Raw genomic sequence first — 230,686 nt, 5'->3', positions numbered from 1 at the left:
TGGCGGCAGCGGCTACGGGTGTGGCGATCAGTCCACCAGGGTGACCGCGCCTTTCATCATCGAGATGTGGCCCGGGAACGAGCAGAAGAACGCGTAGTCAGTCCCCGCCTGCAGCTTCGACACGTCGAAGGTCACCGAATCCTTCTCGCCGGCACCGATGATCTTGGTGTGGGCCAGGATGCGCTCGTCGCCATCCTTCAGGTAATTCTTGTCGATGCCGGCAGCCATGCCGTCGCTGGCCACGCCCTGGGCGTCGGCAGCCTTGCTCAGCACCCAGTTGTGGCCCATGACGTTCTTGGCCAGCGAGCCCGAGTGGCCCAGGTTGACGGTGAAGGTCTTGCAGGTCTTGCTGATTGCGATGGCCTTGGTGTCAAAGGTCATGCTGTCGGTGGAATCGACGTCTACCTTGCAATCAGCGGCAAATACCTGGCCGGCAGCGAGGGCAAGCAGGGAGGCGGCTACGACTTTTGCGAACATGGTGGATCTCCAGGACAGTTATTAAGCAAGGCTTCTTCTATGAGCCCTATCGAAAATGGCAACAAGACAAACCTTACACGCACCTAATATTGTATACAATATCAATCACGGAGCGTTTACATGAACAATTTCCTGCGCAGCCTGCTCGCCGCCTACGCCTGCGGCAACACCGGCACCGAACATCTGGACGACTGAACGAAAAGCTGGAGCCAGAGCGCCTGCGGATTTACCCTGTGGCCCCCAACGTGCCAGGAGCCACCCCATGCCTTTGACTTCAGTCTGTGTTTTCTGCGGCGCCAGCAGCGGCAACAACCCGGTGTACCGTGAGGCGGCCATCACCCTGGGCCGCGCCCTGGCGGCGCGCAAGCTGACGCTGGTCTACGGCGGTGGCGCCGTGGGCCTGATGGGTATCGTCGCCGATGCCGTGCTAGAAGCCGGTGGTGAAGTGATCGGCATCATTCCCCACAGCCTCAACGACCTGGAAATCGGCCACAAGGGCCTCACCCGCCTGGAAGTGGTGGACGGCATGCACGCACGCAAGGCGCGCATGGCCGAGCTGGCCGACGCCTTCATCGCCCTGCCCGGCGGCCTGGGCACCCTGGAAGAGCTGTTCGAAGTGTGGACCTGGGGCCAGCTGGGCTACCACGGCAAGCCGCTGGGCCTGCTGGAGGTGAACGGCTTCTACAGCAAGCTCACCGGCTTCCTCGACCACCTGGTGGAGGAAAACTTCGTCCGCGAGCAGCACCGGGCGATGCTGCAGGTGAACGACTCGGCCAACGACCTGCTCGACGCCCTGGACGCCTGGCAGCCCACCGTGCTGCCGAAGTGGACCGACAAGAAGCCGGACTGATCAGCCCGCCAGCTCGCCCAGCGGCGTCACCGTGACCTGCACCTCCGGGTCATGGCTGCCGCCGCCCAGGATCACCCCGCGCAGTGGCGAGACGTCGGAGAAGTCGCGGCCCCAGGCCAGGGTGATGTGCTCCAGCGCCGGCTGCACGTTGTTGGTGGGGTCGAAGTCGACCCAGCCCAGCGGCGGGCAGTACACCGACACCCAGGCGTGCGACGCGTCGGCGCCGATCAAGCGCGGCTGGCCGGGCGGTGGCTGGGTCAGCAGGTAGCCGCTGACGTAGCGCGCCGCCAACCCGCGCGACCGCAGGCACGCCAGCATCAGGTGGGCGAAGTCCTGGCACACGCCGCGGCGGCGCTCCAGCACTTCCACCAGCGGCGTTGCCACCTGGGTGGCCTCGGCGTCGAAGGTGAATTCCTCGAAGATCTTTTCCATCAGCGCCCGCGCGCCTTCCAGCAAGGGCCGGCCGGGCGGAAAGCAATCGGCGGAAAAGGCCACGAAGCTCTGCTTGAGCCGCACATAGGGCGACTCGAAGCGGTAGCGGCAGGCCTTCATCAGGTCCTCGGCGATAGGCGCGCTGTTGTAGCACAGGGCGTTGCGCACCTTTTCCCAGCCTTGCGAGCCGGCGAAGTCCGGCGTGGCCCGCGCCAGCACCTCCACTTGCAAGCGCGCGCTGACTTTCAACTCGTCGTGGGGCCGCTCGAAGGTCAGGCGCGTCAGCGGGTTGCCGAACACATCGAAGTCATCCACGCGCCAGCTGGGGTCGGGGCTGATGACCAGGCTCTGCTCGCGGCAGATCTGCCAGGCGCAGGGCCGCGGCCACAGGTGCGCCAGCTGCTGGGCCAGGGACACCGGGCTGTCGTAGTGGTAATGGGTGTCGTGAAGAATCTGGTACTGGGCGCTCATACCGACACCGTCCGTTGGCTGACATCATCGACGTGGGCGAAATGGCGCAGGGCCAGGCGGTCAGAGACCTGGCCGCTGGCTTCGTTGATGGTCTGCAGCAGGTCGGCCAGGCCGTCGAGCACCGCCTGCACGCTGGGCGCGCCGAACAGCGAGTGTTCCAGGCTGCCCAGGTCGAAGCCGGCCAGGCGCTCGATGAGCATGGCCAGGCCGCGCTCGCGGGGCGCACCGAATTCATCGTTGAGGCGCCGCAGCGCGCGGTTCACCAGCTTGAGCTGGAAGATCACCGCGTGGGGGTTCTGCTCGTCCAGCAGCAACAGGTCGAGCACCGGGATCAACTGCGGCACCGCCAGGTAGCGCGAGCGGTAGGTGATGCTGCTGTTGCCCAGTTCCAGCAGCCATTCAAGGCCGGCCTGGTCGGTCACCGCCACGCCGCGCAGGAAGCCGGCCAGGCTGGTGCTGAGGAACTGCAGGCGCTCGATGCGCCGGCCGATCATCAGGAAGCGCCAGCCCTCGTCGCGGGTCATGTCGTCGAGGGCGAAGCCCGACAGCGCCGCCAGCGACATCACCAGGCGGTTGAGGAAGTCCAGCAGCTCGCCCAGGTCGGGCTCTTCCACGTCCAGGCTCTGGGCTTCGCGCTGCAGTTCCACCAGCGCCTGCCAGTTTTCCCGGGACAGCTTGCCGCGCACCTGCGAGGCCGCCCACTGCAAGCGCTGCAGGTTGGCGCGCAGGCTGAACGGCCACTCCTCGCCCAGCAGCGCGGCCAGCAGACGTTCTTCCAGCTCGCCCTCCTCGGGCAGCAGCGACAGGCGCTCGGCCAGCTCCACCGCGGCGTCCAGCGCCAGCGGGTCGTCGCCGTCGATGTAGCGGCCGAGGATGATGCGCAGCAGCCGCGCGCTGTCGTCGCAGCGCTCGCAGTAGCGGCCAAACCAGAATAGGTTTTCCACCACCCGCGACGGCAGGTACGGGTCGACCCGCACCACGTCGTGCACGCCGATGGTTCGCTGGGCCTTCCACTGTTCGCCGATGGGCACGCGTTCGCCCAACACCCAGGTGTCCTTGCTGGCACCGCCACGCTGCATCGACACCACCTCGGCGTCGGCCTCGGCAGCCACCCGGGTCAGGGCGCCGGGCAGCACCCGGTAGCCGTCGTAGCCTGCCACCGCGTACACGCGCATGCCGATGGCGCGCGGCGCCAGTTGGCCGTTGTCCTGCCACACCGGCGCCTGGCTCAGCTGCGCCAGCTCCTGCGCCACGTAGGCGTAAGGGCGCGCCTGGATGCGTTCGGCCATGGCCTTGCGCTGCTTGGCATCAAGGTCGCGGCCGAATACCGGGGTAAAGCTTTGCGAGGGGAACGCCGGCTTGATCAGCAGGTTCGGCAGTTTTTCCAGGGCCTGGGCCATCACCGGCGGCTCGCCGCACCACCAGGTGGCGATGGACGGCAGGATCAGCTTCTCGCCGAACAGGTGCTCGTTGATGGTCGGCAAAAAGCCCAGCAGCCCGGGTGACTCCAGCACGCCGCTGCCCAGGGCGTTGGCCACCAGCACGCGGCCCTGGCGCACCGCTTCGAGCAGGCCGGGCACGCCCAGGGCCGAGTCGGTGCGCAGCTCCAGCGGGTCGCAGAAGTCGTCGTCCAGGCGCCGCATGATCGCGTGCACCCGGCGCAGGCCGTTGAGGGTCTTGAGGTACACGGTGGCGTCGCGCACGGTCAGGTCGCTGCCTTCCACCAGCGGGTAGCCCAGCTGGCGCGCCAGGTACAGGTGTTCGAAATAGCTCTCGTTGAAGCGCCCGGGGGTCAGCAGCACGATCAGCGGGGTCTCGTTGCCGCCCGGCGCCAGGCGCCGCAGGGTGTCCTGCAGGGTGCGGAAATAGCCCGCCAGGTGTTCCACCTTGAGGTCGCGGTACAGCTCGGGGAAGGCCCGCGAGACGCTCATGCGGTTTTCCAGGGCATAGCCTGCGCCCGAGGGCGCCTGGGTGCGGTCGGCGGTCACCCACCAGCGGCCGTCGGGGGTGCGCGCCAGGTCCACGGCGCACAGGTGCAGGAAGGTGTCGCCGGGCAGCTTCAGGCCTTGGCACGGCCAGAGGAAATTGTTGTGGCCGTACACCAGCTCGGCCGGCAGCAGGCCCTTGCGGATCAGCTCCTGGGGGCCGTAGATGTCGGCCAGCACCGCGTTCAGCAAGCGGGCGCGCTGGGCGATGCCGGCGCGCAGGTGCTGCCACTCGGCGGCGGGAATCACGTGGGGCAGCAGGTCCAGCTCCCACGGGCGGTCGGCGCCCTTGGGGTCGGCGTAGACGTTGTAGGTCACGCCGTTTTCCTGGATCTGCCGGGTCAGCAACGCCTGGCGCTGGGCCAACTGCGCCGGGCTGCTGCGCTGCAATTGGTCGAACAGCTTGCGCCAGTGCGGACGCACCGAGCCGTCAGCCGCGAGCATCTCGTCAAAACTTCCCGCCGTCAGCGGGTATCGGTCAAGCAGGTCTGGCATGGAACGCTCGGCGCAGGCAGTAAGACATCAGAAAAAAGCGGCAGGCCGGTTGCCCGGCCGCCCTTTCAGGTGCGACGCATGTCCAGTGTCATCGGCAGCTCGTCATTGTTCGTGAGTGTAGGCGCAGGCTGCGGGCCGGGGCTATGGCCCAAGCGGAAGAATCGCGACAGGCGCCGGCTCTCGGCTTCGTTGGCGTTCACCGGCAGCGTCTCGTAGTTGCGCCCGCCCGGGTGCGCCACGTGGTACTGGCAGCCGCCCAGGGAGCGCTGCATCCAGGTGTCGTGGATGTCGAAGGTCAGCGGCGCGTGCACCGGGATGGTCGGCTGCAGGCAGTTGAACGGCTGCCAGGCGCGGAACCGCACGCCGGCCACGTACTCGCCGACCTTGCCGGTGGGCTGCAGCGGCACGGTGCGGCCGTTGCAGGTGAGCACGTAGCGCTGCGGCGACAGGCCGTTGAGCTTGACCTGCAGGCGCTCCAGCGACGAGTCGACGTAGCGCACGGTGCCGCCGGCGCCGCCCTCTTCGCCCAGCACGTGCCAGGGCTCCAGCGCCTGACGCAGCTCCAGTTCGATGCCGGCCACGGCGTAGTCGCCGATCTTCGGGAAGCGGAACTCCAGGTGCGCGGCGAACCATTCGGCTTGCAGCCCGTAGCCGGCGCCGTTGAGGTCGGCGATGACGTCGGCGAAGTCCTGTTCGATGAAGTGCGCGAGCATGAAGCGGTCGTGCAGCTCGGTGCCCCAGCGCGCCAGCTTCGGTGGTGCATAGGGCTTGCGCCAGAAGCGCGCCACCAGGGCACGCAGCAGCAGTTGCTGCACCAGGCTCATGCGCGCGTGGGGCGGCATTTCGAAGCCGCGCAGCTCCAACAGGCCGAGCCGGCCGGTGGCGCCGTCCGGGGAGTAGAGCTTGTCGATGCAGAACTCGGCGCGGTGGGTGTTGCCGGTAACGTCGATCAGCAGGTTGCGCAGCAAGCGGTCCACCAGCCATGGCGGGCACTGCTCGCCGGGCGCGGGCATCTGCTGGAAGGCGATCTCCAGCTCGTACAGCGAGTCGTTGCGCGCCTCGTCCACGCGCGGCGCCTGGGAGGTAGGCCCGATGAACAGGCCGCTGAACAGGTAGGACAGCGACGGGTGGTTGTGCCAGTAGCTGATCAGGCTGCGCAGCAGGTCCGGGCGGCGCAGGAACGGCGAGTCGGCCGGGGTGGCGCCGCCGAGCACGAAGTGGTTGCCGCCGCCGGTGCCGGTGTGGCGGCCGTCGATCATGAACTTTTCGGTGCTCAGGCGGGTTTCCCGCGCCTGCTCGTAAAGGAACTCGGTGCGCTCTACCAGCTCGTCCCAGCTGGCCGAGGGCTGCACGTTGACCTCGATCACGCCCGGGTCGGGGGTGATGCGCAAGTTGGCCAGGCGCGGGTCGTAGGGCGGCTCGTAGCCTTCCAGCAGCACCGGGCACTTGAGTTCCTCGGCGGTGGCTTCGATCACCGCTACCAGCTCCAGGTATTCCTCAACCTTGGCCAGCGGCGGCATGAACAGGTACAGGCGGCCGTCGCGGGCCTCGGCGCACAGGGCCGTGCGGGTCAGCCAGCTGGCTGACTCGTCGAGCTTGGGCACGCGCTCGTCGGCGGCCTGGGCCGGGCTGGCGACCTGCAGCTGCACCGGGGTGGGCAGTGCGCCCAGGTCCTGGTTGGGGTCACGCGGGTGCACGAAGGGGTATTCGGCAGCGGTCACCCAGGGCTGCGAGGCCAGGGGCAGGCGGTAGCCCAGCGGCGAATCGCCCGGCACCAGCCGGCAGTGGCTGTCACGCAGGTACCAGCGGCCACTCTGCCATTGGTCGCCATCAGCCGTGCGCGCCAGCGGCAGCACCTGGCCGATGACCTTGTCCAGGCCTTGGCTGAATACCTTGCGCAGGCGTTTGCGCTCCATTTCCTCGCCCAGGCGCGAGTCCTCGGCGCTGACGTTCACCGGCAGTGCGCCTTCGCGCCACAGGTAGTAGAAGTTGTCTTCGTAGGCCGGGAACACGAAGCGCGGCGGCAGCTTCAGGCGCTCGGCGACGCTGGCCAGGAAGCGCCCGGCCAGCTCGCCGGTGGCGCCATAATCCCTGGTTTCATCGGCGATCAGCGCGTCGTTGTGCCAGATCGGCTCGCCGTCCACGCGCCAGTAGGCGTTCAGCGACCAGCGCGGCAACTGTTCGCCGGGGTACCACTTGCCCTGGCCGAAGTGCACCAGGCCCTTGGGCGCGTAGCGGGCGCGCAGGCGCTGGTACAGCTCGGCGGACAGTTTGCGCTTGGCGTCGCCCAGGGCCGCGGTGTTCCACTCGGCGCCATCGGGGTCGTCGATGGACACGAAGGTCGGCTCACCGCCCATGGTCAGGCGCACGTCGCCCTCCACCAGGTCGGCGTCGATCTGCCGGCCCAGCGCCTGGATCTGCTGCCATTGCTGTTCGCTGTAGGGCCGGGTGACGCGCGGCGCCTCCCAGATGCGCTCTACCGCCATTTCATGGCTGAACTCGCATTCGCACGGCTCCACCAGGCCGCTGATGGGCGCCGCAGAAGACGGATCAGGACTACAGGCCAATGGGATATGCCCTTCACCGGCGAACAGCCCGGAGGTGGCGTCCAGCCCGATCCAGCCCGCACCGGGCAGGTACACCTCGCACCAGGCGTGCAGGTCGGTGAAGTCCACCTCGGTGCCGGACGGGCCGTCCAGGGCTTTCACATCTGCCGTCAGCTGGATCAGGTAGCCGGACACGAAGCGCGCGGCCAGGCCCAGGTGGCGCAGCAGCTGCACCAGCAACCAGGCCGAGTCACGGCAGGAGCCCGAAGCGTTTTCCAGGGTTTCTTCCGGCGTCTGCACCCCCGGTTCCATGCGGATCAGGTAGCCGATGTCCTGGCTCAGGCGCTGGTTGAGCGCCACCAGGAAGTCCACGGCCGGTATCGGCGTGCGGTCGATGCCTTTGAGGTAAGCCTCGAACTTGGGCGACAGTGGCAACTTCTCAAGGTAAGGCGCCAGCTCGTGCTTTTCGTCCTTCGCGTAGGCGAATGGGATCTTTTCCGCGTACGGCTCAAGGAAAAAGTCGAAGGGGTTGAACACCGCCATTTCGGCGACCAGGTCCACCTCGACGCGGAATTCGTCGGTCTTTTCCGGGAACACCAGGCGCGCCAGGTAGTTGCCCTGAGGGTCCTGCTGCCAGTTGATGAAGTGCTGCTCGGGCAGCACCTTCAGCGCATAGGACAGCACGCGCGTGCGGCTATGGGGCGCGGGGCGAAGGCGGACGATCTGCGGGCCAAGTTCAACCGCACGGTCGTAGCGGTAATGCGTGACATGGTGCAATGCGACATGGATCGACACGGCGTGCCTCCTGCGAGCCTTAACGGTAAGCGCACCGCGCAAGGTTTATGCCACGTGGGCAAAGCCAAGCACTAGAGCGCCTGCTCATTCAAGCACAGCACCAAGATCGTGCCATGCCCGATTAGCATCGCAAGGGTTGCACATTTATCGGGCAGGCACATGACGCAAGCGAAGGAGGCGGTTGGCCAAGGCGTTATCGCTGCCGACGCAGCCACAGGAAGTGTTGGCGCATTTCGCGATGGCGTCTCGAATTCAGTAGCAACAACCCCGTGAGCGGCGACAACACCGCTACCGCGAAGACACCGAGCGGCGGCTGGTAGAAATAGCTGGGAAGCGCCGTGGCAAGGCAGGCCAGCAACACGGCGGCAATAACCCAGGTCGCCGCGAGCCGGCCCCTGACCATCAGGAAATGGCTGATGAAAACTGCCACACCCACCGATGCCCCGCCCCACAGGAGCCCCGGCCCCTTGAGCGGCTTGAGCGGCACGTTGGCCAGGTAGGAGAAGCCGACAATGGCAACTACCGTACCAATCGCAAGGCAACAGCACAGAACAACACCTATGAACGCTGGGTAATATTTTGCCATCCAGCTGAGCGAGCCATCCTGGTCAGTCATTCACCCTCCTCCTCATACAGCCCGACGGCTACGTTGATGTTGCCCGACAGGCTGCTGCCTATCAGGCCCAACGACGCGCTGATCGAGTCTCTGATCTGGGTGATAGTGGCGTGTTTGAACTGGGCCGGGGTGTAGCGCTTCTCCAGTGTCTTGGCAGCTTGCCTCAGCTTCATCAGCCTGGGGGTCAACTTCGGGTCTTTCAACGCAAGCAGCTCGCTGGTCAACCGCTTGCGCTCCTGCCGGGTAAGGCCCTGAAGGGCCGCGCGAAGCGGCCTGCCCGTGTTGGCCTTGACCAGCAGGAGTAGCCTGGTCGTCGTCACCGCCGATGCAGCGACACCGGCCAATGACAGGCCATCGAGAATGAGCGACACCGCCTGGTACCAATCATTGCTGTCGAGTTCGTCCACGGCCTGCTGGTCGTAGGCCGATACCGCCGTGCGCCCTACCCCGGCGATGCATTGCAGCCCGCTGGCAGTGGCGGCGCTGTAACCGATGATGGTCACCACGGTACTGGCGCCCCCCGTGAACGGCACGGCAATGGTGCCGCTGAGCATTACCACCCAGCTCAGCACCGCCCCCGTGCAGGCCAACCCGGCGTTGAGCGCCTCCTGCAACACCCGCGACTCGCGGCCGTCGTTATGCACCTGGCTGATGAACTGCTCGGGCGTAGTGTGGCGCTTGGCCTCACGCAATATCACCCGTTTTACCGCCTTGCTGCAGATCGGCTGGAACTCGCGCAGGGTGATCACGTTGAAATCGCTGTCGATATACACCACCCCGGCGCCGACGATACCGGGGTCGGCGTCGATGGCGGCGAACAGGCGTGGCAGGTTGATGCGGCTTTCGATGCGCTGGCGGGCGAAGTGCTGGGAGGGGGTGGTGAAGGACGGATTGAGAGCGGTGCTCACTGGACGGTTCCTTGTTCAGTGGGGAGGAGCGCGGTACGTAGCAGCTGCCGAAGGCTGCGTCACGGGTTATGCGGCGTTAGTGACGCGACCTTGCGGCCGCTGCTACAGGATATTGCGTAGGACGGCAGGTGTAACCGAGGAGCCTCGGTTACACCCGGCTTCACATCAGCGCGGCAGGACGGGCTGGCGCGATGGTTTCTTCTTGCCCTTGCCACCCTTGGCGGCGTCGTGGCGGGCCTTGGCGGCTTCCTTGGCGCGGGCTTCGGCGGCAGCCTTGGCCTGTTCGCGCTTGTCCCACGGCTTGGAGCCGTCGCTGCCACGCGGCGGCAGGCCGGTGTGCTGGGTCAGGATGCGGGTTTCCTTGGCCACCTTGTGGCTGCCGGCCGGCGTCGAGTTCTTGCGACGGGCACTCTGGTAGGTGTCGGTCGCCGGCTGGTGCAGCGGGATCAGCTGGTGCTTGCCCGGGCCGATCAGGTCGGCGCGGCCCATGCGCTCCAGCGCTTCGCGCAGCATCGGCCAGCCCTTCGGATCGTGGTAGCGCAGGAAGGCCTTGTGCAGGCGGCGCTGCTCCTCGCTCTTGACGATGGTGACCGCGTCGCTCTTGTACGTGACCTTGCGCAGCGGGTTCTTGCCCGAGTGGTACATGGCGGTCGCCGACGCCATCGGCGAAGGGTAGAACGCCTGCACCTGGTCGGCGCGGAAACCGTTGCCCTTGAGCCACAGCGCCAGGTTCATCATGTCTTCGTCGGTGGTGCCCGGGTGCGCGGCGATGAAGTACGGAATCAGGTACTGCTCCTTGCCTGCTTCCTTGGAGTACTTCTCGAACATGCGCTTGAACTTGTCGTACGAGCCGATGCCCGGCTTCATCATCTGGTTCAGCGGGCCTTCTTCGGTGTGCTCCGGGGCAATCTTCAGGTAGCCGCCCACGTGGTGGGTGACCAGTTCCTTGACATACTCCGGCGATTCCACCGCCAGGTCGTAGCGCAGACCCGAGGCAATCAGGATTTTCTTCACCCCCGGCAGGGCACGGGCGCTGCGGTACAGCTGGATCAGCGCCGAGTGGTCGGTGTTCAGGTTCGGGCAGATGCCCGGGAACACGCACGACGGCTTGCGGCACGCCGATTCGATTTCCGGGCTCTTGCAGGCGATGCGGTACATGTTGGCGGTCGGGCCGCCCATGTCCGAGATCACGCCGGTGAAGCCTGGCACCTTGTCGCGAATCTCTTCGATCTCGCGAATGATCGACTCTTCCGAGCGGTTCTGGATGATGCGGCCTTCGTGCTCGGTGATGGAGCAGAAGGTGCAGCCGCCGAAGCAGCCACGCATGATGTTCACCGAGAAGCGGATCATGTCGTAGGCCGGGATCTTCTCCTTGCCATACGCCGGGTGCGGAATGCGCGCGTAGGGCATGCCGAACACGTAGTCCATTTCCTCGGTGGTCATGGGAATGGGTGGCGGGTTGAACCACACGTCCACTTCGCCATGCTTCTGCACCAGCGCACGGGCGTTGCCCGGGTTGGTTTCCAGGTGCAGCACGCGGTTGGCGTGGGCGTAGAGCACGGCGTCGCCGCGCACTTTCTCGAACGACGGCAGGCGGATGACGGTCTTGTCACGGGTCATGCGCGGGCTGGCCAGGATCTGCACGACCTTGGGCTCGTTCGGGTCTTCCACCGGGCCCTTTTCCTGCTCGATAGCGCAGGCCTGGGTGTCCTGGGTGTTGACGTACGGGTTGATGATCTTGTCGACCTTGCCAGGACGGTCGATACGGGTGGAGTCCACCTCGTACCAGCCCTGCGGCGTGTCACGGCGCACGAAGGCGGTGCCGCGGATGTCGGTGATTTCTTCGATCTTCTGCCCGTACGACAGGCGCTGGGCCACCTCGACGATCGCGCGTTCGGCGTTGCCGTACAGCAGGATGTCGGCGCAGGCGTCGATCAGGATCGAGTGGCGGACCTTGTCCTGCCAGTAGTCATAGTGGGCGATGCGGCGCAGCGAGGCCTCGATGCCGCCCAGCACGATCGGCACGTGCTTGTAGGCTTCCTTGCAGCGCTGGCTGTACACCAGGCTGGCGCGGTCGGGGCGCTTGCCCGCCAGGCCGCCAGGGGTATAGGCGTCGTCCGAGCGGATTTTCTTGTCCGCGGTGTAACGGTTGATCATCGAGTCCATGTTGCCGGCCGCGACGCCGAAGAACAGGTTCGGCTCGCCCAGCTTCATGAAGTCGTCTTTGCTGGTCCAGTCGGGCTGGGCAATGATGCCCACGCGGAAGCCCTGGGCCTCCAGCAGGCGGCCGATGATGGCCATGCCGAACGACGGGTGGTCGACGTAGGCGTCACCGGTGACGATGATGATGTCGCAGGAATCCCAGCCGAGCTGATCCATCTCCTCCCTGCTCATGGGCAGGAATGGCGCTGGCCCGAAACACTCGGCCCAGTACTTTGGATAGTCGAATAACGGCTTGGCTGCTTGCATGTCGATGACCGTGTGGCTACATGTTGAAAAAACGCGGGCGAGGAATATAGCACAAATTTTGACCAATTCCGACGACCACTGTCGGAATTCAGCCCGCTCGATAAAAACCCCGGGTTATTCGTCGTCGAAGTTGTAGCTGCCTGGGGCCAGGTTCTCGAAGCGCGTGTATTTGCCGATGAAGGCCAGGCGGATGAAGCCGATGGGGCCGTTACGCTGCTTGCCGATGATGATCTCGGCGATGCCCTTGTGCTCGGTCTCGGGGTGGTACACCTCGTCGCGGTACACGAACATGATCACGTCGGCGTCCTGCTCGATCGCTCCCGATTCCCGCAAGTCGGAGTTTACCGGGCGCTTGTTCGGGCGCTGTTCCAGGGAGCGATTGAGCTGCGACAGCGCCACCACCGGGCAGTTGAATTCCTTGGCCAGGGCTTTCAACGAGCGGGAAATCTCCGAAATCTCGTTGGTACGGTTGTCGCCGCTGGAACCGGGGATCTGCATCAGCTGCAGGTAGTCGATCATGATCAGGCCGATGTCGCCGTGTTCACGCACCAGGCGGCGCGTACGCGCGCGCATTTCCGACGGGCTGATACCGGCGGTGTCGTCGATGAACAGCTTGCGGTCGTTGAGCAGGTTGACCGCCGAGGTCAGGCGCGGCCAATCGTCGTCGTCCAGGCGGCCGGAACGCACCTTGGTCTGGTCGATGCGGCCCAAGGAAGACAGCATACGCATGACCAGCGAATCACCTGGCATCTCCAGCGAGTAGACCAGCACGGCCTTCTCGCTGCGCAACACGGCGTTTTCCACCAGGTTCATGGCGAAGGTGGTCTTGCCCATCGACGGACGGCCGGCGACGATGATCAGGTCGGCCGGCTGCAGGCCGCTGGTCTTCTCGTCCAGGTCGGTGTAGCCGGTGGACAGGCCGGTGATGGCCTCGTCGGTGTTGAACAGCGTGTCGATGCGGTCGATGGCCTTGGTCAGCAGGTCGTTGACGCTGACCGGGCCGCCCGTCTTGGGCCGGGCCTCGGCGATCTGGAAGATCTGCCGTTCGGCCTCGTCGAGGATCTCGGCGGCGTTGCGGCCCTGGGGGTTGAAGGCGCTGTCGGCGATCTCGTTGCTGATGCTGATCAGCTGGCGCAGGGTGGCCCGCTCGCGGACGATCTGCGCATAGGCCTTGATGTTGGCGACCGACGGCGTGTTCTTCGCCAGTTCGCCCAGGTAACCCAGGCCACCGACCTGGGTGCTCTGCCCTTCCTTGTCCAGCTGCTCGTGCAGGGTGACCACGTCGAACGGCGTGTTCAAATCCGCCAGGCGGGCAATGGCGCGGAAGATCAGGCGGTGGTCATGACGGTAGAAATCGCCATCCGAAACTTGATCGAGCACGCGTTCCCAGGCGTTGTTGTCCAGCATCAAGCCACCGAGCACGGCCTGTTCGGCCTCGATGGAATGCGGCGGCACCTTGAGGGCGGCGGTTTGCAGATCGTACTGTTCGGGTTGCGATATCTCGTTCATGGCCACTTGAAATCAGAGGGTACAGAAAGACAAAGGGCACGACCTGTAGACAGGATCGTGCCCAATGTTACCGGCTGTTACCCAAGGGTGCCAGCCGATAGGTAGTGCCTTAAGCAGCTACAACAACAACGCGTACGGTAGCTTCTACGTCGCTGTGCAGGTGCACGGCAACGTCGTATTCGCCAACGTTACGGATGGTGCCGTTCGGCAGACGAACTTCAGCCTTGGCAACTTCAACGCCCGAGGCGGTCAGTGCGTCAGCGATGTCGTGGGTGCCGATCGAACCGAACAGCTTGCCTTCGTCACCGGCGGTGGCAGTGATGGTCACTTCCAGCTCAGCCAGTTGGGCAGCGCGAGTTTCAGCCGAAGCTTTCTTGTCTGCAGCCAGTTTTTCCAGCTCGGCACGACGCTCTTCGAACGCAGCCAGGTTGGCTGGGGTCGCGGCGGTAGCTTTGCCGTAAGGCAGCAGGTAGTTACGGCCGTAACCAGCCTTAACGTTTACTTTGTCGCCCAGGTTGCCCAGGTTGGCGACTTTTTCCAGAAGGATCAGTTGCATGTGGAAATCCTCTAACTTTTAACCTTCACCGTTCGCATTGCCAGCGTCTTTCGACGCCAGACGTCCGCGAAAATCAATCAGGCTGTCGACAATGGCCAACACCACGAGCAACGGATAGATCAGCTGCATGAACACCAGCAGCGTCACGTACAGCCCCACCAGCCAGAACCGCGCCAGGCGCTTTGCAGCGACCAGGGCGTGAATCAGGGCCAGGCCTGCGAACAGCAGCGGCACACTGCACAGCGGCGTGAGCATGGCCAGTTGAGTGCCGAAATTCGGCCCCACCAGCATGCACGCCAGCAGCAGCAATGCCGGCCCCCGCGGGATGCGCACGGTGCGAAACTCGCGACCGAACCCACCCGGGTTGTACAACAACGCTTGCCAGTACCGGCCCAACATCAGGCACAGCACGCTGACAATCTGCAGCATGGCCGCTATCAGGCCGGTCAGGACCGGTGGCAGCAGTGCGCTCAGGCGCGCTCGCTCTTCTACCGACAATTGCTGGTAGAGATCACCGAGGGCCATGGGCAGGACCTTTGACAGTTCCTGCGCCATGCCGTCGATGTGAGGGCGGAAAACCGCGCCCAGCACCACTGCATACACCAACCCCAGGGCTATGCTGACCAGCAGCACGCGGATCCAGGACTCACTCGAGCGCAGCACGTGCGCGAGGGTCGCCGAGCCCAGCAGCACCAGAAGTGCGCGGGGGTCGTGGTCGCTTCCCAGCAGCCACCACGCCAGAGCGGGCAGCAGGCCGAGGGCGAGGACACTCTTGGCATCCTGAAATCCGCGCCGCAGAAGCACCAGGCTTCCCGCGGCAGCACCCAACCAGAACAACAGCGGCATGACTGCCGATATGGCCACCACCAGGGTGGCCTGCATGCGTCCGCGCATGATGAAATCAGCTATGGCGCGCATGCATTCAATCCCTTGCTACTTGTCGACGACCCGGTCTCAGCGGCCGTGGCTGTCGGTGTAGGCCAGCAGGGCCAGGAAGCGGGCGCGCTTGATAGCGACGGCCAGCTGACGCTGATAACGAGCTTTGGTACCGGTGATACGGCTTGGAACGATTTTGCCGGTTTCGGATACGTAGGCTTTCAGGGTGTTGAGATCTTTGTAATCGATCTCTTTCACGTCTTCAGCGGTGAAGCGGCAGAATTTACGACGACGGAAGAAACGTGCCATGTAATTGGCTCCTCAAAAGGTCCGTGGATTACTCGTCAGCGTTATCGCTGGCGTCGCTGTTGTCGCTGTCATCGCCATCGGCGCTGTCAGCATGCTCAGGACGGTCACGACGCTCACGGCGCTCGCTGCGGTTTTCTTCGGCCTTGAGCATCTCGGACTGACCAGTTACGGCTTCGTCGCGACGGATGACCAGGTTACGGATCACGGCATCGTTGTAACGGAAGTTGTCTTCCAGCTCGGCCAGGGCCTTGCCAGTGCACTCAACGTTCAGCATCACGTAGTGAGCCTTGTGAACATTGTTGATTGCGTAGGCCAGTTGACGACGGCCCCAGTCTTCCAGACGGTGGATTTTGCCGCCGTCTTCTTCGATCAGCTTGGTGTAACGCTCAACCATGCCGCCGACTTGCTCGCTCTGGTCAGGGTGGACCAGAAAGATGATTTCGTAATGACGCATGAATGCTCCTTACGGGTTGTAGCCTGCCGCCAGGGCGGTCAGACAAGGAGTGAATGACACTGTATGTCTTGCTCGCGGAAAAGGTGATGGCGATGAACTGCCGGCACCTGCCGTCGAGGCAAGGGGCGCAATTGTAGAGAAGGGAGTGGGGACAAGCAAGGGAATTGGCGAATATTTGAACAGCTTTCGCCGGAATGCAAATCCCCGTAGCAGCTGCCGCAGGCTGCGTCGCCTTTAACAGCGACGCAGCCTTCGGCAGCTGCTACGGGGATGAGTGTGTTACTTCTTGGTGTTGCGCTGACGGACGGCTTCGAACAGGCACACGCCCGTGGCCACCGACACGTTCAGGCTGCTGACGCTGCCATGCATCGGCAGTTTCACCAGGTAGTCGCAGTGCTCGCGGGTCAGGCGGCGCATGCCCTTGCCTTCGGCGCCCATCACCAGGATGGTCGGCCCGGTCATGTCGTGCTGGTACAGCTCCTGCTCGGCTTCACCGGCAGTGCCCACTACCCACAGGCCGCGCTGCTGGAGTTTCTCCAGGGTGCGCGCCAGGTTGGTCACGGCCACCAGCGGGATCACCTCGGCCGCGCCGCAGGCGACCTTGCGCACTGCCGGGGTCAGGGTGGCCGACTTGTCCTTGGGCACGATCACTGCCAGCACGCCGGCGGCGTCGGCGGTGCGCAGGCAGGCGCCGAGGTTGTGCGGATCGGTCACGCCGTCCAGCACCAACAGCAGCGGCGCGCCTTCGGTGCGGTCCAGCAGCTCGTCGAGCATAGCCTCGCCCCACACCTGGCTTGGGCTGACCTCAGCCACAACGCCCTGGTGCACGCCTTCAACCCAGGCGTCCATCTCGCGACGTTCGGCCTGGCCCACCGACACGCGGTTTTCCGCGGCCAGGGCGATCAGCGGCTGTACGCGCGGGTCGTTGCGGCTTTCCGCCAACCAGATCTGCTTGACCCGCTTGGGGTGGTGACGCAACAGGGCTTCCACGGCGTGCACGCCGTAGATCTTTTCCAACTGACTCATGACTTCGCCTTCGGTTTACGGGCGCCCGATTTCGACGGGCCCTTGCGGTGCGTGGTGGGCTTGCTGGCGCCGCCGGACTTGTCCGAACGCGCCGGCTTGCCCGCGCCGCCCTTGGCCTCGGCCAGCAGCGCTTTTTTCATTTCACGGCTCTTGCGCACATCGGCGTTGTTGGCCGCGGCATCCGACGCACGGTAGGCGCTGGCCGACTCCGAGGACTTGGCCGGGCGCTTCGACGGCTTCGACAGCGGCGCTGCCGGTGCCGGTTTTTCGTACACGGGTTTGTCGTAGGACTTGGCCGCCGGCTTCTTGTCCGCCGACTTGCGCTCAGGCGCTTTCTTCGCCTCAGGCTTTTCGGCCTGGCGATTCTTGCGACCGACGGGTGCGCTGGCGGATTTTTCCGACATGCCGAAGTCGATCTTGCGCTCGTCCAGGTCGACGCGCATCACCTGCACTTCCACCGTGTCGCCGAGGCGGAAGCTACGGCCGGTGCGCTCGCCCGCCAGGCGGTGGTGCACAGGGTCGAAGTGGTAGTAGTCGCCCGGCAGCGCGGTGACGTGCACCAGGCCTTCGACGAAGATGTCGGTCAGCTCCACGAACAGGCCGAAACCGGTCACGGCGGTGATCACGCCCGGGAAGGTCTCGCCCACACGGTCCTTCATGAACTCGCACTTGAGCCAGTTCACCACGTCGCGAGTGGCTTCGTCGGCACGGCGCTCGCTCATCGAGCACTGCTCGCCCAGTTGCTCCAGGGCCGGCTCGTCGTACGGGTAGATGCGCGCTTTCGGAATGGTCATGGCACCGGCACGCTTGACGTGCGGGGTGTCCATCTTCGAGCGGATCACACTGCGGATGGCGCGGTGGGTCAGCAGGTCCGGGTAGCGACGGATCGGCGAGGTGAAGTGGGTGTACGCCTCGTAGTTCAGGCCGAAGTGGCCGTTGTTCTCGGCGCTGTACACCGCCTGGCTCAGGGAGCGCAGCATCACGGTCTGGATCACGTGGAAGTCCGGGCGGTCCTGGATGTTTTCCAGCAGCGCGCGGTAGTCCTTGGGCGACGGACCATCCTTGCCCTTGTTGATCGACAGGCCCAGCTCGCCGAGGAAGGCGCGCAGTTTTTCCAGGCGCTCTGGCGGCGGACCGTCGTGCACGCGGTACAGGGCCGGGATTTCATGCTTCTGCAGGAACTCGGCGGTGGCCACGTTGGCGGCCAGCATGCACTCTTCGATCAGCTTGTGGGCGTCGTTGCGCACGGTCGGCTTGATTTCGGCGATCTTGCGCTCGGAACCGAAGACGATGCGGGTTTCCTGGGTCTCGAAGTCGATGGCGCCACGGGCATGGCGGGCACCCAACAGCACCTTGTACATGGCGTACAGTTGCTTGAGGTGCGGCAGCACATCGCCATACTCGCCGCGCAAGGCCTTGGCCTCGCTGGTGCGCGAGTGCTCGAGCATGGTGCTGACCTTGTTGTAGGTCAGGCGCGCATGGGAGTGGATCACCGCCTCGTAGAACTGGTAGTCGGTCATCTCGCCGGTCTTGGAGATGGTCATCTCGCAGACCATGGCCAGGCGGTCGACGTGCGGGTTCAGCGAGCACAGGCCGTTGGACAGTTCCTCGGGCAGCATCGGGATCACGCGCTCGGGGAAGTACACGGAGTTGCCGCGCACTTGGGCCTCTTCGTCCAGGGCCGAGCCCAGCTTGACGTAGCTGGACACGTCGGCGATGGCCACGTACAGCTTCCAGCCGCCATTGAACAGGCGCAGCTTGCTCTTGGCTTCGCAATAAACGGCGTCGTCGAAGTCGCGGGCGTCTTCGCCGTCGATGGTGACGAACGGCAGGTGGCGCAGGTCAACGCGGTTCTGCTTGTCCTTTTCCTCGACTTCCGGCTTCAGCTTCGCGGCTTCCTTCAGCACGGCCTGTGGCCATACGTGCGGGATGTCGTAGGTGCGCAGCGCCACGTCGATTTCCATGCCCGGCGCCATGTAGTTGCCGACCACTTCGATGACATCGCCCTGGGGCTGGAAGCGCGGGGTCGGCCAGTGGGTGATTTTCACCTCCACGAACTGGCCGATCTTGGCGCCGGCGTTGCGGCCCGGGGTAATCAGTACTTCCTGATTGACCTTGGGGTTGTCCGGCGTCACGAAGCCGATGCCGCCCTCTTCAAAGTAGCGGCCGACGATGGTCTCGTGACCACGGGACACCACTTCGACGATCACGCCTTCACGACGACCACGACGGTCCAGGCCGGAAACACGGGCCAGGGCACGGTCGCCGTCGAACACCAGGCGCATTTGCGCCGGGCTCATGAACAGGTCGTCGGAGCCGTCGTCGGGGATCAGGAAGCCGAAACCGTCGCGGTGGCCGGCGATGCGACCGGCGATCAGGTCCAGCTTATCCACAGGGGCGTAGGTGCCACGGCGGGTGTAGATCAGTTGCGCATCGCGCTCCATGGCGCGCAGGCGACGACGCAAGGCCTCGACCTGGTCCTCGGTGGTCAGCCCGAACTCGTCTACCAGCTGCTCGCGGCTGGCGGGTGAGCCGCGCTCGTCGAGGTGCTGGAGGATCAGCTCACGGCTGGGAATAGGGTTTTCGTATTTTTCCGCTTCACGAGCGGCCTCGGGATCGAGGGACTGCCAATCGGCCATTAGAGAAATTTCACCTTGTCTATATAAGGGTTAGTTTGGCATACGCGTATTGAAACGGGAAATTTCACGGTTTGACAGCCCCGCATTGCCGCATCTTCCAGTAAAAAAGGCACCGCGTGGAAGAAACCTGGAAAAAACCTAAACTTTTTTAACAACAGGGGTTTACAGGTCAAAAGACTGCCCGTATAGTGCGCGCCATCGACAACGCAAACGCGCTGAAGATGATGCCCAGATGGTGAAATTGGTAGACACGCCAGCTTCAGGTGCTGGTGACCTTACGGTCGTGGAAGTTCGAGTCTTCTTCTGGGCACCAATTTCTGGCTTGAGATTACAACATCTTGAGCCACTCACAAGAACCCGCGAAAGCGGGTTTTTGCGTTTCAGGGGTCTGAAAAGATTCTTTGAGAAATTTTTGAAAAAAAGTGTTTTCGGGGGTTTACAGGTGTTCGAACCCTCCGTATAGTGCGCACCACAACGACGGACAACGTCGAAGTAGCTGCCCAGATGGTGAAATTGGTAGACACGCCAGCTTCAGGTGCTGGTGACCTTACGGTCGTGGAAGTTCGAGTCTTCTTCTGGGCACCAATTCAGATTCACAGATCAACGATCTCTGAATCATCTCAAAAACCCGCGAAAGCGGGTTTTTGCGTTTCTGCCCTCCAGAAAACCAATCCCCCGGACGCGGCCTGCGGCCGCTGCTACGGGGGATTGGTGTCAGGCTTTGAATTGGCCGATGCTGGCGCGAAGCTGCGCAGCCAGGTTATCCAGCACCTTGCTGCTGGCCGTGGTGTCAGCCACCACCTTCGCCGCGCGCTGGGCCTGGGCGTGGATATTCTCCACCCTGCCCTTCACCGCCTGCGCGCCATCGGCCTGCTGCTCCGCTGCACGGGTGGCCAGGCCTATCGCCGCATGCACCTGCTCCACCGACGCCTGCACGCTTTGCTGCAACCGCGCGCTGTCGCGCAGCACCAGCAAACCTTCGCTGGCCTGGCGCCCGGCCTGGCTGATGGCGGTCACCGCTTCACGGGCGCCCGATTGCAGCGCAGCAATGTGCGCCTGGATATCACCGGTGGAGCTTTGCGTCTTGCTGGCCAGCGCCCGCACCTCATCGGCGACTACCGCGAAGCCACGCCCGGTCTCGCCCGCCCGGGCCGCCTCGATGGCAGCGTTCAGGGCCAGCAGGTTGGTCTGCTCGGCGATGCTCTGGATCACGCTGAGCACCACTTCAATCTGTTGGCTTTGCTCGGCCAGCCGCTCGATGACCTGGGAGCCGTTCTGCACCTGCCCGGCCAGCGCTTCGATCAGGCCGCCTACCTGCGCCGAGGCCTGGGTGTTGGCGTCAGTGGCGGTGCGTATTTCTGCCACCTGCTGCAACGCCGACTGCATGGCGCGGCTTTCGGCCTGGGCCTCGTCGGCCATGGTCGACAACGCCCGGAGGCTGGCGGCCACTTCATTGCTCTGCAGCTGGGCGGCTGCGTCGGCGCCGGCGTTGCGGCGGGCCATCAGGTCGATCTCCTGGCCAGTGCGCTGGGCCACATCACCCGCCTCGCGCACGATGGGCTGGAGTTTGTCGACAAAGCGGTTGACCGCCGCCGCCATGTCGCCGATTTCGTCATGGCTGTCGAGGCGCACACGGCGGGTCAGGTCGCCCTCCCCCGCAGCCAGGTCGTTGAGCGCGGCGATCAGCAGGCGCAGCTTGCTCACCACCCGCCGGCCAAGCACCACCGCCACCAGCAGCAACACGCCCAGGCCTACCAGCGCCAGGGCCATGCCGATGCGCCAGCGCAGGGTGGCCGCCGCCTCCTGCACGCTGCGGGTGGCGTTGCCTTGCATGGCCGCGGCGCTGCCCTGCGCCGCTTCCAGGCGCGCCCTCAGGGCCTTGGAGCTATCGGCAGAGGCGCCCAGCAGGCTGTCGCCCACCAACTGGTCGCCGCTGGCGATCAGGGCGGCGAAGCGCTTGTCCAGCGCACCCAGCTCGGCCTCGACATTGGCCGTGGAGACGCCCATGCGCACCTTGCCGATCTCTGCACCATTGGGGCTGATGGAGGCCTCCACGTAGTACACCGACGGATCGTTTTTCGCCGCGTCCAGCACCTTGTCCAGCGGCCGCTCGCCGGCACCCTTGGCCAAAAGGGCCTGGTTGGTGGGGTTTTCGCGGTTCAGGTAGCGGGTCAGGTGCTCGCCCTGGGCGTCATCGTAGATCACGAACAACACACTGGGGTTGCGCTGGGCCTGGCGGGCGAATTCGGACAAGGTGGGCACGTCGTTGTCCCAGATGGCCCGCGGCGCCACCGAGGCCAGCAGTTGGGCCATGGCATTGGCCGAGTCCTTGAGGTCCTGCTCCAGGGTAGTGCGTATCTGCCCCTGCTCTTCTTCAAGGCGCGAAGACAACCCGGCACTCAGGCGCTGGCGGGTGCTGGCCGAGAGGCCATCGAGCCCGGCGCTGACTTCCTTGCCAGCCTGGTCGAGCTGATCGGTGAGCTGATGGGTGTCCGCCTGCAGGCGCAGGCCCAGGTCGGCCTCCAGCGCGCCCACGGTGCTCCGGGTGAGCGCAACGGCTACCAGCACCTGCACCAAAAGGGCAACGCCCAGGGTAATGAACACGGGCCGCAGCAAACGACTGCGCAGAAGAGAAAGTACGGCCGACACGGGTGATTCCTCTTGTTCCGGGGAGGCCATCAAAATGATGGCACCGACAAGGAATCCTCCCAGCAATCGCCATGCCGCACAGCAGGCAGAAACGACAAAGGGCCCCATAGGGGCCCTTTGTGGTGCAACTCAGCGTTTCTTAGGCGAACGGGTGACGCAGCACGATAGTCTCGTTGCGGTCCGGGCCGGTGGAAACGATGTCGATCGGCGCGCCGACCAGCTCTTCGATGCGCTTGATGTACGCACGGGCAGCGGCTGGCAGTTCGTCCAGGGACTTGGCGCCCAGGGTCGACTCGCTCCAGCCTGGCATCTGCTCGTACACCGGCTCCAGGCCGATGTAGCTGTCAGCGTCGGTCGGCGCGTCGATGACGGCGCCGTCGGCGTTCTTGTAGCCCACGCAGATGTTGATGGTTTCCAGGCCGTCCAGCACGTCCAGCTTGGTCAGGCAGATGCCCGAGATGCTGTTGACGTCGATGGCGCGACGCAGGATGACGGCGTCGAACCAGCCACAACGACGGGCACGGCCGGTGGTGGCACCGAACTCGTGGCCACGCTTGGCCAGGAAGGCACCGACGTCATCGAACAGCTCGGTAGGGAACGGGCCCGAACCGACGCGAGTGGTGTAGGCCTTGGTGATGCCCAGGATGTAGTCCAGGTACATCGGACCCACGCCCGAACCGGTGGCGATGCCGCCAGCCGTGGTGTTGGAGCTGGTGACGTACGGGTAGGTACCGTGGTCGATGTCCAGCAGCGAGCCCTGGGCGCCTTCGAACATGATGTCCTTGCCAGCGCGACGCAGCTCGTGCAGTTCGGCGGTGACGTCGAGCATCATCGGCTTCAGCAGCTCGGCGTATTCCATGCACTCGTCCAGGGTCTTCTGGAAGTCGATGGCCGGCTCTTTGTAGTAATTCACCAGGACGAAGTTATGGTAGTCCAGCAGCTCGCCCAGCTTGGCGGCGAAACGCTCGCGGTGGAACAGGTCACCGATGCGCAGGCCACGGCGTGCCACCTTGTCTTCGTACGCTGGGCCGATGCCGCGGCCGGTGGTGCCGATCTTCAGCTCGCCACGGGCTTTCTCGCGGGCCTGGTCCAGGGCCACGTGGTAGGACAGGATCAGCGGGCAGGATGGGCTGATGCGCAGGCGCTCGCGCACCGGCACGCCCTTCTCTTCCAGCTTGACGATCTCACGCAGCAGGGCGTCGGGTGCTACCACCACGCCGTTGCCGATCAGGCACTGCACGCCTTCGCGCAGCACGCCCGACGGAATCAGGTGCAGGACGGTTTTCTCACCGTCGATCACCAGGGTGTGGCCAGCGTTGTGGCCACCTTGGTAGCGCACTACGGCGGCTGCATGTTCGGTCAGCAGATCAACGATCTTGCCTTTGCCCTCATCACCCCACTGGGTGCCCAGGACTACGACATTCTTACCCATGACACTTGTCCTCATTCGCGCAAACTTGGTGCCGGCGTTGGCCGGCAGGAAAACTCAAGAAGCCAGCGGCAGTACCTGCCACAGCCCGTTCTGCTGAATCAATTGGCGGTCGCAATCGGCCTCGACGGCCGCGCTCAACGCCTGCCCAGGCAACGCCTGGACCACACGCTGGCCTTCACGACGCAGCTGGCAGACCTGCTGCCAGAGTGCCGCATCGGTGCTGTCTGGCATCCAGATGCCACCGCTAGGCAGTTCCACTTCGGCGCGACCCAGGGTAACCAGGGTCTTGAGGTCGGTGGAGAAGCCCGTTGCCGGGCGCGCACGACCGAAGTCGGCGCCGATATCGTCATACCGACCGCCCTGGGCGATCGACTGGCCGACACCCGGGACGAATACCGCGAACACCACACCGGTGTGGTAGTGGTAGCCGCGCAGCTCGCCCAGGTCGAAATACAGGGGCAGCTCGGGGAAACGCGCAGCCAGGCGCTCGGCGATGGCTTGCAGGTCGTCCAGGGCCGCGATCACCGGGGCCGGGGCGTTGGCCAGGCGCACGCGCGCCTCGGCGAACACTTCCGAACCACCGCACAGCTCCACCAGGGCACGCAGCATGGCCGCCAGGTCGGCCGGCAGGCCTTCGGTCAAGGCGATGACTTCGTCGATGGCCTTGCGCTGCAGGGCGTCGAACAGCTGCTGCTCGACGCTGCCCGACAGGCCGGCGGCGCGCGCCAGGCCACGGTAGATGCCCACGTGGCCCAGGTCCATGTGCACATCCGGCACGTCTGCCAGTTGAAGCATAGCCAGCATCAGGCTGATGACTTCGACATCGCTGCTCGGGCTGGCGTCGCCGTACAGCTCGGCACCCAGCTGGATGGGGCTGCGCGAGGACGACAGGGCACGCGGCTGGGCGTGCAGCACGCTGCCGGCGTAGCACAGGCGGCTCGGGCCTTCACGGCGCAGGGTGTGGGCGTCGATGCGCGCCACCTGCGGGGTGATGTCGGCACGGAAGCCCATCTGGCGCCCGGATTGCGGGTCGACGACCTTGAAGGTGCGCAGATCCAGGTCCTGGCCGGCGCCGGTGAGCAGCGACTCCAGGTACTCGATATGCGGGGTGACGACGAACTCGTAGCCCCAGCTCTGGAACAGATCCAACACCTGGCGACGCGCTACTTCGATGCGCGCCGCTTCCGGCGGCAGTACTTCTTCGATGCCATCTGGCAGCAGCCAGCGGTCTACCGTTGCCATTACGCCTTTCCCCTATGATCCGGGCGGCACGCGTTCTTGCGAGCCTTGAGTGAAGCAGGCAACGGCGAGGCAACGTGCGGCGGTTTTCATGCCGCCCTGCCTGCTTGAGCCATTGCCCTCGATTACTTTGGAAACAGTCTGAAACACTATGCAAAAGACTGGCACGAAGGGCCAATCGATCTTGCAGACGCAAAAAAGCCGGGAATTTCCCGGCTGCCGCATCATAACACGTTTTCAGATTTGGTCACCCCGCCGGGCGATTTGACCGCCCGGCGGGTACCTTCATCACGGCTTGTACTTTTCCATGTAGCGGAAGAAATCGCTGCTTGGGTCCAGCACCAGCACGTCGCTCTTGTTGGAGAAGCTTTGACGGTACGCCTGCAGGCTACGGTAGAAGGAGTAGAACTCCTGGTCCTGGCCGTAGGCCTTGGCGTAGATGGCGGCCGCCTGGGCGTCGCCGTCACCGCGGGCTTCCTCGGACTCGCGATAGGCCTCGGCCAGCAACACGCGGCGTTGACGATCGGCGTCGGCACGGATGCCTTCGGCCAACTCGTTACCCTTGGCGCGGTGCTCGCGGGCTTCACGCTCGCGCTCGGTGCTCATGCGGTCGAAGACGCTCTTGTTGACTTCCTTCGGCAGGTCGATGGCCTTCACCCGCACGTCGATGACTTCGATGCCCAACTCGTCGTTGGCCATCTTGTTCAGCGACTCGGTGATGCCCGCCATCAACTCGTCACGCTGGCCCGACACCACTTCGTGCAGGGTGCGCTTGCCGAACTGGTCACGCAGGCCCGATTCCAGGCGGCGGGACAGGCGGTCGTCGGCGATCTGCTTGATACCCGAGGTAGCGGTGTAGAAACGCTCGGCGTCCTTCACGCGCCACTTGGCGTACGCGTCGACCATCACCGCTTTCTTCTCCAGGGTCAGGAACCGCTGGGTCGGGGCGTCGAGGGTCATCAGGCGTGCGTCGAACTTGCGCACCTGGTTCACGTACGGCACTTTCACGTGCAGGCCGGGGGCTACATCGGCCTGTACCACGCGGCCGAAGCGCAGCAGCACGGCGCGCTCGGTCTGGGACACGATGTAGAAACTGTTCCACGCCACGATGGCCAGTACCACGCCAACGATCAGGGCGATCAGTGATTTATTGCCCATCAGCGACTCTCCCTGGAACGCAGTTCACGTTGTTGCTGTTGCAGATCGGCCGCTGCACGGGCGCCCGCCGCGTCGGTCACCGACGGCGTCACGCTGCCCGACGCCACTGGCGCTGGGCCATGGCTGGCATTGACCATCTTGTCCAGCGGCAGGTAGATCAGGTTGTTACCCCCTTTCTCGCTGCTCACCAGCACCTTGCTGGTGTTGCTGTAGACGTCCTGCATGGTTTCCAGGTACAGGCGCTGGCGGGTGACTTCCGGTGCCTTGCGGTACTCGGTCACCAGCTTGGTGAAGCGGTCGGCCTCACCCTTGGCGCGCGACACCACTTCATCGCGGTAGCCGTTGGCGTCCTCGATGATGCGCTGCGCCTGGCCACGGGCCTCGGGCACCACGCCGTTGGCGTAGGTCTCGGCCTGGTTGCGCGAACGCTGCTCGTCTTCACGGGCACGGATCACATCGTCGAAGGCTTCCTGGACTTCACGCGGGGCGGCCGCGCTCTGCACGTTGACCTGGGTAATGGTGATACCGGTCTTGTACGTGTCCATGAAGCCCTGCAGGCGCTTCTTGATCTCGCTGGCCATCAGCTCGCGGCCCTCGGTCAGCACCTGGTCCATGGTGGTGGACCCCACCACGTGGCGCAGGGCGCTGTCGGTGGCGTGCTGCAGGCTGACTTCCGGCTGGTCGACGTTAAGCACGAAGTCCTGCAGGTTGCTGATGCGGTATTGCACGGTCAGCGGCACCTCGACGATGTTCTCGTCCTCGGTGAGCATCTGCCCCTGCTTGGTGTACGTACGCTCGCGCGTCACGTTTTCCAGGTACTTCTTGTCGATGGGCGGGAAGTAGATATTCAGGCCCGAACCGACGGTCTCGTAGTACTTGCCGAAGCGCAGCACCACGGCCTGCTCCTGCTCGTCCACCACGTAGATGGCGCTGTACAGCCAGATAGCCGCCAGCACGACCAGCCCGATCCCGAGCAGGCCGAAGCCACCGCCCCTGGACGAACCGCCGCCATCACCCGTGCGTTTTTTTCCACCACCGAACAAACCGTTCAGGCTTTCCTGCAGCTTTCGGAAGGCTTCGTCGAGATCCGGTGGCCCCTTGCGGTCGCCCCCACGGCGCTTGCCACCCCAAGGATCCTGATTGTTCGAGTTGCCACCCGGCTCATTCCAAGCCATAGCGCTCTCCATCTGATAAAGCAAAGACGCACCCACGGCGCGCCAACCAATGCTACAGAATGCCCGAGCTCGCGGCATCGCCGCATTGCAGGGCTTTTATTGCAAAGTGTGTTGCTCGATGAATTCCAGCGGTTCCATCCCTGCCCGGCTGACCAGACGGTTGAGTTCGACACGAGGCACGCGCACCGCCAGCAGGCTGGCGCCCTCCTCGTCATGCGTCTCGCTCTGCACCACACCCATCTCGAAGAACTGCGCTCGCAGGCGCCCCATGCGTTGCGGCAGGCGCAGGGTGCCGACGAACAGGTCGTCACCCAGAAGCTCCGCCACGGCCTGTTTCACCAGGTCCAGGCCACGCCCGTCACGCGCCGAAACCCAGACCCGCTGCGGCTTGCCGTCGGCATCGCGCTGGATCTGCGGCTCTACCCCCTCAAGCAGGTCGAGTTTGTTATACACCTCCAGGATCGGCAACCCTTGGGCACCGATCTCGGTGAGCACCGCCATGACCTGTTCGATCTGCGCCATGCGCTCCGGCTCATGGGCGTCGATCACGTGCAGCAGCAGGTCGGAGTTGCTCGACTCTTCGAGCGTAGCCCGGAAAGCCTCGACAAGCTTGTGCGGCAGGTGGCGAATGAAACCCACGGTGTCGGCGAGGATCACCGGCCCCAGGTCGTCCAGCTCGAGGCGACGCAGGGTCGGGTCGAGGGTGGCGAACAGTTGGTCGGCGGCGTACACCTCGGACGAGGTCACGGCGTTGAACAGGGTCGATTTGCCGGCGTTGGTGTAGCCCACCAGTGAAATCGAAGGGATGTCGGCACGGCGCCGGCCACGACGGGCCTGCTCGCGCTGGCTGCGCACCTTCTCCAGCCGGCCCTTGATCTGGCGCAGGCGTACCCGCAGCAGGCGGCGGTCGGTTTCCAGCTGGGTTTCACCCGGGCCACGCAGGCCGATACCGCCTTTCTGGCGCTCAAGGTGGGTCCAGCCGCGAACCAGTCGCGTACTCATGTGCTCGAGCTGGGCGAGTTCCACCTGCAGCTTGCCTTCATGGGTGCGCGCCCGCTGGGCGAAGATATCCAGGATCAGACCGGTACGGTCCAGCACGCGACACTCGAAAGCACGCTCGAGGTTACGTTCCTGGGAAGGTGTGAGGGTGTGATTGAAAATCACCAGATCTACCTGTTCGGCTTTGACCCGGTCGCGCAATTCCTCGACCTTGCCGCTGCCAATCAGGTATTTGGCCGTGGGCTGATGCCGCGCCACGTTGACGAACGCGACAGTTTCGGCGCCGGCCGACGTGGCCAGCTCCTGAAACTCCTGCGGATCTTCGCGCGCCTCAGGGTCCTGACCATCCAAGTGAACGAGAATTGCCCGCTCACCACCACCGTGGCGCTCAAAGAACAAAGCAGACTCCTATCAGGCGTTACCTGGTTCGACGTCGCCATGCTCGGATTCGGTTGCGCTAGGCAGACGGATCGGGCGTACGGGAACGACGGTGGAGACAGCGTGCTTGTAGACCATCTGGCTGACGGTGTTCTTCAGCAGAATCACGAACTGGTCGAACGATTCGATCGTACCTTGCAACTTGATACCGTTAACGAGATAGATCGAAACACCGACCTTCTCTTTACGCAATGTATTCAAGTAAGGGTCTTGTAGCGAATGCCCTTTTGACATGTGCCGCACTCCTTTAAGGATCAATAGTAAGAAAAATCAGAAAAAATGATGGCTTAGGCCGTCTCACCCCAAGGATAGACGGCAATTACAAGGACTCAGCTCAATATGGAGACCGTTCCAAGGTATTTCAAGGTGCGTGGCAGATTGTCACAAGCCAGACTGTCCAGCCAGTGAAGATCACCGAAGCTTCTAAGCCAGGTGAACTGTCGCTTGGCCAGTTGGCGTGTAGCGATGATGCCCCGCTCCTGCATTTCCACCGAGCTCAGCTTGCCATCCAGATGATCCCAGACCTGGCGATACCCCACCGCACGTATAGACGGCAGGCCCGCGTGCAAGTCACTTCTGGCACGCAGGGCTCTGACCTCGTCGACGAAGCCCTGTTCCAGCATTTGCCGAAAACGCAGGGCAATACGGTCGTGCAGCACCTTGCGATCGGTTGGCGCGATCGCCAGGCTGGCAACAGTATAGGGCAATTGACCGCCGCCCGGAGCGCCTGCGTCGGTACTTTGCGCAGATTGACGCGCGCGGTGCTCGGTCATGCTGGAACCGCTTACCCGGTAAACCTCCAGTGCACGGATCAGGCGCTGGGGGTCGTTGGGGTGGATGCGCGCCGCCGATACCGGGTCCACGCGGGCCAGTTCATCGTGCAAGGCCTGCAGCCCGCCGGCCTGGGCCATGGCTTCGAGCTCCTCGCGCACGGCGGCGTCGGCGGCCGGCATGTCGGCCAGGCCATCCAGTAACGCCTTGAAATACAACATCGTGCCACCAACCAGCAACGGGATGTTTCCGCGCGCGCTGATCTCGGCCATCGCCTGCAGGGCGTCGGCGCGGAATTCGGCGGCGGAATAGGCCTGGGCCGGGTCGAGAATGTCGATCAGACGGTGCGGGTGGGCGGCCAGCAGCGCCTTGGAAGGCTTGGCGGTGCCGATATCCATGCCGCGGTAGACCAGCGCCGAGTCGACGCTGATCAGCTCGCAGGGCAGCACCTTGCTCAGTTCAATGGCCAGGTCAGTCTTGCCGGCGGCCGTGGGGCCCATCAGGAATATCGCAGGGGGTAACGCACTCATCGCAATCAACGGCCACGCAGGAATAGTTTGTCCAGATCATCCAGGCCCATCTGGGTCCAGGTCGGTCGGCCATGGTTGCATTGGCCGCTGCGCTCGGTGTTTTCCATGTCGCGCAGCAGGCCGTTCATTTCCGGGATGGCCAGGCGCCGGTTGGCGCGGATGGCGCCGTGGCAGGCCATGGTGCCCAGCAGTTCGTTCAGGTGCGCCTGGATACGGTCACTGGTGCCGTATTCCATCAGGTCGGCCAGCACATCGTGCACCAGGCGGTTGGCCTCGGCCTGCTTGAGCAGCGCCGGGATCTGGCGGATAGCCAGGCTTTCCGGGCCCAGGCGCTGCAGCTCGAAGCCCAGGCGCTGGAACCAGCCCGCGTGTTCCTCGGCGCAGTCGGCCTCGCGCTGGCTGACGGCGATGGACTCGGGCACCAGCAGCGGCTGGCCGCTGAGGCCTTCGCTGGCCATGGCCACCTTCAGGCGCTCGTACATGATGCGCTCGTGGGCGGCGTGCATGTCCACCAGCACCAGGCCCTGGGCGTTCTCGGCAAGAATATAGATGCCCTTGAGCTGCGCCAGCGCGTAGCCCAGCGGCGGGATATCGCCCTGCCCCTCGGGCAGGCTTGGCGCGGCAACCCCGGCTTGCTGGGGCAGCGGCGCGTAGAATTCGCGGTAGGCGGCCTGGGTCTCGGCCGTGGGCATGGGCTGCGCCGGGCGCGGCACATACTGGTAGCCGGCGCCCGAGCTGCTGCTGTAGCCGCGGCTGGCGGGCTCCTGCTGCTGTTGTTCGAGCAGGTTGGCCGCCAGGCGCATCTCGCCCTGGGGGCCAAACTCACCGGCGGCCAGGCCGCTGGGCCGGGCCACGGGCTCGGCGGCCGCAGCCGTGGGCAGCTGGTCTTCGGGACGCACGTCGGCCAGGGCACGGTGCAGGGTGCCATAGAGGAAGTCGTGCACCATGCGCCCGTCACGGAAGCGCACTTCGTGCTTGGTAGGGTGCACGTTGACGTCGACCACCGTGGGGTCGACCTCGAAGAACAGCACGAAGGTCGGATGGCGACCGTTGAACAGCACGTCGCGGTAGGCCTGGCGCACCGCGTGGGCCACCAGTTTGTCGCGCACCGCACGGCCATTGACGAAGAAGTACTGCAGGTCAGCCTGGCTGCGCGAGAAGGTCGGCAGGCCCACCCAGCCCCACAGGTGCAGGCCGTTGCGCTCGATCTCGATGGGCAGCGCCTGCTCCAGGAAACCCGGGCCGCAGATGGACGCCACGCGCCGCGCGCGGGCGATCTCGTCGTTGGCCTCGTGCAGGCTGAGGATGGTCTTGCCGTTGTGGCGCAGGTGGAAGGCCACGTCGAAACGCGCCAGCGCCAGGCGCTTGATCACTTCCTGCAGGTGGTCGAATTCGGTCTTTTCGGTCTTGAGGAACTTGCGCCGCGCCGGGGTGTTGAAGAACAGGTCGCGCACTTCCACCGAGGTGCCCACCGGGTGCGCCGCCGGCTGCACGCGCGGGGCCATGTCGCGGCCTTCGGTTTCCACCTGCCAGGCCTGATCGGCGTCGCGGGTGCGCGAGGTCAGGGTCAGGCGCGCCACCGAGCTGATCGAGGCCAGGGCTTCGCCACGGAAGCCCAGGCTCATCACCCGCTCCAGATCTTCCAGGTCGCGGATCTTGCTGGTGGCGTGACGCGCCAGCGCCAGCGGCAGGTCGTCGGAAGCGATGCCGCCGCCGTCGTCGCGCACGCGCAGCAGCTTGACGCCGCCCTGCTCGACTTCCACGTCGATGCGCCGGGCACCGGAGTCCAGGCTGTTTTCCAGCAGCTCCTTGATCACCGAGGCCGGGCGCTCGACCACCTCACCGGCGGCAATCTGGTTGGCGAGCCGCGGGCTTAGCAGCTCGATGCGTGCAGACGACGTCATTGCTGGGCCGCCAGTACAGTGGCCGGGATATTCAAGGTCTGGCCTATCTTCAGCTCGTCAGTGGTGAGGTTGTTGGCGCTGCGCAAGGTAGCCACCGACTGGTTGTAGCGCACGGCCAGCATCGGCAGGGTTTCGCCGGGGCGCACCACGTGCTCGGTGGGGCCCTGGGCCAGCTTGCCGCTGTCACGCAGCCAGGCGATGTAGGTACCCGGTGGCGGGTTCTGCTGGAAGAACTGGCGCACACCGCTGGTGATGGAACGGGCCAGGGCCTGCTGGTGGCTGGAGCTTTGCAGCTTGGCCGCCTCGCCGGCGTTGGAGATGAACCCGGTTTCCACCAGGATCGACGGAATATCCGGCGACTTCAGCACCATGAAGCCGGCCTGCTCGACCCGCGCCTTGTGCAGCGGCGTCACACGGCCGATATTGCTCAGCACCTTCTGGCCGACGTTGAGGCTGGAGCTGAGCGAGGCGGTCATGGACAGGTCCAGCAGCACGCCGGCAAGCATCTTGTCCTTGTCGTCGAGGCTCACGGCCCCGGCGCCACCGATCAGGTCGGAACGGTTTTCGCTGTCGGCCAGCCAGCGCGCGGTCTCGGAGGTAGCGCCACGTTCGGACAGGGCAAACACCGAGGCGCCCACGGCCGCCGAGGATGGCGCGGCGTCGGCGTGAATGGACACGAACAGGTCGGCGCCCTTCTTGCGGGCGATCTCGGTGCGCTGGCGCAGCGGGATGAAGTAGTCGCCGGTGCGGGTCAGTTCGGCGCGGAAGCCTTTCTCACCGTTGATCTGGCGCTGCAGCTCGCGGGCGATCTGCAGGGTGATGTCTTTTTCATGCTGGCCGCGCGAGCCCGAGGCACCCGGGTCTTCGCCGCCGTGGCCGGCGTCGATGGCGACGATGATGTCGCGCTTGCCGTTGGGCACCGGCGCCAGCTTGATGGCCGGCTGCGCAGGCGTCACCGGCACTGCCGGGGTGGTGGCCACGGTGGGTTCCGGCGGCTGCGGCGCGGCGTCGGCGGCGTTGTCGAACAGGTCGACCACCAGGCGGTTGCCGTACTGCTGGTTGGGCGCCAGGGAGAAGCTTTTCGGCGTCACAGCCTTCTTCAGGTCGATGACCACGCGCAGGTCGGTGGGCGTGCGTTGGGCCGAGCGCACCGAAGTGATCGGCGTGTTGGCGATGGGCAGGTTCAAGGGGCCGGCCAGGGTGGCGCCGTTGATGTCGATGACCAGGCGGTCCGGGGACTGCAGGGTGAACAGGCTGTGTTCCACCGGCCCCGACAGGTCGAACACCAGGCGCGTGTTATCTGGCGCTCGCCACAGGCGAACGCTCTTGACCTGAGAAGCCGCAAACGCGTCGACGACAACTGTCGCCAACAGCAACCCCACGAACGCGACCAGCGCGCGAATGCGCATACAGACACCCACCCAAAATTATTTGATTTCCTGTGCCAGGACGGCACACCACGACTCGCCACGCGCGCCCTGTGGCGTCAGAGTCAGTGAACGGCCGCCCGCGTGGGGGCGTATGGTAATGGTCAGGTCAGGCTTTGGCAAAAAGCCCGCGCCACGCTGAGGCCACTCGATCAGACAGAGAGCGTCACCTTCAAAGTAATCCCGAATGCCAAGAAATTCCAGTTCTTCGGGATCGACAAGGCGATACAGATCAAAATGATAGGCCCGAAAGCTCGGGAACTCGTAAGGTTCCACCAGCGTGAAGGTCGGGCTTTTCACTGCGCCCTCGTGCCCCAGGCCGCGGATCAGGCCCCTGGAGAGCGTGGTTTTGCCTGCGCCCAGGTCGCCTTCGAGGAAAATGACCCCCACCGCCTGGGTAATCTTCGCCAGGCGCCCGCCAAACTCGACCATGGCGTTTTCATCGCCCAGAAACAGCTCTACTTCAGACACGGGGACAACTCCTCAAACAACTGACGAATGGCTGGAATCAGATCGGTGGCCGCCAGCCCGCGGCCATTCACACCTTGCTGCTCGCCGGCGCGGGCATGCAGCCACACGCCCAGGCAGGCGGCATCATACGGGGCCAGGTGCTGGGCCAGAAGCGCCCCCAGCACACCGGCCAGCACGTCGCCCAGGCCGGCGGTGGCCATGGCCGGGTGGCCGTGGGCGCACAGGGCCAGGCGGCCATCGGGGGCGGCGACCAGGCTGCCGGCGCCCTTCAATACACAAATTGCTGAAAACTTCTTGGCCAAGGCCAGCGCCGCGTGGGCACGGTCGGCCTGCACCTGGGCCGTGGTCACGCCCAACAGACGCGCCGCCTCGCCGGGATGCGGGGTGATGATCGAGCCAGCCGGCAGACGCACCAGCCCCTGCGCCAGCTGATTCAATGCGTCGGCATCCCAGACCTGGGCTTGAGAGCCAGTGGCGGCAATGGACAACAGGCTGCGGCCCCAGCTGGCCTGGCCCAGCCCGGGGCCGACTACCAGTACGTCAGCCTTGTCCAGCGGGTCCAGCAGCTGGTTGGACGAATGCACGCCCAGGGTCATCACCTCGGGCAGGCGGGTCAGCGCCGCGGCCACGTGTTCGGCGCGGGTGACCAGGCTGACCATACCGGCGCCGCTGCGCAGCGCGGCCTCGGCGCTCATCAGGGTGGCGCCGCCAGTGCCGTGGTCGCCGCCGATGACCAGCACCTGGCCGTACTGGCCCTTGTGCGCGGTCATGGGCCGCGGCGCCGGCCGCGGCAGCGACGCCGGGCTCAGGCGCCGGGCCACGGCCGGGCTGGCGGCGACGATGGCGGCGTCGGCCTGCAGGCTATCGAACAGCAATTGGCCGACGTGATCGGCGGCCTGGCCGCTGAACAGGCCGAACTTGAGGCCGATAAAGGTCACGGTCAGGTCGGCGTGCACCGCCTGGCCCAACGCCTGGCCGGTGTCGGCGCACAGCCCCGAGGGGATATCCACCGCCAGCACTGGCTGGCCGCTACCGTTGATCGCCTCGATGGCTTCGGCGTACGGCGCGCGCACGGCGCCCTTGAGCCCGGTGCCCAGCAGCGCGTCCACCAGCACGCCCCGCAAGGCCACGCCTGGCAGCCACGGGAGGATGTCCACCTGGGCCGCCCTGGCCTCGGCCAGCGCGCTGGCGGCGTCGCCATTCAGCGCCGAAGTGTCGCCCACCGCGAACACCGTCACCGCCCAGCCGGCGCGGCGCGCCAGGGCGGCCATGAGGAAACCGTCGCCGGCATTGTTGCCGTGGCCGGTCAACACAGTGATCTCGCCAGCCTCCGGCCAGCGCCGGCGCAAGGCGCGCCAGGCGCCGTGGGCGGCGCGCTGCATCAATTCAAAACCATCGGTACCGGCCGCGATCAGGGCGGCATCCAGCGCGCGCACCTGGGCCGCGCTGTACAGCAAGTCGGGCATATCGTCGTCTGGCAGTGGCATGTTTGAACGTTCGCTGGCGATGTCTGGCAGAATTATACCTACCTCAGCACCGGTTTCCCTCTTCGCATGTCCGCCCTTACCGCCGATCTCCCCGCCCTGGCCCTCTCCATCAAGGAATGGGGCCGCGAACTGGGCTTCCAGCAAGTCGGCATCGCCGGCCTGGACCTGGGTGAGCACGAACACCACCTGCAACGCTGGCTGGACGCCGGCTACCACGGCGACATGGAGTACATGGGCGCCCACGGCAGCAAGCGCTCGCACCCCGACGAACTGGTGCCGGGCACCTTGCGCGTGGTGTCGCTGCGCATGGACTACCTGCCCGGCGACACGGCCATGGCGCAGTTGCTGGCCCAGCCCGAGAAGGCCTACATCTCGCGCTACGCCCTGGGCCGCGACTACCACAAGCTGATCCGCAAGCGCGTGCAACAGCTGGCCGACCGCATCCAGCAGGCCATCGGCCCGTTTGGCTTCCGCGCCTTCGTCGACAGCGCCCCGGTGCTGGAAAAAGCCATCGCCGAACAGGCCGGCCTGGGCTGGTTGGGCAAGAACACCCTGATCCTCAACCGCAAGGCCGGCAGCTACTTCTTCCTCAGCGAACTGTTCGTCGACCTGCCGCTGCCGGTGGACGAACCGCATGCCACCGAGCACTGCGGCCGTTGCAGCGCCTGCCTGGACATCTGCCCCACCAACGCCTTCGTCGGGCCGTACGTACTGGACGCGCGCCGGTGCATCTCGTACCTGACCATCGAACTGAAGACCGCCATACCCGAGGACCTGCGACCGCTGATCGGCAACCGCGTGTTCGGCTGCGACGACTGCCAGATCGTCTGCCCGTGGAACCGCTTCGCGCGGCCCACCGGCGAGAGCGACTTCAAGCCGCGGCACAACCTCGACAACGCCGGGCTGGCGGAGCTGTTCCTGTGGGATGAAGAGAAATTCCTCACCAGCACCGAGGGCTCGCCCCTGCGCCGCGCCGGCTACGAGCGCTGGCTGCGCAACCTGGCAGTGGGGCTGGGCAACGCGCCGTCGACCATTCCAGTGCTGGAAGCGCTGGAAGCGCGGCGCGATTACCCGTCGGAGCTGGTGCGCGAGCATGTGGAGTGGGCGTTGAAGCAGCACGCTGCGCGTGCCTGAGCCTGCAACGCCATGACCGCGGCGCCTGGGACGCGGCCTGGCGGCCGCTGCTACAGGGGGTTGCGTAGCAGCTGCCACCACGATTGCGTCCAGCAACAGGCACCAGGTCTAGGCGAATGCCAGGCAACACGGACCTAAAGAGAATGATGTCGAATGTAACGCTCGATTTTGAGCTTTACATGAGGTGAACGATCGAAGCCCGCACGCACCGCGCGGAAGACATCAAGACTCACCGGAAGATGCGGGATTGTTCCGCCTGCGACGATGTCCGCTTCCAATCGAGGAAGCCGAAGTACAGCTGCCTCACCGTACACAACCCAGCTATCTCTTCGCACAAACGGATGACACCCCGGAGCGAGGATACAGCTCGTATCATGCCTGCCCGTTTCCCTGACCGAGGATAGGTTGACCACCAACACGCTGAGTTCGCCCAAAACCTGACAAAAAACAGGATCGTTCATCACAATATGCAAATGATGAGACGGCCCTGTGTGCATCAACAACGTTCCCTGCTGAAAAACATTCCCTGGCATCACGACATCTCAGATAGTTTCTGCCCTAGCTGGTTGCGGATGCGAAGCAGCTCAACCTTCTCGTGCGCTTGCGCTTTGGTGCATCCAAAGGACTCAAACGTCACTTCCGTGTTGATAGCCTTGCTGGAGGCACCTGGATTTTCCCACTCCGGCAGCTCATGAACGAGATCGACAAGCTTCCAGCGATTCATGTGGCCATACTCGGAAAAAATCTCGTCGAGTATGGCCCGATCAGCTCTGGATAGCTCATCCAGCTCGTCCCAGGCGAACTGACGCTGGAGTTGGACCTGATGATTCTGGATGGGTGAGATCAAAGCACTCCACGCCAGACTTGGCCGGGCGCCGTTCATCAGGTCCAGCGTGGAAGACAACACTGGTCCGTTTTTCATATTGCATTGGAAATCGTCAGTCATTGGAACGTCATACCGTTCCATGCTCAAGCGGTCAGCCAGATACAGCAGCTTCATCAACTTGATGTGGGCCATAGGGGCCTCACGGCGAGCCAAAAAGAAAGCCGCCATTTGGGCCACTTTTTGTTCGGAAAAAATCAAGAGTCACCTCTCTTGCACCATCCATGGGCATTTGGTTTTGCGGGCGAAAATTATGGGCGCGTACAAGCGTTAGTCAATAGCATCAGCTTGGTGTCCGCTTAATCCAGACAGGCGGCTCGAACCGCACACGTAGCAATCGTATGTCGGTGCCGTAACTCGATCCTTGATGTCGGTATAGCACGGTTTTGCAGACCAGGAACGCCGAGCCAGCTGCTAATCCAGCCCAAGCGCTAGACCACCTCAAACCTCTTGATGTGTCACCGCCGTGATCGTCAAATCTTCGACAATCGCCTGCGCCATCTCCCCTAGATACACTGCTGCCCACGCCATATGAGCCCCGGCGTCACCCAAGGCAGCGTCCGTCATCAGCTGATTAGCGATGTGCTGCAGGTTGGAGCTATGGGCCAAGGCGTCTAAAACGTGGATACCAGGGTTTACTGAGAAGATTGGGGTTGCAGTAGAACCACACGCAGCGAAGGAAACCTGGCCTTGCGTGGTGTGCGGAACGGCATCGTTCATCGTTACATCTCCTGTTAGCTGGACCACTTGCTCTGCCGCCAAGCAGAAATGGGTGGCGGGTTACGCAGGGTTGGCGGACCGGAACAGGAAACCGGCACTTCCGAGGAAGTCCGTGCGCAACTCGCCATAACGCAACTCGCTACCGGATGAACCGCTAGCGATTACGACTGCGAGTGTTGCATCTGTTCGGCAGGCCGCCAAGCCCGTATCGCCAAGTGACGACGACGGCAATGTTGGCGCCCCGCAAGCAACAATTCAATGGAAGAGGGATTGCCAATTGTTTCCTGCTGGCAAAGCCGGCGCCGGCCTCATCGCCGGTAAAGCGAACACCTGCGAGGCATCCGTAACCGTCGACGCAACGAGGAAAATCAGGACGTTGCGAGCGTCAGCCTGATCAGAACTTGATGAAATGCTGGCGATAGTGCTGCAGCTCGGCGATGGATTCGCGGATGTCGTCCAGGGCCAGGTGGGTGCTGCCTTTCTTGAAGCTGTCCTTCACCTCCGGCGCCCAGCGCGCGGCCAGTTCCTTGAGGGTGGAGACGTCCAGGTTGCGGTAGTGGAAGTAGGTTTCCAAGCCGCGCATGTGGCGGTACAGGAAGCGGCGGTCCTGGCAGATGCTGTTGCCGCAGATCGGCGACTTGCCCTTGGGTACCCACTGTTCCAGGAAGGCGATGGTCTGGGCCTCGGCCTCGGCCATGCTGATCTTGCTTTCGCGCACGCGCTGGGTCAGGCCCGAGTTGCCGTGGGTGCGGGTGTTCCACTCGTCCATGCGCGCCAGCACTTCGTCGCTGTGGTGAATGGCGATGACCGGGCCTTCGGCCAGGGTGTTGAGGTCACTGTCGGTGACGATGGTCGCCATTTCGATGATGACGTCGCTGTCCGGGTCCAGGCCGGTCATTTCCAGGTCGATCCAGATCAGGTTGTTCGCGTTTTGCATGTGGGGGCTCCTCGGCTTGACTGCGCAGTTTAGCTCAGCCGGGCATGCTAAACTCGTCGCCGTTTTAATTACCCCCTGCACGGAACACTCATGGCCAAACGCCAGCTCAACCGTCGCCAGAACTGGCGCATCGAAAAAATCCAGGGCGAGCGCGCCGCGCGTGCCGCCAAACGCGAGTCCCACACCCTCGAGGTGCTGGAAGGCGGCGACCTGGGCCCTGAGCAGACCGGCCTGGTCATCGCCCACTTCGGCGTGCAGGTCGAGGTGGAAGCCCAGGAAGGCGAGCTGGCGGGCCAGGTATTCCGCTGCCACCTGCGGGCCAACCTGCCGGCACTGGTGACCGGTGACACCGTAGTGTGGCGCGCCGGCAACCAGGGCATCGGCGTGATCGTCGCGCAGCTGCCGCGCACCACCGAGCTGTGCCGGCCCGACAGCCGTGGCCAGCTGAAGCCGGTGGCGGCCAACGTCGACCTGATCGTGATCGTCTTCGCGCCCATGCCCGAGCCGCACGCCAACCTCATCGACCGCTACCTGGTGGCCGCCGAGCACGCCGGCATCCGCCCGCTGCTGCTGCTGAACAAGGCCGACCTGATCGACGAGCAGAACGCCCCGGCGCTGAACGCGCTGCTGGCCGTGTACCGCCAGTTGGGCTACCCGCTGCTGGAAGTGTCGGCCCACCATGGCGACGGCATGCAGCAGTTGCAGGCGCAGCTGGACGGGCACATCAGCGTGTTCGTCGGCCAGTCGGGCGTGGGCAAGTCATCCCTGGTCAACAGCCTGCTGCCCGAAGTGCAGACCCGCGTGGGCCCGCTGTCGGAGCTGTCCGGCCAGGGCACCCACACCACCACCACCGCGCGGCTGTTCCACTTCCCCGGCGGCGGCGAGCTGATCGACTCCCCCGGTATTCGTGAATTCGGCCTGGGCCACGTGAGCCGCGCGGACGTGGAGGCGGGCTTCATCGAGTTCGACGACCTGCTGGGCCGCTGCCGCTTCCGCGACTGCAAGCACGACCGCGAGCCGGGCTGCGCGCTGCTCAAGGCGCTGGAAGAAGGCCGCGTGCAGCAGCAGCGGATGAACAGCTACCGCTCGATCATTGCGAGCCTGCCCGAAGACACCTACTAACCTGCAATCCCGTAGCAGCGGCCGCAGGCCGCGTCGCTCGCAGAAGCGACGCAGCCTGCGGCAGCTGCTACGGGCAAGCTGTGCCTGTGGGAAATTTCTGTAGGAATTTTTACCGTGTGATGTAGGAACGGTCTCTTTTTCCTGCCATCTATTGCCCCATGAAACACATCTGAACGATTGTCAGCCCCGCCATTCACCACGACGGAAAGGGACTGCCATGTCGACCTATCACCTGTTCATCAGCCAATCCTGGCGCTACTCGGACGCCTATGAACGCCTGCAGGACCTACTGCGGATGGAGCCTGCGTTCACCTTCCAGGGCCACAGCGTGCCGGCGCCGCACCCGGTGATCGAGCTGGACGCGCAGGCCTTCGAACAGGCCATCGTCGAGCACCTGCGGCCCTGTTCGGCACTGGTGATCATGGCCGGGGTGTACCCCACCTTCGGCAAGTGGATCGACAAGGAAATCGAGGTAGCCCGACGGCTAGGCAAGCCCATCATCGCCGTCAAGCCATTCGGCCCGGAACGTATTTCGCCTACGGTGCGCAACGCCGCCAACGCCGAATGCGGCTGGAGCACCCGCACCATCGTCGGCGCCATCACCCTGCATGCCTGAAACGCACAACGCCCGCCGCGACAGGGGTCGGGGCGGGCGTTGGCGGAAGTGCCGGCGGCTTACTTGGCCGGCTCGTCCATTTTCAGCGTACCGTCTTCGAACAGGTTCAGCTTCTGGCGTAGCTCGTGGGGCTGCACCTGCGCGTTCGGATCGATGGCGGCGCCCGGCTTGCCGGCGGCACCAGGGGCAGCCGGCGCGGCAGGCTTGCCATCAGCGCCAGGCGCTGCGGGTGGCGCATCCGGCTTGGTCTCGCCCTCGATCTCGCGCTGGGCCTTCTTGGTCAACACCACGATGTCGATGCGGCGGTTGACCGGGTTCAGCGGGTTCTTGCGGTCAAACAGCGACGAAGAGGCATAACCCACTACGCGCGCCACCTGGTCATCCGGGTAACCGCCACCTTCCAGCGCGCGACGCGCGGCGTTGGCACGGTTGGCCGACAGTTCCCAGTTGCCGAAGTCGCCCTGGCCGGCGTACGGCTGGGCGTCGGTGTGGCCGCTGACGCTGATCTTGTTCGGCACCGCCTTGATAGTGTCGGCCATGGCCAGCAGGATGTCTTCGAAATACGGCTTCAGGCGCGCGCTGCCCGTGTCGAACATGGGCCGGTTCTCGGCGTCCATGATCTGGATGCGCAGGCCTTCCTGGGTGATTTCGAAGAGGATCTGGTCCTTGAACTTCTGCAGCTGCGGGTTCTGGTCGACCTTGTTCTGCAGCTCCTGCAACAGCAGGTTCAGGCGTTCCTGGTCGATCTTCTCGGCAGCGGCCTCGGCGTCGTTCTCGTTGATCTTGTCCGGCGTCTGCGGCGTCGGCGGCGAGGTCTCGATGTCCGGGTTCAAGGTCTTGTCCGGCGCCAGCTTAGGCGTGCCGCCCATGTCGATGATGTAGGGCGACCCACTCTCGGAGAAGCCCACCGGGTCCTGGAAGTAGCCGGCGATGGCCAGCTTCTGCTCCGGGGTGGCGGTGGACAGCAACCACAGCACCAGGAAGAACGCCATCATCGCCGTGGCAAAGTCGGCGAAGGCGATTTTCCAGGCACCGCCGTGGTGGCCGCCGGCGAAGCGCTTGACGCGCTTGATGATTATCGGCTGGTTATTTTCCATGACTCAGCGACCGCGAACTGCTTGTTCCAGCTCGGCGAAGCTTGGGCGATGGGCGGGGAACAGCACCTTGCGGCCGAACTCCACGGCCAGCGACGGCGGCATGCCCGAGGCCGAGGCCACCAGGGAAGCCTTGATGGCTTCGTACAGGTTGACCTCTTCCTTGGCGTCATGGCCCAGGGAGGTGGCCAGCGGGCCCATGAAGCCGTACGCCGCCAGAATACCGAAGAAGGTACCGACCAGCGCGCCGCCCACGTGGGCGCCGATCACGGCCTTGTCGCCATCACCCAGCGAGGCCATGGTCACCACGATACCCAGTACCGCGGCCACGATACCGAAGCCGGGCATGCCGTCGGCGATGCCAGTCACGGCGTGGGAAGTGTGCTCGAGCTCTTCCTTCATGCTCTGCAACTCCATGTCGAACAGGCCTTCCAGCTCGTGGGGCGCCATGTTGCCGGAGGACATGATGCGCAGGTAATCGCAGATGTAGGCGGTCATGCGCTCGTCTTTGAGCACGGTGGGGTACTTGGCGAAAATGGGGCTGGCAGCGGCGTCCTCGATATCGCTCTCGATCGCCATCATGCCTTCGCGACGGCTCTTGTTGAGGATCTCGTAGACCAGGCCCAGCACTTCCATATAGAAGCTGTGCGAGAACCGCGACTTGAACATGCCCAGGGACTTCTTGATGACCTTCATGGTCATGTAGCCCGGGTTGGCCTGCAGGAAGGCACCAAAGGCGGCACCACCGATGATCAGCACTTCGAAAGGCTGAATCAACGCTGCGATCTTACCGTGGGATAGAACGTATCCGCCGAGCACACTCGCGAATACGACGATGATGCCGATAATTTTAGCCATAGATTGGAAGCACTTACATGTCGTGGTCAGGGTGAGGGCGCAAGATTCTAAATCTCTTGTTCTACTTATCGGCAGTTCTGCGCCAGACTATAGCCTGAAAAGGTGAAAAGCCAGTTCGGTCCCAACAGCATGCCAATTGAGCCCAACGTGCCTACCAAGACTCCCCGTACCCTTCCAGACTGGCTCAAGCTGCTCGACAGCGTGCGTTTGCCCATCCCCATGGCAAGCCATGAGCGGGTGCAGGCGGCCCTGGGCGATAGCCGCAGTTCGCTGCGCGACATTGCCGAGCTGATGCAGGATAGCCCAGCCTTGGTGCTGAGCGTGATCCGCGAGGCCAACCACCCGGTGCACCAGAGCCTGGCCGAGCCGGTGGAGAGCCTGGAAATCGCCCTCAACCGCCTGGGGCTCAAGCGTACCGAGGAGCTGCTGGAGCGCCTGCCCACCGCGCTACCCGAAGACATCCCGCGCGGCCTGCGGCAGTTGCTGCTGATCAGCCAGCACGCCGCGCAGCAGGCCAACGGCCTGTTCGCCGCACGCCTGGCGCGCCTGTGGCAGGAGATCCACTGGGGCAGCCTGCTGTTCCTGTCGCCCCTTTGGCCACTGGCCATCACCCACCCCAGCCTGCTGGAAGAATGGGAGCTGCGCGTGGTGCACAAGGGCGAAGCCGTGGCCAAGGTCGAGCTGGAGCTGTTCGGCGTGCGCCTGCTGAACCTGTGCCAGAGCCTGGCCCAGTTATGGCGCCTGCCCGCCTGGATTCACCACGGCTACAACCTGCTGCTGGACGAGCAGCGCGAGTTCGTCAAAGTGCTGCACATTGCCCGCGACGAAGAGCACCGCCTGCGCCAGCAGCAACGCCTGGACGACGACCCCGGCCTGCGCCGCTGGCTCAACCAGCCGGCCAACACCGTGGTGCTGGCCAACGGCCTGGCCCTGGCCGCCCAGGAAGCCTGGGATACCCCGCATATCCTGCGCTGGCAGTACCTGACGTGCATGTACCTGCAGATGCCGCTGGATGAATTGCAACAGCAGGTGCACCAGCAGGCGGTGCAGAACGCCCGCCATTACGCCGCGCCCGGCCTGTGGCACCCGGCCGAAGCGTTGATCTGGCCCTGGGGCACCCGCCGTGTGCACCGTGGCCTGCAACCCGCGCCGCCGCCCACCGCCGAAGACCTGGCCACCTGGCGCAAGCACTGCACCGAGCTGCTGGTGGAGCCCAGCCGCTTCACCAACGCCATGCACCTGACCACCTTCGCCCGCGATGCGTTGCTGGCCTGCGGCATGCGCCGGGTGATGCTGCTGATGCTCGACAAGAACCAGACCAACCTGCGCGTGCACCAGGTGGCCGGCCTGCCCGAGGAAGCCGCCAGCCTGAACCTGCTGGTCAGCCAGAGCACCGTGCTGCAACGGCTACTGAGCAAGCCGGCGCAGATCCGCCTGACCCCGCAGAACAACGCGCAGTTCTCGGCGCTGCTTCCTTCCAGCCTGCGCGGCCTGTTCAAGGGCGAGCACCTGCTGCTGCGCTCGCTGGCCAGCAACGAACGGGTGGTGATGCTGCTGGTGGCCGACCAGGGCGGCCTGCCCTTCGCGGAAATCTCGGTGCAGGCCTTCGCCAGGACGGCCCAGTGCATCGAACGCGCGCTGACCCTGTTCAGCAAGCGCGGCGCCTGACGCATGCGCTACAATCGCACCCCTCTTTTCCATCTGGAGACCTCACATGGCTGATTTCTCGGGCCTGCCGCTGGTGATCGAAGCCGCTCAGCTGCAACAGCGCCTCGATGCTCCAGAGCTGATCCTGGTCGACCTCACCAGCGCCGCGCGCTATGGCGCCGGCCACATCCAGGGTGCCCGCTTCGTCGACCCCAAGCGCACCCAGCTGGGCCAGCCGCCCGCGCCGGGGCTCATGCCCACGCTGCCCGCGCTGCAGGCGCTGTTCGGCGAACTGGGCCACAACGCTGACGCGGTCTACGTGGTGTACGACGACGAAGGCGGCGGCTGGGCCGGCCGTTTCATCTGGTTGCTGGACGTGATCGGCCACCGGAAATACCACTACCTGGACGGCGGCGTGCTGGCCTGGGAAGCGGCGCAACTGCCACTGACCCAGGACGTACCCGCGGCCCACGCCGGCAGCGTCGCCCTGACCCTGCACGACGAGCCCACCGCCACCCGCGAATACCTGCAGAGCCGCCTCGGCGCCGCCGACCTGGCCATCTGGGACGCCCGCGGCCCGCTGGAATACAGCGGCGAGAAGGTGTTGGCGGCCAAGGGCGGGCACATCCCCGGCGCGGTCAACTTCGAGTGGACCGCCGGCATGGACAAGACCCGCGAGCTGCGCATCCGCACTGACATGCCTGAAATCCTTGAGGCCCTGGGCATCACCCCGGACAAGGAAATCATTACCCACTGCCAGACCCACCACCGTTCCGGTTTTACTTACCTGGTGGCCAAGGCGCTCGGTTACCCGCGCGTCAAGGGCTACGCCGGTTCATGGGGCGAATGGGGCAACCACCCCGACACGCCCGTAGAAGTTTAAGGACATTCGATGAAATCCCGCTTGTTTATCCTCAGCCAGTACCTGCTGCCGCACCACCTGCTGTCCCGCCTGGCCGGCTGCGTGGCCGAATGCCGCGTGCGCTGGTTCAAGAACGCCTTCACCGCCTGGTTCGCCAAGCGCTACCAGGTGGACATGTCCCAGGCCCTGGTCGAAGACCTGACCGCCTACGAGCACTTCAACGACTTCTTCACCCGCGCGCTGAAGCCTGACGCCCGCCCGCTGGACCCAACCCCAGGCGCTATCCTGAGCCCGGCCGACGGTGCCATCAGCCAGTGGGGTGCCATCGAGCACGGCCGTATCTTCCAGGCCAAGGGCCACAGCTTCAGCGCCCTGGAACTGCTGGGCGGCGACCCAGCCCTGGCCGCGCCGTTCATGGGCGGCGAGTTCGCCACCATCTACCTGTCGCCGAAGGACTACCACCGGGTGCACATGCCCCTGGCCGGTACCCTGCGCGAGATGGTCTACGTGCCTGGCCGCCTGTTCTCGGTGAACCAGACCACGGCTGAAAACGTGCCGGAGCTGTTCGCCCGCAACGAACGCGTGGTGTGCCTGTTCGACACCGAACGTGGGCCGATGGCCGTGGTGCTGGTGGGCGCGATGATCGTCGCCTCGGTGGAAACCGTGTGGGCCGGGCTGGTGACACCGCCCAAGCGCGAACTCAAGACCGTGCGCTACGACGAAGCTGCCCGCGCACCTATCCACCTGGAGAAAGGCGCCGAGATGGGCCGCTTCAAGCTGGGCTCCACCGCCGTGGTGCTGTTTGGCCCGGACCAGGTCAAATGGGCCCACGAACTGGGCGCCGGCTCCGTGGTGAACATGGGCCAGCGCATCGGCCAAGGCGTCGACAGCGCCGCCTGATGTTCATGCAGCCGCTGCCTCACGGCAGCGGCTACAAGCAGCGCCAAGGGCGTGCAGTCTTTGACGCAAAGGGTGACAATAGGCCGCTCAAGCTCGACTGACTCAACGGGAACCGCTCGATGTCCGCTACCCCGCCACCTCTTTTGCGCGCCCCCACGCCCTCGCAGGCCAGCCTGACGTTCTGCGAAGCCACGCCCCGCGACCTCAAGCGCTGGATTGCCGCGCTGCCCAAGGCCAACCTCGGCGAGACCGCCCGCCAGCTGTACCAGGGCCTGATCGAACTCAACCAGCTGATCACCCCCAGCGACAACCGCCTGCAGTTGCTGGAGCTGCTGCGCCCGGAAGTCTATTTCGTCTGCAACCACCTGGAACGCCACTTCCTCAACCAGTCGGTGGTGCTGGACGAACGCGCGCGCAAGATCGCCAACCTGTGCCAGGCCCTGCAGAACCTGCTGGCCGTGGGCTACAAGCAGATCGTGCTGCGCGTCTCGGCGCGCCTCAAGGACCGCAACCTGTTGCTGGCCACCGCCATCCAGCGCGCCATGCATGCGCTGAAAGGGCCGCTGGTGCGCGCCAGCCTGCTCTACTGCCCGGTGCCCGAGGGCCTGTGGCTGGAGCTGCACCAGCTGTATCAGGTGGCCAGCCGCTTCCAGCTGCACCGCACCTTCGTCACCGATGACCTGGTCAGCCAGGCCCATCATCAAAGCATCGAGCAGACCTACGCCACCGCCCTGCTGATGGGCAGCTCACGCTGCAACCAGATGCGCCAGCAGGCCATCGTGCAACTGGCCAACGTGCTGGAACCCTGGAGCGCGCTGACCCGCGTAGTGCCCGCCAGTGCTGCCGAAGCGCAGTTCGCCGTGGCCCCCGAGGCCGATGCGCCGCCACGCTACAAGAGCCTGTTCCCCGCCAGCCAGCTACCGCAAATGGTCGGCCTGGACCCGCAACCGCTGGTCAAGGCCATCACCGCCTGGCTGCACCTACCGGTGGACAAGCGCGGCCAGTCCAGCCTGCTGGTGCCACCCGGCCTGACCGTGGACATGCTCCAGCACCTGGCTGCGGCCTGGGGCGATGTGGCCGAGCGCACCTTCCAGCGCACCCCGGGCCAGGGCAGCATGAGCCTGTGCGTTGGCATGAGCACCCTGCACTACTACCTGGGCGGCCAGCGCAGTTTCGCCGACCTGCTCAAGCGCCCCGAGGCCGGAATGAACGCCAGCTTCGCCAGCGGCAAGCCCAGCGGCCCGAGCGACAGCTGGACGCTGGCGTTCGACGCCGCCGGCAGTGGCACCAGCGACTCGATGCTGCCTTACGAAGAGATCGACTACCCGGCCATGGACCTGGAGGGCGGCAGCGGCCAGGCCGACCGCGACTACCCGGTGCACGAACTGCAGATCATCAACCACAGCCCCGGCGGCTACTGCCTGGCCTGGCCCAAGGACGTCCCGGCGCAATTACAGGCTGGCGAGCTGGTAGGCATCCAGGACGCACCGGCCCAAGGCTGGAGCGTGGCGGTGGTGCGCTGGATTCGCCAGGTGCGCGGCGGCGGCACGCAGATGGGCATCGAGCTGATTGCGCCCCACGCCGACCCGTGCGGCCTGCAACTGCTGCGCAGCGACCAGCAGCACAGCCAGTACGTGCGCGGTCTGCAATTGCCGGAAATCCGCGCCATCGACATCAAGGCTTCGCTGATCGCCCCGCGCCTGCCGTTCCAGGAAGGCCAGAAGGTGATGATCAACAACCACGGCGAGGAAAACCGCGCGCACCTGGGCCGCAAGCTCAGCTCCACGGGCAGCTTCAATCAGTTCGAGTTCAGGTTGCTGGAAACAGCACCAGCAGCAGCGCAGGCAGGCAGCGAGTTCGAGTCGCTGTGGAAGGAGTTGTAGCGGCCGCTGCTACGGAGGGCATCCTGTAGCAGCGGCCGCAAGGCCGCGTCGCCGTCACGCCTGGCTGTCGCGCACACCCAGCAGGTAAAGCACGCCGTCCAGCCCCAGGGTGGTGATGTTGTGGCGGGCCGACTGCTTCACCAGCGGCTTGGCGCGGAACGCCACGCCCAGGCCGGCCTTGGCCAGCATCGGCAGGTCGTTGGCCCCATCGCCCACGGCGATGGTCTGCTCCAGCGCCAGGCCTTCCTGCTCGGCCAGTTGCACCAGCAGGTCAGCCTTGCGTTGCGCATCCACGATCGGTTCCACGGCCACGCCCGTGCACTTGCCGTCCACCACCTGCAGCTCGTTGGCGAACACGTAGTCGATGCCCAGCTTGGCCTGCACCTGCTTGGCGAAGTAGGTGAAGCCGCCCGAGAGGATGGCGGTCTTGTAGCCCAGGCGCTTGAGCTCGGCGAACAGCACCTCGGCGCCCTCGGTCAGGCGCAGCGAGGCGCCGATGGCATCCAGCACGCTCACGTCCAGGCCCTGCAGCAGCGCCATGCGCTCCTTGAAGCTGGCGCGGAAGTCCAGCTCGCCGCGCATGGCCCGCTCGGTGATTTCCGACACCAGGTGACCGACGCCGTGAGCCTTGGCCAGTTCGTCGATGACCTCGGCCTGGATCAGCGTGGAGTCCATGTCGAACACCGCCAGGCGGCGGTTGCGGCGGTAGACGTCGTCCTGTTGGATGGCGATGTCGGCGTCCAGCAGCATGGCCGCGGCCAGGAAGTCGCGACGTAGCGCGCCCAGGTCGGCCGGCACGCCGCGCGCCAGGAACTCCAGGCACGCCTTGCCGTCGGCAGCCGCGGAGGCCAGGCCGACGCGACCCGACAGACGGTCGATAGCCTCGACCACCAGGCCATGGCGGTTGGCGATTTCGGTCACGCCCTGCACCTGGGCCGCGGTGATTTCACGGCTCATCAGGGTCAGCACATGGCGGTCGCTGGTGCCCGCGCCGGCCCAGTTCAGGTAGGCCTGTTCCGACAGCGCGGTGAACTGGGCGTGACGGCCGGCCACGGCAGTAATGCGCTCGCGCACCGCCGCCAGGCGGGTTGCATCGTCGGCGCAGGCAACCACGGCCAGCGCCAGGGCGCCGTGCTGCACCGCCTGGGCGATGTCCAGAATGCGCACGCCATCCTCGGCCAAGGCACCGGTGATGGCCGCCAACAGGCCAGGACGGTCGGAACCGGTGATGTTAATCAGGACGATTTCGCGCAAAGGGCACCCCGTTCGTGGAAAAAAATCGCATTCTACCTACTTTCAGTGACCATCGGGCACAGGCAGCGCTTTGCCGCTCTGGGGCCTGTCGCTATACTGCGCAGCAACTTCACGGACATAAAGAGCCGCGCTCAGTGAACCGGCCCACGCCAGTAAAAACCGACAATTTCTTCCTGCTGATCTTCCGTGCCCTGCGTCACCGCCGCGCACCGATTGCTCTGCGTATCGCCAGCCTCAATGTGTTGCTGGTAGCCCTGGCGCTGGTGGTCTACGCCTGCGTGATGGGTTTGCAGTTCAAGCAGGCCATGCATCAGCAGGCCGACGCCCTGGGTCAGAGCCTGACCACCCAGACCGCGACCTCGGCCACCGAGCTGTTGGTGTCCAACGACATCCTCAGCCTCAACGTGCTGCTCAATAACCTGGTGAAGAACCCGCTGGTGGCCCATGCGGCTATCTACAGCGTCGACAACCGCATCCTCGCCGAAGCCGGCAGCCGCCCGAAAAGCGGCCTGCTGGGCGAAGCGGGCGGCCTGTACGAGACCAAGATCACCTTCCAGGACGTGACCGCCGGCCACCTGCGCATCAGCCTGGACATGACCCAGTTCCAGCAGCCGATGACCATCAGCCTGGAAAGCATGGGCATCCTGGGCGCCATCCTGCTGCTGGTGACCCTGATCCTCAGCCTGCGCCTGGGCCGCAACCTGTCCACCCCGCTGCTGCAACTGCGGGTGTGGCTGCGCGAAATCGACGAACACACCCCGGCCACCCAGCGCCAGGACGAGATCGGCGACCTGGCCCGCGACCTGCACCAGCGCTACGCCCCCGAGCCTGCGCCGGTGCCCGAGGTGGAAGAGCCCGAGTTCGACGAAGAGGAAGACGAAGGCCCGGCCTTCGAGGTGCGCAACCTGCGCGACGCCCGCTTCGATGAAAGCACCCCGGTGCCGGTGAAGCCTGCGCCCAAGCGCGTGGTGCATGCCGAAGAAGACGAGGACGAGGACGACGAAGACCCCTTCGCCGACCTGCGCGATACCGCGCCGGTCGCCGCCAAGCAGGCCGCCCCTGCCCCGGTGGCGCCGAAGGAACCCCAGCACAGCGCGGTATTGGCCGTGCAACTGGGTGGCCAGGAACAACTGCGCCGCCTGCCCCGCGCCCGCCTGCTGGAGCTGCTGGAGCGCTACCGCGCCTGCCTGGACCAGGCCGCCTCGCTGTACGAAAGCGAGCTGCACACCCTGAACGACGGCAGCACGCTGATGCTGTTCAACAGCGACAGCAGCGGCGAGGACTACCTGACCAACGCCATCTGCTGCGGCGAGCTGCTGCGCGCCCTGGGCCATCAGTTGCAGATCGAGGTGGCCGACAGCGGCATCACCCTGCAACTGCAGCTGGGCCTGGTGCTGGGCGATGACCTGGCCGGCATGAGCCAGATCGACCTGCTGCTGACCGAACCGGCCCAGGACGCCCTGGCCCTGTCGCAGCACAGCCGCAACCTGCTGCTGGTGGAACGCCGTATCAGCGACGACAGCCTGGTGCGCCAGCGCGCCCGCATCCGCCCCATCGCCAGCCCCGAGGGTGCGTGCTGCGTGGAGCGGCTGCTGGAGCCTTACCCGTCGTTGCTGGAGCGCCAATTGGCGCGCATGCACGAGACCCGCGTTTAAACACGCGTCTTTGTGGGAGCTGGCTTGCCAGCGAGCTTTTCAGGCCTCAACAGCTCGCTGGCAAGCCAGCTCCCACAACAAAAAAGCCCGCATCGCTGCGGGCTTTTTCGTTAGAAGCGGAACACTTCCATGTCGGTGCGGATCGGCGAGGCGATCGGCATCTTCGGCTTGTCCGGCTCATCCTTGGCCACTGGCTTGGCCGCAGCCTTCTTCTCTTCCACCAGCGCCGGCTGGTTGGCCAGCGGCTTCAGCGCCACGCTCAGCTGTTCGGCCAGGCGCTGCAGCAGCACGCCCTGGGCTTTCACCTGGGCCGCGGTGCCGCCGGCGTGCTTCTCTTCCAGGTGGACGATGCGGTTGTCACGCACCTGGCCACGGCGGTCGAGCAGACGCCACTGGGCATCGAGAATGGCCGGCTGCGAATCACCGGAATCCAGGCGGGTAATCGACAGCAGCACCTGCACGTCCGGCGTACCGGTGTTGGTGGCAGGCGCCAGGGTCACGCGCTGGCTGTCCAGGCGCCACGCCAGTTGGCGCAGCAGCAGTTGATCGATGTCGGAAGACAGGCTGCCGGCCCAACGACCATCGGTCGCCGCGCTGAGGCTGCCATCAGGCTGGCGCTGCAACAGGGTTTCGCGTTGCAGGTAGTCGGCCACGGAAACCGGGCCCAACAGTACCGACATGCCGGTGCTCTGCTTGGGTTGGCCGGGGTTGCCGCTGTCGAGCTGGTAAAGCGCGACCGGCTGGTGAGCGGCGCAGCCCGCCAGGGCCAGGACACCGGTCAGCAATAAAACAGGAAGGCGCAAAAAAGTCATCATTCCATCCAGGCGGCAGCCACAAGGCTCACCGCAGTGATACTCAACGAATTCGTCCGGGTACTCAGCCACGCCGGTACCTCAAGAAGACATATCATCCGCGAATATGCGCTACGACTCCAGCGCTTAAGCGTCGATCTGCGCTTAAAAAGCGCATCCAACCGCTCTAGCGTGCTGTCTGGGAGTGATTCCCAGACAGCACCATCGCGTCAGCCGGCGTTTTCCACCAACAGGGCATCCACTCGCTGGAAACCACGCGGCAGCTTGTTGCCGCGCCGCCCGCGCTCGCCCTTGTAATGCTCGAGGTCCTCGCCCTTGAGCGACAATGTACGCTTGCCGGCTTGCAATACAAGCGTTGCGCCATCGGAAATCACCGCCAAATCAGTGACGTATTCCTCACGGCTGGCCACGCGTTCACCGGGAATGCCGATGATTTTGTTGCCCTTTCCTTTGCCCAGCTGCGGCAGGTCGGCCACTTTGAAAACCAGCAGGCGGCCTTCGGTGGTGACCGCTGCCAGCCAGTTGTTCTCGCGGTCCGGCACCGGCCGTGGGGCCAGCACCTTGGCGCCGTTGGGCAGGCTGAGCAGGGCCTTGCCGGCCTTGTTCTTGGCCTGCAGGTCTTCGCCCTTGACCACGAAGCCGTAGCCGGCGTCCGAGGCAATCACGTACAGGGCATCGTCGTCGGGCAGCAGCACGCACTCGAAGGCGGCGCCTGGCGGCGGTGTCAGGCGCCCGGTCAGCGGCTCGCCCTGGCCACGGGCCGACGGCAGCGTGTGCGACGCCACCGAATAGCTGCGGCCAGTGGAGTCGATGAACACCGAGAACTGGTTGGAGCGCCCCATGGCGGCGGTCTTGAAGCCGTCGCCGGCCTTGTAGGACAGGCCAGTGGCGTCGATGTCGTGGCCCTTGGCGCAACGCACCCAGCCCTTCTCCGACAGCACCACGGTGACCGGCTCGGTCGGCATCAGCTCGTTTTCCGACAGGGCCTTGGCCTCGGCGCGAGCCACGATCGGCGAGCGACGGTCGTCGCCGTAGGTCTCGGCGTCCTTGATCAGTTCGCTGCGCACCAGCTTGCGCAGTTTGCTCTCGCTGCCCAGCAGGGCCTGCAGCTTGGCCTGTTCCTTGGCCAGCTCGTCCTGCTCGTTGCGGATCTTCATCTCTTCCAGGCGCGCCAGCTGCCGCAGGCGGGTCTCGAGGATGTATTCGGCCTGGGTCTCGGTCAGGTCGAAGCGGGCGATCAGCGCGGCCTTGGGGTGTTCCTCGGTGCGGATGATGTGGATAACTTCATCCAGGTTGAGGAACGCCACCAGCAAGCCTTCCAACAGGTGCAGGCGGCGCTCCACCTTGTCCAGGCGGAACTTGAGGCGGCGGCGCACGGTGTTGATGCGGAATTCCAGCCACTCCAGCAGCAGCGCGCGCAGGTTCTTCAGCTGCGGGCGGCCGTCCAGGCCAATGATGTTGACGTTGACCCGGTAGGTGGACTCCAGGTCAGTGGTGGCGAACAGGTGCTGCATCAGCTCGTCGAGGTCCACCCGGTTGGAACGGGCGATGATGACGATGCGGCACGGGTTCTCGTGGTCCGACTCGTCACGCAGGTCGGCGACCATCGGCAGCTTCTTGGCCTGCATCTGCGCAGCGATCTGCTCCAGCACCTTGGCGCCGGACACCTGGTGCGGCAGCGCGGTGACGACGATGTCGCCGTCCTCGATGCGGTACACCGCACGCATGCGCACCGAGCCACGGCCGGTCTCGTAGATTTTCAGCAGCTCGCTTTGCGGGGTGATGATTTCCGCTTCGGTGGGGTAGTCAGGCCCCTTGATGTGCTCGCACAGCTGTTCGATCGTGGCTTTTGGCTCGTCGAGCAGGCGCACGCAGGCGCTGGCCACTTCGCGCAGGTTGTGCGGCGGCACGTCGGTGGCCATGCCCACGGCGATGCCAGTGGTGCCGTTCAGCAGGATGTTCGGCAAACGCGCCGGCAATACGGCCGGTTCATCGAGGGTACCGTCGAAGTTCGGCACCCAGTCCGCGGTGCCCTGGCCCAGCTCGCTGAGCAGCACTTCGGAATAGCGCGACAGGCGCGCCTCGGTGTAACGCATGGCTGCGAACGACTTGGGATCGTCCGGCGCACCCCAGTTGCCCTGGCCGTCCACCAGGGTGTAGCGGTAGCTGAACGGCTGCGCCATCAGCACCATGGCTTCGTAGCAGGCCGAGTCGCCGTGCGGGTGGAATTTACCGAGCACGTCACCCACGGTACGGGCCGACTTCTTGTGCTTGGAATCGGCATCCAGCCCCAGCTCACTCATGGCGTAGACGATACGACGCTGGACCGGCTTGAGGCCGTCGCCGATGTGCGGCAGGGCCCGGTCCATGATCACGTACATGGAGTAGTTGAGGTAGGCCTGTTCGGTGAAGTCAGCCAGCGAGCGGCGTTCTACGCCGTCCAGGCTGAGATCAAGGGAGTCGCTCATGCGGGCCTCATCATTGTGTAGTCTGGCGCAGCAGCATGGTGCCGCCGCGCTGGGAAAATTCGAGTTGTTTCAGGGCGCTCATGCCGAGCAGCACCTGGTCGCCATCCATGTCGGGGATGGCCACGGCGCGTACGTCCTTGAGGACGATGTCGCCCAATTGCAGGCTGGCCAGCCGCGTGCGATAGCCCTGGGCCTGGCCGTTGGCGGTGTTCACCGTGATCGGATAGCCGTAGGGCAGCTTCAGCTGTTCGGCCAGGGCCTTGCTCACCGCCACGTCGGTGGCGCCGGTGTCGAGCATAAACTGTACCGGCGTGCCGTTGATCATGCCGCTGGCCACGAAGTGCCCCTGGCCGTTGCTGGCCAGGCGCACCTCGATGTAACCCTGGCCGTGCTCGCTGGCCACCACCGGGTTGGGGTTCTCGCGGGCCTGCTGGAAATGCCCGAAGAACCGCGTGGCCAGGAACAGCAGCGCAGCCCAGGCCAGGATCAGGAAGATCCGCCCGGCGCGCTTGCCGGCAGGTTGCGTGCTCACGGGGCAGCGTTCCAGCCGCCTGCGGGCGCGGCAAAGCGCCAGACGATGGGGCGCACCTCACCGTCGGCACGGGCGCCATCGTTGTTGTCGATGCCCACCCAGGCGCCGGTGTCGTCGACGATCAGCGCTTCGGCCAGCCCGTATTCCTGGGAATACTGGCGGTTGGGCAGCAGCGCCTCGTCGGCGAACGACCAGCAGTGCTCGACCTTGGCGGTCTGCAGGTCGCGACGGCAGATCTGGTAGATGTTGCGCTCCAGGGTGTACAGCTTGCCCTTGTACAGCGACAGGTCGGCGAAGTCGCGAGCCACCAGGTGCGGCTTGGGCAGCTTGTCGGGCTGCATTTCGGTGCCACCCTCGTTCAGCAGGATGCAGCCGCCCTTGCAGCCCCAAGTGCCGTCAGCCTGCTTGTACACCGACAGCAGGCCGCGGTGCTGGCGCTCGGCGGCCAACCACAGGTGGTCGCCGGCGGCATTGATGGCCAGGCCTTCGAAGATGGCGTTGAAGTGGCGCAGCATGCCCTTGGCGTTGGCTTCGCGGATTATCGCCGGGTCGATCTTCAGCCAGTTCGGCTTGCCGTCCACGGGCACCTGCAGCACGGCGGCAAAGCCTTCGCTGACCAGGTAACGGTTGCCCTGGGCGTCACAGCTGATGCCTTCGAAGTCGAGAATGCCGCCGCGGATCACCGCGGCCGCATGGGCTGTGGCGCGCAGCATCATCGGCAGGCCGGTGTCGGCCGGTGGCGGCGGCACGTCGATGAGCACGTTCTCGGCCTTCCACACGGTGTCACGGGTGTCGAGCCGGTAGATGATGCCGTCGTCGCGGTCCGATTCCGTCCACAGCCGGTCGCCGCAGGCGGCGATGCCCGACAGGTTGCCGCCGACCATCCCGTCCACCGGGTGCTCGGCCAGCAACTTGAGCTGCTCCACTGGCGCGGCGTGCGCCAACAGCGGCAACACGGTCAGCAGCAGCGCTGCCAACGCGTGCCGCATCAGGCCAGCACCTCGGCCAGGTTGCCCTTGGATTCCAGCCACGTCTTGCGGTCGCCGGCGCGTTTCTTCGAGAGCAGCATGTCCATGATCTTCGCCGTGTCCTCGAAGTCACCCAGGGTCAACTGCACCAGGCGGCGAGTGTTGGGGTCCATGGTGGTTTCGCGCAACTGCGGCGGGTTCATCTCGCCCAGGCCCTTGAATCGGGTGACCTGGGGTTTGCCACGCTTCTTCTCGGCCACCAGGCGGTCGAGGATGCCGTCGCGCTCGGCCTCGTCCAGGGCGTAGTAGATCTCCTTGCCCAGGTCGATGCGGTACAGCGGCGGCATGGCCACGTAGACGTGGCCGGCGTCCACCAGCGGGCGGAAGTGCTGCACGAACAGCGCGCACAGCAAGGTGGCGATGTGCAGGCCGTCGGAGTCGGCGTCGGCGAGGATGCAGATCTTGCCGTAGCGCAGCTGGCTCATGTCCGCGGCGCCCGGGTCGACGCCGATGGCCACGGCGATGTTGTGCACTTCCTGGCTGGCCAGCACTTCGCTGCCGTCCACTTCCCAGGTGTTGAGGATCTTGCCACGCAGCGGCAGGATGGCCTGGAATTCCTTGTCCCGCGCCTGCTTGGCCGAGCCGCCGGCGGAGTCACCCTCCACCAGGAACAATTCGGAGCGCATCGGGTCCTGGCCCGCGCAGTCCGCCAGCTTGCCCGGCAGCGCCGGGCCCTGAGTGATGCGCTTGCGCTCGACCTTCTTGCTGGCCTTCAGGCGGCGGCCGGCGTTGCTGATGGCCAGTTCGGCCAGCTGCATACCCAGCTCGGGGTGGGCGTTGAGCCACAGGCTGAAGGCGTCCTTGACCACGCCGGACACGAAGGCCGCAGCCTCGCGGGAGGACAGGCGTTCCTTGGTCTGGCCGGAGAACTGCGCGTCCTGCATCTTCATCGACAGCACGAAGGCGATGCGTTCCCAGATGTCTTCCGGCGCCAGCTTCAGGCCGCGCGGCAGCAGGTTGCGGAACTCGCAGAACTCGCGCATGGCGTCCAGCAGGCCCTGGCGCAGGCCGTTGACGTGGGTGCCGCCCTGGGCCGTGGGGATCAGGTTGACGTAGCTTTCCTGCACGCTGTCGCCGCCCTCGGGCAGCCACAGCAGCGCCCAGTCCACCGCCTCCTTGTTGCCGGCCAGGCTGCCGCAGAACGGCTCGTCGGGCAGGCGGCTGAATTCGGTGACCGCGTCCACCAGGTAGGAGCGCAGGCCGTCTTCGTAGTGCCATTCGACCTTCTCGCCGGTGCCTTTGTCTTCAAAGGTCACCGACAGGCCCGGGCACAGCACGGCCTTGGCCTTGAGCACGTGCTTGAGGCGGCTGACCGAGAATTTCGGCGAATCGAAGTATTTCGGGTCCGGGGCGAAGTAGACGCTGGTGCCGGTGTTGCGCTTGCCCACGGTGCCAATCACTTCCAGGTCGGTGGCCTTGAAGCCATCGGCGAAGGTCATCTGGTACTCGTTGCCGTCGCGCTTGACCTTGACCCGCACCTGGTTGGACAGGGCGTTGACCACGGAGATGCCCACGCCGTGCAGGCCGCCGGAGAACTGGTAGTTCTTGTTGGAGAACTTGCCGCCGGCGTGCAGCTTGGTGAGGATCAGCTCGACGCCGCTCACGCCCTCTTCGGGGTGGATATCCACAGGCATGCCGCGGCCGTCGTCGCTTACTTCCAGCGAGTGGTCGGCGTGCAGAATCACCTGGATCGACTTGGCGTGGCCGGCCAGCGCTTCGTCGACACTGTTGTCGATGACTTCCTGGGCGAGGTGGTTCGGCCGCGTGGTGTCGGTGTACATGCCCGGGCGTTTGCGCACCGGGTCGAGGCCCGAGAGGACTTCGATGGCGTCTGCGTTATAAGAGCTAGCGCTGGGATTGGCCATGGGTTCTCGTCGTCAGTCGTTCATGAAAAATAAACAGCTCAAAGCTGGGCAAAATCGATGCCGCGGTACAGCCCGGGCTCGATCCCGGCGAAATTCAGCAGGCTCGGCAGCTGCGCGCCGAAGCCCTGGTAGCCATGGTCGCCGCCGGCCTGGATGCGCAGCGCGCAGGCCCGGTAGAAACGCTCGGCCTGGCGGTAATCAAGGGTTTCATCGGCCGTCTGCAGCCACACTTGATAACGCAGGGGGTCTTGCGGGGCCGCCACTTCCAGGGCGGCCAGGGCGTCCACGTGGTCCAGGGTCAGTTCCCAGCTCTCACCGGTATACAGGTTTTGCTGGGTGCCGAGGAAACCGTCGAACAGACGGTGCGGGTTGACCACCGGGTTGATCAGCAATGCCTTGAGGCCGTGGCGCTCGGCCAAGTGAGTGGCATAGTAGCCGCCCAGCGAGCTTCCCACCAGCAAGGGCGCGTCCAGCTCGGCGATGGCCGAGTCCAACTGGCCAATAGCCTGGCGTGGGTGATGATGCAACGCCGGCACCCGCAGCTGCCCTTCCAGGCCCATGCGCTGCATGACCTCGGTGAGCGTGCTGGCCTTCTTCGACGCCGGCGCGCTGTTCAAACCGTGGATATAGAGAATGGAACCCGTCACGCCGACACCTCCCTTGCAAAAGGCGCCCAGTTTACAGCGCCTTGGTGACGTTTAGGCAGGTTCAGGCAATTGGCAACAATATATTCCGCCCCCGTAGCAGCTGCCGCCAGGCTGCGTCACCGCCTCGAACTGCTGCCTCTAGCACGCTGCGTTGCCAGCGGACGCGGCCTTCGGCCGCTGCTACAGGGTCAGTAGCCTTCGGCGGCCATGTCCGGGGTGAACTCGAAGCCTTCCAGCCGCGAGACCCCTGTTTCAATCTTCCCGTCCGGCAGCAGACGCAACCACCGGTACCCCGGCGCCAGTTCGTCGAGGGCGAAATCCTCGCTGCCTGGCTTGAATTGAATGCAGGTGGACGGCGAGGCGATCAGCCGCACGCCGTTGCGCTCGCGCTCGAAGTCCTGGTGGATGTGGCCCCACAGCAGCGCGCGGGCCTGGGGGAAGCGGTCGAGCACCTCGAACAGCGCGTGGGGGTTGCGCAGGCCGATGGGTTCCATCCATGGACAGTCGATGGACACCGGGTGGTGGTGGAAGCAGATCAGGTGGTGGCGCTCCGGGGCCTCGCTGAGGGCCTGGGCCAACAGCTGCAACTGGTCGTCGGCCAGGTAACCCGGTACCGACCCGGTCACCGACGAATCGAGCAGGGTGATGCGCCAGTTGCCCAGGTCGACCACCGGTTGCAGGTAGTCACGGCCCTGCGCGGCCTGCTCCATCGGCAACGGCTCGTCGTGGTTGCCGGCGAACCAGCGCTTGGGCGCCTGGATGGGCGCGGTCAGCGCCTCGAAGCGCTGGTAAGACTCCAGGCTGCCGTCCTGGGACAGGTCGCCGCTGGCCACCACTAGGTCGATGCGCGGCTGCTCGGCCAGCACCTTCTCGACCACCCGCGCAAGGCTGTCGGCGGTCTTCAGGCCCAGCAGGGCGCCGTCGACGTCGGCGAACAGGTGGCTGTCCGAAATCTGCACCAGCAGCACGGCTTCGTCGGTGGTGGGGGTGGGTGCGCTCGGCAAGGCCGTCTCCTTCAGGGGGTACCAGCAAGGATTATGGTGGGGATGCGGGCAGGGGGCAAACGCAGGGGCGGGATGTGGCTCACATCTGAAATAAAAATCGTAGCGAACGCCGAAATACCCGGCACCTTACATACAGAAACAAGACCATTACCTCCCCCCTTCCCTCCTCGGACTACGATAGCTGCGGCCTTGAAATGGCTAGGCAGGCGGTGAAAACAGCCTCCAACACCGACTTGACATGAAGTCATAAATGAACAAATATCAGATCAAGCGAGCCATTGATGAACTACACGCGGGTGTACAAAACACCCTTTAGACAATTCGTCAAAAAAGCGCATCGCGCCCTCGGCCTGGCCATTGATATGGCCGTCGATTGCATATGCGATGAGCCTTATAGCGGCACAGAAAAGACAGGCGACTTGTCGGGCATCAGGGTCTACAAGTTCAAATTCCATCGGCAGGAATATCTCATTGCCTACCGCCTTATGCCCTCGACCGATAAGCGCTCGGCAAGCCAAGTCGAGCTGCTCAGCATCGAGTTTTATCAGGTGGGAACCCACGAAAACTTTTACGACATGCTCAAAAGCTATTTGAAGCATTGAGGTACCAGCCATGACGATCACCGCCAACACCGCGGAAGAACTGATACAGAGCCTGAAACAGCTTCCGCTGCCGCAACGCCAGCGCTTCTTCATGCTGCTTTCAGAGAATATATTCCAGGACCAAGGGGACCACAGCCACGAAGAAGTATTCGGCCACCTGTACGAAAGCGGCCTGACCAGCTCTGAAGCTGCAGATTTCCTGGAGGTCTCGGCATCTACTTTTCGGCGCTACTTGGCAAGAAACCTGCTGACGCCAACTTCAACGGTAGGCAGAAACCTTATGTTCGCTGCCGCCGACCTGAAGGCATTCAAAAAAGCCCTGAAGGCGACCAAGGGCTGACCCGACGCGCTGGGTCAGCGCACATACTCATACTCATGCCCACACGCCAGGCAATGGCTCAGCCATTCCCCCAGGAACAGGTTCAACTGCGCCTTCTCGTCGGGCTGGTGCATGCTGGCGTTGGGGTACGGGTACACGCTGCGGAAGCGGCGGGCGTGTTCGGCGCTGACCACTTCGGCCATGCGCGCGTCGTGGTAGACCTGCACTTCCAGCTGCGGCACCGGCAGCCAGGGCAGGCTGTGCTCCTGGCGCACGCGCAGGGTGGTGGTGTAGGGGCAGGCGAGCAGCACCTCCAGGGTGAGCACGCCCAGCATCTGCTCGCCCTGGGTCATGGCCACTTTGCGCGAATGCTGTTCATGGCGCATGTTCGGCAACAGGCGCATCAGGCGCGCGTAGTTTGCCTCGCAGGCTGCCTGCAGGCCGACCAGGTCGACACGGTAGCGGTCGCGCAACAGGTTCACTTCCACAGCCCCCTGACTTCCTCGCGGTTCAACGCCAGCCACTGCAGGGCGATGATCGTTGCCGCGTTGATGATCTTGCCATCGCGCACGGCCTGCAGGGCGTCTTCGAACGCCCATACCGTGACGCGGATGTCCTCGTTCTCGTCCTTCAGGCCGAACAGGCCGCCCACGCCTTCGCTGCTGCAGTGCCCCAGGTACAGATGCACGAACTCGGTGCTGCCGCCTGGCGAAGGGAAGTACTTGGTGATCGGCCAGAGCGACTGCAGCACAAGCCCAGCTTCCTCCTCGGCCTCGCGGTGCGCAACTTCTTCCGGTTGCTCGGCCTTGTCGATCAGACCGGCAACCATCTCCACCAGCCAAGGGTTGGCAGTTTTCAACATGGCACCGACGCGGAACTGCTCCAGCAGCACCACTTCGTCGCGCCTGGGGTCGTAGGGCAGCACGCACACGGCGTCGTGGCGCACGAACACTTCGCGGGTCATGTCCTTGCTGGTGCCGCCATCGAACAGCTCATGGCGCAGGTGCAGGCGGTCCAGTTGGTAGAACCCCTTGTAGCAGTTCTCGCGCTTGAGGATCTCGACCTTGGTCGGCTGTGCCCTGTCTGTCATGTAAAACCTCGTCATCGTCCGTGCAGCTTCGCGCCATCCTAACTGCGATGCCAGCGCTTTGCAGCCCCTTTGAACCGCCATTCGCGCCCGGCAAGATAGGCGGCAGGGCCCCAGCCCGTTACTATTGAGCTTAGTGGCGAACTGAAGGCGATGCCGAGAGTCGAAGCACGACAACATTTGCCCGCAACCCCCTTCCTGACCGTCAAGGAACACCATGTCGCTTCTGAAATTCACGTCCATGGCCGCCGTGGCCCTGACATTGGGCGCCTGCCAAAGCCTGTTTCAGCCGAGCATGAACAAACCGCTGGACACCCGCCGCGACGCCTTCGAGCACACCAAGCCTGGCTGCACGGCGCCGGACTGCCCGCTGTTCAACCTGGACGTGATCCATTTCCCTGGCGAGCCGGCCCTCGACCCGATCATGGAACGCGGCATGCTGCAGTTGACCCGCACCGACGCCGACGCGCCGCTGCCCACCTCCCTGAAAGCCTACGAAGACAGCTTCCTGGCCCACGCGCCCAACCGCTACGGCAGCTACCTGCAATCGAAGGTACGCGACCAGCATGACGGGCTGGTGATCGTGGAGGTGTCGAGCTACCTGGACACCGGCGCGCCCGAGGGCGTCCCCGGCCGCGACTTCATCAACTGGTCGCGCCAGCAGCACAAGGTGCTGACGCTGGCGGACATGCTGGTGCCCGGCGAAGAACCGGCGTTCTGGAAGGCCGCGGAAGAGGCCCACCGCGGCTGGCTGGTGGACAACGGCCTGGCCAGCGACCCCAAGTTCGTCAAGGACTGGCCGTTCAAGCACACCACGCACATCGCCCTGACCTCGGCAGGCATCATCCTCAAGTATGACGTCAACACCATCGCCCCCTATGCGCTGGGGCAGGCCGAGATCAAGGTCGACTACCAGCGGCTCAATGGCGTGATCAAGCCGGCACTGTTTCCCGGCCGCGGCTGAAGGCCGCCAGCACCGCGTGCAGCACCCCGGCCAGCAGCAGTGACGGCAGGGTAGCGCCGACCTCGGGGTAGAGGTTGGCCAGCACGTGGTAGGTGGCGATGCCGCCCACCCAGGCCACCAGCGCGGTCCAGCGCAGCGGCACGGCCGGGGCCTGGGCACTGCGCTTGCGCAGGATGAAGTGGTCCACCAGCACCACGCCGAACAGCGGCGCGAACACCGAGCCAATCAGCAGCAGGAAGTTCTGGTACTGCGCCAGCGGCGCGAAGCAGGCAATCAGCGTGCAGACGATGCCGATGGCCAGCGCCAGGTGCTCGACCTTCAGGCGCACCAGCAGGCCGGTGGACACCGCTGCCGAGTGAATGTCGGCGAAGGCGTTTTCCGACTCGTCCAGCAGGATCAGCAGCAGCGGGATGCCCAGCCCGGCGCCAGCCAGCGCCAGTAGCAGCGCGTTGGTCTCGCCGCTCGGCGCGAAGGCCAGGGTGTAGGCAACGCCCAGGCTCATCAGCCAGAAGTTGCCGATGAAGAAGCCCAGCACGGTGCCACCGAACACGCCCTTGGCCGCACGGCCGAAGCGCGAGTAGTCGGCGATCAGCGGCAGCCAGGACAGCGGCATGGCGATGGCAATGTCGAAGCCCACCGCGAAACTCATGCTGCCGTCGCCGGCCTTGGCCCACAGGGCGCCCAGGTCGGCCTTGGCGAACAGGTTCCAGGTCAGCCACAGGCAGGCGGCCAGCAGCAGCCAGATGCCCCATTTGCGCAAAAACTTGCGCACGAAGGTCAGCGGGCCGCTGACCGCGAGCAAGGTGGCCAGGGCACCGAACACCAGGGTCCAGAGCATCGGCTGGGTGAGCGCGCTGCCCTCGCCAAACGCCCGCGCGCCGAGCAGGCTGGCGGCGTCGCGCATCACGATGATTTCAAACGCGCCCCAGCCGATCAGCTGCAGCAGGTTGAGCAGCGCCGGCAGCGCGGCGCCATGTTGGCCCAGGCTCAGGCGCAAGGCGGCCATGGACGACAGGCCGGTGTCGCTGCCAATCACGCCGACGGCGGCCAGCAGCACCACGCCTACCGCGGTGCCGAGCAGAATCGCCAGCAACGAACCCGACAGGCCCAGGCCCGGCGCCAGCAGCGCACCGGTCTGCAGCACCATCAGGCCGATGCCCAGGGAGAACCACAGGGAAAACAGGTCCCGCGCGCCGAACACGCGCTGGGAGGAAGGGACGGCAACGTCCGGGGAGTAATGGCTGGGTGTGTTCAATTTGGATCTCGGAGGAGATGGGTTGTTATGCACATTGGGACTGTGGGAGCTGGCTTGCCAGCGAGCTTTTCAAAGCCGCCGAAAAGCTCGCTGGCAAGCCAGCTCCCACAGTTATTCGTGAAGATTCAACGCAGTGTCAGACCTTCTGGTACAGCTGGCTGCCTTCCTGCTTGAAGCGCGCGGCCTGCTCGCGCATGCCCTCCTCCATGGAGATATCCACAGCCTCGATCTTCTGGTTCGCCGCGTATTCGCGCACTTCCTGGGTGATCTTCATCGAGCAGAACTTCGGCCCGCACATGGAGCAGAAGTGCGCCACCTTGGCCGAGTCCTTGGGCAGGGTTTCATCGTGGTAGGCGCGCGCGGTATCCGGGTCCAGGCCCAGGTTGAACTGGTCTTCCCAGCGAAACTCGAAGCGCGCCTTGCTCAGGGCATTGTCGCGGATCTGCGCGCCGGGGTGCCCCTTGGCCAGATCGGCGGCATGGGCGGCGATCTTGTAGGTGATGATGCCGGTCTTCACGTCATCCTTGTTCGGCAGGCCCAGGTGCTCCTTGGGCGTGACGTAGCAGAGCATGGCGCAGCCGAACCAGCCGATCATCGCCGCGCCGATACCCGAGGTGATGTGGTCGTAGCCTGGCGCGATGTCGGTGGTCAGCGGGCCCAGGGTGTAGAACGGCGCCTCGTCGCAGCACTCCAGCTGCTTGTCCATGTTCTCCTTGATCAACTGCATGGGCACGTGGCCCGGGCCTTCGATCATGCACTGCACGTCATGCTTCCAGGCGATCTTGGTCAGCTCGCCGAGGGTTTCCAGCTCGCCGAACTGCGCTTCGTCGTTGGCGTCGGCAATGGAGCCGGGGCGCAGGCCGTCGCCCAGCGAGAAGCTGACGTCGTAGGCCTTCATGATCTGGCAGATTTCGTCGAAATGGGTGTAGAGGAAGTTCTCCTTGTGGTGCGCCAGGCACCACTTGGCCATGATCGAACCGCCGCGGCTGACGATACCGGTGACGCGCTTGGCGGTCAGCGGCACGTAGCGCAGCAGCACGCCGGCGTGAATGGTGAAGTAGTCCACGCCCTGCTCGGCCTGTTCGATCAGGGTGTCGCGGAACAGCTCCCAGGTGAGGTCCTCGGCCACGCCGTTGACCTTCTCCAGCGCCTGGTAGATCGGCACGGTGCCGATGGGCACCGGCGAGTTGCGGATGATCCACTCGCGGGTTTCATGGATGTGCTTGCCGGTGGACAGGTCCATCACCGTGTCCGAGCCCCAGCGGATGCCCCAGGTCAGCTTGGCCACTTCTTCCTCGATGGAGGAGCCCAGGGCGCTGTTGCCGATGTTGCCGTTGATCTTCACCAGGAAGTTGCGGCCGATGATCATCGGCTCCAGCTCGGTGTGGTTGATGTTGGCAGGGATGATGGCGCGGCCGCGGGCGATCTCTTCACGCACGAACTCGGCGGTGATCTCCTTGGGGATGCTGGCGCCGAAGCTGTGGCCCTTGTGCTGTTCTTTCAGCAGGCCGGCAGCGCGGGCCTCGGCCAGCTTCATGTTCTCGCGGATGGCCACGTATTCCATCTCGGCGGTGATGATGCCCTGGCGCGCGTAGTGCATCTGGCTGACGTTGGCGCCGGCCTTGGCCCGGCGCGGGTTGCGCACGTGGGCGAAGCGCAGCTTGGTCAGTTCTTCGTCGTTGAGGCGCTGCTGGCCGAAGTGAGAGCTCAGGCCGTCCAGGCGCTCGGTGTCGCCACGGTCGTCGATCCACGCCGAACGCACGTCGGCCAGGCCCTTGCGCACGTCGATCACCACGTTGGGGTCGGTGTAGGGGCCGGAGGTGTCATACACGGTGACCGGGGCGTTGATCTCGCCACCGAAGTCAGTGGGCGTCACGTCCAGGCTGATTTCACGCATGGGCACGCGGATGTCGGGGCGCGAGCCCTGCACATAGACTTTTTGCGAACGGGTGAACGGTTGTACCGATTGCGCGTCGACCTGGGCCGATTCGCTCAGGTGGGCAAGGTTTTTTTCTTGTTTACTCATCACAGGCTCTCCAGACAGCATCCAGCAGTGGAATGTCGGGAGTGGAACCTGAAAAGGCACGGACTGCACCTGGGGCGGTGCTGTGCTTTGGCCGTCGCAAACTGCTCACAAAATGAACAATTTCCCGGACGAAGCACAAGAGGACTCGCCGGGAGGACGAGAAATCTTGTTCCCTACGCAGGCGCTAACCTGATCAGGTTCAACGGGATCCGGATTAACCGATCTCAGCCTTTCACTCAAGGCACCCCGACAAGAACCCAGTCAGTCTAGACGCGCGGCAGGCAAAACGCCAAGGGTTGTGTGATGGTGCTGGATAAATGGCGGATATGCCGGATTGTTGCAGCACGCCCGTGCAACTACACTCGCACAGCGTTTAATTACAAGGATTGAATCATGCTGCGCAAAATTGCACTGGCGATTGCGGTGTCAGGTGCGTTCAACGCAATGTTACAGGCAGCAGAGATTGCGCCACTGGCCAGCCGTACCGACCTGGTCAGCGTGTATCAGGAAGCCGTGAACAACAACGCCGACCTGGCCGCCGCCCGCGCCGACTACGCCGCCCAGAGCGAAGTGGTGCCCCAGGCCCGCGCCGGGCTGCTGCCCAACCTGTCGGCCGGCAGCGACATCACCAACGTGCGCACCCAGCTCGACGAGCCGGCGCAGACCACCACGCGCAGCGGCACCAGCTACCAGGCCACGCTCAGCCAGCCGATATTTCGCGCCGACCGCTGGTTCCAGTTCAAGGCGGCCAAGGCCGTGAACGAACAGGCGGCCCTGCAGCTGTCAGCCACCGAGCAGAACCTGATCCTGCAGACCGCCGAGGACTATTTCAGCGTGCTGCGCGCCCAGGACACCCTGGCCGCCACCAAGGCCGAGGAAGCGGCGTTCAAGCGCCAGCTCGACCAGTCCAACGAGCGCTTCAACGTGGGCCTGTCGGACAAGACCGACGTGCTGCAATCCCAGGCCAGCTACGACACCGCCCGCGCCAACCGCATCCTCGCCCAGCGCCAGGTGGACGACGCCTTCGAGGCCCTGGTGACGCTGACCAACCGCGACTACAACTCGGTGCAGGGCGTGGTGCATACCCTGCCGGTGCTGCCGCCCAGCCCCAACGACGCCAAGACCTGGGTCGAGACCGCCTCGCAGCAGAACCTCAACCTGCAGGCCAGCGCCTTCGCCGTCACCAGCGCCGAGGAAACCCTGCGCCAGCGCAAGGCCGGCCATGCCCCCACGGTGGACGCGGTGGCCAAATACGAGAAAGGTGACAACGACCTGCTGGGCTTCAGCAACCCCAGCCCGTTCCCCGGCGTGACCTACCACGGTGACGTGGAACAGCGCACGGTGGGCCTGCAGGTGAACATCCCGCTGTACAGCGGCGGCCTCACCAGCTCCCAGGTGCGCGAGGCCTACCAGCGCCTGAGCCAGAGCGAGCAGCAGCGCGAAGGCCTGCGCCGCCAGGTGGTGGAGAACACCCGCAACCTGCACCGCGCGGTGAACACCGACGTGGAACAGGTGCAGGCGCGCAAGCAGTCGATCATCTCCAACCAGAGCGCGGTGGAGGCGACCGAGATCGGCTACCAGGTGGGCACGCGCAACATCGTCGACGTGCTGGATGCGCAGCGGCAGCTGTACTCGTCGGTGCGCGACTACAACAACAGCCGCTACGACTACATCCTCGACAACCTGCGTTTGAAGCAGGCCGCCGGGACACTCAGCCCACAGGATCTGCAGGACCTGGCGCGCTGGCTGAAGCCTGACTACAACCCGGACAAGGACTTCCTGCCGCCGGACCTGGCCAAGGCTGCGCAGGAGTTACTCAAGCCTGTGAAGAAATAGCCCTGTAGCAGCGGCCGCCAGGCCGCGTCATGGGCGCAACAATTTGCTCAGGCCAACCAACAACCGCTCCAACGCGCCCTGGTTGGCCTGCATCACCGCCAACCCCGCCTGGCCAATGCGCCGGGCATCCTGCGGCAGCTCGATCAACTTGCGTACCGCCTCTGCCAACCCCGCCGCATCATCGACCTCGATCAACGCATCGGCCTGGCGCAGCATCGCCGCAATCTCCAGAAAGTTGAACACATGTGGCCCACTTAGCACTGGCTTGGCCAGTGCCGCCGGTTCCAGCAGGTTGTGGCCGCCATTGGGCACCAGGCTACCGCCGACAAAAGCGCTGTCGGCCAGGGCATAGAGAAACAGCAGTTCGCCCATGGTGTCGCCGACCAGCACCTGGTGCTGCGCGCCCACCACCTCGCCACTGGAGCGGCGCACACTGGCAAACCCTTGGCCCACGCTGAGCTCGAACACGCTGTTGAAGCGTTCCGGGTGCCGTGGCACCAGGATCAGCAAGGCGTCGCCATGCAGGGCCAGCAACTGACGGTGGGCCGCCAGGACAATGGCGTCCTCGCCCTCGTGGGTGCTGGCGGCGATCCAGATCGGCCGGCCGCTGGCCTGCCATGCCTGGCGCAGCGCAGCAGCACGTTCCAACAGATGGCTATCGACCTTCAGGTCAAACTTGATCGAGCCGGTCACCTGCACGCACTCAGGCCGTGCGCCCAGCTGGCGGAAGCGTTCGGCCTCGGTCTCGGTCTGCACCGCAATCAGGCTCATCTGCGCCAGCATCGGCGCCGTCAGCTTGGCGAACTTCGCGTAGCCACGCGCCGAACGCTCCGACAACCGCGCGTTGGCCAGCGCCACCGGGATGCCGCGCAGGGCGCACTGGTGAATGTGGTTGGGCCACAGTTCGGTTTCCATGATCACCGCCAGGCGTGGCTGCACATGATCCAGAAAACGCCCCGCCGCCCACGGCAGGTCATACGGCAGGTAGCAATGCTGTACCCGTGGCTCATTGCCGAACAGCGCCTGGATGCGCTCGGACCCGGTAGGGGTCATGCAGGTGATGGTGATCGGCAGCTCGGGGTGGCGCAGCAGCAGTTCGCGAATCATCGGCGCGGCGGCGATGCTCTCGCCCACCGACACCGCGTGCACCCAGATACCGCCGGTGCGCATGGCTGGCAGGTTGCGCGCGAAGCGCTCGCCGATCCGCTTGGCATAGGCCGGCGCCTTGCGTGCACGCAGCCACAGCCGCAACGCTACCAGTGGCAGCCCCAGGTGAAACAGCAGGGTATAGAGAGTTCTGTTCATGGCGGCGGAGTTTACTAGCAGCGCGGCCGCTTAACCAATGGCCCGCAGGTGCCAGGTAAAGCACTCGGCCAGGTAGCGCGCGGCCGGGCCCAGTGGCTCGTCGCGGCGCCACACCAGTTCAACCACCAGCGCCGGCGGCACCCATTCGCTGTTCAGCTCCACCATCTGCTGCTGGTACGCCGGGTACTGCACCACGTGGCGCGGCAGCCAGGCCCAGCCCAGGCCGCGCATCAGCAGCTCGGCCATCACGTAGAAGCTGTCGGCGCGCCAAATCTGCGGGCTGATGGGGTCGCCGCCGGGGTAGCGGCTGCTTTCCAGGGCCACCAACAGCTGGCGGTGCCGGGCCAACTGCTGGCGGCTGACGTGGGCGTGGCTGGCCAGCGGATGGTCGACCGAACACACGGTGACCATCTCGACGCTGCCCAGGGCGCGGCGTTCAAGCGCGGCGGGCATGTGCTCATGGTGAAACAGCAAGCCCAGGTCGGCACGGCGCTCCACCAGCTTGCGCGCCACGTCGCCCGGCGCGCTGTTGGCCAGTTGCACTTCCACCGCGGGGTAGCGGCCCGCCAGCTTCTCCAGGCTGTCGAGCACCGGCTGGTAGGGCATGGCCTCGTCCTGGGCCAGGCGCAGCTGCGCTTCCTGGCCGCGGTGCAGGGCCAGCGCGCGGCCGTCCAGGCGCTCGCACTGGCGCAGCAGCTCCCGGGCTTCTTCCAGCAGCGCCCTGCCCGCCTCGGTGAGCTGCGGCTGGCGGCCGCTGCTGCGGTTGAACAGGCTCACGCCCAGGTCGTCCTCGAGCAGGGCAATCGCGCTGCTGACTGCCGACTGGGCACGGCCCTGCTGCCGCGCCACGGCGGAAAACGAGCATTGCTCGGCCACCTGCACGAACAACTGGATCTGCTCCAGATTCCATTGGATGCCCATGGCAACCTATCTCCAATAGCGATAGGTATTCACTTTACCTCATCTGCCCAGCCTCTAGAATGCGAGCCATCTCAAGAGGGTTCACACATGACTGCCTACTACTTCCTCGCTATCGCCATCTGCTGCGAAGTCATCGCCACCACCAGCATGAAAGCCGTAAAGGGCCTGAGCACCCCGCTGCCGTTGATCCTGGTGATCTGCGGCTACGCCATCGCGTTCTGGATGCTGATCCTGGTGGTGCGGGTGATTCCCGTCGGCGTGACCTACGCCATCTGGTCGGGCATGGGCATCGTGCTGGTGAGCATCGCCGCGCTGGTGGTCTACGGGCAGAAACTGGACATGCCCGCCATCGCCGGCATGGGCCTGATCCTGCTGGGCGTGGTGGTGATCCAGCTGTTCTCGAAAACCGCCGGGCACTGAGTCTGTATACTGCGGGTCTGTTTTCGCCTGTGAGGTTGCTTGATGTCTTCCGCTATTTCCACTGACGTGCTGATTGTCGGCGCCGGCATCGCTGGCCTGTGGCTCAACGCCCGCTTGCGGCGCCTGGGCTATTCGACCGTGCTGGTGGAAAACGCCAGCCTGGGCGGCGGGCAGAGCCTCAAGTCCCAGGCCATCATCCATGGCGGCGCCAAGTACGCGCTGCACGGTGCACTGACGGGCGCCAGCGAGGCCATCGCCGACATGCCGCGGCGCTGGCGCGAGGCCCTGGCCGGCACCGGCGAGGTGGACCTGAGCGGCGTGCGCGTGCTGTCCCAGGCCCATTACCTGTGGTCGCCGGGCACTATCGCGGGCAACCTCACCAGTTTCTTCGCCAGCAAGGCCGTGCGTGGCCGCGTCGACCAGGTCAAGGGCGACGAGCTGCCGCCGGCGCTGCAGGACAAGGCCTTCAAGGGCAAGGTCTACCGCCTGGCCGAACTGGTCATCGACACCCCCGGCGTAATCGAGCGCCTGGCGCAACTGGGCGGTGACGGCCTGCTGGCCGGCGAACGCCTGGAACCGCTGTTGGACAACGGCCAGCTGGCCGGCCTGCGCGTCGACGGCCGCGAGATCCGCGCCCAGCGCGTGGTGCTCAGCGCCGGTGCCGGCACTGCCGAGCTGCTGGCCAGCCTGGGCGTGGACCAGCCGGCCATGCAACGCCGGCCGCTGCACATGATTCTGGCCAAGGGCGCCAGCCTCAAGCCGCTGTACGCCCACTGCCTGGGCGGTGGCACCAAGCCCCGCATCACCGTGACTACCCACCCGGCGGCCGATGGCCAGTGGGTGTGGTACCTGGGCGGCGACATCGCCGAGGCCGATGGCGTGGCCCGCTCGCCGGCCGAGCAGATCGCCACCGCGCAGAAGGAACTGGGGCAACTGCTGCCCTGGGTCGACCTCAGCCAAGTGCAGTGGGCCACCCTGCGCGTGGACCGCGCCGAGCCGGCACAGTCCGGCCTGGTGCGTCCCGACAACGCCTTCCTGGCCGAACAGGGCGCGCTGCTGGTGGGCTGGCCGACCAAGCTGGCCCTGGCGCCGGACTTCGCCGACCGGGTCATCGCCAGCCTGGAAGGCGCCGGCATCATGCCGGGCAGCCACGCACCGCTGCCGGCCCTGCCCCGCCCGCCCATGGGCCAGACCCCTTGGCAGCAGCTGCTGCCATGACCGTCGCCACCTTGCACAACCTGCACCGCCCGCTGGGCAGCACCGGCCTCAGCGTCTCGCCGCTGGGCCTGGGCACCGTCAAGCTGGGCCGTGACCAGGGGGTGAAATACCCCAACGGCTTCACCATTCCCGACGACGCGCAGGCGCGCCAGTTGCTGGACCAGGCGCGCCAGTTGGGCATCAACCTGATCGACACCGCGCCTGCCTACGGCACCAGCGAAACCCGCCTGGGCCCGCTGCTGCGCGGCCAGCGCCAGGACTGGGTGATTGTCAGCAAAGTGGGCGAAGAGTTCGAGGCCGGCCAGTCCCGCTTCGACTTCAGCGCCGAACACACGCGCTTCTCCGTGGAACGCAGCCTCAAGCGCCTGGAAACCGACTTCATCGACCTGGTGCTGGTGCACTCCGATGGCAACGACCTGGCCATTCTCGAGCAGACCGGGGTGTACGAAGCCCTGGCGCGCCTGAAGCAGGAAGGCAAGATCCGCGGCTTCGGCTTCTCCGGCAAGACCGTGGCCGGCGGCCTGAAAGCGCTTGAGGCCGGCGATTGCGCCATGGTCACCTACAATCTCAACGAACAGGGCGAACGCCCGGTGCTGGACTACGCTGCCACGCACGGCAAGGCCATCCTGGTGAAGAAGGCCCTGGCCAGCGGCCACGCCTGCCTGAGCCCGGGCACCGACCCGGTGCGCGCCAGTTTCGAGCTGCTGTTCGCCCACCCTGGTGTCGCCAGTGCTATTGTCGGCACCATCAACCCGTTGCACCTGGCCCACAACGTGGCCACCGCAGCCGCTGTGATACGCGGGAGCTGACACATACGGAGCCGCCCACGCGGCCGACCCCGACGCAAGGAGGAGCCGACATGCCGCGTACCCTGATAAGAAAAAACCCCAGCAACTTCAAGACCCTGCCGCTGTTCGTCGAAGCCACGCCCGAAGGCCTGAGCTACCAGAGCATCGGCATGCCGCTGAACTTCGCGCAGACCCTGCAGCGCCGCCGCCAGGTGGCCGTCGAAGACCCCCAGCGCTTCTCCCTGGAGCTGGCCAACCTGGGCGTGTCGGTGCGCCTGACCCTGACCTGGCAGAACCGCGACTACTGGATTCTGGTCCGCCAGCGCCGCCAGGACCGCGGCGACGTGGTGCTCAAGCTGATCTCCGGCTACGTGCCGGCCCACGAGCTGAACCTGCCATTGCTTACCGCCATCCAGGAGGTGGCCGAGGAATGCCTGCTGGAAACCAGCGAAGGCTGGCTGGTCGGCAAATTCAACGACACCTGGCTGCCCACGCCCTACACCGGCGCCCTGCACTACCGCGAGAAAATGCCGTTCAAGCTGCGGCCGCTGTCCGGCGCGGCGCTGCCGGTGCGCACCGGCAGCCTGAACCTGATCGAGCGGCCACGCGCCTACGTGCACCTGCCCACGGCGTCGCTGCAGCTGGTGTACGACTTGCGCCTGGAAGTGCCGAAGGAAGTGAAGTCGCTGAGCCTGTTCCACGTCGACGAGCGGCTGGAGAATGACCAGTTGGTGGCGCGGCTGGACCGCAGCAAGCCGGACCTGTACCTGATGCCGGTGGACGACGGCAAGCCGGCCGCCGAGCTGTACACGCTAAAGAAAGGCCAGCTACACCCGGCCAGCACGCGCGGCGTGCACCTGGCCGAAAGCTTCGCCCAGCAGCAGGGCTGGGTGGTGCACGACGAGCGGATTCGCTGGAAGGACTGGCTGCACCAGCAGGGGCTGGCGCCGGTGCATCAACCGCGCACGGGGCTGCGCAAACTGACGCACAAGGCGCGGGCGCTGCTGCGCCTGGCGCGTGGCAATTTGCATAAAACCTGAGTAGACACACAACCCCGTAGCCGCTGCCGCAGGCTGCGCTGGCCCGATTGCACACCGGAGATCTCCGGCGAGGCACAGGGCCAGCGCAGCCTGCGGCAGCGGCTACGCAGGGCGTCAGTTGCTGCGGATTTTCTCGACGATGGCGGTGGTCGAGCTGTTCTCCACCAGCCCCAGCACCTTCACGGTGCCACCGTAGGCGCTGACGATGTCGGCGCCCACTACCTGGTCCACCGAGTAATCACCGCCTTTCACCAGCACGTCGGGACGCACGTGGGTCAGCAGGTTTTCCGGGGTGCCTTCGCTGAAGCTGATCACCCAGTCCACTGCGCCCAGCCCAGCGAGCACGGCCATGCGCCGGTCGACGCTGTTGATCGGCCGGCCCGGGCCTTTCAGGCGGCTCACCGAGGCGTCGTCGTTGACCGCCACGATCAGCCGGTCGCCCTGGGCGCGGGCCTGCTCCAGGTAGGTTACGTGGCCGGCGTGCAGAATGTCGAAGCAGCCGTTGGTGAAGACGATCTTCTCGTTGTGCGCGCGGGCATCCTCGATCGCCAGCAGCAGCTGGTCGAGGCCCAGCACACCGCGCTCCGAACCTTCTTCGCGCTGGATGGCGCGGCGCAGTTCCGGGGCGCTGATGGCCGCGGTACCCAGCTTGCCAACCACGATGCCCGCAGCCAGGTTGGCCAGGGCCACGGCGTGGGGCAGTTCCTCGCCCGCGGCAATGGCAGCGGCCAGGGTGGAAATCACCGTGTCGCCGGCACCGGTCACGTCGAACACTTCGCGGGCACGGGCTGGCAGGTGCAGCGCCGGGTGGCCCGGGCGCAGCAGGGTCATGCCGTGCTCGCCACGGGTCACCAGCAAGGCGCCCAGCTCCAGGTCGCTCATCAGCTTGGCGCCCTTGGCCACCAGCTCGGCCTCATCGGCGCAACCGCCAACGATGGTCTCGAACTCGCTGAGGTTCGGGGTGATCAGGCTGGCGCCACGGTAGATGGAGAAGTCCTTGCCCTTGGGGTCGGCCAGCACCGGGATACCCTTGGCGCGGGCAGCCTGGATCAGGCTCTGGTGGTTCTTCAACGCGCCCTTGCCGTAGTCGGACAGCACCAGCACCTTGATGCCTTCGAGCAAGGCGTCGACTTCGGCGCCCAGCGACAGCGGATCGGTGGCGAAGGGTTCTTCGAAGTCGATGCGCAGCAGTTGCTGGTGGCGGCTCATCACCCGCAGCTTGACGATGGTCGGCTGGTGGGCGATGCGTTGGAAATGGGCACGCACGCCTGCAGCGTGCAGGCTGTTGGCGAGGCTCTCGGCCGCCTCGTCCTGGCCGGTGACACCCACCAGCGAAGCGGGGGCGCCAAGGGCGGCGATGTTCAGGGCAACGTTGGCCGCGCCACCTGGGCGATCCTCGATCTGCTCGACCCGTACCACCGGCACCGGTGCCTCAGGCGAAATGCGTGAGGTACCGCCATGCCAATAGCGGTCGAGCATGACATCGCCGACCACCAGGACAGGGGCTTGATCGAATCGCGGCATGGACAACTTCATGGGCAACCCACATACAAAATAGACAAGGGCGCGATATTAGCACAGGGCGGCGCTTGCCTTCAGAAGGCATGCGACCGGCTGGCTCGCTCAAGGGATCTGCAGGCGGTCCAGCAGCATGGCGGTGGCCTGGCCGAGGTCCAGCAGCTCGGTGTCGATGTCGCAATCTGCGTCCAGAGGGGCCTCATAAGGGCTGTCCAGGCCGGTAAAATCCTTGATCTGGCCGCTCAGGGCTTTCTGGTAAAGGCCCTTGGGGTCGCGCCGCGCACAGGTGGCGAACGAGGTACTGACATACACGCTAAAGAATTCGCCCGGCCCGAACAGCGCCTTCGCGGCGTCACGCTCCGCGCGGAACGGCGAAATCGCCGAGACGATGACGATCAGCCCGGCGTCCACCATCAGCCGCGCCACTTCGGCAACCCGGCGGATGTTCTCCCTGCGCGCCGCCGCGCTCATGCCCAGGTCGTTGCACAGCCCGCCGCGCACGTTGTCGCCGTCGAGCAGGAAGGTGTGCAGCGAGCGCTGATTGAGTTGCACCTCCAGGGCATTGGCCAGGGTCGACTTGCCGGCCCCCGACAACCCGGTCATCCAGATGCACCGCGGGCGCTGGCCCTTGATGGCGGCCCGGGCCTGCACCGGCACGGCCAGGGTATAGGGGCGTATCTGTGGTCGTTCACCACGGCGCAGCAGCACTTCATTCATAGCCAAGCAACTCATAGTCACGTTGATAGGCGCGGCGCACCAGGCGCCGGGTTCGTACGCTGCAGAACTCACGGGCCAAGGCCTCGACCCGGTTGCGCGAGCGGTTGACCAGCGGCAACTCGCGGCTCACGCCGAAGCGCTCGCACAGCTGGCCGAAGTCGCGCTGGATATGCTCCTGGCGGCCGATGAAGTCCATCGACAGGTGGCCCAGGGAGTCCACCAGGAAATCGGTCTGCGGCGCGAAATGGATCTGCTTGCGCAGGTTGTCGCCATGCAGCCAATGGCTGACGAAGGTGTTGAAGTCGCTGTAGCGGCTGACCATGGCATGGGCCTGGCCGTCGCGGGCGTTGGGGCGCCCCTTGAGGTAGGCGAACGCCGAATACGCGCGCTCCAGCGGGTCGCGCACGAAGGCAAACTTGAAGCTTGCGGCGAATTGCTCGGGAAACTGCTGCTCGTACCAGTACAGGGGAATATGACCGGGGAACCAGCCGTCGAACAGCGCCGTGCTGACACTGCTGCCCGCGCACTTGGGCACATGGATGAACAGGCAGCCGCGTTCGGCGAACGCCTGGGGAAATGTCAGGGAGCCGGACATGGACTTGTTCACAGCCTGGCGGTCGACCACGGACAGGCGCCCCAGCAGGAACGCCCGCTGGGGCTTTGGAAGCAACTTCCAGATCATACGTTGCAGCATTGCAGCACCCGAGTGTTAAAGGCGGGCCCCGTGTGGGTTACCCGCGCATCGAGGGCAGACAATAGCAACTGGCAGCTGAAGAAATATTTAGCCTTGGTCAACAACGTAAAGGGGGCGACACATATGCCGCCCCCCAGGTACCACGCGCTTTACATTGGCCGTCAGGTGATGTCGGCGGTCACCGGCTCGTCCAGGCCCATGGCGTGCAGCTTGGCGTAGAAGCCGTTGTGCGCCAGCAGCTCGTCGTGGGTGCCACGCTCGACGATACGGCCCTGGTCCATCACCAGGATCAGGTCGGCTTTCTCGATGGTCGACAGGCGGTGCGCGATCACCAGGGTGGTGCGGCCTTTCATCACCTGGTCAAGGGCCGCCTGGATATGCCGCTCGGACTCGGTGTCCAGCGCCGAGGTGGCCTCGTCGAGGATCAGCACCGGAGCGTTCTTGAGGAGCGCACGGGCAATGGCCAGGCGCTGGCGCTGGCCACCGGACAGCAGCACGCCGTTCTCGCCCACCTGGGTGTCGAAGCCTTCGGGCAGCTGCTCGATGAACTCCTTGGCATAGGCATCGGCCGCGGCTTTCTCGATGTCGGAGCGCGGGGCGCCGGCCAGGTCGCCGTAGGCGATGTTGTTGGCCACGGTGTCGCTGAACAGCGTGACATGCTGGGTGACCTGGGCGATGTGGCGGCGCAGGTTGATCAGCTTGAAGTCCTCGACCTCGACACCGTCGATCAGAATTTCACCCTGGTCGTGGTGGTAGAAACGCGGGATCAGGCTGGCCAGGGTCGACTTGCCACTGCCCGAACGCCCCACCAGCGCCACCATCTGCCCCGGCTCGACGCTGAAGCTGATGTCGTCCAGCACACGGCGGTCGGTTTCCGGGTAGGTGAAGCTCAGGTTGCGCACTTCCAGGCGGCCGCTGACGCGGTCGCGCTCCACGGTGCCGGTGTCGACTTCCGGGGTCTCGTCCAGCTGTTCGAAGATGCTTTCCGCGCCCGCCACACCTTTCTGGATGGTGGAGCTGACCTCGGACAACTGGCGGATCGGCTTGGGCAGCAGGCCGGCCAGGGTGATGTAGGCGATCATGTCGCCAGCCGAGGCGTCGCCACGCAGGAACAGCACCAGGAACATCAGCACGGCCATGGCCGTGTAGATCACCAGTTGCAGCATCGGCGTGTAGATGGAACCGGTGCGGGTCATGCGCAGTTGCTTGTCGGTGTTGCTCTGGCTGGCGGCCAGGAAGCGATCACGCTCGAAGGCCTCGCCACCAAAGCTGCGCACCACGCGGTAGCCCTGGATGGTCTCGGAGGCCACGTGGGTGACGTCGCCCATGGCCACCTGGATCTTCTTGCTCTGCTTGCGGAATTTGCCGCTGGCGGTGCGCACCATGATCGCGATCAGCGGCAGGATGGCAACCATCACCAGGGTCAGGCGCCAGTTCATCAGCAACAGCGAGCCGAACAGGAACACCACGGTCATGCCTTCGCGAATCACTACCTTGACGGCGTCGGTAGCCGCGCCCGTGACCATGGTCACGTTGAAGGTGATGCGCGAGATCAAGCGCCCGGAGTTGTTCTGGTCGAAATAGCGGTTGGGCAGCGTCAACAGGTTGTTGAACAGCTCGATGCGCAGGTCCTGCACCAGGCCGAGGGAAACCTTGGCAAGGAAGTAGTTGCCCAGGTACGACCCCAGCCCCTGCCAGGCGGCGATCAACACGATCAGCAGCGGCACCGCCTGCAACAGGCGCAGGTCACGCAGGTAAGGGACCGTGGGGAACAGCGAGGCGTTGGGGTTGGTCAGGCCATCCACGAAGTACTTGAGGATGTAGCCCAACATCGGTTGCGTGGACGCGAAAATGAGGAAGCCCACGATGCTCAAGGCGAAAATGCCTACATATGGCCGCATATAAGACAGCAGGCGGAAGTAGACCTTGAGGCTGGACGGTTCGGCTTTTTCTGACTGACTCATAGAAATCTGCACGTACAAGAGAGCGGAAATACTAACACAGGGTCGGCCGGTTAAGCGTATGGGGCCCGGCTGGGGTATGATAGCCGGCTATTTTCAGGGGGCCGGCATGCAAAGACTCGACTACGCGGACTATCAGGTCCTTCGCCAGGGCGCCCGGGTGATCGAGGCCGACGGCCACGGCGAGAAGGTACTGCTGCTGCCCGATGGCAACTTCCTCAAGCTGTTCCGCCGCAAGCGCGTCATCACCTCCGCCGCCCTGTTCCCCTACGCCCAGCGTTTCGCCAGCAACACCGAGGCCCTGCGCAAGCGTGACATTCCTTGCCCGCGCATCCTGGCCACCTACCGGGTGGCCGAGATCGAGCGCGACGTGGTGCACTACGCGCCACTGCCCGGCGACACCCTGCGCCAGCTGATCACCGGGGCGGAGCCGCCGCCGCGGGCGCTGCTGACCCAATTCGCCACCTTCGTCGCCGGGCTGCATGAACGCGGCGTGTATTTCCGTTCGCTGCACCTGGGCAACGTGGTGATGACGCCGGAAGGCGAGTTGGGGCTGATCGACATCGCCGACCTGCGCACCTACCCCTGGGCCCTGCGCAAGAGCCTGTGCCTGCGCAACTTCCAGCACATGTTGCGCTACGAGCAGGACCGCGACTGGCTGATGCAGGACGGCGGCCTGCCATTCTTCCAGGCCTACGCCACCCATGCGCCGCAGCGCTGGGACAGCGGCCAGCTGGCTGAACGCCTGAGCTGACCCGCCTGAAATCTCCCTGTGGGAGCTGGCTTGCCAGCGAGCTGTTGATGCCCTGAAAGCTCGCTGGCAAGCCAGCTCCCACAAAGACAGTTGCTGCTACGGGGCTTCGGTGGGTTTGCGGGGCAGGCACATGACCAGCAGCACCGGCACCCACACCGCCAGCCACATGGCACGGTTGCGGCCGAACAGGGCGAACACATCGAACTGGATGGCCACGCAGGCAAACACCCAGAACAGCAACGCTGCCATGCCCAGGGCCTGGTGCCGCAGGCGATAGGCCTGAACCCCTACCCAGCCCCACATCACCAGCCACACGCCCGTGGCGATGACGCCGTAGCGAATGGCGGTGTCGAGAATGAAGTTGTGGCAGTGCTCCAGGTCCTGGCCCGGCATGTCCATGCGGTAATCACCACTGATGCCGATGCCTACCCACGGGTGCTCCTTGATAAACCCGACGGCCTGGCGCAGCAGTTCCAGGCGCTCCGAGTCGCCCCGCGCCAGCAGCGATGGGTCGAGCCACAGCACCAGGCCGGTGCAGCCCAGGCCCACCAGCGCAGTCAGCCAATGGAATTTCCTGCCCCCGGCCAGCACATAGGCGATAGCCGCAGCAGCAGTCGCCAGCAGCGCGCCACGGCTGCCCGACAACACCACGAACACCAGCGAGCAAAGATTCAGCGCCCCCCACAACACCCGCGCCCAACCCGCGCGCGGCCACCAGGTCAGGCCCATTATCATCAGGCAGGCGATCGAATAGGCCGCCGGGTTGGGGTTGTCCATGAAGCCGCCAAAGCCGAAGAGGCGGTCGATGTGGCGCATCGGGTAGGTCACCAGCCCGGCCAACGCATACAGCCCCGCCAGCGCGCCCCAGAGGATGATCATCAACTGCAGGCCCCAGGCGTTGAACCGCCCCCACAAGGCCCAGCCCAGCACCAGCAGCAGGAACAGCGACTCGCGCTTGACCATGGTCAACGGCATGTCCAGGTTGTCCATGGGCCAGGCCTGGGTCACCAGCGCCCACGCCAGCAGCGCCAGGTACCCCCACAACTCCTTGCGCTCGCGCAGCATCACCCCGGCGTCACGGTAATGGCGCACCAGCAGGTACAGGCTTGGCGCGTAGGCGAACGCCGACAGCAGCCACACGTAGAACTTCAGGTTCGGCGTCAGCAGCACACCCGCCACGCTCCAGAACAGCCCGAAGCCCAACAGCAGGCCGGCGATGCCCAGCTTGCCGCGCAACTGCTGCACGCCCGCCCGGATAGGGCCCACGGCGAAATCGAAATGGTGCTGCTGGGGGTAAAGTGATGCCACGCCTTATTCCTTGGAGAAACCGAATTTTGATTTGAACAGGTAGCGCCTGAAGCGCTTCCAGGTGACGCGGTCCCAGCTGCGCACCGGCAGGCTGGCGAACAGCTCGCGAGCCAGACAGTAGTCATACCGCACCGCCTGCTTGAGCGCCTTGTTGACCACCGCCACCCGCGCACGTGCATAGGCGGGGTGGTCCTTGTAGCGGTCAATGACCTGCATGTCGTAGGTCAGCTGGCTTTTGTAGGCGGTCTTGGAGATGTTGGTGTCGTGGCGACGGTAGAGGGTCAACGCCTGCGGCAGCACGTCGATGGTGTACCCCAGGTGCGCGATTTTCAGCGTCATCTGGAAGTCCTGGATACGGATGCTCGGGTCATAGCCACCCACCCGCTCGATAGCCTCACGGCGATACATGGCCACCGGCGCACCCACCGAGTACGCCTGCTCCAGCAACCGGGCGAAATCGAAGCGCTCGATGTCCACGTAGCTTGAGGCCTCGCGCTTGATTTCGGCGCCCCGGGCATCGATGAAGATGACCCGCCCGCCGACGCAGCCGACCTCGGGGTGCTGCTGCAGGTGGCTGACCTGCAGCTTCAAGCGGCCAGGCAGCATCACGTCATCGGAATCGGGGGTGATGATGAAGTCGCCCCGGGCGTGGCTCAAGGCAAGGTTCAACGCCGCGCTGACGCCCTGGTTGCTCTGTTCGTAGTACTGGAATGAGTGTGCCTGGGCCAGCGCCTTGATCTTTTCGCCGCTGCTGTCGGTAGAACCGTCATTGACCACGATCAGCTCTACATTGTCGTAGTCCTGCCGCAAGATGCTCAGCAGGCATTCCTCGATGTAGAGTTCGTGGTTGTAACAAGGAACCAGTATCGATACCAATGGCCATTTCATCTTGATGCTCAGTCCCTTACTGCTGTGGCACAGCCTTCGTCCAACGGTCCCTATCCCTGTGTCACCGCCTTGCGTAGACACCCTATCCTGACACCCATCGGCGCACCCGCAGCCAGAACTCGCCCAGGCTTCCCTCAAGACTAGATGGACGCAGCGGCGCCTGCATGGCCTCGACAATCTGCGCGCCGATACGATCGAAACCGTAGCGGCTCTCCACCAGCTCCTTGCCGTTCTGCGCGATGGCGCGCACCAGCTGCGGATTGGCGCGTAACGCTTGCAGCTTTTCCTGCAACTGGCTTACCGAGGTGTACAGCACCAGGTTGTGCATGTCGACGAAGCCCAACGCACGGTTCTCTGCCTCACCTTGATCGTAGGCCAGCAGCACGCACCCGCACGCCATCGCTTCGAAATTCTTGATCATGTACTCGCCCATGCCCACGTCGGCGCTGACGAAGAAGCGAATACGGTTCAGGGTATTCAGATAGTCGTCACCGGACTTCGTTCGGGTCACCAGCAGATTTTCACACGCGCCCAGCTCATCCAGCAGCGCCTTGCGCCCGCTGTAGGCGACGCTGCCGGTGCTGCCCACGAATGCCAATTCGATGTCACGTTCCACGCCCAGGTCACGGAGCAACGTCTGGTCATAGCCTTTTGCCACGAAGGCGGCGTCGAAACCCTCCTGCGCAAGGCGCTGGGTGACCTGGTAGCCGGAGCTGATCACCCGCACCCAGGGAATGTTGCGGTAGTGCCGGCTGAATTTGCCGGTGTACTTGCAATCAATGTAGTTCTGGTAGGCGTCGTGCTCCAGGATCACCAGGTTGGGCACGCTGCGGATGAACGCCACTTGGCGGATCTCCTGCTTGAAACGCAGGAAAAACAGGATGCGGTCATATTGGCTGGCGTCCACCTCACGGCGGAAGTAGCCACGCAGGTCACGCTGGTCGGCGCTGTCCAGCCAGCGCAGGTCGCACTCGCAATGGTCGGCCACGGCCTGATAGAGGCGGTCCAGGATCACCCGCTGCTCTTTTTGAACCAGAAACAGGACCTTCATCATTTACTCCGCGACGGCGAACCGATCCAAAACAGCTCATGGCGGCGCACGGCCTTGCGCATGAATTCATTTTCGCCATACGGCGGCCAGCGGCGCCCGGCCAGCAGCTGCTGCAACCAGCGACGCACCTTGCGCTTGAACGGCGGCGCCGGCTGCAAGTCGTGCATCATGCCCAGGGCCATGGCCTTGTCCACCTGCATGGTGGGGGCCAGCTCCAGGCTGAGCGGCACCATAACCTGCGATGCATCAAAAAAAGGTGGAAGGCTGACACCGGCATGCGCATCGCCCATGGGCCAGCGGTCGTTGTCATGCAGGTGGTTGGCATAACCCAACAAAGTGTGCGGTTGCCACCCAGTGCCCTGCAAGGCTTCCAGCACGGCAGTTTGTGAGCAGATGTGATCCGGGTGCGGGTCGATGGCCGCATCGGGCATCACCAGCACCTCGGGGCGCGCCAGCTCGATCAGCGCGCGCAGGTCGGCCAGCAGGTTGTTCCAGCTGGGCACGCCATCATCGCCCGGCAGGGCAATGCGGTTGTATTGGCGGAACAGACGGGTGTCGTCCAGCTGCGCCTCGCGGGACGCCACCGGCTGGTCAGGCGCGGCCTGCATGGCGGGTAGCTGCAGGCAGAAATAGCCCAGCTGCACGCAGCGCTCCTGGGCCACGCCGGCCCAGGCCGGCACGGCGATGCTGTCCCAGGCGCGCAGGCGGCCCTTGAGGCGCGCGGCGTCTGCCATGGGCAGGCCCATGGCCTGGTAGTGCTCGGCTTCGATCTCACCTGCGGTTAGGGTGACCACCCAGGTATCCGCCTGGCTGTACAGGCCGAAAGCTGCCAGTTCGGCGTCGTCGGCATGGGGAGCGATGACCATCACGCGTTGCTGGCGCAGGTCCGGGTGGCGCCACAGCCACGCCTGCGGCTCGCCTTGCAGGCGGCAGTGGCGCCCGCGCAATTGCAGCTCGCCCGCCGCCAGGGCCAGGCCGAAGCTGCTCAGGTTCAGGTAGCGCAGGCCATCGACGCCACGCTCGAAGGCCTGGCGGTCAGCCTGGCCGCCACCGCTGATTTCCACCTGGGGATCGACCAAGCGCCCCAGCCAGCCGGCCTTGACCTTGACTGCCAGCACCAGCGTCTCGCTGCCGTCCAGTGCCAGCGGCTCGGCCAGGCGCAGGCGGCCTTCGGCCAGGGTCACGGCCGGCTGCGCGGCGCTGTCGCCAAAGTTGTATTGGTAGTCGTCGCCAGGGGCGTAGAACAGGTGGTCGGCGAACCAGGCCTCATGGGCCACCCAGGCCAGCACGGCCAGCAGCGGCGCCAGCCACCACTTCACCAGTACGCCCAGCAGGACCAACACCACCAGGCCCACCAACAGGGCCAGGCGCTTGTTGCGACGATGACGCTTGAGGAGCTGCTGTTTTCGGCTCAAATCTGGAATACCGGTACCGGGTTGCACCAACGATCCTTGTACTCGCGGTCAGCGCGGCCGAAGGAGAAGCGCAACGCCTTGCCAAGGGAACGGGCATCTTCCCATGCAGCCTGGGTGTTGAGGAAGCTGAGCACGCTGCCCGGGCTGAAGGCACGGGTCTGCGGGTCGACGCCGCCATTGATGTATTCGACGCTGACCCACTCGGGCGCCTCCACCCGATAAACCAGCTGGATGGCGATGGGCGCATCGTTGAGGAACAGCACCGAACCGATCAGCAGCTCGCGCAACAGCTCCACCACCTCGGCCATGTGCTCGGCGCCCGTGGCCGGGAATTCCCAGCGGCGCAGGAACAGGTCGCAGTACATGGCGGCAAGTTCGCTGCTGCTGAAGTCGCTGACTGGGCGCACCACCCCGCCCGCCTCTTCCAGCAGGCGCAGCTCGCGGCGCTGGTTATAGCGAAACTTCTTCGACAGGTCTTCGGGGGTACGGGCCATGGCCAGCGATTCAGCCTGAGGCTTGAGCGTGGCGAAGCGGCCCTGGTTGAGTTCCGACAGGTAGCGCCCGGCATGCCGCAGCGGCGCCTGGGCGTCGCTGGCGGCGGGCAGGATCAGCTCGGCGTTGCCCAGGTCGAACAGGCCTTTCTTGCCGGCGCGCTTGAGTTCGTCCTTGGACAAGGCCAGCGAGCGACCCCAGGTAGGAATGGCCGCGCGCAGCTCGCCCGCCTGCTCCCAGCCCAGGTAGCGCACCGGGATCCCGGCCAAACCGGCCAGGCGCTCCACCACCAGCGGGTGGGTGGCCACGCTACCGCCAAAACGCTGCCATGCCTGTGCATAAGTGCCAGCGTCGATCTGGGTCCAGCCGCGCTCGCGCCAGCCTTGAAAACGGTTGAGCATCAAGCCTCCGCAGTAATGTCGGTGACTTGCGGCAAGCGCCAGAAAGTCTCGCGTACGGCCTGGTCCGAGAAACGCTCGGCCAGGCGTTGCAGCATAAGGTCGGCGCAGGCCTGGCGTTGTTCGCCGTCCAGTGTAGACAGGTGTACCAAGGCCTGGGCCAGGTGTTCGGCGTCGCCGAAGGGGAACAGGATACCCACCCCTTCGACCACTTCCTTGGCACCGCCACAGGCCGTGGCCAGCAGCGGCACGCCGGCGGCCATGGCTTCGAGCAGCACCATGCCGAACGGCTCGTTGTCCGAGCTCAGGGCAAACACGTCGAAGGCGCGGAAATAGCGCCGCGCTTCCGGCACTTGCCCCAGGAAACGCACACGTTCGCTGATTTTCAGCTCCGCAGCCAGTTCCTTGAGGTCCTGTTCCAGGCGCCCGGTGCCCATGATCACCAGCTCTGCGCTGGCCGGCAGCGTTGGCAGCGCCTGGGCGAAGCCACGCAGCAGCGTGGCCTGGTCCTTGTCCGGGTGCAGGCGGCCGACGTTGCCGACAATCCAGGCATCGGCGTCCAGCTTCAGCGCTTCACGCGCCTGGGCCGCAGGCAGCTGGCTGGTTTGCAGCGCGGCCACGTCGATGCGGTTGTACAGGGTGCGGATGCGCCCGGTCGGCCACTTGGGCAGGCACTGGCGCATGTCGTCGCGCACCGCGTCCGACACGCCCAGGAGGCTCAGGCGCTTGCGGAACAGGTGCGCGAACAGCTTGCGCGAGCCGCGCTGGTAGTCGCCGAAGGCATGGTGCACGCCGATCACCGGCAACGCGGTGGCCAGCAGGGTGATGTAGATGGGCTTGAAACGGTGGGCGATGCAGAAGCTGAAGTCGCGACTGGCGGCAATCTTGCGCAAGTCGCGAATGGCGCCCAGCTTCAGGCCACGAATGGCCTTGGAGCTGTATTCCATGAACAGCACTTCATCGCTGGCGCAGCCCGCCGCCACCTGCGGGTCGGCGACCCCGGTCAGGAAGACCGTGGTCACGCGATAGCCGGTACCGGCGAACAGGCTGGCGTATTGCCGTGCGCAGTCCAGGAACGGCCCGTCATAGCCGTGGCAGAACTGCAGCACATGACGCTCAGCCGAGCGTGTCATAAGCGTTCGCGCCGTCTTTGACCACCAGGATGTCTTCCATGATCAGATACTGCAGGTCGGAACCGAAGAACATGTTCAGGGCGTCGGTAGGCGAGCAGATCATCGGCTCGCCGCGGCGGTTGAGCGAGGTGTTCAGCGACACGCCGTTGCCGGTCAGGTTTTCCAGCGCCTTCATCATGTCGTAGTAGCGCGGGTTGTATTCGCGCTTGAGCACCTGGGCACGCGAAGTACCGTCCTCGTGCACCACTTCCGGCACGCGGGTCTTCCACTCTTCAGCCACTTCGAAGGTGAAGGTCATGAACGGCGCCGGGTGGTCGATCTTGATCATCTGCGGGGCCACGGTGTCGAGCATCGACGGGCAGAAAGGCCTCCAGCGCTCGCGGAACTTGATCTGGTGGTTGATGCGGTCAGCCACGCCCGGCACGCTTGGGCAGCCGATGATCGAACGACCACCCAGGGCACGCGGGCCGAACTCCATGCGGCCCTGGAACCAGGCCACCGGGTTGCCGTCGACCATGATCCGGGCGATCTGCTCGGGCATGTTCTCAAGCTTGCGGAACGCCGGCTTGTCCGGGTGACGGGCACAGGCGGCGATCACGTCTTCGTTGCTGTACGACGGGCCGAGGTAGACGTGCTCCATCTTCTCGACCGGCACGCCACGGGCGTGGGACACGTAGGCGGCAGCGCCCACGGCAGTGCCGGCGTCGCCGGAAGCGGGCTGCACGAACAGCTCCTTCACGTCGTTGCGGGCGATGATCTTCTGGTTCAGCTTGACGTTCAGGGCGCAGCCGCCGGCGAACGCCAGCTTGCCGGTTTCCTTGAGCACGTCGCCCAGGTAGTAGTCGATCATCTGCAGCGCCAGCTTCTCGAACAGCGCCTGCATGCTGGCCGCGTAGTGGATGTACGGCTCGTCGGCGATGTCGCCTTCGCGCTTGGGCCCCAGCCACTCGATCAGTTTGGGCGAGAAGTAGAAGCCCTTGCCCTTCTCCTTGTAGCGGCGGATGCCGACGACGTTGGCGTAGTCGGTGTTGATCACCAGCTCGCCGTTCTCGAAGCTGGCCAGGCGCGAGAAGTCATACTTGCTGGCGTCGCCGTACGGCGCCATGCCCATGACCTTGAACTCGCCGTCGAGCATTTCGAAGCCCAGGAACTCGGTAATGGCGCCGTACAGGCCACCCAGCGAATCCGGGTCGAAGAATTCCTTTATCTTGTGGATCTTGCCGTTCTCGCCGTAGCCGAAGAACGTGGTGGCGTACTCACCCTTGCCGTCGATACCCAGGATCGCGGTTTTCTCTTTGAAACCCGAGCAGTGGTAGGCGCTGGAGGCGTGGGCCAGGTGGTGTTCCACCGGCTCGATCTTGATTTTCTTCGGGTCGAAGCCCAGTTGCTCCAGGCACCACACGATCTTGTTGCGGTAGCGCTTGTAGCGGCGGTTGCCCATCAGCAGCGCGTCGAGGGCGCGGTCCGGTGCGTACCAGTAGCGCTTGGCGTAGTGCCAGCGGGCCTTGCCGAACAGGCTGATGGGCGCGAACGGAATCGCCACCACGTCAACGTCGGAAGGCTTGATGCCGGCCTGCTCCAGGCAGAACTTCGCCGACTCATAGGGCATGCGGTTCTTTGCATGTTTGTCACGAACGAAGCGCTCTTCTTCGGCAGCCGCAATCAGCTTGCCGTCGATGTACAGGGCTGCGGAAGGATCATGGCTAAGGGCGCCGGACAGGCCAAGAATCGTCAATGCCAAGGGTCTAGCCTCTTTCAACGGAATATATGCGCCGAGGGCCATGGGGCTGTCGGCGGCGAAAGGGCGGGATTATAGCGCATTCACGGTGGCGGCTGCATATGGGGGCATTGCCTGGGTGTCGCGGGGCTCAGCCCTCCTGCTCAAGAAGCGCCGGCGGCTCGCGCCATTTCAGCAGCTGTTCCTTGTATTCGCGCTGGTAATAGGCGCAGCCGGGCTTGAGCGGGTCCATGTCGCACTTGAACCGCTGGCGGGGGTCGCCGGGGTGCCAGCCGAAGCCCTGGTCGGCGGCCCATTCCATCAGGGCGCAGCCGGTGAGGAGGAAACCGCCCACGGATAAGAGTATGAATCTACGCATCGCGCCACCGCTTGCAGGGGAAGAGGGTGGTATTAGGCGCATGGAAACCTGCGGGAGGAAGTCAGCAGATTCCGTCGACAACGAAAGGTGGATCCGATGTAGTTGAACGATTTTTCCTACGCCATGATGCCCAAATGCCTTACCTGCGCCGACGATGATAATCCTCCGTATACCCCGGCCACTTATGCGCACACCCAAACCGCGCCCCATCGCCCTGGCATTGGTACGGTTGAACCGGCTCCGGCCAGCGATCAGCCGGGTCTACCACTTCGAATTCCGCACACCCCGCCAACAGCGTTAGGTTCAGTAGCAATGCACCGCGAACTAGCATGAAGCGATCCTCCAGGTTGGGAACCCGGAGCCTAGGGTGAACCCTGCCCCCTGAAAGCCAGCCATTTCCCACACAATCGTAGGACCAAGCCCAAACCCCGTAGCAGCGGCCGCCAGGCCGCGTCCCAGGCGCTGCGGTTATCCAGACACGCCGCGCGCGGCAGACGCAGCCTGGCGGCAGCTGCTACGGGACCGGTGGGGCTTCAGAGTTGGTAAACTTGTCCGATTCAGTACATATCTTCACTTGCGGACCTTTCCCCACGATGACTTCTGCCCCACCCTTCCTGCGCCGTCGCTCCCTGCTCACCGGCCTGTTGCTGGCCAGCCCCCTGGCCCAGGCCGATGCGCCCGAGATCGTGCTCGACTCGGTGGTGGTCAGCGGCGCGCGCAGCGAGAACAGCAGCTTCGACCTGCCCTATTCGGTGGACAGCGTCGGTGCAGAGCAGATTCACAACGGGCAGCTGGGCATCAACGCCTCGGAGGTGCTGCAGCGCATTCCCGGCTTGGTGGTGCAGAACCGCCAGAACTACGCCCAGGACCTGCAGATTTCCTCGCGCGGCTTTGGCGCGCGCTCGGCGTTCGGGGTGCGCGGGTTGAAGCTGATTGCCGACGGCATTCCGGCCAGCACGCCGGACGGCCAGGGCCAGGCGGCGACGTTCAACCTCGACACCGCCGAGCGCATCGAGGTGCTGCGCGGGCCGGCGGCCACTATGTACGGCAGCAACGCCGGCGGGGTTATCCAGATGTTCTCCCGCGACGGCAGCGGCGCGCCGAAGGTAGGTGCCGAGACGGTGATGGGCAGCGATGGCATGAGCAAGAATCACGTGTATGCCGAGGGCGGCATCGACGCCGACACCGGCTTCGTGCTGGACGCCTCGCGCATGGACACCGACGGCTACCGCGACCACAGCGCCGCACGCCGGGACACCACCTTCGCCAAGCTCAACCTCAAGCCCGACGAAGACAGCAAGCTGGCGCTGATCTACAGCAGCCTGGAGCAGCACGGCACCCAGGACCCGTTGGGCCAGACCTGGGACGCCTACAAGGCCGACCCGCGCTCGGTGGCCGCTGCTGCATTGAACTACAACACGCGCAAGAGCATCGACCACCAGCAGGTGGGGCTGAACTACGAACGTTACATTGGCGATGCGACTCTGCAGGTCACCAGCTACTACGGCACGCGCAGCGTGATCCAGTACCTGTCGATTCCACAGAAGATCACTGTGAACGGCAAGATGGTGGACAACCCCGCCGACGTGCGTGGCGGCGGCGTGGTCAACTTCGACCGCACCTTCTACGGCGGCAGCCTGCACTGGATTCAGCCGATCCTGGCCGCCCCCGGCGACCTGAAGATCATCGCCGGCCTGGACTACGACCGCAGCCAGGACGACCGCCAGGGCTACCAGAACTACGTGGGCAGCACCCTGGGCGTGAAAGGCGCCATGGCCCGCGACGAGATCGACACCGCCACCAGCCTCGACCCCTTCGTGCAGGCCAACTGGGCCCTGGGCGACTGGACCCTGCAGGCCGGCGTGCGCCACAGCACCATGCGCATGGACGTGGACGACAAGTTCCTCAGCAACGGCGACGCCAGCGGCAGCAAGGACTACCAGCAGAACACCCCGTCGCTGAGCGTGATGTACGCCTTCACCGAGAACCTGCATGGCTACGTCAGCGCCGGCAAAGGCTTCGAAACCCCGACCCAGGCGGAAATGGCCTACGCGCCGGGTAACGTCGAGGGCTTCAACTTCAACCTCAAGCCCTCGGAAAGCCGCCAGTACGAAATCGGCCTGAAAGCCAAGGTCGGCGACAGCACCCGTATTAACGCGGCGTTGTTCCAGATCACTACCGACGACGAGCTGGTGGTGGCCGAGTCCACCGACGGCCGCACCAGCTACCAGAACGCCGGCCGCACCCTGCGCCGCGGCCTGGAGCTGTCGCTGGACAGCCAGCTGACGCCCACCTGGAGCACCCAGCTGGCCTACACCCACCTCAACGCCACCTACGACAGCGATTTCACCAGCGGCAGCGGCACCAGCGCCAAGCAGGTGGACAAGGGCAACTACCTGCCCGGCGTGCCCAAGGACACCCTGTTCGGCGAGTTGAAATGGCAGCCGCAGGACTGGGTCAGCACCGCGCTGGAAGGCATGTACCGCAGCAAGGTCTACGTCGAGGACACCAACCAGGACAAGGCTGCGCCCTCCTATGCGGTGTTCAACCTGCGCACGCGCTTCGAACAGAAGGTCGACCACTGGACCTTCCACCAGATCGTGCGCCTGGACAACCTGCTGGACCGCCAGTACGTGGGCTCGGTGATCGTGGGCGACAGCAACAAGCGCTACTACGAGGCGGCGCCGGGGCGGTCGTGGTATGCGGGGGTGGGGTTGGAATACGGGTTTTAAGCCAATGACGCGGCCTTCGGCGGATGGCCGCCCCGCCGCTGCTACATAGATTGGCGTAGCAGCTGCCGCAGGCGGCGTCAGGGCAAACGCGGCAGGCGCTGGTCCAGCATTCGGGCCAGGGCGCTGTCCGCTGGCCAGTTGCGCAGGAAGCGCGCGCGGTCGCGGGCGTAGGCCGGGGCGAAGCTCGCCTGGCTGCTGTGCTGGCACATGGCATCGAGGTCGATCAGCGCCCAGCGGCCATTGTCCCAGAACAGGTTGTGGCCCTTGAGGTCGCCGTGGCTAATGCGCTCGCGGGTCAGGTCGGCGAACAACTGGTCCAGGGCGGTCAGTTCGGCTTCCGGCACGGCGGCGTTATCCACATAGGGCGCGAAACGCTCGATCAGGTCGGGGCCGGCCAGGTGTTCGGTGACCAGGTAGGCGCTGCGGCGCAGCCACAGGAAGCGCTTCTCCAGCACGGCCAGCGGCTTGGGCGTGGCGATGCCCAGGAACGCCAGGCGGTTGCCCTGCACCCACGAATGCCAGGCGCGGCTGGGGCGCCAGAAGCGCTTGAGCCAGTGGGCGAAGTGCTTGATGTTGTAGCGCTTGATCACCAGCGGCCGGCCGCCCACCTGCACCTGGCCGACACTGGCAGCGCCGCCGGTCTTGTACAGGTGGCCCTGGTCCAGCAAGGCGTCGGCCTGGGCCAGCACCGGTAGCATGGCCGGCTCCTCCCCGCGACGGATGGCGCGCAGCATGAACGCCCCACGCTTGACGGCGAACAGGCTGCACTCGCGGCCCACCTTGGCCAGGAAATCCTTCAGGCGCCAGGCGCGCACCTTATCGACCTGCTTGAGCAGGGCTTCGAGCGGCAACGCGTGCTCACCGTTGGCCAGCAGGTAATACACCAGCAGTTCTTCGATGAAGGGCTCGAACGGCTTGGGCAGTTGGGCGAAGAACACGCCCAGGTTCTGCAGCACGCGCTGGCGCGACAGCGGCTTGCCGGGTTCTTCCACGCAGATGCCGGCGCCATCGATCAGGTACAGCTGGCCGTCGTGACGCAGCAGGTTGTCCAGGTGCAAGTCTTCCTGCCACAGGCCCTTGGCGTGCATGGCGGCGACGGCGGCCAGGGCCTCGCCCAGCACCTCGGTCTGCGCATCGGCCAGCACCGGCAGGTTTTCCACCGCTGCCCAGGCCTGGGCCAGGCTTTGTGCGCCTTCCAGGTATTCGAACAGCAGCCAGCCGCCCTCACCGTCCTCCAGCCCTTCGGCCAGCAGTTGCGGGGTGGTCAGGCCTTGGGAGGCCAGGTGCTTGACGCCGTCGCGCTCACGCTGGAAGTGCCGCGCCGCCTTGGGCCCCACCAGCAGCTTGGCCAGCACCGTGCGGCCACGCCACACGCCGGCACCGACGTACCGCTGGCCGGGGAGTACGCGCAGCAGGCTCAGCAGTTGCAGTTCGGCGCTGCCGGCGGCGTCGGCCAGGGTCAGGCTCAAGGGCAAGGCCGGCGCGCGGCCGGCCCTGGTCAGTTCGGACAGGCGCATCAGCGACCCTCCTTGTGGCTGCGGCGGCGGGTCAGGCGTTGCAGCCAGTCCTGTACCAGCGGGCTGGCGGCGTCCTGGTTCAGGTAGGCGGCCAGGAACACCCGAATGTCCGCCTCGCCCCACATGGGCGCGCGGCGCAGCAGCGGCTCCAGGTCGCGGACGCGGTCACGCCGGCCAAACAGCGCCGGGCGGGTTTTCTCCAGGTCGATCAGCTGCGCCTGGTAGCCGTGGGCACCCCGGCGCAGGAAGATGTGCTTGGGGTAGAAGCAGCCATGCACCTGGCCGGCACCGTGCAGCGTGCGCGCCAGCGTGCCGCAGGCGGCCAGGATGGCTTGGCGCCGCGAGGCCGTGGAGGCGCTCCAGTCCAGCAGCAGCGCGTCCAGGTCGGTCCAGCCGTCCAGCGCCCGGGTCATGAGGATGGCGCACAGGTCGCCGTCCAGCTTGCGCTGCCCGTAGTAGGCCGCCTGCAACGCAGGAATCGCCAGCTGCTGGTAGCGCCGGATGTTGCGAAACTCGCGGGAGAACGTCGGCTCGCCCAGCGGGTGGTGCAAGGTGCGGGTCAGGTAGCCACGCTGGCGCTTGAGGTAATAGCCCTTGCCTTCCAGCTCCAGGCGGAACACCTGGCTGTAGCCACCGCGGGCGGTGTTGGGTTCGTCCACCGGGTCCAGCTGCAGGGTCCACAGCGCATCGAAACTGTCCAGGCCATGACGCTGCAGCAAACCCTGCTCGGCGTCGGCGATGAAGTCGCTCATTCGCGGCCCTCGAAAAACGTGATGATGTGACGGATGCGGCGCTTGTCCGAAGCATTCAGGTGCTTGCGGTTGCGGTACTGCAGGTAGAAACGCAGGCGCTGGGTGTTGGACAGCTGGTACTTGGCCACCTTGTCCAGGCAGGCCAGGTCCTTGGTGATGCGGTAGCGCAGCCAGAAGCTGATCCAGAACGCGCCGTTGGGGCAGTCGATGAAGAACAGCGTGTTCTTGTCGTCCACCAGCAGGTTGCGCCACTTCAGGTCGTTGTGGGTGAAGTGCTCGTCGTGCATCGCCCGCGTGGCGCGCGCGAGTTGGCGGCTGATGACATCGACCCAGGCGCGGTCTTGCAGGCGCGGGTCGTGCTGGTCGGCCAGCGCCGACATGTCCACGGTGTTGGGCAGCTCGCGGGTGATCAGCGCGCCACGGTGGAAGGCCGCACCCTTGCGCTCCAGGCCCCAGCCGACGATCTCGGCGGTAGGAATGCCCCACTTGGCGAAACGCTTGAGGTTTTGCCATTCGGACTTCACCCGTGGCCGCCCCAGGTAGCGCCGCAGGCCCTTGCCGGCGCCGGTGTAGCGTTTGACGTAGTAGTTCACGCCAGCGACGTTGACGCGGCTGACTTCCGACAGCGGGTCGCGGGTCAGGTGCTCGCCCTTGAGCGCGAACACCGCGTCCAGGGTGCCGAACTCGGCGTGCAGGTGCGCGTATTCCGGCGCCAGGTTCCAACCCGCCATCAGAGCGCATCCCCGTAGCGCAGCTTGCGCGCGTAAAGCTTCTCGGCCTTGCCTTCCAGCCAGGCCAGCAGGCGCGCTTCGTCCTTGAGGACCTGGCGCAGCGGCTGCTGGAAGTAACCGCGCAGGAAGCGCAGCTTGTCGCGGCGGGTCAGGCCGATGTCCAGCGCCGAGAAATACAGCGCGGCCAGGTCCTTGTTGCGCCAGCGGCGGGTGATGGCCGGGCGGGTCTGGGCGCGGTGAAGGTCGATCACCGACAGCTTGAAATCGTCCGGCGTCACCGGTTTGTCAGTGTGCAGCAGGAAGTGGCAGATGTAGCAGTCGCGGTGGTTGACGCCCGCGCGGTGCATCATGCCGACCATGCGCGCCACCTCGGCGATCAGCGCGCGCTTGAGGCGCGGCTGCGGCGGCTCGGTGCGCCAGTTGATGCTGTAGTCTTCGAGGCTGACGGTCGGTGCCAGTTCTTCGGTGATGATGAACGAATGCTGGTCGGCCGGGTTGCTGTTGCGCTCGCCGTAGGCCACGCCGGTCATGGTCGCCACGCCCGCTTGCTGCAGGCGTTCGATGGCCTGCCATTCCTGGCCGGCGCCCAGCACCGGGAGCTTGGCGGTGACCAGGTTCTTGACGATCTCGCCCCAGCCGATGCCGCGGTGGATCTTGACGAAATAGCCGCGGCCATCCACTTCGGTGCGCAGCGTGCGGCGCGCTTCCAGCTCGCGGTACACCTCGCCCTGCAAGGCCTCCACGGCCTCGAACGGGTCGCGCCCGGCCCACAGCGTCTTGAACGGCTCGGCAAGGATCAGCTTCATGAGGCGGCTCCGGCCAGGATCACGTCGGCGGCGTGCTGCGGCATGCTGTACAGGTCAGCGCTGTCGGCGAACGCCAGGCCGTTGCGGCCCCAGTCGGCGCGCGCCTGGCCATCGCTGAGCATGCGCACCAGGTACTGGTTCAATTGCGCCTGCTCGAACGGCTCGTCCAGCACCAGGCCGCAGTCGGCCTCGGCGATGTAGTGGGCGTAGCCACACACCGCCGACACCAGCACCGGCAGGCCGGCCACGGCGGCTTCCAGCAGCACGGTGCCGGTGTTTTCGTTGTAGGCCGGGTGAATCAGCAGGTCGGCGCCCAGCAGGAAGCGCGGGATATCGCTGCGCCCCTTCATGATCTCCACCTGGTCGCTGAGGCCCAGGGCGGCAGCCTGCAGCTGGAAGAACTTGGGCTCGTCCTGGCCGATGACGAACAGCCGCGTGCGCTTCTTCAGCTCCGGCGGCAGCGCCGCCAGGGCCTTGAGGCTGCGGTCCACGCCCTTGGTCTTGAAACCCGAGCCGATCTGCACCATCAGCAGGTCGTCGGCGCCCAGCTTGAACTCGGCGCGGAACTCGGCGCGGATCTGCGCGGCGTTGGCCGGCGCCCGGCGGTCCAGGGAAATGCCCGGCGGCAACAGGTGGAAGCGCTGCAGCGGGGTGTGGTAATGCTTGATGAACAGCGGCTGCTGCACCTCGGAAATCATCAGGATTTCGGTCTTGGCCTCGGGCGCGAACACCGCGCGCTCGAACTCGGCGAAATGCTGGTAGCGGCCCCAGAACCGGTACATGGGGTTGCGCAGGGTCTGGGCCTTGTCCTCGTAGCAGCCGTCGGCGGCGTAGTACACGTCCAGGCCCGGCAGCTTGTTGAAGCCGATCACGCGGTCGACCGGGCGCTTGGCCAGGTCCTTGTCCATCCAGGCGCTGAACTTGATGTTGCGGCGGTGGTTGGAGAACGCCTTCACCGGGCCCACCAGCACCTCGAAACCAGGCGGCACCTCGCCCTCCCAGATCAGCGTGTACACGCGAATCTGGTGCCCGCGCTTCTGGCACTCCAGGGCAATGCGCATGAAGTCGCGCTGCAGCCCGCCAAACGGGAAATACTTGTATAGAACAAACGCCAGTTGCATCAACGAAGATCCTCAGCCAGTAACAATGCGCTTAGTCGGCTCGCCACACGCTCGGGATTCAGGCGAGTGAAGCACAGGGGCCACTCGCGTTTAAGATCGAACCGACGCTGGTCTTCCGGCGTCGGCTGATAGGTACAGGTCTTGGACAGGCACGGGGCGCAGGCAAAGTCGCTGGCCAGGTGCTCCTGGTCGCGGCCATAGGCCCCGGTCAGCCCCGGGTTGGTAGGGCCAAACAGGGAAATGGTCGGCACGTCCAGCGCTGCGGCCAGGTGGCCCAGCCCGGTGTCCACCGCCACGCAGGCGCGCGCCGCCACCAGCACTTTCGCCACGCCCGCCAGGTTCAATTTGGGCAGCACCACGGCGTTTTTCAAGCCTGCGGCAATGCGCTCGGCGCGCTCATGCTCCACCGGGTTGCCCCAGGGCAGGCGCACTTCGATGCCGGCATGGCCCAGGCGCTCGGCCATTTCGCGCCAGTAGATCTCGGGCCAGTGCTTGGTGTCCCAGGTAGTGCCATGCAGAAACACCACGTAGGGCACGCGCGACTTGCCGTTGCCCAGGCGCTCGGCCGCCAGGCCGTATTCACCCGGGCCGGGGGCCAGGTCGTAGCCCAGCGCCAGGGCGAACAGCCGGCGCAGGCGTTCCACCGCGTGCTGGCCGCGGCCCACGGCCAGGCGCCGGTCGTAGAAGCGGCTGGCCAGGGATTCGCGCGCCGACTCACGGTCCAGGCCGGCAATCGGCGCTTTCACGTAACGGGTCAGCAAGGCGCTTTTCAGCAGGCCCTGGGCATCGATCACCAGGTCGTACTTGCGCTCGCCCAACGCCTGCTTGAAGCGCCGCCACTGGCCGCTCTTGATGGTTTCCCAGACGTTCTTGCGCCAGCGGCGGATGGCCACCGGGATGACTTTATCCACAGCCGGGTGCCAGGTGGGGATTTCGGCGAAGCCTTCTTCCACCACCCAGTCGAAACGGATGCCCGGGATGGCCCGGGCGGCATCGGTCAGCGCCGGCAGCGCATGGATGACATCGCCCAGGGACGAGGTCTTGATCAACAGTACCCGCAACTTAATCGACCCCGACCGTCAGTTCGACCGTGGCCGGCCCTTCCAGCTTCTGCAGGGCATCGGACACCCGTTGCGGCTCCAGCAGGCGCAGGCAGTTGTAGTGGCCGAAGCGGCAGGTGCGGTCAAAGCACGGGCTGCAATCCAGGCCCAGGCGCACCACTTCCACCTGGTCGGCCAGCGGCGGCGTGAAGCCCGGCGAGGTCGAGCCGTACACCGCCACCAGCGGGCGGTTCAGCGCCGCGGCCACGTGCATCAGGCCCGAGTCGTTGGACACCACGGCGTCGGCGCAGCTCATCAGGTCGATGGCCTCGGCCAGCGAGGTCTCGCCGCTGAGGTTCACCGACTCTTCGCGCAGGCCCGGGATCAGCCGGCCGCGGATTGCCTCGCCCACCGGGTGGTCCTTCTTCGAGCCGAACAGCCACACCTGCCAGCCTTCGCGGATTTTCATCTCGGCGACCTTGGCATAGTGCTCCGACGGCCAGCGCTTGGCCTCGCCGAACTCGGCACCGGGGCACAACACCAGCAACGGCCGGTCCAGCACCAGGCCGAACTTGGCCAGGGCCGCGTCGCGGCTGGCCGGGTCGATGCGCAAGGTGGGGCGCGGGTACGGCTTGGGCAGCTCGGCGCCGGGCTCGAAGGCCAGGGCCATGAAGCGTTCGATCATCAACGGGTACCGGGCCTTGTCCAGGCGCCGCACGTCATTGAGCAGGCCATAGCGCAGCTCGCCACGCCAGCCGGTGCGCTTCGGGATGCCGGCAAAGAACGGCACCAGCGCCGACTTCAGCGAGTTGGGCAGCAGGATCGCCTGGTCGTACTGCCCCTTCAGCGACTTGCCGATGGTGCGCCGCGTGGCCAGTTCCAGCGCGCCGTGGCCGAGCGGGAAGCTCAAGGCCTGGCGCACTTCGGGCATGCGTTCCAGGATCGGCCGGCTCCACTCGGGCGCCAGCACATCGATCACACAGTCGGGGTGGCGCACCTTGAGGCACTGGAACAGTGTCTGCGCCATCACCATGTCGCCGACCCAGCTGGGTCCAATGATCAGAATTTTCATGCTTTTTCCAGAAACGACCGAGGAGGCAGCAGGCCGTTGGTGTACAGCCTGGCCTCCCCGTCTTGTCTTTTGGTCAGGCGCAGATTGACCGCCTGCGCCCCTTTCAGGCCTTCCAGGCCTCCCAGCCCTGCTACATCAACTCAAGCCCATTTCGGCCCAAATGCGCAGCACTTCCCTACGCTGGGCGACAAACTGATCCCCGCCGATCACCCCGGCCTGCTTCTGCAGGGCCTGGCGGTGGGCGGCCGAGCGGTAGGCCTTGTAGGCTTCACGCAACAGGCTCGCGTCGGTGGCGGGTATCAACCCGGCCTGCTCGAGCCCTTCCAGAATGCGGATATTATCGGTGTATTTCAGCAACGCCGGATAATCCCTGGACCACGCCAGGGCCGCGTATTGCACCATAAATTCAATATCGACGATACCACCGGCGTCCTGCTTGATATCGAACGGCGCCCCTGGCTCGAAGGCGTTGGCCCCGGTGCCGGCGGCAGTGGCCTTGGTGCCCAGGTTGTCGCGCATCTTGGCGCGCATCTCGCTGACTTCGGCGCGCAGCTTGGGCAAATCGCGCTCGCGGCCCAGCACCTGCGCGCGCACCTGCTCGAAGGCGGTGCCCACGTGCTTGCAGCCCACCAGAACCCGCGCGCGCACCAGCGCCTGGTGCTCCCAGGTCCAGGCTTCGTGCTCCTGGTAACGGCCGAAGGCGGTCAAGGAACTGACCAGCAAGCCCGCAGCGCCCGAGGGCCGCAGGCGCATGTCCACCTCGTACAACTGCCCTGAGTTGGTCTGGGTGGTGAGCAGGTGAATGATGCGCTGGCCCAGGCGGGTGAAGAACTGCGCGCCGTCGATGGGCTTGGCGCCATCGGTCTCGGCGGTGGGGTCGCCGTCGTGGATGAACACCAGGTCCAGGTCCGAGCCGTGGCCCAGCTCGATGCCACCGACCTTGCCATAGCCGACGATGATGAAACCCGGGTCGCAGGGGCTGCCGTCGGCCCGCTGGGGCAGGCCGTGGCGCGCCACGGTCTGGCGCCAGGCCAGCATGAAGACTTGTTCAAGAATGGCCTCGGCCAGCCAGGTCAGGTAGTCGCTGACCTTCATCAGCGGCAGGCTGCCGGCGATTTCCGAGGCCGCCACGCGCAGGCTGTGGGCCAGCTTGAAGTGGCGCAGGGCCTCCATCTGCTGCTCCAGGTCGTCCTCGGGGATGCGCGTCAGCCGCTCGCGCAGCTCGGCGGCCAGTTCCGGCGCCAGCGGCGGATTGAACAGCCGGCCTTCGTTCAGCAGCTCGTCCAGCAACAGCGGGTAGCGGGCGATCTGCTCGGCAATCCACGGGCTGGCGGCACACAGGGTCAGCAAGCGGCGCAGGGCACCGGGGTTTTCGGTGAGCAGCACCAGGTAGGCGGAACGCCGGGCCACGGCCTCCACCAGCGGCAGCACGCGCTCCAGCACCAGGTCCGGGTTGTCGTGTTCCACGGCCTGGGCCAGCAGGCGCGGGATGAACGCGTCGAGGCGCTCGCGGCCGATGCGCTGCATGGCGCGCAGCTGCGGGCTGGCACGCAGGCCGGCCAACTGCCGCAGGGCCTTGCTCGCGTCGCTGAAACCGGCGTCCTGCAGCTGCCGGCAGGCCGCCTCTTCGTCCTGCACGTCTTCCCACAGCGGCAGCCACTCGCCGCCCACTACCACCTCGCCTTCGTCGCCCTCGTCTTCATCGGGGTCGGCGATGACCTGGCGGAAGTGCCAGTCGATACGGCCGCGCCAGTGCATCAGGCGCTCGTGGAAACTGTTCCAGTCAGCGAAGCCAAGCATGAAGGCGATGCGCGCCTGGTCGGTTGCGCCGTCGGGCAGCATCTGCGTCTGGCGGTCGGCGATGGCCTGGATGGCATGCTCGGTGTAGCGCAGGAACTCGTAGCCCTCGCGCAATTCGGCGATTACCGCAGGCGGCAGGTAACCCTGGCCTTCCAGGGTGGCCAACACCTTGAGCAACGGCCGCTGCTGCAGGCTGAGGTCGCGGCCGCCGTGGATCAGCTGGAACGCCTGGGCGATGAACTCCACCTCGCGGATGCCCCCGGCGCCCAGCTTGATGTTCTCGGCCATGCCCTTGCGCCGCACCTCCTGCTGGATCAACTGCTTCATGGTGCGCAGCGCCTCGATGGCGGAGAAGTCCAGGTAGCGGCGGTACACGAACGGCCGCAGCATCTCCAGCAACTGCGCGCCGGCCTGCTGGTCGCCGGCCACCACCCGCGCCTTGATCATGGCGTAGCGTTCCCAGTCGCGGCCCTGGTCCTGGTAGTACTGTTCCAGGGCGTTGAAGCTCAGCACCAGGGCGCCGGCCGAGCCGTAGGGGCGCAGGCGCATGTCGACGCGGAATACGAAGCCATCGACGGTCACCGGGTCCAGCGCCTTGATCAGCCGCTGGCCCAGGCGAATGAAGAACTCCTGGTTGTCCAGCGGGCGCTTCACGCCCTCGGTCTCGCCGCCCTCGGGGTAGGCGAAGATCAGGTCGATGTCCGAGGACAGGTTCAGCTCCACTGCCCCCAGCTTGCCCATGCCCAGGATGACCATCTGCTGCACTTCGCCCGTGCGCCGCCCCTTGGGCACGCCGAACTGGTCGCAGTGACGTCTATACAACCATTTATATGCTTCATCTATTGCAGCGTCGGCCATGTCGGACAAATCGCGGCAGGTTTGCACCAGGTCGGCCTGGCGCGTCAGGTCGCGCCAGATGATGCGCACCTGCTGGCGCGCGCGCTGGCGGCGCAGCTGGCGGCCCAGTTCATCGTCGCTGCCGGCGGCGGCCACGGCGGCGGCAAGCTGTGCGCGCAACTCGCCGGCGGCGAAGCTGCGGTCCAGTTCGCCGCTGGCCACCAGGTCAAGCAGCAGCGCGGGCGTGGCGCTGGCCTGCTGGATGACGAAGTCGCTGGCGGCGCACACATGGTCGAACGCCTGCCAGGTCGCGGCAGGCCAATTGGCCAGCTCGCCGGCACGTTCGGTAGTGGCCACGGCGGCTTCGAAGGTCTGGCGATTGCGCGCAACAAGTTGCGTCAAAATGGCCGGCAATTGCACCGTTGTTGGCAGGCTCATGGTCTATCCTTGATCGGCGTGCGAAGGGGGTTGCACGGCACCGGGCGTTTGATTCGCGCCGGTTGGACTGTCGTACAAAAGTTAGAAATAGCTGAAAATTCGTATTTCCTGGCAGAAAGCATCGCACTCAACCTTTCGAGGACTTGTTTTTAACCCACGTTATCGATTTTTCTCACAACGGGACAGGTGGCCAAAAGCCCTCTGCCTGTAGTTTTACTACGATGGTCGCAATGTCAACGCATGAAATGACGAACGATTTGTAGTAAAACTACACGACGCCGGCACAACCCCCGGTAATCCAAGAATCTATATCGTCTGCCCACAAGGCCGTCGCAAACTCAGGCTTCGATTCTGGAAGCCTTTCCGCCCTGGAGCAAGCCATGCAAGACCTCGATCCCGTCGAAACCCAGGAATGGCTGGACGCCCTGGAGTCGGTTCTCGACAAAGAAGGCGAAGACCGCGCTCACTACCTGATGACTCGCATGGGCGAGTTGGCCACCCGCAGTGGTTCGCAACTCCCCTACGCAATCACCACGCCGTACCGCAACACCATTCCTGTCACCCACGAAGCACGCATGCCTGGCGACCTGTTCATGGAACGCCGCATTCGCTCGCTGGTGCGCTGGAACGCCATGGCAATGGTTATGCGCACGAACCTCAAGGATTCGGACCTGGGCGGTCACATCTCCAGCTTCGCTTCCAGTGCGACCCTGTATGACATCGGCTTCAACTACTTCTTCCAGGCCCCGACCGACGAGCACGGCGGCGACCTGATCTACTTCCAGGGCCACACCTCGCCAGGCGTCTACGCCCGCGCGTTCATGGAAGGCCGCATCACCGAAGACCAGATGAACAACTTCCGCCAGGAAGTGGACGGTCAGGGCCTGTCGTCCTACCCGCACCCTTGGCTGATGCCTGACTTCTGGCAGTTCCCGACTGTATCCATGGGCCTGGGCCCGATCCAGGCGATCTACCAGGCACGCTTCATGAAGTACCTGGAGCACCGCGGCTTCATCCAGCCAGGCAAGCAGAAAGTCTGGTGCTTCCTGGGCGACGGCGAGTGCGACGAGCCCGAATCCCTGGGCGCCATCTCCCTGGCCGGCCGCGAGAAGCTGGACAACCTGATCTTCGTCATCAACTGCAACCTGCAGCGCCTCGACGGCCCGGTTCGCGGCAACGGCAAGATCATCCAGGAACTGGAAGGCGTGTTCCGCGGCGCCCAGTGGAACGTTACCAAGGTCATCTGGGGCCGTTTCTGGGACCCACTGCTGGCCAAGGACGTCGACGGCATCCTGCAACGCCGCATGGACGAAGTCATCGACGGCGAGTACCAGAACTACAAGGCCAAAGACGGCGCCTTCGTACGTGAGCACTTCTTCAACACGCCTGAACTCAAGGCGATGGTTGCCGACCTGTCCGACGACGAGATCTGGAAGCTCAACCGTGGCGGCCACGACCCGTACAAGGTCTACGCGGCGTACCACGAAGCGGTCAACCACAAGGAACAACCTACCGTCATCCTGGCCAAGACCATCAAGGGTTACGGTACCGGTGCGGGCGAAGCGAAGAACACCGCGCACAACACCAAGAAGGTCGACGTCGACAGCCTGAAGCTGTTCCGTGACCGCTTCGACATCCCGGTCAAGGATGAAGAGCTGGAAAACCTGCCGTTCTTCAAGCCAGAGCCAAACAGCGCCGAGGCCCGTTACCTGGCCGACCGTCGCAACGCACTGGGCGGCTTCGTGCCACAGCGTCGCGCCAACAGCTTCAGCGTGCCGACCCCGCCACTGGATACCCTGAAGGCTATCCTGGACGGCTCGGGCGACCGTGAAATCTCCACCACCATGGCCTTCGTGCGCATCCTGGCGCAGCTGGTCAAGGACAAGGAAATCGGCCCGCGCATCGTCCCGATCATTCCGGACGAAGCCCGTACCTTCGGTATGGAAGGCATGTTCCGCCAGCTGGGCATCTACTCTTCCGTCGGCCAGCTGTACGAGCCAGTCGATAAAGACCAGGTGATGTTCTACAAGGAAGACCAGAAAGGTCAGATCCTTGAAGAAGGCATCAACGAAGCGGGCGCCATGAGCTCGTTCATCGCTGCCGGTACCTCGTACTCCAGCCACAACCAGCCAATGCTGCCGTTTTACATCTTCTACTCGATGTTCGGCTTCCAGCGTATCGGCGACCTGGCCTGGGCCGCTGGCGACAGCCGTACCCGTGGCTTCCTGATCGGCGGCACCGCCGGCCGTACCACCCTGAACGGTGAAGGCCTGCAGCACGAAGACGGTCACAGCCACATCCTGGCTGCCACCATCCCGAACTGCCGCACCTATGATCCTACCTACGGCTACGAGCTGGCGGTGATCATCCAGGACGGCATGAAGAAGATGACCGAAGAGCAGCAGGACGTCTTCTACTACATCACCGTGATGAACGAGTCCTACCAGCAGCCAGCCATGCCGGCCGGTGTCGAGGAAGGCATCGTCAAGGGTATGTACCTGCTGGAAGAAGACAAGAAAGAAGCGGCCCACCACGTACAACTGCTGGGTTCGGGCACCATCCTGCGCGAAGTCCGCGAGGCGGCGAAGATCCTGCGCGAGCAGTTCAACGTCGGCGCCGATGTGTGGAGCGTCACCAGCTTCAACGAACTGCGTCGCGACGGCCTGGCCGCCGAGCGCTTCAACCGCCTGCACCCAGGCCAGAAGCCTCGCGCCACCTACGTCGAAGAGTGCCTGACTGGCCGTAAAGGTCCGGTCATCGCCTCTACCGACTACATGAAGCTGTTCGCCGAGCAGATCCGTCAGTGGGTTCCGTCCAAGGAATTCAAAGTCCTGGGTACCGATGGCTTCGGTCGCAGCGACAGCCGCAAGAAGCTGCGTCACTTCTTCGAAGTCGACCGCCACTTCGTCGTGCTGGCTGCCCTGGAAGCCTTGGCTGATCGTGGCGACATCGAACCTAAAGTGGTGGCCGAGGCCATCGTGAAGTTCGGTATCGACCCCGAGAAACGCAACCCACTGGACTGCTGAGGAGAATTTTCGTGAGCGAGATCATTCGCGTACCTGACATCGGCAGCGGTGAGGGTGAAGTAATTGAATTGCTGGTGAAGGTTGGCGACCGCATTGAAGCCGACCAGAGCCTGCTGACCCTGGAGTCGGACAAGGCGAGCATGGAAATCCCTGCTCCCAAGGCCGGCGTGGTCAAGGCCATCAAGGTCAAGCTGGGCGACCGCCTGAAAGAAGGCGACGACGTACTGGAGCTGGAAGTCGAGGGTGCTGCCGCAGCACCCGCGGCGCCTGCGCCTGCCGCTGCCGCCCCTGCTGCTGCGCCACAAGCAGCAGCCCCTGCGCCTGCTGCAGCACCGGCCCCGGCCGCTGCTGCCGCCAGCAAGGACGTACACGTGCCGGATATCGGTTCGTCGGGCAAGGCCCAGATCATCGAGATCTCGGTCAAGGTCGGCGACACCGTCGAGGCTGATCAGTCGCTGATCACCCTGGAATCGGACAAGGCCAGCATGGAAATCCCATCGCCGGAAGCCGGCGTGGTCGAAAGCATCAGCGTCAAGCTGAACGACGAAGTGGGTACCGGCGACCTGATCCTGGTGCTGAAGGTGGCGGGCGCTGCCCCAGCCGCCGCACCGGCCCAGGCTGCTGCACCTGCTGCTGCCGCTCCAGCACCTGCCGCCGCCCCGGCGCCGGCCGCTGCTGCCGCGCCTAGCGTGCAGGACATCCACGTGCCGGACATCGGCTCGTCGGGCAAGGCCAAGATCATCGAGCTGTCGGTCAAGGTCGGCGACAACGTCGAAGTCGACCAATCGCTGATCACCCTGGAATCGGACAAGGCCAGCATGGAGATCCCGTCTCCTGCCGCAGGCGTGGTCGAGAGCATCAGCGTCAAGCTGGACGACGAAGTCGGCACCGGCGACCTGATCCTCAAGCTGAAAGTCGCAGGCGCAGCCCCCGCTGCTGCCCCGGCCCCAGCTGCCGCACCGGCCGCCGCCGCGCCTGCCGCAGCCCCTGCTGCCAAGGCCCCGGCCGCCCCAGCCCCTGTCGCTGCCGCCCCGGCTGCCGCGTCGGGCGCCAAGGTTCACGCAGGCCCGGCGGTTCGCCAGCTGGCCCGCGAGTTCGGCGTCGAGCTGAGCGCTGTCAGCGCCACCGGTCCACACGGCCGTATCCTGAAGGAAGACGTTCAGGCCTACGTGAAGTCGATCATGACCAAGGCCAAGGAAGCCCCTGCTGCTGCAGCCGGCGCTACCGGCGGCGCCGGCATCCCGCCGATCCCGGTCGTGGACTTCAGCCGCTTCGGTGAAATCGAAGAAGTGCCGATGACCCGCCTGATGCAGGCCGGTGCCACCAACCTGCATCGCAGCTGGCTGAACGTGCCGCACGTCACCCAGTTCGACCAGGCTGACATCACCGAGCTGGAAGCCTTCCGCGTCGCGCAGAAAGCCGTGGCCGAGAAGGCTGGCGTCAAGCTGACCGTGCTGCCGCTGCTGCTCAAAGCGTGCGCCCACCTGCTCAAGGAGCTGCCGGACTTCAACGCGTCCCTGGCCCCGAGCGGCAAGGCCATCATCCGCAAGAAGTACGTCAACATCGGCTTCGCGGTAGACACCCCTGAAGGCCTGCTGGTACCGGTCATCAAGAACGTCGACCAGAAGAGCCTGCTGCAACTGGCTGCCGAAGCCGCGGCCCTGGCTGAAAAAGCCCGGACCAAGAAGCTCTCGGCAGACGACATGCAGGGCGCGTGCTTCACCATCTCCAGCCTCGGCCACATTGGCGGCACCGGCTTCACGCCGATCGTCAACGCGCCGGAAGTGGCGATCCTGGGCGTGTCCAAGGCCACCATGCAGCCTGTGTGGGACGGCAAGGCCTTCCAGCCCAAGCTGATGCTGCCACTGTCGCTGTCCTACGATCACCGCGTGATCAACGGCGCCGCGGCCGCGCGCTTCACCAAGCGCCTGGGCGACCTGCTGACCGACATCCGCACCATGCTGCTGTAAACCGCTGTTCGCCGCCTCCCCGCGTGGGGGGCGGCCTGTTTTTTCCGAGCGCCACGCTCGTACCTCAACCCCGCCAATTTGGCGGGGCTTTTTTTTGCTTTTAAAACGGCGCGCCACCCATCCAATGGCGAACAAACAAGGCTGACGGTGGAGATGTCACTGGCATGATTGGCCCGAAACAAACTGTGGGAGCGGGCTCTGCCCGCGAAGCGCCGCGCGGGCGGCGCTCGATTGTGTGAACACTGAAAATCTCAAGCGCACACTTCAGAGGCCCACCAAAATCCCTGTAGCCGCTGCCGAAGGCTGCGCTGGCCCTCATTTACACTGGAGATCTTCAGCGTTCACGCAGGCCAGCGCATGTCGTGGGGCCTGGAGGTGTGCGCTTGGGATTTTCGGCGCCCATCACACCGCACGGCGCTTCGCGGGCAGAGCCCGCTCCCACAGTTGTTTCGGGCGTGCACAGTCAGTGGCCTCTCCACCGTCCGCCTTGTTTGGCCGACTGAAGATCGGCGAGATCAATTTTTAGTGGCGGATATTTCCCAACAATCCAGACCATCCACGATTGACCCTGCCGAACTCACCCCCTATCCTCGCCTCCGTCACGACCCATTCGTGATGAGGTTTGACGGCCTCGAAAATCAACAAAGTCCCATCGCAGATTTCGGACGCGCACGCGCTCGTCCACGCGTTATGGCGGCTGTGCGCGGGGCACCTTCGGGTGCGCCGGGTTTGTTGGTTCCTCCGGTCCGTCAACCTGCGTACAGCTGCCACCTATTCGTTTGACGGCGACAGGTGGCGGCAAAACTTGAGGAACTGACCATGAACATGACTTCAGACGCATTGACCACGCTCGCCATCCCCTTCGGACATACATCTTCCGGCAACGCGCTTTTCAGCGTGCAACCAGGCATCCCACTACACGAAGCCCTCGAACACCTCGCCGCCAACCTCGCAAACATGGCCGTATTGTGTGACGAGGCATGTGACGCAGATACGAGGACAACTCGAGCCTTGAACCAAATCATGGGCCAACTGATCGACAGCAGCAGCGGCTTGCTGGCGGCTGCGCTGGAAGGATTGGATCAAGCAGCGCAAAGCTAGGCGTTGTAGTTTCTGCCGCTGGGCTGCGCTGACCCTCGCTTATACTGGAGATCTTCAGGGTTCACGCAGGCCAGCGCAGCCTGGCGGCAGCGGCTACGGGTTGTGGTGGGGCCTTGGAGGTGTGCGCTTGGGATTTTCGGCGTTCGTCAGACCGCGCACCGCCCGCGCGGCGCTTCCCCGCCTGACGCGCAAGCCCGGTCCTACATCTGTTTCGGGCGTGCACAGTCGGTGGCATCTGCGCAGTCCGCCTTGGTGGCAGGGCAACAAATTGGGGTTGCCCCAAGTGATTTCGCTTCAGAACCACCCGGTCTCTGGCGCCAACAAAACCGCCACAAACACTGATTTTCACTGGAAATTGAAGTATCGAACCGCACTGCCGATAACGATACAGGCACGGAGCCACTGTATTGCTTGTCAGCCTGAGCGCCATGATGCAACCTTGCCACATGCGCCCGGAAACCTGAGGGTTTGTACCCGCCCGCGCACGACCAGCACTCTTGAAGCGAGCTCCCCATGAAAAGCCAACCCGATGCCGCCAGCCGTATGGCGGCCGAGGTAGTGACGCAGTTACCGGTGCCTTCGCGCCTCGGTATGCTGCGTTTCGAACGGCTGAATGAAGCCAATTGGGCTCTGCTGTTCCTGGACCCCAACTGCGAGCGCCAATTTGGCCTGCCCGCGGCGGAGCTGTGCGCGCTGGTCGGTTCGCCCTACGCCAGCCTGATGGAGCCCGAGGCTCGCTACCAACTGCACGACGCCATCCAGCTGCAGCTGGCCAGCAAGCCCCATTACCTGGTGCGCTACACCCTGCACACCTCGGCAGGCCCGCTGGCGCTGCTGGAGCTGGGCGAGCCCTACAAGCAGCACAACCGCCAGCTGCTGCGCGGCTACCTGCTGGTGATCGACGACCTGCTGGGCGATCTACTACCCGGCCAGGGCGACCTGGAATCGCAGAACAACCGCCTGCAGATCGCCCTGGAGCTGAACCAGCGCGCCCAGCAAGAGCAACTGCAACACCTGGACCGCGTGCGCGCCCAGCAGGACCTGATCCTGCGCCTGGCCCGCCAGCGCTACAGCACCAACAACCCGATGCTCGAAGCGGCGCAGTTGATCACCCGCAGCGCCTGCGAAATCTACGACATCGGCGGCGCCAGCCTGTGGAACCTGAACGACCAGCGCATGGAGCCCATCGCCGCCTACGACGGCCTCAAGGGCGAATACCGGCCGTTGCAACCCATCGACGTCAGCCGCTACCCCGATTACCTGGAGGCGCTGCACACCAGCCGCGCGGTGGACGTCAACGACACCGCCTTCGACCCGCGCACCCACGAGATGGTCGAGAGCCTGCGCGCGCGCGACATCAACGCCATCCTCGACGCCAGCATCCGCATCGACGGCCAGGTGGTGGGCGTGCTGTGCCTGGAACAGACCGGCGAAACCCGGCCCTGGCAGTCCGACGAGATCGCCTTTGCCGGCGAGCTGGCCGACCAGTTCGCCCAGGTCATCAACAACCACAACCGCCGCGCCGCCACCAGCGCCCTGCACCTGTTCCAGCGCGCGGTGGAACAGAGCGCCAACGCCTTCCTGCTGGTGAACTGCGACGGCGTGGTGGAGTACGTGAACCCCAGCTTCACGGCCATCACCCAGTACAGCACCGAAGAGGTCCACGGCCAGCGCCTGTCGCAGCTGCCGGCCCTGGAGAACCTCAGCGAAATTCTGTTCGACGCCCCCGGCAGCCTGGCCAACAGCAACAGCTGGCAGGGCGAGTTCAAGAGCCGCCGCAAGAACCTGGAACCCTACTGGGGCCAGCTGTCGATTTCCAAGGTGTACGGCGACAACCGCGAGTTGACGCATTACATCGGCATCTACGAAGACATCACCCAGAGCAAGCTGGCCCAGCAGCGCATCGAGCGCCTGGCCTACACCGACAACCTCACCAGCCTGGGCAACCGGCCGGCGTTCATCCGCAACCTGGACGAGCGCTTCGCCCGCGACAGCGACACCCCCATCAGCCTGCTGCTGGTGGACATCGACAACTTCAAGCGCATCAACGACAGCCTCGGCCACCAGACCGGCGACAAGCTGCTGATCAGCCTGGCCCGGCGCCTGCGCAACAGCCTGAGCCCGACCGGCAGCCTGGCGCGCTTCGCCAGCAACGAGTTCGCCGTGCTGCTGGACAACACCGACCTGGAAGCCGGCCAGCAGACCGCCGTGCAGGTGCTCAAGACCCTCGACAAGCCGATGTTCGTCGACAACCAGCTGATCAACGTCACCGGCTCCGTGGGCCTGGCGTGCGCACCGCTGCACGGCCGCGACCCGCAGACCCTGATGAAGAACGCCGGCCTGGCGCTGCACAAGGCCAAGGCCAACGGCAAGCACCAGGTGCAGGTGTTCACCGAGGCGCTGAACGCCGAGGCCAGCTACAAGCTGTTCGTGGAAAACAACCTGCGCCGCGCCCTGACCCAGAACGAGCTGGAGGTGTTCTACCAGCCCAAGCTGTGCCTGCGCACCGGGCGCCTGCTGGGCATGGAGGCGCTGCTGCGCTGGAACCACCCGGAAAAGGGCATGATCCGCCCCGACCAGTTCATCAGCGTGGCTGAAGAAACCGGCCTGATCATCCCCATCGGCAAATGGATCGCGCGCCAGGCCTGCCGCATGACCAAGAGCCTGATCGCTGCAGGGCTAGGCCGCCTGCAGGTGGCCATCAACCTGTCACCCAAGCAGTTCTCCGACCCGGACCTGGTGGCGTCCATCGCCCACATCCTCAAGGACGAAGACCTGGACCCGGCGCTGCTGGAGCTGGAACTCACCGAAGGCCTGCTGCTGGAAGCCACCGACGACACCCACCAGCAGCTGGACCAGTTGAAGGCGCTGGGCCTGACCCTGGCCATGGACGATTTCGGCACCGGTTATTCGTCGCTCAGCTACCTGAAGAAATTCCCGATCGACATTCTCAAGATCGACCGCAGCTTCATCCACGAGATTCCCGACAACCAGGACGACATGGAGATCACCTCGGCGGTGATCGCCATGGCCCACAACCTCAAGCTCAAGGTGGTGGCCGAAGGCATCGAGACCGCCGAGCAGCTGAATTTCCTGCGCCGCCACCGCTGCGACGTGGGCCAGGGCTACCTGTTCGACCGCCCTATCCCCAGCCACGAGCTGCTGCGCCGCCTCAAGCGCTACCCACGCGGCCCCGGCGCCTGACATCGGCGCCACTCTCGGGCAAACTACCGGGCTATCAATAGATGACCACCCAGGTTATCCACACCTGCCTTCAGGGGAATGGGACATGGTTCTGCGCTCGGAGATTCTTGTGAACAAAAACGTCTTGCCCACCGCTGCCCAGGCCCTGCCTGGCCGTGAAACCGCCATGACCGTGCCCACCGAGCACTTCGTCAACGGCCGCACCCTGACCGGGCCGTTCCCGGAGGGCCTGGAAGTGGCCATCCTGGGCATGGGTTGCTTCTGGGGCGCCGAGCGCCTGCTGTGGCAACAGCCAGGCGTGTACACCACCGCCGTGGGCTACGCCGGAGGCATGACGCCCAACCCTACTTATGAAGAAACCTGCTCGGGCCTGACCGGCCACAGCGAAGTGGTGCTGGTGGTGTTCGATCCAAAGGAAACCAGCTACGAGGCACTGCTCAAGCCGTTCTGGGAATCCCACAACCCTACCCAGGGCATGCGCCAGGGCGGCGACATCGGCACCCAATACCGCTCGGTGATCTTTGCCACCACGGCTGAGCAGCTGGCTGCGGCCGAGGCCAGCAAGGCCGCGTACCAAGAGGAACTGACCAAGGCCGGCGAAGGCGCGATCACCACTGAAATCGCCGAAGCGCCGACCTTCTACTACGCCGAGGCGTACCACCAGCAATACCTGGCCAAGAACCCCGAGGGTTACTGCGGCCTGGGTGGCACCGGCGTGTGCATGCCGCCTTGGTTGAACCGCTAACTACGCCTATTGCGTAGCCGCTGCCGCCAGGCTGCGCTGGCCCTATGCCCCACTGGAAACCTCCAGTGTTCACACCGGCCAGCGCAGCCTTCGGCAGCGGCTACGATCTCGGGGCCCGGCACCTCTGTAGCAGCGGCCGCAAGGCCGCGTCACAGGCGCCGCCGAATCACTCGGCGATCAGCCAGTCCATCTGCCAGCTGCCCTGGGTCTGGCCCAGCTTCTCGGCCAGCCACGGCAGCAGCTCGCGCAGTTCCTCTTCCAGGCCCCACGGCGGGTTGGCGATGGCCAAGCCCGAACCGTTCAGGCTCTGCGGCGTATCCACCGGGTGCACCAGCAGCTCCACGCGCAACAACTTTGGCGCGCCGCTGCCGGCCAGGTCCTGGTAGAAGCGCTTCAGCGCACGCTGGTCCTTCACCGGGTACCAGATGGCTGCCACGGTCTGGCGCATGCGCCCTACCGCCTCTTTCAGCGCCTTGGCGCAACGCTGCATCTCGTCCAGCTGCTCGAACGGCGGGTCGATGAGCATCACCGCGCGCTTTTCCGGCACCGGCAGCAGGGCCCGCGGCACGTGCCAGCCCTCGCCCAGGTGCACGGCCACGCGGCGGTCGCCCTTCATGTTGTCTTTCAGCAGCAGGCCGTCGGCCGGGTGCTTCTCGTTGAGCTGCACGCGGTCCTGCGGGCGGGTCAGGCGGCGGGCCACCTCGGGCGAACCGGGGTAGTAGCGCAGCTCACCGTCGGGGTTCATGTCGCGCACCAGGCCCATATAGTCGGCGGTCAGCGCCGGCAGGTCATCGGCCTGCCACAGGCGGGCGATGCCTTCCAGGAACTCGCCGGTACGGCTGGCCTGGTCGCCACGCAGGTCGTACAGACCAATGCCGGCGTGGGTGTCCAGGTAGGCAAAGGGCTGCTCCTTGCGCGACATCAGCGCAAGCAGGCGGCTCAAGACCAGGTGTTTGAAGACGTCGGCGTGGTTGCCGGCGTGATAGGCGTGACGATAGTTCATGGCAACTCCTGCAAGGCCCGGGAGTTTACCTCGGGGCGGCCCTGCAACCCAAGGCTGCAGGGCCGCGATCCGATCATTTGCCGGCGTGGTAGGCCGCGCTGGAGGCGTCGAAACGGTCACGCACGGCCAGCGACGGCGCCTTGCCGAGCACGCTGACCAGCCAGATGGCCAGGGTAGCGAAGGCAAAGCCGGGGATGATCTCGTACAGCGGCACCGGGCTGAACTGCTTCCACAGCACCACCGTTGCCGCGCCCACGACGATACCGGCCAGGGCGCCATTGCGGGTCATGCCCCGCCACAGCACCGACAGCAGCACCACCGGCCCGAACGCCGCGCCAAAGCCGGCCCAGGCGTAGCTGACCAGGCCCAGCACGCGGTTCTCCGGGTTGGCGGCCATGGCGATGGCCACCAGCGCCACCAGCAGCACCATGCCGCGCCCCACCCACACCAGTTCGCGCTGGCCGGCAGCCTTGCGCAGGAAGGCCTTGTAGAAGTCTTCGGTCAGGGCACTGGAGCACACCAGCAGCTGGCAGCTCAGGGTGCTCATCACCGCCGCCAGGATGGCCGACAGCAGCACGCCGGCCACCCAGGGGTTGAACAGCAGCTTCGCCAGTTCGATGAACACCCGCTCGTGGTTGTCGCTGACCGGCCCGGCCAGCTCCGGGTGCGCGGCGAAATAGGCGATACCGAAGAAGCCCACGGCCACAGTGCCGCCCAGGCACAGGATCATCCAGGTCATGGAAATGCGCCGGGCCTTGGCGATGGATTTCACCGAATCGGCCGCCATGAACCGCGCCAGGATGTGCGGCTGGCCGAAATAGCCCAGGCCCCAGCCCAGCAGCGAGACGATGCCGATGAAGCTGGTATTGCGCAGCATGTCGAAGTGCGCCGGGTCCTGGGCGGCAATGGCCAGGAAGGTGGTATCGACGCCGCCGGTGGCCAGCACCACGACGATGGGCGTGAGGATTAGGGCGAAGATCATCAGCGTCGCCTGCACGGTGTCGGTCCAGCTCACCGCCAGGAAGCCACCGACGAAGGTGTAGGCAATGGTCGCCGCCGCGCCGGCCCACAGGGCGGTTTCGTAGCTCATGCCGAAGGTGCTTTCGAACAGCCGCGCGCCGGCGACGATGCCCGAGGCGCAGTAGATGGTAAAGAACATCAGGATCACCACCGCCGAGATCACTCGCAGCAGGCCGCTGCGGTCTTCGAAGCGGCTGGCGAAGTAGTCCGGCAGGGTCAGGGCGTCGCCGCAGTGCTCGGTTTGCACCCGCAGGCGGCCAGCCACGAACAGCCAGTTGAGGTAGGCGCCGACGATCAGGCCAATGGCGATCCAGCTTTCCGACAGCCCGGATAGGTAGACCGCGCCAGGCAGGCCCATCAGCAGCCAGCCGCTCATGTCCGAGGCGCCGGCCGACAGCGCCGTGACCACGCTGCCCAGGCTGCGCCCGCCCAGGATGTAGTCGGAGAGGTTGTTGGTGGCGCGGTAGGCCATGAAGCCGATCAGCACCATGGCGAGGATATAGACCACGAACGTGATCAAGGTGGGGTTGCTCGCACCCATCGGGGAAACTTCCTTTTAGTTGTTGTTATGTAGCAACCACCGGGTTGCACCTTTTTGCACGGAGGCTGATGCCCCGGGAAAGGGTTGCACCAACGAAGTGCATTTTGGTGCGATCAGCGGACAGGGCGCAACCAAAATGGCCTGCAAGTTGCACCTTGTTACACAACAGCCGGCTGCCGCCCGCAAAGCCTTGCTTCTGCTTCCTTTGGGAGCATTGGGCGCGCGCCGCGCACTGCCGTTGTGCAGATTCGCCACACAAAAAAAGCAAGTCGATGACAGGTGCAACTTTTCATCGAAATACGGGTTGCACCTAGTTGCACCCTACCGTGAGCAACGGCTAATCTTGCCGCCGGCTTTATTGCCACACCTACGTGGCCTTGATGAGGACAAGAAATTGGCGACGACCACCCTGGGGGTCAAACTTGACGACCCTACCCGCGAGCGACTGAAATCAGCTGCGCAGTCCATCGACCGCACCCCGCACTGGTTGATCAAGCAGGCGATTTTCAATTACCTGGAAAAGCTCGAGGGTGGCGCCACCCTGCCTGAACTCAACGGCCAGCCACATTCGGCCAACGACGACGCCGGCGACCTGCAGGCCGACCACGCCCACCAGTGCTTCCTGGAGTTCGCCGAGAGCATCCTGCCGCAATCGGTGCTGCGCGCGGCCATCACTGGCGCCTACCGCCGCCCCGAACCCGAAGTGGTGCCGATGCTGCTGGAGCAGGCGCGCCTGCCCGCCGCCATGGCCGAGGCCACCAACAAGCTGGCCGCCGGCATCGCCGAAAAACTGCGCAACCAAAAGAGCGCCGGCGGCCGTGCCGGCATCGTCCAGGGCCTGCTGCAGGAATTCTCCCTGAGCTCCCAGGAAGGCGTGGCGCTGATGTGCCTGGCCGAAGCGCTGCTGCGCATCCCCGACAAGGGCACCCGCGACGCGCTGATCCGCGACAAGATCAGCAACGGCAACTGGCAGCCGCACCTGGGCAACAGCCCGTCGCTGTTCGTCAACGCCGCCACCTGGGGCCTGCTGTTGACCGGCAAGCTGGTGTCCACGCACAACGAAGCGGGCCTGACCTCGTCCCTGAGCCGCATCATCGGCAAGAGCGGCGAGCCGATGATCCGCAAGGGCGTCGACATGGCCATGCGCCTGATGGGCGAGCAGTTCGTCACCGGCGAAACCATCGCCGAAGCCCTGGCCAACGCCAGCAAGTTCGAAGCCAAGGGCTTCCGCTACTCCTACGACATGCTCGGTGAAGCCGCGCTCACCGAGCACGACGCGCAAAAGTACCTGGCTTCCTACGAGCAGGCCATCCACTCCATCGGCAAGGCCTCCCACGGCCGCGGCATCTATGAAGGCCCGGGCATCTCCATCAAGCTGTCGGCGCTGCACCCGCGCTACAGCCGCGCCCAGTACGAGCGCGTGATGGACGAGCTGTACCCGCGCCTGCTGTCGCTGACCCTGCTGGCCAAGCAATACGACATCGGCCTGAACATCGACGCCGAGGAAGCCGACCGCCTGGAGCTGTCCCTGGACCTGCTCGAGCGCCTGTGCTTCGAACCGCAGCTGACTGGCTGGAACGGCATCGGCTTCGTGATCCAGGCCTACCAGAAGCGTTGCCCGTACGTGATCGACTACGTCATCGACCTGGCGCGCCGCAGCCGCCACCGCCTGATGATTCGCCTGGTGAAGGGCGCCTACTGGGACAGCGAGATCAAGCGCGCCCAGGTGGAAGGCCTGGAAGGCTACCCGGTGTACACCCGCAAGGTGTACACCGACGTTTCCTACATCGCCTGCGCACGCAAGCTGCTGTCGGTGCCGGAAGTCATCTACCCGCAGTTCGCCACGCACAACGCCCACACCCTGTCGGCCATCTACCACATCGCTGGTCAGAACTATTACCCCGGCCAGTACGAGTTCCAGTGCCTGCACGGCATGGGCGAACCGCTGTACGAACAGGTGGTAGGCAAGGTCGCCGATGGCAAGCTGAACCGTCCGTGCCGCGTGTACGCACCGGTCGGCACCCACGAAACGCTGCTGGCCTACCTGGTACGCCGCCTGCTGGAAAACGGCGCCAACACCTCGTTCGTCAACCGCATTGCCGACACCTCCATTTCCATCCAGGAACTGGTGGCCGACCCGGTCAGCACCATCGAACGCATGGCCACCCAGGAAGGCACCACCGGCCTGCCGCACCCGCGCATTCCGCTGCCGCGTGACCTGTATGGCAGCGAACGCGCCAACTCGGCCGGCATCGACATGGCCAACGAACACCGCCTGGCGTCGCTGTCGTGCGCGCTGCTGAGCACCGCCCACACCGACTGGAAAGCCGCGCCCATGCTGGGCTGCGACGCCAGCACCGAAGTGGCCCAGGCAGTGCTGAACCCGTCCGACCACCGCGACGTGGTCGGCCACGTGCAGGAAGCCACCGTCGCCGACGTCGACAACGCCATTCTGTGCGCCATGAGCAACGGCCCGATCTGGCAGGCCACCCCGCCGGCCGAGCGCGCCGCCATCCTGGAACGCGCCGCCGACCTGATGGAGGCCGAGATCCAGCCGCTGATGGGCCTGCTGGCCCGCGAGGCCGGCAAGACCTTCGCCAACGCCATCGCCGAGGTGCGCGAGGCCGTGGATTTCCTGCGCTACTACGCGGTGCAGGCCCGCAACGATTTCAGCAACGACGCCCACCGCCCCCTAGGCCCGGTGGTGTGCATCAGCCCGTGGAACTTCCCGCTGGCGATCTTCACCGGCCAGGTCGCCGCGGCGCTGGCCGCCGGCAACCCGGTGCTGGCCAAGCCGGCCGAACAGACCCCGCTGGTGGCAGCCCAGGCCGTGCGCCTGCTGCTGGAAGCCGGCATCCCCGAGGGCGTGGTGCAACTGCTGCCGGGCCGCGGCGAAACCGTGGGTGCGCGCCTGGTAGGTGACGAGCGCGTGAAAGGCGTGATGTTCACCGGTTCCACCGAGGTGGCGCGCCTGCTGCAACGCAACATCGCCGGGCGCCTGGACAGCCAGGGCCGGCCGATCCCGCTGATCGCCGAAACCGGCGGCCAGAACGCGATGATCGTCGATTCCTCGGCGCTCACCGAGCAGGTTGTCATCGACGTGGTGTCATCGGCCTTCGACTCCGCCGGCCAGCGCTGCTCGGCCCTGCGCGTGCTGTGCCTGCAGGAAGACTCCGCCGACCGCGTGATCGAAATGCTCAAGGGCGCCATGGCCGAATCGCGCCTGGGCAACCCCGAGCGCCTGTCCGTGGACATCGGCCCGGTGATCGACGCCGAAGCCAAGGCCGGCATCGAGAAGCACATCCAGGGCATGCGCGACAAAGGCCGCGCCGTGTACCAGGTGGCCATCGCCGACGCCGAGGAAGTGAAGCGCGGCACCTTCGTGATGCCAACGCTGATCGAACTGGACAGCTTCGACGAGCTGCAACGCGAAATCTTCGGCCCGGTGCTGCACGTGGTGCGCTACAGCCGCAAGAACCTCGACCAGCTGATCGAGCAGATCAACGCCTCCGGCTACGGCCTGACCCTGGGCGTGCACACCCGCATCGACGAGACCATCGCCAAGGTCATCGACAACGTCAACGCCGGTAACGTCTACGTCAACCGCAACATCGTCGGCGCCGTGGTGGGCGTGCAGCCGTTCGGCGGCGAAGGCCTGTCGGGCACCGGCCCGAAAGCCGGCGGCCCGCTGTACCTGTACCGCCTGCTGTCCACCCGCCCTGAAGGCGCCATCGAGCACACCTTCAAGCGCGCCGACAGCGAAGCCGCCCCCGACGTGCGCCTGCGCGACGCCATGGCCAAGCCGTTGCAAGCCCTGCAAGCCTGGGCCGGCAGCAACCAGCACGCGGAACTGGCCACCCTGTGCGGCCAATTCGCCCAGCAGTCGCAAAGCGGCGTGACCCGCCAGCTGACAGGCCCTACCGGCGAGCGCAACAGCTACAGCATCCTGCCGCGCGAACACGTGCTGTGCCTGGCCGACCAGGAAGCCGACCTGCTGGTGCAACTGGCCGCCGCCCTGGCCGTGGGCAGCACCGCCGTATGGCCGGAAGGCGAGATCGCCAAACCGCTGCGCGCGCGCCTGCCGAAGGAAGTACAGGCTCGCATCCAGCTGGTGCCGGAGTGGACCAAGGACGAAGTGGTGTTCGACGCCGTCATCCACCACGGTGACTCCGACCAACTGCGCGCGGTGTGCCAGCAAGTGGCCAAGCGTGCCGGCGCCATCGTTGGCGTGCAGGGGCTGTCCCACGGCGAAAGCAACATCGCCCTGGAGCGGCTGGTGATCGAACGTGCGTTGAGCGTGAATACCGCTGCGGCGGGGGGGAATGCCAGTTTGATGACCATCGGCTGATAGCTGCAACACCGAGAAGGCGCCCCACGGGCGCCTTTTTTTTGCCTGCGTTCCATCATCACCGCCATCTATCTTGCTGTTCCCCACCCCACCTCGCTTCTACACTCGGCGCATCAAATAAAAGGATGCCGCCATGTCCGAGACCCTCCTCAGCGCCCGCAACCTGGCTTTCGAGCTGTACGAAGTGCTGGACGCCGAAAGCCTGACCCAGCGCGAGCGCTTCGCCGAGCACAACCGCGAGACCTTCGACGCTGCCATCAGCACCGCGCGCAGCATTGCCGAGAAGTATTTTGCGCCGCACAACCGCAAGGCCGACGAGAACGAGCCGCGCTATGAACATGGCGCCGCGGTGCTGATCCCGGAAGTGAAACCCGCAGTGGATGCCTTCCTGCAGGCGGGCTTCCTCAACGCCGCCCGTGCGTTCGAGGACGGCGGCATGCAGCTGCCGACCCTGCTGTCCCAGGCCTGCTTCGCGCATTTCCAGGCCGCCAACGCCGGCAGCACCTCGTACCCGTTCCTGACCATGGGCGCCGCCAACCTGATCGAGAGCTTCGGCAGCGACGAGCAGAAGCGCCGCTTCCTGCAACCGATGATCGACGGGCGTTTCTTCGGCACCATGGCGCTCACCGAGCCGCACGCCGGCTCGTCGCTGTCGGACATCCGTACCCGTGCGGAGCCTGCCGCCGACGGCAGCTACCGCCTCAAGGGCAACAAGATCTTCATTTCCGGCGGCGACCACCCGCTGTCCGAGAACATCGTGCACCTGGTGCTGGCCAAGCTGCCGGACGCGCCGCCGGGGGTGAAGGGTATTTCGCTGTTCATCGTGCCCAAGTTCCTGGTCAACGACGACGGCAGCCTGGGCCCGCGCAACGACGTGCTGCTGGCCGGGCTGTTCCACAAGATGGGCTGGCGCGGCACCACCTCCACGGCGCTGAACTTCGGCGATAACGGCAACTGCGTCGGCTACCTGGTGGGCAAACCGCACCAGGGCCTGGGCTACATGTTTCAGATGATGAACGAGGCACGCATCGGCGTCGGCATGGGCGCAGTGATGCTGGGCTACGCCGGCTACCTGTACTCCCTGGACTATGCCCGCGAACGGCCCCAGGGCCGCCTGCCCGATGCCAAGGACCCGACCACCGCGCCGGTGGCGATCATCAACCACGCCGACGTGCGGCGCATGCTGCTGACCCAGAAAGCCTACGTGGAAGGCGCCTTCGACTTGGGCCTGTACGCCGCGCGGCTGTTCGACGACACCCTGACCGGCGAGAGCGACGAGGTGCGCCGCCAGGCCCACGAGCTGCTGGACCTGCTGACGCCTATCGTCAAATCCTGGCCGTCGGAGTTCTGCCTGAAGGCCAACGAACTGGCGATCCAGATCCTCGGGGGCCACGGCTACACCCGCGAATACCCGGTGGAACAGTACTACCGCGACAACCGCCTGAACCCGATCCACGAAGGCACCCATGGCATCCAGTCGCTGGACCTGCTGGGCCGCAAGCTGGCACAGAACGGCGGCGCCGGGCTCAAGCAGTTGATGCGCCTGATCAGCCAGACCTGCGAGCGCGCCCAGGCGCATGACTCGCTGAGCGCCCTGCGCCAGCCGCTGGAAACCATGTTGACCGCGCTGCAAGGCGTGACCCTGGGGCTGCTGGGCGATTTGGCCAAGGGGCAGGTCACCGGCACCCTGGCGAACTCGGCGCTTTATTTGAAGGTGTTCGGCCATACGGTGATTGGCTGGCGCTGGCTGGAGCAGGCGATTCGGGCGCAGGAGGGGCTGGACAGGGGTAACGCCGTGGATCGCGAGTTCTACCAGGGCAAGCTGCAGGCAGCGCGGTATTTCCTGACGTGGGAGCTGCCGGCCTGTCATCACGACCTGCATTTGCTGCAGAGCCGGGACGATACTTGCCTGGGGATGGCTGACAGTTGGTTTTAGGCGCGTGATCGATGACGCAGCTTTCGGCAGCTGCTACGGGGGCACCGCGTAACGGGGTTCCTGTAGCAGCGGCCGCAGGCCGCGTCCGCAGGCGCCGCGCATTCCCAGGCATAACGCGCCGCAGCCGGACGCAGCCTGGCGGCAGCTGCTACGCGGATTCGGCGTAGCCGCTGCCGAAGGCTGCGCTGGCCCTTCTCCACGCTGAAAATCTTCAGTGCACGCCGGGGCCAGCGCAGCCTGGCGGCAGCGGCTACAGCAGTCGCGCCCATCGCACACATAGCAGCATTGTCTTGAAACCGCGTTGCCTGCAACGCGATCGACGAGGTACACGGGGCCGCGTCACGGCCACCAAAACACGAACCTTTTTGACATGGGTACATTTGCACAGGTTAGAATCCCTTGGCACGCAGCCTGCATGATGCAGGCTGTTTCGCCACCTCAGTTTTAGGGAGTACTGCCTTTGAATGCGACGACCATCAACAGCCTGTTCTTGATCGGCGCGTTGCTGGTAGGTGCTAGCATTCTGGTCAGTTCCCTCTCCTCGCGCCTGGGCATCCCGATTCTGGTGATCATCCTGGCGGTGGGTATGACCGCCGGCGTCGACGGCGGCGGTATCATCTTCGACAACTACCCCACGGCCTACCTGGTCGGCAACCTGGCCCTGGCGGTGATCCTGCTGGACGGCGGCCTGCGCACGCGGGTGGCGAGTTTCCGCGTGGCGCTGTGGCCGGCGCTGTCGCTGGCCACGGTGGGGGTGCTGATCACCACCGGCCTGACCGGCATGATGGCCGCCTGGCTGTTTAACCTGAACATCATCCAGGGCCTGCTGATCGGCGCCATCGTCGGTTCCACGGATGCTGCGGCGGTGTTCTCGCTGCTGGGCGGCAAGGGCCTGAACGAGCGGGTAACGGCGAGCCTGGAGATCGAATCGGGCAGCAACGACCCCATGGCGGTGTTCCTCACCGTGACCCTGATCGATATGCTCGCCAGCCACCAGACCGGCCTGCACTGGAGCCTGCTGGGCCACCTGGTGCAGGAATTCGGCATCGGCGCCGTCATCGGCCTGGGCGGCGGCTGGGTGATGCTGCAGCTGGTAAACCGCATCAACCTGGCCGGCGGCCTGTACCCGATCCTGGTGGTCGCTGGCGGCCTGGTGGTGTTCGCCTTGACCAACGCCCTGCACGGCAGCGGCTTCCTGGCCGTGTACCTGTGCGGCCTGGTGATGGGCAACAAGCCTATCCGCAGCCGCCACGGCATCCTGCACATGCTCGACGGCATGGCGTGGCTGGCGCAGATCGGCATGTTCCTGGTGCTGGGCCTGCTGGTCACGCCCCACGACCTGCTGCCCATCGCCCTGCCCGCCCTGGCGCTGGCGCTGGGCATGATCCTGGTAGCACGGCCGCTGTCGGTGTTCGTCGGCCTGCTGCCGTTCAAGGCCTTCCACGGCCGTGAGAAAGCCTTCATTTCCTGGGTAGGCCTGCGCGGCGCGGTGCCGATCATCCTGGCGGTGTTCCCGCTGATGGCCGGGCTGCCCGAGGCGCAGCTGTACTTCAACCTGGCGTTCTTCATCGTGCTGGTGTCGCTGTTGGTGCAGGGCACCAGCCTGCCGTGGGTGGCCAAGCTGCTGAAGGTCACCGTGCCGCCGGACCCGGCGCCCATTTCCCGCTCGGCGCTGGAGGTGCACGTCACCAGCGAGTGGGAGCTGTTCGTGTACAAGCTGGGCGCCGAAAAATGGTGCATCGGCTCGCCGCTGCGCGAGCTGAAAATGCCCGAGGGCACCCGCATCGCGGCCCTGTTCAGGGGCCAGGAACTGCTCCATCCGTCGGGTAGTACGGTGTTGGAAGTGGATGATTTGCTCTGTGTAATCGGCCACGAACACAATCTGCCAGCACTCGGAAAGCTGTTCAGCCAGGCGCCGCAACGGGGTCTGGATTTGCGCTTCTTCGGCGACTTCGTGCTCGAAGGGGACGCAGAACTGGGGCCTGTAGCCGCGTTGTACGGTTTGCAGCTCGACGGCCAGGACCCGCAGACGCCGCTCAGCCACTTCATCATGCAGAAGGTTGGCGGCGCGCCGGTGGTGGGCGACCACGTGGTGTGGAACAACACAATCTGGACCGTGGCCGTGATGGACGGGAACAAGATCCAGAAAGTGGGCGTCAAACTGCCCGAAGGAAGTGCGCCGGGGCCCGGACTCTTCCTCTAAACTGCCATTCTCTCTCGAGCTGTAAACGACTTTTCACTATGCCCTCACTGCGCTCATTTTTCTCCGCAGCCCTGCTTGGGCTGTGCCTGACTGTCACCGCCGTACACGCGGCCGACCCACCCACCAGCGAGTCCGTGCAGCAAAGCATCGACAAGATCGCCGACCGCAAGCTGTCGGACGCCGACCAGAAAGCCCTGCAACAGGTGCTGGAGCAGACCCTGGCGTACCTTTCCAGCCGCGACGACAGCAACAACCAGCTGCCCGCGCTGAAGAAACAGCTGACCGAAGCCCCGCAAGTGATCAGCGAGAACCAGCGCGAGCTGACCAAGCTGAAGGCCACCAAGGTGATCCCGGTGGCCCAGCGCTACGCCAACCTGTCGGTGCCGCAGCTGGAGCAGTTGCTCAACGACCGCGGCGCCCAGCAGGGTGACCTGCAGAAACAGCTGACCGAGGCCAACAGCCTGAGCATCACCGCCCAGACCCGCCCGGAGCGGGCGCAGACCGAGATCAGCAACAGCCAGGCGCGCATCACTCAGATCAACGGCATCCTCAAGGCCGGCAAGGACAACGGCAAGGTGGTGTCCGCCGACCAGCGCAACCAGCTGCTGGCCGAGCAGGCCTCGCTGAACGCCTTGATTGCCCTGCGCCGCCAGGAGCTGGCCGGCAACACCCTGCTGCAGGACCTGGGCAACAGCCAGCACGACCTGGTGTTCGAGAAAATCTCGCGCATCAGCCAGGAAATCCAGGACCTGCAGTCGCTGATCAACGAGAAGCGCCTGGCGCAGTCGCAAGAGACGGTGACGCAGCAGTCCATCGAAGCGCAGAAGGCCGGCGGCAGCAGCGTGCTGGCCACCGAGAGCGCCACCAACCTCAAGCTGTCGGACTACCTGCTGAAAAGCACCGACCGCCTCAACGACCTGACCCAGCAGAACCTGCACACCCAGCAGCAGCTGGACAGCCTGACCCAGAGCGACCAGGCCCTGGACGAGCAGATCAACGTGCTCAAGGGCAGCCTGCTGCTGTCGAAGATCCTCTATAAGCAGAAACAGGCGCTGCCGCACCTGAAGGTGGACCGCAACCTGGCGGACGAGATCGCCGACATCCGCCTGTACCAGTTCGAGGTCAACCAGCAGCGCGAAGCCCTGAGCAGCCCCACCGCCTACGTCGACGGCCTGATCGCCGCGCAGCCGCCCGAGCAGGTCACGCCGCAACTGCGCAAGCAGTTGCTGGACCTGGCGGTCACCCGCAGCGACCTGCTGGAGCGCCTGAACCGCGAGCTGAGCGCGCTGCTCAACGAGTCCATCACCCTGCAGTTGAACCAGAAACAGCTGCTGAGCACCGCCCTGAGCCTGCGCGCCACCCTCGACGAGCAAATGTTCTGGATTCCCAGCAACAAACCGCTGGACCCCGACTGGCTGGAAAGCGCGCCGTCGCACCTGAGCAAGCAGCTGACCACCCTGCCCTGGGCCTCCAGCCTCAGCGAGCTGGCCGACGGCCTGGCGCAGCGGCCGCTGTTCTTCGTGCCGCTGTTGCTGCTGATCGGCGTGCTGCTGTGGCGCCGCAGCTACCTGCACAACCGCCTCAACCGCGTGCACAAGGACATTGGCCACTTCAAGCGTGACAGCCAGTGGCACACGCCCCAGGCGCTGCTGGTCAACGTGCTGCTGGCCATTCCCGTGGGCCTGGGCCTGGCGCTGTGCGGCCTGGCCCTGCAGATAGACGCCCGCGGCCAGAACGCCAGCCTGGGTTCGGCGCTGCTGCAAATGGCCCAGGCCTGGCTGGTGTTCTACACCGCCTACCGGATACTGGCGCCCGGCGGCGTGGCCGAGGTGCACTTCCGCTGGCAGAAGCCCCAGGTGGAGTTCCTGCGCAACTGGATCCGCCGCCTGGGCATCGTGGTCATGGCCCTGGTGGCCGTGGTGGCGGTGGCCGAGCTGCAGCCTTCGGCCCTGGCCGACGACGTCATCGGCATCGTCGTGGTGCTGACCTGCTACGCCCTGATGGCCTGGCTGCTCAGCCGCCTGCTGCTCAGCAGCCCCACCCACGGCAACACTTCGCTGTTCCGCAAGGCGGTGGGCGTGGCCTTCACGGCGCTGCCGGTGGCGTTGTTCATGGCCGTGTGCTTCGGCTACTACTACACCGCGCTGAAGCTCACCGACCGGCTGATCGACACCCTGTACCTGCTGATGCTGTGGCTGGTGATCGAAGCCGCCTTCGTCCGCGGCCTCAGCGTGGCGGCAAGGCGCCTGGCCTACCAGCGCGCCCTGAGCAAGCGCCAGGCGGCCAAGGAAAGCGGCGACGGCGAGATCCCCGTGGAAGAGCCGACCCTGGACATCGAACAGGTCAACCAGCAGTCCCTGCGCCTGATTCGCCTGGCGCTGATGGGCGTGTTCATCGCCGGGCTGTATTGGGTGTGGTCGGACCTGATCAGCGTGTTCGCCTACCTGGACAACATCACCCTCTACGAATACACCAGCGGCACCGGCGCCACCATGAGCATGGTGCCCATCAGCCTCGGCGACCTGCTGGGCGCGCTGATCATCGTCGGCATCACCGTGGCCCTGGCGGGCAACCTGCCAGGCCTGCTGGAGGTGCTGGTGCTGTCGCGCCTGAACCTGGCCCAGGGCAGTGCCTACGCCACCACCACGCTGCTGTCGTACATCATCATCGGCATCGGCTTCGTCTCGTCGCTGTCGACCTTGGGCGTCAGCTGGGACAAGCTGCAGTGGCTGGTGGCGGCGCTGTCGGTAGGCCTGGGCTTCGGCATGCAGGAGATCTTCGCCAACTTCATCTCTGGCATCATGATTTTGTTCGAACGCCCGGTGCGCATCGGCGACACCATCACCATCGGCAGCCTGTCGGGCACGGTGAGCAAGATCCGCATCCGCGCCACCACCATCACCGACTTCGACCGCAAGGACATCATTGTCCCGAACAAGACGTTCATCACCGGGCAACTGATCAACTGGTCGCTCACCGACACCATCACCCGTGTCACCCTGAAGCTGGGCGTGGACTACGGCTCGGACCTGGACCTGGTGCGCGCGCTGCTGCTCAAGGGCGCCCAGGAGAACCCACGGGTGCTCAAGGACCCAGGGCCAAGCGTGTACTTCCTCAACTTCGGCGAAAGCACCCTGGACCACGAGTTGCGCATGCACGTGCGCGACCTGGGCGACCGCAACCCGGTGCTCGACGAGATGAACCGCTACATCAACCGCGAGTTCAAGAAGAACAACATCAACATCTCGTTCCGGCAGATGGAGGTGTACCTCAAGAACACCCAAGGCCAGGAGTTCAAGATGGTGCCGATGGACAAGGTCGACGAACAGCTGCTGCCCAACGCCCAGCCGCAGGCGAAAACCCGGCCCGAGCCGCCCGACATTCATCTGGACTGACTGGACGCCATGGCCATCCCCCAGCAGAATGCTCGGACATTCTGCTGGAGATGGCCGTTGAAAGCCCTCGACGAACTGACCTTCGACAACCGCTTTGCCCGCCTGGGCGATGCGTTCTCAACCTCGGTATTGCCCGACCCCCTCGACAATCCACGCCTGGTGGTGGCCAGTGATGCGGCCATGGCGCTGCTCGACCTGGACCCTACCGAGGCCCACTCCCCCACCTTCGCCCAACTGTTCGGCGGCCACAAGCTGTGGGCCGACGCCGACCCGCGGGCCATGGTGTATTCGGGGCACCAGTTCGGTGGCTACAGCCCGCGCCTGGGCGACGGCCGCGGGCTGCTGCTGGGCGAGGTGTACAACGACGCCGGCCAGCACTGGGACCTGCACCTCAAGGGCGCCGGCCTGACCCCCTATTCGCGCATGGGCGACGGCCGCGCGGTGCTGCGCTCGTCGATCCGCGAGTTCCTCGCCAGCGAAGCCCTGCACGCGCTGGGCATTCCCAGCAGCCGCGCGCTGTGCGTGATCGGCTCCGACACCCCGGTATGGCGCGAAACCCAGGAGCGCGGCGCCATGCTGCTGCGCCTGGCGCCGAGCCACATACGTTTCGGCCACTTCGAATACTTCTACTACACCAAGCAGCCGGAGCAGGCCAAGGTGCTGGGCGAGCACGTGCTGGCCATGCACTTCCCCGAATGCCTGGAGCAGCCCGAGCCGTACCTGGCCATGTTCCGCAGCGTGCTGGAACGCAACGCCGAGCTGATCGCCAAGTGGCAGGCCTATGGCTTCTGCCACGGGGTGATGAACACCGACAACATGTCGATCCTGGGCATTACCTTCGACTTCGGCCCGTTCGCCTTCCTCGATGACTTCGACGCCAACTTCATCTGCAACCACTCCGATGACCAGGGCCGCTACAGCTTCAGCAACCAGGTGCCCATCGCCCACTGGAACCTCAGCGCGCTGGCCCAGGCGCTGACACCGTTCATCAGCGTCGAGGCCCTGCGCGAGACCCTGGAGCTGTTCCTGCCGCTGTACGAGGCCCACTACCTGGACCTGATGCGCCGCCGGCTGGGCTTCACCCGCGCCGAAGACGGCGACAAGGCCATGGTCGAAAGCCTGCTGCGGCTGATGCAGAACAGCGGCGTGGACTACAACCTGTTCTTCCGCCGCCTGGGCGACCAGCCAGCGGCGGCCGCCGTGGCGGTGCTGCGCGACGATTTCGTCGACCGCGAGGGCTTCGACCGTTGGGCCGCCGATTATCTGCAACGTACTGCCCGCGATGGCGACGACGCCGGGCGTACTGCGCGCATGCACGCGGTGAACCCGCTGTACGTGCTGCGCAACTACCTGGCGCAGAAAGCGATCGATGCAGCCCAGCAAGGGGATTACGAAGAAGTGCGCCGGCTGCACCAGGTGCTGACCAGGCCGTTCGAAGCGCAGGAAGGCATGGACGCCTACGCCCAGCGGCCGCCGGAATGGGGCAAGCACCTCGAAATCAGTTGCTCCTCGTGACCACCCCTACGCCCGTAGCAGCTGCCGCAGGCGGCGTCCAGCGGCGCTGCTGACGCGGCCTGTGGCCGCTGCTACGGGATTCGCTTAACGGTAGAATCTGCAAAACTGCCAAACCTGGAGCCACCATGTCCGAACCCCTGGTCATCCCCTGCCCCCACTGCAACGGCCTCAACCGCATCCCCGCCGAACGCCTGGGCGACTCGCCCAAATGCGGGCGCTGCAAGGGCCAGGTCATCCTGGCCACGCCGTTCGACCTGACGCAAGGCGACTACGCCAGCCAGATCAAGGGCGACCTGCCGCTGTTGGTGGACGTGTGGGCGGAATGGTGCGGGCCATGCAAATCCTTCGCACCGATCTTCCAGCAGGCCGCCGGCCAACTGAGCGGCCGCTGCCGCCTGGCCAAGCTGGACAGCGAGGCCAACCAGCAGCTGGCCGGGCAATTGAACATTCGTTCGATCCCCAGCCTGATCCTGTTCAAGCACGGTCGCGAAGTGGCGCGCCAGAGCGGCGCGTTCCCGTTGCCGCAACTGCTGGCGTGGCTCAACAGCCAGGGCATTTAAGCCGCGGCGTTGGCTTCCAGCAGCTGGTGCAGTTCGACGAACTGCTGGGTCAGTTTGTGCCGTGGGTCCAAGTGGATCAGCGGCATGCTGGCCTGGTGTGATTCGCGCATGCGCACGGAGCTGGTGAGGTACACCGGCAGCACCGGCAGGCCTTCGGCGATCAGCTCGTCGAGCATCTGCTGGGGCAGGCTGGCGCGGGCCTGGAACTGGTTGACGACAATGCCTTCCACTTCCAGGTCTTCGTTGTGGTCGTCGCGCAGCTCGCCGATCTCGGCGATCAGGCCGTACAGCGCCTGGCGCGAGAAGGTGTCGCAGTCAAAGGGAATCAGCACGCGATCGGCGGCGATCAACGCGGAAACCGCGTAAAAATTCAGCGCCGGCGGCGTGTCGATGTAGATGCGGTCGTAGTCTTCGGCCAGCTCATCCAGCAGCTTTCGCAGCTTGTTGATCTTGTGCTTGGCTTCCAGCTTGGGCTGCAGGTCAGCCAGCTCGGCCGTGGCGGTGACCACGTGCAGGTTGTCGAACGGCGTCTCGTAGATGTCCACCGTGTTCTTCTTGGCGAACGGCCCGGAGGACAGGGTCTGCTTGAAGAAGTCGGCGATGCCCATGGGGATGTCCTCGCCCGTCAACCCGGTCAGGTAATGGGTCGAATTGGCTTGTGCATCCAGGTCGATCAGCAGGGTGCGATAGCCCTCCTGGGCACTGACCGCCGCCAGGTTGCAGGCGATGCTCGATTTGCCAACGCCACCTTTCTGATTGAACACCACGCGCCGCATGGAAAACCTCCGTGTACCAGTGAATGCCCGAGTGTAGATGGCTTGGTGGCACGGCGGCCAGCACCTTTGAACGGATATCTCGCATCCCATGGCAGCGTCCGCTGCTACGACGTTGTTGTGGGAGCTGGCTTGCCAGCGAGCTGTGGAGGCCCTAAAAACTCGCTGGCAAGCCAGCTCCCACAAAGACAGCCGTTGGCACGGGCCGGGTCAGAGCTGGAAGCGCCCTACCATGTTCTTCAGGTCATGGGACAGGCCCGAAAGCGACTGGCTGGCCTCGTCGATCTGGCCGGCGCCTTCCGAGGTCTGGATCGACAGGTCGCGGATGTTGACCAGGTTGCGGTCGATTTCGCGCGCCACCTGGGCCTGTTCTTCCGAGGCGCTGGCGATGACCATGTTGCGCTCGTGGATCAACGAGATCGCCGCGGCGATTTCGTCCAGGGCGGTGCCGGCGGTCTTGGCGGTGTCCAGGGTCGACAGCGCCTGGTCGTTGTTGGCCTGCATGGTCTCGACCACCTTGGCCGTGCCTTGCTGGATGGCCGCGACCATCTGTTCGATTTCCTGAGTGGAGGTTTGCGTGCGGCCAGCCAGGGCGCGCACTTCGTCGGCCACCACGGCGAAGCCGCGGCCCGCCTCGCCGGCACGGGCGGCCTCGATGGCGGCGTTCAGCGCCAGCAGGTTGGTCTGCTCGGCCACGCCACGGATCACGTCGAGGATCTTGCCGATGTCCTGGGAGTGGGCGGCCAGTTCCTTGACCTGCTCGGAGGCGTCTTCGACGCGCTCACCCATGCGCTGGATGGCGATGATGGTGGTGTCGACGCGCTCGCGGCCCAGTTGGGCGGTGCGGGTAGAGGCGCTGGACGCGTCGGCGGTGGACACGGCGTTGCGCGCCACTTCTTCCACCGCGGCGGTCATTTCGTTGACCGCGGTGGCGGCCTGCTGGATCTCGGCGTTCTGGTTGTTCAGGTCGCCCGAAGTCTGGTTGGTGATGGCGGTCATTTCTTCCGACGCCGCCGCCAACTGGTGCGACGAGTCGCCGATCAGGCGCAGGGTGTCGGTCAGGCTCTTCTGCATGGCCACCAGCGAGCGCAGCAGCGCGGCGGCTTCGTCTTCGCCATCGACGTTGATACGGCCAGTGAGGTCGCCCTGGGCGATGCGGCCGGCGGCGGTCACCGCTTCTTCCAGCGGCTTGACGATGCTGCGGGTCAGCGTCCAGGCCAACACCACGGTCAGCAGGAAGACAATCGCCAGCACCACGATGGTGGTCTGCATGGCGGTCTCGTAGCGGGCCTTGGCGGCGGCGGTGTACAGGCCGGATTCCTGCAGGTTGATCTTCACCAGCTCGTTGAACAGGTTGCCGGTCTGGTCGGACAGGTCCTGGATGGGGCCGTTGAGGAGCGCCAGCATGCCCTGGGTGTCGCCCTGGTCAGACAGCGCCTGGTAGCGCGACAGCTGCTCCTGATAGCGGCCCACCACGCTTTGCATCTGCGCGAACGCCGAACGGGCGGCGTCCGGCACGATCGGGGTGTAGCCCTGCAGCGCCTTGTCCAGCTCGCCGCGCAGGAAGGTCATGCGGTCCAGGGCCGGGCGCAGCTGCGCCGGGTCGCGGTTGAGCATCAGGCGGAAGGTGAGCACGCGAATGCCCAGGGAGTTGTCGCGAATGCTGCCCAGCCACCGGGTGCCGGCGTGGGACACGTCCTCGGTATGAATCACAGCTTCACGCATGTGCGTGATCTGGTTCATGGAGAAGATGCCGAAGCCCAGCATCAACAGGCTGATCAGGCCGAAACTGAGAAAGGCACGGGTCGAGATGCGCAGCTGACGGACGTTCATAGGGACTCCAGGGGGATAACTCGCCCTGAAGTCATCGGCCTGGGGTGCGACAACTTGAACGGACCATTTCGACCATTTATCAAGGGCTTGATTGCCGGGTCACAATGTCCACGAACGCCTTGGCCATGGCCGAGGTGTTGGCCTTGCGCTGCACCAGCCACACCGAGGTGATGGCCTCGGGGTCGAGCAGGGTGCGGTAGACCACGCCTTCGATGCGCATGGACTGGTAAGAGGCCGGCAGCACCGACACGCCCAGGCCGGCCGACACCAGGCCGATGATGGTCATGGCCTCGCCGGCCTCCTGGGCGAAGTGCGGGCTGAAGCCGGCCTGGGTCGCCAGGTTGATCAACTGCGCGTACAGGCCGCTACCGTAGCTGCGCGGGAAAAACACGAACGGCTCCTGCGCCAGGGCGTTCATGTACAGCCCCGCTTCGCTGCCCTGGGCCAGGGGGTGGTCGGCGTTGAGCACGGCCACCAGCGGTTCGCTGAACAGCTCGACCCAGGTCAGCGAGTCGGGCAACGGCAGGGGCCGTATCAGGCCCACTTCGATGGTCTCGTCCACCAGCGCCTCCGCCACGCCCACGCTGCTCATCTCTTCCAGGTTCAGGTGCACCGCCGGGAAGGCCTGGCGGAACGCGTAGATAGCCTTGGGAATGCCGGAGTTGAACGGCGCCGACGAGGTGAAGCCGATTTTCATCTCGCCCAGTTCGCCCAGCTGTGCGCGGCGCGCCACGTTGGCGGCCTTGTCCACCTGCGCCAGCACCAGCCGCGCCTCTTCCAGGAACAGCCGGCCGGCCTCGCTGAGCGCCACCCGACGGTTGGTACGCTCGAACAGGCGTGCGCCCAGTTCCTGCTCCAGCGCCTGGATTTGCTGGCTCAGGGGTGGTTGCGAGATGCCCAGCACCTCGGCGGCACGGCCAAAATGCAGCTCCTGAGCCACGGCGATGAAGTAACGCAGGTGTCGCAGTTCCATGGCGGCCTCGAATAGGTCGTTAAAGCTATCAAATGGGTCGAACAATATATTGGAAAGAATAATTAGCCAGCTATATGCTTTTTCTCATTGCCACTTCTGCCGCACCTTTCGAGGCCCCGCGTGAAAACTGCCGCTGCCATCCAGCACTCCGAAACGCCCCCCACTTCCCTCGCCGATGTTGCCACGCACTTGAGCGAAGCCTACATCGAGAAAGGCACGCCGCTGTTCATGCGCACCGTGCTGGCACTGTTCTCCGGCGGTTTCGCCACCTTCGCGCTGCTGTACTGCGTGCAGCCGATGATGCCGATTCTTTCCAAAGAGTTCGCCATCAACGCGGCGCAAAGCAGCCTGATCCTGTCGGTGTCCACCGGCATGCTCGCCATCGGTTTGCTGATCACCGGGCCCATCAGCGACGCCATCGGCCGCAAGCCGGTGATGGTCTTCGCCCTGTTCGCCGCCGCCCTGTGCACCCTGGCCAGCGCCATGATGCCCACCTGGCAGGGCGTGCTGGTGATGCGCGCACTCACCGGCCTGTCCCTCAGCGGCCTGGCGGCGGTGGCCATGACCTACCTGAGCGAAGAAATCCACCCGCAGCACATCGGCCTGGCCATGGGCTTGTACATCGGTGGCAACGCCATTGGCGGCATGAGCGGGCGGCTGATCAGCGGCGTGCTCATCGACTTCGTCAGCTGGCACACTGCAATGCTGGTGATCGGCGCGCTGGCCCTGGTTGCCGCGCTGGTGTTCGTGAAGATCCTGCCCGAATCGCGCAACTTCCGCCCGCGCAAGATGAACCCGCGCGGCCTGCTGGAAGGCTTCACCATGCACTTCAAGGACGCCGGCCTGCCGTGGCTGTTCCTGGAAGCGTTCCTGCTGATGGGCGCCTTCGTCACGCTGTTCAACTATATCGGCTACCGCCTGCTGGCCGGCCCGTACCACATGAGCCAGGCGCTGGTGGGCCTGCTGTCGGTGGTGTACTTAGCCGGCATCTACAGCTCGGCCAAGGTCGGCGCCCTGGCCGACCAGCACGGCCGCCGCAAGGTGTTCTGGATGAGCATCACCCTGATGTTCGCCGGCCTGCTGGCCACCCTGCTGAGCCCGCTGCCGGTGATCATCGTCGGCATGCTGATGTTCACCTTCGGCTTCTTCGGCGCCCACTCCGTGGCCAGCAGCTGGATCGGCCGCCGCGCCACCAAGGCCAAGGGCCAGGCCTCGTCGCTGTACCTGTTCAGCTACTACGTGGGCTCAAGCGTAGCCGGCACCCTGGGCGGGGTGGCGTGGAACTATGCGGGGTGGAATGGGGTTGGGGTGTTTATTGGTGGGTTGCTGGTGGTGGCGCTGGCGGTGGCGGCGCGGTTGGCGCGGCTGGCGCCGTTGGGGGGAAAGTAGGGTGATGATCGAGCGCCGCTCTGCGGCGCGACGCAGCCTGGCGGCAGCTGCTACGCGGGCGCTAGCGCCCCAAGGACAATTGCCAGCGCGTTACATTCGCTCACTCCCCCGCCCAGGCATTTCCTACAAATCCTTTATATGATCCGAGAGTCTTGCAGGACGTTTCCTAAAGGCCGGAAATGGGGTTGTTGAGGGGGAATCGTGGCCGCATAGTGCCGGCGGCCGCGTTTTTGCGGCTTGGATTTAGCAGTCCAGATCACATTTATCTTTCGCAACTCGCTTTCGATTCGAGGTGTTTTCGCTCGCCCTCATTTCGACTATGGCAGCTGCGGACGGGGCACCTTAGGGTGCGCCGGGATGAGTGTGACCGGTCTGCTAACCCGTACGCAGCTGCCACCCAAACTGATTCGCTGGGCGGCCTCAATCACTTCAAATGAGATTCTCGAATGTCGCGTTTTCTTGCACTGACCAGCAACTTCACCGCCACCCCCGTCCTCCACCTGGACACCGAGGCACCCATGGCCGACCTGCTCGAGTTCACCGAACTGCGCATGCGCGCCGCCAACAACATGCTCAAGGGCCTGGCCTGCATGAGCGCGCGCAACACCGAGGACGCCGACCTGAGCCACTTCGCCCTGGCCGCCTACCTGCTACTGGAGCCCGGCTGCGCGGCGCTGAACACCCTGGACCAGCGCAGCCACGCCGGCGAAACCCTGCGCTGATAGGGGCAATGCGCGAAGGTGTGCGTAGCCGCTGCCGTTAGGCTGCGCTGGCCCCTGAGTACACTGAAGGTCTTGAGCGTGGAGAAGGCCCAGCGCAGCCTGGCGGCAGCGGCTACAGGGAATCCGTGTAGCAGCGGCCGCGAGGCCGCGTCGGGGGTTACGGACGCGCTTCTACCCACATGCGCCGCAGCACCGGCTTGCCCAGCGCTTCATGCTTGACCACCGCCAGCACATGCAGCGCCACCAGCATGCCCAGCAGGGCATTGCAGGCGGCGTGCAGGGTGTGGAAGCGGTGGTCCCACACGGGGTCGAGGATGGGCTGTGGCAAGGTCACCCAGTCGAACACCTGGATGGGCCGGTCCATCATCAGCACGCCGGTCAGCAGCACCAGGGCGGTGACGGCGTAGATGACGTTGTGGATAACCCCGGCCAGGCGCTCGCCGGGGCGGTGGCCGTGGTCACGCAGGTGGCGCAGGCGCAGCCAGGTGCGCAGGGTGAATACCGGGATGAACAGGATCGACAGCGACACGTTGAGGCCGGCGATGGTGGCCTTGAAGGCGGGGGTGACATTCAGCAGCATCACCGAGAAGCCCATTACCAGCGCCCAGAGGATGAACAGGGCCGACAGCCAGTGCAGGCCGATCTGGGTAAATGTGTAATGGGCTGGCTTCATGGCGGTCGCGGGTTACAAAACAAGATGATGGCGAATGGATATTATCGCGCAAATTGTAATGGTAACCCTTTGCATTTGAAAAGCAACGGTTCAGCCGTCGTCCAGGCTCATGCGCACCAACAGCCCCTCCTCCTCACGGGTCAGTACCAGGCTCTGCCACTGTGCCCCACCCTGCTCCAGCTCCGCCAGCCACGCCAACAAGGCCAGCGCTTCACCGCTCGCGGCCAGGCGCACGCTGCCGGCGGCCAGGCTCATCTCGCGTACCAGCACCGCACGCCGCTGCGCGCTTTCACTCACGAGGCTGGCCAGTGAGGCGGGCGCAGGCTGCCCGCGTTGGGCCCCGACTGACGCCAGCACCCGCTGCAGTTGCAGCTGTTGCTGATAACGCGCCTGCACGGTGGCCAGATGCTGATGTGCAGGCAGCCACAGGCCCAGGTAGCCAATGACTGCGGCCAGCAACAGCGCCGCCCCCTTCAGCCATTGCCGCTCACGTGCGGAGCGTCGTTGCCAGTAGCCTTTCATGGCTGTACCCCCTCCACATCCAGGGTGGCCTGCACCCGCCCTTGCTCCTGGGTGGCGCTGCGCACCTGGACCGGCAGCGGGCTGCGGGCCTTGAGCTGTTCCAGCGCCTGCAGGTGGCTGACGCTGACGTCCAGGGTCCAGCCCTGCCCGGGGCGCAGGGTAATACGTTGCAGCTGCAGGTCGGCGCTACCCGCCAGTGACGCTGCCAGCGTCATCAGCCGAACCATGTCGGAGCCGGCGCTGGCGGTGGGCGGCTGCGCGGCAATGCGCAAGCGGGTCGCCACATCGCTAACATGCGCGTGCTGCGGCAACAGTTGGCCGAAGCGCAGGTCGTTGGCTGTGGATAACGCTTGTAGCTGGTGGTCGACGTGTTGCGTGCGCAGGACTGTGAAAAACCCCGCCAACAGCCACATCAGCGCGGCACTGGCAACCAGGCTGCGCCAAGGCCAGGCCAAGGCTCGCCCTTTGCCGCCGAGCACATCGAACCCAGGCGCGGAAGGCGCCCATTGTTCCTCGGCGTCCAGCCATGTCATGTCGGCGGGCAGGTGTGCCTGCAACGCCTCGCGTCCGCTCGCCGGCACCGCCAGGCGTGCCGGCAGTGCACCGCCCAGCAACCAGCGCCCGCCCCACCAGCACCCGCAGGGGAACGCCTTGGGCAGCAGGTCGGCGTCGATACACACGCTGTCGGGCTTAAGGGGCCGCAACAGCGCCAGCAGCGCGGTGAACCTTGTGCGCTCGGTGAACCACAGGCAGTGGCGGCGCAAGGCGTCGGGGGGCGTGAGGAACAGCTGCAGGGTGTCGATATCGCCCGCTATCTGCTCCTCCAGCGCATAGGCCACCGCCAGCGCCGAGGGCCGGCGCCCCAACCATGGCTGCGTCTGCAACCAGCCGAACATCTCCATGGGCAGCACGACCCGCATGTGCCCGCTTCCCGCGGCGTCGGCCAGCGACAGCGGACGCGCCGGCTCACCGGCCCGGTACAGCAGGCATGGCCATTGTGGGCCTGGATCGGCGAGGCCGGCAGGCAGTAGATATAACCAGGTATTCATGGCCAGTAGCCCCCTGCGCCGCTGATGGGTAACAGCCGCCTTTGCCGCAGCAGCGGTTCACGACCGTTGCGTGCCAGTTCGAAATCGCTGACCAGCAGCAGGCCATGGTCGCCCAGGGTCGCGCGCACCCGTACCTGAAACCAACGGCTGGTCACGCTCAAGGCTGGCGCCGTCGGCACCTGCCCGTTGAAAGCGGCTTTGACGCTGGAATAGCCACCGCGGGGCCGTTCGGCGATCAACCGCCGGGCCACCTCCGGGGCAAGGCCGCTTGCCAGCATCGAATCCAGGCTCGCGGTATTGATGTTCAACCCCACATGCCGTGGCAGATGGCTGACCTGGGGATTGTGCCTGTCACTGAGGGATGGCCCCTGCGAGGGTGTGTTTACCCGCCCAGCCAAGTCTTCGATGGCCACTTCCACAAGCCCACCCGGCGCACGCCATGGCGGCTGCGTCAGCGCCCACTGCTGGCCGCTGGCCACGGGGCCAGGCTGGCGCGGCAGTTGCGCCTTGGCCCAGCCCTCTGCGCTGATCACCCACTGACGCAGTTGCAGGGTGTGCAACTGCAGGGCGCTGCTGCGCACCATCAGCCGTTGCTCACGTAACATCGCTGCCGTCAGCAACAGCGCCAGCCCCATGACCAGCAGCACGGTAATCAATGCCATCCCTGCCTGCCCCTGCTTCATGGCGGCCCAACCGGCAGCAACCACAGGCGTCGTACATTGGCATGGCGAGTGGTGGACAGGCTCAGCTCCAGCGCCACCGGCCGGCGCGTACCACCACTGGGCCAGCGCAGATGCCAGTGACCCTCGTGGTCGCGCACGCGCCACTGCAGTTGCTCGACACCGGCCAGCAGGCGCTGGGCCTGGGGCTGTAACCCCGTGCGCAGCAGCGCGCCCTGCGCCAGCTGGTACCGCACATCCTGAAATTCGCTGCGCTGCAAGGATGCAGGGGCTGGCCAGTTACCCCGTATCAGCTGCAGGCTCCCCGAAGCCAAGCGCAAGGAGCGAGGATCAACGTGCAACACGTCACGCTCCACCACCGCCAACGCACGTTGCAGGCCGCGCAGCGCCTGGGCCTGTTCGGTACTGGCGCGCTGGGCGCGCACTACCGTGTCGAACAGGCGCCAGCAGGCCACGCCCAACAGGGCAAACAGCGCCAGGGCGATCAGCATTTCCAGCAGGGTAAAGCCCCGTTGCCTAGCCACCTCGGGGCACCCACGCGTGCAAGGTATGCAGGGTGCTCTCGTCACCTTCCAAGCGCAGCTGCAGGTGCAGGCTATCGCCCTCGTGGCGTGCCTGCAGCTGCCAGCGGCGCCCGGCAAAATCGATGCGCTGTACGTCCAGGCTGCCCGGCCCACCGGCCTCCAGCCACACCTGCGCCAGATGGTTGTCCAGGATCCACTGGGCAAACTGGCGCTCCTGCAAGTGGCTGGCCTGGCGCAAGCTGAACTGGCTGGCACCCAGCACGGCGGTCGCCAGCGCGGCAAACACCGCCAGCGCCACCATCATTTCCAGCAAGGTGAACCCGCGCTCATTACTCATGCCAGGCAGGCTCGTTCAGGCCATCGCCAATGATGGCCACCAGCGGTTTGCCGTCGGCCTCAAGCTGCAGCTCGAAGGGGCTGTACTCATCACTGGTGAGCAGCCACACCTGTGGCACATCCTGTTCCGGCCCCAGTGCCACCGGCAGGCCGCCTTGCGCCAGCGTCCAGCGCAAGCTGCCGGCGCTGCGCAAAGGCGCTACCGGCTGCCAGCCATCGGGCTGCAAACGCAGCAGGCGATAGCTGTCGTGCCTGAACAGCAGCCCATATTCACGCCCATCCAACACGGCGGCTTCACGCGCCGCGTGCAGCACCTGCAGCAGGCCCGTGGCCTGGTCGCGGGCCTGCCGGCCCGTCGAAGGCCCGGCAACCAAGGTGGCCATTCCCAGCAGCACGCCCAGCAGCACAATGACCACCAGGGTTTCGAGCAGGGTAAAACCACGAGTGGCCAGACGGCTCATGGCTGCTGCCAATTGCCGATCTCGGCCGCCACGCCGTCCCCACCCGGCGCGCCATCGGCGCCCAGGGAGTACAGGTCATAGTGCCCAGGCGAACGCTGCCCGGGGCTGCGGTACTGGTAGGCCGTGCCCCAGGGGTCTACCGGCACCTGGCGCAAATAGCCCTGGGGGTTCCAGGCGCGCGCCTCGGGTTGCCCCAGCGGGCGCTGCACCAGGGCCTGCAACCCCTGCTGCGTCGAGGGGTAGCCGTGGTTGTCGAGCCGGTACATTTCCAGCGCCGTGGCGATGGCTTGCAGGTCGCTGCGCGCTGCAGTGGCCTTGGCCTGGTCGGGCCTACTCATGAATTGCGGCACCACCAGGGCGCCGAGCACGCCGATGATCACCACCACGATCATGATTTCTATCAACGTAAAGCCACGTTGCCGGGTTCGCATCAGGTCACCAGTTGGTTGAGGCTGAGAATGGGCAGCAGGATGGCCATGACGATCAGCAGCACGACGCTGCCCATCACCACCAGCATCAGGGGTTCGAACAGGCTGGCCAGCAAGGCCAGTTGTGCGGCCAGCTGCCTTTCCTGCTGTTGCGCGGCGCGTTCGAGCATGGGGTTGAGCTCCCCGACCCGTTCGCCACAGGCGATCATGTGCAGCATCATCGGCGGCAGGTCGCCCGCCTGGCCCAGGGCGCTGGTCAGGCTGGTGCCCTGGCGCACGGCCTCGGCCACCAGCAACAGGCGCGCGCGCATGCTCAGGTTGCCGACCACGCTGGCCGCCGTGCGCAAGGCATCCAGCAACGGCACGGCACTGTGGCCGAGGATGGCCAGGGTGCTGGCAAAACGTGCCGCTTCCATGGCACGCACCGTGGTGCCGAGCAGCGGCACGCGCAGCAGCCACTGGTGCCAACGCAGGCGCACGCCAGGCCGGCGCAGGGCAAGGGCCGCCGCCACTCCGGCCATGACGCCCAGCAGCAGGCCAACCCCGCCGTGATCGGCCACTGCGTCGCTGACCACGATCAGCGCACGCGTCAACCAGGGCAGCGCCTGGCCGCTGTCGGCGAACATCGCCACTACGTCGGGCACCACGAAGCCCAGCAGGAATAGCACAATGGCCATGGACGCCAGCAGCAGGATCAAGGGATAGACCAGCGCCATCTGGATGCGCTGGCGTGCCTGCAGGCGCGCCTGGGTGTAGTCGGACAGTTGCTCAAGCACCGCGCCCAGGTGGCCGCAGCTTTCGCCTGCGGCCACAGCGGCGCGGTACAGTTCAGGAAAACTGCCCGGGTGACAGGCCAGCGCCTGCGCCAGGCCGTGCCCGGCGATGATGTGCAGGCGCAGCGCCTGGACCAGGCTCGCCTGCCCTGGCCTTGCGCTTTGCGCGGCCACCGCGGCCAGGGCCTCTTCCAGCGGCAGCGAGGCTTGTACCAGGGTGGCCAATTGGCGAGTGAACAGGGCCAATTGGCCCGCGCTCAAGCCACCGCCCCGGCGGCGTTGCTGCGCAGGTTGCATGTGCTCCACGGCCAGGCCGCGCTCGCGCAGTAATTGCCGAGCGTGGCGGGCGCTATCGGCCGCTTGCTCGCCGCGCTGCAAGCGGCCGTTGGCACCTCGGGCACGGTAATTGAAAAGCGCCATGGTCAATCTTCCCGGCTGACGCGCAACAGCTCGTCGAGGCTGGTCTGGCCGGCCAGCACCAGTCGCCGACCATCGTCGAACAGGCTGGGCGCCGCCTGGCGCGCCACCTTGAGCAACTCGCCCTCGGCAGCCCCGGCATGTACAAGCGCAGCCAAGCGGGTATCCATGACCAACAGCTCATAGATGCCCTGCCGCCCACGGTAGCCTTGCAGGCAGTCGTCGCAGCCATGGGCGCGGCAGAGCTGTTGCTGGCTGCCCGGCGGCAAGGCCAGGCGGGCAAGCTCAGGCGGTTGTGCGACATAGGCCACCTTGCAGGCCGGGCATAACGTGCGCACCAGCCGCTGGGCCAGCACGGCGGTCAGTGACGAAGCCAGCAGGTAGGCGTCAACGCCCATGTCCAGCAGGCGGGTAACGGCACTGGTCGCGCTGTTGGTGTGCAGGGTGGACAGCACCAGGTGCCCGGTCAGCGACGCCTGCACCGCCACCTGGGCAGTCTCGGCGTCGCGGATCTCGCCGACCATGACCACGTCCGGGTCCTGGCGCAGGATGGCTCGCAGGCCACGGGCAAAGGTCATGTCCACACGGGGGTTGACCGGGGTCTGGCCGATACCGGGCAGGTGGTATTCAACCGGGTCCTCGACGGTGAGGATGTTGCGCGTGCTGTCGTTGAGCTGCTGCAACGCTGCATACAGGCTGGTGGTCTTGCCCGAGCCGGTCGGGCCGGTCACCAGCACGATGCCGTGGGGCCGCGCGAGCACGTCGTGCCAACGCGCGAGGGTGTCGCTGGCCATGCCCAGGGCCGCCAGGTCGAGGTGGCCGGCCTGCTTGTCGAGCAGGCGCAGCACCACCCGTTCGCCGTGGGCGGAAGGCAAGGTCGAGACCCTCACGTCCACCTCGTGCCCCGCCAGGCGCAAGGCCATGCGCCCGTCCTGGGGCAAGCGGCGCTCGGCGATATCCAGCCGAGCCATGACCTTGATCCGTGACACCAGCAGGCTGGCCAACTCGCGCCGTGGCCGCAACACTTCGCGCAACTGGCCATCGATGCGCAGGCGCACCACCAGGCTGTGCTCGAAGGTTTCCAGGTGCACGTCCGAAGCCTTCTCCCGCACTGCCTGGCCAAGCAGCGCATTGATCAGGCGGATGATCGGCGCGTCCCCTTCCTGCTCCAGCAGATCCGCCGTACGTGGCAGCGCCTCGGCTACCCGCAGCAGGTCCAGGTCGCCGTCCAGGCCCTGGGCCATTTGCTCGGCGGCGCTTTGGCCACGTTGATAACACTGCGCCAGGCGCGCGGCGAAGTCCGCGCTGTTGACCACCTGCAAGGCGCCACCTGCCGGCATCAGCCGCAAGCCCTCGGCAATGGCAGTCAATGGCGCATCCTCGCGAACCCACAGGCCATTGCCCTGCAGCAGCACGCCAAAGCGCTGGGCGAAGGCGAACGGCAGGACGGTCATGGCGCGTCCCCCTTGCGTCGCCGCAGGTCTACGGTAGGCGCGTCAAGTACCTGGTCGAGGCGCCCGGGCAGCAGCGGCGAGCCGTCGCCGGGGCCACGCAACTGGTCGTAGCTACCCTGGCTGAACCGCGCCAGGGTGTCCGTGCCGCGCACGATGGTGGGGCGCAAGAACACCATCAGGTTGGTTTTTTCCTTCACCTCGCTGCGCCAACGGAACAAACCGCCCAGCCAGGGAATGCTGCGCAACAGCGGCACGCCCGACTCCTGGTGGCGCAGGCTGTCCTTGATCAGCCCGCCAATGACGATAATTTCGCCGTCGTCGGCCAGGATGGTGCTCTTGAGCGCGCGCTTGTTGGTGATCAGGTCTTTGCTGCCGGTGGCGACCGTGGCGATCTCGGAGTTTTCCTGCTCCACCTCCAGCCGCAAGGTGGCCCCTTCGTTGATATGCGGGAGTATCTTCAGGCTGATACCAACGTCCTTGCGCTCGACCGTGGTAAACGGGTTGTCGGCTCCATTACCGGATGTGGTGTAGGAACCGGTCTGGAATGGGACGTTCTGCCCCACCAGGATTTCCGCAGGCTGGTTGTCCAGCGTCAGCAGGCTGGGGGTGGACAGCAGGTTGTTGTGGCTGCTGCTGGCAAGGGCGCTGACCAGCACGCCGAAACGATCGCCGCCGGCCCCCAGCACGGCCCCTTCCGGTAGGTTCACTTCGCCCTTGCCCAGCAACGAACCAATGCTGATACCTGTGCCAGGGAAATTGATGGCACCGCCCGCACTGCCACCACTGAACGCCCACTGCACGCCAAGGGCCTCCTTGACGTCGCCGGATATCTCGACGATGGCTGCGTGAATCAGTACCTGTGCCCGCGGCTGGTCCAACTGCTCGATGATGCGCGCCAGGGTGTCCAGCTGCAGGGGTGGCGCAATCAGCACCAGGGCGTTCTGGCTCTGGTCGGCCCGCACCATCACCTCGCCCCCAGCCTTGAACGTGGCCTTGCCGGCCCCGGCTGGCACGGCCTGGCCCATCTGCTGGGCGATGCCATCGAGCACTTCGGCCAACTGTGCGGCATCCCCATGGCGCAGGCGGACCACCCGTGAATTGTCGGTCTTCTGGCTGGCGTCGGTATCCAGCGAGCGAGCCAGTTGCACCAGGCGCTGGCGAGCCGGCTGGGTGCCGATGATGATCAGGCGGTTGCTGCGCGGGTCGGCCAGCACCTGGCTGCCGGCCTCGCTGCCCACCTTGCCCAGGGATTGCTCGATGACCCTGGCCACCTCGGTCGCCAGCCCCTGGCGCAGCTCGACCACGTCGTGGGCGAGGTTGGCGCCGGTGTCGAGGCGTTGCACGATGTCCACCAGGCGCTGCACGTTGCGCGACGCGTCGGTGATGACCAGGGCATTGGCCGAGGCCGAAGGGCCCAGGTAGCCGTTGGCGGAGACCAGCGGGCGCAACAACGCTGCCAGGTCCGCCGCGCTGGCAGCGCCCAAGGGCACCACGCGGGTGACGAATTGGCTGCGGCCCTCACTGCCCGAGCGCCCCTTGGCCTCGCTGGCCGGCACGATCAGCAACTGCTCACCATCGGCCACCGCCGCAAAGCCATGGGTGTCGAGCACGGAATAAAACAGTTCGCGCACACCCGCGCGGTCCAACTCGCGGTCCGAGTGCACGCTGATGCGGCCCTTCACCCGCGAATCGATGACGATAGTGGTGCCCAGGATGGCGGACATCTCCTGCACCACGTCGCGCAGCTCGGCATCCTTCATGCTCAGGTACCAGTGCTCATCCTGCGCCAGGCACAGGCCGCAGACGCCCAGGGCAACCAGGCAAAGCCAGCGCTTCATGGCCTGCCACCCTGGCGCAGATGACGTGGCACCGCCTCTTCGGGCGCGCGGGTGGCCAGCCAGGCCGGCGCGGCCGCCAGGCTGAGAATGTGCTCACGGCGAGCGTGCCAGATGATGACCCGGCCAGGCTCGATACGTCGCACCACCGCGCCCGATGGCAGGGCATCGCCCACGCGATACAGGTGCTGCTGGCCCGCGCTGGCAATCAAGGCCACGCCCTGGCCATCGCGGGCGGCCAGAATGGCCTTCACGTCATGGCTTGCAACAGGTTCACCGGCGGGCGCTTGCGGCCCCAGGCCGAACAGCAGGGCGATGTCCCCGCCATCGAAAGTGCCAGGCGCCGGTGATGGCATGGTCAAGGGCGGCGCAGGGACAGGCAGCAAGCGCAGGTGATACTCCTGCACACCTTGCCAGCCCGCCCAGCCCACCACCACCAAGGGCGCAAGGAATTGAAGCAGCGCAGCGGGCCTGGCCATCAAAACCACATCCGCTGCAGCACTGGCGTGCGGCGCCAGTGGTGCATGACCACAGCGCCCAGGTGCGCCACCAGCAAGCCTGCGAGCACCACGCAGGCATTTAGGTGGATAGCATGATAGCGCCGCAACACCAGCGGGTCGTCTACCAGCGCGGGCAGGCGCAGCAGGCCAAAGACTTCAATGTCACGATCCATCATCAGCACCCCGGTCAGCAGCACCAGCGCGGTAACGGCGTACAAGGCACGATGGGCCTGGCGCGCCAAATGGCCCATCAAGCCCGGGGCCTTCACGCACCGGTGCCGGTGGCGCCAGGCCAGGGCCATGCGCAGGGCAAACAGCGGGGTCAGCAAGGTCGTCAACGAAACGTTGAAACCACTGATCCAACTCTTGATCGGGGCCGGCAGATCAGCAAAGGCAACCAGGAAGCCACTGCACAGCGCCCACAAGATCACGGCGGCCGAAAGCCAGTGCAGGGTGACCTGCAGGGGGGTGAAAACACGTAGGGTCATGGAAACTCAACTCAGGCAGGTTGCCGGGCAAGTATTTACCCGGCAGGTCGGCATCAAGGATCAGAGCTCTTCCCACGCCTCTTGCCAGGCGTGGCCGATCCCCGGCGAGTAATGAATGGGCGAGGTGTCCTGGCACCAGCTCATGAGCTGGTCGGACAGGCAACGGTAGACCTTGCCGTTGGTCTGCAGCACCGTGGTACCGCCCTTGTAATGCTCGACGCCTTCGCCGTAGACGTAGTCGTAATCAGCCCCGCCCGCCTCGCCGGTCAACGTCAGGTCGTGCAGCGCCTGCAGGTTGATACGGCCATCGTAGCTGCGCGCAATCAGCTTGGCCTGGTGGGCACCGGGGCTCGAGCGCACGGCAATGCGCAGCGGCGCGGTGGTGGCATCGATCACCTGCTGCACGCTGCCCACCGCCTTGTGCTCGGCATCGAACAGGGTGACGTCGACGTTGAGCTTACGGTTGGTGGCCACCTTCAGGTCAACGTCGACCCGGCCCTGCTGCAGTTCATACTCGGGCTGCAGGTCTTCCAGGCGCGCGTAGGCCTGCGGGTCACCCACCAGCTGGAAGTCCATCTGGTAGCTGACCACGTCGCTCTCGGGCTGGGCGTAGAGCAGGTTCATGCCACGCTGGGCTTCAATCACGCCCTCTGCGTTGCGCTGGCCGGCCCGCACCAGCGGGTGCGCGGCGTTGAGTTTCTGCGCCAGCGCCAGGCTCCAGTTGTCCTGCTGGCCCTGTTCGTTGCTGGCGATCTCCAGCGACACCGAATAATCGGTGCTTTCCCCGGCACTGCTGAAGGCGCGCGCCGTCACCTGGTCACCGGCGATCAGCTGAGGCAGCGGCGCGAACGAGCCGACCTTTTTCCAGCCATCGTCATAGGGGTCGGTCTGGATGTCCACGTCCACGGCGTTGTAGAAGGCATTGCCGGTGTCATGCACGGTCCACACGCCCAGGATCACGTGGTAGCCCTGGCGGTCGGCAGGCAGGGTGCATGAATGCTTCTGCCCCAGGTCACCAGGGTTGGCGTTCGAACCGCCGGTAGGAAAGCCGCCGCCGAAGGCCACGGTGCAGAACGGCGTCAGGTCGAAGCTTGCGCGAGTCAGCGGCTCGTTGGGGTTCCAGCCTGGCTGGGTAATGAAATACTCCCAGCCCGTGGTGGGGTGGGCGGCGGTGAAGCGCCAGTCGAAGGCGATGTCGCGGTCGGTGATTTCAGTTTTGTGCCAGCGCGTTGCCGACTGGGCGTCCATGGCGCCGAAGCGGTCCGGGCCGCTGGCCAGCTTGCCGTCGGCCGGGCCAGTGGCGGGAAAGCCCTTGAGGGTTTCGCCGACACTATGGGGCTCATATTGCGCGCCACCGCAATCGGTGTTCAGGCGGTCCTGGCACAGCTTGGCCCGTGAGGAGGGATAGCTCATGTAACCGTGGGCGGCCGCCTGCTGGCTGGCCAGCAGTGCGATGCCGGCAGCCGCCAGCACTGCACCGGGTGTGAAGATACGTTTCATGACAGTACGTCCCTGTTCAGATCAGAAGAGGGACGAGTGTACGGAGGCGTCCTAGGACGCTACTGTCAGACGTTTCCTAATGCTTGAAGGAAAAGTCCTTAGCAATCGTCAGTAATGACGTTACTGGTGGTACTGCGCCGAGAACTCATGCACCGCGTTGATGAACGCGCCTGCATGCTCCGGGTCCACTTCCGGGGTGATGCCGTGGCCCAGGTTGAACACGTGGCCAGTGCCGTTGCCGTAGCTGGCCAGGATGCGCGCCACTTCGGCGCGGATGGCTTCGGGCTTGGCGTACAGCACGGTGGGGTCCATGTTGCCTTGCAGGGCCACCTTGTTGCCCACGCGGCGGCGGGCTTCGCCCAGGTCGCAGGTCCAGTCCAGGCCCAGCGCGTCGGCGCCGGCGTCGGCGATGCTTTCCAGCCACAGGCCGCCGTTCTTGGTGAACAGGATGACCGGCACCTTGCGGCCTTCGTGTTCGCGGATCAGGCCACTGACGATTTTCTTCATGTAAGCCAGCGAGAACTCCTGGTACGCCGCGGCCGACAGGTTGCCGCCCCAGGTGTCGAAGATCTGCACGGCCTGGGCGCCGGCCAGGATCTGGCCGTTGAGGTAGCTGGTGACCGACTGGGCCAACTTGTCCAGCAGCAGGTGCATGGCGTGCGGGTTGTCGTAGAGCATGGCCTTGGTCTTGCGGAAGTCTTTCGACGAGCCGCCTTCGACCATGTAGGTGGCCAGGGTCCAGGGGCTGCCCGAGAAGCCGATCAGCGGCACGCGGCCGTTGAGCTCGCGGCGGATAGTGCTGACGGCGTCCATCACGTAGCCCAGGTCCTTTTGCGGATCGGGGATCGGCAGCGCCTCGATGTCGGCCAGGGTGCTGACCACTTTCTTGAAGCGCGGGCCTTCGCCGGTCTCGAAGTACAGGCCCTGGCCCATGGCATCGGGGATGGTGAGGATGTCGGAGAACAGGATGGCCGCATCCAGCGGGTAGCGTTCCAGCGGTTGCAGGGTGACTTCGCAGGCGAACGCCGGGTTCATGCACAGGCTCATGAAATCACCGGCCTTGGCGCGGCTGGCGCGGTATTCAGGCAGGTAGCGACCGGCCTGACGCATCATCCACACGGGGGTGACGTCGACGGGTTGCTTGAGCAGGGCACGAAGGAAACGGTCGTTCTTCAGGGCAGTCATGGGAGCATCCGGCAGATAAGTGCCAGCATTTTCCCAGACTGGAACGCAAAAGGCACGGCGTGTGCCGTGCCTTTTATCTATCGAGGCGATTTGCCGCGGCGTTTATAAACGCTTCGCGGGCAGAGCCCGCTCCCACAGGGCATGTACTGGCCCCTGTGGGAGCGGGCTCTGCCCACGAATGGTACGACGCGGTATCGGATCAGACTTCCAGGTAATCCAGGATCCCTTCGGCGGCGTTGCGGCCTTCGAAGATGGCCGTCACCACCAGGTCAGAACCGCGGACCATGTCGCCACCGGCGAAGATCTTCGGGTTGCTGGTCTGGTGCTTGAACTTGCCCTGTTCCGGGGCCACGACGCGGCCCTGGCTGTCGGTCTGGATGCTGAACTGCTCGAACCACGGCGCCGGGCTTGGACGGAAGCCGAAGGCGATGACCACGGCGTCGGCCGGGATGATCTCTTCGGAACCGGGGATCGGCTCGGGGCTGCGACGGCCACGGGCGTCAGGCTCGCCGAGACGGGTCTCGACAACCTTGACGCCTTCGACCTTGTCTTCGCCGACGATGGCGATAGGCTGGCGGTTGTAGAGGAATTTCACGCCTTCTTCCTTGGCGTTCTTCACCTCTTTGCGCGAGCCCGGCATGTTCGCCTCGTCACGGCGGTAGGCACAGGTAACGGCCTTGGCGCCCTGGCGGATGGAGGTGCGGTTGCAGTCCATCGCGGTGTCGCCGCCGCCCAGTACCACGACCTTCTTGCCCTTCATGTCGACGAAGTCTTCCGGCGACTTTTCAAAGCCCAGGTTGCGGTTGACGTTGGCGATCAGGAAGTCCAGCGCGTCGTGCACGCCCGGCAGGTCTTCGCCCGGGAAGCCGCCCTTCATGTAGGTGTAGGTGCCCATGCCCATGAATACGGCATCGTATTCCTCGAGCAGTTGCTCCATGGTCACGTCCTTGCCCACCTCGGTGTTCAGGCGGAACTCGATGCCCATGCCGGTGAAGACTTCGCGACGATTGCTCAGCACGGTCTTTTCCAGCTTGAACTCGGGGATGCCGAAGGTCAGCAGGCCACCGATTTCCGGGTTCTTGTCGAACACCACCGGGGTCACGCCACCGCGCACCAGCACGTCGGCGCAGCCCAGGCCAGCGGGGCCGGCGCCAATGATGGCGACGCGCTTGCCGGTTGGCTTGACCTTGGACATGTCCGGGCGCCAGCCCATGGCGAACGCGGTGTCGGTGATGTACTTCTCCACCGAACCGATGGTCACCGCGCCGAAACCGTCGTTGAGGGTGCAGGCCCCCTCGCACAGGCGGTCTTGCGGGCACACCCGGCCGCACACTTCAGGCAGGGTGTTGGTCTGGTGCGACAGCTCGGCGGCGGCGAGGATGTTGCCCTCGGCCACCAGCTTCAGCCAGTTGGGAATGAAGTTGTGCACCGGGCACTTCCATTCGCAGTACGGGTTACCGCAACCCAGGCAGCGGTGGGCCTGGTCGGCCGACTGCTGGGGTTTGAAGGGTTCGTAGATTTCCACGAACTCTTTCTTGCGCTGACGCAACAGTTTCTTCTTCGGATCCTTGCGCCCGACCTCGATGAACTGGAAGTCATTATTCAGACGTTCAGCCATTTTTAAAACCTCTTAACTGCAGCTTCGAGCTACAAGCTCCAAGCTGCAAGACAATCACGTTCCGCAACACTCAACACTGCCCAGCTTGCAGCTTGCAGCTCAAAGCTTGCAGCTGCTGTTACTGGGGGTTGGCACGGGTGCTGGTGAGCAACGATTTCAAGCTGGCAGCCTTGGGCTTGACCAACCAGAAACGGCGCAGGTAGTCGTCCAGGTTTTCCCAGACGTTACGGCCCCACTCGCTATCGGTTTCTGCCACGTATTCGGCCAGCACGCGTTCGATGTGGCTGCGGTAGGCCTCCATCGCTTCGCCGCTGATGCGCTGGATTTCCACCAGTTCGTGGTTGACGCGGTCAACGAAGCTGTTGTCCAGGTCCAGCACGTAGGCGAAACCACCGGTCATCCCGGAGCCGAAGTTGTAGCCGGTCTTGCCCAACACGCAGACAAAACCACCGGTCATGTATTCGCAGCAGTGATCGCCAGTGCCTTCCACCACGGTGTGGGCACCGGAGTTACGCACGGCGAAGCGCTCGCCCGCGGTACCGGCGGCGAACAGCTTGCCGCCCGTGGCGCCGTACAGGCAGGTGTTGCCGATGATGGCGCTGTCCTGGGTCTTGAACGGGCTGCCTTTGGGCGGAACGATCACCAGCTTGCCGCCGGTCATGCCCTTGCCCACGTAGTCGTTGGCGTCGCCTTCCAGGTACATGTTCAAGCCACCGGCGTTCCACACGCCGAAGCTCTGGCCTGCGGTGCCGTTGAAGCGGAAGGTCACAGGCGCGTTGGCCATGCCCTGGTTGCCGTAGGCACGGGCGATTTCACCCGAGATACGGGCACCGATCGAACGGTCGCAGTTGCAGATGTCCAGGCTGTAGTCGCCGCCGGACTTGGCAGCGATGGCGCCCTTGGCCATTTCCACCATCTGCTCGGCCAGCAGGCCCTGGTCGAACGGCGGGTTGCGGTCCACTTCGCAGAATTGCGGCTTGTCGGCCGGAATGTGCGAGCTGCCCAGCAGCGGGGTCAGGTCCAGGTGGTTCTGCTTGGCGGTCTGGCCTTCCAGCACGTCGAGCAGGTCGGTACGGCCGATCAGCTCGCCCAGCGAGCGCACGCCCAGCTTGGCCAGCCATTCACGGGTCTCTTCTGCCACGTAGGTGAAGAAGTTGATGACCATGTCGACGGTGCCGATGTAGTGGTCCTTGCGCAGCTTGTCGTTCTGGGTGGCTACGCCGGTGGCGCAGTTGTTCAGGTGGCAGATGCGCAGGTATTTGCAGCCCAGGGCGATCATCGGCGCGGTGCCGAAGCCGAAGCTCTCGGCGCCCAGGATGGCTGCCTTGATCACGTCCAGGCCGGTTTTCAGGCCGCCGTCGGTCTGTACCCGCACCTTGCCGCGCAGGTCGTTGCCGCGCAGGGTCTGGTGGGTCTCGGCCAGGCCCAGCTCCCACGGTGCGCCCGCGTACTTGATGGAGGTCAGTGGCGAGGCACCGGTACCGCCGTCATAGCCGGAGATGGTGATCAGGTCGGCATAGGCCTTGGCCACGCCAGCGGCGATGGTGCCAACGCCTGCCTCGGCCACCAGCTTCACCGAAACCAGTGCGGCCGGGTTGACCTGTTTCAGGTCAAAGATCAGCTGCGACAAGTCTTCGATGGAGTAGATGTCGTGGTGCGGCGGTGGCGAGATCAGGGTCACGCCCGGTACCGCGTAGCGCAGCTTGGCGATCAGGCCGTTGACCTTGCCGCCTGGCAGTTGGCCGCCCTCGCCCGGCTTGGCGCCCTGGGCTACCTTGATCTGCAGCACTTCGGCGTTGACCAGGTATTCGGGGGTAACACCGAAACGGCCGGTGGCCACCTGCTTGATCTTGGAGCTGCGGATGGTGCCATAGCGGGCCGGGTCTTCGCCGCCCTCACCGGAGTTGGAGCGCGCGCCCAGACGGTTCATGGCTTCGGCCAGGGCTTCGTGAGCCTCGGGCGACAGCGCACCCAGCGAGATACCCGCCGAGTCGAAACGTTGCAGGATGGCTTCCAGCGGCTCGACGTCGTCGATCGACAGCGGCGTGGCCGCTTCCTTGACCTTGAACAGGTCGCGGATCATCGACACCGGGCGGTTATCCACCAGCGACGTGTATTCCTTGAACTTGGCGTAGTCGCCCTGCTGCACGGCGGCTTGCAGGGTGTTGACCACGTCAGGGTTGTAGGCGTGGTATTCGCCACCGTGCACGAACTTCAGCAGGCCGCCTTGCTGGATCGGCTTGCGCGCGCTCCAGGCTTCGACGGACAGGGCTTTCTGTTCGGCTTCGATGTCGACGAAGCGCGCGCCCTTGATGCGGCTTGGCACGCCACGGAAGCTGAGGTTGCAGACTTCCTCGGACAGGCCGATGGCCTCGAACAGTTGCGCACCGCGGTACGAGGCCACGGTGGAGATGCCCATCTTCGACAGGATCTTCAGCAGGCCCTTGGTGATGCCCTTGCGGTAGTTCTTGAACACCTCGTAGAGGTCGCCCAGCACTTCACCGGTACGGATCAGGTCGCCCAGCACTTCGTAGGCCAGGAACGGATAGACCGCCGAGGCGCCGAAGCCGATCAGCACCGCGAAGTGGTGCGGGTCGCGTGCCGTGGCGGTTTCCACCAGGATGTTGCTGTCGCAACGCAGGCCTTTCTCGGTCAGGCGGTGGTGCACCGCGCCGGTGGCCAGCGAGGCGTGAACCGGCAGCTTGCCCGGGGCAATGTGACGGTCGCTGAGCACGATCTGGGTGTGGCCGGCACGCACGGCTTCTTCGGCCTGGTCGGCGATGTTGCGCACGGCCGCTTCCAGGCCCACGCTTTCGTCGTAGTTCAGGTCGATGATCTGCCGCTCGAAGCCTGGCAGGTCGAGGTTCATCAGCGAGCGCCACTTGGCCGGGGAAATGACCGGCGAGCTGAGGATCACGCGCGAAGCGTGCTCAGGCGACTCCTGGAAGATGTTGCGCTCGGCGCCCAGGCAGATTTCCAGGGACATCACGATCGCTTCGCGCAGCGGGTCGATCGGCGGGTTGGTGACCTGCGCGAACTGCTGGCGGAAATAGTCGTACGGGGTGCGCACGCGCTGGCTCAGCACCGCCATCGGCGTGTCGTCGCCCATGGAGCCCACGGCCTCGTAGCCCTGCTCGCCCAGCGGGCGCAGCACCTGGTCACGCTCCTCGAAGGTGACCTGGTACATTTTCATGTACTGCTTGAGCTGCTCGGGGTTATAGAAGGACGACCCGTGGTCGTTGTCTTCCATGGTGGCCTGGATGCGCAGGGCGCTCTTGCGCAGCCACTGCTTGTACGGGTGGCGCGACTTCAGGCGGTTGTCGATGGCATCGGTGTCGAGGATCTGGCCGGTTTCGGTGTCCACGGCGAAGATCTGGCCCGGGCCGACGCGGCCCTTGGCCACGACGTCTTCAGGCTTGTAGTTCCACACGCCGATTTCCGACGCCAGGGTGATGTAGCCGTTCTTGGTGGTCACCCAGCGGGCCGGGCGCAGGCCGTTGCGGTCCAGCAGGCAGACGGCATGGCGACCTTCGGTCAGCACCACGCCGGCCGGGCCGTCCCACGGCTCCATGTGCATGGAGTTGTACTCATAGAACGCCCGCAGGTCGGGGTCCATGGTCTCGACGTTCTGCCAGGCTGGCGGAATCAGCATGCGCACGCCACGGAACAGGTCGATGCCGCCGGTGACCATCAGCTCCAGCATGTTGTCCATGCTCGAGGAGTCGGAACCCACGCGGTTGACCAGCGGGCCCAGCTCTTCCAGGTCCGGGATCAGGTCGTTGGCGAACTTGGTGCGACGGGCCTGGGCCCAGTTGCGGTTGCCGGTGATGGTGTTGATCTCGCCGTTGTGGGCGAGGAAACGGAACGGCTGCGCCAACGGCCACTTCGGCAGGGTGTTGGTGGAGAAGCGCTGGTGGAAGACCGCGATGGCGGTCTTCATGCGCTCGTCGCTCATGTCCGGGAAGAAGGCGGTGAAGTCCGCCGGCATCATCAGGCCTTTGTAGATGATGGTCTTGTGCGAGAAGCTGCAGATGTAGTGGTCGGTGTCGGCGGCGTTGGCCACGGACGAGCGACGACGGGCGCTGAACAGCTTGATCGCGAATTCCTGGTCGCTCAGGCCTTCGCCACCGATGTACACCTGCTCGATTTTCGGCAGGCGCTCCAGAGCCAGGCGGCCCAGGACGCTGGTGTCGATAGGCACCTGGCGCCAGCCGATCAGGTTCAGGCCGGCTGCCAGGATCTCGCGGTTCATGTTTTCGCGCGCAGCATCGGCGCGGGCGTCGTCCTTGTTCAGGAACACCATGCCCACGGCGTACTGCTTGGGCAGCTCGACGCCGAAGGTTTCCTGGGCGACGGCGCGCAGGAACTGATCGGGCTTCTGCATCAGCAGGCCGCAACCGTCACCGGTCTTGCCGTCCGCGTTGATCCCACCGCGGTGGGTCATGCAGGTCAGGGCTTCGATGGCTGTTTGCAACAGGTGGTGACTGGGTTCGCCGGTCATATGGGCAATCAGCCCAAAGCCACAGTTGTCCTTGAATTCATCGGGTTGGTACAGACCTGTTTTCATAGACACTTTCTCACCAGGCTGCCCCCTTGGGGGACAAATTTCTTTTCAATTCAACCGCTTACCAACCGCGCCGAACGTACGCCAGCTTTGCAGGGGCAAAAGGGAGGTCATTGTACACAGCGACAGGGTCGCCCACAAATTTGCACGGCGACTCCGCACAAAATCATGTCGCAATTCTATAAGTTTTAAGCAAGGTGTTGTGGTAGCAACGATGCTTGAGTCTGAAGCTTATCAGCCTGGACTGCAATGGGGGTAACCACAGACAGTCTGGGACACGAAAGCCTGCCGCGTTCTGCGCAGCAGGCTTGGGGTCGTATCAGGAGACGCTCAGCGGGGTGGCGGGGATGGTGCCACCGGACAAGGCCCCGACCGCCATAGGGTCAGGGCTTGCGGCATTCAGCGCGTCGATGCCAGGTCTTGTTGGACGCTGGCGACACTTCTAGGCCAAGGTTTACCAGCCTGGACCTTCGCTGGCAAGTTCTTGATTGCCGCAACCGCTGCATCGCGGTTGCTGAAGCTGCCGTAGGTGATCACGTACAGGGGTTTGCCCTGCAGGGTTTTCTTGAAGTAGCGGTACTCGCCGCCCTGCTCTTTCACGTAGTTCTGCGCGGTGGCTTCGCTGCTGGTGCCCAGGATCTGCACCACGTAGTTGCCAGCGGCCTGGCCCTTGTACCAGCCAGCGCCAGCGCCGCCTGCGGCAGGCTTGGCAGCGGCCACGGGCTCAGGCTTCTTCTCGACGGCCTTGTGCTCGGGCTTGGCGGTAGCCACCTGTACTGGCGCCTTGTGCACAGGCGCAGGCGCCGGTGCAGGGCGCGCGGCGGCCACGGGGGCAGGCGCGGGGGTTGGCACCGGCACTGGCGTGGCTGCAGGGCCTGCCGGCACGCCAGGTGGCGGCGCGGTGGTGGTCACAGTGGGCGGCGCCGAGGAACCGTGGGCAATTGGCGTGGTTTCCTCGCCATCACCCGAACCTGCGGCCTCGGCCAGCGGGCCACGCATCACGGGCTGCGACTGGCCGACCAGCGGCAGCGGCATGGGCTTGGAGTTGCCGGCGAACTCGATGGCGGCGTTGCTGCCGTCCTGGTTCGGCTGGGCGTTGCCCGGCGTGCCCTGGCCCAGCGGCAGCTGCGCCTGTTCGGTAGCCGGCGCTGTAGGCGCGTTGGCAGACTTGCGGCCCGGCAGCAGGGCCGCCGCAGCCACGGCGATCACCACAACCCCGGTCAGTGCCAGTACGTGTTTTTTCGGCATTTTGAACCCCATAGATGGACGCTTCACCGCCGAGCGGCTAGCGATCATGGCCTCGATCATTGCATCACGGGCGACCTGGTTGATTGCGCCGGGCCAGCCTTCGGAATTTTCGTGAATGTCGGCAATCTGATCATTGGTAAAGAGTTGGATCCCCTGCCCTGCCCCTTCCAGACGCTGGGCCAGGTACTCGCGGGTTTCCTCGACGCTGTACGGTTGCAGCTCGATAACGTGGAACAGCTCCTGCTCGGCGCTCAGCTGCTCCAGCCCGTCGATCACCGACGCCTCGCCGAACAGGAACACGTGGGGGCGGCCTTCCGGGGTACCGGCTGCCAACGTCAGCAGGGCTTCGAGTGCGGATTCCTCAAGTTGTTCCGCATCGTCCACCAGCAAATACACTTCCTGGCCGGTCAGGGCCAGCTGTACTACCTGGGCGAGGATCGCCTGGGTGTCGGCCTTGGCCAGGTTCAGCGCCTGGGCCACTTGGGCCAGTACGCTGGCCACGTCGCCGGCGCCGCGGGCCGATACCACCACGCTCTGCACCGACTGCTTGTTGGTGCTGGCCACCAGGGCCTGGCGCAGCAGGGTCTTGCCGCTGCCCTCGGGGCCGGTGACTACCAGCAGCAGCTGGCTGTAGCGCGCCAGGTGGTGCAGCTGCCCCAGCACCGGCTTGCGCTGGGCGGGGAAGAACTTGAAGCCCGGCACACGGGCCGCAAAGGGGTCGTGGTCCAGTTGGTAGTGGCCCAGAAAGGCCTCATCGGCGTGCAGTGTCATCGAACTCTATTACCTCAAAGCGAAGCCGCGATGGCGCGGTAATCCGCCGCCAGCGTGGCTTGTAGAACTTCAGTTGGATAATCGTCGGTCACCACGGCTTCGCCAAGGTGACGCAACAACACCAGGCGCATGCGGCCATCGATCACTTTCTTGTCGACGGCCATATGCTGGAGAAATTGTGCGGGGGTCATGTCCGCCGGAGGCACCACCGGCAGGCCGGCGCGCTGCATCAGGCGGATGCCGCGGTCGCGGGCCTGCTGGCTGATCCAGCCCAGGCGCATGGACATTTCCAGGGCCATGGCGGTGCCGGCGGCCACGGCTTCACCGTGCAGCCACACGCCGTAGCCCATCTGGGTCTCGATGGCGTGGCCAAAGGTGTGCCCCAGGTTCAGGGTGGCGCGCACGCCGGTCTCGCGCTCGTCGGCGTTGACCACTTCGGCCTTGGCCTCGCAGGAGCGCTTGATGGCGTAGGTCAGGGCGGTCTGGTCCACCGCGCGCAGGGCGTCGACATTGTCTTCCAGCCAGCCCAGGAACGGCTCGTCGCAGATCAGCCCGTACTTGATCACCTCGGCGAGGCCTGCGGAGAGCTCGCGCGCCGGCAGGGTCTTGAGGCTGGCGGTGTCGATGACCACGGCGTTGGGCTGGTAGAACGCGCCCACCATGTTCTTGCCCAGCGGGTGGTTGATGCCGGTCTTGCCGCCCACCGACGAATCGACCTGGGACAGCAGCGTGGTGGGCACCTGGATGAAATCGACGCCGCGCTGGTAGCAGGCCGCGGCAAAGCCGGCCATATCACCGACCACGCCGCCGCCCAGGGCGATGATGGTGGTGCGGCGGTCATGACGGGCGGTCAGCAGGCCATCGAAGATGAGCTGCAGGGTTTCCCAGTTCTTGTAGGCCTCGCCGTCCGGCAGGGCCACGGAAGTCACCGAGTAGGCGCCCAGGGCGCGGCTCAGCTGTTCCAGGTAGAGGGGGCCGACGGTCTCGTTGGTGACGATGGCCACCTGACGACCGGCAATGTGCGGTGCCAGCAACTCGGGTTGGCCCAGCAGGCCTTCGCCAATGTAGATCGGGTAGCTGCGCTCACCCAGTTCGACCTTGATTGTCTGCATGTTTCCCCACAGTGAAGCCGGGCCCGTCGCCCTGTCTCAGGATTTATTATTTGTCGACATGCACCCTGGCTGGCAAGCCGGGGCGATGCCGAGGATAGCGCATTTGCGCGGGCACTCCATGACGATTCGCGTCAGCGGGGCGGCAACTGCGCCAGCCGTTCGAGAATGTCGAGCACCACCATGCGTGGCGGCCGCTCGTCGGTTTCCACGATCAGGTCGGCAATTTCCCGATAAAGCGGGTCGCGCACGGCCAGCAGCGCACGCAGCGTGCCCGCAGGGTCGGCGGTGCGCAGCAGTGGCCGGTTGCGGTCACGGGCGGTGCGGCCCACCTGCTGCTCCACGGAGGCATGCAGGTAGACCACGCGGCCACCGGCGTGCAGGGCCTGGCGGTTTTCACCGCGCATCACCGCGCCGCCACCGGTGGCCAGCACCAGCCCGTCATAGCCGCACAGCTCGGCCAGCATGGCCTGCTCGCGGTCACGGAAACCGGCTTCGCCTTCTTGATCGAAGATCCAAGGAATGTTCGCACCCGTGCGCAGTTCAATTTCCTTGTCGGAATCCTTGAACGGTAACCGGAGCTCTTTGGCCAGCAATCGACCAATGGTGCTCTTACCGGCACCCATTGGCCCAACAAGTATCAAATTTCGCACAGAATCAACGACTCACAGCAATCGCCTGGTTATTCATGATACGCGGAGTGAGGAAGACCAACAGCTCGGTTTTTGCCTCAGACACGGTATCCGATCGAAACAGGCGGCCAAGATACGGCACATCACCGAGAAATGGCACCTTGTCTGTCGTTTTAGTTTGGGTATTGGAGAAAACACCGCCAATTACCACTGTTTCGCCATCATTGACGAGGACCTTGGCCTTCACTTCGTTCTTCTTGATCGGCGGCACGCCGTTGAGCTCGTTGGCGTAATCGGGCTCATCCTTGTTGACCCTCACGTCCATGATGATGCGGTTGTCCGGGGTGATCTGCGGGGTCACCTCCAGCGACAGCGAGGCCTCCTTGAACGCCACCGAGGTGGCACCGCTGGACGAGGACTCCTGGTACGGCACTTCGGTGCCCTTGATGATGCGCGCGGTTTCCTTGTCCGAGGTCACCACCTTGGGCTGCGACACCACTTCGCCGTTGCCGGTGGCTTCCATGGCACTGAGCTGCAGGTCCAGGGTCAGGTTGTTGGACACATAGCCCAGGCCGATGCCCGAGGTGGCGCTGGTGGCGCCCAGGTCGACGAAGGTGTTGGTGCTGGTGGTCTGGGTGCCGGCCACGGTCCACTTGCTGCTGCCCGAGCCGTTGGTCGCACCGCTCCAGCTCACGCCCAGGCTCTTGTCGTAGTTGACGTTGGCCTCGACGATGCGCGCCTCGATCATCACCTGGCGCACCGGAATGTCCAGCTGGGCGACGATACGGCGTAGTTCGTCCAGGCGGTCCTGGGTCTGGTAGGCGATGATGTTGTTGGTGCGCTCGTCCACGGTGATCGAGCCGCGCTCGTCCACCTTGGTCTTGGAGTTGGTCACCGACTGGAACAGCTTGGCAATGTCGGCGGCCTTGGCGTAGTTCACCTGCAGCAGCTCGCGACGCAGCGGCGCCAGTTCCTCGATCTGCTTCTGCGACTCCAGCTCCTGGCGCTCGCGGGCGGCGATTTCCGCCGCCGGCGCCACCAGCAGCACGTTGCCGACCTTGCGCTTGTCGAGATTCTTGGTCTTGAGCACCAGGTCCAGGGCCTGGTCCCACGGCACGTTCTGCAGGCGCAGGGTGATGCCGCCCTGCACGGTGTCACTGGCCACCAGGTTGAGGTTGGTGAAGTCGGCGATCAGTTGCAGCACCGAACGCACGTCGATGTCCTGGAAGTTCAGCGACAGCTTCTGGCCGGTGTACACGAAGCGATCGGCGTTCTTGCGGGCGATGTCCTCGGCGGTGACCTGGCGCACGCTGACGGTCAGCTTGTTGTCGGTCTGGAACACCGAGTAGTCGAAGGTGCCGCCCGGCTCGATGGTCACGGTGGCGGTGTCCGCCGAGGCCGTGGAGTTGACGAACTGCACGGGGGTGGCGAAGTCCTTGACGTCCAGGCGCACGCGCAGCGGCTCAGGCAGCTGGGTCTTGGGGAAGGTCAGGACGATCTTGTTGCCCTGCTCCTGGATATCGGGGCTGATGCTTGGGTCGCTGAGGTCGAGCACCACGTTGCCTTCGCCCTGCTCGCCGCGCTGGAAGTCGACGTTGCGAATGGCGCGGCCGGCTGGCTGGCCGTACACCGGGCGCGACGGCGCCGCACGGGCCACCGCAGTGCGTGGCAGCGCGCCAACCGGGGCAGCGGCGGCAGGCGCCGGGGCACGGGCCACCGAGCCACCCACCAGGTTGCTGGCGCCCTGGCCAATCATCACGAACAGGTTGTTGCCTTCCACGCGGGTGCCGTAGGGCGCCAGGTTGGTGAGGTTGACGATCAGCCGGGTGCGGTCCTTGGCTTCCACCACGGTCACGCTGCGGGCGTTGCCCACGCCCAGGTCACGGGTCTTGGTAGCCAGGCCGTTGGTCACCCCGGGCAGGTCCAGGGCAATGCGCGCCGGCTGGTCGGTGGTGTAGCCGCGTGGCGCCGGCACGGGGGCGTCGAAGGTCAGCTTGAGCTCAACCCGGTCCCCTGGCAACGCCGCCACATCCAGTGTTTTCAGGGTGGCCGCCATCAAGGCAGGCGAAAGCAGCGCCATCCATAGCGAGAGACCAAGGGCTGAAAGCATCCTATTCATTATCGATTTCCACTATGCGTGCGTGACCAGGCCCGTTATGAGCGTTCTTTCAAAGTGATGGTGCGCGGCCGTTCCAGCCAGCCGCCCTCGCCATCGGGGACAATCTCGACCACGTCGACCTGCGAATCGGTGATCGACACGATTCGACCTTCGTTGCGGCCCAGGTAGTCGCCCACCTTCATGCGGTAAACCCCACCGGCGCCCTTCATCAGGGCGAACTTGCCGGTTTCGTTGGCCAGCGTACCGACCATTTCAAACTGCTCGATGTTGAAGCCTTCCAGGAACTGCTTGACCCGGGTGGGATCGGGCTTGACCTGCCTGGCGCCCTTCTGCCGGTGCGCCAGGTCGATCTTGACCGGCGGCTGGAACGGGCTGCGCAAGGCCGAGGCCTGGTAGGTGAACGGCTCGTAGGGGGCGAACTTGGGGATAGGCTCGATCGTCCCCCGGGGCCGTGCCTTGACGCCATCCATGTAGGCTTTCAGGTCATCGAAATCGCCATTGCCACAGCCGGAAAGCAGGGCCATGAAACCGATCAGCACAAGGCTGCATGCTGCCCTCATTTGGCCGCTCCCTTGTCCTGGGCCGGGCCCGGCCCCTTGTCCTTGTCACCGTCGTGGTAGCGGTAGGTCTTGGCCAGGATGTTCATGCGCAGCAACGTGGTGTTGCCGTCGACCACCGGCTTCACCTCGAAGTCATGCAGGGTGACGATGCGTGGCAGGCTCGACACACCACTGACGAAGGTGCCCAGGTCGTGGTAGTTGCCGGTCACGGTGATCTGGATGGGCAGCTCGACGTAGAACTGCTGGGTGACCTCGGGCAACAGCTTGATTTCCTCGAACTCCAGGCCGCTGCCCAGGCCGGTGCGGGTGATGTCTTCCAGCAGGCCCGGCACCTCGGTGTCACTAGGCAGCTGGCGCAGCATGGCGCCGAAGGAAATTTCCATTTCCTTCATCTGCTGGGTGTAGGCCTCCAGGTTTGCCGCCTGGAATGCCTTGCTGGCGTATTGCTCCTTGAGCGTCTGTTCCTGGGCGCGGGCGCGCTCCAGCTCGTCACCCATGTCGCTGATGTGGAAGTTGTAGCCAAGGGCCAGGATCAACACCATCAGCAGCACCCCGGCGATACCCTTCATCGCCGGCGGCCAGGAGCCCAGGTTGTTGAAGTCCAGCTCGCTGAGGTTGATCTTGCGCAGGCCATCCATCCATTCGGAGAAATTCATTTCGCGTTCTCCTCGGTGGCGGGCGAGGTCTGGCGGACCGTGAGCTGGAAATTGTTGCTGTTGGTCTGCTGCTGGTCCGCGCCCGGCTTGGCCTTGACCTCGGTCAGGCTGGGGGCGGCCATCCACGGCGAAGCTTCCATGTTGCGCATCAGGTCCGATACACGATTGTTGGATTCAGCCGAGCCGGACACGGCAATGCTCTTGTCGGTCATCTTCACGTCGGTGAAATACACCCCGTCCGGCACGGTGCGCGCCAGCTGGTCGAACAGGTGGCCGATGATCGGGCGGTTGGCCTGCAGGTCCTGGATGATCTTCATGCGCTCGATCAGCTGCTTGCGCCGCGCCTTCAGCTCGGCGATCTGTTTGATGCGCTCGTCCAGGGCGGTGATCTGCGTCTGGATGTAGGCGTTGCGGGCGTTCTGCTGGTCGATGGCATGGCTGTAGTACTGGTCGGCCAGCAGGATGATGCCGACACCGCCCACCACCACGCCGGCCAGGGCCAGCAGGAAGCGTTTCTTGCGTTCTTCGCGCAGCTGTTCGCGCCACGGCAGCAGGTTGATGCGCGCCATCAGTCAAAACTCCTCAACGCCAGGCCGCAGGCAATCATCAGCGCTGGCGCGTCACTGGCCAGGGCGCCGGCGTTGACCTTGCTGCTCAGGGCCATGTCGGCAAAGGGGTTGGCGACCATGGCCGGGGTGCCCAGGCGCTGCTGGATCAGCTGGTCGAGGCCGGAAATGGAGGCGGTGCCACCGGCCAGCAGGATGTAGTCGACGTCGTTGTGCTGGCCGGCAGCGAAGAAGAACTGCAGCGAGCGCGAGACCTGCTGCACCACGGCGTCCTTGAACGGCTGCAGCACCTCGGCCACGTAGTCGTCAGGCAGGCCGCCCTGCTTCTTGGCCAGGCCCGCCTCTTCCATGGACAGCCCGTAGCGGCGCTGGATCTCCTCGGTGAGCTGGCGGCCGCCGAACAGCTGTTCGCGGGTGTAGATGATGCGGCCGTTGTGCAGCACGCTGAGGGTGGTCATGGTGGCGCCGATGTCGACCACGGCCACGGTCAGCGGGCCCTCGCCTTCCATCAGCGTCGGTTCCAGCAGGCCGAAAGCGCGCTCCAGGGCGTAGGCCTCGACGTCGACCACGCGCGCGGTCAGGCCAGCCAGGGCCAGGGCCGCCTCGCGCACCTCGACGTTTTCCTTGCGGCAGGCCGCCAGCAGCACGTCCACCCGCTCGGGGTTGCGCGCCGAATAGCCCTGCACCTCGAAGTCGATGGCGACCTCTTCAAGCGGGTAGGGAATGTATTGATCGGCCTCGACCTTGAGCTGGTTTTCCATTTCGTCTTCGGAAAGCGCAGCGTCCATCTCGATGGTCTTGGTAATGACAGCGGAACCTGCGACCGCCACGGCCACGGTCTTGGCGCTGGTGCGGGCCTTGACCAGCACGCGTGACAAGGCCTGGCCCACGCCCTCGAGCTCCGCGATGTTCTTTTCCACCACCGCGTTGGCCGGGAGGGGCTCAACCGCGTAGGCTTCGACTCTGAACCGGTTGCCGGAGCGACTGAGCTCCAGAAGCTTCACCGATGTCGAGCTGATGTCGATCCCCAAAAGCGAATTTGCTTTCTTGCCGAAGAGTCCAAGCACGCCCGATTCCCTATCATTATCCGTGACTTACGGACCACTTATAGTACGAAGCATTTAATAGCAGTCTTGACAGAAGCGCAAATAACGCTCTGTGTCTAAAAATGCTTATAATGCCCAGCACTTTTGCCCTGGTCGCCGTGCCTTGTGCGTAACCCATTCTTTTATCTGGAAATCCAAAAGCCTTGATACGCCTGCTGAAGTTTTTCTGGTGGTCCTTCGTCGCCGTTTTCTGTGGCCTGCTGCTCGGCCTGAGCGGTGCCTACCTGTATCTTAGCCCCAGCCTGCCGTCTGTAGACGCGCTCAAGAGCGTGCAGCTACAGATACCGCTGCGGGTGTACAGCAGCGACAACAAGTTGATCGCTGAGTTTGGCGAAATGCGCCGTTCTCCAATCAAATTCGCCGAAATTCCGCCGCACTTCATTCAAGCGCTGCTGTCGGCCGAAGACGATAATTTCGCCAATCACTACGGTGTGGATCCCAGCAGCCTGATGCGCGCCGCCGGCCAGCTGTTCAGCAGCGGCCACATTCAGACGGGCGGTAGTACCATCACCATGCAGGTGGCCAAGAACTACTTCCTGAGCAGTGAGCGTAGCTTCTCCCGCAAGGCCACGGAGATTCTCCTGGCCCTGCAGATCGAACGCCAGCTGACCAAGGATGAAATTCTCGAGCTGTACGTGAACAAGATCTACCTGGGCAACCGCGCCTACGGCATCGATGCCGCGTCGCAGGTGTACTACGGCAAGTCGATCCGCGACATCAGCCTGGCGCAGATGGCCATGATCGCCGGCCTGCCCAAGGCGCCGTCGCGCTTCAACCCTCTGGCCAACCCGGTGCGCGCCAAGGAGCGCCGCGACTGGATCCTGGGCCGCATGTACAAGCTGGGCAAGATCACCGAGGACGAGTACCAGACCGCCCTGGCCGAGCCGATCAACGCCAGCTACCACGTACCGACCCCGGAAGTGAACGCGCCGTGGATCGCCGAGATGGCCCGCGCCGAGATGGTCGGCCGCTACGGCAGCGACGCCTACACCGAAGGCTTCCGCGTCACCACCACGGTGCCCAGCAACCTGCAGGAAGACGCCAACGCCGCCGTCTCCGCCGGCCTGATCGAATACGACCAGCGCCACGGCTACCGCGGCCCCGAATCGCGCCTGCCGGGCAAGACCCGCGACGCCTGGCTGCAGGAGCTGGCCAAGCAACGGCCGCTCAACGGCCTGGAGCCGGCGATCGTCACCCAGGTGGACAAGGGCGGCCTGAGCGTGCTCAACCGCAACGGCGAGCAGCAGCACGTGGCCTGGGACACCATGAAGTGGGCCCGCCCCTTCCTCAACACCAACAGCCAGGGCCGCGCCCCGGCGCAGCCTTCGGACGTGGCCCAGGTGGGCGACCTGATTCGCGTGCAGCCACAGCCGGACGGCACCCTGAAATTCAGCCAGGTGCCGACGGTGCAGAGCGCGCTGGTGTCGCTTGACCCGCAGAACGGCGCCATCCGCGCCCTGGTGGGCGGCTTCGCCTTCGAGCAGAGCAACTACAACCGCGCCGTGCAGGCCAAGCGCCAGCCAGGCTCCAGCTTCAAGCCGTTCATCTATTGCGCGGCGCTGGACAACGGCTACACCCCGGCCACCCTGGTCAACGACGCCCCCATCGTGTTCGCCGACGCCAACATGGACAACGTCTGGCGGCCGAAGAACGACACCAACACCTTCCTGGGCCCCATCCGCCTGCGCGAAGCGCTGTACAAGTCGCGCAACCTGGTGTCGATCCGGGTGCTGCAGGCCCTGGGCGTGAACCCGACCATCGACTACATCACCCGCTTCGGCTTCAACAAGCAGGACCTGCCGCCGAACCTGTCGCTGGCCCTGGGTACCGCCACCCTCACGCCCATCGAGATCGCGACCGGCTGGAGCACCTTCGCCAACGGCGGCTACAAAGTGTCGCCGTACCTGATCCAGAAGATCGAGAGCCGCAACGGCGACACCCTGTTCGTCGCCAACCCGCCCAGCGTGCCGGCCGACACCAGCGCCGCCGCCACCGCGCCGGGCGTCGCCGCACCAGAGCACTCGCTGATCACCGGCGCCACCAGCCCGGCGCTGACCGAGCCGCCAGCCGTGGCCACCCGGGTGGTCGATGGCCGCACCACGTTCATCCTCAACAGCATGCTCGAGGACGTGATCAAGAAGGGCACCGGCCGCCGCGCCATGGCCCTGGGCCGCAGCGACCTGGCCGGCAAGACCGGTACCACCAACGACTCCAAGGACGCATGGTTCTCGGGCTACAACGCCGACTACATGACCACCGTGTGGACCGGCTTCGACCAGCCTGAAAGCCTGGGCCGCCGTGAGTTCGGTGGCACCGTGGCACTGCCGATCTGGATGAACTACATGGCCGCCGCGCTGAAGGACAAGCCGGCCCACACCCAGGCCGAGCCGGAAGGCATCGTCAGCCTGCGCGTAGACCCGATCAGCGGCCGCGCGGCGACGCCGAGCACGCCGAACGCCTACTTCGAGCTGTTCAAGAGCGAGGACACGCCGCCGTCGGTCAACGAACTGGGCAACGGCAGCGCCCCTGGCAGCCCGCTGCCGGCGGACGAGTCAGCGCCTATCGATCTGTTCTAAGGCGCGCCCAATCCCGTAGCCGCTGCCGCCAGGCTGCGCTGGCCCTGTGCTTCACTGAAGATCTCCAGGGCTCACGCCGGCCAGCGCAGCCTGGCGGCAGCGGCTACACGGATAATGCAAGACCCACAAAAAAGCCCGACTCAATGAGTCGGGCTTTTTTGTTACCGGCTGCGGTTAGCCGTTGAACACGTCATCCACGCTTTTCAGCGGGTAGTTCTTCGGGTACGGCAGGGTAGCCACGCCAGTCTCGATGGCGGCCTTGGCCACGGCGTCGGAGATCACGGTGATCAGGCGAGCGTCCATTGGCTTCGGAATGATGTACTCACGGCCGAACTCCAGGCCGATACCGCCGTAGGCGTCGCACACTTCCTGAGGCACCGGCAGCTTGGCCAGTTCGCGCAGGGCGTTGGCGGCGGCGATTTTCATTTCCTCGTTGATGCGCTTGGCGCGAACGTCCAGGGCACCACGGAAGATGAACGGGAAGCCCAGCACGTTGTTGACCTGGTTCGGGTAGTCCGAACGGCCGGTGGCCATGATCACGTCGCTGCGAGTGGCGTGGGCCAGCTCTGGCGAGATTTCCGGATCTGGGTTCGAGCAAGCGAACACGATCGGGTTGGCCGCCATGCGCTTCAGTTGCTCGGCGCTCAGCAGGTTCGGGCCCGACAGGCCGACGAACACGTCAGCGCCTTCGATGGCGTCGTCCAGGGTGCGCTTGTCAGTGGCGTGGGCGAACACGGCCTTGTACTGGTTCAGGTCGTCACGGCCAGCGTGGATCACGCCGGTGCGGTCGATCATGAAGATGTTCTCGACCTTGGCACCCATGCTCACCAGCAGCTTCATGCAGGAGATGGCTGCAGCGCCAGCGCCCAGGCAGACGATCTTCGCGTCTTCCAGGGTCTTGCCGGCGATTTCCAGGGCGTTGATCATGCCGGCCGCGGTGACGATGGCGGTGCCGTGCTGGTCATCGTGGAACACTGGAATGTCGCACTGTTCGATCAGGGCGCGCTCGATCTCGAAGCACTCGGGTGCCTTGATGTCTTCCAGGTTGATGCCACCGAAGGTGATGGAGATACGCTTGACGGTGTCGATGAAGGCTTGCGGGCTTTCGGAGTCGACTTCGATGTCGAACACGTCAATGCCGGCGAAACGCTTGAACAGAACGCCCTTGCCTTCCATCACTGGCTTGGAAGCCAGTGGGCCCAGGTTACCCAGGCCGAGAATGGCGGTGCCGTCGGAGATGACTGCTACCAGGTTGCCCTTGCCGGTGTACTTGTAGGCCAGCTCTGGGTCGCGACCGATTTCGCGGACCGGCTCGGCCACACCTGGGCTGTAGGCCAGCGACAGGTCACGGGCGGTGGCGGTGGGTTTGGTCAGCTCGACACTCAGTTTCCCAGGACGTGGCTGGGCATGGTACTCGAGAGCGGCAGTTTTCAAATCTGACATTTTGGCGTTCCGCTTGTGCTATGGACTTTTAGAAGCGCCGAGGATACTCGCCCAGCAAACAGGCGACAAGACTGGCCGGTCACTTGGTTTAAGCGCCTGGCTATTGGACTTTGGCCGCAGGGCCACGGCCGGCGGGGCTTGCGACTGTCTACAATTAATTTAATTTATGTGAACAATCCATAGCTTCTATTGTTCAAAAAACAGGCAAAAAAAAGGTGCCCCGAAGGACACCTTTCTTTACCAGCTCGATCGTTAGATCAAACCTTGCGAGCGCCGAAACCGCCGAAACGCTTCTGGAAGCGGTCAACACGGCCGCCGGTGTCCAGAGTTTTCTGCTTACCGGTGTAGAACGGGTGGCATTCGGAGCAAACGTCCAGGCTCAGTGGCTTGCACAGAGTCGAACGGGTCTTGATGACGTTGCCGCAGCTGCAGGTGGCGTCAACGGCTTCGTACGCTGGATGAATTTCTGGTTTCATGGTCACTTCCTCAGGCTGCGTGCCGCCATCCAACACCATTGTTGAATACCGCACGTAATTAGGCCGCGTATCTTATCAGACCTTGTCAAACACGCAAGTTATCGCTTGCACCGACTGTCGTCTGGTAGGCTGCGCCCCTGCAATCACCCCCTACTTCAGAGAGCCCCCACGCGTGCCCGACGTCATTCTGCGCCTCGCCCTGCCCTCGCCGCTGCGACGCCTGTTCGACTACCGGGCACCGGCCGGCATGCCAGCCAGCGCGTTCACCCCGGGCATGCGCCTGCGCGTACCGTTCGGGCGTCGGGAGATGATCGGCATCCTGATCGAGGTTGCCGACAGCAGCGACGTGCCGGCCGACAAGCTCAAGCCGGCGGTGGCCCTGCTGGACCCGGTCAGCCCGCTGCCACCGGCGCTGTTCAAGCTGTGCCTGTGGACCGCGCAATATTATCAGCACAGCCTGGGCGACACCCTCAGCTGGGCCCTGCCGGTGCTGCTGCGCCAGGGCGAGCCCGCCGAAGCACGCCAGGAGCGCTTCTGGCTGGCCGCACCCAACGCGCGCCAGGACGACCCACGCATCAAGAACGCCCCTCGCCAGCGCGAGGCCCTGGCCACCCTGGCCCAGCACCCCCACGGTGTGCCGCACCAGCTGTTGAGCAAGCTGGGCCTGAACAAGGGCAGCCTGGACCTGCTGCTGGAAAAAGAGCTGGTGCAGGTGGAGGTGCGCCGGCATGCTCCCGGGGTGCGCCACGAACACTGGCTGGCGCAGCCCGAGCTGCCACTGAACCCCGAACAGCGCGCGGCCTTCGAGGCGGTGCGCGCCGGCTTCGACAGTTTCCACGCCTTCCTGCTGGCCGGGGTCACCGGCAGCGGCAAGACCGAGGTCTACCTGCAGCTGATCCGCGAGACCCTGGAGGCCGGCAAGCAGGCGCTGGTGCTGATCCCCGAGATCAACCTGGGGCCGCAGACCCTGGCGCGCTTCGAGCAGCGCTTCAACGCGCGCATCGCCCTGCTGCATTCGGCGGTCAACGACCGCGAGCGCCTGGACGCCTGGCTGGCGGCGCGCGACGGCGAGGCCGACATTATTATCGGCACCCGCTCGGCGCTGTTCACGCCCATGAAGCACCCCGGCCTGATCATCATCGACGAAGAGCACGACGGCTCTTATAAACAGCAGGAAGGCCTGCGCTACCACGCCCGCGACCTGGCGTTGGTGCGCGCGCGCCAGGAGAACATCCCGATCCTGCTGGGCTCGGCCACGCCGTCGCTGGAAAGCCTGCACAACGCCTACACCGGCCGCTACGGCCTGCTGAAGCTGGAACACCGCGCCGGCGGCGCCAAGCAGCCCAAGTTCCTGCGCCTGGACGTGAAAAGCCGGCCTCTGGACAGCGGCATCAGCGGCCCCATGCAGCAGGCCATTGGCCAGACCCTGGCGGCCGGCCAGCAGGTGCTGGTGTTCCTCAACCGCCGCGGCTTCGCGCCGACGCTGCTGTGCCACGACTGCGGCTGGATGTCGGAGTGCCCGCGCTGCGACGCGCGCACCACCGTGCACCAGCGCTACGGCGAACTGCGTTGCCACCACTGCGGCCACGTCGAGCGCGTGCCCCGCCACTGCCCCAAGTGCAACACCGTGGACCTGCGGCCGGTGGGCGCCGGCACCGAGCGCGCCGAGGAGCGCCTGAGCATCCTGTTCCCCGACTACCCGGTGCTGCGCGTGGACCGCGACAGCACCTCGCGCAAGGACGCAATGAACCAGCTGTTCGCCACCATCCAGAAGGGCCAGCCGTGCATCCTGGTGGGCACACAGATGCTGGCCAAGGGACATCACTTCCCGCGAGTCACCCTGGTGTCGATCCTGGATGCCGATGGCGGCCTGTTCTCCGGCGACTTCCGCGCCAGCGAGCGCATGGCCCAGCTGATCGTGCAGGTGGCGGGCCGTGCGGGCCGCGCCGAAGAGCCCGGCCGGGTGATCATCCAGACCCACCTGGCCGACCACCCGCTGCTGGTGCAACTCACCGAACAGGGCTACTTCGCCTTTGCCGAGCAGGCCCTGAGCGAACGCCGCGCCGCCGGCCTGCCGCCCTTCGCCCACCTGGCGCTGCTGCGTGCCGAGGCGCACAAGCCGGGCCAGGCCGAAGCGTTCCTGGATGAAGCCTGCAGCGAGGCCGAACGCCTGCGGGAACAAATGCAGCTGGCGGGCATCGAACTGCTCGGCCCGGTGCCAGCCCCCATGGAGCGCCGCGCCGGCCGCTTCCGCGCGCAGCTGCTGTTGCAGGCCAGCGCCCGGGCGCCGCTGCACCGCCTGATCGCCAGCTGGCTGCTGATGCTCGAGCAGATGCCCAGCGGCCGCCAGGTGCGCTGGTCGCTGGATGTCGACCCGGTGGACCTGTATTAAAGACCGTGGGAGCTGGCTTGCCAGCGAGTTTTTCAATAGGCCCAAAAGCTCGCTGGCAAGCCAGCTCCCACAACTTGCACTAAACAAGGTTGGCAAGCCAACCTTGGCACCGGATAATATCCAGTTTTTCCACCCGCGCTTCCAGGCGCCGCCCGCCCATGCGGTCGAACGAGAAGACCATGAAAGACACCATTCGCCAGCTGATTCAACAAGCCCTCACCCAACTCGTCACGGAAGGTGTGTTGCCTGAAGGGCTGACGCCAGCGATCCAGGTGGAAAACGCCCGCGACAAGAAGAACGGCGACTTCGCCAGCAACATCGCCATGATGCTGGCCAAGCCGGCCGGCCTGAAACCACGCGACCTGGCCGAAAAACTGATCGCCGCCCTGCCAGCCGACGGGCAGATCAGCAAGGTCGAGATCGCCGGCCCTGGCTTCCTGAACTTCTTCCAGAACACCCAGGCCCTGGCTGCCCGCCTGGACGCCGCCCTGGCCGACGCCCACCTGGGCGTGCGCAAGGCCGGCGCCACCCAGCGCGTGGTGGTCGACCTGTCGGCCCCCAACCTGGCCAAGGAAATGCACGTCGGCCACCTGCGCTCCACCATCATCGGTGACGGCGTGGCCCGCGTGCTGGAATTCCTCGGCGACACCGTGATCCGCCAGAACCATGTGGGCGACTGGGGCACCCAGTTCGGCATGCTGATGGCGTACCTGCAGGAAAACCCGATCACCAGCGACGAGCTGTCGGACCTGGAGAACTTCTACCGCGCCGCCAAGCAACGCTTCGACGAGTCCGAAGAGTTCGCCGACCGTGCCCGCGGCCTGGTGGTCAAGCTGCAGGCTGGTGACCCGGACTGCCTGGCCCTGTGGACCAAGTTCAAGGACATCTCGCTGTCGCACTGCCAGAAGATCTACGAGCTGCTGAACGTCAAGCTGACCATGGCCGACGTGATGGGCGAAAGCGCCTATAACGACGACCTGATCAACGTGGTCAACGACCTCAAGGCCGCCGGCCTGCTGGTCGAAAGCAACGGCGCCCAGTGCGTGTTCCTCGACGAGTTCAAGAACGCCGAGGGCGAGCCGCTGCCGGTGATCATCGTCAAGGCCGACGGTGGCTACCTGTACGCCACCACTGACCTGGCCGCCGTGCGCTACCGCAGCGGCAAGCTGGCCGCCGACCGCGCCCTGTACTTCGTCGACCAGCGCCAGGCCCTGCACTTCCAGCAAGTGTTCGCCGTGGCCCGCAAGGCCGGCTTCGTCACCCACCCGATGGACATGGAGCACATGGGCTTCGGCACCATGAACGGCGCCGACGGCCGCCCGTTCAAGACCCGTGACGGCGGCACCGTGAAGCTGATCGACCTGCTGACCGAAGCCCAGGAACGCGCCTACGCGCTGGTGAAGGAAAAGAACCCGGAACTGGCCGAGGACGAACTGCGCAACATCGCCAAGGTGGTGGGCATCGACTCGGTGAAGTACGCCGACCTGTCCAAGCACCGCACCAGCGACTACAGCTTCAACTTCGACCTGATGTTGAACTTCGAAGGCAACACCGCCCCGTACCTGCTGTACGCCTACACCCGTACTGCCGGCGTGTTCCGCAAGCTGGGCAAGAGCTTCGCCGACGTCGAAGGCGAGATCGTGCTGGAGGCGCCGCAGGAGCACGAACTGGCCGCCAAGCTGGCACAGTTCGCTGAAATCCTGAACAACGTCGCTGAAAAGGGCACCCCGCACGTGCTGTGCACCTACCTGTACGACGTCGCCGGCCTGTTCTCCAGCTTCTACGAGAACTGCCCGGTGCTGGCCGCCGACACCCCGGCCCAGCAACAAAGCCGCCTGCGCCTGGCCGCCCTGACCGGTCGCACCCTCAAGCAAGGCCTGGAGCTGCTGGGCCTGGAAACTCTGGAGCGCATGTAAGTTGGTTGCCAAGAAAAAACCTGCTCCCAAGCGTGGCGCCAGCCGAAACTCCGCTCCAGCGAAAAAGCCGATCCCGGGTTGGGTATGGATGGCGGTCGGCCTCACGGTCGGCGCCTTCATCGTCTTCCTGATGAAGCTGGAGCCGGGGCATGACGACGTCAAGCGGGTGAAACCCGAGCAGGCCAAGGCCGACAAGATCGCCGAGGCCAACAAGACGCCGCCAAGCCCGCAGGCGCCGGTGAAGCCCAAGTACGACTTCTACACCCTGCTGCCCGAGTCGGAAGTGATCGTGCCGCCTGAAGCCGTGCCGGAGAAAACGCCGCCGGTGCCGGCGCAACCACCGGTCACCCCGGCGGAAGCGGCGAAGATCGACACCGCGCGCGCCCAGGCGGCGCTGTCGGGGCAGACGCCGCCGCCAGCACCGGCGGTGATCAAGCCGGCAGCCACCACGCAGTTCTTCCTGCAGGCCGGCTCGTTCCGCAAGCAGTCCGATGCGGACCGCGTGCGCGCGCAGATCATCCTGCTGGGCCAGGCGGTGGCGGTTGAATCGGGCACCGTGAAGGACGAGACCTGGTACCGGGTGCTGGTCGGCCCGTTCAGCAACCGCGAACAGCTGACCGTGGCGCAGAAGCAGCTGTCGGGCAGCGGTTTCAGCAACTTGCTGTTACAACAACGCCAGACCCGCCAGTAAGCTCTTCGGACGCGGCCCTGTAGCAGCGGCCGCAGGCCGCGTCCCCAGCCCCCTGCAATAACACCGCTCATCCCCCAAGGTTGAAATAGCCAACCGCACCCCCATATGAGTTTCCATCAGGGCATTTTCGCCCCGCTGCGTGGAGACTCTCCCCTTGACCACCATCGTTTCAGTTCGTCGCCACGGCAAAGTCGTCATGGGCGGCGACGGCCAGGTTTCCCTCGGTAATACCGTGATGAAAGGCAACGCCAAGAAAGTGCGTCGCCTGTACCACGGCCAGGTAATCGCCGGTTTTGCCGGTGCCACCGCCGACGCCTTCACGCTGTTCGAGCGTTTTGAAGGCCAACTGGAGAAACACCAGGGCCACCTCGTGCGCGCCGCCGTCGAGCTGGCCAAGGAATGGCGCACCGACCGTTCCCTGAGCCGCCTGGAAGCCATGCTTGCCGTGGCCAACAAGGACGCCTCCTTGATCATTACCGGCAACGGCGACGTCGTCGAACCCGAGGACGGCCTGATCGCCATGGGTTCCGGTGGCGCGTTCGCACAAGCCGCTGCCCGCGCGCTGCTGATGAAAACCGACTTGTCGGCCCGCGAAATCGCCGAGACCGCACTGGGTATTGCCGGCGACATCTGCGTGTTCACCAACCACAACCTGACCATCGAGGAGCAGGACCTCGCGGAGTAACAAGTTGTTCTGGCGCCCGGCTGCGGCCGGGCCTTCCCACGCTTGTCAGCACCGCTAGAGGACCGCCACATATCATGTCCATGACCCCCCGCGAGATCGTCCACGAACTCAACCGCCACATCATCGGCCAGGACGATGCCAAGCGCGCCGTCGCCATCGCCCTGCGCAACCGCTGGCGCCGCATGCAGCTGCCGGCCGAGCTGCGCGTTGAAGTGACGCCCAAGAACATCCTGATGATCGGCCCTACCGGCGTGGGCAAGACCGAGATCGCCCGCCGCCTGGCCAAGCTGGCCAACGCGCCGTTCATCAAGGTCGAAGCCACCAAGTTCACCGAAGTGGGCTACGTGGGCCGCGACGTCGAGTCGATCATCCGTGACCTGGCCGACGCCGCCCTGAAGCTGCTGCGCGAGCAGGAGATCACCCGCGTGCAGCACCGCGCCGAAGACGCCGCCGAAGAGCGCATCCTCGACGCCCTGCTGCCGCCGGCACGCATGGGCTTCAACGAAGACCAGACCCACAGCACCGACTCCAACACCCGCCAGCTGTTCCGCAAGCGCCTGCGCGAAGGCCAACTGGATGACAAGGAAATCGAGATCGAAGTGGCCGAAGCCATGGGCGTCGACATTTCCGCGCCACCGGGCATGGAAGAGATGACCAACCAGCTGCAGAACCTGTTCGCCAACATGGGCAAGGGCAAGAAGAAAGCCCGCAAGCTCAAGGTGAAGGAAGCCCTGAAGTTGGTGCGCGAGGAAGAAGCCGGTCGCCTGGTGAACGAAGAAGAGCTCAAGGCCAAGGCCCTGGAAGCAGTCGAGCAGCACGGCATCGTGTTCATCGACGAGATCGACAAGGTGGCCAAGCGCGGCAACGTCGGCGGCGCCGATGTGTCCCGTGAAGGCGTGCAGCGCGACCTGCTGCCGCTGATCGAAGGCTGCACCGTGAACACCAAGCTGGGCATGGTCAAGACCGACCACATCCTGTTCATTGCCAGCGGTGCCTTCCACCTGAGCAAGCCAAGCGACCTGGTGCCCGAGCTGCAAGGCCGCCTGCCGATCCGCGTGGAACTCAAGGCCCTGACCCCGGAAGACTTCGAGCGCATCCTGCAGGAGCCGCACGCCTCGCTGACCGAGCAGTACCGCGAGCTGCTGAAGACCGAAGGCCTGAACATCGAGTTCGCGCCCGAGGGCATCAAGCGCCTGGCCGAGATCGCCTTCCAGGTCAACGAGAAGACCGAGAACATCGGTGCCCGCCGCCTGCACACGCTGCTCGAACGCCTGCTGGAAGAAGTGTCCTTCAGCGCTGGCGACCTGGCCAGCGCCCACGACGAGACGCCGATCCGCATCGACGCCGAGTACGTGAACAGCCACCTGGGCGAATTGGCCCAGAACGAAGACCTGTCTCGGTATATCCTGTAAGGCATGCATTCAACCCTGTAGCAGCGGCCGCAAGGCCGCGTCAGGCAGGCGCACCGCGCTGGCCCTGACGCAGCCTGGCGGCAGCTGCTACGCGGTTGTCGCCAACCGTCAACAGGTGCTCCATCCATGTCCAAGCTCCCCACCGCCATCAACCTGCACAAAGCCTCGAAGACCCTGAGCCTCACCTACGGCCCTGGCGAGGTGTACCACCTGCCCGCCGAATTCCTGCGCGTGCACTCCCCCTCCGCCGAGGTCCAGGGCCACGGCAAACCCATCCTGCAGTTCGGCAAGCTGGGCGTTGGCCTGTCCAAAATAGAGCCGGCCGGCCAGTACGCACTAAAATTGACCTTCGACGACGGCCACGACAGCGGCCTGTTCACCTGGGACTACCTCTACCAGCTGTCGATTCGCCAGGAGCAACTGTGGGCGGATTACCTCGACGAGCTGCAAAAAGCCGGCAAGACCCGCGACCCCGCATTGTCGGTAGTCAAACTGATGCTCTAGCCCGCGGCTCGGATTTTCTAGAGAGCATTTTCTAATTCTATTTGCTTGAATGCCTTGGCAGCGGTCCTACAACGGTCGCTTGCGATTTCGTACAAAGTCGGGTAACCAATGGAAGTGGCAAGTTCCCTGCATCACTCAGGGTACTGGTCGGGTTCGGACGTTGCGAGAGAAGGTAGCCTTCCGCAGGCGCAGGATTGCCAGCAAGACTCCGCGATGCATTGCCCGGCCAGTCGTTACACAACTGTTCGCTATCACTGGTCACCCGGGCAGTAGTACTGGCTCGCGGCTGCGCTGTCGGCACAGTCCCACCAGTACTCGTCTCAGGACAACGGAGCGTCGTAGATGAGTAACAAGAACAACGATGAACTGAAGTACCAGGCCTCGGAAAATACCCTCGGCCTGAACCCTGTCATCGGCTTGCGCGGCAAGGATCTGCTCAGCTCTGCGCGCATGATTTTGCGGCAGGCTCTCAAGCAGCCGCTGCACAGTGCCAAGCACGTGGCCCATTTTGGCATCGAACTGAAGAACGTGATCTTCGGCAAATCCAGCCTGGTACCGGAAAACGATGACCGTCGTTTCGGTGACCCGGCCTGGAGCCAGAACCCCCTGTACCGCCGCTACCTGCAGACCTACCTGGCGTGGCGCAAGGAGCTTCACGACTGGGCGGGCGAGAGCAACCTCTCGGCCCAGGACATCGCCCGCGCGCACTTCGTCATCAACCTGATGACCGAAGCCATGGCGCCCACCAACACCATGGCCAACCCGGCAGCGGTGAAGCGCTTCTTCGAGACCGGCGGCAAGAGCCTGCTCGACGGCCTGTCGCACCTGGCCAAGGACCTGGTGAACAACGGCGGCATGCCCAGCCAGGTCAACATGGACGCGTTCGAGGTGGGCAAGAACCTGGGCACCAGCGAGGGCGCGGTGATTTACCGCAACGACGTGCTGGAGCTGATCCAGTACAGCCCCATCACCGAGCAGACCCTGGAACGGCCGCTGCTGGTGGTACCGCCGCAGATCAACAAGTTCTACGTGTTCGACCTCAGCCCCGAGAAGAGCCTGGCGCGCTTCTGCCTGCGCAGCAACGTGCAGACCTTCATCATCAGCTGGCGCAACCCTACCAAGGCGCAGCGCGAGTGGGGCCTGTCGACCTACATCGACGCCCTGAAGGAAGCGGTGGACGTGGTGCTGGCCGTCACCGGCAGCAAGGACTTGAACATGCTCGGCGCCTGCTCGGGCGGCATCACCTGCACCGCCCTGCTGGGCCACTACGCCGCCCTGGGCGAGCGCAAGGTGAACGCCCTGACCCTGCTGGTGAGCGTGCTCGACACCACCCTGGACACCCAGGTGGCGCTGTTCGTCGACGAGCAGACCCTGGAGGCGGCCAAGCGCCACTCCTACCAATCGGGCGTGCTGGAAGGCAAGGACATGGCGAAGATCTTCGCCTGGATGCGCCCCAACGACCTGATCTGGAACTACTGGGTCAACAACTACCTGATGGGCAACGAGCCGCCGGTGTTCGACATCCTGTTCTGGAACAACGACACCACGCGCCTGCCGGCCGCCTTCCACGGCGACCTGATCGAAATGTTCAAGAACAACCCGCTGACCCGCGCCAACGCCCTGGAAGTCTGCGGCACCGCCATCGACCTGAAGCAGGTGGACAGCGATATTTTCTGCCTGGCGGGCACCAACGATCACATCACGCCATGGACTTCGTGCTACAAATCAGCACAACTGTTTGGCGGCAAGGTGGAGTTCGTGCTGTCGAGCAGCGGTCATATCCAGAGCATTCTCAACCCGCCGGGCAACCCCAAGGCGCGGTTCATGACCAATAGCGAGCTGACGTCCACCCCCGTGCAGTGGCAGGAGGATTCGACCAAGCACACCGATTCCTGGTGGTTGTACTGGGCAGCCTGGTTGACCGAACGTTCAGGGGAACTGAAAAAGGCGCCACTCAAGCTGGGCAACAAGGCGTACCCGGCCGGGGAGGCTTCACCCGGGACTTACGTGCACGAGCGCTGAGGCGCCAGGCCCGTCCGAGAACCGCCACGACAATTGGCGTGGCGGCACAACCTTATAGGGCTTGATGCATGCAGGAACAGTACATCTTCCGGACCGTGGATCTGGATGGCCAGGCCATCCGCACCGCGGTAAGGCCAGGCAAGCCGCATTTGACCCCACTGCTGATTTTCAACGGCATCGGCGCCAACCTGGAGCTGGTATTCCCCTTCGTGCAGGCGCTGGACCCTGACCTGGAAGTGATTGCGTTCGACGTGCCCGGGGTCGGTGGCTCCTCCACGCCCAGCTACCCCTACCGGTTCCCGGGGCTGGCACGCCTGACCGCGCGCATGCTCGACTACCTGGACTACGGCCAGGTGAACGCCATTGGCGTGTCGTGGGGCGGCGCGCTGGCCCAGCAGTTCGCCTACGACTACCCCGAGCGCTGCAAGAAACTGGTGCTGGCGGCCACGGCGGCCGGCGCGGTGATGGTGCCGGGCAAGCCCAAGGTGCTGTGGATGATGGCCAGCCCGCGGCGCTACATCCAGCCCTCGCACGTGGTGCGCATTGCCCCGGAGATCTACGGCGGCGCGTTCCGCCGCGACCCGGACCTGGCCATGAACCACGCCGCCAAGGTGCGTTCCTCGGGCAAGCTGGGCTACTACTGGCAGCTGTTCGCCGGGCTGGGCTGGACCAGCATCCACTGGCTGCACAAGATCCACCAGCCGACCCTGGTGCTGGCCGGCGACGACGACCCGCTGATCCCGCTGATCAATATGCGCCTGCTGGCCTGGCGCATTCCCAACGCCCAACTACACATAATCGACGACGGCCACCTGTTCCTGATTACCCGGGCGGAAGCCGTCGCGCCGATCATCATGAAGTTTCTCCAGGAAGAGCGCCAACGCGCGGTGATGCACCCGCAACCGGCGCCATTTCGCGGCCCCTGAGGGGCCGCTGGTTGTCGCGTGCGTGGCCGGAGTGCTGCCAACGCGATCAACGCAAGCGTGCTGCACGGCGCTTGCACCCATGTGTTGGTAGAAGGCCCGACGAAGGAGTGTTGACGCATGAAAGAGAAACCAGCCAAGGGGCACACGCCCATCGCTGCCACCTTTATGAACGCCCAGAGCGCGATCACCGGGCTGCGGGGTCGTGACCTGGTTTCGACCCTGCGCAGCGTAGGCCGCCACAGCCTGCTGCACCCGGTGCTCACTGCCCGCCATGCCCTGCGCCTGGGCAGCCAGCTGAGCCGGGTACTGATGGGCGACACGCTGCACCAGCCCAACCCCAAGGACAGCCGCTTCAGCGACCCCACCTGGAGCCTCAACCCCTTCTACCGCCGCGGGCTACAGGCCTACCTCAGCTGGCAGAAGGAGGTGAAGGCCTGGATCGACGAAAGCGGCCTGCCCGAGGACGACCGCGTGCGCGCGCACTTCGTCTTCGCGCTGATCAACGACGCCATGTCGCCCACCAACTCGCTGCTCAACCCGCTGGCGCTCAAGGAGCTGTTCAATTCGGGCGGCACCAGCGTGATCAAGGGCATCGGCCACCTGCTCGACGACCTGCGCCACAACGACGGCCTGCCCCGCCAGGTCAGCCGCGAGGCGTTCGAGGTGGGCAAGAGCGTGGCCACCACGCCCGGCGCGGTGGTGTTTCGCAACGAACTGCTGGAGCTGATCCAGTACAAGCCCATGAGCGAGAAGCAGTACGCCAAGCCGCTGCTGATCGTGCCGCCGCAGATCAACAAGTACTACGTGTTCGACCTCAGCCCCACCAACAGCTTCGTCCAGTACGCGCTGAAGAACGGCCTGCAGGTGTTCACCATCAGTTGGCGCAACCCCGATGCCCGCCATCGCGAGTGGGGGCTGTCCACCTACGTCGAGGCGCTGGAGGAAGCAGTGAACGTCTGCCGCTCCATCACCGCCTCGCGCGACGTGAACCTGATCGGCGCCTGCGCCGGCGGCCTGACCATGGCGGCCCTGCAAGGCGTGCTGCAGGCCAAGCGCCAGGGCCGCCGCGTGGCCAGCGCCACCTACCTTGTGAGCCTGCTGGACAGCCAGATCGAAAGCCCGGCGGCGCTGTTCATCGACGAACAGGCGCTGGAAGCGGCCAAGCGCCGCTCCTACCAGCACGGCGTGCTGGACGGCCGCGACATGGCCCGGGTGTTCGCCTGGATGCGCCCCAACGACCTGATCTGGAATTACTTCGTCAACAACTACCTGCTGGGCAAGACCCCGCCGCCCTTCGACATCCTCTACTGGAACAACGACACCACGCGCCTGCCCGCCGCGCTGCACGGCGACCTGCTGGACTTCTTCAAGCACAACCCGCTCAGCCACTCCGGCGGCCTGGAGGTGTGCGGCACGGCCATCGACCTGTCCAAGGTCACCGTGGACAGCTTCAGCGTGGCCGGCATCAACGACCACATCACCCCGTGGGACGCGGTCTACCGCTCCACCCTGCTGCTGGGCGGCGAGCGCCGGTTCATCCTGTCCAACAGCGGCCACGTGCAAAGCATCCTCAACCCGCCGGGCAACCCCAAGGCCAACTACGTGGAAAACACCCGCCTGAGCAGCGACCCGCGGGCGTGGTACTACGACGCCAAGCATGTCGAAGGCAGCTGGTGGCCGGAATGGCTGAGCTGGATTCAAGCGCGCTCGGGCACCCAGCGCGAGACCCAGATGGCCCTCGGCAGTGCCACCTACCCGACCCTGGACGCCGCGCCAGGTACCTATGTGCTGGTGCGCTGACTTTTTGCTCAAGGACTGACAAGAAACCGGATGAAAACCCGCGACCGTATCCTGGCGTGTGCCCTGCAGCTGTTCAACCAGCAGGGCGAACCCAATGTCTCAACCATGGAGATCGCCAATGAAATGGGGATCAGCCCCGGCAACCTCTACTACCACTTCCACGGCAAGGAGCCGTTGATACTGGGGCTATTCGAGCGTTTCGAAGATGAGCTGACACCGCTGCTGGACCCACCCGAACACGTGGAACTCAGCGCCGAGGACTACTGGCTGTTCCTGCACCTGATCGTGGAGCGAATGGCCCAGTACCGCTTCCTGTTCCAGGACCTGTCGAACCTGGCCGGGCGCCTGCCCAAGCTGGCGCGCGGCGTGCGCAGCCTGCTCAACGGCATCAAGCGCACCCTGGCCTCGCTGCTGGCCAGCCTCAAGGCCCAGGGCCAGGTCACCAGCGACACCCAGGCCCTGGGGCAACTGGTGGAGCAGATCACCCTGACCCTGGTGTTTTCCCTGGACTACCAGCGCATCCTGGGCCGCGACGGCGAGGTGGGCGTGGTGGTGTACCAGATCATGATGCTGGTGGCCCCGCACCTGCACCCCGAGCCCCGGCACGCCGCCGAACGCATCGCCCTGCGCTACCTGGAGGGCTGACGCGGCATCCTGTGGGAGCTGGCTTGCCAGCGAGTTGTTGGGGCCATAAAAGCTCGCTGGCAAGCCAGCTCCCACAAGACAGTTGCTGCTACGGAGGCAAATAAAAACGCCCGGCCTTTGCGGGGCCGGGCGTTTGGTCAGCCTGAGGTTATCAGGACTGCGGGGCGCTTGCCGGGGCCGACGCGCTGCTTGGCGCTGGCGCGGACGGGGCGGCGGCGCTGTTGGCGGTGGACGCCGGGGCAGCGCTGGCGGCCGGACCGGCCGGCTTGGCGGCTGCCGGTTTTTTCACCGCAGGCTTTTTCGCCGCCGGCTTGGCAGCAGGCTTGGCGGCGGCCTTGGCGGCAGCGACTGGCTTGGCGGCTGCCTTGGTGGCGGTCTTGGCCGCTGCCGCGGTTTTCGCCGCAACTGGCTTGGCCACCGCCTTGGTGGCGGCCTTGGCGGTGGAAGCGGCCTTGGCCAGCGGTTTGGCCGCAGGCTTGGCAGCAGCGGTGCGGCTGGAGATCGGCGTCACCGACTGCCCGGTGAGCTTCTCGATCTGCTTGGTCAGGGTATCGACCTTGCTGTGCAGCTGCTTCACTTCCAGGCGGCTAGGCACGCCCAGGCGCGAAATGGCGCTGTTCAGGCGCTTGTCGAACGCTTCTTCCAGCTCGCTCCACTTGCCCAGTGCGCGCTCTTTCACATCACCCACCCGCGACTTGGCGGTCTTGGCGGTGGACTTCACCGAGTCCACGCCCTTGTCGACTTCTTCCTTGGCCTGTTGCTCGGCTTTTTCGCCGTCCTTGACCAGGTTCTCGAAAAGCTTACTGCCGTCATTGCTGATCTTCGAGTAAGCGCCCAAACCAGCCAGCCAGATCTGACGCGAGTATTTTTCTACTTCGCCGACCCAGGAGCTGCCTTCTTTCTCAACCTTCTTCTTGCCAGCCATCCTGCTCTCCTTAATGTTTGCGCTCGACACGTTGAAGCAATGCCGTCAGCTCATCGAGCTTAGCAGAGAGTGTCTCAACGTCATGCCGGGACGGGATGCCGATGCGGTTCAAGGCACTGGCTACCCGGGAATCAAATGCGCTTTCGATGCGATCGAGCTGCAGCTCGACCTTGCCCTTCACGGACTTGAGCTCGGCCTTCACCTCGCCCTTCACTTCGGCGATCTCGGTGTTGGCGGCCTTGATCTCGGCGTCGATCTTTTTCTTGCCGGTCTTTTCCACGTCTTCACCGGTCTTGATCAGCTCCTTGATGTAGCTGACGCCTTCCTTGCCGGCCTTGGCGTAGGCACCGATGCCGGCCAGCCAGATCTTGCGGGCGTAGGAACGAACCTCACCGGCGGCGTGTTCCGCCGGAACCTGGACCTTCTTCTTCAGGATCGCTTTTGCCATGGTGCACCTCATGCTTGTAAAGAGGGAGGATTGCCCACCCGACCACAGGGCATAGGCACACCTTAATGACAAAAATTAGAATGCTCACCCTAAGCACCAAAATCCGTTTGTCACGAAATATTCAGGGTTTTGACAAAAAACTCACATATGACGTCGTAGCATGCGTGTCGTTTTTGATTTCGGGCAGCTGACTCCGGCGCCTGATCGCCGAGAGTTGGAACCCACATGACCACCGCATCCCCCGCAGTTGCCCGCCGCGCCCGCACCGATTGGGCAGGACTGGGCTGGCTTTTCCTGTTCTTCTGGTACTTCTCGGGCGTGACCCAGGCACTGATCCTGGCCGCCGGCACCACCGGCTTCCAGGGCTTCCGTGACGCCTTCTTCCTCAGCGCCCTGTGGCTGATCCCGGTGCTGCTGTTCCCTTCGCGCACCAAGGTGATCGCCGCGGTCATCGGCATCGTGCTGTTCCTGTGCTCGCTGGGCAGCCTGTTCTACTTCCTGGTGTACCACCAGGAGTTCTCCCAGAGCGTGATTTTCATCATGTTCGAGTCCAACAACGCTGAAGCCGGCGAGTACCTGGGCCAGTACTTCCAGTGGTGGATGGTGCCGACCTTCCTGCTCTACGCGGCGGTGCCGGTGTTCATCTGGACCCGCCTGCGCCCGGTGCGCATCAGCACCACCAAGGCCATCGCGGTGAGCCTGGCGCTGATCCTGGGCCTGGTGGTGTGGCCGCTGGTGAAGGCGGTGAAGAAGAAAGGCGGCTTCGAGAACGGCATGGAAAACTTCCAGGGCCGCATGGAGCCTGCGGTGCCGTGGCAGCTGGTGATCGGCTACAACAACTACCTCAAGCAGCTGGACGGCATGCAGGACATGCTGGCGCTGGACGCGAAGATCCCGCCGCTGACCAACCTCAAGGACACGGCTGCCGGCCAGCCGTCCACCCTGGTGCTGGTGATTGGCGAGTCGACCAACCGCGGCCACATGAGCCTGTACGGCTATGGCCGTGACACCAACCCCGAATTGAGCAAGATGCGTGACCAGCTGAGCATCTTCAACGACGTGGTCACCCCGCGCCCCTACACCATCGAGGCGCTGCAGCAGGTGCTGACCTTCGCCGACGAAGAGCACCCGGACCTGTTCCTGAAGACGCCGTCCATCGTCAAGATGATGAAGCAGGCGGGCTACAAGACCTTCTGGATCACCAACCAGCAGACCCTGACCAAGCGCAACACCATGCTCACCACCTTCTCTGCGCAGGCGGACGAGCAGTCGTACATGAACAACAACCGCAACCAGAACGCCCGCCAGTACGACGGCGACGTGATCGAGCCGTTCACCAAGGCCCTGGCCGACAGCGCACCGCGCAAGCTGATCGTGATCCACCTGCTGGGCACCCACGTCAGCTACCAGTACCGCTTCCCGCCAGAGTTCGACAAGTTCAAGGACAACGTCGGCGTGCCGCCGTCGATCACCGGCGAACGCCTGCAAACCTACAACGACTACGACAACGCGGTGCTGTACAACGACTTCGTGGTGTCGAGCCTGATCAAGAACTACCAGGCCGCCGACCCGAACGGCTTCCTGCTGTACCTGTCCGACCACGGCGAAGACGTGTACGACTCGGGCGACCACACCAACCTGGGCCGCAACGAAGGCAACCCGACCTCGGCCATGTACACCATTCCGTTCATGGTCTACGCCTCGCCGAAATGGAAGGCTGACCACGCGTGGGGCTTCCAGGGCGACGCCAACCGGCCGTACAGCACCCAGAACCTGATCCACACGTGGGCAGACCTGGCGGGCCTGAGCTTCAACGAATGGGACCCGACCAAGAGCATCGTCAACGACAAGTTCGTGGCGCGCCCGCGCTTGATCGGCGACCCGTACAACCCCAAGACCCTGCGTGACTACGCCACCATCGCGCCCAAGGCCGACGGCACCGCCGTAGTCCAGAAGTAACCAAAACCCCTGTAGCAGCGGCCGCAAGGCCGCGTCACAGGCACCGCGCAAGCCGCTGACGCCGCCTGGCGGCAGCGGCTACGGTCAGCTGACCAGCGCTTTATCCAGCGCCTTCTCGATCTCGCCCTTGATCGACGAGCCCATGATCGACAGCATCATGCCCAGCTTCAGGTCCACGCGGATGGTGTCCTCACCGATGCGGATGGTACCGCTGGCGCCGCTGCGCTTGACCTCCACCACATCCCCGTCCCACCGGGCCTGCAGGTCATATTCCCTGGCCAGCTTGTCCACCAGCACCTCGGCTTTCTGCCGGGCCGCATCGCGCCCAAGGCCATGTTTGCGCTCAACGCTGATTTGCGTCATCCAACCAGTCCCGCTCAAGTGATAATGCTGGCTATAGTAGCGCGGTTGCGCTTCCAAGCCATCTGCGACCAGCCTTGCCAAGACAAAGCCGGCCATGGGGATTAGAATGGCCAGTAATTTTTTCCGGTGACAGCGATATGACCGATCAGCGCAAAGCCAGCGATGCCGAACCTACTACCCACTTCGGCTACAAGAACGTGCCCGAAAGCAAGAAGGCCGAGAAGGTCGCCGAGGTATTCCACTCGGTAGCGGCCAAGTACGACCTGATGAACGACGTGCTCTCGGGCGGCATGCACCGGCTGTGGAAACGCTTCGCCATCGAACTGTCGGGCGTGCGCAGCGGCAACCGCGTGCTGGACATCGCCGGCGGCACGGGCGACCTGACCCGCAAGTTCTCCCACCTGGTGGGCAGCAGCGGCGAAGTGGTGCTGGCCGACATCAACGAATCCATGCTCAAGGTAGGCCGCGACCGCCTGCTGGACCTGGGCGTGGCCGGCAACGTCAAGTTCGTCCAGGCCGACGCCGAGAAGCTGCCGTTCCCGGACAACTACTTCGACTGCGTGACCATCGCCTTCGGCCTGCGCAACGTCACCCACAAGGAAGACGCCATCGCCTCGATGCTGCGCGTGCTCAAGCCAGGCGGCCGCCTGCTGGTGCTGGAGTTCTCCAAGCCCACCAACAAGTTCATGTCCAAGGTGTACGACGCCTATTCGTTCGCATTCATGCCCCTGGCTGGCAAGCTGATTACCAACGACTCGGAAAGCTACCGCTACCTGGCCGAATCGATCCGCATGCACCCGGACCAGGAAACCCTGAAGTCGATGATGGTGCAGGCCGGCTTCGACCGCGTCACCTACCACAACATGACCTCGGGCATCGTCGCCCTGCACCGCGGCATCAAGCCCTGATGCTGTACAGCGGCCTGATCGCCAGCGCCGAACACGGCCTCAACCGTGTGCTGCGCCTGGACAGCACGGCGCTGCCACGGCTGGCGCGCCTGGCCGGCAAGGTGATCGAGATCGATTGCCTGATGCCGGCCATGAAACTGTTCATCCTGCCCAGCGGTGAAGGCCTGATGCTGGCCAGCCAATGGGCGGCGCCGGCCGACTGCGTGCTGCAGGCCCCGGCCAGCAGCCTGGCGCAATTGGCGGTGAGCCGCGACAAGACCGCCGTGCTGCACAGCCCGCAAGTGGACCTGGCCGGCGACAGCGCCGTGCTGCTGGAACTGGTGGCGGTGCTGCAGGACCTGGAACTGGACTGGGAATACGAGCTGCAACGCTGGCTCGGCCCGGTGGCCAGCCAGCTGGTTAGCGGCCACCTGCGCCGTGATGCCAGCTGGGTGCGCAAGGGCCTGTCCAGCCTGAACCAGAACATGGCCGAATACCTGGCCGAAGAAACCCGCACCCTGGTGGGCAAGCACGAAGCCGAAGCCAGGTTTGCCGAAATCGACGAGCTCAAGCTCGATGTCGAACGCCTCGAAGCGCGCCTTGAGCGCCTCGCCCGATCCCTCAAACCTAGCGATAACGCATGAAGCTGCTTGCCGTCCGCCGTTTGTTGCGCATTCAGCGCGTCGTGATCCGCTACCGTCTCGATGACCTGTTATTCGCCCTCCCCCTGCCGTGGTTTCTGCGCATCACGCGCTTCGCCATGCCCTGGCGCTGGCTGCCGCGCAAGCGCCTGGAGCTGACCCGCGGCGCCGCCCTGCGCCTGGCGCTGCAGGACCTGGGGCCGATCTTCATCAAGTTCGGCCAGCTGCTGTCCACGCGCCGCGACCTGTTGCCCGAAGACATCGCCGACGAGCTGATGCTGCTGCAGGACCGCGTGCCGCCGTTCGACCCGCAACAGGCGATCAAGCTGATCGAAGAGCAACTTGGCAAGAAGATCGTCGAGGTGTTCAGCCGCTTCGACGTCGAACCGCTGGCCTCGGCCTCGGTGGCCCAGGTGCACTCGGCGCAGCTGCGCAGCGGCGAGGAAGTGGTGGTCAAGGTGGTGCGCCCCGGCCTCAAGCCGGTCATCGGCCAGGACCTGGCGTGGCTGTTCCTGCTGGCCCGCTGGGCCGAGAAGTTCTCGGCCGACGCACGCCTGCTGCACCCGGTGGACGTGGTCGCCGACTACGAGAAGACCATCTACGACGAGCTCGACCTGCTGCGCGAGGCGGCCAACTCCAGCCAGCTGCGGCGCAACTTCGAAGCCTCGGACATGCTCTACGTGCCCCAGGTGTACTGGGACTGGTGCCGCCCCAAGGTGCTGGTGATGGAGCGCATCTACGGCATCCAGGTCACGGACCTGGCCACCCTGGCCGACCAGCGCACCGACATGAAGCTGCTGGCAGAGCGCGGCGTGGAGATCTTCTTCACCCAAGTGTTCCGCGACAGCTTCTTCCACGCCGACATGCACCCGGGCAACATCTTCATCAGCACCGTGGCGCCGTGGAGCCCCAAGTACATCGCCATCGACTGCGGCATCGTCGGCAGCCTCACGCCCGAGGACCAGGACTACCTGGCGCGCAACCTGTTTGCGTTCTTCAAGCGTGACTACCGCCGCGTGGCGCAGCTGCACATCGACTCGGGCTGGGTGCCGGCCGAGACCAAGCTCAACGAGTTCGAGGCGGCGATCCGCACCGTCTGCGAGCCGATCTTCGAGAAACCGCTGAAGGACATCTCCTTCGGCCAGGTGCTGATGCGCCTGTTCCAGACCGCGCGGCGCTTCAACATGGAAGTGCAGCCGCAGCTGGTGCTGTTGCAGAAGACCCTGCTGAACATCGAGGGCCTGGGCCGGCAGCTGTACCCGGACCTGGACCTGTGGAGCACCGCCCAGCCGTTCCTGGAACGCTGGATGCGCGAGCGCATGAGCCCCAAGAGCCTGTTCCACAACGTGCAATCCCAGGTAGAGCAACTGCCGCACCTGGCCAACATGACCCGCGACCTGCTGGAACGCATGTCGCAGCCCCACGCCAAGGACGCCCCGCCGCCCTGGCAACAGCCACGCGAACAGCGCGTGCTGCGCGTGGTGGGTGGCGCCCTGCTGGCCGGGGGTGCGACACTGGCCGCCACCGGCGGCGCCATTGACAGCCTGGCCGCGTGGCCCGCGTGGATCATGCTGGCCGCGGGCCTGTACCTGGTCGCGCGTTGATAGCCAGCCGCCCATCGGGGTGGCACACTAGTGAGGAGTTCGAGCTGATCGAACTCGTTGTCGGAGTCAAAAATGAAAGACTGGCTGGACGAGATCAACTGGAACAGCGACGGCCTTGTCCCGGCCATCGCCCAGGATCACAAGACCGGGCGCGTGCTGATGATGGCCTGGATGAACCGCGAGGCGCTGGCCCTGACCGCCGCCGAGAACCGCGCCATCTACTGGTCGCGCTCGCGCGGCAAGCTGTGGCGCAAGGGCGAGGACTCAGGCCACGTGCAGCACCTGCACGAAATGCGCCTGGACTGCGACGCCGACGTGATTATCCTGATGGTTGAACAAGTGGGCGACATTGCCTGCCATACTGGTCGTCAGAGCTGCTTCTACCGCGTCTACGAGAACGGCGGCTGGCAAACCGTCGACCCCGTGCTCAAGGACCCGAAAGCCATCTACCAGCCAGGACACTCCCATGACTGACAGCACCCTGACCCGGCTCGCCGAGGTACTGGAGTCGCGCAAAGGCGCCGAGCCAGACAGCTCGTACGTCGCAAGCCTGTACCACAAGGGCCTGAACAAGATTCTGGAAAAGGTCGGCGAAGAGTCGGTCGAGACCATCATCGCCGCCAAGGATGCCGCCGTCAGCGGAGATTACAGCGATGTCATCTATGAAACCGCCGATCTGTGGTTCCATAGCCTGGTCATGCTGGCTGCGCTGGGGCAACACCCGCAGGCCGTCCTGGATGAACTGGACCGCCGCTTCGGGCTTTCCGGCCACGCCGAAAAAGCCGCCCGCCAGCCTTCTGCATAACGTATCGAACGAGGAATTACCCCATGGGTCTCTTTGACTGGAAACACTGGATTGTCATCCTGATTGTCGTGGTACTGGTGTTCGGTACCAAGAAACTGAAAAACCTGGGCACCGACGTCGGCGAGTCCATCAAGGGCTTCCGCAAGGCCATGAACGACGACGAAAAGCCCGCCGACCAGCCGGTGCCACCTGCCCAGCCAGTGCACCCGCAGGCCACCTCGCCCCTGAGCCAGCCGCACACCATCGATGCCACGGCCCAGAAAGTCGAAGACCCCATCAGGAAAGACTGAAGTCATGTTCGGGATCAGCTTCAGCGAATTGCTTCTGGTGGGCCTGGTGGCCCTGCTGGTGCTCGGCCCCGAGCGCCTGCCGGGCGCCGCCCGCACCGCCGGCCTGTGGGTAGGCCGGCTCAAGCGCAGCTTCAATGCCATCAAGGCGGAAGTGGAACGTGAAATCGGCGCCGACGAGATTCGCCGGCAGCTGCACAACGAGCACATCCTCTCGCTGGAACAGGAAGCGAAGAAGATCCTCAACCCGCTTGCGCAGCCACCGGTCGCCCAACCTCAACAGGTCCAAACGCCTCCTCCCGTAGGAGCCGACCTTGGTCGCGATGAACACGCCGCAAATCCCGCCCCGGCCGCTACCCAAACGTCGCCCGAGCAAGTCCCCGGCGCCCACACGCCGCCTCACGATCCGACCCAGCCGCCGCGAGCCCCATGAGCGAAATTCCCGAAAACGACCAGCCCATGCCGCTGGTCTCGCACCTCACCGAGCTGCGAACCCGCCTGCTGCGCTGCGTAGCGGCGATCTTCGTCATCTTCGCCGCGCTGTTCGCCTTCACCCAGCAGATCTACACCTTCGTGTCGGTGCCGCTGCGCGAATACCTGCCGGCAGGCGCGACCATGATCGCCACCGACGTGTCGTCGCCGTTCCTGACGCCGCTGAAGCTGACCATGATGGTCTCGCTGTTCCTGGCCATCCCGGTCATCCTGCACCAGATCTGGGGCTTCATCGCGCCCGGCCTGTACAAGCATGAGAAGCGCGTGGCAGTGCCGCTGCTGATCTCCAGCATCCTGCTGTTCTACTGCGGCATGGCCTTCGCGTATTTCCTGGTGTTCCCGCTGATCTTCAAGTTCTTCGCCTCGGCCACCCCGGCCGGCGTGCAGATGATGACCGACATCACCAGCTACCTCGACTTCGTCATGACCCTGTTCTTCGCCTTCGGCGTGGCCTTCGAGATCCCCGTGGCCGTGGTGCTGCTGGTGTGGATCGGCGTGGTCGACGTCAAGCAGCTGAAGAAGATGCGCCCGTACGTGATCATTGGCTGCTTCGTGGTCGGCATGCTGCTGACCCCGCCGGACATCTTCTCGCAGACCCTGCTGGCCGTGCCCATGTGGATGCTGTTCGAGATCGGCGTGCTGTTCGGCGGCCTGGTCAGCAAGCGCGGCGACCATGAAGAAGACGCCAGCGACCACAACGACCAGCCGCCAGCGACCCAGGCGTGAACCTGCTGTTGCTCGAGGAGGCCGATTTCATCGCGGCCGACCGGGTGGTCCTGCGCGACCGCCGCCTGAAGCACATGCAGGAAGTACACGGCGTGGCCGTGGGCGACAGCCTGCGCGTGGGCCGCATCAACGGCCTGATGGGCCGCGCCGAGGTGCTGCGCCTCGAAGCCCGCGAAGCCGAGCTGCAGGTTGTGCTGGACCAGCCGCCGCCGGCCAAGCTGCCGTTGACCCTGGTGCTGGCCCTGCCGCGGCCGAAAATGCTCCGGCGGGTATTCCAGACCGTAGCCACCATGGGCGTGGCCAAGGTCATCCTGGTGAACAGCTACCGGGTGGAGAAAAGCTTCTGGCAGACGCCCTTCCTGCAGCCCGACGCCATTCGCGAGAACCTGGTGCTGGGCCTGGAGCAGGCGCGTGACACCGTGCTGCCGGAAATCATCATCGAGAAGCGCTTCAAGCCCTTCGTCGAAGACCGCCTGCCGGCCATCGCCGACGGCACCCTGGGCCTGGTCGGCCACCCCGGCGATCACCCGCCCTGCCCCCGCGGCCTGAGCGAGCCGGTGACCCTGGCAATCGGCCCGGAAGGCGGCTGGATTCCCTACGAGGTCGAGCTGCTGGGCAAGGCGGGCCTGAACCCGGTGCAACTGGGCGAGCGCATCCTGCGCGTCGAGACTGCCGTCACCGCGCTGCTGGCGCGTTTGTTCTAGCGCGATTTTGTGGGAGCTGGCTTGCCAGCGAGCTTTTGAGCTGTCCTCCAAAAGCTCACTGGCAAGCCAGCTCCCACAAATGCCCGTAAAAGTCCGATCCACGGTATTACAGATCCTAGGCACAGGGCCGATACAGAGGCACGCTAATGGCAAAACGCCCTGTCTGCTCGCTAGGAGTGCAAGCGCATGTATCGTTGGATGCAATACCACCTCGGGCACATCGGTGTGCAACGCAAGTTGATGCTGGGCTTCGGCCTGGTGCTGGCCATGACCCTGCTCACCTTCACCGCCGGCTGGAACGGCCTGGGCGCGCTGATCGAGCGCGGCAACAAGCTCAACAGCATTGCCACGGTCAGTGACCTGACCCGCGACCTGCGCATTGCCCGCCTGAGCGTGGCGAACGAGAACGGCAGCATCGAAGGCGTGCTGGCGGTGCTGGGCAAGCTCGACACGCAGCTGGCCAGCGCCCACGCGCTGCTTACCTCCCCCGAGGATGTGGAACGGCTGGAGCGGCAGATCAGCGCCACCCGCGACTACCGCCAGACCGTCACCGAACTGGACCAGGCGCGCAAGGCCAACGACCCGCAACGCGACACCGCGCCGCTGTTCAAGCGCCTGGCCGATGACGGCAGCGTGCTGCTGGACATGAGCGCCGAGCTGACCCGCTCGCAAACCGCCAAGCGCGACACCGACGCCACCAGCGCCAGGCAATGGCTGGCGGGCAGCGCGCTCATGGCCCTGGTGTTCAGCGTGCTGGCCGGTTTCGCCATCACCCGCCAGGTGGTGCGCCCGCTGCACGCCACCCTGAAAATCATGGATGAGGTGGCCGCCGGCGACCTCACCCACGCCCACACCGTGGACCGCAGCGACGAACTGGGCCAGCTGCAGAACAGCCTGCAGCGCATGACCGTGGGCCTGCGTACCCTGATCGCCGGGATCAGCGACGGCGTCACCCAGCTGGCCAGCGCCGCCGAGGAGCTGTCGGCGGTCACCGAGCAGACCAGCGCCGGCGTCACCAGCCAGAAAGTCGAGACCGACCAGGTGGCCACCGCCATGAACCAGATGGCCGCCACCGTGCAGGAGGTGGCACGCAACGCCGAACAGGCCAGCGAGGCCGCCGTGGCCGCCGACCAGCAGGCCCGCGAGGGCGACCGGGTGGTGAGCGAGGCCATCGAGCAGATCGAGCGCCTGGCGGCCGAGGTGGGCCACTCCACCGAGGCCATGGGCCACCTCAAGCGCGAAAGCGACAAGATTGGCGGCGTGCTGGACGTGATCAAGTCCGTGGCCCAGCAGACCAACCTGCTGGCCCTCAACGCCGCCATCGAGGCCGCCCGTGCAGGCGAGGCAGGCCGTGGCTTCGCCGTGGTGGCCGACGAGGTGCGCAGCCTGGCCCAGCGCACGCAGAAATCCACCGAAGAGATCGAGCAACTGATCGCCGGCCTGCAAAGCGGCACCCAGCAAGTCGCCACCGTGATGGACAACAGCCGCAGCCTCACCGACAGCAGCGTCGAACTGACCCGCCGCGCCGGCAACTCGCTGGAAAACATCACCCGCACGGTATCGACCATCCAGAACATGAACCAGCAGATCGCCGCGGCAGCCGAGCAGCAAAGCGCGGTGGCCGAAGAGATCAACCGTAGCGTGTTAAATGTGCGGGATGTCTCGGACCAGACCTCGGCGGCCAGTGAAGAGACGGCAGCGTCGAGCATCGAGCTGGCGCGGTTGGGCACCCACCTCCAAGGCCTGGTAGGCCGCTTCCGAGTCTAACCCCGTAGCAGCTGCCGAAGGCTGCGTCTGGGGCCTGCGCGTGGGCCATGGACGCCGCCTGACGGCAGCCGCTACGGGGTGGGCGTCCTACAAGGTAACGGCAATTTCGGAAACGTCTGACTTGAGGTCGTGGGGTGCCAGGGATAGGCTCCCCGGGTCGCTGAACACAGCGATCAGGTGTGCAAGCCTGCGGTACCCTTTGCGACTGCTGTAGAATGCTGTCGGCGTCCTGCTACGCCTTCAGAAAACTATGGCGGCCGGCGCAGGAGGACTTCGGTCCTGCTGGGGTCGAAGGGTACCCAGTCTTGCACACCTGTGTTCGGCCGCCACCCAATGCGTGCAAGCGTTGGCGGCGGCTTAAATACCCTTCGGAGTTTTTTGAATGCTTACAGAACCCACTACTTTCGGCCCCCAAGACCGCAACGGCGTACCGCTGTTCACCGTCAGCGAAGACCTGCACCCCGACGACGCCCTCACCCACGCCTCCCTGCTGCTCGGCTACGCCGGCGCCGTGGCCTACGAAATCGCCGACAGCGACACCCTGGGCGACAAGCGCCTGGCACGCGCCATCATCCCGCTGATCGATGCCGCCAAGGCGCTGGTGGATGCCACAACCCTCACATGACACGACGGCGTCTGTAGCCGCTGCCGCCAGGCTGCGCTGGCCCCTGGGTACGCTGCATATTTGCTGCGCAAGTTAGAACCCGCGCAGCCTTCGGCAGCGGCTACAGGGAATCTGCGTGCGCCGCGGACGCCGCCTGGCGGCAGCTGCTACGGGGTGGGCGTCCTACAAGGTTACGGCAATTTCGGAAACGTCCGACTTGAGGTCGTGGGATGCCAGGGATAGGCACCCCGTAGCAGCTGCCGAAGGCTGCGTCCGGGGCATCCGCGGTGCCTGCTGACGCCGCCTGGCGGCAGCTGCTACGGAAGGTGCGTACTTATGCTTACAGCACCTGGCGCAGGAACGCCTGAGCGCGGGGGTCGCGGGGGTTGGCGAAGAATTGCTCGGGGGGCGAGTCTTCCAGCAGTTTGCCGTGGTCGAAGAACAACACGCGGTGCGCCACTTCGCGGGCGAAGCCCATTTCGTGGGTGACGCAGATCATGGTCATGCCTTCCAGCGCCAGGGTCTTCATCACGTCCAGCACTTCGCCGACCATTTCCGGGTCCAGGGCCGAGGTGGGCTCGTCGAACAGCATCACCTTGGGGTCCATGGCCAAGGCACGGGCGATGGCCACGCGCTGTTGCTGGCCGCCCGACAGGCGCGAAGGGAATTCGTTGGCCTTCTGGCCGATGCCCACCTTGTCCAGCAGCATGCGCGCCTTTTCCTCGCGCTCCTTCTTGCTGCGCTTGCGCACGATCTTCTGCGCCAGGCACAGGTTCTCAAGCACGGTCATGTGCGGGAACAGGTTGAAGTGCTGGAACACCATGCCCACTTCGCGGCGGTAGGCGTTGATGTCGGTTTTCGGGTCGGCCAGGGACAGGCCGTCGATGCTCACGGTACCGGCGTCGAACTGCTCCAGGCCGTTCAGGCAGCGCAGGAAGGTGGACTTGCCCGAGCCCGAAGGCCCCACCACCACCAGCACTTCGCCCTTGGCCACCTGCGTGGTCACGTGGTCCACCGCGCGCACCACGTGGCCACGGGTGTCGAAGACTTTCACCAGATCACGAACTTCAATCACTTTGTGCAAGCCTCCGCTCAAGCCGGCTGGCAAAGTGCGACAGCGGCAGGTTGATCAGCAAATACAGGGCCGCCACGCAGAACCAGATCTCGAACGTGGAGAACGAGGTGGTGATGGCTTCGCGGCCGGCCTTGGTCAGTTCGGTGATGGAGATCACCGACACCAGCGAGGTGTCCTTGACCAGGCTGATGAACTGCCCGGCCAGGGGCGGCAGCACGCGCTTGAACGCCTGCGGCAAAATCACATGGCGCATCGACTGGCCAGCGCTCAGGCCCAGCGAACGGGCCGCCTCGCCCTGGCCCCGGGCGATGGACTGCACGCCGGCACGGACAATCTCGGCCACGTAGGCGCCGGTGAACAGCGCCAACGCCGCCACGCCGGCGAACTCGCGCGACAGGTTGAGCACGGTGCCAATGAAGAAGTAGAAGATGAACAGCTGCACCAGCAGCGGCGTGCCGCGCACCAGTTCGACGTACACCGTGGACAGGTCGCGCAGGGTGGGGTTGCCGGACAGGCGGCACAACCCGGCGACCAGGCCGATGAACAGGCCGATCACCCCTGACACCACCGAGATCCACACCGTGGCCCACAGGCCCCAGGCCAGCGGCCCTGCGGCCCAGTGGCGGGTGACGCCTACCGGGTCACCTTCGGAGATATCGTCGCCCTGGGACACTCTCACGCTGTCCTGGGCCACGGTCAGCACCTGCTGGTCGCCGTCCTCGTCCTTGAGCGTCACCCGGGTCATGCTGCCCTGGGCGTCGATGGCCTCGACCGTGCCGTTGCCAGTGGCGCGCTGCACGTCTTCGGCCTGGTAGGCGAAGTACTGCGGCACGCGGCTCCAGCGCCACTCGTAGGAAATCAGCGAAGTCGCGTAAAACAGGGTGACAGCCAGGCCCACCAGGACCAGCGCCGTCAGCCCGTGCCAGGGCCACTGGGCTTTCTTGTGTTTGATCACTACTGCCTTTCCGTAAATGCGAACGCGCGGGCAAGCCCGCGCGCTGGTGTCAGACAAGGACGACTGGGGTTATTCCATGTCCTTGAGCCACGTGGTGCTCTTGAACCACTTGTCGTGAATGCGATCGTAGGACCCGTCTTCGTGGGCCTGGCGCAGGAAGTTGTTGATGAAGTTCAGGCTGTCGTAGTCGCCCTTCTTCAGGCCGAAGGCCAGCGGCTCGTAGGTGAACGGCTTCTCCAGGTACACCAGCTTGCCGTTGCCGGCCTTGTCGACGGCCACCACGTTGTAGGGCGAGTCGTAGACGAAGGCGTCGGCCTTGCCGTTGACCACGTCCATCACCGCTTCCTGCTCGTTGTCATAGCCGTGGTACTGGGCCTTGGACATCAGCTTGCGCGAGACCATCTCTCCGGTGGTGCCGACCTTGGAGGTCAGGCGGTACTGGGGATCGTTCAGGTCTTTGTAGGACTTGATGGTGCCTTGCAGCTCCTTGCGGATCAGCAGGGTCTGGCCGACCACGATGAAGGGGTCGCTGAAGTTGATGCGCAGGTTGCGTTCCTGGGTCAGGGTCAGGCCGCTGCCGATCAGGTCGAACTTGTCGGTCATCAGCGCCGGGATGATGCCGTCGAGGCTGGTGGACACCAGCTCCAGCTTCACGCCCATGGACTTGGCCATGGCCTTGAGCAGGTCGACTTCGAAGCCGATGATCTCGCCGCGCTTGTCGGTCATCTCGAATGGCATGTAGGTAGGGTCCATGCCCACCCGCAGCGTGCCGCGCTTGACCGCGTCATCGATGGCGCCCGCCTGGGCGGAACCCACTGCGCCCAGCGCCATGACGCCCAGCAGCAGCATCGACAGATACTTCTTCATCACCAAGTCCCCTAACTAACGCGTTGCAACGTGCTCGCGCGTGTCAATTCAGGGCGCCGCACATCGGGGGCGCACCATTTCGGGGTGCGATCCTAACGTACTCGTCTGGTAGTACAAGTGCTGAAGAGGGATTTAATGCGCAAAGGTCGACAGAAAGTGACCGTTGGCAGTGTTTCCAGAGGTTTCCAGCGGCCCCGGGCAGTGCGCCCGGGGCCTTTGGAATCACGCGTTGGCCAGGGCTGGCGGCGTGGATGAGTGCGGTTGCAGCGGCAGCAGCGGCGAATGCGGGTCCGCTTCCAGCGACTGGCGCCAGGCGCCGAGCCAGGCATCGTTGCCTTCGCTCCAAACCAGTGCATGCAGGCGTGCCAGCGCCACCGGGTCGCTGAGCAGGTGCAGGCGGGTGTTGCCGTCCAGCTTCAGCGGGCCGACGCTGAGCGCCTTGCGAATACGCTCCTCGCGCAGCGATTCGATCGGCGCCACCGAACGGTGCCGGGCAGTGGCCAGGGCGCAAGCCAGGGCGTTCTGCTGCGGGTCCACCACGGCGCGGATGAAGCCATCCTTCAGCGCGTGCCAGCGGTTTTCATGGGTGTACTGGTCGGTGGAGATCAGCTCCTGCGGCGTGTCGTATTCCTCGGGGATGAGGAACAGCTTCTCGTCGCGGGCGCTGAGGCCCAGGTTGGTGCGGCTGGAGATCACCGACACCGGGATCGACAGCATCAACGAACCGACGATAGGCGTCAGCCACCACAGGAAGCTTGGGTTCAGCCAGCACACCAGCAGCGCCCACAGGAAGCCCAGCAGGGTCTGCGGGCCGTGGCGGCGCACGGCTTCGCTCCATGGAGTGGAGTCGTCGTCACGCTGCGGCGAGTTCCAGGTAGCGGCCCAGCCCAGGAACGCGGCCAGCACGAACCGGGTGTGGAACAGCATGCGCACCGGCGCCAGCAGCATGGAGAACAGCATCTCCAGCAGCATCGAGATAGTGACCTTGATGCGGCCGCCGTACTCTTTGGCGCCCTTGGCCCAGATCAGGATGATACTCAGCAGCTTGGGCAGGAACAGCAGCACGATGGTGGTGGAGAACAGCGCCACGGCTTTTTCCGGGTGCCATTGTGGCCACAGCGGGTACAGCTGCCGCGGTTCCAGGAAGTACGCCGGCTCCATCAGCGTGTTCACCGCCAGCAGCGCGGTGGACAGCACCAGGAAGAAGAACCACAGCGGCGCCGACAGGTACGACATCACGCCCGTCAGGAACACCGCGCGGTGCACCGGGTGCATGCCCTTCACCAGGAACAGGCGGAAGTTCATCAGGTTGCCGTGGCACCAGCGACGGTCGCGCTTGAGCTCGTCGAGCAGGTTGGGCGGCAGTTCTTCGTAGCTGCCCGGCAGGTCGTAGGCAATCCACACGCCCCAGCCGGCACGGCGCATCAGCGCGGCTTCGACGAAGTCGTGGGACAGGATGGCGCCGGCGAAGGCGCCCTTGCCCGGCAACGGCGCCAGCGCGCAGTGCTCGATGAACGGCTTCATGCGAATGATCGCGTTGTGGCCCCAGTAGTGCGACTCGCCCAGCTGCCAGAAGTGCAGGCCGGCGGTGAACAGCGGGCCGTACACGCGGGTGGCGAACTGCTGCATGCGCGCATACAGGGTGTCCATGCCCGACGCCTTCGGCGCGGTCTGGATGATACCGGCGTCCGGGGTGGCCTCCATCAGGCGCACCAGGCTGGTCAGGCATTCGCCGCTCATGACGCTGTCGGCGTCCAGCACCACCATGTAGCGGTAGTCGCTGCCCCAGCGACGGCAGAAGTCGTCGAGGTTGCCGCTTTTACGCTTAACGCGGCGGCGACGGCGGCGGTAGAAGATCTTGCCGAAGCCCTTGGCCTCGCGGCACACGTCCAGCCACGCCTGTTGCTCGGCCACGGCGATGTCGGTGTCGTTGGTGTCCGACAGCACGAAGAAGTCGAAACGGTCCAGGTCACCGGTGGCGGCTACCGATTCAAAGGTAGCGCGCAGGCCGGCGAACACCCGCGGCACGTCTTCGTTGCAGATAGGCATCACCAGCGCGGTGCGGGCACCGGGCTCGATCGGCTCGTTGCCGGCGCTGGCGCCGGAGATGCGGTACTTGTCGCGCCCGGTCAGCAGTTCCAGGAAGCCCATCAGGGCAGTCCAGAAGCCCGCCGACACCCAGCAGAACAGGATGCCGAACAGAATCAGGATGCTGGTCTGCAGCACGTACGGCAGCACTTGCTGCGCGGTCTGCGCCACGGACTGGTGCAGCACCTCGTCCAGGTCCACGAACGACCAGCCCTGGTAGGGCAGGATGCCTTTCATGTAGTAACCGGCGACGACGGTCTGGCCCAGCATCAGCACCAGCAGGATGTAGCGGCGCATGGAGCCCACCCAGCGCCAGCGCGCCTTGGGCAGCTCGCGCTTGTCGCTGACCGGTTCCGGCGCGCTCTTCTGGCCGGTGACCCGGCGCCACATGCGCACCAGTACGTTGGTGCGCCAAGGCTCCGGGACCACCCGCGTGCGGTTGATCGGCGGCGTGGCCTTGAGCTTCACGCGGCCGTCGGCGTCGACCGAGAGCATCTCGGCCTCTTCCAGTTCAGCGGCGCTGTTGAGGGTCAACCGACGGCCGACCGAGGCCTGGGCGGCCTCGCGCGACTCGTCCGCCGGCTGCGCGGAGAGGTATTCATGCAGCTCGCTGAACGAGTTGCAGCGGGCAAGTTCTGCGCGCTGCTCCTCGCTCAGGGGCAGGTGGGCCAGGTACTCGCCGAGCGACTCTGGCCGGGTCTGTGAATTACTCATCGGAAGGCAACTGGTAGCTCCAGGTTTCGGTCAGTACCTGATCGGGCTTGACCGGCTCCTCGGGGGTGGGCGCAGCCGGGGCAGGCTGCTCGGCAGGCTTGTCGGCCTTGGCATGCTTGGCGTTGGCCTTGGCGTGCTTGGCGGCAGGCTTCTCTTCCTTCACAGGCTCAGCCGGCTTGGCGGGCGGCAGTGGTGCGTCCTTGACCAGTGCGGCGCGCATCTCGACCGACTGTTTAGGATCCTTGACCTTCAGGCGCAGCGTCAGGCGCCAGCCTTTGGTTTCCGGGTTGTAGCGCAGGTTGTTCTCGACCAGGTCGGCGTTGTCGCCAACGCTCACCTGGCTGCGCACCTGGGCGTCTTCCGGCAGGGCGGCGAGCACCGGGCCGGTGAAGTCGATCAGGAAGGCCACGCTGCCGTCAGGCTGGCGGATCAGGTTGGACTGCTTGACGTCGCCGGTGGAACGCAGGGTCTGCTTGACCCAGGCGGTTTCAGGCGAGTGCAGCTGGTCTTCGTTGGAGGTCCAGACCAGGCGGTAGTCGTGGTCCAGGGCCTGGCCTGGCTCCGGCAGTTTTTCCGGGTTCCAGAAAGCAACGATGTTGTCGTTGGTTTCGTCGGCAGTCGGGATCTCGACCAGGTCGACGGTGCCCTTGCCCCAGTCGCCCTTCGGCTCTACCCAGGCGCTTGGGCGCTTGTCGTAGCGGTCGTCGAGGTCTTCGTAGCGGCCGAATTCACGACCACGCTGCAGCAGGCCGAAACCTTTCGGGTTCTCGACGGTGAAGCTGCTCACGGCCAGGTGTTTCGGGTTGTTCAGCGGGCGCCAGATCCACTCGTCGTTGCCGGCATGGATCGACAGGCCAGTGGAATCGTGCAGCTCGTGACGGTAGTTGAGCACCTTGGACGGCTGGTTGGAGCCGAACAGGAACATGCTGGTCAGCGGGGCGATGCCCAGGCGGCTGACGTGGTCACGCAGGAACACCTTGGACTTGACGTCGACGACGGTGTCTTCACCCGGGCGCAGGGTCAGCTTGTAGGCGCCGGTGGAGCGTGGCGAGTCCAGCAGGGCGTAGATCACCAGGAACTTGTCGGCCGGGTTCGGCTTCTCCACCCAGAACTCGGTGAAGCGCGGGAACTCCTCGCCCGACGGCAGCGCGGTGTCGATGGCCAGGCCACGGGCCGACAGGCCGTAGGTGTGACCCTTGCCGACGACGCGGAAGTAGCTGGCACCCAGCAGGGTCATGACTTCGTCCTGCTTGTCCGCCTTGTTCAGCGGGTACAGCACGCGGAAACCGGCGTAGCCCAGTTTCTCGGTGGACTTTGGATCGAACTTCAGGTCACCGAAATCGAAACGGGCCGGGTCATATTTGATTTCCTCGACCTTGTCGTTGGCGATTTCGTTGATTTTCACCGGCGTGTCGAAGTGCATGCCCTGGTGGTAGAACGAGAGCTTGAAGGGGGTCTTGTCGTTCGCCCACTCGGCTTTCTCGTTCAGGAAACGAATTTTCTGGTAGTCAGCGAACTTCATGTCCCGGAATTCGGCAGGCAGATTGCTTTTGGGTGCCTCGAATTTCTGCCCGGCAAGATCCTTTGCCTTGGCTGCCACGTCATCCAGGCCAAAGGCCCAGATCTGGCCCGCGCTCAGCAGGCAGAGGAGTGCAGACCCCGTCAACAGCGCGGTGCGTAGGCGCTTGCCTGGGGTTCTTGGTGCATTACAGGGACTAACAATCACGAGCAACCCTCGCCGAAAAACAAATCAAAGAACCAACGGCCAGCGGTCATGTGCCGGGTTGGCGAGCATTGTTCCGACTCCGAAAGGGCGCAATGATTCCCCAGACGGCAAAGACCAAGGCTCAGGTCGGAACAAAATGGATCAACGAACGCTGATCGTCATGGCGCGAGATTATCCAGCAGCCCGCGTTACAACGCATCAGGGTTGGTAAACTTTTTATGCTACAAACTCACCGAAATTCGCGCAAATGAACGTTTTACCGCCACTTATGACTGTAACAGGAACGTAACCGGGCCATCGTTGACCAGGTGCACCTGCATGTCGGCGCCAAAACGGCCACACGCCACGCCTTCGTGCTGCACCCGTGCCTGCGCCAGCAGGTACTCATACAGCTCGGCGCCCAGTGCTGGCGGCGCCGCGGTGGAGAAGCTGGGGCGCATGCCGCTGCGCGTGTCCGCCGCCAGGGTGAACTGCGACACCAGCAGCAGGCCACCCCCCACGTCCTTGAGCGACAGGTTCATCTTGCCCTGCGTATCGGAAAACACTCGATAGTTAAGCAGCTTGTGCAGAAGTTTGTCGGCGCTGGCGCGGGTATCTTCAGGTTCCACCGCCACCAGCACCATCAGGCCCTGGTCGATGGCCCCCACGACCTCCCCCTCGACTTCTACCCGCGCGCTGCTGACGCGCTGCAGCAGCCCCTTCACGCTTCCTCCAGGGGCAGGTCCAGCAAACGCCGGGCCATCTGGTCACAGGCGCGCACCAGGGCGTCGGTGATGCCTGGCTCGGACGCGGCGTGGCCGGCGTCGCGGATCACCTGCAGCTCGCTGTTGGGCCAGGCCTGGTGCAGCGCCCAGGCATTGTCCAGCGGGCAGATGACGTCGTAGCGGCCATGCACGATCACCGCCGGCAGATGGGCGATCTTCGGCACGTCGCGGATCAGCTGGTCAGGCTCCATGAAGGCGTTGTTCATGAAGTAGTGGCATTCGATGCGGGCGATGGACAGCGCCCGCTGCGGCTCGGAGAAGCGGTCCACCACCAGCGGATTGGGGCGCAGGGTGGCGGTGCGGCCTTCCCAGGTGGACCAGGCCTTGGCGGCGTGCATCTGGGCGATCTGGTCGTTGCCGGTCAGGCGCTTGTGGAACGCGCCGAGCAGGTCATGGCGCTCGTCGGCCGGTATCGGCGCCACGTAGTCCTGCCAGTAGTCGGGGAACATGCGGCTGGCGCCTTCCTGGTAGAACCACTGGATCTCCTTGGGGCGGCACAGGAAGATGCCCCGCAGGATCAGGCCGTGCACGCGTTCGGGGTGGGTTTGCGCGTAGGCCAGCGCCAGGGTTGAGCCCCAGGAGCCACCGAACAGCACCCACTTGTCGATGCCCAGGTGTTCACGGATGCGTTCCATGTCGGCCACCAGGTCCCAGGTGGTGTTGTTCTCCAGGCTGGCATGGGGGGTGGAACGGCCACAGCCACGCTGGTCGAACGTGACAATTCGATACAGGTTCGGGTCGAAATAGCAGCGGCTCTGGGCATCACAGCCGGCACCGGGGCCGCCATGGATGAACAGCACCGGCAGGCCTTCGGGCGAACCACTCTCGTCTACATACAGCACATGCGGCTCTTGCACGGCCAGATCGTGCCGGGCGTAGGGTTTGATCTGCGGGTACAAAGTCTGCATTGCACGCTCCGTAAGGGTGTTGGGTCATCCCTGCTGGGACTTCTGTCATAAGTGCCGTCAGGCATCATAAACCCGAATCGCTTACAGATCATGCCCCCATGGCGTCGAGGGGCATTCCCCCCCTCCATGCGCGGCGCAAACGATGGGCGGGGTGTTCAGCGCTCCAGGCGGTAGCTGCCGCCCGGGAAGCCTTCGTGCAGGGCGTCCTCCAGTACGTCGTAGAGCGCGTTGGCCTGTTCCACCGGCAGTGGCTGGGTGGCGTCGCGCAGGGTGATGCGCAGCAGCAGGTTTTCCTGGCCGGGTACCAGGCCCAGTTGCTCGATGGCCGCCTGGGGCAGCTCGCTGATGGGCCAGCGGCCCCGCAGGGTGATTTCCTCGACCCAGCTGGCGCAGGCGCCGGCGGCCTGCAGGATGCGCTCGGTGAGCACCTCCAGGCTATGGCCGGCCGCCATGGCCACCGAGACTTCCCGGGTGATGGCCGGCAAGCGCGGCAGCGGTCGCCAGGGCAGCAGGTCGTGCATCTGCGCCGCCGCGCGCTCATCGGGGTCGCGCAGCAGGCGAATGTCGGGAATTCCCTTGCACAGCATGGTCAGCCGGTCCAGGCCCACGCTCAGCGCCAGGCCGCCGTGGCGCGCCGGGTCGATACCCAGGTGCTCGAGCAGGGAGCGGGCGATGCAGCCGCCGGCCATGACCTCGATAGCCCTGTCGTCCCTGATCACGTTTATCTCCACGCCGCGGTCGGTGTAGGCGCTTGGGCGCTCGCGGTGCAGCCACCGCGCGCCGGAAATCGTGCCCTCGAGGATGTCGCCGACCAGCCGCATCAGTTGCTGGCGGCTGGACAGCTGCGGCCCGCCCAGCACCCAGACGTCCATCTGGTGCGGCTCGGTGCAGTGCCAGCGGTCGCGCACGTCGCGCCGGAAGGTGATGCCGGGGGCGGCCAGCAGCAGGGTTTCACCGGGCCAGCGCTTGGCCGCGGCAGCGCGCAGGGCGGGCGGCAGCAGGCAACTGGTGTGGGTGCGCAGCAGTTTCTGGCTGTCTACCCAGCGCGCCTGTTCGCTGTCGAGGATCAACGCTTCGCGGCTGTAGCCCAACAGCCCGTAGTTGTCCTGGGGCGATACCACCTTGGGCCCGCGCAGGGGCGTCGCGGCTGGCCAGCCGCGGTGCTGCAGGCGCTTGAGCACCAGCTCCGCGGTCATGCCCACGGCGTGGGCTTCGAACGGGTCGGTCAGGTCCGGCGTGAGCAGGGCCTGTTCCAGCTGCTGCGGTGTGATGTAGCGATTGCCGGCCATGCCAGTACCCCAGTTCCATTTGCGAAGAATGCGGGGGCCAACGTACCGGGGGTGGCGGCGCGGCTCAATGCGAAACCGCGCCGGGGGTGTATTTTCAGAATTGGACTACGGATGCGTCCTACAGGAGCGCTCTTCATGGCTGTGGGAGCTGGCTTGCCAGCGAGCTTTCAGGGCCTCAACAGCTCGCTGGCAAGCCAGCTCCCACAATTGGCGCGGGGTCAGCGAGGGTAGCGCTGAGAAGCCCAAGAGATGAGTTCGCTCAACAACGCTTTCAGCACTACCTGCGTCGGCGCCGCCAGGTCTTCGCGGTAGTTGAACGGCTCGAACTCCTCCATGTAGGTGCTCTGTGCCAGCTCCAGCTGCACCGCATGGATGTGGTTGGCCGGGTCGCCGAAGTGGCGGGTGATGTGGCCGCCCTTGAAGCGCCCGTTGAGCACGTGGCTGTAGCCGTCGAACCCTGCGCATACGCCTTCCAGGCGCCGGGCCAGTGCCGGGTCGCAGCTGGCGCCATTGAAGGTGCCCAGGTTGAAGTCCGGCAGGCGGCCGTCGAACAGGTGCGGCACCTGGGAGCGGATGGAATGCGCGTCCCACAGCAGCGCGTAGCCGAACTCGTCGCGCAGGCGCGCCAGTTCCTGCTCGATGGTGCGGTGGTACGGCACCCAGATTTCCTGCAGATACCGTGCGCGCTCGGCGTCCGAAGGCCGCTCATGGAACAGCGGCACGCCATCGAACAGCGTCTCCGGGTACAGGCCGGTGGTGGCGCCGGCGTACAGCGGCTTGTTGTCCGAAGGCCGGTTGAGGTCGATGACGAAGCGCGAATACTCGGCCGCGACGACGCTGGCGCCCAGCTCGTCGGCAAAATCGTACAGGCGCGGGATGTGCCAGTCGGTGTCGGGCAGGCTTTGCGCCTCGTCGATCAGGCCGCTTTTCACCGCCGGGGTCAGGCGCAGGCCGGCATGGGGCATGCTGATCAGCAGCGGCACGCGGCCGCGCTTGAAGGTCAGGACGTTATCCACGGTGCAATTCTCCAACAGTGACTTCCACGCCGTGACGCACGACGCGTTTGTTCAATTCGCCGCCCAGCCAGTAGGCCAGGTCGGCCGGGCGCTCGATGTCCCAGGCGACGAAGTCGGCGACCTTGCCCACCTCCAGCGAGCCGTGGCTCGCGCCCAGGCCCAGGGCCTTGGCGGCATGCAGGGTGGCGCCGGCCAGGGCTTCCTCGGGGGTCATGCGGAACAGGGTGCAGGCCATGTTCAGCATCAGCCGCACCGACAACGCCGGCGAGGTGCCGGGGTTGAGGTCGCTGGCAATGGCGATGGCCACGCCGTGCTTGCGCAGGGCGTCCATGGGCGGCAGCTGGGTCTCGCGCAGGAAGTAGAACGCGCCCGGCAGCAGCACCGCCACGGTGCCGGCGGCGGCCATGGCCTGGCAGTCGTCCTCGGTCATGAACTCCAGGTGGTCGGCCGACAGCGCCTGGTAGCGTGCCGCCAGGCTGGAACCATGCAGCGACGACAGTTGCTCGGCGTGCAGCTTCACCGGGATGCCCAGCTCGCGGGCCTTGAGGAAGACCTTTTCCACCTGCGCCGGCGAGAACGCCAGGTATTCGCAGAAGGCGTCCACGGCGTCCACCAGGCCTTCGGCCGCCAGCGCCGGCAGCATCTCGTCGCAGATGTGCGCGATGTAGTCGTCGGCGCGGTCCTTGTATTCGGGTGGCAGCGCGTGGGCGGCCAGGCAGGTGGCACGCACGCTCACCGGCAGCGCCTCGCCCAGGCGGCGTATCACCCGCAGCATCTTGCGCTCGCTGGCCAGGTCCAGGCCGTAGCCGCTCTTGATCTCCACCGTGGTCACGCCGTCGCGCAGCAGGCTGGCCAGGCGCTTGCGGGCGCTGGCGAACAGCTCGTCCTCGCTGGCGGCGCGGGTGGCCCGCACGGTGCTGGCGATGCCGCCGCCGGCCGCGGCAATCTCGGCGTAGCTGACGCCCTGCAGGCGCTGTTCGAACTCACCGCTGCGGTTGCCGCCGAACACCGTGTGGGTGTGGCAGTCGATCAGCCCCGGGGTCACCCAGGCACCGCCCAGGTCCACGCCCTGCCCTGCCGGCGCCTCGCTGCGCGGGCCGATCCATTCAATGAGGCCGTCGGCGGTAACGATGGCGGCGTCTTCGATGATCGAGTATTTGCCGTGGGCCATGGTCGCCACATGGCAGTGCTGCCACAGGGTTTTCATCACAGAGTCTCCTGGAACAATTCGGGGAAGGTGCGGCCCAGCAGGGCCGGGTCCTTGAGAATGGCGGCGCTGGCGGCGATGTCCGGCGCCAGCCAGCGGTCCTGGTCGTAGGGCGGGATGCGCTCGCGCAGCAGGCGCCAGGCGGTGTCGGTGCCGGCGCCGAAGCGCTGGTCCTTGAGGAATTCGAAGGCCTGGGCGGCCAGCAGGTACTCGATGGCGAGGATCTGCGTGCAGTTCTCCAGCGCCCGGTGCAGCTTGAGCGAGGCGTTGGTGCCCATGCTCAGGTGGTCTTCCTGCAGGCCCGAGGTCACGTAGTTATCCACAACCGCCGGCTGCGCCAGTTGGCGGTTCTCAGCGCACAGCGAAGCGGCGACGTATTGCACGATCATCATCCCCGAGTTCACCCCCGGCTGGCTGACCAGGAACGCCGGCAGCCCGCTGACCAGCGGGTTGATCATGCGGTCCAGGCGGCGCTCGGCGATGGCGCCGATCTCGGCCACGGTGATCGCCAGCACGTCGGCGGCCATGGCCACCGACTGCCCGTGGGGGTTGGCCTGGGACATCACCCGATAGTCGTCAGGGGTGCCCAGCAGCAGCGGGTTGTCGGTGGCCGAGTTGAGCTCGATCTCGATCTGCCGCGCCGCGTGCGCCAGCTGGTCACGGGAGGCGCCGTGTACCTGGGGAATGGAGCGAATGCTCAGGGCGTCCTGGGTGCGGATGCCGCGGCTGCTGGCGATCACCTCGCTATCGGCCAGCAGCCAGCGCAGGTTTCTCGCCACTACCTGCATGCCGGGGTGCGGCTTGAGGCTGATGATGGCCGGGTCGAAGGCGTCGATCTGCCCGCGCAGGGCCTCGAAACTCATGGCGCCGATCACGTCGGCCCAGCCGGTCAGGCGCCAGGCGTCGTCCAGGGCCAGGCAGCTGAGGCCGGTCATGCACGGCGTGCCGTTGACCAGGCACAGGCCGTCCTTGGCGCCGAGGATCACCGGCTGCAGGCCTTCGGCGGCGAACGCCTGGGCGGCGTCGACGGTCTGCCCGCGGTAACTGACCGGGCCGATGCCCAGCAAGCCCACGCCGATGTGCGCCATGTGCGTCAGGTAGCCCACCGAGCCCTGGGACGGCACCTGCGGGGTAATACCACGGTTGAGCAGCGCCAGCAGCGCTTCCACCACCTGGCGGTGCAGGCCGGACTTGCCCTGGCAGAAGTTGATGATGGCCGCACAGATAATCGCCCGGGTCTGTTCGTCGGTCAGCGGCTTGCCCACCCCGCAGGCGTGGCTGAGCAGGGTATTGCGCGACAGCTGGCTGAGCTGCTCGTCCTGCAGCGACACGTTGCACAGCGCGCCCAGCCCGGTGTTCACGCCATAGGCGCGCTCACCACTCTCGACGATGCGCTGGACGATGGCTTGGGCGTTATCGATACGCGCCCAGGCCTGGGGCGACAGCTCCAGGCGGGCGCCAAAGCGCGCCACGGCGACCACATCCTGCCAACGCAAGCGTGCATCGGCGATTACGACGTTTTCGGCCAACAACATCTACAACGCTCCTTAATAAGTGGCCACCCGGCGGCGAACGAAACGGTCCACGTAGTCGTCGGCCGGGTGATGAAGAATGTCCTGCGCGGCGCCGACCTGAATCAGGCGGCCGTCGCGCAGGATGGCAATGCGGTTGCCCAGCCGGACGGCTTCGTCCAGGTCGTGGGTGATGAACACGATGGTCTTGTGCAGGCCTTGCTGCAGCGCTAGCAACTGGTCCTGCATTTCGGCGCGAATCAGCGGGTCGAGGGCGCTGAAGGCCTCGTCCATGAGGATGATCGGCGTGTCGGCCGCCAGCGCCCGCGCCAGGCCGACGCGCTGGCGCATGCCGCCCGACAGCTGCGCCGGCCAGGCGTGTTCGTAGCCCTGCAGGCCCACCGCGGCTATCCAGTGGGCGGCACGCTCGGCGCATTGCTGGCGGCTTTCGCCCCGCACTTTCAGGCCATAGGCGACGTTTTCCAGCACCGTGCGGTGGGGCAGCAGGCCGAAGCTTTGAAACACCATGCTGACCTGGTGCCGGCGAAATTCGCGCAGGGCGCGGCGGTCGTAGCCGAGGATGTCCTGGCCATCGACCAGAATCTGCCCGCTGGTAGGATCGATCAGCCGGTTCAGGTGGCGCACCAGGGTCGACTTGCCCGAGCCGGACAGGCCCATGATCACGAAGATCTCGCCCGCCTCCACGGTCAGCGACAGGTCGTCGACGCCGATCACGCAGCCGGTGGCCGCCAGTATCTGCTCCTTGCTGGCGCCCTCGGCGCGCAGGGCCAGCGCCCGCTCGGGTTTCACCCCGAACACCTTGGACACGTTGCGCACCTCGATCATGGCCGCACCTCGTGGCGCGGGCGGCCGTAGGCCTGGGTGATGCGGTCGATCACCACCGCGAGGATGACGATGGCCAGCCCGGCTTCCAGGCCCAGGCCGATGTTCAGGGTCTGGATGCCCACCAGCACGTCCTCGCCCAGCCCGCGGGCGCCGATCATCGAGGCGATCACCACCATCGACAGCGCCATCATGGTGGTCTGGTTGACCCCGGCCATGATGCTGGGCATGGCCAGCGGCAACTGCACCCCGAACAACTGCTGCCAGCGGCTGGCGCCGAAGGCGTTGACCGCCTCCATCACCTCGCGGTCCACCTGGCGGATGCCCAGGCTGGTCAGGCGCACCAGCGGCGGCACGGCGTAGATCACCGTGGCGAAGATCGCCGGCACCTTGCCCAGGCCGAACAGCATCAGTACCGGGATCAGGTACACGAAGCTGGGCAGCGTCTGCATGATGTCCAGCAGCGGCATCAGCACCGCGCGCAGGCGCTTGCTGCGCGCGGCCAGCACACCCAGGGGAATGCCGATCAGCACCGAGATCAGCGTGGCCACCAGCATCAGCGCCAGGGTTTGCAGCAGTTTGTCCCACAGCCCCACGGCCCCCACCAGAAACAGCAGCGCCATGATCACCAGCGCACTGAACACCCTGCGCGTGGCGTGCAGGGCAATGCCCCCGACAATCAGCAGCAGCAACCACCAGGGCAGCAGGCGCAGGCCGCTTTCCAGGCGCACGATCAGCCACAGCAGCGAATCGGACACCTGCCGGAACAGATCGCCGTAGCGGGTCACCAGGGCGTCGACGCCACGGTTGACCCAGTCGGCAACGGAGAAGGTCAGGGTATCGGGGAACATGGGCGGCTCTCACACGTCAGAAGGTCCCCTGAGGTATAGCCTTCCCTGCTGCCGCCGTGGCCACGGGCTGCTCGTCCGGCAGGATCAGGCGGTCGGGCACCGCGCCGTGCCAGCGCTTGGCAACCAGGTAGTACAGCACCGCCGGCACCACCAGGCCGATGATCCAGGAAATGTCGGTGTCGCCCAGGCTGGCCACCAGCGGGCCGGTGTAGAAGTGGGTGGAGATGAAGGGCATCTGGATCACCACGCCGACCACGTAGATGCTGATGCCGGGAATGTTCCAGCGGCCGTAGCGGCCATCGGGGTTGGACAGCGCCGGGATGTCGTAGCGCTCTTTGGTGATGCAGTAGAAGTCCACCAGGTTGATGGCGCTCCAGGGCGTGAAGAACGCCAGCAGGAACAGGATGAAGGCCGAGAAGTCCTTGAGGAACGAGTCCTTGCCCAGCACCGCCAGCAGCGTCGCCGTGCCCACCATCAGGAAGATGTAGGTCAGGCGCAGGGCGCTGGAGATATGGCGGTTGCCGCGGAAGCCACTGATGATGGTGGCAATGGACATGAAGCTGCCGTAGGCATTGAGGGTGGTGACGGTGACCTTGCCGAACGCCACGCTGAAGTACAGCAGCGCGGCGACCGCGCCGGTGCCGCCCAGGCCGACGATGAACGACACTTCGTGGTGGGCGAACTGCGCGCCGGCCAGGGCGGCGGCGAACACCCCGAACACCATGGACGCCTGCGCACCGATCACCGCGCCCAGGCCCACGGCCCAGAAGGTGCCGGCCACCGAGGTCTTGCTCGGCAGGTAGCGCGAGTAGTCCGCCACGTACGGGCCGAAGGCGATCTGCCAGGACGCCGACAGGGAAATCGCCAGCAGGAAGCTGCTCAGGGAGAAGTGCTTGTTGCCCAGCAGCGCACCGACGTCATTGCCGGCCAGCAGGCGGTAGAACAGGTACATGAAGGCGATAACACCGAGCACGCTGGCGACGCGGCCGATCATGTGGATAACCCGGTAGCCGAAGATGGTCAGCACCACGATCAGGGCGGCGAAGATGACGATGCCCTGCCAGTCATCCACCTGCAGCAGCTGGGCGATGGCCTGGCCGGCCAGCAGCGAACCGCTGGCCGAGAAGCCGATGTACATCAGGCACACCAGCACCAGCGGGATCACCGCGCCGTAGACGCCGAACTGTACGCGGCTGGAGATCATCTGCGGCAGGCCCAGGCGCGGGCCTTGCGCGGCGTGCAGGGCCATCACCCCGCCACCCAGCAGCTGGCCGACGAACAGCCCCACCAGCGACCAGAACACGTCGCCGCCCAGTACCACGGCCAGGGCGCCGGTGACGATGGCGGTGATCTGCAGGTTGGCACCCAGCCACAGGGTGAACTGGCTGAATAACCGACCGTGACGCTCGGATTCAGGAATGTAGTCAATTGAGCGTTTTTCGATCAATGGCGTGCTTGCAGCACGGTCAACTGAATCAGCCATACAACGACCCTCAAAAAATGGTGGCGATTACTCGGCGTTACGCTGCTGATGGCTGGACACGAACTGGCGGAAACGCTCGGTCGGCAGGCCTTCGAACAATTCGGCGGGGGTGCCCTGGCAGTCGATCTGGCCGCCCTGCATGAACACCACGCGGTTGGATACATGGCGGGCGAAGCCCATCTCGTGGGTGACCACCAGCATGGTGCGGCCCTCTTCGGCCAGCGAGCGCATCACCCGCAGCACCTCGCCCACCAGCTCCGGGTCGAGCGCCGAGGTGGGTTCGTCGAACAGCATCACCTGGGGGTTCATGGCCAGCGCGCGGGCGATGGCCACGCGCTGCTGCTGGCCGCCCGACAGGTGCGCCGGGTAGTAGTCGCGGCGCTCGTACAGGCCCACCTTGTGCAGCAGTTGCTCGGCCTCTTCCACGCATTCGGCGCGCGAGCGCTTGAGCACGCGCATCGGGCCTTCGATGACGTTCTGCAGCACGGTCATGTGCGACCACAGGTTGAAGCTCTGGAACACCATGCCCAGCTTGCTGCGCATGGCTTCCACCTGGCGGCGGTTGCCCGGCAGCAGGCGGCCGTCGCGGTGGCGCTTCATCTCGATGGCCTCGCCGTCGAGGACAATGCTGCCCTCGTCCGGGGTTTCCAGCAGGTTGATGCAGCGCAGGAAGGTGCTTTTGCCCGAACCGCTGGCGCCGAGGATGGAGATGACGTCGCCCTTGTGCGCGTCCAGGGAAATGCCCTTGAGCACCTGGGTTGCACCGAAGGCCTTGTGAATATTGGCGACCGACAGGGCGGTCTGGAATTGAGTACTCATGACAAGCTCCGCTGCAATCAGGAATGGGTAGAGGCTTCAGGCGCAGGCACCACGGGCTGGCCCTGGGGCCGCTCGCGCAGGTGCGGCGACAGCCGATGCTCGATCCAGGCCACGGCCCGCACCACCAGGAAATTCAGCACCAGGTAGATCAGCGCCGCGCAGATGAACACTTCCATGGTGCGGTAGGTGCGCTGGATGATCTGCTGGGCCACGCCGGTCACGTCCCACACGGTGACCAGGCTGGCCAGGGCGGTGGACTTCACCAGCAGGATGGCCTCGGTGGAGTACGCGGGCAGCGCCTGGCGCAGGGTGACCGGGCCGATTACCCGGTACAGCAGGGTCCAGCGGTTCATGCCCACGGCCTGGCCGGCCTCGATCTGGCCGTGGGGCACGCTTTGCAGGCCGCCACGGATGATTTCCGCGGTGTAGCCGGCGGTGCACATGGCCAGCGACACCACGGCGCAGCCGTAGGGCGACTTCAGCACCACCCACAGGAAACTGTCGCGAATGGCCGGGAACTGGCCCAGGCCGTAGTAGATGAGGAACATCTGGATCAGCAGCGGCGTGCCGCGGAACAGCATGATGTAGAAGCGCGCCGGGTAGCTCAGGAACCACCAGCGGCTGACGCGCATGGACACCACGCCCAGGGACAGGATCAGCCCCAGCAGCAGGGAGGAGAAAAACAGCGTCAGCGTGGTGGGCAGCGCGCCCAGCAGCTTGAGCATGGTGTCGGCGAGAAAGGCAAAGTCGATCATCACGGTTCCCCTTCTCAGGACTGGGCCGGGTTGCGGCGCTGGGTGCGCTGCACGCGGTTTTCGGCAATGTTGAACAGGCGCCCCGACAGGCCGGTGAGGATCAGGTAGCAGGCCCCGCCGACGATGTAGAAGGTGAAGTACTGGCGGGTGGAGCCGGCGGCTACCTGGCTGGCGCGCATCAGCTCGACCAGGCCGATCACCGAGATCAGCGCCGAGTCCTTGAGGCTCATCTGCCAGACGTTGCCCAGGCCCGGCAGCGCGTAGCGCCAGATCTGCGGGATCAGCACGCGGCGAATGCGCATGCCGCGGGTCATGCCGATGGCCAGCGCCGCTTCCAGTTCGCCCTTGGCCACGGCGATGAAGGCGCCACGGTAGACCTCGGCCTGGTACGACGCGGAGATCAGGCCCACGGCAATGGCGCCCACCAGGAACGGCGGCACGTCGACGTAGCCCTGGCCACCGAACCAGTGATTGATGGCCGACACCACGCTGGCGCCGCCGAAGTAGAACAGGTAGATCACCAGCAGTTCAGGAATCCCTCTGAACAGGATCGAGTAGGCATCGCCCAGGTAGCGCACACTGCGCTGGCGCGAGAGTTTCGCCGCCGCCACCAGGCTGCCCACCAGGGCGCCGATCAGCAACGCCGCCAGGGTCAACAGCAGGGTCATGGCCGCCGCCTTGAGCAAGGCCATGCCCCAACCGGTGTCACCGAAGCTGAGCATCTGCAAGAGATTCATGAGGTTTTTCCCACCACTTCAATCATTGAACACCCGGCGCCCGCAGGCGCCGGCCCCGCCACGCTTACGACTTGGGCGTAAGGTCGAGCTTGAACCACTTCTCGCTGAGCTTTTTCACCGTGCCGTCGGCCAGGGCCTCTTTCAGCGCGGCGTCGAACTTGGCCTTCAGGTCCGCATCGGCCTGGCGGAAGCCCAGGGCCTCGCCTTCGCCCCAGATAGGGCCGCCGATCTGCGGGCCGGTGTAGGCCAGGTTCTTGTTCTCGTCCTTGGCCTTCAGCGAGTCGAGGAAGGTCACGTCGTCGAACGCCACGTCGATGCGCCCGGCCTGCAGGTCGAGAATGGTGTCGGCCGAGGCGTTGTATTCGCGGATGGTGGCGACGTCCTTGAAGTGGTCGTCGATGAAGGGGGTGTAGATGGTCCCCGAGGCGATGCCGATGGTCTTGCCCTTGAGGGCCTTGCGCAGGCCTTCGATGGCTTCGCCGATCTGCTTCTCGTCGGTGCCCAGGGTAATTTCGTTGGCCGGCCCCGGCTTGCCAGGCAGCACGTTGGCGTCCAGGGCGACGAAGCTTGCCGGGGTACGTGCGTAGGGAATGGAGAAGGCCATGACCTTCTTGCGGTCTTCGGTGATGACCACGGCGTCCATCAGCACGTCGAACTTGCCGGCGTTGAGGCTGGCGATCATGCCGTCCCAGTTCTGCACCGAAATGTTGCAGGTAAGCTTCATGCGCTGGCAGAGGATCTCCATCAGCTCGGGCTCGAAGCCGCTGATCTTGCCGCCAGGCAGGGTAACGTTCCAGGGCTCGTAGGAGCCTTCGGTCGCGATGTTGACCGAGGTCCACTCCTTGGCCTGCGCCAGCGGCAAGCCCGCCAGCAGTACTGCACCCAGGGCCAATGAACCCAACAAGCTGAATTTCTGCGCCATCGTTAACCTTCCTGCAAAGTCGAATGAGAGAAAGTGTTACTAGCCCGCACCAGGCAATCACCTATGCTTGTACATACAAGCAAATTGGAAGCCAATCTCAGGATTGTGGGAGCTGGCTTGCCAGCGAGCTTTTGGTTGCCCTGAAAAGCTCGCTGGCAAGCCAGCTCCCACAACTGTGGATTAGCCTTTGATCATAGGCAGGTTCAGGCCCTGCTCCCTGGCGCAGTCGATGGCGATCTGGTAGCCGGCATCGGCGTGGCGCATGACGCCGGTGGCCGGGTCGTTGTGCAGCACGCGGGCGATGCGCTCGGCGGCTTCATCGGTGCCGTCGCAGACGATGACCATGCCCGAGTGCTGGCTGAAGCCCATGCCCACGCCGCCGCCGTGGTGCAGCGACACCCAGGTGGCGCCGCTGGCGGTGTTCAGCAGGGCGTTCAGCAGTGGCCAGTCGGACACGGCGTCGCTGCCGTCCTGCATGGCTTCGGTTTCGCGGTTGGGGCTGGAGACCGAACCCGAGTCCAGGTGGTCGCGGCCGATCACTACCGGGGCAGACAGCTCGCCACGACGGACCATTTCGTTGAACGCCAGGCCCAGCTTGGCGCGCTGGCCCAGGCCCACCCAGCAGATACGCGCCGGCAGGCCCTGGAAGCTGATGCGCTCGCGCGCCATGTCCAACCAGTTGTGCAGGTGGTCGTCGTCCGGGATCAGTTCCTTGACCTTGGCGTCGGTCTTGTAGATGTCCTCGGCGTCGCCCGACAGCGCAGCCCAGCGGAATGGGCCGATGCCGCGGCAGAACAGCGGGCGGATGTAGGCTGGCACGAAGCCTGGGAAATCGAAGGCGTTGGCCACGCCCTCTTCCTTGGCCATCTGGCGGATGTTGTTGCCGTAGTCGAAGGTGGGGATGCCCTGCTGCTGGAAGTCGAGCATGGCTTGCACGTGCACGGCCATGGACTGCTTGGCGGCTTTCACCACGGCGGCCGGGTCGGTCTGCGCGCGGTCGCGGTACTGTTCCCAGGTCCAGCCGGCGGGCAGGTAGCCGTTGAGCGGGTCGTGGGCGCTGGTCTGGTCGGTGACCATGTCCGGGCGTACGCCACGCTTCACCAGCTCCGGCAGGATCTCGGCGGCGTTGCCCAGCAGGGCGATGGAGATGGCCTTGCCTTCGGCAGTGTATTTGGCGATGCGCGCCAGGGCGTCGTCCAGGTCGGTGGCCTGCTCGTCGACGTAGCGGCTGGCCAGGCGGAAATCAATGCGGCTCTGCTGGCATTCGATGTTCAGCGAGCTGGCACCGGCCAGGGTCGCGGCCAGCGGCTGCGCGCCACCCATGCCGCCCAGGCCGGCGGTCAGTACCCACTTGCCCTTGAGGCTGCCGTTGTAGTGCTGGCGGCCGGCTTCGACGAAGGTTTCGTAGGTGCCCTGGACGATGCCCTGGCTGCCGATGTAGATCCAGCTGCCGGCGGTCATCTGGCCGTACATGGCCAGGCCCTTGGCGTCCAGTTCGTTGAAGTGCTCCCAATTGGCCCAGTGTGGCACCAGGTTGGAGTTGGCGATCAGCACGCGCGGGGCGTTGCTGTGGGTCTTGAACACGCCTACCGGCTTGCCCGACTGCACCAGCAGGGTTTCGTCGTCATTGAGGTTGGTCAGGCTCTCGACGATCTTGTCGTAGCACTCCCAGTTGCGCGCCGCGCGGCCGATGCCGCCGTACACCACCAATTCCTTGGGGTTCTCGGCCACCTGCGGGTCGAGGTTGTTCATCAGCATGCGCAGCGGCGCTTCCGTCAGCCAGCTCTTGGCGGTCAGCTTGTTGCCGCGGGCGGCACGGATTTCAACGTCACGGAATTTGTTTTGGGCATTGTCAGTCACGAACGAGACTCCTCAGCATTGAGTGCACTGTTCCGTGCACGTATTTACTTGTACATACAAGCATATGCAATTGAGTTGCCAAGTTTTCGGCAGCGGGGCTGTCGGGGGGGGGCTGAAGGCAGGCTGGAAGCGGGTTGCGAGGCGATGAAAAAAATTTTCGAGGCGTTTGGCGGCGCTGAAGGCCACCCACCCAAGTGGGAATTTTGCGCCCCCATGGGGCAAACGGTAACAAAATGGTGCACCCCACCGTAACCGTAGCAGCTGCCGAAGGCGGCGTCCGACGGCGGCCGTGCGGTGCGCCGGGACGCGGCCTGGGGCCGCTGCTACGGGGGGTTTTTAGAGCGGGGAGATTTCGATCAGGCAGCAGTGGCCATCGATGGCCAGCTCGGTGAGGGCGGCGGTTTCGATCTGCAGGCAGTCGTACAAGCCAAGGATGTGGGTGGTGGCGTCGGCCTTCACGGTCAGCGCGTCTGCCACGCTGAACACCAGCACCGTGTGCGCCGCGCTGAACAGCCGTTGCGGCGCTTCCAGCCATTGCAGGCGGGCGCGGTAGCGGGCCGGCGCGTAGATCAGGTTGAAGTCACGAATGGCACCGCCCACCAGCGCGCACGCCACCGCGCTGTCACCCTTGAAGGCAAAGGCATCGAACGGCTGCAGCTCGCGGCTGGCTTCGCCGTCCACGGTCAGCACCATGCCCGCGCCCTGCAGCACGGTGATCACCCGCTGGTAGCCGGCAAAGCTGGAAAAGCCGCCCGACTCGCCAATGTCGGCGATCGACAGGCGCCAGCCGAAGCCGTCCAGGCCGTCGCCGCCGTCGCGGGTGATTTCCTCGGTGCTGCCGCCGCCATTCTTCCACGGCATGCGTGGGTAGCCGGCGGCGCGCAGGTGCTTGATGCTGTTCATTTGCTGAACCTTCCTTCCAGGCGGTGACGGGAGCCGGGGTGGATCAGCCGCGCGGCCGTTACCGGCGTACGCCCCGACCAGGTGCGGCGGCGAATCAGCAGGCAGGGTTCGCCCGGCTCGATCTGCAGCAGCTTGCACTCCGACGGATCGGCCAGGATTGCCTCGACCACGTGCTCGCCCTCGGTCAGCGGTGCGACCCTGGACAGGTAAGCGTAGGGCGTTTCCTGGGTAAAGTCCTGCTTGAGGTAGTCCGGCGCCACCACCGCATTCACGTAGCGGTCTTCGATCTGCACGGCGATGTCGTTCTCGAAATGCACGATCAACGAGTGGAACACCTTCTGCCCTTCGCGCATGTCCAGCGCCAACGCGCGCTCGGAACCGGCGGCCTCCTCGGCCAGCATGATCACCTGGCAGCGGTGGCGATGGCCGCGCGAGGCGATTTCATCGGCGATGTTGTGCACCTCGAACAGCGCCGACTGGCTCTTGGGCTCGGCCACGAACGTGCCCACGCCCTGCATGCGCACCAGCAGGCCTTCGGCAGTGAGTTCGCGCAGGGCGCGGTTGATGGTCATGCGGCTGAAACCCAGCTGGGTGACCAGCTCGCTTTCGGAGGGCACGCGATGGTGCGGCGGCCAGGTGCCGTTCTGGATCTGCCCGGCGATCATCTGTTTGACGCGGGCATAGAGCGGTGCCGGACTTTCGCCCATCTGGGCAACCAGTGGAGAAACTACGGGCGGAGTCGACACGGGAAATCCTTCTGTTAAGCCAATCTGAATCGATAGATGGATAGCTTGCCGCAGTTTACCGGGCAGGCAAACGTCTGTATATGTATATACAAATAAACCTGATGAGGTAAGTGTCGATGTCCGCTTTCTTTGCCGAACGTGCGTTGTTGCCCACCGGCTGGGCCGAAAAGGTCCGCATCGAGGTGGGCGCCGACGGCCTGATCACCCAGCTGCAGGCCAACGCCAGTGCCGAGAACGCCACGCCTCTGAAGGGCCCGCTGCTGCCGGGCATGCCCAACCTGCACTCCCACGCCTTCCAGCGCGCCATGGCCGGCCTTGCCGAAGTGGCCGGCAACCCCAACGACAGCTTCTGGACCTGGCGCGACCTGATGTACCGCCTGGTGGGCAAGATCAGCCCCGAGCAGTTGGGCGTCATCGCCCGCCAGCTGTACATCGAGATGCTCAAGGCCGGGTACACCTCGGTGGCCGAATTCCACTACGTGCACCACGACCAGCAAGGCAAGGCCTATGCCGACCCGGCCGAGCTGTCGCGGCAGATCAGCCAGGCAGCGGCCAGCAGCGGCATCGGCCTGACCCTGCTGCCGGTGCTGTACAGCCATTCCGGCTTCGGCGGCCAGGCACCCAATGACGGTCAGCGGCGCTTTATCAACAGCACCGAGGGCTACCTGCGGCTGCAGCAGCAGTTGGCGCCGATCGTCGCCGAACAGCCGGCCCAGCGCCTGGGCCTGTGCTTCCACTCCCTGCGCGCGGTGACGCCCGAGCAGATTAACCAGGTGCTGGCCGCCAGCGACCCAGGCGCGCCGGTGCACATCCACATCGCCGAGCAGATGAAAGAGGTCAACGACTGCCTGGCCTGGAGCGGCAAGCGCCCGCTGCAGTGGCTGTACGACAACGTGCCGGTGGATGAACGCTGGTGCCTGGTGCACGCCACCCACGCCGACGCCGACGAAGTGCAGCGCATGGCGCACAGCCGCGCCGTGGCCGGGCTGTGCCTGACCACCGAGGCCAACCTGGGCGACGGTATCTTCCCCGCAGTGGACTTCCTGGCCCAGGGCGGGCGCATGGGCATCGGCTCCGACAGCCATGTGTCACTGAGCGTGGTGGAGGAACTGCGTTGGCTGGAATACGGCCAGCGCCTGCGCGACCAGCGCCGCAACCGCCTCTACGGCGCCGAGCAGCCCATGGTTGGCCGCACCCTGTACGACGCCGCCCTGCAAGGCGGCGCCCAGGCGCTGGGGCAGGCCATTGGCGAATTGCGCGTAGGCGCCCGCGCCGACTGGCTGGTGCTGGATGGCGACGACCCGTACCTGGCCACCGCCAGCGGCGACGGCATTCTCAACCGCTGGCTGTTTGCCGGCGGCGACCGCCAGGTGCGGGACTTGTGGGTAAACGGCAAGCAGGTGGTCAGCGAAGGCCGGCATGCGCAAGAGCGCGCAAGCGCCACGGCCTTCGCCCAGGTGCTACGCGACCTCCTTAACTGACCTGTAGCCGCTGCCGCCAGGCTGCGCTGGGCCTGTGCCCCACTGAACATCTCCAGCGCACAAAAAGGCCAGCGCAGCCTGGCGGCAGCGGCTACGGGTGTACGGGTGTACGGGTTATTTGCCGACTTCAGAGTCCTTGGCGCGCCAGATCAGCTTGGTGGTGTCGTAACCCTGCTGCTGCGCCTTGGCCAGCAGCTCTTCACGCACCTCGCGCGAAACCGTTGGCGTGCGCGACAGCAGCCACAGGTACTTGCGGTCCGGGTTGCCGACGATGGCCTGCTTGTAGTCGTCGCTCACGTACAGCACCCAGTAGTCGCCCTTGGCCACGCCCGGCAGGATCTTCGAGAACCAGTTGTCGAACACCACCCACAGCTTGTCGGTTTTGCCCGGCACCTGCGGCGACGCCGTGCCGGTGGCTTCTTCCCACTCACCGCTGGCGGTGCGGCAACGGTTGAGCACGGCGATGTTGCCGTCAGGCTTGAGGCGGTAATGCGCCTCGGACTGCACGCAGTTGCGCTGGAAGAACATGGGCAGGCGCGCCAGCTCATACCAGGTGCCCTGGTAACGCTTGAGGTCCACCTGCTCCTCGGTGCGCGGCGCCAGCGGGTCGCTGGCCTTGTTGGCGCAGCCGGCCAGCAACGCACCTGCCGCCAGGCCGCCCAGCAGCATGGCCACCATCTTCAAGCGGCTCATTTGAGGCCCTGCCCCGAGTACATCACTACCTTGTCACCGGCGTACTGCACGCTGATGAAGCTGTTCTTGTCACCCCAGGTGCAACTGGACATGCCCAGCGCGCCGGAGCAATCGGTGGGGCTGCCCAGCAGCTTCTCGATTTCAGGTTTGGTCATGCCCGCCTTGATCTGTGAATAGTTTTCCTGGTTGATCTTGTTGCATGCGGCGAGCAACACGCAGAACGACAACAGGGCGAGGGAACGCAAAGACATGAAAGGTCACTCCTGGACAGTAGTGCCGGCTTGGCTGCCAGCTAGAGCTTAGAAGAGAAAACCGCGATCTGGTTCCCGGCCACCCCGGGCATTTATGCCAGCCCCGCCCTGCCCGCCGGTCAACTCACCAAACCGTACATTAATCTTCACGAAGTTTCGGCCGACAGTAGATAGCGCTATCTGCGTGCATCTGGCAGATTGCCACCCCCGTTTGATCAGCCCCTTTGCGTACAGATCACCCCAATGACAAAAAACCTGAAATTCAGCCACAAGATCCTGATCGCGGCCGCTCTCATCGTCGCCCTGGCGTTCTCCTGCTTCATGGCGTTCAACGACTACCGCCAGCGCGCCACGCTGCACGAGAACACCGAAGCCTCGATGAAGCAGCTGGGCACCCTGACCACCAGCAACATCCAGACGTGGCTGGAAAGCCGCATCCAGCTGCTGCAGTCCCTTGGCCAGCAAGTGGCAGTGGATGGCGACTCGGCGCCAAGCCTGGCGCGCAGCGTGGGCCTGCCGGCCTACTCCAGCAACTTCCAGCTGACCTACTTCGGCGGCCAGAACGGCGTGATGTTCTCGGTGCCTGCGGGCAACCGCGCGGCTGACTACGATCCGCGCCAGCGCGGCTGGTTCAAGGCGGCCAACGCGGCCCAGCAGACCATCGTCACCGAGCCCTACATCGCCGCCTCCTCGGGCAAGCTGGTGATTACCATCGCCACCCCGGTGCGCCATGACAACCAGTTCATCGGCGTAGCCGGCGCGGACATTGACCTGACCAGCATCAGCGACATCATCAACTCGCTGAACTTCGGCGGCCATGGCCACGCCTTCATCGTCACCGGCGACGGCAAGATTCTTATCCACCCGGACGTGAAGCTGGACCTCAAAAGCCTGTCGGAAGCTTATCCACAGGGCGCCCCGCAGGTGTCGCCGGGCCTCAAGGAGGTGGAGCTGAACGGCAAGACCCAGTTCATCTCCTTCACCCGCGTGAACGGCGTGCCGTCGGCCGACTGGTACGTGGCGCTGGTGCTGGACAAGGACGCCGCCTACGCCATGCTCGGCGAATTCCGCAACTCGGCGCTGGTGGCCACGGTGATCGCCGTGGTGATCATCATCGCCCTGCTGGGCCTGCTGATTCGCGTGCTGATGGAGCCGCTGCACGTGATGGGCCGCGCCATGCACGACATCGCCGAAGGCGAAGGTGACCTGACCAAGCGCCTGGTGATCCACGCCCACGACGAATTCGGCACCCTGGCGCAATCGTTCAACCGCTTCGTGGAACGCATCCACGAATCGATTCGCGAGGTGTCTTCGGCCACCGGCCGCGTCAACGAGGTAGCCCTGCAGGTGGTGAGCGCCTCCAACTCGTCGATGCTCAACTCCGACCAGCAGGCCAGCCGCACCAGCAGCGTCGCCGCGGCCATCAACGAACTGGGCGCCGCCGCCCAGGAAATCGCCCAGAACGCAGCACTCGCCTCGCAGCACTCCAGCGACGCGCGCAGCCTGGCCGAAGATGGCCAGCAGGTGGTGAACAAGACTATCGAGGTGATGGGCCAACTGTCGGCGAAGATCAGCGACTCGTGCGGCAATATCGAGACCCTGAACGCCAACACCGTGAACATCGGCCAGATCCTCGAAGTGATCACCAGCATCTCCCAGCAGACCAACCTGCTGGCGCTGAACGCCGCCATCGAAGCCGCCCGTGCCGGTGACGCCGGCCGTGGCTTCGCCGTGGTGGCCGACGAGGTGCGCAACCTGGCGCACCGCACCCAGGACTCGGCGCAGCAGGTGCAGAAAATCATCGAGGAACTGCAGGTAGGCGCCCGCGAAGCCGTGGGCACCATGACCGAAAGCCAGAGCCAGAGCGAGCAAAGCGTGGGCATCGCCAACCAGGCCGGCGAGCGCCTGGGCAGCGTGACCCAGCGCATCGGCGAGATCGACGGCATGAACCAGTCGGTGGCCACCGCCACCGAGGAGCAGACCGCCGTGGTGGAGGCCATCAACATGGACATCACCGAGATCAACACGCTGAACCAGGAAGGCGTGGAAAACCTGCAATCCACCCTGCGCGCGTGCAGCGAGCTGGAGCAGCAGGTGTCGCGGTTGAAGCAGCTGGTGGGCAGCTTCCGCATCTGAAAACAAAAATGCCCCCAGTGATGGGGGCATTTTTTTGCGCCAGACTCGTAGCCGCTGCCGCCAGGCTGCGCTGGCCCTCAACCTCACTGAAGATCTCCAGCGGGGATGAGGACCAGCGCAGCCTTCGGCAGCGGCTACAAATTATTCCTTGTGGTACGCGGTCACGCGCTCCACTTCCTGCTTGGAACCCAGGAACACCGCCACGCGCTGGTGCAGGCCTTCAGGCTGGATGTCGAGGATGCGCTGGTGGCCGTCGGTGGACGCGCCGCCAGCCTGTTCCACCAGGAACGACATCGGGTTGGCTTCGTACATCAGGCGCAGCTTGCCTGGCTTCTCTGGCTCACGGCCGTCGCGCGGGTACATGAACAGGCCGCCACGGGTGAGGATACGGTGCACGTCGGCCACCATGGAGGCGATCCAGCGCATGTTGTAGTTCTTCTTCAACGGGCCTTCTTCACCCGCGGTCAGCTCGCTGACGTAACGCTTCACCGGGGCTTCCCAGTGGCGCTGGTTGGACATGTTGATGGCGAACTCGGCGGTGGTTTCCGGGATGCTGATGTTTTCGTGGGTCAGCACGAAGCTGCCCATCTCGCGGTCCAGGGTGAAGCCCTTGACGCCGTTGCCCAGGGTCAGGATCAGCATGGTCTGCGGGCCGTAGATGGCGTAGCCGGCAGCGACCTGCTCAGTACCTTTCTGCAGGAAAGCCTGCTCGTTGAGGCTGTCGTTCTGGGTCAGGTACTCGGTTGGGCAACGCAGTACCGAGAAGATGGTACCTACCGACACGTTGACGTCGATGTTCGACGAGCCGTCCAGCGGGTCGAACACCAGCAGGTAGGCGCCTTTGGGGTATTGGCCCGGGATCTGGTAGGCATTGTCCATTTCCTCGGACGCCATGCCGGCCAGGTGGCCGCCCCATTCGTTGGACTCCAGCAGGATGTCGTTGGACAGCACGTCCAGCTTCTTCTGCACTTCGCCCTGCACGTTTTCAGTGCCCATGCTGCCCAGCACGCCGCCCAGGGCGCCCTTGGACACAGCGTGGCTGATCTCTTTGCATGCGCGCGCCACCACTTCGATAAGGAAGCGCAGATCGGCAGGGGTCTTGTTGCTGCGGGTCTGCTCAATCAAATAGCGACTCAGGGTAACGCGGGACATGGACGGCTCCGGAGAATGGGGTGGGGAAAAACCCGCGCAGTTTACAGGCTCATTCACAACCTAGCGAGCGATAGGGGCGCGGTTCCAGCCCTTCAGACCGGGCTGTAACGATAAAGGTTCACGCCACCCGCTCAAGCGTAGTCCGAAAATGCCCGCGGGTGACGCTTATGGCCTCACTGGCCGCCGGGTTTTGCCCGCACCAGGCTGTATGCCATGGCCGCCAGCGCCAGCACGCCGACCACCAGCACCAGCCACAGGCTGATGTGTTTCCAGTTGGACGATGGCGCCGCGGCCACCGGTGGCGGCGGCGCGACGATTACCGGCGTCACGGCGGGCTCGGCGACGCCCAGGGCGGCCATGCGCTGCTCGTCCACGTCGGGTATCAGCGTGCCCAAGGGCAGCTGCGCACTGACCGCATTCGGGTTGCCGATGGCCAGGCGGTAAGGGCCAGCGCCCCGCGCCAGGAACACCAGTTGCACCGGCCGTACCGCCACGCGCAGCAGCGGCGCCTCGGCACCCAGGCCACCGCCGCGGTCGTCCACCTCCAGTTTGAGCTGGCGCAGGGTCTCGCCGCGCATGGGCAGTTCGCTCTGCACGGCGTCCTGGCCGTTCTGGGTCAGGCGGTAGAGCAGGCCGCTTTCCAGCGGTTCCCAGCTGCCATTGAGGTCGTAACGGCCGAACAGGTCGACCGGGGCCAGGCTGTTGGGCTGGTCCAGGTCGATCTGCACCCGTTCCACCGCCAGCGCCGCTGGCAGCATCCAGACGTACTGGTTGGCCTTGGCGCTGCTGCCCTTGATCGGCTCCGACCACACCAGCGGTGGCGGCACATGGCTGCTGGCGCTGCTTTGCACCAGCACCTGGCTGAGCACCGGCGCCGACTGTGGCACTTGCCACAACAGGCGCAGGTAGCGCGCCGGCAGGCCCGGCAGGCTGACTTCATGTTGCTCGATGCGTTCGTCGGCGAACGACAGCCGCGCCACCTGCCCTTCGCCCCAGGGGCGCCAATGCTGCAGGTCGTCGCTGGCCTCGATAGTGAAACGCTGGAAGCCTTCGCGCTCGCTGCTCCAGTCCAGGCTCAGCTGGTTCAAGGGTTCCTTGATGGCGCTGGTGTCCAGCAGCCAGCCGCGCAGCACCTCTTCACCGGCTTCCAGTTCCTCGTCGGGCTGCACCTCGATCAGGCTGCCGTTGGGGCCGGTCTGCACCCGCACCTTGGGCGTGCCCGGCGCGGTTTCGGCGTCATCGTACAGCGGGAACCACTTCACGCTGGCCTGGTGCTCGCTTTGCCCATGGCGCGCCGGCTCGTGCACCAGGGCATAGGCCTGGGGCTCGCCGGCGGCGTTGAACACGCGAATATCACCCAGGTCCGCCTGCCGCGCGCCCAACTGCAAGGCCAGCGGCAGCTCCAGGCGGTACCACGGGCCTTGGCCACTGGTGCTCAGCGGCACCTGGTTGGCGAAGTCTTGCGGTTGCTCCTGGGCCATGGCCGACAGCACGGCACACAAGCCCATTACCCCACACCACGTCTTGATCATGTGCCCCATATCAGGAATCGGCCCCCGCCGTTTCAATTCGCCGTGGCGGCAGCGGAGCGAAATACCCCACCACCAGCAACAGCACGCCCACCCCAATGAACGAGACGATCCGGGCCAGGCCGCCATGATTGCTCAGTTCGACGAAGAACAGCTTGGCCACCACTACCGCGATAAGCCCCGCCCCCACCAGCCACACCTTGCGCCGCCCGCGCAGGTGCCCACCAATCATCAGGCCCAGGGCCACCAGCGTCCACACCAGTGACAGGCTGGCCTGCACCAGCATCGAGGCCAGCAAGGCCTGTAGATCATAGGGCAAGCCGGCGTAATGGTGGGCGGTGCGCAGGACCATGGCGGTGAGCACCGCGAACAGCGAGGCGCCCAGCAACCAGTTCACCGGCCCGCGTACCCCCAGGCTGCGCAGGCGGCTGTCGAAGTGCCGCGCCCAGACGAACAGGGCGTAGATCACCAGCAGCAGGCCCAGCTCCAGTGGGTTCACCAGCGGCACGTACGGCAGCGGCTCGGCCGAGCCGTCGCTGAAGCAGTTGGCCAGCCACAGCCAGCCCAGCATGCCACACGCCAAGGGCCAGGCGGCCCACCAGCGGTAGGCCTGTGGATAACTGGCCAGCGGCCACGGCCATTCGCGCGGGCTGGCCATGGCCAGCAGGAACAGCGCCGGGAACACCGCCCAGCCCAGCCAGCGCCAGGCGTTGTAGTAGCCGGCCAGCTGTTCCAGGCCGTAGCTCAGCTCCAGCGCCAGCAGGGCAATCAACAACCAGGCGCCGAGCACATGGCTGATGGTCAGCACGCGGCTGCCCAGCCACTCGGGCAGGCGCCGCAGCGACCAGAAATGCACCACCAATACCGCCGGCCAGGCCAGCCAGCCAAGGTCGGCGGCGACGTGGAAACTGTGCCCCCAACCATAGGGCAGCAGCAGCCAGGCCAGCGGCACCAGCAGCAGCGCCCCGTGCGCCAGGCCTGGCCAGCGCAGCCGCGGTGCCAGGGCGCTGGCCACGGCGCCGCTGGCGCTGAAGGCCAGCAGCAGCGCCGCCGTGTCCAGCGGCCAATTCACCCAGCGCGCCACCCCGCTGACACACGCCAGCAACCACCACAGCCCGCCCCACACCAGCAGCACCACGCCCAGGCCGCTGCCAGGCCGTTCGGCATGCTGGCGCCAGGCACAGACCAGGCCGGCGACGGCCAGCAGCAAGGCGCTGAACGCCAGGTCACCGGTGACCGCCAGGTACGGCGACAGGCTCCAGGCGAACAGGCAGCAGCCGGCAGCCCCCAGTTGCAGCAGCAAGGCAAACCAGCACGCCAGGCGTCGTTGCTGGCGCAGCCCCAGCCAGTACAGCCCCGCGCCTTCCAGGGCCCAGGCGCTGCTGGTCCAGTGCGCGTCCAGGCCCAGGGGAATGGCCAGGCTGGTGAAGATCACCGCCAACGCCAGGCAGGTTTCGGTCAGCAGCGTGGCGCGTTGCGGGGCCCTGCGGGCCAGCAGCCAGGCCAGCACCATGTAGATCGCGCCCAGGCCCAGGGCGCTGAACGCCGCGCCGAACGGCAGGTGATGGACCAGCGCCCATTGCAGGCCGAAGCCCACCAGCGGCGGCCCGAACAGGATGGTGCCATGCACGTAGTCGCCCTGGCGCGCCGCCCAGCGCAGCAGCGTGGCGCGGTCGGCGTCGGCAGGCGGCGCTGGGCTATCCAGCAGGGTGCGGCGGGCGAACAGCAGGCCGATGGCCAGGTACATGGCGAAGAACAGCCACAGGAAGGGTGCCGTGCTCCAGAACAGCTCGGGCGTATAGGCGCGCACCCCCCAGGCGAAACCGACGCCGAAGGTGCCGGCGAAGCCGATCAGGTTCAGCAGGCGCCAGGCCTTGAACCAGGCAATGGCGAGGATGCCGGCGTTGAGCAAGGCGAAATAGCTGAACAGCGCCACATGGCTGCCGGCCCCGGTGGATGCGAGGATAGGCGCGGCAAAGCCGCCCAGGGCCGCCGCGCAAGCCAGGCCCAGGGCATCCTGCAGCACCGCCAGGATGGCCGAGAACACCGTGATAGCCACCAGCAGGGCCATGGCCGGGCCGGGGTCGATCAGCGCATGCAGGCGCATGGCAGCGAAGATGGTCAGGTACAGCACGCCCACGCCAGCACCTTGCAGCAGCAGGCCGTAGCCGCGGCGTTTCAGCCGCAGCCACCAGCCCAGCCCCAGCAGCGCCAGGGCGCTGGCGGCGACGCCGGCGTAGCGCAGTTCCACCGGCACCACGACGTTTTCGGTGGCGTAGCGCAGCAGGAACGCCAGGCCCAGGAACAGCAGCACCAGGCCCACGCGCAGCACGGTGTTGCCGCCCAGCAGCCAGCCGCGGGCGGCCGCGAAGGCCTTGCCGAAGAGATCGGGTTCGCCAGGTGGCCGGGGCTCGGTGGCCCAGGCGTTGGCAGTGACAGGCTCGGGAGCGGCTTCGGGCGGGGTTGCGGGCAACTCCCATTCCAGCTCCGCGGCTGCTTCGGGGGCGGGAGCAGGCGCTACCACCGGCGCAGGCCCTTCCAGCGCCTGCAACCGCAGCTGCAAGGCCGTCAGCGCCCGGGCTTGTTCCTCGCTGCGACGCGTAAGCGTGGCAAGCCGCAAGGCCTGGCCCAGGCCCAGCCCCAACAGCCCACCAATGAGCGCGCCGTCGATGGATTCATCGAACGCACCACCCAACGCAAGGCCCAGCAACAGCAGTACCCATTGCATGATCGATTTCCCTAACCGGTGTCACAAGTCCATGGCAGGGCGACAGTATATCGGGTAGGGCTGCATGTGCCCTGCAAAACCGTAGCCGCTGCCGCAGGCTGCGCTGGCCATGGTGTGCACTGAAGATTTCCAGCGTACATGAGGGCCAGCGCAGCCTGCGGCAGCGGCTACGCGGGCGGCGTCGCTGCGGCAGTCGCGTTACTCCAGCGCCTTCCAGATCTCCTCGGCGTATTCGCGAATGGTGCGGTCGGACGAGAACCAGCCAGTGCGCGCGGTGTTCAGCACCGCCGAGCGCCACCAGCGGTCCGGGTCGTGCCACAGGTCTTCCACGCGCTTCTGCGCGTCCCAGTAGGCGTCGAAGTCGGCGCACACCAGGAAACGGTCGTAGGCGATCAGGCCGTCGATCAGCCCGGCATAGCGCGACGAATCGTCCGGCGAGAACACCCCGCCGCGAATCGCCTGCAACACGTCGTTGAGGCGGTGGGACGCGGCGATGTCACCGCTGGCGTTGAACTCCCCGGCGCGCTTGCGCGCTTCGACCTGCTGGGCGGTCAGGCCGAAGATGAACATGTGCTCGGTGCCGATCAGGTCGCTCATCTCGACGTTGGCGCCGTCCATGGTGCCGATGGTCAGCGCGCCATTGAGGCCGAACTTCATGTTGCTGGTACCCGAGGCCTCATAGCCGGCGGTAGAGATCTGCTCGGACAGGTCGGCCGCCGGAATGATGCTTTCGGCCAGGCTGACGTTGTAGTTGGGCAGGAACACCACCTTCAGCAGGCCGCGCACGGTGGGGTCGTTGTTGACGGTGCGGGCGATGTCGTTGGCCAGCTTGATGATCAGCTTGGCCTGGTGGTAGCTGGCGGCCGCCTTGCCGGCGAAGATCTTCACCCGCGGCACCCAGTGCGTGCCCGGCTCGGCACGAATGGCCTGGTACAGCGCCACCGTGTGCAGCAGGTTGAGCAACTGGCGCTTGTACTCGTGGATACGCTTCACCTGCACGTCGAACATGGCCTCGGGGTTGATGGCCACGCCCAGGCGGTCCTGGATGATGCGCGCCAGGGCCTTCTTGCTGCTCAGGCGCTGGGCGGCGAAACGTTTGCGGAACTCGGGCTTGTCGGCGAAGGGTTCGAGGTCCTTGAGGCGCTGCTCGGGATGGTCGAGCACGTCCTCGCCCAGGGCATCCACCAGCATCGAGGTCAGCTCGCCGTTGGACTGGAACAGCCAGCGGCGGAAGGTGATGCCGTTGGTCTTGTTGTTGATGCGGTCGGGGTACAGCTTGTGCATTTCGGCGAACACGGTACTGCGCATCAGCTTGGTGTGCAGCGCCGAAACGCCGTTGACGCTGTGCGAGCCCAGGAACGCCAGGTTGCCCATGCGCACGCGGCGGCCGTTGTCTTCCTCGATCAGCGACACCGCGCGCAGCACGTCGAAGTCATGGATGCCTTTGGCCCGCAGCGAATCGATGTGGTAGGCGTTGATCAGGTAGATGATCTGCATGTGCCGCGGCAGCATGCGCTCCATCAGGCCCACCGGCCAGGTTTCCAGCGCCTCGGGCAGCAGGGTGTGGTTGGTATAGGCCAGGGTGTTGACGGTGATGTTCCAGGCGGTGTCCCAGGCCAGGCCGTGGGTGTCCACCAGCAGGCGCATCAGCTCGGCCACGGCGATGGAGGGGTGGGTGTCGTTGAGCTGGATGGCGGCGCCGTCGGCCAGGTTCAGCAGCGAGGGGTGGATGTTCTGATGGCGGCGCAGCAGGTCCTGCAGCGAGGCCGAGACGAAGAAGTATTCCTGGCGCAGGCGCAGCTCCTGGCCGGCCTCGGTGCTGTCGGCCGGGTAGAGTACCCGCGAGATGCTTTCGGCGCGGGCCACTTCGGCCACGGCGCCCAGGTGGTCACCGGCGTTGAAGCGTTCCAGGTGCAGCTCCTCCAGGGCCCGCGCCCGCCACAGCCGCAGGGTATTCACGCTGGAACCGCGCCAGCCCACTACTGGCGTGTCATACGCCACCGCCCGCACGGTCTCGGCGGGCCACCACACTTGTTTCTGCTGGCCGCCGGCGTCCTGCACGGTTTCCACGTGGCCGCCGAAGCTGATCGGGTAGATCACCTCGGGGCGCTCGAACTCCCAGGGGTTGCCGAAATCCAGCCAGTTCTCGGTCTGCTCCTGCTGCCAGCCGTCGACGATGGCCTGGCGGAACAGCCCGTGTTCGTAGCGAATGCCGTAGCCGTGGGCAGCGATGCCCAGGGTCGACATGCTCTCCATGAAGCAGGCCGCCAGCCGGCCCAGGCCGCCGTTGCCCAGGGCCGCGTCGGGCTCCAGCAGGCGGATGCGCTCCAGGTCCACGCCCAGGTCGGTGAGCGCCTCCTTGGCGATATCCAGCAGCCCCAGGTTGCTGAGGCTGTCGTACAGCAGCCGGCCGATCAGGAATTCCAGGGACAGGTAGTACACCCGCTTCTGCGCCTTGCGGTAGATCTGCCGGGTGTGGTCCATCCAGTGCTCGACCATATGGTCGCGGGCCGCCAGGGCGATGGCTTCGAACCAGTCGTGATCAAAGGCATGATCCGGGTCCTTACCTACCGCGTATGTGAGTTTTGCGAGTACAGCGGCGCGAAATTCGGCCACCTCTGCGTCACGGACAAGCGGTTCCTGAGACATTGATGCGTCCTCGGGGAAGTTGACGGATTTTTAGGATGGGGTTGTCTGAGCCTAGACGGTTCGACAGGAGGTGAAAGGCCAGGTTCGCGCTTTTCTGTAAGAACCACGAAACACCCGCGGGTGAAACCGGCAAATGGTTGTTCACAATTTCACCAGTCCCGGTATCATCGCGCGCCCGATTACCCCGAAAAACCGAACCCGATGAAGACCACCCTGATAGCCGCTGCCGAAGTCGACCGCCTGGAGACCTGGCAGAAATTCACCCAGCCCATGTGCGGCGCCTGCATGTCGACCTGCTGCACCCTGCCCGTGGAGGTGAAGATCAAGGATCTGGTACGCATCGGCGTGGTGGACGAATTCGAACTGGGCGACCCGCCGAAGAACATCGCCAAGCGCCTGCAGAAGGACGGCATCGTCGAGCGCTTCAACCAGAAGTCGGGCATCTTCACCCTGCAGCGCATGAGCAACAACGACTGCCTGTACCTGGACCGCAAGAGCCGCCTGTGCACCATCTACGACAAGCGCCCGGATACCTGCCGCAACCACCCGCGCGTAGGCCCGCGGCCTGGGTATTGCGCGTACAAGCCAAAGCCCGCGACGTTCTAAACCGCCTGTGGGAGCTGGCTTGCCAGCGAGCTTTTTGGGCATCAACAGCTCGCTGGCAAGCCAGCTCCCACATAAGCGTGTTGCGACTACAGATTTGTAAAGACATAAAAAAACGCCCCCGGCCTTTCGACCGGGGGCGTTTTTCATTCAGCGAAAGCTAGATCAAGCCTTGGCTTTCTTGGCAGCGCGGGTACGCTCGCTTTCGTCCAGGATCTTCTTGCGAAGACGGATGGACTTAGGAGTGACTTCGCACAGCTCGTCTTCCTGGATGTATTCCAGGGCCTGTTCCAGGGTGAAGCGAACAGGTGGAACCAGGGCGATGGTTTCGTCTTTACCCGAAGCACGCATGTTGTCGAGCTTCTTGCCCTTGGTAGGGTTCACGCCCAGGTCGTTGTCGCGGCTGTTCTGGCCGACGATTTGACCGTTGTAGATCTCCTGGCCGTGTTCCACGAACAGCTTGCCACGAGCCTGCAGGGTTTCCAGCGAGTAGGTCAGAGCCTTGCCGGTTTCAACCGAAACCAGAACGCCGTTCGAACGGCCGGACATGTGGCCCGACTTGACGGTGTCGTAACGGTCGAAGATCGAGGTCAGGATGCCAGCACCGTTGGTCAGGGTCAGGAACTGGTTACGGAAACCAATCAGGCCGCGAGCAGGGATGTTGTATTCCAGACGAACACGGCCCTTGCCATCCGGCACCATGTTGGTCAGGTCGCCTTTACGCAGGCCCATCTCTTCCATGACCTTGCCCTGAGCTTCTTCAGGGATGTCGATGGTCACGTTTTCGAACGGCTCTTGCTTGACGCCGTCGACTTCGCGAATGATCACTTCCGGACGGCCCAGGGCCAGCTCGAAGCCTTCGCGACGCATGGTTTCGATCAGTACCGACAGGTGCAGCTCACCACGGCCCGACACCTTGAACTTGTCAGCCGAGTCGCCTTCTTCAACGCGCAGTGCAACGTTGTACAGCAGCTCTTTGTCCAGACGGTCCTTGATGTTACGCGAGGTCACGAACTTGCCTTCTTTACCGCAGAATGGCGAGTCGTTTACCTGGAAGGTCATGGAAACGGTTGGCTCGTCGACGGTCAGCGGCTTCATGGCTTCGACGGTCAGTGGGTCGCACAGGGTGTCGGAGATGAACAGCTCGTCGAAACCGCTGATGCAGACGATGTCGCCGGCAGCGGCTTCTTCTACGTCGATGCGGTGCAGGCCGTGGTGACCCATCAGCTTCAGGATACGACCGTTGCGGCGCTTGCCGTCGGCGCTGATAGCCACAACCGGGGTGTTAGGCTTGACGCGACCGCGAGCGATACGGCCAACGCCGATGACGCCCAGGAAGCTGTTGTAGTCCAGAGCCGAGATCTGCATCTGGAACGCGCCGTCACGGTCGACGGCTGGAGCTGGCACGTGATCCACGACCGCCTGGTACAGCGGGGTCATGTCTTCGGCCATGTCGGTGTGGTCCAGGCCGGCGATGCCGTTGATGGCCGAGGCGTAGACGACTTTGAAGTCCAGCTGTTCGTCGGTGGCACCCAGGTTGTCGAACAGATCGAAGATCTGGTCCAGAACCCAATCAGGACGCGCGCCCGGACGGTCGATCTTGTTGATCACGACGATCGGCTTCAGACCGGCTTCGAAGGCCTTCTTGGTCACGAAGCGAGTTTGCGGCATAGGGCCGTCTTGAGCGTCAACCAGCAGCAGAACGGAGTCGACCATCGACATAACGCGTTCTACTTCACCGCCGAAGTCGGCGTGGCCGGGGGTGTCGACGATGTTGATGTGGTAGCCATTCCAGTTGATGGCGGTGTTCTTCGCCAGAATGGTAATACCGCGCTCTTTCTCCTGGTCGTTGGAGTCCATCACGCGCTCGTCGTTGAGCTCGTTGCGCTCCAGGGTGCCCGATTGACGCAGCAGTTTGTCTACCAGGGTGGTTTTACCATGGTCAACGTGAGCGATGATGGCGATGTTACGTAGATTTTCGATCACTTGTGTATCTCGATCAGAGGATTCGGTGTGCTGACAGGTTGTGACAGCGATTTGACTTAGAGTCCCGCAAAGCCGTTACAGCTTTACGGTGGCGTCGGGGGGCCGGTGACGCAGGCCACAGGCAAACAGCCCCGGGCGCTTAGCTCGGTCGATAAACGCGCACATTGGCATGTCCCTCACTGAGCAAGTGGTGGGCATGCAGGCGACTCATCACGCCTTTGTCGCAATACAGCAGGTACTGACGGGTGGGGTCCAGTTCCTTGAAACGGCTGTTCAGTGCATAGAACGGCAGTGCCTTGACCTCGATGCCTTCGAGTTCAAGGGGCTCGTCTTCCTGGGCGTCCGGATGCCGAATGTCGATGATCACCTGCCCGGCCAGGGCCTGGGCGACTTCCTCGATTTCGATGTCCTGGCCCAATTCATCGATCACATTGTCGATGGAAACGAGCTTGGCGCGTTCCAGGGCCCGCTCCAGCACGGCCATGTCGAACTGCTGTTCTTCATAGGCGACGCGGTGGGGCTTGGCCTTGGTGGTGGGGTTGACCGAAATCACCCCGCAATATTCAGGCATGTGCTTGGCGAAGTCGGCGGTGCCGATTTCGTTGGCCTGGTCAATGATGTCCTGCTTATGGCTGGCAAGCAATGGACGCAGCAGCAGCTTGTCGGTTGCCGCACTGATCACCGAGAGGTTCGGAAGCGTCTGGCTCGACACTTGCGAGATGGCCTCGCCGGTTACCAAGGCATCAATTTGCAGACGATCGGCCATGCGGCTGGCGGCGCGCAGCATCATGCGCTTGAGAATCACGCCCATGTGGCTGTTGTCGACCTTGCCCAGCAGCTCGCCCACCACTTCCTCGAACGGGATGCTGATGAACAGCACGCGCTGGGAGCTGCCGTATTTTTTCCACAGGAAGTGGGCGACTTCCATCACGCCCAGCTCGTGGGCACGGCCGCCCAGGTTGAAGAAGCAGAAGTGGGTCATCAGGCCGCGGCGCATCATCTGGTAGGCGGCTACGGTGGAGTCGAAGCCACCGGACATCAGTACCAGGGTCTGCTCCAGCGAGCCCAGCGGGTAGCCGCCGATGCCCTGGTGCTGGCTGTGGATGATGAACACGCGCTTGTCGCGGATCTCCAGGCGCACTTCCACGTCCGGGGTGCGCAGCTCGATGCCGGCGGCGCCGCACTGCTGGCGCAATTGGCTGCCAACATAACGGTCCACGTCCATGGAGCTGAAGGTGTGCTTGCCGGCGCGCTTGCAGCGCACGGCGAACATCTTGCCTGCCAGCAGGTGGCCGAAGTGCTGCTTGCACTGGGCGACCAGGTCATCCATGTCGCCCAGTGGGTATTCATCCACCTGCAGGAAATGGGTGATGCCGGGCACGCACTTGAGGCGCTCGATCATCTCGCGCTGGATTTTCGCATCTTCGATGCGGGTGACAACGGTGAGGTTGTCCCACACGCCATCCACCACCAGCTTCGGGTCCAGTTCACGGAGCACGACGCGGATGTTCTTGGCGAGCTGGCGAATGAAGTTCTTCCGAACGGGCCGGCTCTTGATGGTGATTTCTGGGAAGACTTTTACGATTAGTTTCATGAAAAACAGCGCGCGAGGTGCCAGCCGAAAAAGGGGGGGCAGGATTAT

186 protein-coding genes, 2 tRNA genes, 5 pseudogenes and 1 riboswitch are annotated in these 230,686 nt (G+C 65.1%); of the genes and pseudogenes, 61 read left to right on the top strand and 132 right to left on the bottom strand.

Annotated features, from left to right (window positions below; all coding sequences use genetic code 11):
* Positions 1-27: 27 nt before the first annotated feature.
* Positions 28-477, bottom strand: a complete 450-nt coding sequence (gene azu, locus RAM80_RS19990; protein WP_416422173.1) for an azurin — start codon at positions 475-477, stop codon at positions 28-30.
* Between the two features lie 262 nt (positions 478-739).
* Here azu and RAM80_RS19985 point away from each other — a divergent pair, with 262 nt between their 5' ends.
* Positions 740-1,327 (top strand): TIGR00730 family Rossman fold protein, encoded by a 588-nt coding sequence (locus RAM80_RS19985; RefSeq protein ID WP_416422172.1) that lies wholly within the window; start codon positions 740-742, stop codon positions 1,325-1,327.
* On the opposite strand, the gene RAM80_RS19980 is transcribed toward RAM80_RS19985, so the two are convergent.
* From RAM80_RS19980 to rnr, 13 genes are all read right to left on the bottom strand, one after another.
* Complete coding sequence (locus RAM80_RS19980; protein ID WP_416422171.1) at positions 1,328-2,230, bottom strand: transglutaminase family protein; 903 nt, start codon at positions 2,228-2,230, stop codon at positions 1,328-1,330.
* Complete coding sequence (locus tag RAM80_RS19975) at positions 2,227-4,710, bottom strand: circularly permuted type 2 ATP-grasp protein (RefSeq protein WP_416422170.1); 2,484 nt, start codon at positions 4,708-4,710, stop codon at positions 2,227-2,229. Before RAM80_RS19975 ends, RAM80_RS19980 begins: the two co-directional genes overlap by 4 nt.
* Positions 4,711-4,775: 65 nt before the next feature.
* Entirely contained in the window at positions 4,776-8,051 is a 3,276-nt protein-coding gene (locus RAM80_RS19970) for a DUF2126 domain-containing protein (RefSeq protein ID WP_416422169.1), read from the bottom strand.
* A gap of 193 nt (positions 8,052-8,244) precedes the next feature.
* Positions 8,245-8,667, bottom strand: coding sequence for a hypothetical protein (locus RAM80_RS19965; protein WP_416422168.1), 423 nt, complete (start codon positions 8,665-8,667; stop codon positions 8,245-8,247).
* Positions 8,664-9,575 (bottom strand): NAD synthetase, encoded by a 912-nt coding sequence (locus tag RAM80_RS19960; protein ID WP_416422167.1) that lies wholly within the window; start codon positions 9,573-9,575, stop codon positions 8,664-8,666. The genes RAM80_RS19965 and RAM80_RS19960 overlap by 4 nt, the downstream gene beginning before the upstream one ends.
* 165 nt (positions 9,576-9,740) lie before the next feature.
* Positions 9,741-12,044 (bottom strand): YgiQ family radical SAM protein, encoded by a 2,304-nt coding sequence (locus RAM80_RS19955; protein ID WP_416422166.1) that lies wholly within the window; start codon positions 12,042-12,044, stop codon positions 9,741-9,743.
* A 114-nt stretch (positions 12,045-12,158) separates the two neighbouring features.
* Positions 12,159-13,553, bottom strand: a complete 1,395-nt coding sequence (dnaB, locus tag RAM80_RS19950; protein WP_416422165.1) for a replicative DNA helicase — start codon at positions 13,551-13,553, stop codon at positions 12,159-12,161.
* A gap of 109 nt (positions 13,554-13,662) precedes the next feature.
* Positions 13,663-14,109, bottom strand: coding sequence for a 50S ribosomal protein L9 (rplI, locus tag RAM80_RS19945; protein ID WP_416422164.1), 447 nt, complete (start codon positions 14,107-14,109; stop codon positions 13,663-13,665).
* Between the two features lie 18 nt (positions 14,110-14,127).
* The gene (locus tag RAM80_RS19940; RefSeq protein ID WP_416422163.1) at positions 14,128-15,027 is read right to left on the bottom strand and encodes a hypothetical protein; all 900 of its coding nucleotides are present in this window, start codon (positions 15,025-15,027) and stop codon (positions 14,128-14,130) included.
* Positions 15,028-15,063: 36 nt separating this feature from the next.
* Positions 15,064-15,294, bottom strand: coding sequence for a 30S ribosomal protein S18 (rpsR, locus tag RAM80_RS19935; protein WP_008368574.1), 231 nt, complete (start codon positions 15,292-15,294; stop codon positions 15,064-15,066).
* 28 nt (positions 15,295-15,322) lie between these two features.
* Positions 15,323-15,748: a 30S ribosomal protein S6 gene (gene rpsF, locus RAM80_RS19930; RefSeq protein ID WP_027979704.1), complete on the bottom strand. Its 426-nt coding sequence runs from the start codon at positions 15,746-15,748 to the stop codon at positions 15,323-15,325.
* Between the two features lie 279 nt (positions 15,749-16,027).
* Positions 16,028-16,774, bottom strand: a complete 747-nt coding sequence (gene rlmB, locus RAM80_RS19925; protein WP_416422162.1) for a 23S rRNA (guanosine(2251)-2'-O)-methyltransferase RlmB — start codon at positions 16,772-16,774, stop codon at positions 16,028-16,030.
* Positions 16,771-19,413: a ribonuclease R gene (rnr, locus tag RAM80_RS19920; protein ID WP_416422161.1), complete on the bottom strand. Its 2,643-nt coding sequence runs from the start codon at positions 19,411-19,413 to the stop codon at positions 16,771-16,773. Before rnr ends, rlmB begins: the two co-directional genes overlap by 4 nt.
* A 226-nt stretch (positions 19,414-19,639) precedes the next feature.
* Here rnr and RAM80_RS19915 point away from each other — a divergent pair.
* Together RAM80_RS19915 and RAM80_RS19910 are read left to right on the top strand one after the other, a co-directional pair.
* Positions 19,640-19,726 (top strand) — tRNA-Leu (locus RAM80_RS19915).
* 185 nt (positions 19,727-19,911) lie between these two features.
* Positions 19,912-19,998, top strand: a tRNA-Leu gene (locus RAM80_RS19910).
* Between the two features lie 129 nt (positions 19,999-20,127).
* Here RAM80_RS19910 and RAM80_RS19905 read toward each other — a convergent pair.
* From RAM80_RS19905 to RAM80_RS19845, 13 genes and pseudogenes are all read right to left on the bottom strand, one after another.
* Positions 20,128-20,832, bottom strand: coding sequence for a methyl-accepting chemotaxis protein (locus RAM80_RS19905; RefSeq protein ID WP_416427527.1), 705 nt, complete (start codon positions 20,830-20,832; stop codon positions 20,128-20,130).
* A 201-nt stretch (positions 20,833-21,033) separates the two neighbouring features.
* A pseudogene (locus RAM80_RS19900) lies at positions 21,034-21,183 on the bottom strand (hypothetical protein); the annotation flags it as partial.
* Between the two features lie 1,018 nt (positions 21,184-22,201).
* Positions 22,202-23,494: an adenylosuccinate synthase gene (locus tag RAM80_RS19895; RefSeq protein WP_027979707.1), complete on the bottom strand. Its 1,293-nt coding sequence runs from the start codon at positions 23,492-23,494 to the stop codon at positions 22,202-22,204.
* A gap of 54 nt (positions 23,495-23,548) precedes the next feature.
* Positions 23,549-24,736, bottom strand: coding sequence for an ATP phosphoribosyltransferase regulatory subunit (locus tag RAM80_RS19890; protein ID WP_416422160.1), 1,188 nt, complete (start codon positions 24,734-24,736; stop codon positions 23,549-23,551).
* A gap of 285 nt (positions 24,737-25,021) precedes the next feature.
* Positions 25,022-25,891 carry a protease modulator HflC gene (gene hflC, locus RAM80_RS19885; RefSeq protein ID WP_416422159.1) on the bottom strand — a complete coding sequence of 290 codons (870 nt, stop codon included), beginning with the start codon at positions 25,889-25,891 and terminating at the stop codon, positions 25,022-25,024.
* Positions 25,891-27,066: an FtsH protease activity modulator HflK gene (hflK, locus tag RAM80_RS19880; RefSeq protein WP_416422158.1), complete on the bottom strand. Its 1,176-nt coding sequence runs from the start codon at positions 27,064-27,066 to the stop codon at positions 25,891-25,893. The genes hflC and hflK overlap by 1 nt, the downstream gene beginning before the upstream one ends.
* 96 nt (positions 27,067-27,162) lie before the next feature.
* Positions 27,163-28,464, bottom strand: coding sequence for a ribosome rescue GTPase HflX (gene hflX, locus RAM80_RS19875; protein ID WP_416422157.1), 1,302 nt, complete (start codon positions 28,462-28,464; stop codon positions 27,163-27,165).
* A gap of 12 nt (positions 28,465-28,476) precedes the next feature.
* Positions 28,477-28,737, bottom strand: a complete 261-nt coding sequence (gene hfq / locus RAM80_RS19870) for an RNA chaperone Hfq (protein ID WP_008368554.1) — start codon at positions 28,735-28,737, stop codon at positions 28,477-28,479.
* Positions 28,738-28,832: 95 nt separating this feature from the next.
* Positions 28,833-29,804, bottom strand: coding sequence for a tRNA (adenosine(37)-N6)-dimethylallyltransferase MiaA (gene miaA, locus RAM80_RS19865; protein ID WP_416422156.1), 972 nt, complete (start codon positions 29,802-29,804; stop codon positions 28,833-28,835).
* Positions 29,805-29,809: 5 nt separating this feature from the next.
* A complete protein-coding gene (gene mutL, locus RAM80_RS19860) occupies positions 29,810-31,708 on the bottom strand; it encodes a DNA mismatch repair endonuclease MutL (RefSeq protein WP_416422155.1) in 1,899 nt (632 codons plus the stop codon).
* Positions 31,705-33,129: an N-acetylmuramoyl-L-alanine amidase gene (locus RAM80_RS19855; RefSeq protein ID WP_416422154.1), complete on the bottom strand. Its 1,425-nt coding sequence runs from the start codon at positions 33,127-33,129 to the stop codon at positions 31,705-31,707. Before RAM80_RS19855 ends, mutL begins: the two co-directional genes overlap by 4 nt.
* Before the next feature lie 6 nt (positions 33,130-33,135).
* The gene (tsaE, locus tag RAM80_RS19850; protein WP_416422153.1) at positions 33,136-33,606 is read right to left on the bottom strand and encodes a tRNA (adenosine(37)-N6)-threonylcarbamoyltransferase complex ATPase subunit type 1 TsaE; all 471 of its coding nucleotides are present in this window, start codon (positions 33,604-33,606) and stop codon (positions 33,136-33,138) included.
* Positions 33,594-35,093 (bottom strand): NAD(P)H-hydrate dehydratase, encoded by a 1,500-nt coding sequence (locus tag RAM80_RS19845; protein ID WP_416422152.1) that lies wholly within the window; start codon positions 35,091-35,093, stop codon positions 33,594-33,596. Before RAM80_RS19845 ends, tsaE begins: the two co-directional genes overlap by 13 nt.
* 66 nt (positions 35,094-35,159) lie before the next feature.
* On the opposite strand from RAM80_RS19845, the gene queG reads away from it, so the two are divergent.
* Positions 35,160-36,227, top strand: coding sequence for a tRNA epoxyqueuosine(34) reductase QueG (queG, locus tag RAM80_RS19840; RefSeq protein WP_416422151.1), 1,068 nt, complete (start codon positions 35,160-35,162; stop codon positions 36,225-36,227).
* A 532-nt stretch (positions 36,228-36,759) separates the two neighbouring features.
* Here the strand turns inward: queG and RAM80_RS19835 are convergent.
* The 3 genes from RAM80_RS19835 to orn all read right to left on the bottom strand — a co-directional run bounded on the left by RAM80_RS19835 (position 36,760) and on the right by orn (position 38,767).
* Positions 36,760-37,311 carry a Panacea domain-containing protein gene (locus RAM80_RS19835; RefSeq protein WP_416422150.1) on the bottom strand — a complete coding sequence of 184 codons (552 nt, stop codon included), beginning with the start codon at positions 37,309-37,311 and terminating at the stop codon, positions 36,760-36,762.
* A 240-nt stretch (positions 37,312-37,551) separates the two neighbouring features.
* Positions 37,552-37,830, bottom strand: a complete 279-nt coding sequence (locus RAM80_RS19830; RefSeq protein ID WP_416422149.1) for a DUF3077 domain-containing protein — start codon at positions 37,828-37,830, stop codon at positions 37,552-37,554.
* A gap of 394 nt (positions 37,831-38,224) precedes the next feature.
* Entirely contained in the window at positions 38,225-38,767 is a 543-nt protein-coding gene (gene orn, locus RAM80_RS19825) for an oligoribonuclease (RefSeq protein WP_416422148.1), read from the bottom strand.
* Between the two features lie 90 nt (positions 38,768-38,857).
* Here orn and rsgA point away from each other — a divergent pair, with 90 nt between their 5' ends.
* Positions 38,858-39,889, top strand: coding sequence for a small ribosomal subunit biogenesis GTPase RsgA (gene rsgA / locus RAM80_RS19820; protein ID WP_416422147.1), 1,032 nt, complete (start codon positions 38,858-38,860; stop codon positions 39,887-39,889).
* Positions 39,890-40,106: 217 nt separating this feature from the next.
* The gene (locus tag RAM80_RS19815; protein ID WP_416422146.1) at positions 40,107-40,505 is read left to right on the top strand and encodes a TIR domain-containing protein; all 399 of its coding nucleotides are present in this window, start codon (positions 40,107-40,109) and stop codon (positions 40,503-40,505) included.
* A gap of 59 nt (positions 40,506-40,564) precedes the next feature.
* On the opposite strand, the gene motB is transcribed toward RAM80_RS19815, so the two are convergent.
* Entirely contained in the window at positions 40,565-41,602 is a 1,038-nt protein-coding gene (gene motB, locus RAM80_RS19810; RefSeq protein WP_416422145.1) for a flagellar motor protein MotB, read from the bottom strand.
* Between the two features lie 3 nt (positions 41,603-41,605).
* The gene (gene motA / locus RAM80_RS19805; RefSeq protein WP_416422144.1) at positions 41,606-42,457 is read right to left on the bottom strand and encodes a flagellar motor stator protein MotA; all 852 of its coding nucleotides are present in this window, start codon (positions 42,455-42,457) and stop codon (positions 41,606-41,608) included.
* 129 nt (positions 42,458-42,586) lie between these two features.
* On the opposite strand from motA, the gene RAM80_RS19800 reads away from it, so the two are divergent.
* The 4 genes from RAM80_RS19800 to RAM80_RS19785 all read left to right on the top strand — a co-directional run bounded on the left by RAM80_RS19800 (position 42,587) and on the right by RAM80_RS19785 (position 47,749).
* Complete coding sequence (locus RAM80_RS19800; RefSeq protein WP_416422143.1) at positions 42,587-44,125, top strand: HDOD domain-containing protein; 1,539 nt, start codon at positions 42,587-42,589, stop codon at positions 44,123-44,125.
* Between the two features lie 46 nt (positions 44,126-44,171).
* A complete protein-coding gene (locus RAM80_RS19795; RefSeq protein WP_416422142.1) occupies positions 44,172-44,987 on the top strand; it encodes a rhodanese-like domain-containing protein in 816 nt (271 codons plus the stop codon).
* Positions 44,988-44,996: 9 nt separating this feature from the next.
* Positions 44,997-45,866, top strand: a complete 870-nt coding sequence (asd, locus tag RAM80_RS19790) for an archaetidylserine decarboxylase (protein ID WP_416422141.1) — start codon at positions 44,997-44,999, stop codon at positions 45,864-45,866.
* Between the two features lie 119 nt (positions 45,867-45,985).
* Positions 45,986-47,749, top strand: a complete 1,764-nt coding sequence (locus RAM80_RS19785; RefSeq protein WP_416422140.1) for a molecular chaperone — start codon at positions 45,986-45,988, stop codon at positions 47,747-47,749.
* Positions 47,750-47,803: 54 nt separating this feature from the next.
* On the opposite strand, the pseudogene serB reads toward RAM80_RS19785, so the two are convergent.
* A pseudogene (serB, locus tag RAM80_RS19780) lies at positions 47,804-48,781 on the bottom strand (phosphoserine phosphatase SerB); the annotation flags it as partial.
* 75 nt (positions 48,782-48,856) lie between these two features.
* Positions 48,857-48,952: pseudogene (locus RAM80_RS19775) on the bottom strand (ACT domain-containing protein); the annotation flags it as partial.
* 185 nt (positions 48,953-49,137) lie between these two features.
* Between RAM80_RS19775 and RAM80_RS19770 the strand changes: the two are divergent.
* Complete coding sequence (locus RAM80_RS19770) at positions 49,138-50,658, top strand: histidine kinase (protein ID WP_416422139.1); 1,521 nt, start codon at positions 49,138-49,140, stop codon at positions 50,656-50,658.
* A 110-nt stretch (positions 50,659-50,768) separates the two neighbouring features.
* Here RAM80_RS19770 and RAM80_RS19765 read toward each other — a convergent pair whose 3' ends face one another.
* The 7 genes from RAM80_RS19765 to cpdA form a co-directional block, all read right to left on the bottom strand.
* Entirely contained in the window at positions 50,769-51,473 is a 705-nt protein-coding gene (locus RAM80_RS19765) for a PqiC family protein (protein WP_416422138.1), read from the bottom strand.
* A gap of 206 nt (positions 51,474-51,679) precedes the next feature.
* Complete coding sequence (parC, locus tag RAM80_RS19760) at positions 51,680-53,938, bottom strand: DNA topoisomerase IV subunit A (RefSeq protein WP_416422137.1); 2,259 nt, start codon at positions 53,936-53,938, stop codon at positions 51,680-51,682.
* A gap of 10 nt (positions 53,939-53,948) precedes the next feature.
* Positions 53,949-54,470 (bottom strand): retropepsin-like aspartic protease family protein, encoded by a 522-nt coding sequence (locus RAM80_RS19755; protein WP_416422136.1) that lies wholly within the window; start codon positions 54,468-54,470, stop codon positions 53,949-53,951.
* Complete coding sequence (locus tag RAM80_RS19750; RefSeq protein WP_416422135.1) at positions 54,467-55,459, bottom strand: esterase-like activity of phytase family protein; 993 nt, start codon at positions 55,457-55,459, stop codon at positions 54,467-54,469. The genes RAM80_RS19755 and RAM80_RS19750 overlap by 4 nt, the downstream gene beginning before the upstream one ends.
* Entirely contained in the window at positions 55,459-57,363 is a 1,905-nt protein-coding gene (gene parE / locus RAM80_RS19745; RefSeq protein ID WP_416422134.1) for a DNA topoisomerase IV subunit B, read from the bottom strand. The genes RAM80_RS19750 and parE overlap by 1 nt, the downstream gene beginning before the upstream one ends.
* Positions 57,364-57,401: 38 nt before the next feature.
* Positions 57,402-58,010 carry a YqiA/YcfP family alpha/beta fold hydrolase gene (locus RAM80_RS19740; protein WP_416422133.1) on the bottom strand — a complete coding sequence of 203 codons (609 nt, stop codon included), beginning with the start codon at positions 58,008-58,010 and terminating at the stop codon, positions 57,402-57,404.
* Positions 58,011-58,198: 188 nt separating this feature from the next.
* Positions 58,199-59,014, bottom strand: a complete 816-nt coding sequence (gene cpdA, locus RAM80_RS19735) for a 3',5'-cyclic-AMP phosphodiesterase (RefSeq protein ID WP_416422132.1) — start codon at positions 59,012-59,014, stop codon at positions 58,199-58,201.
* A 281-nt stretch (positions 59,015-59,295) separates the two neighbouring features.
* Here cpdA and RAM80_RS19730 point away from each other — a divergent pair, with 281 nt between their 5' ends.
* Together RAM80_RS19730 and RAM80_RS19725 are read left to right on the top strand one after the other, a co-directional pair.
* Positions 59,296-59,616, top strand: coding sequence for a type II toxin-antitoxin system RelE/ParE family toxin (locus RAM80_RS19730; RefSeq protein WP_416422131.1), 321 nt, complete (start codon positions 59,296-59,298; stop codon positions 59,614-59,616).
* A 10-nt stretch (positions 59,617-59,626) separates the two neighbouring features.
* Entirely contained in the window at positions 59,627-59,956 is a 330-nt protein-coding gene (locus tag RAM80_RS19725) for a helix-turn-helix domain-containing protein (RefSeq protein ID WP_416422130.1), read from the top strand.
* Positions 59,957-59,970: 14 nt separating this feature from the next.
* Here RAM80_RS19725 and RAM80_RS19720 read toward each other — a convergent pair whose 3' ends face one another.
* Positions 59,971-60,423 (bottom strand): DUF1249 domain-containing protein, encoded by a 453-nt coding sequence (locus RAM80_RS19720; protein ID WP_416422129.1) that lies wholly within the window; start codon positions 60,421-60,423, stop codon positions 59,971-59,973.
* Positions 60,414-61,025, bottom strand: coding sequence for an NUDIX domain-containing protein (locus RAM80_RS19715; protein WP_416422128.1), 612 nt, complete (start codon positions 61,023-61,025; stop codon positions 60,414-60,416). The genes RAM80_RS19720 and RAM80_RS19715 overlap by 10 nt, the downstream gene beginning before the upstream one ends.
* Positions 61,026-61,239: 214 nt before the next feature.
* Between RAM80_RS19715 and RAM80_RS19710 the strand changes: the two genes are divergently transcribed.
* A complete protein-coding gene (locus RAM80_RS19710) occupies positions 61,240-61,986 on the top strand; it encodes an RsiV family protein (protein ID WP_416422127.1) in 747 nt (248 codons plus the stop codon).
* Here the strand turns inward: RAM80_RS19710 and cytX are convergent.
* Both cytX and thiC read right to left on the bottom strand, forming a co-directional pair.
* Complete coding sequence (cytX, locus tag RAM80_RS19705) at positions 61,955-63,241, bottom strand: putative hydroxymethylpyrimidine transporter CytX (RefSeq protein ID WP_416422126.1); 1,287 nt, start codon at positions 63,239-63,241, stop codon at positions 61,955-61,957. The two genes, RAM80_RS19710 and cytX, sit on opposite strands and share 32 nt — an antisense overlap.
* A 136-nt stretch (positions 63,242-63,377) precedes the next feature.
* Positions 63,378-65,267, bottom strand: a complete 1,890-nt coding sequence (thiC, locus tag RAM80_RS19700; RefSeq protein ID WP_416422125.1) for a phosphomethylpyrimidine synthase ThiC — start codon at positions 65,265-65,267, stop codon at positions 63,378-63,380.
* Positions 65,268-65,420: 153 nt separating this feature from the next.
* Positions 65,421-65,526, bottom strand: a riboswitch (TPP riboswitch).
* A gap of 134 nt (positions 65,527-65,660) precedes the next feature.
* On the opposite strand from thiC, the gene RAM80_RS19695 reads away from it, so the two are divergent.
* The gene (locus RAM80_RS19695) at positions 65,661-67,103 is read left to right on the top strand and encodes a TolC family outer membrane protein (RefSeq protein ID WP_416422124.1); all 1,443 of its coding nucleotides are present in this window, start codon (positions 65,661-65,663) and stop codon (positions 67,101-67,103) included.
* Between the two features lie 27 nt (positions 67,104-67,130).
* Here RAM80_RS19695 and waaA read toward each other — a convergent pair whose 3' ends face one another.
* Positions 67,131-68,408: a lipid IV(A) 3-deoxy-D-manno-octulosonic acid transferase gene (gene waaA / locus RAM80_RS19690; protein ID WP_416422123.1), complete on the bottom strand. Its 1,278-nt coding sequence runs from the start codon at positions 68,406-68,408 to the stop codon at positions 67,131-67,133.
* Positions 68,409-68,438: 30 nt separating this feature from the next.
* Positions 68,439-69,329, bottom strand: a complete 891-nt coding sequence (locus tag RAM80_RS19685) for a LysR family transcriptional regulator (RefSeq protein WP_416422122.1) — start codon at positions 69,327-69,329, stop codon at positions 68,439-68,441.
* An 87-nt stretch (positions 69,330-69,416) separates the two neighbouring features.
* Here RAM80_RS19685 and RAM80_RS19680 point away from each other — a divergent pair, with 87 nt between their 5' ends.
* From RAM80_RS19680 to RAM80_RS19665, 4 genes are read left to right on the top strand one after another with little or no spacing between them, the layout of a single operon-like run.
* A complete protein-coding gene (locus tag RAM80_RS19680) occupies positions 69,417-69,749 on the top strand; it encodes a DMT family transporter (protein WP_416422121.1) in 333 nt (110 codons plus the stop codon).
* 42 nt (positions 69,750-69,791) lie between these two features.
* The gene (locus RAM80_RS19675) at positions 69,792-70,967 is read left to right on the top strand and encodes an NAD(P)/FAD-dependent oxidoreductase (protein ID WP_416422120.1); all 1,176 of its coding nucleotides are present in this window, start codon (positions 69,792-69,794) and stop codon (positions 70,965-70,967) included.
* Complete coding sequence (locus RAM80_RS19670; RefSeq protein WP_416422119.1) at positions 70,964-71,776, top strand: aldo/keto reductase; 813 nt, start codon at positions 70,964-70,966, stop codon at positions 71,774-71,776. Before RAM80_RS19675 ends, RAM80_RS19670 begins: the two co-directional genes overlap by 4 nt.
* A 50-nt stretch (positions 71,777-71,826) precedes the next feature.
* Positions 71,827-72,795, top strand: coding sequence for a metal ABC transporter ATPase (locus tag RAM80_RS19665; protein WP_416422118.1), 969 nt, complete (start codon positions 71,827-71,829; stop codon positions 72,793-72,795).
* Between the two features lie 114 nt (positions 72,796-72,909).
* Here the strand turns inward: RAM80_RS19665 and hldE are convergent, their stop codons facing one another.
* From hldE to msbA, 4 genes are all read right to left on the bottom strand, one after another.
* A complete protein-coding gene (gene hldE / locus RAM80_RS19660; RefSeq protein WP_416422117.1) occupies positions 72,910-74,331 on the bottom strand; it encodes a bifunctional D-glycero-beta-D-manno-heptose-7-phosphate kinase/D-glycero-beta-D-manno-heptose 1-phosphate adenylyltransferase HldE in 1,422 nt (473 codons plus the stop codon).
* Positions 74,332-74,418: 87 nt separating this feature from the next.
* Positions 74,419-75,030: an adenylyl-sulfate kinase gene (gene cysC, locus RAM80_RS19655; protein WP_416422116.1), complete on the bottom strand. Its 612-nt coding sequence runs from the start codon at positions 75,028-75,030 to the stop codon at positions 74,419-74,421.
* Entirely contained in the window at positions 75,023-75,724 is a 702-nt protein-coding gene (locus RAM80_RS19650; RefSeq protein ID WP_416422115.1) for a sulfotransferase family 2 domain-containing protein, read from the bottom strand. Before RAM80_RS19650 ends, cysC begins: the two co-directional genes overlap by 8 nt.
* Positions 75,725-75,885: 161 nt before the next feature.
* Entirely contained in the window at positions 75,886-77,688 is a 1,803-nt protein-coding gene (msbA, locus tag RAM80_RS19645; protein ID WP_416422114.1) for a lipid A export permease/ATP-binding protein MsbA, read from the bottom strand.
* Between the two features lie 106 nt (positions 77,689-77,794).
* Between msbA and RAM80_RS19640 the strand changes: the two genes are divergently transcribed.
* Positions 77,795-78,439, top strand: coding sequence for a toluene tolerance protein (locus RAM80_RS19640; RefSeq protein WP_416422113.1), 645 nt, complete (start codon positions 77,795-77,797; stop codon positions 78,437-78,439).
* Positions 78,440-78,535: 96 nt separating this feature from the next.
* Here the strand turns inward: RAM80_RS19640 and RAM80_RS19635 are convergent, their stop codons facing one another.
* From RAM80_RS19635 to RAM80_RS19600, 8 genes are all read right to left on the bottom strand, one after another.
* On the bottom strand, positions 78,536-79,747 hold the full coding sequence (locus tag RAM80_RS19635; RefSeq protein ID WP_416422112.1) for an O-antigen ligase family protein: 1,212 nt from the start codon (positions 79,745-79,747) through the stop codon (positions 78,536-78,538).
* Between the two features lie 3 nt (positions 79,748-79,750).
* Entirely contained in the window at positions 79,751-80,635 is an 885-nt protein-coding gene (locus RAM80_RS19630; RefSeq protein WP_416422111.1) for a glycosyltransferase family 2 protein, read from the bottom strand.
* Between the two features lie 82 nt (positions 80,636-80,717).
* The gene (locus RAM80_RS19625) at positions 80,718-81,686 is read right to left on the bottom strand and encodes a glycosyltransferase family protein (protein ID WP_416422110.1); all 969 of its coding nucleotides are present in this window, start codon (positions 81,684-81,686) and stop codon (positions 80,718-80,720) included.
* Positions 81,686-83,101, bottom strand: a complete 1,416-nt coding sequence (locus tag RAM80_RS19620; protein ID WP_416422109.1) for a PIG-L deacetylase family protein — start codon at positions 83,099-83,101, stop codon at positions 81,686-81,688. Before RAM80_RS19620 ends, RAM80_RS19625 begins: the two co-directional genes overlap by 1 nt.
* On the bottom strand, positions 83,098-83,994 hold the full coding sequence (locus RAM80_RS19615) for an antimicrobial resistance protein Mig-14 (RefSeq protein ID WP_416422108.1): 897 nt from the start codon (positions 83,992-83,994) through the stop codon (positions 83,098-83,100). Before RAM80_RS19615 ends, RAM80_RS19620 begins: the two co-directional genes overlap by 4 nt.
* Positions 83,994-85,124, bottom strand: a complete 1,131-nt coding sequence (locus tag RAM80_RS19610; RefSeq protein WP_416422107.1) for a glycosyltransferase — start codon at positions 85,122-85,124, stop codon at positions 83,994-83,996. The genes RAM80_RS19615 and RAM80_RS19610 overlap by 1 nt, the downstream gene beginning before the upstream one ends.
* Positions 85,108-86,865: a carbamoyltransferase gene (locus RAM80_RS19605; protein WP_416422106.1), complete on the bottom strand. Its 1,758-nt coding sequence runs from the start codon at positions 86,863-86,865 to the stop codon at positions 85,108-85,110. Before RAM80_RS19605 ends, RAM80_RS19610 begins: the two co-directional genes overlap by 17 nt.
* Positions 86,866-86,992: 127 nt before the next feature.
* Entirely contained in the window at positions 86,993-87,220 is a 228-nt protein-coding gene (locus RAM80_RS19600) for a hypothetical protein (RefSeq protein WP_416422105.1), read from the bottom strand.
* 593 nt (positions 87,221-87,813) lie between these two features.
* Here RAM80_RS19600 and RAM80_RS19595 point away from each other — a divergent pair.
* Positions 87,814-89,952, top strand: a complete 2,139-nt coding sequence (locus RAM80_RS19595) for a TonB-dependent receptor family protein (RefSeq protein ID WP_416422104.1) — start codon at positions 87,814-87,816, stop codon at positions 89,950-89,952.
* A 77-nt stretch (positions 89,953-90,029) separates the two neighbouring features.
* On the opposite strand, the gene RAM80_RS19590 is transcribed toward RAM80_RS19595, so the two are convergent.
* The 8 genes from RAM80_RS19590 to glnE form a co-directional block, all read right to left on the bottom strand.
* Positions 90,030-91,469, bottom strand: a complete 1,440-nt coding sequence (locus tag RAM80_RS19590; protein WP_416422103.1) for a lipopolysaccharide kinase InaA family protein — start codon at positions 91,467-91,469, stop codon at positions 90,030-90,032.
* Positions 91,469-92,221: a lipopolysaccharide kinase InaA family protein gene (locus RAM80_RS19585; protein ID WP_416422102.1), complete on the bottom strand. Its 753-nt coding sequence runs from the start codon at positions 92,219-92,221 to the stop codon at positions 91,469-91,471. The genes RAM80_RS19590 and RAM80_RS19585 overlap by 1 nt, the downstream gene beginning before the upstream one ends.
* Positions 92,218-92,952 carry a lipopolysaccharide kinase InaA family protein gene (locus RAM80_RS19580; protein WP_416422101.1) on the bottom strand — a complete coding sequence of 245 codons (735 nt, stop codon included), beginning with the start codon at positions 92,950-92,952 and terminating at the stop codon, positions 92,218-92,220. Before RAM80_RS19580 ends, RAM80_RS19585 begins: the two co-directional genes overlap by 4 nt.
* Positions 92,952-93,758 (bottom strand): lipopolysaccharide core heptose(I) kinase RfaP, encoded by an 807-nt coding sequence (rfaP, locus tag RAM80_RS19575; protein WP_416422100.1) that lies wholly within the window; start codon positions 93,756-93,758, stop codon positions 92,952-92,954. The genes RAM80_RS19580 and rfaP overlap by 1 nt, the downstream gene beginning before the upstream one ends.
* Complete coding sequence (locus tag RAM80_RS19570; RefSeq protein ID WP_416422099.1) at positions 93,755-94,879, bottom strand: glycosyltransferase family 4 protein; 1,125 nt, start codon at positions 94,877-94,879, stop codon at positions 93,755-93,757. Before RAM80_RS19570 ends, rfaP begins: the two co-directional genes overlap by 4 nt.
* Positions 94,879-95,940: a lipopolysaccharide heptosyltransferase I gene (gene waaC, locus RAM80_RS19565; RefSeq protein WP_416422098.1), complete on the bottom strand. Its 1,062-nt coding sequence runs from the start codon at positions 95,938-95,940 to the stop codon at positions 94,879-94,881. Before waaC ends, RAM80_RS19570 begins: the two co-directional genes overlap by 1 nt.
* Before the next feature lies 1 nt (position 95,941).
* Positions 95,942-96,991, bottom strand: a complete 1,050-nt coding sequence (waaF, locus tag RAM80_RS19560; RefSeq protein ID WP_416422097.1) for a lipopolysaccharide heptosyltransferase II — start codon at positions 96,989-96,991, stop codon at positions 95,942-95,944.
* A 135-nt stretch (positions 96,992-97,126) separates the two neighbouring features.
* The gene (glnE, locus tag RAM80_RS19555; protein ID WP_416422096.1) at positions 97,127-100,066 is read right to left on the bottom strand and encodes a bifunctional [glutamate--ammonia ligase]-adenylyl-L-tyrosine phosphorylase/[glutamate--ammonia-ligase] adenylyltransferase; all 2,940 of its coding nucleotides are present in this window, start codon (positions 100,064-100,066) and stop codon (positions 97,127-97,129) included.
* A gap of 380 nt (positions 100,067-100,446) precedes the next feature.
* Between glnE and aceE the strand changes: the two genes are divergently transcribed.
* The 5 genes from aceE (at position 100,447) to msrA (ending at position 110,112) form a co-directional block, all read left to right on the top strand.
* On the top strand, positions 100,447-103,092 hold the full coding sequence (aceE, locus tag RAM80_RS19550) for a pyruvate dehydrogenase (acetyl-transferring), homodimeric type (RefSeq protein WP_416422095.1): 2,646 nt from the start codon (positions 100,447-100,449) through the stop codon (positions 103,090-103,092).
* Between the two features lie 11 nt (positions 103,093-103,103).
* On the top strand, positions 103,104-105,062 hold the full coding sequence (aceF, locus tag RAM80_RS19545; protein WP_416422094.1) for a dihydrolipoyllysine-residue acetyltransferase: 1,959 nt from the start codon (positions 103,104-103,106) through the stop codon (positions 105,060-105,062).
* A gap of 819 nt (positions 105,063-105,881) precedes the next feature.
* Positions 105,882-106,163 (top strand): DUF3077 domain-containing protein, encoded by a 282-nt coding sequence (locus RAM80_RS19540; protein ID WP_416422093.1) that lies wholly within the window; start codon positions 105,882-105,884, stop codon positions 106,161-106,163.
* A 513-nt stretch (positions 106,164-106,676) separates the two neighbouring features.
* Positions 106,677-109,367 (top strand): EAL domain-containing protein, encoded by a 2,691-nt coding sequence (locus tag RAM80_RS19535; protein WP_416422092.1) that lies wholly within the window; start codon positions 106,677-106,679, stop codon positions 109,365-109,367.
* An 85-nt stretch (positions 109,368-109,452) separates the two neighbouring features.
* On the top strand, positions 109,453-110,112 hold the full coding sequence (gene msrA, locus RAM80_RS19530; protein ID WP_416422091.1) for a peptide-methionine (S)-S-oxide reductase MsrA: 660 nt from the start codon (positions 109,453-109,455) through the stop codon (positions 110,110-110,112).
* A gap of 166 nt (positions 110,113-110,278) precedes the next feature.
* Here msrA and RAM80_RS19525 read toward each other — a convergent pair whose 3' ends face one another.
* Together RAM80_RS19525 and putP are read right to left on the bottom strand one after the other, a co-directional pair.
* Positions 110,279-111,115 (bottom strand): 23S rRNA (adenine(2030)-N(6))-methyltransferase RlmJ, encoded by an 837-nt coding sequence (locus RAM80_RS19525; RefSeq protein WP_416422090.1) that lies wholly within the window; start codon positions 111,113-111,115, stop codon positions 110,279-110,281.
* A gap of 73 nt (positions 111,116-111,188) precedes the next feature.
* Entirely contained in the window at positions 111,189-112,676 is a 1,488-nt protein-coding gene (putP, locus tag RAM80_RS19520; protein WP_416422089.1) for a sodium/proline symporter PutP, read from the bottom strand.
* 394 nt (positions 112,677-113,070) lie between these two features.
* Between putP and putA the strand changes: the two genes are divergently transcribed.
* The 6 genes from putA to trxC all read left to right on the top strand — a co-directional run bounded on the left by putA (position 113,071) and on the right by trxC (position 126,633).
* Positions 113,071-117,024 carry a trifunctional transcriptional regulator/proline dehydrogenase/L-glutamate gamma-semialdehyde dehydrogenase gene (gene putA / locus RAM80_RS19515; protein ID WP_416422088.1) on the top strand — a complete coding sequence of 1,318 codons (3,954 nt, stop codon included), beginning with the start codon at positions 113,071-113,073 and terminating at the stop codon, positions 117,022-117,024.
* A gap of 133 nt (positions 117,025-117,157) precedes the next feature.
* Positions 117,158-118,960 (top strand): acyl-CoA dehydrogenase, encoded by a 1,803-nt coding sequence (locus RAM80_RS19510; RefSeq protein ID WP_416422087.1) that lies wholly within the window; start codon positions 117,158-117,160, stop codon positions 118,958-118,960.
* A 460-nt stretch (positions 118,961-119,420) separates the two neighbouring features.
* Positions 119,421-121,163, top strand: a complete 1,743-nt coding sequence (locus RAM80_RS19505; RefSeq protein WP_416422086.1) for a potassium/proton antiporter — start codon at positions 119,421-119,423, stop codon at positions 121,161-121,163.
* A 38-nt stretch (positions 121,164-121,201) separates the two neighbouring features.
* Positions 121,202-124,558 (top strand): mechanosensitive channel MscK, encoded by a 3,357-nt coding sequence (gene mscK / locus RAM80_RS19500; protein ID WP_416422085.1) that lies wholly within the window; start codon positions 121,202-121,204, stop codon positions 124,556-124,558.
* A 57-nt stretch (positions 124,559-124,615) separates the two neighbouring features.
* Positions 124,616-126,073, top strand: a complete 1,458-nt coding sequence (gene selO, locus RAM80_RS19495; protein WP_416422084.1) for a protein adenylyltransferase SelO — start codon at positions 124,616-124,618, stop codon at positions 126,071-126,073.
* Between the two features lie 125 nt (positions 126,074-126,198).
* Positions 126,199-126,633, top strand: coding sequence for a thioredoxin TrxC (gene trxC, locus RAM80_RS19490; RefSeq protein WP_416422083.1), 435 nt, complete (start codon positions 126,199-126,201; stop codon positions 126,631-126,633).
* Here trxC and RAM80_RS19485 read toward each other — a convergent pair.
* The 4 genes and pseudogenes from RAM80_RS19485 to RAM80_RS19470 all read right to left on the bottom strand — a co-directional run bounded on the left by RAM80_RS19485 (position 126,630) and on the right by RAM80_RS19470 (position 130,212).
* Positions 126,630-127,409 carry a ParA family protein gene (locus tag RAM80_RS19485; protein ID WP_416422082.1) on the bottom strand — a complete coding sequence of 260 codons (780 nt, stop codon included), beginning with the start codon at positions 127,407-127,409 and terminating at the stop codon, positions 126,630-126,632. The genes trxC and RAM80_RS19485 overlap by 4 nt on opposite strands.
* 207 nt (positions 127,410-127,616) lie before the next feature.
* Positions 127,617-128,405 carry a methyl-accepting chemotaxis protein gene (locus RAM80_RS19480; RefSeq protein ID WP_416427526.1) on the bottom strand — a complete coding sequence of 263 codons (789 nt, stop codon included), beginning with the start codon at positions 128,403-128,405 and terminating at the stop codon, positions 127,617-127,619.
* 69 nt (positions 128,406-128,474) lie between these two features.
* Positions 128,475-129,239, bottom strand: a pseudogene (locus tag RAM80_RS19475) (MCP four helix bundle domain-containing protein); the annotation flags it as partial.
* 79 nt (positions 129,240-129,318) lie between these two features.
* On the bottom strand, positions 129,319-130,212 hold the full coding sequence (locus tag RAM80_RS19470) for a LysR family transcriptional regulator (RefSeq protein WP_416422081.1): 894 nt from the start codon (positions 130,210-130,212) through the stop codon (positions 129,319-129,321).
* Positions 130,213-130,332: 120 nt separating this feature from the next.
* Between RAM80_RS19470 and RAM80_RS19465 the strand changes: the two genes are divergently transcribed.
* Positions 130,333-131,601, top strand: a complete 1,269-nt coding sequence (locus tag RAM80_RS19465) for an MFS transporter (RefSeq protein WP_416422080.1) — start codon at positions 130,333-130,335, stop codon at positions 131,599-131,601.
* Between the two features lie 446 nt (positions 131,602-132,047).
* Positions 132,048-132,323, top strand: a complete 276-nt coding sequence (locus RAM80_RS19460; RefSeq protein WP_416422079.1) for a hypothetical protein — start codon at positions 132,048-132,050, stop codon at positions 132,321-132,323.
* Positions 132,324-132,480: 157 nt separating this feature from the next.
* Here the strand turns inward: RAM80_RS19460 and RAM80_RS19455 are convergent, their stop codons facing one another.
* The 25 genes from RAM80_RS19455 to RAM80_RS19335 all read right to left on the bottom strand — a co-directional run bounded on the left by RAM80_RS19455 (position 132,481) and on the right by RAM80_RS19335 (position 160,058).
* Positions 132,481-132,996: a cytochrome b gene (locus tag RAM80_RS19455; protein ID WP_416422078.1), complete on the bottom strand. Its 516-nt coding sequence runs from the start codon at positions 132,994-132,996 to the stop codon at positions 132,481-132,483.
* Between the two features lie 90 nt (positions 132,997-133,086).
* Complete coding sequence (gspM, locus tag RAM80_RS19450) at positions 133,087-133,518, bottom strand: type II secretion system protein GspM (protein ID WP_416422077.1); 432 nt, start codon at positions 133,516-133,518, stop codon at positions 133,087-133,089.
* Entirely contained in the window at positions 133,515-134,567 is a 1,053-nt protein-coding gene (locus RAM80_RS19445) for a type II secretion system protein GspL (RefSeq protein WP_416422076.1), read from the bottom strand. Before RAM80_RS19445 ends, gspM begins: the two co-directional genes overlap by 4 nt.
* On the bottom strand, positions 134,564-135,250 hold the full coding sequence (locus RAM80_RS19440) for a type II secretion system protein GspK (RefSeq protein ID WP_416422075.1): 687 nt from the start codon (positions 135,248-135,250) through the stop codon (positions 134,564-134,566). The genes RAM80_RS19445 and RAM80_RS19440 overlap by 4 nt, the downstream gene beginning before the upstream one ends.
* Positions 135,247-135,771, bottom strand: a complete 525-nt coding sequence (gene gspJ / locus RAM80_RS19435; RefSeq protein ID WP_416422074.1) for a type II secretion system minor pseudopilin GspJ — start codon at positions 135,769-135,771, stop codon at positions 135,247-135,249. The genes RAM80_RS19440 and gspJ overlap by 4 nt, the downstream gene beginning before the upstream one ends.
* On the bottom strand, positions 135,764-136,108 hold the full coding sequence (gene gspI, locus RAM80_RS19430; protein WP_416422073.1) for a type II secretion system minor pseudopilin GspI: 345 nt from the start codon (positions 136,106-136,108) through the stop codon (positions 135,764-135,766). The genes gspJ and gspI overlap by 8 nt, the downstream gene beginning before the upstream one ends.
* Positions 136,101-136,568 (bottom strand): type II secretion system minor pseudopilin GspH, encoded by a 468-nt coding sequence (gene gspH, locus RAM80_RS19425; RefSeq protein ID WP_416422072.1) that lies wholly within the window; start codon positions 136,566-136,568, stop codon positions 136,101-136,103. Before gspH ends, gspI begins: the two co-directional genes overlap by 8 nt.
* A complete protein-coding gene (gene gspG, locus RAM80_RS19420; protein ID WP_416422071.1) occupies positions 136,565-136,999 on the bottom strand; it encodes a type II secretion system major pseudopilin GspG in 435 nt (144 codons plus the stop codon). The genes gspH and gspG overlap by 4 nt, the downstream gene beginning before the upstream one ends.
* Positions 136,999-138,189, bottom strand: coding sequence for a type II secretion system inner membrane protein GspF (gspF, locus tag RAM80_RS19415; protein WP_416422070.1), 1,191 nt, complete (start codon positions 138,187-138,189; stop codon positions 136,999-137,001). The genes gspG and gspF overlap by 1 nt, the downstream gene beginning before the upstream one ends.
* Positions 138,190-138,191: 2 nt before the next feature.
* Positions 138,192-139,640, bottom strand: coding sequence for a type II secretion system ATPase GspE (gspE, locus tag RAM80_RS19410; protein WP_416422069.1), 1,449 nt, complete (start codon positions 139,638-139,640; stop codon positions 138,192-138,194).
* Positions 139,637-141,478, bottom strand: a complete 1,842-nt coding sequence (gspD, locus tag RAM80_RS19405; RefSeq protein ID WP_416422068.1) for a type II secretion system secretin GspD — start codon at positions 141,476-141,478, stop codon at positions 139,637-139,639. Before gspD ends, gspE begins: the two co-directional genes overlap by 4 nt.
* Positions 141,475-141,954 (bottom strand): type II secretion system protein N, encoded by a 480-nt coding sequence (locus tag RAM80_RS19400; RefSeq protein ID WP_416422067.1) that lies wholly within the window; start codon positions 141,952-141,954, stop codon positions 141,475-141,477. Before RAM80_RS19400 ends, gspD begins: the two co-directional genes overlap by 4 nt.
* Positions 141,954-142,463 (bottom strand): cytochrome b, encoded by a 510-nt coding sequence (locus tag RAM80_RS19395; RefSeq protein WP_416422066.1) that lies wholly within the window; start codon positions 142,461-142,463, stop codon positions 141,954-141,956. The genes RAM80_RS19400 and RAM80_RS19395 overlap by 1 nt, the downstream gene beginning before the upstream one ends.
* 60 nt (positions 142,464-142,523) lie before the next feature.
* A complete protein-coding gene (locus tag RAM80_RS19390) occupies positions 142,524-143,963 on the bottom strand; it encodes a lytic polysaccharide monooxygenase (protein ID WP_416422065.1) in 1,440 nt (479 codons plus the stop codon).
* Positions 143,964-144,083: 120 nt separating this feature from the next.
* Positions 144,084-145,148, bottom strand: a complete 1,065-nt coding sequence (gene hemE / locus RAM80_RS19385) for a uroporphyrinogen decarboxylase (RefSeq protein ID WP_416422064.1) — start codon at positions 145,146-145,148, stop codon at positions 144,084-144,086.
* Positions 145,149-145,347: 199 nt separating this feature from the next.
* Positions 145,348-146,766: an FAD-dependent oxidoreductase gene (locus RAM80_RS19380; RefSeq protein ID WP_158154464.1), complete on the bottom strand. Its 1,419-nt coding sequence runs from the start codon at positions 146,764-146,766 to the stop codon at positions 145,348-145,350.
* Positions 146,767-146,884: 118 nt separating this feature from the next.
* A complete protein-coding gene (gene gltB / locus RAM80_RS19375) occupies positions 146,885-151,333 on the bottom strand; it encodes a glutamate synthase large subunit (protein ID WP_416422063.1) in 4,449 nt (1,482 codons plus the stop codon).
* A 396-nt stretch (positions 151,334-151,729) separates the two neighbouring features.
* Entirely contained in the window at positions 151,730-153,349 is a 1,620-nt protein-coding gene (locus tag RAM80_RS19370; RefSeq protein WP_416422062.1) for an SPOR domain-containing protein, read from the bottom strand.
* Positions 153,350-153,363: 14 nt separating this feature from the next.
* A complete protein-coding gene (gene aroB, locus RAM80_RS19365) occupies positions 153,364-154,461 on the bottom strand; it encodes a 3-dehydroquinate synthase (RefSeq protein WP_416422061.1) in 1,098 nt (365 codons plus the stop codon).
* Positions 154,462-154,592: 131 nt separating this feature from the next.
* A complete protein-coding gene (gene aroK / locus RAM80_RS19360; protein ID WP_416422060.1) occupies positions 154,593-155,111 on the bottom strand; it encodes a shikimate kinase AroK in 519 nt (172 codons plus the stop codon).
* 4 nt (positions 155,112-155,115) lie between these two features.
* Positions 155,116-157,209 carry a type IV pilus secretin PilQ gene (gene pilQ, locus RAM80_RS19355; RefSeq protein WP_416422059.1) on the bottom strand — a complete coding sequence of 698 codons (2,094 nt, stop codon included), beginning with the start codon at positions 157,207-157,209 and terminating at the stop codon, positions 155,116-155,118.
* A 35-nt stretch (positions 157,210-157,244) separates the two neighbouring features.
* Positions 157,245-157,769 (bottom strand): type 4a pilus biogenesis lipoprotein PilP, encoded by a 525-nt coding sequence (gene pilP / locus RAM80_RS19350; protein WP_416422058.1) that lies wholly within the window; start codon positions 157,767-157,769, stop codon positions 157,245-157,247.
* Positions 157,766-158,425, bottom strand: a complete 660-nt coding sequence (gene pilO / locus RAM80_RS19345; RefSeq protein WP_416422057.1) for a type 4a pilus biogenesis protein PilO — start codon at positions 158,423-158,425, stop codon at positions 157,766-157,768. Before pilO ends, pilP begins: the two co-directional genes overlap by 4 nt.
* Positions 158,422-158,994 carry a PilN domain-containing protein gene (locus tag RAM80_RS19340; RefSeq protein WP_416422056.1) on the bottom strand — a complete coding sequence of 191 codons (573 nt, stop codon included), beginning with the start codon at positions 158,992-158,994 and terminating at the stop codon, positions 158,422-158,424. Before RAM80_RS19340 ends, pilO begins: the two co-directional genes overlap by 4 nt.
* Complete coding sequence (locus RAM80_RS19335) at positions 158,994-160,058, bottom strand: pilus assembly protein PilM (protein WP_416422055.1); 1,065 nt, start codon at positions 160,056-160,058, stop codon at positions 158,994-158,996. The genes RAM80_RS19340 and RAM80_RS19335 overlap by 1 nt, the downstream gene beginning before the upstream one ends.
* 182 nt (positions 160,059-160,240) lie before the next feature.
* Between RAM80_RS19335 and RAM80_RS19330 the strand changes: the two genes are divergently transcribed.
* Positions 160,241-162,673: a penicillin-binding protein 1A gene (locus RAM80_RS19330; protein WP_416422054.1), complete on the top strand. Its 2,433-nt coding sequence runs from the start codon at positions 160,241-160,243 to the stop codon at positions 162,671-162,673.
* 174 nt (positions 162,674-162,847) lie between these two features.
* On the opposite strand, the gene RAM80_RS19325 is transcribed toward RAM80_RS19330, so the two are convergent.
* Positions 162,848-164,116 (bottom strand): malic enzyme-like NAD(P)-binding protein, encoded by a 1,269-nt coding sequence (locus RAM80_RS19325; RefSeq protein WP_416422053.1) that lies wholly within the window; start codon positions 164,114-164,116, stop codon positions 162,848-162,850.
* Positions 164,117-164,373: 257 nt separating this feature from the next.
* On the bottom strand, positions 164,374-164,592 hold the full coding sequence (rpmE, locus tag RAM80_RS19320) for a 50S ribosomal protein L31 (protein WP_158154476.1): 219 nt from the start codon (positions 164,590-164,592) through the stop codon (positions 164,374-164,376).
* Between the two features lie 172 nt (positions 164,593-164,764).
* Between rpmE and RAM80_RS19315 the strand changes: the two genes are divergently transcribed.
* The 10 genes from RAM80_RS19315 to RAM80_RS19270 all read left to right on the top strand — a co-directional run bounded on the left by RAM80_RS19315 (position 164,765) and on the right by RAM80_RS19270 (position 177,585).
* Complete coding sequence (locus RAM80_RS19315) at positions 164,765-166,984, top strand: primosomal protein N' (RefSeq protein ID WP_416422052.1); 2,220 nt, start codon at positions 164,765-164,767, stop codon at positions 166,982-166,984.
* Positions 166,985-167,163: 179 nt separating this feature from the next.
* Positions 167,164-168,900, top strand: a complete 1,737-nt coding sequence (gene argS / locus RAM80_RS19310) for an arginine--tRNA ligase (RefSeq protein WP_416422051.1) — start codon at positions 167,164-167,166, stop codon at positions 168,898-168,900.
* Position 168,901: 1 nt separating this feature from the next.
* On the top strand, positions 168,902-169,591 hold the full coding sequence (locus tag RAM80_RS19305; protein WP_416422050.1) for an SPOR domain-containing protein: 690 nt from the start codon (positions 168,902-168,904) through the stop codon (positions 169,589-169,591).
* Between the two features lie 154 nt (positions 169,592-169,745).
* A complete protein-coding gene (hslV, locus tag RAM80_RS19300) occupies positions 169,746-170,276 on the top strand; it encodes an ATP-dependent protease subunit HslV (protein ID WP_008368013.1) in 531 nt (176 codons plus the stop codon).
* Positions 170,277-170,350: 74 nt separating this feature from the next.
* Positions 170,351-171,688 (top strand): ATP-dependent protease ATPase subunit HslU, encoded by a 1,338-nt coding sequence (gene hslU, locus RAM80_RS19295; protein WP_416422049.1) that lies wholly within the window; start codon positions 170,351-170,353, stop codon positions 171,686-171,688.
* 126 nt (positions 171,689-171,814) lie between these two features.
* On the top strand, positions 171,815-172,192 hold the full coding sequence (locus tag RAM80_RS19290; protein WP_416422048.1) for a gamma-butyrobetaine hydroxylase-like domain-containing protein: 378 nt from the start codon (positions 171,815-171,817) through the stop codon (positions 172,190-172,192).
* 342 nt (positions 172,193-172,534) lie between these two features.
* Positions 172,535-174,214: a class II poly(R)-hydroxyalkanoic acid synthase gene (gene phaC, locus RAM80_RS19285; protein WP_416422047.1), complete on the top strand. Its 1,680-nt coding sequence runs from the start codon at positions 172,535-172,537 to the stop codon at positions 174,212-174,214.
* A 68-nt stretch (positions 174,215-174,282) separates the two neighbouring features.
* Positions 174,283-175,140 (top strand): poly(3-hydroxyalkanoate) depolymerase, encoded by an 858-nt coding sequence (phaZ, locus tag RAM80_RS19280; protein ID WP_416422046.1) that lies wholly within the window; start codon positions 174,283-174,285, stop codon positions 175,138-175,140.
* A gap of 117 nt (positions 175,141-175,257) precedes the next feature.
* The gene (gene phaC, locus RAM80_RS19275; RefSeq protein ID WP_416422045.1) at positions 175,258-176,940 is read left to right on the top strand and encodes a class II poly(R)-hydroxyalkanoic acid synthase; all 1,683 of its coding nucleotides are present in this window, start codon (positions 175,258-175,260) and stop codon (positions 176,938-176,940) included.
* A 30-nt stretch (positions 176,941-176,970) separates the two neighbouring features.
* Entirely contained in the window at positions 176,971-177,585 is a 615-nt protein-coding gene (locus RAM80_RS19270; RefSeq protein WP_416422044.1) for a TetR/AcrR family transcriptional regulator, read from the top strand.
* 151 nt (positions 177,586-177,736) lie between these two features.
* On the opposite strand, the gene RAM80_RS19265 is transcribed toward RAM80_RS19270, so the two are convergent.
* Both RAM80_RS19265 and RAM80_RS19260 read right to left on the bottom strand, forming a co-directional pair.
* Complete coding sequence (locus RAM80_RS19265; RefSeq protein WP_416422043.1) at positions 177,737-178,510, bottom strand: phasin family protein; 774 nt, start codon at positions 178,508-178,510, stop codon at positions 177,737-177,739.
* Positions 178,511-178,520: 10 nt separating this feature from the next.
* Positions 178,521-178,958, bottom strand: a complete 438-nt coding sequence (locus RAM80_RS19260; protein WP_416422042.1) for a phasin family protein — start codon at positions 178,956-178,958, stop codon at positions 178,521-178,523.
* 225 nt (positions 178,959-179,183) lie between these two features.
* Here RAM80_RS19260 and cptA point away from each other — a divergent pair, with 225 nt between their 5' ends.
* Complete coding sequence (gene cptA / locus RAM80_RS19255; protein ID WP_416422041.1) at positions 179,184-180,917, top strand: phosphoethanolamine transferase CptA; 1,734 nt, start codon at positions 179,184-179,186, stop codon at positions 180,915-180,917.
* A gap of 84 nt (positions 180,918-181,001) precedes the next feature.
* Here the strand turns inward: cptA and RAM80_RS19250 are convergent, their stop codons facing one another.
* Complete coding sequence (locus tag RAM80_RS19250; RefSeq protein ID WP_416422040.1) at positions 181,002-181,280, bottom strand: polyhydroxyalkanoic acid system family protein; 279 nt, start codon at positions 181,278-181,280, stop codon at positions 181,002-181,004.
* Positions 181,281-181,417: 137 nt separating this feature from the next.
* Between RAM80_RS19250 and ubiE the strand changes: the two genes are divergently transcribed.
* The 11 genes from ubiE (at position 181,418) to RAM80_RS19195 (ending at position 189,818) form a co-directional block, all read left to right on the top strand.
* Entirely contained in the window at positions 181,418-182,188 is a 771-nt protein-coding gene (ubiE, locus tag RAM80_RS19245) for a bifunctional demethylmenaquinone methyltransferase/2-methoxy-6-polyprenyl-1,4-benzoquinol methylase UbiE (protein ID WP_416422039.1), read from the top strand.
* On the top strand, positions 182,188-182,811 hold the full coding sequence (locus RAM80_RS19240; RefSeq protein ID WP_416422038.1) for a ubiquinone biosynthesis accessory factor UbiJ: 624 nt from the start codon (positions 182,188-182,190) through the stop codon (positions 182,809-182,811). The genes ubiE and RAM80_RS19240 overlap by 1 nt, the downstream gene beginning before the upstream one ends.
* Positions 182,808-184,412, top strand: coding sequence for a ubiquinone biosynthesis regulatory protein kinase UbiB (gene ubiB, locus RAM80_RS19235; protein ID WP_416422037.1), 1,605 nt, complete (start codon positions 182,808-182,810; stop codon positions 184,410-184,412). Before RAM80_RS19240 ends, ubiB begins: the two co-directional genes overlap by 4 nt.
* Positions 184,413-184,484: 72 nt before the next feature.
* Positions 184,485-184,886, top strand: a complete 402-nt coding sequence (gene hisI / locus RAM80_RS19230; protein WP_416422036.1) for a phosphoribosyl-AMP cyclohydrolase — start codon at positions 184,485-184,487, stop codon at positions 184,884-184,886.
* A complete protein-coding gene (locus tag RAM80_RS19225; RefSeq protein WP_416422035.1) occupies positions 184,879-185,217 on the top strand; it encodes a phosphoribosyl-ATP diphosphatase in 339 nt (112 codons plus the stop codon). The genes hisI and RAM80_RS19225 overlap by 8 nt, the downstream gene beginning before the upstream one ends.
* Before the next feature lie 23 nt (positions 185,218-185,240).
* A complete protein-coding gene (locus RAM80_RS19220; RefSeq protein ID WP_416422034.1) occupies positions 185,241-185,507 on the top strand; it encodes a twin-arginine translocase TatA/TatE family subunit in 267 nt (88 codons plus the stop codon).
* A gap of 4 nt (positions 185,508-185,511) precedes the next feature.
* Positions 185,512-185,937, top strand: a complete 426-nt coding sequence (gene tatB, locus RAM80_RS19215) for a Sec-independent protein translocase protein TatB (RefSeq protein ID WP_416422033.1) — start codon at positions 185,512-185,514, stop codon at positions 185,935-185,937.
* Positions 185,934-186,722, top strand: coding sequence for a twin-arginine translocase subunit TatC (tatC, locus tag RAM80_RS19210; RefSeq protein ID WP_416422032.1), 789 nt, complete (start codon positions 185,934-185,936; stop codon positions 186,720-186,722). The genes tatB and tatC overlap by 4 nt, the downstream gene beginning before the upstream one ends.
* Entirely contained in the window at positions 186,719-187,426 is a 708-nt protein-coding gene (locus tag RAM80_RS19205) for a 16S rRNA (uracil(1498)-N(3))-methyltransferase (RefSeq protein WP_416422031.1), read from the top strand. Before tatC ends, RAM80_RS19205 begins: the two co-directional genes overlap by 4 nt.
* Before the next feature lie 186 nt (positions 187,427-187,612).
* Complete coding sequence (locus RAM80_RS19200) at positions 187,613-189,193, top strand: methyl-accepting chemotaxis protein (RefSeq protein WP_416422030.1); 1,581 nt, start codon at positions 187,613-187,615, stop codon at positions 189,191-189,193.
* A gap of 382 nt (positions 189,194-189,575) precedes the next feature.
* Positions 189,576-189,818, top strand: coding sequence for a DUF3077 domain-containing protein (locus tag RAM80_RS19195; protein ID WP_416422029.1), 243 nt, complete (start codon positions 189,576-189,578; stop codon positions 189,816-189,818).
* 319 nt (positions 189,819-190,137) lie between these two features.
* On the opposite strand, the gene RAM80_RS19190 is transcribed toward RAM80_RS19195, so the two are convergent.
* From RAM80_RS19190 to hutC, 21 genes are all read right to left on the bottom strand, one after another.
* On the bottom strand, positions 190,138-190,872 hold the full coding sequence (locus RAM80_RS19190; protein WP_416427525.1) for an amino acid ABC transporter ATP-binding protein: 735 nt from the start codon (positions 190,870-190,872) through the stop codon (positions 190,138-190,140).
* Positions 190,865-191,827, bottom strand: coding sequence for an ABC transporter permease subunit (locus tag RAM80_RS19185; protein WP_416422028.1), 963 nt, complete (start codon positions 191,825-191,827; stop codon positions 190,865-190,867). Before RAM80_RS19185 ends, RAM80_RS19190 begins: the two co-directional genes overlap by 8 nt.
* Positions 191,828-191,896: 69 nt before the next feature.
* Positions 191,897-192,694 (bottom strand): transporter substrate-binding domain-containing protein, encoded by a 798-nt coding sequence (locus RAM80_RS19180; protein ID WP_416422027.1) that lies wholly within the window; start codon positions 192,692-192,694, stop codon positions 191,897-191,899.
* Positions 192,695-192,916: 222 nt separating this feature from the next.
* Positions 192,917-195,496 carry a glucans biosynthesis glucosyltransferase MdoH gene (gene mdoH, locus RAM80_RS19175; protein WP_416422026.1) on the bottom strand — a complete coding sequence of 860 codons (2,580 nt, stop codon included), beginning with the start codon at positions 195,494-195,496 and terminating at the stop codon, positions 192,917-192,919.
* Complete coding sequence (locus RAM80_RS19170; RefSeq protein WP_416422025.1) at positions 195,489-197,222, bottom strand: glucan biosynthesis protein G; 1,734 nt, start codon at positions 197,220-197,222, stop codon at positions 195,489-195,491. The genes mdoH and RAM80_RS19170 overlap by 8 nt, the downstream gene beginning before the upstream one ends.
* A 266-nt stretch (positions 197,223-197,488) precedes the next feature.
* Positions 197,489-197,926, bottom strand: a complete 438-nt coding sequence (gene dtd, locus RAM80_RS19165) for a D-aminoacyl-tRNA deacylase (protein ID WP_416422024.1) — start codon at positions 197,924-197,926, stop codon at positions 197,489-197,491.
* Positions 197,923-198,894, bottom strand: coding sequence for a prolyl aminopeptidase (gene pip, locus RAM80_RS19160; protein WP_416422023.1), 972 nt, complete (start codon positions 198,892-198,894; stop codon positions 197,923-197,925). Before pip ends, dtd begins: the two co-directional genes overlap by 4 nt.
* Before the next feature lie 155 nt (positions 198,895-199,049).
* Positions 199,050-200,183 carry a hypothetical protein gene (locus tag RAM80_RS19155; RefSeq protein ID WP_416422022.1) on the bottom strand — a complete coding sequence of 378 codons (1,134 nt, stop codon included), beginning with the start codon at positions 200,181-200,183 and terminating at the stop codon, positions 199,050-199,052.
* 218 nt (positions 200,184-200,401) lie between these two features.
* Complete coding sequence (gene hutG, locus RAM80_RS19150; protein ID WP_416422021.1) at positions 200,402-201,199, bottom strand: N-formylglutamate deformylase; 798 nt, start codon at positions 201,197-201,199, stop codon at positions 200,402-200,404.
* The gene (hutI, locus tag RAM80_RS19145; protein WP_416422020.1) at positions 201,192-202,406 is read right to left on the bottom strand and encodes an imidazolonepropionase; all 1,215 of its coding nucleotides are present in this window, start codon (positions 202,404-202,406) and stop codon (positions 201,192-201,194) included. The genes hutG and hutI overlap by 8 nt, the downstream gene beginning before the upstream one ends.
* Positions 202,406-203,941: a histidine ammonia-lyase gene (gene hutH / locus RAM80_RS19140; protein WP_416422019.1), complete on the bottom strand. Its 1,536-nt coding sequence runs from the start codon at positions 203,939-203,941 to the stop codon at positions 202,406-202,408. Before hutH ends, hutI begins: the two co-directional genes overlap by 1 nt.
* A 12-nt stretch (positions 203,942-203,953) precedes the next feature.
* Entirely contained in the window at positions 203,954-204,763 is an 810-nt protein-coding gene (locus RAM80_RS19135) for a quaternary amine ABC transporter ATP-binding protein (RefSeq protein WP_416422018.1), read from the bottom strand.
* Positions 204,760-205,611, bottom strand: a complete 852-nt coding sequence (locus RAM80_RS19130) for an ABC transporter permease (RefSeq protein WP_416422017.1) — start codon at positions 205,609-205,611, stop codon at positions 204,760-204,762. The genes RAM80_RS19135 and RAM80_RS19130 overlap by 4 nt, the downstream gene beginning before the upstream one ends.
* 16 nt (positions 205,612-205,627) lie before the next feature.
* Positions 205,628-207,094 carry a purine-cytosine permease family protein gene (locus tag RAM80_RS19125; RefSeq protein WP_416422016.1) on the bottom strand — a complete coding sequence of 489 codons (1,467 nt, stop codon included), beginning with the start codon at positions 207,092-207,094 and terminating at the stop codon, positions 205,628-205,630.
* A gap of 27 nt (positions 207,095-207,121) precedes the next feature.
* Positions 207,122-207,913 carry an ATP-binding cassette domain-containing protein gene (locus RAM80_RS19120; protein WP_027979857.1) on the bottom strand — a complete coding sequence of 264 codons (792 nt, stop codon included), beginning with the start codon at positions 207,911-207,913 and terminating at the stop codon, positions 207,122-207,124.
* 17 nt (positions 207,914-207,930) lie between these two features.
* Complete coding sequence (locus RAM80_RS19115; protein ID WP_416422015.1) at positions 207,931-208,668, bottom strand: ABC transporter permease; 738 nt, start codon at positions 208,666-208,668, stop codon at positions 207,931-207,933.
* Between the two features lie 14 nt (positions 208,669-208,682).
* Entirely contained in the window at positions 208,683-209,405 is a 723-nt protein-coding gene (locus tag RAM80_RS19110) for an ABC transporter permease (RefSeq protein ID WP_416422014.1), read from the bottom strand.
* 64 nt (positions 209,406-209,469) lie between these two features.
* On the bottom strand, positions 209,470-210,327 hold the full coding sequence (locus RAM80_RS19105) for a transporter substrate-binding domain-containing protein (protein ID WP_416422013.1): 858 nt from the start codon (positions 210,325-210,327) through the stop codon (positions 209,470-209,472).
* Positions 210,328-210,507: 180 nt separating this feature from the next.
* On the bottom strand, positions 210,508-212,187 hold the full coding sequence (hutU, locus tag RAM80_RS19100; protein ID WP_416422012.1) for a urocanate hydratase: 1,680 nt from the start codon (positions 212,185-212,187) through the stop codon (positions 210,508-210,510).
* Positions 212,188-212,523: 336 nt separating this feature from the next.
* Positions 212,524-213,090, bottom strand: a complete 567-nt coding sequence (locus RAM80_RS19095) for a HutD family protein (RefSeq protein WP_416422011.1) — start codon at positions 213,088-213,090, stop codon at positions 212,524-212,526.
* Complete coding sequence (hutC, locus tag RAM80_RS19090) at positions 213,087-213,797, bottom strand: histidine utilization repressor (RefSeq protein WP_416427524.1); 711 nt, start codon at positions 213,795-213,797, stop codon at positions 213,087-213,089. Before hutC ends, RAM80_RS19095 begins: the two co-directional genes overlap by 4 nt.
* 155 nt (positions 213,798-213,952) lie before the next feature.
* On the opposite strand from hutC, the gene RAM80_RS19085 reads away from it, so the two are divergent.
* Positions 213,953-215,317, top strand: coding sequence for a formimidoylglutamate deiminase (locus RAM80_RS19085; RefSeq protein WP_416422010.1), 1,365 nt, complete (start codon positions 213,953-213,955; stop codon positions 215,315-215,317).
* 114 nt (positions 215,318-215,431) lie between these two features.
* On the opposite strand, the gene RAM80_RS19080 is transcribed toward RAM80_RS19085, so the two are convergent.
* Both RAM80_RS19080 and bamE read right to left on the bottom strand, forming a co-directional pair.
* Entirely contained in the window at positions 215,432-216,010 is a 579-nt protein-coding gene (locus RAM80_RS19080; protein ID WP_416422009.1) for a lipocalin family protein, read from the bottom strand.
* On the bottom strand, positions 216,007-216,261 hold the full coding sequence (gene bamE, locus RAM80_RS19075; protein WP_416422008.1) for an outer membrane protein assembly factor BamE domain-containing protein: 255 nt from the start codon (positions 216,259-216,261) through the stop codon (positions 216,007-216,009). Before bamE ends, RAM80_RS19080 begins: the two co-directional genes overlap by 4 nt.
* A 243-nt stretch (positions 216,262-216,504) precedes the next feature.
* Between bamE and RAM80_RS19070 the strand changes: the two are divergent.
* Positions 216,505-217,542 (top strand): annotated as a pseudogene (locus tag RAM80_RS19070) (cache domain-containing protein); the annotation flags it as partial.
* A 90-nt stretch (positions 217,543-217,632) separates the two neighbouring features.
* On the top strand, positions 217,633-218,397 hold the full coding sequence (locus RAM80_RS19065; protein ID WP_416427523.1) for a methyl-accepting chemotaxis protein: 765 nt from the start codon (positions 217,633-217,635) through the stop codon (positions 218,395-218,397).
* Positions 218,398-218,538: 141 nt separating this feature from the next.
* Here the strand turns inward: RAM80_RS19065 and RAM80_RS19060 are convergent, their stop codons facing one another.
* The 4 genes from RAM80_RS19060 to RAM80_RS19045 all read right to left on the bottom strand — a co-directional run bounded on the left by RAM80_RS19060 (position 218,539) and on the right by RAM80_RS19045 (position 226,455).
* Positions 218,539-219,549 (bottom strand): class 1 fructose-bisphosphatase, encoded by a 1,011-nt coding sequence (locus tag RAM80_RS19060; protein WP_027979868.1) that lies wholly within the window; start codon positions 219,547-219,549, stop codon positions 218,539-218,541.
* Between the two features lie 173 nt (positions 219,550-219,722).
* Positions 219,723-221,081 (bottom strand): DUF3999 domain-containing protein, encoded by a 1,359-nt coding sequence (locus RAM80_RS19055; protein ID WP_416422007.1) that lies wholly within the window; start codon positions 221,079-221,081, stop codon positions 219,723-219,725.
* A 10-nt stretch (positions 221,082-221,091) separates the two neighbouring features.
* Positions 221,092-223,806, bottom strand: coding sequence for a DUF2339 domain-containing protein (locus tag RAM80_RS19050; RefSeq protein ID WP_416422006.1), 2,715 nt, complete (start codon positions 223,804-223,806; stop codon positions 221,092-221,094).
* A 198-nt stretch (positions 223,807-224,004) separates the two neighbouring features.
* Positions 224,005-226,455 carry a glycogen/starch/alpha-glucan phosphorylase gene (locus RAM80_RS19045; RefSeq protein WP_416422005.1) on the bottom strand — a complete coding sequence of 817 codons (2,451 nt, stop codon included), beginning with the start codon at positions 226,453-226,455 and terminating at the stop codon, positions 224,005-224,007.
* Between the two features lie 201 nt (positions 226,456-226,656).
* Between RAM80_RS19045 and RAM80_RS19040 the strand changes: the two genes are divergently transcribed.
* Entirely contained in the window at positions 226,657-227,061 is a 405-nt protein-coding gene (locus RAM80_RS19040) for a YkgJ family cysteine cluster protein (protein WP_416422004.1), read from the top strand.
* A gap of 162 nt (positions 227,062-227,223) precedes the next feature.
* Here RAM80_RS19040 and typA read toward each other — a convergent pair whose 3' ends face one another.
* Positions 227,224-229,044, bottom strand: a complete 1,821-nt coding sequence (gene typA / locus RAM80_RS19035; RefSeq protein ID WP_027979873.1) for a translational GTPase TypA — start codon at positions 229,042-229,044, stop codon at positions 227,224-227,226.
* Positions 229,045-229,183: 139 nt separating this feature from the next.
* On the bottom strand, positions 229,184-230,638 hold the full coding sequence (gene thiI / locus RAM80_RS19030) for a tRNA uracil 4-sulfurtransferase ThiI (RefSeq protein ID WP_416422003.1): 1,455 nt from the start codon (positions 230,636-230,638) through the stop codon (positions 229,184-229,186).
* Between the last annotated feature and the right edge of the window lie 48 nt (positions 230,639-230,686).

Origin of the sequence: Pseudomonas sp. App30 (assembly GCF_047947025.1) — a bacterium.
GTDB lineage: Bacteria > Pseudomonadota > Gammaproteobacteria > Pseudomonadales > Pseudomonadaceae > Aquipseudomonas.
This window is presented reverse-complemented; position numbering and strand designations above follow the sequence as displayed.

Excerpts from the sequence above, each read along its gene's own strand:
- azu (WP_416422173.1), bottom strand. The coding sequence starts at position 477 with ATGTTCGCAAAAGTCGTAGCCGCCTCCCTGCTTGCCCTCGCTGCCGGC.
- RAM80_RS19985 (WP_416422172.1), top strand. The coding sequence starts at position 740 with ATGCCTTTGACTTCAGTCTGTGTTTTCTGCGGCGCCAGCAGCGGCAAC.
- RAM80_RS19980 (WP_416422171.1), bottom strand. The coding sequence starts at position 2,230 with ATGAGCGCCCAGTACCAGATTCTTCACGACACCCATTACCACTACGAC.
- RAM80_RS19975 (WP_416422170.1), bottom strand. The coding sequence starts at position 4,710 with ATGCCAGACCTGCTTGACCGATACCCGCTGACGGCGGGAAGTTTTGAC.
- RAM80_RS19965 (WP_416422168.1), bottom strand. The coding sequence starts at position 8,667 with ATGACTGACCAGGATGGCTCGCTCAGCTGGATGGCAAAATATTACCCA.
- RAM80_RS19955 (WP_416422166.1), bottom strand. The coding sequence starts at position 12,044 with ATGCAAGCAGCCAAGCCGTTATTCGACTATCCAAAGTACTGGGCCGAG.
- dnaB (WP_416422165.1), bottom strand. The coding sequence starts at position 13,553 with ATGAACGAGATATCGCAACCCGAACAGTACGATCTGCAAACCGCCGCC.
- rplI (WP_416422164.1), bottom strand. The coding sequence starts at position 14,109 with ATGCAACTGATCCTTCTGGAAAAAGTCGCCAACCTGGGCAACCTGGGC.
- RAM80_RS19940 (WP_416422163.1), bottom strand. The coding sequence starts at position 15,027 with ATGCGCGCCATAGCTGATTTCATCATGCGCGGACGCATGCAGGCCACC.
- rpsR (WP_008368574.1), bottom strand. The coding sequence starts at position 15,294 with ATGGCACGTTTCTTCCGTCGTCGTAAATTCTGCCGCTTCACCGCTGAA.
- rpsF (WP_027979704.1), bottom strand. The coding sequence starts at position 15,748 with ATGCGTCATTACGAAATCATCTTTCTGGTCCACCCTGACCAGAGCGAG.
- rlmB (WP_416422162.1), bottom strand. The coding sequence starts at position 16,774 with ATGAGTCAGTTGGAAAAGATCTACGGCGTGCACGCCGTGGAAGCCCTG.
- rnr (WP_416422161.1), bottom strand. The coding sequence starts at position 19,413 with ATGGCCGATTGGCAGTCCCTCGATCCCGAGGCCGCTCGTGAAGCGGAA.
- RAM80_RS19905 (WP_416427527.1), bottom strand. The coding sequence starts at position 20,832 with ATGGCCGACGAGGCCCAGGCCGAAAGCCGCGCCATGCAGTCGGCGTTG.
- RAM80_RS19895 (WP_027979707.1), bottom strand. The coding sequence starts at position 23,494 with ATGGGTAAGAATGTCGTAGTCCTGGGCACCCAGTGGGGTGATGAGGGC.
- RAM80_RS19890 (WP_416422160.1), bottom strand. The coding sequence starts at position 24,736 with ATGGCAACGGTAGACCGCTGGCTGCTGCCAGATGGCATCGAAGAAGTA.
- hflC (WP_416422159.1), bottom strand. The coding sequence starts at position 25,891 with ATGGGCAATAAATCACTGATCGCCCTGATCGTTGGCGTGGTACTGGCC.
- hflK (WP_416422158.1), bottom strand. The coding sequence starts at position 27,066 with ATGGCTTGGAATGAGCCGGGTGGCAACTCGAACAATCAGGATCCTTGG.
- hfq (WP_008368554.1), bottom strand. The coding sequence starts at position 28,737 with ATGTCAAAAGGGCATTCGCTACAAGACCCTTACTTGAATACATTGCGT.
- miaA (WP_416422156.1), bottom strand. The coding sequence starts at position 29,804 with ATGAGTGCGTTACCCCCTGCGATATTCCTGATGGGCCCCACGGCCGCC.
- mutL (WP_416422155.1), bottom strand. The coding sequence starts at position 31,708 with ATGACGTCGTCTGCACGCATCGAGCTGCTAAGCCCGCGGCTCGCCAAC.
- RAM80_RS19845 (WP_416422152.1), bottom strand. The coding sequence starts at position 35,093 with ATGCCACTGCCAGACGACGATATGCCCGACTTGCTGTACAGCGCGGCC.
- queG (WP_416422151.1), top strand. The coding sequence starts at position 35,160 with ATGTCCGCCCTTACCGCCGATCTCCCCGCCCTGGCCCTCTCCATCAAG.
- RAM80_RS19830 (WP_416422149.1), bottom strand. The coding sequence starts at position 37,830 with ATGAACGATGCCGTTCCGCACACCACGCAAGGCCAGGTTTCCTTCGCT.
- orn (WP_416422148.1), bottom strand. The coding sequence starts at position 38,767 with ATGCAAAACGCGAACAACCTGATCTGGATCGACCTGGAAATGACCGGC.
- rsgA (WP_416422147.1), top strand. The coding sequence starts at position 38,858 with ATGGCCAAACGCCAGCTCAACCGTCGCCAGAACTGGCGCATCGAAAAA.
- RAM80_RS19815 (WP_416422146.1), top strand. The coding sequence starts at position 40,107 with ATGTCGACCTATCACCTGTTCATCAGCCAATCCTGGCGCTACTCGGAC.
- motB (WP_416422145.1), bottom strand. The coding sequence starts at position 41,602 with ATGGAAAATAACCAGCCGATAATCATCAAGCGCGTCAAGCGCTTCGCC.
- motA (WP_416422144.1), bottom strand. The coding sequence starts at position 42,457 with ATGGCTAAAATTATCGGCATCATCGTCGTATTCGCGAGTGTGCTCGGC.
- RAM80_RS19800 (WP_416422143.1), top strand. The coding sequence starts at position 42,587 with ATGCCAATTGAGCCCAACGTGCCTACCAAGACTCCCCGTACCCTTCCA.
- RAM80_RS19795 (WP_416422142.1), top strand. The coding sequence starts at position 44,172 with ATGGCTGATTTCTCGGGCCTGCCGCTGGTGATCGAAGCCGCTCAGCTG.
- asd (WP_416422141.1), top strand. The coding sequence starts at position 44,997 with ATGAAATCCCGCTTGTTTATCCTCAGCCAGTACCTGCTGCCGCACCAC.
- RAM80_RS19785 (WP_416422140.1), top strand. The coding sequence starts at position 45,986 with ATGTCCGCTACCCCGCCACCTCTTTTGCGCGCCCCCACGCCCTCGCAG.
- RAM80_RS19765 (WP_416422138.1), bottom strand. The coding sequence starts at position 51,473 with ATGATGACTTTTTTGCGCCTTCCTGTTTTATTGCTGACCGGTGTCCTG.
- parC (WP_416422137.1), bottom strand. The coding sequence starts at position 53,938 with ATGAGCGACTCCCTTGATCTCAGCCTGGACGGCGTAGAACGCCGCTCG.
- RAM80_RS19750 (WP_416422135.1), bottom strand. The coding sequence starts at position 55,459 with ATGCGGCACGCGTTGGCAGCGCTGCTGCTGACCGTGTTGCCGCTGTTG.
- parE (WP_416422134.1), bottom strand. The coding sequence starts at position 57,363 with ATGGCCAATCCCAGCGCTAGCTCTTATAACGCAGACGCCATCGAAGTC.
- RAM80_RS19730 (WP_416422131.1), top strand. The coding sequence starts at position 59,296 with ATGAACTACACGCGGGTGTACAAAACACCCTTTAGACAATTCGTCAAA.
- RAM80_RS19725 (WP_416422130.1), top strand. The coding sequence starts at position 59,627 with ATGACGATCACCGCCAACACCGCGGAAGAACTGATACAGAGCCTGAAA.
- RAM80_RS19715 (WP_416422128.1), bottom strand. The coding sequence starts at position 61,025 with ATGACAGACAGGGCACAGCCGACCAAGGTCGAGATCCTCAAGCGCGAG.
- RAM80_RS19710 (WP_416422127.1), top strand. The coding sequence starts at position 61,240 with ATGTCGCTTCTGAAATTCACGTCCATGGCCGCCGTGGCCCTGACATTG.
- thiC (WP_416422125.1), bottom strand. The coding sequence starts at position 65,267 with ATGAGTAAACAAGAAAAAAACCTTGCCCACCTGAGCGAATCGGCCCAG.
- RAM80_RS19695 (WP_416422124.1), top strand. The coding sequence starts at position 65,661 with ATGCTGCGCAAAATTGCACTGGCGATTGCGGTGTCAGGTGCGTTCAAC.
- waaA (WP_416422123.1), bottom strand. The coding sequence starts at position 68,408 with ATGAACAGAACTCTCTATACCCTGCTGTTTCACCTGGGGCTGCCACTG.
- RAM80_RS19685 (WP_416422122.1), bottom strand. The coding sequence starts at position 69,329 with ATGGGCATCCAATGGAATCTGGAGCAGATCCAGTTGTTCGTGCAGGTG.
- RAM80_RS19680 (WP_416422121.1), top strand. The coding sequence starts at position 69,417 with ATGACTGCCTACTACTTCCTCGCTATCGCCATCTGCTGCGAAGTCATC.
- RAM80_RS19675 (WP_416422120.1), top strand. The coding sequence starts at position 69,792 with ATGTCTTCCGCTATTTCCACTGACGTGCTGATTGTCGGCGCCGGCATC.
- RAM80_RS19670 (WP_416422119.1), top strand. The coding sequence starts at position 70,964 with ATGACCGTCGCCACCTTGCACAACCTGCACCGCCCGCTGGGCAGCACC.
- RAM80_RS19665 (WP_416422118.1), top strand. The coding sequence starts at position 71,827 with ATGCCGCGTACCCTGATAAGAAAAAACCCCAGCAACTTCAAGACCCTG.
- hldE (WP_416422117.1), bottom strand. The coding sequence starts at position 74,331 with ATGAAGTTGTCCATGCCGCGATTCGATCAAGCCCCTGTCCTGGTGGTC.
- cysC (WP_416422116.1), bottom strand. The coding sequence starts at position 75,030 with ATGAATGAAGTGCTGCTGCGCCGTGGTGAACGACCACAGATACGCCCC.
- RAM80_RS19650 (WP_416422115.1), bottom strand. The coding sequence starts at position 75,724 with ATGCTGCAACGTATGATCTGGAAGTTGCTTCCAAAGCCCCAGCGGGCG.
- msbA (WP_416422114.1), bottom strand. The coding sequence starts at position 77,688 with ATGAGTCAGTCAGAAAAAGCCGAACCGTCCAGCCTCAAGGTCTACTTC.
- RAM80_RS19640 (WP_416422113.1), top strand. The coding sequence starts at position 77,795 with ATGCAAAGACTCGACTACGCGGACTATCAGGTCCTTCGCCAGGGCGCC.
- RAM80_RS19630 (WP_416422111.1), bottom strand. The coding sequence starts at position 80,635 with ATGAAATGGCCATTGGTATCGATACTGGTTCCTTGTTACAACCACGAA.
- RAM80_RS19625 (WP_416422110.1), bottom strand. The coding sequence starts at position 81,686 with ATGAAGGTCCTGTTTCTGGTTCAAAAAGAGCAGCGGGTGATCCTGGAC.
- RAM80_RS19615 (WP_416422108.1), bottom strand. The coding sequence starts at position 83,994 with ATGCTCAACCGTTTTCAAGGCTGGCGCGAGCGCGGCTGGACCCAGATC.
- RAM80_RS19610 (WP_416422107.1), bottom strand. The coding sequence starts at position 85,124 with ATGACACGCTCGGCTGAGCGTCATGTGCTGCAGTTCTGCCACGGCTAT.
- RAM80_RS19600 (WP_416422105.1), bottom strand. The coding sequence starts at position 87,220 with ATGCGTAGATTCATACTCTTATCCGTGGGCGGTTTCCTCCTCACCGGC.
- RAM80_RS19595 (WP_416422104.1), top strand. The coding sequence starts at position 87,814 with ATGACTTCTGCCCCACCCTTCCTGCGCCGTCGCTCCCTGCTCACCGGC.
- RAM80_RS19590 (WP_416422103.1), bottom strand. The coding sequence starts at position 91,469 with ATGCGCCTGTCCGAACTGACCAGGGCCGGCCGCGCGCCGGCCTTGCCC.
- RAM80_RS19585 (WP_416422102.1), bottom strand. The coding sequence starts at position 92,221 with ATGAGCGACTTCATCGCCGACGCCGAGCAGGGTTTGCTGCAGCGTCAT.
- RAM80_RS19580 (WP_416422101.1), bottom strand. The coding sequence starts at position 92,952 with ATGGCGGGTTGGAACCTGGCGCCGGAATACGCGCACCTGCACGCCGAG.
- rfaP (WP_416422100.1), bottom strand. The coding sequence starts at position 93,758 with ATGAAGCTGATCCTTGCCGAGCCGTTCAAGACGCTGTGGGCCGGGCGC.
- RAM80_RS19570 (WP_416422099.1), bottom strand. The coding sequence starts at position 94,879 with ATGCAACTGGCGTTTGTTCTATACAAGTATTTCCCGTTTGGCGGGCTG.
- waaF (WP_416422097.1), bottom strand. The coding sequence starts at position 96,991 with ATGAAAATTCTGATCATTGGACCCAGCTGGGTCGGCGACATGGTGATG.
- glnE (WP_416422096.1), bottom strand. The coding sequence starts at position 100,066 with ATGAGCCTGCCAACAACGGTGCAATTGCCGGCCATTTTGACGCAACTT.
- aceE (WP_416422095.1), top strand. The coding sequence starts at position 100,447 with ATGCAAGACCTCGATCCCGTCGAAACCCAGGAATGGCTGGACGCCCTG.
- RAM80_RS19540 (WP_416422093.1), top strand. The coding sequence starts at position 105,882 with ATGAACATGACTTCAGACGCATTGACCACGCTCGCCATCCCCTTCGGA.
- RAM80_RS19535 (WP_416422092.1), top strand. The coding sequence starts at position 106,677 with ATGAAAAGCCAACCCGATGCCGCCAGCCGTATGGCGGCCGAGGTAGTG.
- msrA (WP_416422091.1), top strand. The coding sequence starts at position 109,453 with ATGGTTCTGCGCTCGGAGATTCTTGTGAACAAAAACGTCTTGCCCACC.
- RAM80_RS19525 (WP_416422090.1), bottom strand. The coding sequence starts at position 111,115 with ATGAACTATCGTCACGCCTATCACGCCGGCAACCACGCCGACGTCTTC.
- putP (WP_416422089.1), bottom strand. The coding sequence starts at position 112,676 with ATGGGTGCGAGCAACCCCACCTTGATCACGTTCGTGGTCTATATCCTC.
- RAM80_RS19510 (WP_416422087.1), top strand. The coding sequence starts at position 117,158 with ATGTCCGAGACCCTCCTCAGCGCCCGCAACCTGGCTTTCGAGCTGTAC.
- mscK (WP_416422085.1), top strand. The coding sequence starts at position 121,202 with ATGCCCTCACTGCGCTCATTTTTCTCCGCAGCCCTGCTTGGGCTGTGC.
- trxC (WP_416422083.1), top strand. The coding sequence starts at position 126,199 with ATGTCCGAACCCCTGGTCATCCCCTGCCCCCACTGCAACGGCCTCAAC.
- RAM80_RS19485 (WP_416422082.1), bottom strand. The coding sequence starts at position 127,409 with ATGCGGCGCGTGGTGTTCAATCAGAAAGGTGGCGTTGGCAAATCGAGC.
- RAM80_RS19480 (WP_416427526.1), bottom strand. The coding sequence starts at position 128,405 with ATGACCGCCATCACCAACCAGACTTCGGGCGACCTGAACAACCAGAAC.
- RAM80_RS19470 (WP_416422081.1), bottom strand. The coding sequence starts at position 130,212 with ATGGAACTGCGACACCTGCGTTACTTCATCGCCGTGGCTCAGGAGCTG.
- RAM80_RS19460 (WP_416422079.1), top strand. The coding sequence starts at position 132,048 with ATGTCGCGTTTTCTTGCACTGACCAGCAACTTCACCGCCACCCCCGTC.
- RAM80_RS19455 (WP_416422078.1), bottom strand. The coding sequence starts at position 132,996 with ATGAAGCCAGCCCATTACACATTTACCCAGATCGGCCTGCACTGGCTG.
- gspM (WP_416422077.1), bottom strand. The coding sequence starts at position 133,518 with ATGAAAGGCTACTGGCAACGACGCTCCGCACGTGAGCGGCAATGGCTG.
- RAM80_RS19445 (WP_416422076.1), bottom strand. The coding sequence starts at position 134,567 with ATGAATACCTGGTTATATCTACTGCCTGCCGGCCTCGCCGATCCAGGC.
- RAM80_RS19440 (WP_416422075.1), bottom strand. The coding sequence starts at position 135,250 with ATGAAGCAGGGGCAGGCAGGGATGGCATTGATTACCGTGCTGCTGGTC.
- gspI (WP_416422073.1), bottom strand. The coding sequence starts at position 136,108 with ATGAGTAATGAGCGCGGGTTCACCTTGCTGGAAATGATGGTGGCGCTG.
- gspH (WP_416422072.1), bottom strand. The coding sequence starts at position 136,568 with ATGAGCCGTCTGGCCACTCGTGGTTTTACCCTGCTCGAAACCCTGGTG.
- gspG (WP_416422071.1), bottom strand. The coding sequence starts at position 136,999 with ATGCGAACCCGGCAACGTGGCTTTACGTTGATAGAAATCATGATCGTG.
- gspF (WP_416422070.1), bottom strand. The coding sequence starts at position 138,189 with ATGGCGCTTTTCAATTACCGTGCCCGAGGTGCCAACGGCCGCTTGCAG.
- gspE (WP_416422069.1), bottom strand. The coding sequence starts at position 139,640 with ATGACCGTCCTGCCGTTCGCCTTCGCCCAGCGCTTTGGCGTGCTGCTG.
- gspD (WP_416422068.1), bottom strand. The coding sequence starts at position 141,478 with ATGAAGCGCTGGCTTTGCCTGGTTGCCCTGGGCGTCTGCGGCCTGTGC.
- RAM80_RS19400 (WP_416422067.1), bottom strand. The coding sequence starts at position 141,954 with ATGGCCAGGCCCGCTGCGCTGCTTCAATTCCTTGCGCCCTTGGTGGTG.
- RAM80_RS19395 (WP_416422066.1), bottom strand. The coding sequence starts at position 142,463 with ATGACCCTACGTGTTTTCACCCCCCTGCAGGTCACCCTGCACTGGCTT.
- RAM80_RS19390 (WP_416422065.1), bottom strand. The coding sequence starts at position 143,963 with ATGAAACGTATCTTCACACCCGGTGCAGTGCTGGCGGCTGCCGGCATC.
- hemE (WP_416422064.1), bottom strand. The coding sequence starts at position 145,148 with ATGACTGCCCTGAAGAACGACCGTTTCCTTCGTGCCCTGCTCAAGCAA.
- RAM80_RS19380 (WP_158154464.1), bottom strand. The coding sequence starts at position 146,766 with ATGGCTGAACGTCTGAATAATGACTTCCAGTTCATCGAGGTCGGGCGC.
- gltB (WP_416422063.1), bottom strand. The coding sequence starts at position 151,333 with ATGAAAACAGGTCTGTACCAACCCGATGAATTCAAGGACAACTGTGGC.
- RAM80_RS19370 (WP_416422062.1), bottom strand. The coding sequence starts at position 153,349 with ATGACACTGCACGCCGATGAGGCCTTTCTGGGCCACTACCAACTGGAC.
- aroB (WP_416422061.1), bottom strand. The coding sequence starts at position 154,461 with ATGCAGACAATCAAGGTCGAACTGGGTGAGCGCAGCTACCCGATCTAC.
- pilQ (WP_416422059.1), bottom strand. The coding sequence starts at position 157,209 with ATGAATAGGATGCTTTCAGCCCTTGGTCTCTCGCTATGGATGGCGCTG.
- pilP (WP_416422058.1), bottom strand. The coding sequence starts at position 157,769 with ATGAGGGCAGCATGCAGCCTTGTGCTGATCGGTTTCATGGCCCTGCTT.
- pilO (WP_416422057.1), bottom strand. The coding sequence starts at position 158,425 with ATGAATTTCTCCGAATGGATGGATGGCCTGCGCAAGATCAACCTCAGC.
- RAM80_RS19340 (WP_416422056.1), bottom strand. The coding sequence starts at position 158,994 with ATGGCGCGCATCAACCTGCTGCCGTGGCGCGAACAGCTGCGCGAAGAA.
- RAM80_RS19325 (WP_416422053.1), bottom strand. The coding sequence starts at position 164,116 with ATGTCAGATTTGAAAACTGCCGCTCTCGAGTACCATGCCCAGCCACGT.
- rpmE (WP_158154476.1), bottom strand. The coding sequence starts at position 164,592 with ATGAAACCAGAAATTCATCCAGCGTACGAAGCCGTTGACGCCACCTGC.
- argS (WP_416422051.1), top strand. The coding sequence starts at position 167,164 with ATGAAAGACACCATTCGCCAGCTGATTCAACAAGCCCTCACCCAACTC.
- hslU (WP_416422049.1), top strand. The coding sequence starts at position 170,351 with ATGTCCATGACCCCCCGCGAGATCGTCCACGAACTCAACCGCCACATC.
- RAM80_RS19290 (WP_416422048.1), top strand. The coding sequence starts at position 171,815 with ATGTCCAAGCTCCCCACCGCCATCAACCTGCACAAAGCCTCGAAGACC.
- phaC (WP_416422047.1), top strand. The coding sequence starts at position 172,535 with ATGAGTAACAAGAACAACGATGAACTGAAGTACCAGGCCTCGGAAAAT.
- phaZ (WP_416422046.1), top strand. The coding sequence starts at position 174,283 with ATGCAGGAACAGTACATCTTCCGGACCGTGGATCTGGATGGCCAGGCC.
- phaC (WP_416422045.1), top strand. The coding sequence starts at position 175,258 with ATGAAAGAGAAACCAGCCAAGGGGCACACGCCCATCGCTGCCACCTTT.
- RAM80_RS19270 (WP_416422044.1), top strand. The coding sequence starts at position 176,971 with ATGAAAACCCGCGACCGTATCCTGGCGTGTGCCCTGCAGCTGTTCAAC.
- RAM80_RS19265 (WP_416422043.1), bottom strand. The coding sequence starts at position 178,510 with ATGGCTGGCAAGAAGAAGGTTGAGAAAGAAGGCAGCTCCTGGGTCGGC.
- RAM80_RS19260 (WP_416422042.1), bottom strand. The coding sequence starts at position 178,958 with ATGGCAAAAGCGATCCTGAAGAAGAAGGTCCAGGTTCCGGCGGAACAC.
- cptA (WP_416422041.1), top strand. The coding sequence starts at position 179,184 with ATGACCACCGCATCCCCCGCAGTTGCCCGCCGCGCCCGCACCGATTGG.
- RAM80_RS19250 (WP_416422040.1), bottom strand. The coding sequence starts at position 181,280 with ATGACGCAAATCAGCGTTGAGCGCAAACATGGCCTTGGGCGCGATGCG.
- ubiE (WP_416422039.1), top strand. The coding sequence starts at position 181,418 with ATGACCGATCAGCGCAAAGCCAGCGATGCCGAACCTACTACCCACTTC.
- RAM80_RS19240 (WP_416422038.1), top strand. The coding sequence starts at position 182,188 with ATGCTGTACAGCGGCCTGATCGCCAGCGCCGAACACGGCCTCAACCGT.
- ubiB (WP_416422037.1), top strand. The coding sequence starts at position 182,808 with ATGAAGCTGCTTGCCGTCCGCCGTTTGTTGCGCATTCAGCGCGTCGTG.
- hisI (WP_416422036.1), top strand. The coding sequence starts at position 184,485 with ATGAAAGACTGGCTGGACGAGATCAACTGGAACAGCGACGGCCTTGTC.
- RAM80_RS19225 (WP_416422035.1), top strand. The coding sequence starts at position 184,879 with ATGACTGACAGCACCCTGACCCGGCTCGCCGAGGTACTGGAGTCGCGC.
- RAM80_RS19220 (WP_416422034.1), top strand. The coding sequence starts at position 185,241 with ATGGGTCTCTTTGACTGGAAACACTGGATTGTCATCCTGATTGTCGTG.
- tatB (WP_416422033.1), top strand. The coding sequence starts at position 185,512 with ATGTTCGGGATCAGCTTCAGCGAATTGCTTCTGGTGGGCCTGGTGGCC.
- tatC (WP_416422032.1), top strand. The coding sequence starts at position 185,934 with ATGAGCGAAATTCCCGAAAACGACCAGCCCATGCCGCTGGTCTCGCAC.
- RAM80_RS19200 (WP_416422030.1), top strand. The coding sequence starts at position 187,613 with ATGTATCGTTGGATGCAATACCACCTCGGGCACATCGGTGTGCAACGC.
- RAM80_RS19195 (WP_416422029.1), top strand. The coding sequence starts at position 189,576 with ATGCTTACAGAACCCACTACTTTCGGCCCCCAAGACCGCAACGGCGTA.
- RAM80_RS19180 (WP_416422027.1), bottom strand. The coding sequence starts at position 192,694 with ATGAAGAAGTATCTGTCGATGCTGCTGCTGGGCGTCATGGCGCTGGGC.
- mdoH (WP_416422026.1), bottom strand. The coding sequence starts at position 195,496 with ATGAGTAATTCACAGACCCGGCCAGAGTCGCTCGGCGAGTACCTGGCC.
- pip (WP_416422023.1), bottom strand. The coding sequence starts at position 198,894 with ATGCAGACTTTGTACCCGCAGATCAAACCCTACGCCCGGCACGATCTG.
- RAM80_RS19155 (WP_416422022.1), bottom strand. The coding sequence starts at position 200,183 with ATGGCCGGCAATCGCTACATCACACCGCAGCAGCTGGAACAGGCCCTG.
- hutI (WP_416422020.1), bottom strand. The coding sequence starts at position 202,406 with ATGAAAACCCTGTGGCAGCACTGCCATGTGGCGACCATGGCCCACGGC.
- hutH (WP_416422019.1), bottom strand. The coding sequence starts at position 203,941 with ATGTTGTTGGCCGAAAACGTCGTAATCGCCGATGCACGCTTGCGTTGG.
- RAM80_RS19135 (WP_416422018.1), bottom strand. The coding sequence starts at position 204,763 with ATGATCGAGGTGCGCAACGTGTCCAAGGTGTTCGGGGTGAAACCCGAG.
- RAM80_RS19130 (WP_416422017.1), bottom strand. The coding sequence starts at position 205,611 with ATGTTCCCCGATACCCTGACCTTCTCCGTTGCCGACTGGGTCAACCGT.
- RAM80_RS19125 (WP_416422016.1), bottom strand. The coding sequence starts at position 207,094 with ATGGCTGATTCAGTTGACCGTGCTGCAAGCACGCCATTGATCGAAAAA.
- RAM80_RS19120 (WP_027979857.1), bottom strand. The coding sequence starts at position 207,913 with ATGAGTACTCAATTCCAGACCGCCCTGTCGGTCGCCAATATTCACAAG.
- RAM80_RS19115 (WP_416422015.1), bottom strand. The coding sequence starts at position 208,668 with ATGATCGACTTTGCCTTTCTCGCCGACACCATGCTCAAGCTGCTGGGC.
- RAM80_RS19110 (WP_416422014.1), bottom strand. The coding sequence starts at position 209,405 with ATGAATCTCTTGCAGATGCTCAGCTTCGGTGACACCGGTTGGGGCATG.
- RAM80_RS19105 (WP_416422013.1), bottom strand. The coding sequence starts at position 210,327 with ATGGCGCAGAAATTCAGCTTGTTGGGTTCATTGGCCCTGGGTGCAGTA.
- RAM80_RS19095 (WP_416422011.1), bottom strand. The coding sequence starts at position 213,090 with ATGAACAGCATCAAGCACCTGCGCGCCGCCGGCTACCCACGCATGCCG.
- hutC (WP_416427524.1), bottom strand. The coding sequence starts at position 213,797 with ATGGGCGAAAGTCCGGCACCGCTCTATGCCCGCGTCAAACAGATGATC.
- RAM80_RS19085 (WP_416422010.1), top strand. The coding sequence starts at position 213,953 with ATGTCCGCTTTCTTTGCCGAACGTGCGTTGTTGCCCACCGGCTGGGCC.
- RAM80_RS19080 (WP_416422009.1), bottom strand. The coding sequence starts at position 216,010 with ATGAGCCGCTTGAAGATGGTGGCCATGCTGCTGGGCGGCCTGGCGGCA.
- bamE (WP_416422008.1), bottom strand. The coding sequence starts at position 216,261 with ATGTCTTTGCGTTCCCTCGCCCTGTTGTCGTTCTGCGTGTTGCTCGCC.
- RAM80_RS19065 (WP_416427523.1), top strand. The coding sequence starts at position 217,633 with ATGCTCAACTCCGACCAGCAGGCCAGCCGCACCAGCAGCGTCGCCGCG.
- RAM80_RS19060 (WP_027979868.1), bottom strand. The coding sequence starts at position 219,549 with ATGTCCCGCGTTACCCTGAGTCGCTATTTGATTGAGCAGACCCGCAGC.
- RAM80_RS19055 (WP_416422007.1), bottom strand. The coding sequence starts at position 221,081 with ATGATCAAGACGTGGTGTGGGGTAATGGGCTTGTGTGCCGTGCTGTCG.
- RAM80_RS19050 (WP_416422006.1), bottom strand. The coding sequence starts at position 223,806 with ATGCAATGGGTACTGCTGTTGCTGGGCCTTGCGTTGGGTGGTGCGTTC.
- RAM80_RS19045 (WP_416422005.1), bottom strand. The coding sequence starts at position 226,455 with ATGTCTCAGGAACCGCTTGTCCGTGACGCAGAGGTGGCCGAATTTCGC.
- RAM80_RS19040 (WP_416422004.1), top strand. The coding sequence starts at position 226,657 with ATGAAGACCACCCTGATAGCCGCTGCCGAAGTCGACCGCCTGGAGACC.
- thiI (WP_416422003.1), bottom strand. The coding sequence starts at position 230,638 with ATGAAACTAATCGTAAAAGTCTTCCCAGAAATCACCATCAAGAGCCGG.